Origin of the sequence: Nonomuraea sp. NPDC050227, from assembly GCF_044459705.1 — a bacterium.
Classification (GTDB): Bacteria; Actinomycetota; Actinomycetes; order Streptosporangiales; family Streptosporangiaceae; genus Nonomuraea.
Genome location: NZ_JBITJF010000015.1, coordinates 168937 through 338339, shown reverse-complemented (window position 1 = coordinate 338339; position 169403 = coordinate 168937). Strand labels below are relative to the sequence as shown.

The 169403-nt window shown below is 71.7% G+C and carries 148 protein-coding genes and 1 other RNA gene (1 of these 149 running past the window's edge); 95 read left to right on the top strand and 54 right to left on the bottom strand.

Translation table 11 applies throughout. The annotated features are described in order from the left end of the window. Positions 1 to 230 precede the first annotated feature (230 nt). From ACIBK9_RS44505 to ACIBK9_RS44495, 3 genes are all read left to right on the top strand, one after another. The gene (locus ACIBK9_RS44505; RefSeq protein WP_357994549.1) at positions 231 to 770 is read left to right on the top strand and encodes a hypothetical protein; all 540 of its coding nucleotides are present in this window, start codon (positions 231 to 233) and stop codon (positions 768 to 770) included. 267 nt (positions 771 to 1037) lie between these two features. Further along, positions 1038 to 1706 (top strand): response regulator transcription factor, encoded by a 669-nt coding sequence (locus ACIBK9_RS44500; RefSeq protein WP_043620820.1) that lies wholly within the window; start codon positions 1038 to 1040, stop codon positions 1704 to 1706. A 4-nt stretch (positions 1707 to 1710) separates the two neighbouring features. Then, complete coding sequence (locus ACIBK9_RS44495; protein ID WP_352361812.1) at positions 1711 to 2988, top strand: ATP-binding protein; 1278 nt, start codon at positions 1711 to 1713, stop codon at positions 2986 to 2988. Here the strand turns inward: ACIBK9_RS44495 and ACIBK9_RS44490 are convergent. After that, positions 2972 to 3448 (bottom strand): GtrA family protein, encoded by a 477-nt coding sequence (locus ACIBK9_RS44490; RefSeq protein WP_352321617.1) that lies wholly within the window; start codon positions 3446 to 3448, stop codon positions 2972 to 2974. The genes ACIBK9_RS44495 and ACIBK9_RS44490 overlap by 17 nt on opposite strands. 227 nt (positions 3449 to 3675) lie before the next feature. On the opposite strand from ACIBK9_RS44490, the gene ACIBK9_RS44485 reads away from it, so the two are divergent. From ACIBK9_RS44485 to purE, 3 genes are all read left to right on the top strand, one after another. Next, entirely contained in the window at positions 3676 to 4449 is a 774-nt protein-coding gene (locus ACIBK9_RS44485) for a hypothetical protein (protein ID WP_397165054.1), read from the top strand. A 79-nt stretch (positions 4450 to 4528) separates the two neighbouring features. Continuing rightward, entirely contained in the window at positions 4529 to 5677 is a 1149-nt protein-coding gene (locus ACIBK9_RS44480) for a 5-(carboxyamino)imidazole ribonucleotide synthase (RefSeq protein ID WP_387668896.1), read from the top strand. Between the two features lie 20 nt (positions 5678 to 5697). After that, positions 5698 to 6174, top strand: coding sequence for a 5-(carboxyamino)imidazole ribonucleotide mutase (gene purE, locus ACIBK9_RS44475; RefSeq protein ID WP_357702729.1), 477 nt, complete (start codon positions 5698 to 5700; stop codon positions 6172 to 6174). A 100-nt stretch (positions 6175 to 6274) separates the two neighbouring features. Here purE and ACIBK9_RS44470 read toward each other — a convergent pair whose 3' ends face one another. After that, entirely contained in the window at positions 6275 to 7588 is a 1314-nt protein-coding gene (locus ACIBK9_RS44470) for a UDP-glucose/GDP-mannose dehydrogenase family protein (RefSeq protein ID WP_352361804.1), read from the bottom strand. 123 nt (positions 7589 to 7711) lie between these two features. Between ACIBK9_RS44470 and ACIBK9_RS44465 the strand changes: the two genes are divergently transcribed. Together ACIBK9_RS44465 and ACIBK9_RS44460 are read left to right on the top strand one after the other, a co-directional pair. Further along, the gene (locus ACIBK9_RS44465; protein WP_352361802.1) at positions 7712 to 8875 is read left to right on the top strand and encodes an acyl-CoA dehydrogenase family protein; all 1164 of its coding nucleotides are present in this window, start codon (positions 7712 to 7714) and stop codon (positions 8873 to 8875) included. Between the two features lie 104 nt (positions 8876 to 8979). Further along, positions 8980 to 9384, top strand: a complete 405-nt coding sequence (locus ACIBK9_RS44460; protein ID WP_397165051.1) for a hypothetical protein — start codon at positions 8980 to 8982, stop codon at positions 9382 to 9384. A gap of 47 nt (positions 9385 to 9431) precedes the next feature. On the opposite strand, the gene ACIBK9_RS44455 is transcribed toward ACIBK9_RS44460, so the two are convergent. Beyond that, positions 9432 to 10091 carry a hypothetical protein gene (locus ACIBK9_RS44455; protein WP_397165049.1) on the bottom strand — a complete coding sequence of 220 codons (660 nt, stop codon included), beginning with the start codon at positions 10089 to 10091 and terminating at the stop codon, positions 9432 to 9434. A gap of 105 nt (positions 10092 to 10196) precedes the next feature. Here ACIBK9_RS44455 and ACIBK9_RS44450 point away from each other — a divergent pair, with 105 nt between their 5' ends. Together ACIBK9_RS44450 and ACIBK9_RS44445 are read left to right on the top strand one after the other, a co-directional pair. Further along, positions 10197 to 10850: a DNA alkylation repair protein gene (locus ACIBK9_RS44450; RefSeq protein WP_357702731.1), complete on the top strand. Its 654-nt coding sequence runs from the start codon at positions 10197 to 10199 to the stop codon at positions 10848 to 10850. 46 nt (positions 10851 to 10896) lie between these two features. Further along, positions 10897 to 11214, top strand: a complete 318-nt coding sequence (locus ACIBK9_RS44445) for a hypothetical protein (protein ID WP_397165048.1) — start codon at positions 10897 to 10899, stop codon at positions 11212 to 11214. On the opposite strand, the gene ACIBK9_RS44440 is transcribed toward ACIBK9_RS44445, so the two are convergent. The 3 genes from ACIBK9_RS44440 to ACIBK9_RS44430 all read right to left on the bottom strand — a co-directional run bounded on the left by ACIBK9_RS44440 (position 11199) and on the right by ACIBK9_RS44430 (position 12813). Then, positions 11199 to 11699, bottom strand: coding sequence for a GNAT family N-acetyltransferase (locus ACIBK9_RS44440; protein ID WP_397165046.1), 501 nt, complete (start codon positions 11697 to 11699; stop codon positions 11199 to 11201). The genes ACIBK9_RS44445 and ACIBK9_RS44440 overlap by 16 nt on opposite strands. 62 nt (positions 11700 to 11761) lie before the next feature. Then, the gene (locus ACIBK9_RS44435) at positions 11762 to 12220 is read right to left on the bottom strand and encodes a hypothetical protein (protein ID WP_397165044.1); all 459 of its coding nucleotides are present in this window, start codon (positions 12218 to 12220) and stop codon (positions 11762 to 11764) included. Positions 12221 to 12576: 356 nt separating this feature from the next. Further along, positions 12577 to 12813, bottom strand: a complete 237-nt coding sequence (locus ACIBK9_RS44430; protein ID WP_357702625.1) for a hypothetical protein — start codon at positions 12811 to 12813, stop codon at positions 12577 to 12579. A 488-nt stretch (positions 12814 to 13301) separates the two neighbouring features. Between ACIBK9_RS44430 and ACIBK9_RS44425 the strand changes: the two genes are divergently transcribed. After that, entirely contained in the window at positions 13302 to 13949 is a 648-nt protein-coding gene (locus ACIBK9_RS44425) for a hypothetical protein (protein ID WP_397165042.1), read from the top strand. Between the two features lie 61 nt (positions 13950 to 14010). On the opposite strand, the gene ACIBK9_RS44420 is transcribed toward ACIBK9_RS44425, so the two are convergent. The 5 genes from ACIBK9_RS44420 to ACIBK9_RS44400 all read right to left on the bottom strand — a co-directional run bounded on the left by ACIBK9_RS44420 (position 14011) and on the right by ACIBK9_RS44400 (position 17983). Continuing rightward, positions 14011 to 14703 carry a DUF4097 family beta strand repeat-containing protein gene (locus ACIBK9_RS44420; protein WP_397165041.1) on the bottom strand — a complete coding sequence of 231 codons (693 nt, stop codon included), beginning with the start codon at positions 14701 to 14703 and terminating at the stop codon, positions 14011 to 14013. A 140-nt stretch (positions 14704 to 14843) separates the two neighbouring features. Continuing rightward, positions 14844 to 15683 carry an LLM class flavin-dependent oxidoreductase gene (locus tag ACIBK9_RS44415; protein ID WP_397165039.1) on the bottom strand — a complete coding sequence of 280 codons (840 nt, stop codon included), beginning with the start codon at positions 15681 to 15683 and terminating at the stop codon, positions 14844 to 14846. Positions 15684 to 15896: 213 nt separating this feature from the next. Beyond that, positions 15897 to 16049, bottom strand: a complete 153-nt coding sequence (locus tag ACIBK9_RS44410; protein WP_397165038.1) for a hypothetical protein — start codon at positions 16047 to 16049, stop codon at positions 15897 to 15899. Between the two features lie 109 nt (positions 16050 to 16158). Beyond that, a complete protein-coding gene (locus tag ACIBK9_RS44405; protein WP_352349177.1) occupies positions 16159 to 16506 on the bottom strand; it encodes an STAS domain-containing protein in 348 nt (115 codons plus the stop codon). A 34-nt stretch (positions 16507 to 16540) separates the two neighbouring features. Continuing rightward, positions 16541 to 17983, bottom strand: coding sequence for an LCP family protein (locus ACIBK9_RS44400; RefSeq protein ID WP_397165036.1), 1443 nt, complete (start codon positions 17981 to 17983; stop codon positions 16541 to 16543). A gap of 82 nt (positions 17984 to 18065) precedes the next feature. On the opposite strand from ACIBK9_RS44400, the gene ACIBK9_RS44395 reads away from it, so the two are divergent. Beyond that, positions 18066 to 19082, top strand: a complete 1017-nt coding sequence (locus ACIBK9_RS44395) for a glycosyltransferase family 2 protein (RefSeq protein WP_352349181.1) — start codon at positions 18066 to 18068, stop codon at positions 19080 to 19082. Here the strand turns inward: ACIBK9_RS44395 and ACIBK9_RS44390 are convergent, their stop codons facing one another. Together ACIBK9_RS44390 and ACIBK9_RS44385 are read right to left on the bottom strand one after the other, a co-directional pair. Beyond that, positions 19083 to 20816 (bottom strand): CDP-glycerol glycerophosphotransferase family protein, encoded by a 1734-nt coding sequence (locus ACIBK9_RS44390; protein ID WP_397165034.1) that lies wholly within the window; start codon positions 20814 to 20816, stop codon positions 19083 to 19085. A 69-nt stretch (positions 20817 to 20885) separates the two neighbouring features. Next, a complete protein-coding gene (locus ACIBK9_RS44385) occupies positions 20886 to 21620 on the bottom strand; it encodes an IspD/TarI family cytidylyltransferase (RefSeq protein WP_352321586.1) in 735 nt (244 codons plus the stop codon). A 91-nt stretch (positions 21621 to 21711) separates the two neighbouring features. Between ACIBK9_RS44385 and ACIBK9_RS44380 the strand changes: the two genes are divergently transcribed. The 6 genes from ACIBK9_RS44380 (at position 21712) to ACIBK9_RS44355 (ending at position 27504) form a co-directional block, all read left to right on the top strand. Continuing rightward, on the top strand, positions 21712 to 23127 hold the full coding sequence (locus ACIBK9_RS44380) for a CDP-alcohol phosphatidyltransferase family protein (RefSeq protein ID WP_387668864.1): 1416 nt from the start codon (positions 21712 to 21714) through the stop codon (positions 23125 to 23127). 55 nt (positions 23128 to 23182) lie between these two features. Continuing rightward, entirely contained in the window at positions 23183 to 23806 is a 624-nt protein-coding gene (locus ACIBK9_RS44375) for a DUF5941 domain-containing protein (RefSeq protein WP_397165032.1), read from the top strand. Positions 23807 to 23883: 77 nt separating this feature from the next. Next, complete coding sequence (locus ACIBK9_RS44370) at positions 23884 to 24618, top strand: phosphocholine cytidylyltransferase family protein (protein ID WP_364325837.1); 735 nt, start codon at positions 23884 to 23886, stop codon at positions 24616 to 24618. Between the two features lie 29 nt (positions 24619 to 24647). Next, the gene (locus ACIBK9_RS44365) at positions 24648 to 25688 is read left to right on the top strand and encodes an iron-containing alcohol dehydrogenase family protein (protein ID WP_358283907.1); all 1041 of its coding nucleotides are present in this window, start codon (positions 24648 to 24650) and stop codon (positions 25686 to 25688) included. Then, positions 25666 to 26433 carry a CDP-alcohol phosphatidyltransferase family protein gene (locus tag ACIBK9_RS44360; protein WP_352321579.1) on the top strand — a complete coding sequence of 256 codons (768 nt, stop codon included), beginning with the start codon at positions 25666 to 25668 and terminating at the stop codon, positions 26431 to 26433. Before ACIBK9_RS44365 ends, ACIBK9_RS44360 begins: the two co-directional genes overlap by 23 nt. A gap of 186 nt (positions 26434 to 26619) precedes the next feature. Continuing rightward, positions 26620 to 27504, top strand: coding sequence for a glycosyltransferase (locus ACIBK9_RS44355; RefSeq protein ID WP_352321577.1), 885 nt, complete (start codon positions 26620 to 26622; stop codon positions 27502 to 27504). On the opposite strand, the gene ACIBK9_RS44350 is transcribed toward ACIBK9_RS44355, so the two are convergent. From ACIBK9_RS44350 to ACIBK9_RS44330, 5 genes are all read right to left on the bottom strand, one after another. After that, entirely contained in the window at positions 27501 to 28208 is a 708-nt protein-coding gene (locus ACIBK9_RS44350) for an acetoacetate decarboxylase family protein (RefSeq protein ID WP_397165029.1), read from the bottom strand. The two genes, ACIBK9_RS44355 and ACIBK9_RS44350, sit on opposite strands and share 4 nt — an antisense overlap. Positions 28209 to 28246: 38 nt before the next feature. Next, on the bottom strand, positions 28247 to 29209 hold the full coding sequence (locus tag ACIBK9_RS44345) for a glycosyltransferase (protein ID WP_397165028.1): 963 nt from the start codon (positions 29207 to 29209) through the stop codon (positions 28247 to 28249). Between the two features lie 56 nt (positions 29210 to 29265). Beyond that, the gene (locus ACIBK9_RS44340; protein WP_358282599.1) at positions 29266 to 30465 is read right to left on the bottom strand and encodes an acyltransferase family protein; all 1200 of its coding nucleotides are present in this window, start codon (positions 30463 to 30465) and stop codon (positions 29266 to 29268) included. A 172-nt stretch (positions 30466 to 30637) separates the two neighbouring features. After that, positions 30638 to 32272: an LCP family protein gene (locus tag ACIBK9_RS44335; protein ID WP_387668852.1), complete on the bottom strand. Its 1635-nt coding sequence runs from the start codon at positions 32270 to 32272 to the stop codon at positions 30638 to 30640. 143 nt (positions 32273 to 32415) lie between these two features. Continuing rightward, positions 32416 to 33966, bottom strand: a complete 1551-nt coding sequence (locus ACIBK9_RS44330) for a hypothetical protein (protein WP_397165027.1) — start codon at positions 33964 to 33966, stop codon at positions 32416 to 32418. Positions 33967 to 34031: 65 nt separating this feature from the next. Between ACIBK9_RS44330 and ACIBK9_RS44325 the strand changes: the two genes are divergently transcribed. Genes ACIBK9_RS44325 through ACIBK9_RS44310 form a run of 4 tightly spaced genes read left to right on the top strand, consistent with a single transcriptional unit; the run spans position 34032 to position 38976 of the window. Further along, the gene (locus ACIBK9_RS44325; protein WP_397165025.1) at positions 34032 to 36059 is read left to right on the top strand and encodes a glycosyltransferase family 39 protein; all 2028 of its coding nucleotides are present in this window, start codon (positions 34032 to 34034) and stop codon (positions 36057 to 36059) included. A gap of 33 nt (positions 36060 to 36092) precedes the next feature. Then, positions 36093 to 36920, top strand: a complete 828-nt coding sequence (locus ACIBK9_RS44320; RefSeq protein ID WP_397165024.1) for a hypothetical protein — start codon at positions 36093 to 36095, stop codon at positions 36918 to 36920. A 58-nt stretch (positions 36921 to 36978) separates the two neighbouring features. Next, positions 36979 to 37908 carry a glycosyltransferase family 2 protein gene (locus ACIBK9_RS44315; protein WP_358282610.1) on the top strand — a complete coding sequence of 310 codons (930 nt, stop codon included), beginning with the start codon at positions 36979 to 36981 and terminating at the stop codon, positions 37906 to 37908. Positions 37909 to 37911: 3 nt separating this feature from the next. After that, entirely contained in the window at positions 37912 to 38976 is a 1065-nt protein-coding gene (locus ACIBK9_RS44310) for a glycosyltransferase family 4 protein (protein ID WP_397165022.1), read from the top strand. Here the strand turns inward: ACIBK9_RS44310 and ACIBK9_RS44305 are convergent. Next, positions 38877 to 39836 carry a YbhN family protein gene (locus tag ACIBK9_RS44305; protein WP_397165020.1) on the bottom strand — a complete coding sequence of 320 codons (960 nt, stop codon included), beginning with the start codon at positions 39834 to 39836 and terminating at the stop codon, positions 38877 to 38879. The two genes, ACIBK9_RS44310 and ACIBK9_RS44305, sit on opposite strands and share 100 nt — an antisense overlap. A gap of 90 nt (positions 39837 to 39926) precedes the next feature. Between ACIBK9_RS44305 and ACIBK9_RS44300 the strand changes: the two genes are divergently transcribed. From ACIBK9_RS44300 to ACIBK9_RS44270, 7 genes are all read left to right on the top strand, one after another. Next, positions 39927 to 40754 (top strand): class I SAM-dependent methyltransferase, encoded by an 828-nt coding sequence (locus ACIBK9_RS44300; RefSeq protein ID WP_358282616.1) that lies wholly within the window; start codon positions 39927 to 39929, stop codon positions 40752 to 40754. Next, a complete protein-coding gene (locus ACIBK9_RS44295; RefSeq protein ID WP_352349216.1) occupies positions 40751 to 41659 on the top strand; it encodes a lysylphosphatidylglycerol synthase domain-containing protein in 909 nt (302 codons plus the stop codon). The genes ACIBK9_RS44300 and ACIBK9_RS44295 overlap by 4 nt, the downstream gene beginning before the upstream one ends. 97 nt (positions 41660 to 41756) lie before the next feature. Further along, positions 41757 to 42875, top strand: a complete 1119-nt coding sequence (locus ACIBK9_RS44290) for a glycosyltransferase family 1 protein (protein ID WP_358282620.1) — start codon at positions 41757 to 41759, stop codon at positions 42873 to 42875. Positions 42876 to 42895: 20 nt separating this feature from the next. Beyond that, positions 42896 to 43987 (top strand): sugar phosphate nucleotidyltransferase, encoded by a 1092-nt coding sequence (locus ACIBK9_RS44285; RefSeq protein WP_397165018.1) that lies wholly within the window; start codon positions 42896 to 42898, stop codon positions 43985 to 43987. 63 nt (positions 43988 to 44050) lie between these two features. Then, entirely contained in the window at positions 44051 to 44944 is an 894-nt protein-coding gene (locus tag ACIBK9_RS44280; protein WP_358282624.1) for a DNA-3-methyladenine glycosylase 2 family protein, read from the top strand. Between the two features lie 51 nt (positions 44945 to 44995). Next, positions 44996 to 47548, top strand: coding sequence for a bifunctional FO biosynthesis protein CofGH (locus tag ACIBK9_RS44275; protein WP_397165016.1), 2553 nt, complete (start codon positions 44996 to 44998; stop codon positions 47546 to 47548). A 116-nt stretch (positions 47549 to 47664) separates the two neighbouring features. Further along, positions 47665 to 49377 carry a substrate-binding and VWA domain-containing protein gene (locus ACIBK9_RS44270; RefSeq protein WP_397165015.1) on the top strand — a complete coding sequence of 571 codons (1713 nt, stop codon included), beginning with the start codon at positions 47665 to 47667 and terminating at the stop codon, positions 49375 to 49377. 31 nt (positions 49378 to 49408) lie between these two features. Here the strand turns inward: ACIBK9_RS44270 and ACIBK9_RS44265 are convergent, their stop codons facing one another. The 4 genes from ACIBK9_RS44265 to cofD all read right to left on the bottom strand — a co-directional run bounded on the left by ACIBK9_RS44265 (position 49409) and on the right by cofD (position 52889). Next, entirely contained in the window at positions 49409 to 49834 is a 426-nt protein-coding gene (locus ACIBK9_RS44265) for a DoxX family protein (protein WP_358282726.1), read from the bottom strand. Positions 49835 to 49850: 16 nt separating this feature from the next. After that, positions 49851 to 50582, bottom strand: a complete 732-nt coding sequence (locus ACIBK9_RS44260; protein ID WP_387646740.1) for a lytic polysaccharide monooxygenase — start codon at positions 50580 to 50582, stop codon at positions 49851 to 49853. A gap of 100 nt (positions 50583 to 50682) precedes the next feature. Then, complete coding sequence (locus ACIBK9_RS44255) at positions 50683 to 51954, bottom strand: coenzyme F420-0:L-glutamate ligase (protein ID WP_387668824.1); 1272 nt, start codon at positions 51952 to 51954, stop codon at positions 50683 to 50685. Then, complete coding sequence (cofD, locus tag ACIBK9_RS44250) at positions 51951 to 52889, bottom strand: 2-phospho-L-lactate transferase (RefSeq protein WP_397165013.1); 939 nt, start codon at positions 52887 to 52889, stop codon at positions 51951 to 51953. The genes ACIBK9_RS44255 and cofD overlap by 4 nt, the downstream gene beginning before the upstream one ends. A 182-nt stretch (positions 52890 to 53071) precedes the next feature. On the opposite strand from cofD, the gene ACIBK9_RS44245 reads away from it, so the two are divergent. The 4 genes from ACIBK9_RS44245 (at position 53072) to ACIBK9_RS44230 (ending at position 60479) form a co-directional block, all read left to right on the top strand. Continuing rightward, positions 53072 to 55681: a hypothetical protein gene (locus ACIBK9_RS44245; protein ID WP_397165011.1), complete on the top strand. Its 2610-nt coding sequence runs from the start codon at positions 53072 to 53074 to the stop codon at positions 55679 to 55681. Between the two features lie 321 nt (positions 55682 to 56002). After that, positions 56003 to 56263, top strand: coding sequence for a WhiB family transcriptional regulator (locus ACIBK9_RS44240; protein WP_020546325.1), 261 nt, complete (start codon positions 56003 to 56005; stop codon positions 56261 to 56263). A gap of 104 nt (positions 56264 to 56367) precedes the next feature. Next, on the top strand, positions 56368 to 59175 hold the full coding sequence (locus ACIBK9_RS44235) for a glycosyltransferase family 2 protein (RefSeq protein WP_397165009.1): 2808 nt from the start codon (positions 56368 to 56370) through the stop codon (positions 59173 to 59175). Continuing rightward, entirely contained in the window at positions 59172 to 60479 is a 1308-nt protein-coding gene (locus tag ACIBK9_RS44230; protein WP_397165007.1) for a DUF5719 family protein, read from the top strand. Before ACIBK9_RS44235 ends, ACIBK9_RS44230 begins: the two co-directional genes overlap by 4 nt. 44 nt (positions 60480 to 60523) lie before the next feature. On the opposite strand, the gene ACIBK9_RS44225 is transcribed toward ACIBK9_RS44230, so the two are convergent. Further along, positions 60524 to 60883, bottom strand: coding sequence for a metallopeptidase family protein (locus tag ACIBK9_RS44225; protein ID WP_221762053.1), 360 nt, complete (start codon positions 60881 to 60883; stop codon positions 60524 to 60526). 405 nt (positions 60884 to 61288) lie between these two features. Between ACIBK9_RS44225 and ACIBK9_RS44220 the strand changes: the two genes are divergently transcribed. The 5 genes from ACIBK9_RS44220 to ACIBK9_RS44200 are packed head-to-tail and all read left to right on the top strand — an operon-like array spanning position 61289 to position 65294. Then, on the top strand, positions 61289 to 61657 hold the full coding sequence (locus ACIBK9_RS44220) for a DUF3499 domain-containing protein (protein ID WP_352323386.1): 369 nt from the start codon (positions 61289 to 61291) through the stop codon (positions 61655 to 61657). Positions 61658 to 61699: 42 nt separating this feature from the next. Continuing rightward, positions 61700 to 63049 carry a phosphomannomutase/phosphoglucomutase gene (locus ACIBK9_RS44215; RefSeq protein ID WP_397165005.1) on the top strand — a complete coding sequence of 450 codons (1350 nt, stop codon included), beginning with the start codon at positions 61700 to 61702 and terminating at the stop codon, positions 63047 to 63049. Next, on the top strand, positions 63046 to 63213 hold the full coding sequence (locus ACIBK9_RS44210) for a Trm112 family protein (RefSeq protein WP_352323388.1): 168 nt from the start codon (positions 63046 to 63048) through the stop codon (positions 63211 to 63213). Before ACIBK9_RS44215 ends, ACIBK9_RS44210 begins: the two co-directional genes overlap by 4 nt. Further along, positions 63210 to 64316 carry an SIS domain-containing protein gene (locus ACIBK9_RS44205; RefSeq protein ID WP_397165004.1) on the top strand — a complete coding sequence of 369 codons (1107 nt, stop codon included), beginning with the start codon at positions 63210 to 63212 and terminating at the stop codon, positions 64314 to 64316. The genes ACIBK9_RS44210 and ACIBK9_RS44205 overlap by 4 nt, the downstream gene beginning before the upstream one ends. A gap of 51 nt (positions 64317 to 64367) precedes the next feature. After that, a complete protein-coding gene (locus ACIBK9_RS44200; RefSeq protein WP_397165002.1) occupies positions 64368 to 65294 on the top strand; it encodes a cation diffusion facilitator family transporter in 927 nt (308 codons plus the stop codon). Between the two features lie 62 nt (positions 65295 to 65356). Here ACIBK9_RS44200 and ACIBK9_RS44195 read toward each other — a convergent pair whose 3' ends face one another. Then, positions 65357 to 65692 (bottom strand): MerR family DNA-binding transcriptional regulator, encoded by a 336-nt coding sequence (locus ACIBK9_RS44195; RefSeq protein WP_352323391.1) that lies wholly within the window; start codon positions 65690 to 65692, stop codon positions 65357 to 65359. Positions 65693 to 65794: 102 nt separating this feature from the next. On the opposite strand from ACIBK9_RS44195, the gene ahcY reads away from it, so the two are divergent. After that, positions 65795 to 67222, top strand: coding sequence for an adenosylhomocysteinase (gene ahcY / locus ACIBK9_RS44190; RefSeq protein ID WP_397165000.1), 1428 nt, complete (start codon positions 65795 to 65797; stop codon positions 67220 to 67222). A gap of 64 nt (positions 67223 to 67286) precedes the next feature. Further along, positions 67287 to 68522, top strand: coding sequence for an adenosylhomocysteinase (locus tag ACIBK9_RS44185; protein ID WP_387668802.1), 1236 nt, complete (start codon positions 67287 to 67289; stop codon positions 68520 to 68522). A gap of 42 nt (positions 68523 to 68564) precedes the next feature. On the opposite strand, the gene ACIBK9_RS44180 is transcribed toward ACIBK9_RS44185, so the two are convergent. Then, positions 68565 to 69197, bottom strand: coding sequence for a DUF305 domain-containing protein (locus ACIBK9_RS44180; protein ID WP_352349257.1), 633 nt, complete (start codon positions 69195 to 69197; stop codon positions 68565 to 68567). 168 nt (positions 69198 to 69365) lie between these two features. On the opposite strand from ACIBK9_RS44180, the gene ACIBK9_RS44175 reads away from it, so the two are divergent. Continuing rightward, positions 69366 to 70772 (top strand): LVIVD repeat-containing protein, encoded by a 1407-nt coding sequence (locus tag ACIBK9_RS44175; RefSeq protein WP_397164998.1) that lies wholly within the window; start codon positions 69366 to 69368, stop codon positions 70770 to 70772. A gap of 27 nt (positions 70773 to 70799) precedes the next feature. Here the strand turns inward: ACIBK9_RS44175 and ACIBK9_RS44170 are convergent, their stop codons facing one another. Continuing rightward, positions 70800 to 71717: an RDD family protein gene (locus ACIBK9_RS44170; protein ID WP_397164997.1), complete on the bottom strand. Its 918-nt coding sequence runs from the start codon at positions 71715 to 71717 to the stop codon at positions 70800 to 70802. A 51-nt stretch (positions 71718 to 71768) separates the two neighbouring features. On the opposite strand from ACIBK9_RS44170, the gene ACIBK9_RS44165 reads away from it, so the two are divergent. After that, a complete protein-coding gene (locus ACIBK9_RS44165) occupies positions 71769 to 72761 on the top strand; it encodes a stage II sporulation protein M (RefSeq protein ID WP_358282754.1) in 993 nt (330 codons plus the stop codon). Positions 72762 to 72772: 11 nt separating this feature from the next. Here the strand turns inward: ACIBK9_RS44165 and ACIBK9_RS44160 are convergent, their stop codons facing one another. The 5 genes from ACIBK9_RS44160 to ACIBK9_RS44140 are packed head-to-tail and all read right to left on the bottom strand — an operon-like array spanning position 72773 to position 78409. Next, positions 72773 to 74146, bottom strand: coding sequence for a DUF58 domain-containing protein (locus tag ACIBK9_RS44160; RefSeq protein ID WP_352349265.1), 1374 nt, complete (start codon positions 74144 to 74146; stop codon positions 72773 to 72775). Positions 74147 to 74201: 55 nt separating this feature from the next. After that, on the bottom strand, positions 74202 to 75158 hold the full coding sequence (locus ACIBK9_RS44155; RefSeq protein ID WP_358282759.1) for a MoxR family ATPase: 957 nt from the start codon (positions 75156 to 75158) through the stop codon (positions 74202 to 74204). A 13-nt stretch (positions 75159 to 75171) separates the two neighbouring features. After that, positions 75172 to 76437: a DUF4350 domain-containing protein gene (locus ACIBK9_RS44150; RefSeq protein ID WP_397164994.1), complete on the bottom strand. Its 1266-nt coding sequence runs from the start codon at positions 76435 to 76437 to the stop codon at positions 75172 to 75174. Continuing rightward, complete coding sequence (locus ACIBK9_RS44145) at positions 76434 to 77060, bottom strand: DUF4129 domain-containing protein (RefSeq protein ID WP_397164992.1); 627 nt, start codon at positions 77058 to 77060, stop codon at positions 76434 to 76436. Before ACIBK9_RS44145 ends, ACIBK9_RS44150 begins: the two co-directional genes overlap by 4 nt. Beyond that, positions 77057 to 78409, bottom strand: coding sequence for a glycerophosphoryl diester phosphodiesterase membrane domain-containing protein (locus ACIBK9_RS44140; protein ID WP_397164991.1), 1353 nt, complete (start codon positions 78407 to 78409; stop codon positions 77057 to 77059). The genes ACIBK9_RS44145 and ACIBK9_RS44140 overlap by 4 nt, the downstream gene beginning before the upstream one ends. A 268-nt stretch (positions 78410 to 78677) precedes the next feature. On the opposite strand from ACIBK9_RS44140, the gene mtrA reads away from it, so the two are divergent. The 6 genes from mtrA (at position 78678) to ACIBK9_RS44110 (ending at position 85856) form a co-directional block, all read left to right on the top strand. Next, on the top strand, positions 78678 to 79355 hold the full coding sequence (gene mtrA / locus ACIBK9_RS44135; RefSeq protein WP_043620615.1) for an MtrAB system response regulator MtrA: 678 nt from the start codon (positions 78678 to 78680) through the stop codon (positions 79353 to 79355). Positions 79356 to 79373: 18 nt separating this feature from the next. Further along, positions 79374 to 81110 carry an MtrAB system histidine kinase MtrB gene (mtrB, locus tag ACIBK9_RS44130; protein WP_397164989.1) on the top strand — a complete coding sequence of 579 codons (1737 nt, stop codon included), beginning with the start codon at positions 79374 to 79376 and terminating at the stop codon, positions 81108 to 81110. Continuing rightward, entirely contained in the window at positions 81097 to 82821 is a 1725-nt protein-coding gene (locus ACIBK9_RS44125; protein ID WP_397164988.1) for an LpqB family beta-propeller domain-containing protein, read from the top strand. Before mtrB ends, ACIBK9_RS44125 begins: the two co-directional genes overlap by 14 nt. Before the next feature lie 179 nt (positions 82822 to 83000). Continuing rightward, positions 83001 to 83600, top strand: coding sequence for a ComF family protein (locus ACIBK9_RS44120; protein WP_397164987.1), 600 nt, complete (start codon positions 83001 to 83003; stop codon positions 83598 to 83600). A gap of 627 nt (positions 83601 to 84227) precedes the next feature. Then, positions 84228 to 84893, top strand: a complete 666-nt coding sequence (gene hpf, locus ACIBK9_RS44115) for a ribosome hibernation-promoting factor, HPF/YfiA family (RefSeq protein ID WP_387668776.1) — start codon at positions 84228 to 84230, stop codon at positions 84891 to 84893. Positions 84894 to 85157: 264 nt separating this feature from the next. Then, positions 85158 to 85856, top strand: a complete 699-nt coding sequence (locus tag ACIBK9_RS44110; protein WP_352326269.1) for a response regulator transcription factor — start codon at positions 85158 to 85160, stop codon at positions 85854 to 85856. A gap of 149 nt (positions 85857 to 86005) precedes the next feature. Here ACIBK9_RS44110 and ACIBK9_RS44105 read toward each other — a convergent pair whose 3' ends face one another. Continuing rightward, positions 86006 to 87199: a winged helix-turn-helix domain-containing protein gene (locus ACIBK9_RS44105; RefSeq protein ID WP_397164985.1), complete on the bottom strand. Its 1194-nt coding sequence runs from the start codon at positions 87197 to 87199 to the stop codon at positions 86006 to 86008. A 265-nt stretch (positions 87200 to 87464) separates the two neighbouring features. Next, complete coding sequence (locus ACIBK9_RS44100; RefSeq protein WP_357970282.1) at positions 87465 to 87725, bottom strand: HGxxPAAW family protein; 261 nt, start codon at positions 87723 to 87725, stop codon at positions 87465 to 87467. Positions 87726 to 87950: 225 nt separating this feature from the next. On the opposite strand from ACIBK9_RS44100, the gene secA reads away from it, so the two are divergent. Continuing rightward, positions 87951 to 90740, top strand: a complete 2790-nt coding sequence (gene secA / locus ACIBK9_RS44095; protein WP_358282774.1) for a preprotein translocase subunit SecA — start codon at positions 87951 to 87953, stop codon at positions 90738 to 90740. An 81-nt stretch (positions 90741 to 90821) separates the two neighbouring features. Here secA and ACIBK9_RS44090 read toward each other — a convergent pair whose 3' ends face one another. The 3 genes from ACIBK9_RS44090 to ACIBK9_RS44080 form a co-directional block, all read right to left on the bottom strand. Next, positions 90822 to 92096, bottom strand: coding sequence for a PTS transporter subunit EIIC (locus ACIBK9_RS44090; RefSeq protein ID WP_397164982.1), 1275 nt, complete (start codon positions 92094 to 92096; stop codon positions 90822 to 90824). A 79-nt stretch (positions 92097 to 92175) separates the two neighbouring features. Further along, positions 92176 to 93492 carry a PTS transporter subunit EIIC gene (locus ACIBK9_RS44085; RefSeq protein ID WP_358282778.1) on the bottom strand — a complete coding sequence of 439 codons (1317 nt, stop codon included), beginning with the start codon at positions 93490 to 93492 and terminating at the stop codon, positions 92176 to 92178. A 70-nt stretch (positions 93493 to 93562) separates the two neighbouring features. Next, complete coding sequence (locus ACIBK9_RS44080; RefSeq protein WP_352349295.1) at positions 93563 to 94303, bottom strand: GntR family transcriptional regulator; 741 nt, start codon at positions 94301 to 94303, stop codon at positions 93563 to 93565. A 177-nt stretch (positions 94304 to 94480) separates the two neighbouring features. On the opposite strand from ACIBK9_RS44080, the gene ACIBK9_RS44075 reads away from it, so the two are divergent. The 10 genes from ACIBK9_RS44075 (at position 94481) to ACIBK9_RS44030 (ending at position 102441) form a co-directional block, all read left to right on the top strand. Then, a complete protein-coding gene (locus ACIBK9_RS44075) occupies positions 94481 to 95515 on the top strand; it encodes an SIS domain-containing protein (RefSeq protein WP_357970290.1) in 1035 nt (344 codons plus the stop codon). A gap of 51 nt (positions 95516 to 95566) precedes the next feature. Next, the gene (locus ACIBK9_RS44070; protein WP_352349299.1) at positions 95567 to 95803 is read left to right on the top strand and encodes a PTS glucose/sucrose transporter subunit IIB; all 237 of its coding nucleotides are present in this window, start codon (positions 95567 to 95569) and stop codon (positions 95801 to 95803) included. 10 nt (positions 95804 to 95813) lie between these two features. After that, on the top strand, positions 95814 to 96260 hold the full coding sequence (locus ACIBK9_RS44065) for a PTS glucose transporter subunit IIA (RefSeq protein WP_357970292.1): 447 nt from the start codon (positions 95814 to 95816) through the stop codon (positions 96258 to 96260). 180 nt (positions 96261 to 96440) lie between these two features. Next, the gene (locus tag ACIBK9_RS44060; RefSeq protein WP_352321677.1) at positions 96441 to 96704 is read left to right on the top strand and encodes an HPr family phosphocarrier protein; all 264 of its coding nucleotides are present in this window, start codon (positions 96441 to 96443) and stop codon (positions 96702 to 96704) included. Next, positions 96701 to 98365 carry a phosphoenolpyruvate--protein phosphotransferase gene (gene ptsP, locus ACIBK9_RS44055; protein ID WP_397164979.1) on the top strand — a complete coding sequence of 555 codons (1665 nt, stop codon included), beginning with the start codon at positions 96701 to 96703 and terminating at the stop codon, positions 98363 to 98365. Before ACIBK9_RS44060 ends, ptsP begins: the two co-directional genes overlap by 4 nt. A gap of 59 nt (positions 98366 to 98424) precedes the next feature. Further along, entirely contained in the window at positions 98425 to 99729 is a 1305-nt protein-coding gene (gene nagZ, locus ACIBK9_RS44050; RefSeq protein ID WP_397164977.1) for a beta-N-acetylhexosaminidase, read from the top strand. 59 nt (positions 99730 to 99788) lie between these two features. Next, positions 99789 to 100436, top strand: a complete 648-nt coding sequence (locus ACIBK9_RS44045) for an HAD family phosphatase (protein ID WP_357970302.1) — start codon at positions 99789 to 99791, stop codon at positions 100434 to 100436. 31 nt (positions 100437 to 100467) lie between these two features. Further along, positions 100468 to 100977: a DUF6912 family protein gene (locus tag ACIBK9_RS44040; RefSeq protein WP_357990569.1), complete on the top strand. Its 510-nt coding sequence runs from the start codon at positions 100468 to 100470 to the stop codon at positions 100975 to 100977. Between the two features lie 34 nt (positions 100978 to 101011). Continuing rightward, positions 101012 to 101638: an HAD family hydrolase gene (locus ACIBK9_RS44035; protein ID WP_397164975.1), complete on the top strand. Its 627-nt coding sequence runs from the start codon at positions 101012 to 101014 to the stop codon at positions 101636 to 101638. 95 nt (positions 101639 to 101733) lie between these two features. Next, the gene (locus ACIBK9_RS44030) at positions 101734 to 102441 is read left to right on the top strand and encodes an HAD family hydrolase (protein WP_397164973.1); all 708 of its coding nucleotides are present in this window, start codon (positions 101734 to 101736) and stop codon (positions 102439 to 102441) included. A gap of 50 nt (positions 102442 to 102491) precedes the next feature. Here ACIBK9_RS44030 and ACIBK9_RS44025 read toward each other — a convergent pair whose 3' ends face one another. Next, on the bottom strand, positions 102492 to 104099 hold the full coding sequence (locus ACIBK9_RS44025) for a penicillin-binding transpeptidase domain-containing protein (protein ID WP_397164971.1): 1608 nt from the start codon (positions 104097 to 104099) through the stop codon (positions 102492 to 102494). 86 nt (positions 104100 to 104185) lie between these two features. Between ACIBK9_RS44025 and ACIBK9_RS44020 the strand changes: the two genes are divergently transcribed. From ACIBK9_RS44020 to ACIBK9_RS44010, 3 genes are read left to right on the top strand one after another with little or no spacing between them, the layout of a single operon-like run. Then, the gene (locus ACIBK9_RS44020; protein ID WP_387668750.1) at positions 104186 to 105115 is read left to right on the top strand and encodes a LysR family transcriptional regulator; all 930 of its coding nucleotides are present in this window, start codon (positions 104186 to 104188) and stop codon (positions 105113 to 105115) included. Beyond that, entirely contained in the window at positions 105112 to 105969 is an 858-nt protein-coding gene (locus ACIBK9_RS44015; protein ID WP_397164969.1) for a serine hydrolase, read from the top strand. Before ACIBK9_RS44020 ends, ACIBK9_RS44015 begins: the two co-directional genes overlap by 4 nt. A gap of 58 nt (positions 105970 to 106027) precedes the next feature. Beyond that, a complete protein-coding gene (locus tag ACIBK9_RS44010) occupies positions 106028 to 107989 on the top strand; it encodes an acetoacetate--CoA ligase (RefSeq protein ID WP_387668745.1) in 1962 nt (653 codons plus the stop codon). Between the two features lie 10 nt (positions 107990 to 107999). Here the strand turns inward: ACIBK9_RS44010 and ACIBK9_RS44005 are convergent, their stop codons facing one another. Continuing rightward, positions 108000 to 108635 carry a GNAT family N-acetyltransferase gene (locus ACIBK9_RS44005; protein WP_397164967.1) on the bottom strand — a complete coding sequence of 212 codons (636 nt, stop codon included), beginning with the start codon at positions 108633 to 108635 and terminating at the stop codon, positions 108000 to 108002. Positions 108636 to 109188: 553 nt separating this feature from the next. Between ACIBK9_RS44005 and ACIBK9_RS44000 the strand changes: the two genes are divergently transcribed. Then, complete coding sequence (locus ACIBK9_RS44000) at positions 109189 to 109860, top strand: L,D-transpeptidase family protein (RefSeq protein ID WP_397164966.1); 672 nt, start codon at positions 109189 to 109191, stop codon at positions 109858 to 109860. Between the two features lies 1 nt (position 109861). Here the strand turns inward: ACIBK9_RS44000 and ACIBK9_RS43995 are convergent, their stop codons facing one another. The 4 genes from ACIBK9_RS43995 to ACIBK9_RS43980 all read right to left on the bottom strand — a co-directional run bounded on the left by ACIBK9_RS43995 (position 109862) and on the right by ACIBK9_RS43980 (position 115412). Next, positions 109862 to 111370, bottom strand: coding sequence for an FAD-binding oxidoreductase (locus ACIBK9_RS43995; RefSeq protein WP_397164964.1), 1509 nt, complete (start codon positions 111368 to 111370; stop codon positions 109862 to 109864). 86 nt (positions 111371 to 111456) lie between these two features. Beyond that, on the bottom strand, positions 111457 to 113064 hold the full coding sequence (locus tag ACIBK9_RS43990) for an NADH-ubiquinone oxidoreductase-F iron-sulfur binding region domain-containing protein (RefSeq protein WP_397164962.1): 1608 nt from the start codon (positions 113062 to 113064) through the stop codon (positions 111457 to 111459). Positions 113065 to 113095: 31 nt separating this feature from the next. Continuing rightward, the gene (locus tag ACIBK9_RS43985) at positions 113096 to 113938 is read right to left on the bottom strand and encodes a ferric reductase-like transmembrane domain-containing protein (protein WP_397164960.1); all 843 of its coding nucleotides are present in this window, start codon (positions 113936 to 113938) and stop codon (positions 113096 to 113098) included. Positions 113939 to 113993: 55 nt separating this feature from the next. Continuing rightward, positions 113994 to 115412 carry a DUF1996 domain-containing protein gene (locus tag ACIBK9_RS43980; protein ID WP_397164958.1) on the bottom strand — a complete coding sequence of 473 codons (1419 nt, stop codon included), beginning with the start codon at positions 115410 to 115412 and terminating at the stop codon, positions 113994 to 113996. 162 nt (positions 115413 to 115574) lie between these two features. Here ACIBK9_RS43980 and ACIBK9_RS43975 point away from each other — a divergent pair, with 162 nt between their 5' ends. From ACIBK9_RS43975 to ACIBK9_RS43965, 3 genes are all read left to right on the top strand, one after another. Then, a complete protein-coding gene (locus ACIBK9_RS43975; protein ID WP_364325670.1) occupies positions 115575 to 116120 on the top strand; it encodes a sigma-70 family RNA polymerase sigma factor in 546 nt (181 codons plus the stop codon). Beyond that, positions 116120 to 116317, top strand: a complete 198-nt coding sequence (locus tag ACIBK9_RS43970) for a zf-HC2 domain-containing protein (RefSeq protein ID WP_352349335.1) — start codon at positions 116120 to 116122, stop codon at positions 116315 to 116317. Before ACIBK9_RS43975 ends, ACIBK9_RS43970 begins: the two co-directional genes overlap by 1 nt. A 258-nt stretch (positions 116318 to 116575) precedes the next feature. Continuing rightward, positions 116576 to 121444 carry an NAD-glutamate dehydrogenase gene (locus ACIBK9_RS43965; RefSeq protein WP_397164957.1) on the top strand — a complete coding sequence of 1623 codons (4869 nt, stop codon included), beginning with the start codon at positions 116576 to 116578 and terminating at the stop codon, positions 121442 to 121444. Positions 121445 to 121463: 19 nt separating this feature from the next. Here ACIBK9_RS43965 and ACIBK9_RS43960 read toward each other — a convergent pair whose 3' ends face one another. Next, the gene (locus ACIBK9_RS43960; protein WP_397164955.1) at positions 121464 to 122495 is read right to left on the bottom strand and encodes a hypothetical protein; all 1032 of its coding nucleotides are present in this window, start codon (positions 122493 to 122495) and stop codon (positions 121464 to 121466) included. Positions 122496 to 122542: 47 nt separating this feature from the next. Between ACIBK9_RS43960 and prfB the strand changes: the two genes are divergently transcribed. The 6 genes from prfB (at position 122543) to ssrA (ending at position 128722) form a co-directional block, all read left to right on the top strand. Continuing rightward, positions 122543 to 123658 carry a peptide chain release factor 2 gene (gene prfB, locus ACIBK9_RS43955; RefSeq protein ID WP_352349341.1) on the top strand — a complete coding sequence of 372 codons (1116 nt, stop codon included), beginning with the start codon at positions 122543 to 122545 and terminating at the stop codon, positions 123656 to 123658. A gap of 379 nt (positions 123659 to 124037) precedes the next feature. Continuing rightward, entirely contained in the window at positions 124038 to 124727 is a 690-nt protein-coding gene (gene ftsE, locus ACIBK9_RS43950) for a cell division ATP-binding protein FtsE (RefSeq protein WP_020541427.1), read from the top strand. A 20-nt stretch (positions 124728 to 124747) separates the two neighbouring features. After that, positions 124748 to 125656 carry a permease-like cell division protein FtsX gene (gene ftsX, locus ACIBK9_RS43945; protein WP_352321716.1) on the top strand — a complete coding sequence of 303 codons (909 nt, stop codon included), beginning with the start codon at positions 124748 to 124750 and terminating at the stop codon, positions 125654 to 125656. A gap of 23 nt (positions 125657 to 125679) precedes the next feature. After that, on the top strand, positions 125680 to 126147 hold the full coding sequence (gene smpB, locus ACIBK9_RS43940; RefSeq protein WP_387668714.1) for an SsrA-binding protein SmpB: 468 nt from the start codon (positions 125680 to 125682) through the stop codon (positions 126145 to 126147). Positions 126148 to 126167: 20 nt separating this feature from the next. Further along, entirely contained in the window at positions 126168 to 128033 is a 1866-nt protein-coding gene (locus tag ACIBK9_RS43935; RefSeq protein ID WP_397164952.1) for a penicillin-binding transpeptidase domain-containing protein, read from the top strand. Between the two features lie 304 nt (positions 128034 to 128337). Next, positions 128338 to 128722: a transfer-messenger RNA gene (gene ssrA / locus ACIBK9_RS43930) on the top strand. A 77-nt stretch (positions 128723 to 128799) separates the two neighbouring features. Here ssrA and ACIBK9_RS43925 read toward each other — a convergent pair. The 3 genes from ACIBK9_RS43925 to ACIBK9_RS43915 form a co-directional block, all read right to left on the bottom strand. After that, a complete protein-coding gene (locus ACIBK9_RS43925; RefSeq protein ID WP_397164951.1) occupies positions 128800 to 130203 on the bottom strand; it encodes a hypothetical protein in 1404 nt (467 codons plus the stop codon). Then, positions 130200 to 130661: a cyclase gene (locus tag ACIBK9_RS43920; RefSeq protein ID WP_397164949.1), complete on the bottom strand. Its 462-nt coding sequence runs from the start codon at positions 130659 to 130661 to the stop codon at positions 130200 to 130202. The genes ACIBK9_RS43925 and ACIBK9_RS43920 overlap by 4 nt, the downstream gene beginning before the upstream one ends. A 77-nt stretch (positions 130662 to 130738) precedes the next feature. Further along, positions 130739 to 131164 carry a hypothetical protein gene (locus ACIBK9_RS43915; protein WP_364325647.1) on the bottom strand — a complete coding sequence of 142 codons (426 nt, stop codon included), beginning with the start codon at positions 131162 to 131164 and terminating at the stop codon, positions 130739 to 130741. Positions 131165 to 131263: 99 nt separating this feature from the next. Between ACIBK9_RS43915 and ACIBK9_RS43910 the strand changes: the two genes are divergently transcribed. From ACIBK9_RS43910 to ACIBK9_RS43900, 3 genes are all read left to right on the top strand, one after another. Beyond that, positions 131264 to 132232 carry a helix-turn-helix domain-containing protein gene (locus tag ACIBK9_RS43910; RefSeq protein ID WP_364325644.1) on the top strand — a complete coding sequence of 323 codons (969 nt, stop codon included), beginning with the start codon at positions 131264 to 131266 and terminating at the stop codon, positions 132230 to 132232. An 83-nt stretch (positions 132233 to 132315) separates the two neighbouring features. Beyond that, positions 132316 to 132885 (top strand): lipoprotein, encoded by a 570-nt coding sequence (locus tag ACIBK9_RS43905; protein WP_397164948.1) that lies wholly within the window; start codon positions 132316 to 132318, stop codon positions 132883 to 132885. Beyond that, positions 132869 to 133408, top strand: coding sequence for an OmpA family protein (locus tag ACIBK9_RS43900; protein ID WP_397164946.1), 540 nt, complete (start codon positions 132869 to 132871; stop codon positions 133406 to 133408). The genes ACIBK9_RS43905 and ACIBK9_RS43900 overlap by 17 nt, the downstream gene beginning before the upstream one ends. 78 nt (positions 133409 to 133486) lie before the next feature. Here the strand turns inward: ACIBK9_RS43900 and ACIBK9_RS43895 are convergent, their stop codons facing one another. Both ACIBK9_RS43895 and ACIBK9_RS43890 read right to left on the bottom strand, forming a co-directional pair. Beyond that, positions 133487 to 134575, bottom strand: coding sequence for a S1C family serine protease (locus ACIBK9_RS43895; protein ID WP_397164945.1), 1089 nt, complete (start codon positions 134573 to 134575; stop codon positions 133487 to 133489). A gap of 19 nt (positions 134576 to 134594) precedes the next feature. Then, positions 134595 to 136025: an AMP-binding protein gene (locus tag ACIBK9_RS43890; protein WP_397164943.1), complete on the bottom strand. Its 1431-nt coding sequence runs from the start codon at positions 136023 to 136025 to the stop codon at positions 134595 to 134597. 737 nt (positions 136026 to 136762) lie between these two features. Between ACIBK9_RS43890 and ACIBK9_RS43885 the strand changes: the two genes are divergently transcribed. The 8 genes from ACIBK9_RS43885 to ACIBK9_RS43850 all read left to right on the top strand — a co-directional run bounded on the left by ACIBK9_RS43885 (position 136763) and on the right by ACIBK9_RS43850 (position 149886). Continuing rightward, positions 136763 to 137545 carry a hypothetical protein gene (locus tag ACIBK9_RS43885; protein WP_397164942.1) on the top strand — a complete coding sequence of 261 codons (783 nt, stop codon included), beginning with the start codon at positions 136763 to 136765 and terminating at the stop codon, positions 137543 to 137545. 70 nt (positions 137546 to 137615) lie between these two features. Continuing rightward, the gene (locus ACIBK9_RS43880) at positions 137616 to 139793 is read left to right on the top strand and encodes an acyl-CoA dehydrogenase (RefSeq protein WP_352349366.1); all 2178 of its coding nucleotides are present in this window, start codon (positions 137616 to 137618) and stop codon (positions 139791 to 139793) included. Between the two features lie 77 nt (positions 139794 to 139870). Further along, positions 139871 to 141379, top strand: coding sequence for a hypothetical protein (locus ACIBK9_RS43875; protein ID WP_397164941.1), 1509 nt, complete (start codon positions 139871 to 139873; stop codon positions 141377 to 141379). Between the two features lie 124 nt (positions 141380 to 141503). Then, positions 141504 to 141635 (top strand): hypothetical protein, encoded by a 132-nt coding sequence (locus ACIBK9_RS43870; RefSeq protein WP_260477562.1) that lies wholly within the window; start codon positions 141504 to 141506, stop codon positions 141633 to 141635. 82 nt (positions 141636 to 141717) lie between these two features. Further along, positions 141718 to 142941: a glycosyltransferase family 4 protein gene (locus ACIBK9_RS43865; protein WP_397164939.1), complete on the top strand. Its 1224-nt coding sequence runs from the start codon at positions 141718 to 141720 to the stop codon at positions 142939 to 142941. Then, on the top strand, positions 142938 to 147077 hold the full coding sequence (locus tag ACIBK9_RS43860) for an alpha-(1->3)-arabinofuranosyltransferase family protein (RefSeq protein WP_397164937.1): 4140 nt from the start codon (positions 142938 to 142940) through the stop codon (positions 147075 to 147077). Before ACIBK9_RS43865 ends, ACIBK9_RS43860 begins: the two co-directional genes overlap by 4 nt. Further along, positions 147074 to 148912, top strand: coding sequence for a hypothetical protein (locus ACIBK9_RS43855; protein ID WP_397164936.1), 1839 nt, complete (start codon positions 147074 to 147076; stop codon positions 148910 to 148912). Before ACIBK9_RS43860 ends, ACIBK9_RS43855 begins: the two co-directional genes overlap by 4 nt. Then, positions 148909 to 149886 (top strand): DUF3068 domain-containing protein, encoded by a 978-nt coding sequence (locus ACIBK9_RS43850; RefSeq protein WP_397164934.1) that lies wholly within the window; start codon positions 148909 to 148911, stop codon positions 149884 to 149886. The genes ACIBK9_RS43855 and ACIBK9_RS43850 overlap by 4 nt, the downstream gene beginning before the upstream one ends. On the opposite strand, the gene ACIBK9_RS43845 is transcribed toward ACIBK9_RS43850, so the two are convergent. Continuing rightward, a complete protein-coding gene (locus ACIBK9_RS43845; protein WP_397164932.1) occupies positions 149827 to 150600 on the bottom strand; it encodes a class I SAM-dependent methyltransferase in 774 nt (257 codons plus the stop codon). The two genes, ACIBK9_RS43850 and ACIBK9_RS43845, sit on opposite strands and share 60 nt — an antisense overlap. Between ACIBK9_RS43845 and ACIBK9_RS43840 the strand changes: the two genes are divergently transcribed. Further along, positions 150599 to 152422 carry an ArnT family glycosyltransferase gene (locus ACIBK9_RS43840; RefSeq protein WP_397164931.1) on the top strand — a complete coding sequence of 608 codons (1824 nt, stop codon included), beginning with the start codon at positions 150599 to 150601 and terminating at the stop codon, positions 152420 to 152422. The genes ACIBK9_RS43845 and ACIBK9_RS43840 overlap by 2 nt on opposite strands. On the opposite strand, the gene ACIBK9_RS43835 is transcribed toward ACIBK9_RS43840, so the two are convergent. After that, entirely contained in the window at positions 152365 to 153612 is a 1248-nt protein-coding gene (locus ACIBK9_RS43835) for an acyltransferase family protein (protein ID WP_397164929.1), read from the bottom strand. The genes ACIBK9_RS43840 and ACIBK9_RS43835 overlap by 58 nt on opposite strands. A gap of 120 nt (positions 153613 to 153732) precedes the next feature. On the opposite strand from ACIBK9_RS43835, the gene ACIBK9_RS43830 reads away from it, so the two are divergent. The 6 genes from ACIBK9_RS43830 to ACIBK9_RS43805 all read left to right on the top strand — a co-directional run bounded on the left by ACIBK9_RS43830 (position 153733) and on the right by ACIBK9_RS43805 (position 159393). Next, on the top strand, positions 153733 to 154653 hold the full coding sequence (locus tag ACIBK9_RS43830) for a DUF3068 domain-containing protein (protein ID WP_358282858.1): 921 nt from the start codon (positions 153733 to 153735) through the stop codon (positions 154651 to 154653). After that, positions 154650 to 155537 carry a decaprenyl-phosphate phosphoribosyltransferase gene (locus ACIBK9_RS43825; protein ID WP_397164927.1) on the top strand — a complete coding sequence of 296 codons (888 nt, stop codon included), beginning with the start codon at positions 154650 to 154652 and terminating at the stop codon, positions 155535 to 155537. Before ACIBK9_RS43830 ends, ACIBK9_RS43825 begins: the two co-directional genes overlap by 4 nt. Further along, positions 155534 to 156853, top strand: coding sequence for an FAD-binding protein (locus ACIBK9_RS43820; RefSeq protein WP_397164925.1), 1320 nt, complete (start codon positions 155534 to 155536; stop codon positions 156851 to 156853). The genes ACIBK9_RS43825 and ACIBK9_RS43820 overlap by 4 nt, the downstream gene beginning before the upstream one ends. A gap of 52 nt (positions 156854 to 156905) precedes the next feature. Further along, entirely contained in the window at positions 156906 to 157646 is a 741-nt protein-coding gene (locus tag ACIBK9_RS43815) for an SDR family NAD(P)-dependent oxidoreductase (RefSeq protein WP_397164923.1), read from the top strand. A gap of 88 nt (positions 157647 to 157734) precedes the next feature. Next, positions 157735 to 158841, top strand: coding sequence for a nitronate monooxygenase family protein (locus tag ACIBK9_RS43810; protein WP_352323097.1), 1107 nt, complete (start codon positions 157735 to 157737; stop codon positions 158839 to 158841). Between the two features lie 24 nt (positions 158842 to 158865). Then, entirely contained in the window at positions 158866 to 159393 is a 528-nt protein-coding gene (locus ACIBK9_RS43805; protein WP_397164921.1) for an arginase family protein, read from the top strand. A 60-nt stretch (positions 159394 to 159453) separates the two neighbouring features. Here ACIBK9_RS43805 and ACIBK9_RS43800 read toward each other — a convergent pair whose 3' ends face one another. Continuing rightward, positions 159454 to 159927 carry a carboxymuconolactone decarboxylase family protein gene (locus ACIBK9_RS43800; protein ID WP_397164919.1) on the bottom strand — a complete coding sequence of 158 codons (474 nt, stop codon included), beginning with the start codon at positions 159925 to 159927 and terminating at the stop codon, positions 159454 to 159456. A gap of 106 nt (positions 159928 to 160033) precedes the next feature. Beyond that, entirely contained in the window at positions 160034 to 160843 is an 810-nt protein-coding gene (locus ACIBK9_RS43795) for a crotonase/enoyl-CoA hydratase family protein (protein ID WP_397164917.1), read from the bottom strand. A 126-nt stretch (positions 160844 to 160969) separates the two neighbouring features. Between ACIBK9_RS43795 and ACIBK9_RS43790 the strand changes: the two genes are divergently transcribed. The 5 genes from ACIBK9_RS43790 to ACIBK9_RS43770 are packed head-to-tail and all read left to right on the top strand — an operon-like array spanning position 160970 to position 167178. After that, the gene (locus ACIBK9_RS43790) at positions 160970 to 162532 is read left to right on the top strand and encodes an acyl-CoA synthetase (RefSeq protein WP_397164915.1); all 1563 of its coding nucleotides are present in this window, start codon (positions 160970 to 160972) and stop codon (positions 162530 to 162532) included. Continuing rightward, a complete protein-coding gene (locus ACIBK9_RS43785; protein WP_397164913.1) occupies positions 162522 to 163424 on the top strand; it encodes a Zn-ribbon domain-containing OB-fold protein in 903 nt (300 codons plus the stop codon). Before ACIBK9_RS43790 ends, ACIBK9_RS43785 begins: the two co-directional genes overlap by 11 nt. Continuing rightward, on the top strand, positions 163421 to 164440 hold the full coding sequence (locus ACIBK9_RS43780) for a thiolase domain-containing protein (protein WP_397164912.1): 1020 nt from the start codon (positions 163421 to 163423) through the stop codon (positions 164438 to 164440). The genes ACIBK9_RS43785 and ACIBK9_RS43780 overlap by 4 nt, the downstream gene beginning before the upstream one ends. Before the next feature lie 3 nt (positions 164441 to 164443). Continuing rightward, complete coding sequence (locus ACIBK9_RS43775) at positions 164444 to 165592, top strand: thiolase domain-containing protein (protein ID WP_352323091.1); 1149 nt, start codon at positions 164444 to 164446, stop codon at positions 165590 to 165592. After that, positions 165592 to 167178: an acyl-CoA synthetase gene (locus tag ACIBK9_RS43770; protein ID WP_397164910.1), complete on the top strand. Its 1587-nt coding sequence runs from the start codon at positions 165592 to 165594 to the stop codon at positions 167176 to 167178. The genes ACIBK9_RS43775 and ACIBK9_RS43770 overlap by 1 nt, the downstream gene beginning before the upstream one ends. A 39-nt stretch (positions 167179 to 167217) precedes the next feature. Here the strand turns inward: ACIBK9_RS43770 and ACIBK9_RS43765 are convergent, their stop codons facing one another. Continuing rightward, a protein-coding gene (locus ACIBK9_RS43765) for a hypothetical protein (RefSeq protein ID WP_397164908.1) crosses the window boundary here: on the bottom strand, positions 167218 to 169403 show its final stretch. Its footprint extends 4156 nt past the window's final position; only the last 2186 of its 6342 coding nucleotides appear in the window; the start codon falls outside the window, past its right edge; it ends in the stop codon at positions 167218 to 167220.

The following is a 169403-nucleotide window of genomic DNA, read 5'->3' as shown; positions in this document are numbered from 1 at the left end:
CGCCATCTGGCACAACCGCGCCACCGGCCAGCCCATCACCCGGTCCCTGATCGCCTACGACCACTGACCCGACTTAGGACTTACTCGTCTAGAGCCCCCCGTTCTCTCCGGCCCCGCCGCCCGCCCGGGCAGGCGGGGCCGTCGTCGTTCCCGCCGCCCCGGGCTGCTCGTGGCGGCCTGACGGATACTGGGGGAGGCGAGCCCAGGACACCTGTGAGGGAGTGGTCTCCATGCTCTATCTCTTCGGTTTCGAGCGCATCGGCGTGGCCGTCGGCGACCTGTACTTCGTCGACCCCGACCCGGGAGAGCACCAGGAGGGCGCCGAGCACGGCGTGCGCCTGGAGATCCGCAGGCTCGCGCCTGGCGAGCTCAAGGGGTCGATCTACTCGGCCCGTCCGATCGTCGTCGATCAGCTCATCTGGCGGGTCGACCTGCTGGAGTCGGTCGACGGCACGCCGGGCAGCTTCGACCGTACGCACCACCACCCGGGCTCCAGCGGCTGGGAGCCCGACCGGCGGGTGTTCGACGAGGAGCTGTCGGCCGAGCCGCTGAAGTGGCTGGGGGAGCGGCTGGCCGACCTCGACGGCGTGCTGCGGCAGTCGGGCGTCGATCCCGCCGAGGTGGGCGCGGACGACGCGGCGAGCCTGCGGGAGACCGCCCCCGAGATCGTCGACACCGTCCGCCGCCTGCTCGACCGGGTGCGCGCCGGCGAGCTCGGCACCGCCCCGGCCGGCGGCCCGGCGGCCTCCGTCCGGTCGAGCTGGCTCTGAACGGCACGATCCAGGCATTCCGGCGCCCGGATCGGGGTATCACGCTCCGGGCGCCGCGCCGGGCGCGACGCGTCCCGCGGACGCGGGCGTACGTGGTGTGATGGGAAAGCCTGGAGCGCTTTGTGTTTTCCCCTCGATAATCGCGGTAATTTAATCACGACTAACCCTTATTTAGCTTCGTTTGCCCAGGTCAATGGATAGGTCAACGACAAGTCAAACCGCGCGCTGTGCCCGGGAAACGATCGCCTAAGGTCCTACGATCGCTTCATGACCTGCGTACTTCTCGCCGAGGATGACACCTCGATCTCCGAGCCACTCGCGCGTGCGCTACGCCGCGAGGGCTATCAGGTAGAGGTGAGCCCCGACGGCCCGCAGGCCCTGGAGAGGGCCCTGTCGGGCGGCATCGACCTCATCGTTCTCGACCTCGGGCTGCCAGAGATGGACGGTCTGGAGGTCGCCCGCCGGATACGTGCCGAGGGGCACGGCACCCCGGTTCTGATACTCACGGCCCGCGTCGACGAGGTGGACACCGTCGTCGGCCTCGACGCCGGCGCCGACGACTACGTGACCAAGCCGTTCCGGCTGGCCGAGCTGCTCGCCCGGGTGCGCGCGCTGCTGCGGCGCGGCACCTCCGAGACCCCGGTCGTGCAGGGGGTCCGCATCGACGCCGACTCCCGCCGCGCCTGGATGGGGGAGAAGGAGCTGCACCTGACGACCAAGGAGTTCGACCTGCTGCGGGTCCTGGTCCGCGACGCCGGCAAGGTCGTCACCCGGGAGCAGATCATGCGCGAGGTGTGGGACACCAACTGGTGGGGTTCGACCAAGACCCTCGACATGCACATCTCCTGGCTGCGCCGCAAACTCGGCGACGATGCCGCCAAGCCCCGATACATCACGACGGTCCGGGGAGTCGGCTTCCGGTTCGAACGCGAGTAGGCGCATGCGCCGTCGACTGCTCTCCTCCACACTGGTCGTCGCGGTCATCGCGGTCCTGTTGCTGGGGGTCCCCCTGGGCGTCGTGGTCAGCCGTCTGATCGTCGACGAGGCGGCTCAGGAGCTCGGGGCGGAAGCCAAACGTCTCGTGGGCGAGGTCGAGTACGCCCGGGTCCAGGAGACCCCGCTCGACCCGCAACAACTGGAGCAGAAGTACCCGGGCAGGTACATCCAGATCTGGGAACGCGGAACCCCTCTGCGGGTGACCGTCGTCGGCACCGCGCCGGCGTCGGGTCACCTGATGACCGAGGACGCCCAGACCAACACCGGGGTCTACGTCCGGATAAGTCGTGACCGGGATCAGGTCGAGCGCGACGTCCGGGCCAGGCTGCTGCTGATCGTGGCGCTGGCCGTCGCGGCGCTCGCGGTGGCCGTCAGCCTGGCCGTCGTCCAGTCACGCAGGCTGACGCTGCCCTTGCAGGACCTGGCGAAGATCGCCGAGCGGCTGGGGTCGGGCGACGCGCGGCCCAGCAAGCACCGCTACGGCATCCCCGAGCTGGACCGCGTGGCCCAGGTGCTCGACCGCAGCGCCACCCGCATCTCCGACCTGCTCACCCGCGAACGCGAGTTCGCCACCGACGCCTCCCATCAGCTCCGCACGCCCCTGACCGGCCTGACCATGCGCCTGGAGGAGATCGTCGCCGCCTCGAACGAGCCGGAGGTCGTCCGCGAGGAGGGCGAGGCGGCCATCGTGCAGGCCGAGCGCCTGACCGCGGTGATCGACGAGCTGCTCGCGGCGGCCCGCCGCCAGCGCCACGCCCAGGCCGAGCCCGTCGCCATCGACGAGGTGCTCATCCAGCAGATCACCGAGTGGGAGCCGGTCTTCCGCGAGGCGGGCCGCACGCTGCACCTCGACGGCACCCGCGGACTGAAGGCGATGGCCACCACCGGCGGCTTCGGCCAGGTGATCGCCTCGCTGCTGGAGAACTCCCTGCGCCACGGCGGCGGCACGGTCACCGTCACCAGCACCTGCGGCGACAACTACATCGTGATCGAGGTCGCCGACGAGGGCCCCGGCATCGCCGACGAGATCGCACCCAAGATCTTCGAACGGAACGTCAGCGGCGGCGGAGGCACCGGACTCGGGCTCACTCTCGCCCGCGCGCTGGCCGCCGCGGATGGCGGACGGCTGGAACTGGTGCGCCGCCGGCCGGCGACGTTCGCCATCTTCCTGCGCCCGGCCGAGGAGGACAGCAGGAACCGCGTGGTCAGCGGTCCTGCCTGATCTCCGGCAGCTCCACCGGGATCGGCTCGGTGGCCTCCAGGAACACCCACTTCTTGTACGACCAGTAGCGGAACAGCGTGCCGAGGCCGACGCCGGCGAAGTTGGCGATGTTCAGGCTCAGGCCGTCGTGCAGGTGGAGGGTGTACTTGGTGAAGCCGATCACCAGCAGGCCGAACAGCAGGGCGACGCCGTTGAGCAGGAAGAACAGGAAGTATTCGCGGCCTAGGCCGCTCTGCTCGCGGTGGCGGAAGGTCCAGAAGCGGTTGCCCAGGTAGGCGAAGGTCGCCGAGAGCGTGGTGGCGAGCACCTTGGAGGTGAGGGGGCCCCACTCGAAGCCGAGCAGGAAGAGGTTGTAGACACCCGTGTCGAGCAGAAAGGCGACGGCCCCGATGCTCCCGAATTTGGCCAGTTCGTGAACCAGGGACTCGAACCGCTGGTAGAGGCGCTTGGCAAACTCCACGTCCGCGCTCGGTCCTTTCCCTCGTCGAGACTGACCACCTCAGCGTACCGGCGATGTCGTACGGCCGGTGTCAGAGGGCCGAACATACCCCGCAAAGACCACTTCTAGAAATATCGCCTTATGGGCGGCATTTCTGAAAGATCGGCATTACGCTGCCGTTCAGATCGCGGGCCCGCCCGCGATGTCGGACCTGCCGCTCCAGACGGCCGCCCTCCCGGGAGCCACCTGTGCCGCTTCGACTGCTCGCGTTGGTCCTGGCCCTGCTCGCCGCGGGCTGTGGCGCGACCGGCGGCGCCCCGGTGCTCCAGGAGGATCGCACGCCTGCCCCGGCAGCCGCGCCACGGGTCGACCCGGCGACCGCCGAGCAGGCGTTCTCGCTGCTCCGGCAGCTCGACGGGGCCTGGCAGCGGCGGGACTGCGCCGCCGTACGGGAGCTGACCACGTGGGCGGAGCGGACGCTGGACGGCCGTGCCTGCGAGGCGACCCGGAACGGCCGTCCAGCCCGTCCCGCCGACCCCGTCTACGTGCTGCCCGACGCGGGCGACTGGTTCGCCGCGCTGGCCCGCGAGCCCTCGCCCGCGTACTACCTGTTCTTCCTGGAGGACGGCCGGTGGCGGCTGGGCGCGGGGCCGGTCCCGGTGCCCGGCGAGCCGGCGCGGAAGGCCGCCGAGGCGCCGGCGTCGCTGGTCAGACAGGCCCGGCTGGTGCCGCAGCGGCACCTGACGTACCTCACCGACCCGGCCGGGGTGGCGGGCGTGCGCTTCCCGGCCGGGGATCCGCTGCGCGGGCTGCTCAAGGACGTCACCGCGAACCGCGCCGACGTCGAGCTGTTCGGCACGCGCACCCTCGCGATCCCGGTGGCCGCCGGTTCCGTCCTGGTGTTCGACGCCCTGCGGCTCACGTACCAGGGAGGGCGCACGGATCTGGTGGTGATGGCCAGCCTGGTCGGCACGGGCAACCGGATCAGGACGCTCGGGTTGCGCCGGGGGCGCGCCGGTTGACGACGGCGGGGTGCCGCGGCGGGAGGGCGTGAGTTGACAACGGCGAGGTAGTCGTTCCGTCCCGGTAAGCTCACCTCACGTGAGTTCCTACAGTCCCATCGGGCCGGTCGTCGGCATCGTCGGCGCCGGTCAGCTCGCCCGGATGACGCAGTCGCCGGCCATCGCGCTCGGGGTCGAGCTGCGGGTGCTGGCCGCCGCCCCCGGGGAGAGCGCCGCACGAGTGATCGTCGACACCCAGGTCGGAGACTACCGCGACCTGGCCGACCTGCGGGCGTTCGCCCAGGGCTGCGACGCGATCACGTTCGACCACGAGCACGTGCCGACCGAGCACATCAGGGCCCTGATCGCCGACGGTCACGCCGTGCACCCGGGCGCCGACGCGCTCGTGCACGCCCAGGACAAGGCCGTCATGCGCGAACGGCTGACCGCCGTCGGCGTGCCCTGCCCCGCCTGGGCCCGCGTCGCCTCGGCGGCGGACGTCGCGGCGTTCGCCGACGAGCACGGCTGGCCGGTCGTGCTGAAGTCGGTGCGCGGCGGCTACGACGGGCGCGGCGTGTGGGTCTGCCGCACCCCCGACGACGTGGCCGAGGCGTTCGCCACCGGCGTCGAGCTGATGGCCGAGGCGTTCGTGCCGTTCGAGCGCGAGCTCGCGGTGCTGGTGGCCCGCTCGCCCCACGGGCAGGGCGTCAGCTACCCGGTCGTGGAGACCGTGCAGCAGGACGGCATCTGCGTCGAGGTGATCGCCCCCGCCCCCGGCATGGACCCCGAGGAGGCCGCCGTCGCCCAGCGCATCGGCCTGAAGATCGCCCACGAGCTGGGCGTGACCGGGCTGCTGGCGGTGGAGCTGTTCCAGACCGCCGACGGCCTCGTGGTGAACGAGCTGGCCATGCGCCCCCACAACAGTGGCCACTGGACGATCGAGGGTTCCACCACGTCCCAGTTCGAGCAGCACCTGCGGGCCGTGCTCGACCTGCCGCTCGGTTCGCCCGCGATGACCGCCCCGGTCGTCGTCATGGCCAACCTGCTGGGCGGCGACGACCCCGACCTGTTCAAGCGCTACGAGCACGTGCTGGCCCACGACCCCGGCATCAAGCTGCACTTCTACGGCAAGGAAGTGCGTCCGGGCCGCAAGATCGGCCACGTCACGGCCCTGGGCGCCGACCTCGACAAGGTGCGCGCCCGCGCCCGCCACGCCGCCGTCTACCTCATGACCGGGGAGTACACGTGACAGAGCGAATCGGGATCGTCATGGGGTCGGACTCCGACTGGCCCGTGATGAAGGCCGCGGCCGAGGCCGTGGCGGAGTTCGGCGTGCCGTTCGAGGCCGACGTCGTCTCGGCCCACCGCATGCCGGTCGAGATGATCGAGTACGGCCGGCAGGCGGCCTCGCGCGGCATCCGGGTGATCATCGCGGGGGCCGGCGGGGCGGCGCACCTGCCCGGCATGCTGGCCTCGGTGACGCCGCTGCCGGTGATCGGGGTGCCGGTGCCGCTGAAGTACCTCGACGGGATGGACTCCCTGCTGTCGATCGTCCAGATGCCGGCTGGGGTGCCGGTGGCCACGGTGGCGGTCGGGGGCGCGCGCAACGCGGGGCTGCTGGCCGTCCGCATCCTCGGGGCGTCCGACGCCGGGCTGCGCGAGCGCATGGAGGAGTTCCAGGGGCGTCTCAAGGAGCAGGCGTACGCCAAGGGTGAGAAGCTGCGCGCCGAGGCCGCGGAGCTCTGAGCAGGCAACTCAGGGCCGTCCAGGGGCAGACCGGACTTTCCGGGCGCCCGGTTCCCCGTGGTGAGGGGTCCCGGGCGTTCGGAGAGGTGCCGCGGCGGGGTTACGGGCGGCCGAGCGCCCGGTAGTGCCAGCCGGCCGAGCGCCACACCTCGGAGTTGAGCGCGTTGCGGCCGTCGACGATGCGCCGGGTCGCGACCACCGCGCCCAGCTCCTCCGGATCGAGCTCCAGGAACTCTTTCCACTCCGTCAGCAGCAGCACCACGTGCGCCCCGCGGACCGCCTCGACGGCCGACTCGCCGTAGTTCAGCTCCGGGTGAGCCTTACGAGCGTTGTCGAGCGCGATCGGGTCGTAGACGGTGACCTGTCCGCCCTGGTGGCCGATCGTCACGGCGACGTCCAGGGCGGGGGAGTCGCGAATGTCGTCCGAGTTCGGCTTGAAGGCCGCGCCCAGCACGCCGACCGTGCACCCGTGGAACGAGCCGCCCGCCAGCTCCCTGGCCAGGTCGACCATGCGGGCGCGGCGGCGCATGTTGATCGCGTCGACCTCGCGCAGGAACGTCAGCGCCTGGTCGGCCCCCAGCTCGCCGGCCCGTGCCATGAAGGCCCTGATGTCCTTGGGCAGGCAGCCGCCGCCGAAGCCGAGCCCGGCGTTGAGGAAGCGCCCGCCGATGCGGTCGTCGTACGAGAGCGCCTCGGACAGCTGCTTGACGTCGGCGTGCGCGGCCTCGCAGACCTCGGCCATGGCGTTGATGAAGGAGATCTTGGTGGCGAGGAAGGCGTTGGCCGCCGTCTTGACCAGCTCCGACGTCGCGAAGTCGGTCACCACGAACGGGACGTCCCCGAGCGGCGCGTACACGTCGCGCAGCACCTTCTCGGCCCGCTCCGAGCGCACGCCGAGCACGATGCGGTCGGGGTGGAGGGTGTCCTCCACCGCGAAGCCCTCGCGCAGGAACTCCGGGTTCCACGCCAGCTCGACGCCGACGCCGGCCGGCGACAGGCGGGCGAGCTTGTCGGCCATGCGCTCGGCGGTGCCGACCGGCACGGTGGACTTGCCGACGACCAGGCACTCGCGGTCGAGAAGCGGCGCGAGCGACTCGATGGCGCTGTCCATGTACGACACGTCCGCGGCGTACTCGCCCTTCTTCTGCGGTGTGCCGACGCAGACGAAGTGCACGTCGCCGAAGGCGGCGACCTCTTCGTAGGAGCTGGTGAAGCGAAGGCGTCCGGAGTCGAGCCCACGGCGGAGCACGGGTTCCAGCCCGGGCTCGTGGATGGGGAGCTCACCGTTGTTCAGCCGGCGGATCTTGTCCGCGTCAATGTCGAGGCCAAGGACTTCGAATCCGAGATCCGCCATGCAGGACGCATGCGTGATGCCCAGGTATCCGGTCCCGATCACCGTGAGGCGATATGGCACGAGCGAGCTCCTTTCGATCGCCAGGCATGCTACCGGCCTTCGCTACCTCCTTCGTGCCACCTGCGTCTGTTCGCAAACCGTACTAGCTGGTAACAAAGTGCTCGGACGTCCTAGTATCTAGGCATGAGCTTCCCTCTCTATGCGCCCGCCGAAGAGCACGACATGCTCAGGGAGACGGTCCGCGCCCTGGCCGACGAGAAGATCGCGCCGCAGGCCGCGGCGGCCGACGAGTCCGAAGAGTTCCCCTGGGACGTCTACAAGGCGCTCGTCGCCGCCGATCTGCACGCCGTGCACGTTCCCGAGGAGTACGGGGGCGCCGGGGCGGACGCGCTGGCCGCGGTGATCGTCATCGAGGAGGTCGCGCGGGCCTGCGCGTCGTCCTCGCTCATCCCGGCCGTGAACAAGCTGGGCACCGTGCCGCTGCTGCTCTCGGCGTCCGAGGAGCTCAAGCAGCGTTACCTGGCGCCGGTGGCGAGGGGCGAGGCCATGTTCTCGTACGCGCTGTCCGAGCCTGAGGCGGGCTCCGACGCCGCCGCCATGAAGACCCGCGCGGTTCTCGACGGCGACCACTACGTGCTCAACGGCACCAAGATGTGGATCACCAACGCCGGCGTCTCCGAGTACTACACGCTGATGGCCGTGACGGACCCGTCCGCCGGCGCCCGGGGCATCTCCGCCTTCGTGGTGGAGAAGTCCGACGAAGGCGTCTCCTTCGGGCCGAAGGAGAAGAAGCTCGGCATCAAGGCCTCGCCGACCCGCCAGGTGATCCTGGAGAACGTCCGCATCCCGGCGTCCCGCATGATCGGCGAGCCCGGCACCGGCTTCAAGACGGCCCTCGCCACCCTCGACCACACCCGCGTCACCATCGCCGCCCAGGCGCTGGGCATCGCCCAGGGCGCCCTCGACTACGCGATCGGCTACGTCAAGGAACGCAAGCAGTTCGGCCGCCCGATCGGCGACTTCCAGGGGCTGCAGTTCATGATCGCCGACATGGCGATGAAGCTGGAGGCGGCCAGGCAGCTGACGTACCGCGCGGCCGCCAAGAGCGAGCTGGCGATGCACGGCCGGCCGCAGAAGGACCTGACGTTCCTGTCCAGCGCCGCCAAGTGCGCCGCCTCGGACGCCGCCATGGAGATCACCACGGACGCGGTCCAGCTCTTGGGCGGGTACGGGTACACGAAGGACTTCCCGGTGGAACGTATGATGCGCGACGCCAAGATCACCCAGATCTACGAGGGCACCAACCAGATTCAGAGAATGGTGATGGCCCGCCAGCTCCTCAAGTAGGCGTCCGACCTGCAGAACCCGAGACCGCGGAGGCGGTCCCGGGTTTTCGCGGGGAGGCCGTGGGGATCGCCGGACGACTCTGCTTCGAACGTGCCGAGGTGAGCATGCACGAGCTCGAACTGGTCGACCTGGTGGACGAATCTCTTTCGCGCTGCCAGGTGACGACGTGGACCGACGGTGAGACGTACGAGCTGCGGCTGGATCGCGCAGGCGTTTCGCCGACCAGGGTTCTCTCGTCGGTCGACTTCGAAGACGCCTTGCGGCAGCTGAGAACAGAGCTGGAGCGGCGGAATCTGCTGTTGCTGTGCAACAGGTACCGTCGCGATGCGTTCGTCTCCTCGATGTCACGTCAAATGAGTGAGGGCCTTTCGTGCTATCTGGTCGTCGCCGGGGAACCTGTATCGCCGGAATTGCTTGTCGACAGCCTTGGGCCCGCCTTCAGGGGTGATGTCGTCTCAGCCGAGGAGGCGTCGGAGTTCATCGGTGAGTGGATCGCCGGCTTTGACTGAGGAGTCTCTTTGCGGGATCGCCGTGAGCTGTGGCGATTTCGTGTTGGTCAGACGAAGCCTTCGGCGACGAGGCGGGGGCCGTGTTCGTCGATGATGTGGCGTTGGCCCGATCCGCCGACGACGCGGCACCAGCTTTCCACGGTCAGCCGGGTTCGCTCCAGCCGGTAGCTGAAGCCGCCGTACATGCCGGGGACGGCGAACCAGCAGGCCGGGTGACGTTGCTCGGTCAGCGGTTCCAGGTCGGGAAGGCGTAGCTGGTGCTCGGTGACCAGGTCGTCGGCGCGTTCGTGGATCAGCGCGTGGAAGTGGTGCTGGATCGACCTCAAAGTTCCGGCCGGCAGGTGGTGGTGGATGACCGGGGTGAGTGGCGCCAGGAGGGCGTGGTGTCCCCGGCGGGTGGCGATGTCGATCGCCCGTTCTCCTTGAGCCGTACGGAGCGTGCGCCAGGCGCCGCGGGCGATCAGCCGGTGCACGACGCCGACGTCGGCGCCGTGCCAGGCGGCCTGGTGGAGTGGGGCGTATCCGCTGGTGCCGCCGACTCTGCCGCCGTTGATCCACTCGGGATGCTCTTCGAGCAGCTCGAAGACTGTGGACCAGGCGCCGTCGCGTGCGGCGTCGGCCAGTTCGTCGCGTTCTTCGAGCAGCTGGTCCTTGTAGGTCGAGCGCAGAGTGACGCCGTCCCACCTCGAAGCCTGGTGCTGTTCCATGCAGCCTCTGTCCGTCCGGTCACGGAGACACACCAAGGTACGTCACAACGCGTTTAGGCTGGAGCTGCTTCTGAGGAGGTGGCCGGGGTGACGTTGACCGAGGTGATGGCCGAGCTGGCCGCGCTGGAGGATCCCAAGGCGCGCGAGGTGAACGAGAGACACGGCGACGATCACGGCGTGAACCTCGGCAAGCTGCGCGCCCTCGCCAAGCGGCTGAAGACGCAGCAGGAACTCGCGCGCGAGCTCTGGGAGACGGGCGACACCGCGGCGAGGTTGCTGGCGACGCTGGTCTGCCGTCCGAAGGCGTACGAGCGGGACGAACTGGACGCGATGGTGCGCGAGGCGCGTACGCCCAAGGTGCATGACTGGCTCGTGAACTACGTGGTGAAGAAGAGTCGGTACGCCGAAGAGCTGCGGGTGGCCTGGTCGGCCGATCCCGATCCGCTGGTCGCGAGCGCCGGGTGGGCGTTGACCGTCGAGCGCGTGGCGAAGAAGCCCGAGGGGCTCGACCTGGTGGGGCTGCTCGACGTCATCGAGGCGGAGATGAAGGACGCCCCTGACCGTCTGCAGTGGGAGATGAACAACTGCCTGGCTCACATCGGGATCGAGCACGCCGAGCTCCGCGCCCGTGCGATCGGCATCGGTGAGCGGCTGGAGGTGCTCAAGGACTATCCGACGTCCCCGGGGTGCACGTCGCCGTTCGCGCCGGTGTGGATCGCGGAGATGGTACGCCGGGAGCAGGGCGGGGCGGCTCACTAGAGGGTGGAGACGAAAATCGTTCGAGAGGGTCGCTGACTGTCCCGACGTGCTGATCGAACTGCCTCAGGTGTTGCGTTACCTGGATTTCAAGAGGGATTTCTTCGGCTCGAAGAAGGCTCGCGGGGCATGCGGCGTCGTCTTGATGAGCTGGGGCCGGATTTCGAGCTGCTGGCCTCTGTCGCGCACGACGTCTACGGGAGAATCACCGGTTCAGATTCCGCAGCGTTGGACGAGGGCTGTTCATGGGCGCGGCGTTCTCGGCGGCTCCCCTTTGATTCCGGCGCTCGGCGAGCAGTGGGATTTCGAGGACCCGCGGGAATTTGTGCTGAGGCTGCCGCGCATAGCTCGTCATCGAGGATTGTGAAGGGCGGGAAGGAGTTTCGTCATCACCCGCGATCCGTGCGGGTCCAGGGCGGGGAGTTCTTCGGAGTCCCGGAAATCGTGACGCGTGTAAAGCGTGATGGCCGGGGCGTTTCCGGGTTTGACGGAAAGTCGCAGCGTCTTGGCCCCTCGCCACGTGGCCCATCTTTCGATCTCGTGGATCAGATGGTTCCCGACTCCCCGGCCGCGGGCGGAGGGGCTCACCCACATGGACACCAGCTCGACGCTGTCCGCAGTCTCGGTCGGGACTCCGCCGGCCATCCCGGCCGGGCGGCCGTCGAGGAAGGCGACGACGTTGTGCGAGCCGCGCATCGTCAGGCGGGCCCGCCAGCGTTCCTCGCGGTCGCCGTCGCCCTGCCAGTCGGCCAGCGTGGAACCGAAGGCGGGGCCGGCGTCGGCGAGCGCGGCCAGTCGTAGTTCGCGCCAGAGCGGCCAGTCGTCGGGCTCCAGGAGGCGTAGTTCGACCATGTTCCGACCTTGCCCGCCGACGTTGGGACGGGCAACGGGATTTCCCGCCGGAGGGGGCCGGGTTACGGCGTGCGGTCGGTGCCGGCGCTTTCGCGGCTCCAGATCTGCCTGGCACGGGGAAGGTCCCTGATGGTGCCGCCTTCCGGGATCATGCCCCAGAGGAAGGGGACCAGGTAGGCGGGTGGGCCGCCCAGGAGTTCGGTCAGTTCGTCCTCGGTGATGGCGAGGGTGAAACGGGGGCCTGGTCGGGCGGGGGTCCAGCCCTGTTCGAGGGCGCGGCGGACGCATGCGGCGACGAGCGGCGGGCGGATCGCGATCGTCCGGGCTCCCCGCCAGTTGTCCGGCCGGGCGCAGGGGAGTGACACGAGCAGGACGCGGCCGGGATCCTCGTCGCGTTCGACGACGAAGGTGAGCGAGGCCGCGGAACTGCCGTCGCCGAAGGCGGGTCTGTGGCTGACCCGCCAGCGGAAGGCGGTGCCGTCGACCGTGATGAGCCGCGAGCCCTTCCTGGGCATCGCCATGGGCGCCTCCGGGTGCTGCCTTCGCGACAAATGGGTTCAGGACGGTCGCCAGCGTAACCCGCCGCCGCCCGCGACCAGGGCCGGAACGGGCAGGACCGGAACGGGGGCGGGAGAGGTGCGGGCCTGGGAGGCACGGTCCGGGAAAGGTGCGGTCAAGGGGGAGGTGTGGGACCGGTGCGGGGTCTCCGACCGGTCCTCGGTGCGTTCGCCGTCCGTGCGGGTGCGGGTGCGGGGGTGTGCGTTGCGGGACGTGCCGGAGCGCAGGGGTGTGCGGTTGTGGGACGTGCCGGGGCGTGAGGGGGTGCGATTGCCGGACGTGCCGAGGGGGTGGTTGCGGGACGTGCCGAGGGGTGGGGTCAGCCGCTGGTGTCCTGTGAAGGACTCTCGGGTTTCTGGGAGTTCAGCCAGGTGTGCACGGCCGAGGTGCCGGTGATCCAGAGCGCCGCGAAGCCGCCGGAGGCCGTCGCGCCCGCCATGATGGCGCCCGCGACCGTGCTGCCGTTCCCGATGGCGAGCAGGCCGGCGACGACACCGACGAGCAGCGCGAGCAGGGCGCCGCTGACCGCCGACCAGATGAGGGTTGTCTTGCTCATTCGTGTCCCCTTGCCGTACGGGCTTGTTCTTTGACGTAGGAGTACCAGCGGGACTCGGGGGCGCGTCCGCGCAATTGATCGTTCCGGCCGTGATCGCGCTTGCCTCGGACGTATTCGGACGACATCGGATGGATTCGGCCGAGAAGGGCTGATGGGGCGGATGTGTGTGATGCGCCTGGCACCCCGACAAGACCGACTTATGGCACTATGGCTGCTTATCTCAACGCAACGAGAGGGTGGCGCCTGCCCGTCTTCTCGAAATGCCACTTCCACTCTTAAACCGGACAACGGTGTCCGAACCGGGGCGGCTCATGAAGGATGTCGGTCAAGGTGAAGATCACCTTGCTGTGCTCGTGACACGTCTGAACAGGTTGCGTGAAATCGAATGCGGAAACCCGTCGCTGAAACGGATTGAGAAAGTCGCGCTCGCCCTTTTGGCCGAAGAGCCCGAACGAAACAGATGGCGCCGGCCGTTGCCGAAGTCGACCGTGTCCGACCTGCTGAACGGCAGGTCGCAGAAAGTGCCGGATTTCCTGCTGATGCGGACCATCGTCGAGGTGTGTCAGGTGATCGCGGTGAAGTCCGGCATGCCCATCGAGTCCGTGGCGGAGCTGACCGCCGAGTTCAGCGCCCTGTGGCAGGCCGCCAAGGCCGAGGCGGGGGAGGCCGCGCGACGCCGGAGCGGGTCGCCGGCCGCCGACCGGACCGGCGGGGACGTCCTGGAGCCCGCGCCCGGCGAGCAGTCGTCCTGGCAGCCCTCGCCCACGGAGCTGCGGGTGCCGCTGCATTGGGGACGTCTGGGCATGTTCCGGCTGCGGTCGGCGGAGAGGGGTGACGCCAGGGCCGCCCACGAGCTGGCGGTCCTGCTGGCCTGCGAGGCGTGCGGCGCGGATGGGAAGGAGGCCGAGCACTGGCGGCGGCTGGCCGCGTACTGGAACCACCGGGCGCTCGGCGCGGTGCCGGAGGCGGCGGGCTTCCAGCTCCGCGGACGCCGGCTGGTGGTGATGGCCAGGGCGCTGGCCGAGAAGTACGCCGAGGCGGGCAAGCCCAGCTCGACGTACTTCTGGAAGGCCGTGCGGCAGGCGGAGACGTCCGTGCGGGCGGTTGAGGCCCGGCAGGAGGCGGAGGTCGGCTGACGCCTCCCAAACACCGGCGCGCCCCACGGGTTGGAGGAGAGCCGGCGCGGCCGGAGGAGGGTCAGCGGGTCAGGACGCGTACGTTCCCGTACGTGCTGCGGGCGAGGATGGTCCTGGAGCTGGACTTCGTGCTCTTGATGTCGGAGTGCTCGGAGCCGTCCTGGCTCTCGACCTTCACCTGGTAGGAGTCCTTCGGCACCCGGACGGTCACGCCGCCCTCGCGCGACTTCACATCCAGGTCCGCGGGCGGCGCGGCGAAGGCCAGGGAGATCGAGCCGTCCAGGGTGCGTCCGTGCACGCTGGACGACCGCAGTCCGTCGCCCTCGATCGTGCCGGAGTCGCTCAGCAGGCGCAGCTTGCCCGAGGTGTCCTTGACCTCGATGCGGTCGCCGCTGGAGACGTCGACGTCCTGGGTGAGGCCGTTCAGGATGACGCCGTCGGGGGAGTCGATCGTCAGCCGCACCCCGGCCGGGACCCTCACGTGGTAGCGCGCGCCGCAGTCGCCGACGATGAGCGTGCAGTCGGCGCTGAGCCGCAGCACGCCGTCGCGCAGCGACCAGGAGGGGCTGGTGGACGCCTTGCCGCGCGTCCAGCGCCGCACCTCGACGGCCGGGCTGGTGGCGGGCAGCACCCGCACCCCGCCCAGCGACGACGAGATCTTCAGTTCGGCCCCCGTGAACGGGAACGTCCGGACGGCGGGCACCTCATCGCTGTCGAAGCGCACGCTGCACCCGGTGACCGCCAGAATTGCCACGATTACCAGCAAAAGCCTCATGCAAACGATCGTGGCGAAGCGGCGGCGAAGCCCCATCGGCCGTTCGACCGATGCCCCTCCGCCATTCGGCCATAGGAACCACGGCCCCGACGCCAAGGCGCCGGGGGAACCCGAGCCCGCTACAGCGCCGACAGCAGGGCGTGCACGTGCGGCAGGGGATCGCGCCCCAGCGGCCGGACGACCACTGTCCCCGCACCCGCCGCCCACATGCTCCTGACCTGCTCCGCCGCCTGCTCAGGGGTCCCGGCCGCCATGACGACGTCGTGCGGCGACACGCCCAGGTAGGCCGCCTGGTCCCGGACCACCGGATGGGCGAGCCGGTCCGCCTCCTCGCCGATGTGCAGGAAGGTGAAGACGCCCAGCTCGTGGTCGTCGCCCCCGGCGATCCGCTCGGCGATGCCGGGCAGCTGCGCCGGGCCGACGCCCTCCGGCACGATCGTGCCCTGCGCGACGCGTCCCGACAGCGCCAGCGAGCGCGGCCCCTTCACGCCCGCCAGGACGGGCGGCGGCACGGCCGGCGGATGCACCAGCGACACGCCGTCGAGGTGCACCGCCTTGCCGTGCAGGGTGACCGTCTCGCCGCGCAGCAGGGCGCGTACGGCCGTGATCGTCTCCTCCAGCAGGGCGAGCGGCGACGGCACGGCCGCGCCGACCTGGCGCATCCATTCCTGCACGCCGTGCCCGATGCCCGCGGCCAGCCGGCCGGGATGCATCCGGGCCAGGTTGCCGATCTCCATCGCCAGCAGCATCGGATTGCGCAGCGGCGCGGGGGTGATGCCGATGCCGACGCGCAGCCGGGACGTGACGGCCAGCGCGGTGGCCGCCGCCGAGACGCCGCCGGTCCAGCCCAGGTCCTCCACCACCCACAGGTCGTCGACGGCGGTCTCGTCGAGCGCCCGGGCGAACGGGATCAGCTCCTCGGGCGGCAGATCCCGGTCGAACATCACGCCAAGTCTCACGAAGTCCTCCAGTAGTAGCGGAACAGCCGGCCGACCTCCGAGTATCCGGCACGCAGGAAGGCGTTCGCGGTAGGCGTGTCGCCCACGTCGGTCCCGGCGACGACGCGCCGCAGCCGGCCCGGCCGGCGTGCGCGTGCCGTGCGCGAGCACCTCGTCGGGGCGCAGGTCGCGGCGCAGCGCGGCCGCCGCCGCGGGGGCGGGGCCGGGCTCGAACTACCGGACGATCACCGGGTCCGCGCCTGCGAAGGGGGCCCAGAATGCCAGGTGCGCCCGGCCTTCCGCGAAACACCACTCCGGCCGGGTCCTGCCCTCGGCGAAGGCGACGGCGAGCTGGGAGCGGGCAGGGTCGGGGAACTCGTCGAACAACGTGCGGGCCTCCGGACGTGAGAGGGATCTTCCCGGGAGCCTACGAGCCGCTGGCTCCGGGGAGATGTGCCCTCAATGACATCACGTTCATGATCCGGGCCGGACGGGGTCAGGCGGCCGGATCGAGGGCGGCACGGGCCTCGCCGAGCGAGGCGCTGGTCTCGAAGTGCCGGTCGAGATTGGTGATCGTGAGCAGGTGACGGATCATGCCGGGCCCGAGGACGAGGATCATGCGTCCTCTCATGTCCTGGACGTGACTGAGCGTCGCCACCAGGACGCCGAGGCCCACCGAGTCGCAGAAGGGCACCTCGGTCAGGTCCATCACCAGGTTGAGCGGATCAGCCGCCGCCAGCGCCTGATCGAGCTCGGCGCGAAGCCGAGGAGCGCCCGCCACGTCGAGATCGCCGACGACATGCAGGACGGTGCAGGGGTCCTCCCGCCAAGACTTGACCACCATGCCAATCACGTGCCCTGGCTTTACCTGGTTATGCCTATTTCTTGCATATGTTCTCCATGGCGGTCTTGGTGGTCGGCGTGGAGCTCGGCTTGCTCGCCGGGGTGTCGGGCTGCTTGAGCTTCTTGATCTGCGGCTGGTCGCTGCCGGCGATCACCTCGACGCCCTCGACGTCGGCCTGCTTCAGCTCCGCGCCCGGGATGACGGACGCCACCAGGCGCGCGGCCGCCTCCTGGCCCGCGGCGTAACGCACGAGGGTCTGCTTGTGGTCCTTCTTGCCGGTGTTGCCCGGCTCACCGGGCACCTTGAACCCGGAGGCCACCAGCGCCGACTTGGTGCGCGCCCCCAGCCCCGTGATGAGCGTGCCGTTCATGACCTTGACGGTGACGCTCTCCGGCGGGACCACGGTCTTGGCCGGCGACGGCGTGGCCGTCTTGGTCGGCGCGGGCTTGGCGAGGTCCTGGTCGGCGTCGATGCGGCGGAACATGTCGCGGGCCGCCGGACGGTCCCACAACACCGCCGACTCGCCGGTCGGGGCCTTGAAGTCGACGTTCGCGAGCGGCACGTCGGCGAAGCGGACGTCCTCCAGCGACACGTCGCGCAGCTGGGTGGCCAGCCCGATCAGCCCGTCGTCGGGGTCGACCTTCACCGTGCTCAGGGTGGAGTTGACGAACGCGGCGAGCTTGGCCGGGTTGGCCAGCGTGTCGGCGCTCAGCGCCCGGTTGAGCAGCGCGGAGATGACCTGCTGCTGCCGGTCGATGCGGTCGAGGTCGGAACGCGCGGTGGCGCGGGTGCGGGCGTAGCCGAGCGCCTGGGCGCCCTGGAGCTGGTGGGTGCCGGCGAGCAGGTTGAGGCCCGTCTTGGGGTCGTTGATCGGGATGGGCGTGCAGACGGTGACGCCGCCGAGCGAGTCGACCACGTCGATGAACCCGAGGATGTTCACCTCGATGTAGCGGTTGATCTCCAGCCCGGTGGCGGCCTTGACGGTCTGCATGGTGAGCTTCGGCCCGCCGAACTGGTAGGCAGAGTTGATCTTGTGGTCGCCCTTGCCGGGGATCGTCGTCCAGGTGTCGCGCGGCAGGCTCACCACGGTGACGCGCTGGTGGTCCTCCGACAGGTGGATGACCATCATCGTGTCGGTGCGCTGGCCGGACTCGCGGCCCAGCTTGAGCTGGTTCTGCTGCTGCCGGGTCAGGTCGTCGCGCTTGTCGACGCCGACCAGCAGGATGTTCTCGGCCCCCTGGGACTTGGGGGCGGTCACGCCCGCGTCGACCGTGCCGATCTGGCGGGGGGTCGCCCACACCACGCCGGTGGTGACCAGGATGCCCGTGGACAGCAGGCCGGCGACGATCACGTTGCGGCGGCGGGCCTTGGCGCTCCGCACGGGCCTGCGTGGACGGGTGGCAGGAGTGAGCCTGACGCCGCCGTAGGCGTCGCCGCCCACCAGCACGCCGCCGTCCTCCTCGCCCGCTTCGCGCATGCCCTCCTCCTCGGATCCGCCGGGGACACCGGGGCTTTCGATTGCCCTTCTCCCCTGGTCGTACAGTAGCGTGAGCCCCGCCATGAAGCAGTTCCCCGACTCGCCGCACGCGCCCGCGGAGACGCGCGGCTGGCCCCCCATCTCCGTCGTCATGCCGGTCCTCAACGAGGAGCGGCACCTTCGCGAGGCCGTCGACCAGGTCCTCGCCCAGAGCTACCCCGGTGAGATCGAGGTCGTCCTCGCCGTGGGTCCGTCCCAAGACCGCACCCAGGAGGTCGCCGACGCCATCGCGGCGGCCGACCGCCGGGTGACCGTGGTGCCCAACCCGACAGGTCGCACGCCCAACGCGCTCAACGCCGCCATCGCCGCCGCACGCAACGGCATCATCGCCAGGGTCGACGGGCACGCCATGCTGCCCTCCGACTACCTGCGCGTCGCCGTCGAGACGCTGGCCGAGACCGGCGCCGACAACGTGGGCGGCGTCATGGCGGCCGAGGGCGTCACACCGTTCGAGCAGGCCGTGGCCTGCGCCATGACCTCCAAGATCGGCGTCGGCGCCGCGGCCTTCCACGTGGGCGGCACCGCGGGCCCGGCCGACACCGTCTACCTCGGCGTGTTCCGCCGCTCGGCGCTCGACCGGGTCGGCGGCTACGACGAGCACTTCCAGCGGGCTCAAGACTGGGAGATGAACCACCGCATCCGCCAGACCGGCGGGCTGGTCTGGTTCCAGCCGCGCATGCGGGTCACCTACCGTCCGCGGCCCAACGTCAAGGCGCTGGCCAAGCAGTACTTCCACTACGGCCGCTGGCGGCGCGTGGTCGCGCGCACCCACGAGGGCACGATCAACCTGCGTTACCTGGCGCCGCCCGCCGCGGTGCTGGCCATGGCGCTGGGGCTGGTGCTCTCGCCGTTCTTCCCGCTGACGCTCGTCGTCCCCGGGGGCTACGCGCTGGCCATCGTGGCCGGCTCGGCGGTCACCGGCAGCGGGCTGCCGGGCGCGGTCAAGCTGCGGCTGCCCCTCGTGTACGCCGCCATGCACGTCTCGTGGGGATGGGGCTTCCTCACCAGCCCGCGGAGGTTGTCCAGGCCGCCACGCTGATCACGAGCCCGAGAAGACCCGCTCGACGGCCGCGTCGAAGCGGGTCAGCGCGTCCGGGTACTCCGGCCCGAGCAGGTAGCTCCTGAGCTTGATCCTGGCTCGGGCCAGGGTGTCCTCACCGTCCAGGAAACCGGCGAGGGCCGCGAGGTCCTCGCCGAGGAGCACCCCCGCCTCGGTGCTCGGGTAGCGCTCGTGGAAGGCGCGCTCGGGCAGCCCCGCGACGTTCGTCACGGCGTACGGCTTCTCGCTGGCCAGGAAGTCGGCCACGACGCTGGAGATGTCGCTGATCAGCAGGTCGCACTCGTTGAAGCAGTCGTACAGGTGCGGGCTGTCGCCGGTGACGATCAGGTGCCTGATCTCCGGCGCCCCGCCGGGACTCGACGGATGCCTGGCCTTCGACCTGGCCAGCTCGGCCGCCTCGATCATCGACACGATCCTGCGGTGCGCCCGCGCGGCGCTCTTGTCGCGGTGGCCGGTCAGCGGGTGCGGCTTGTAGATGATCCGCAGCTGCGGGTCGTGGTCCAGCAGGGCGCGCACGATGCGCGGGCCCATGGTGATCAGCGACGTGTGGAACAGGTCGTCGTTCCAGCCCTCCCAGGTGGGGGCGTACAGGACGGTCCGGTACGGCAGCCCCGGGCCCTCGGGCGAGATGCCTTCGAGCTGCGGCCGGCCGACCTCGTGGATGCTCTCGTCCCGGACGCCCACGCGGGCGCGCCGGTAGCGGTCGCGACCGGCCGGCCCGGCCACCCACACCTCGTCGTACACCCGGGAGAACGGGTTGAACGACGCCTCCTTGTCGCTGTCGCCGTGGTTGAGGAACACGCTGCGCAGCGTTGGGATGCGCAGCATGTGGACGTTGCGGCCGACGTTGGAGACGTACAGGCAGAGCTTGGCGCTGAACAGGGCGCGGAAGCTCATCAGGTCGGCCGAGGACGGGATGCAGACCATCGGCAGCGTGGTCGACTCCAGGTGCCTGGCCATGCCGCGCTCGCGCAGCACGACGATCGCCCGCCGGTTGATGCGTTCGAGGGTGGGCAGCCACATCCTGGCCTGGTAGGCGGCGGCCGTCGCGCCGGAGAAGTACAGGATGACCTCCGGGTCGTAGGCCCTGACCTGCTCGCCCACGACCTCCAGCACCCTCGCCCGGTCGCCGAGCGGCCGGGTGCGGCGCACGTACGGCAGGAGCGCCAGCACGCCCGCCACGCCGAGCAGCAGCGCCACGCCCGCGCCGGCCGCCCCGGCCGCCGCGCCGAAGGTCGCGCCGAGCACCGGCAGGGCGTCGAGCCCGAGGAAGCGCAGGCCGCGGTGGGCGCCCAGGAACGGGGGCGGCATCTTGGGGATGCGCAGCGCGGACACGTCGAGGTTGCGGGTGGTCACCGGCATGCTGCTGAGCGTCTGCCGCAGGCGGATGACCAGCCCCGAGTGCGCGGCCCGCGCGCCGTGCAGCGCGAACAGCCCGGCGGCCAGCGCCACGAACCACGGCGAGTCGGCCCCCGACACCCGCGCCACCAGCAGCAGCGCGGCCGTCTCCCTGGCCGCGAACCGCAGCGTGGTCCCCAGGTGCATCCGGCTGAGCAGCTCGGTCACCCCGCCGGCCAGGCGTGCCGCGGCGAACTCGACGGCGTAGGAGACCACGGCGACCAGCCCGAACAGCAGCGGCGCCGGCCACAGCGCCGAGGCCAGCAGGACGGGGTAGCAGCCGAGCAGCGCGCCGATCGCCAGCAGTCTTCTCATGCGACCGCACGGTAACAACCCGCAGGTCAAGGGCCTTCCACGCGAACGTCTACGACATGCCCGGACACGTCAGGAGATGGACCCCCTGATCGCGAAGAGCTGCTCGGCGATCCGCAGGTCGTCCGGATGGGTGACCTTGATGTTGCGCTCGCTGCCGGGGACCAGGTGGATGGGCACCTCGGGCAGGTAGCGCAGCACCACGCCGCAGTCGTCGGTGGCCGGGCGCTCGGCGAAGCCCGGGTCGGCCATGGCCCGCTCGTACGCCTCGCGGATCACCGAGAGCCGGAAGCACTGCGGCGTCTGGCTGCGGCGCAGCCGCGAGCGGTCGAGGACCTCGCCGATCACCTCGCCGTCCGGGCCGGGCACGGCCACCAGGACCGTGTCGGAGCTCGGGATCGCCACGTTGACGGCCCGGTGGGTGCGCAGCGCCGCCACGCACTCGGTGATGATCCGCGGCTCCAGAAGGGGCCGTACGGCGTCGTGCAGCAGCACGTCGCACTCCTGCGTGCCCAGCGCCCGCAACGCCCGCCACGTGCTCTCCGTACGGCTCCGGCCCCCCTCCACGATCTGGGTGACCTTGCGGTGGCCGCCGTTCGCCACGATCTCCTTCACCCGGTCGGTGAAGCCGGGCGTCATCAGCACCACGATCTCGTCGATCTCCGGCGCCCGCTCGAACACCGCGATGGAGTGCTCCAGGATCGTCCGCCCGGCCACTTCGATGAGCTGTTTGGGTATCTCATGTCCGACCCGCTGCCCCACGCCTCCCGCGAGGAGCACTCCGACCGACCGCCGCGCTGCATCCATGTCGGCAGCGTAACGGTCCTGTTCCGTGATATCGCGCGCCCCTGTCGCTACGCTGTGTCCACGCACTCCCTACCGGGAGGAGACCTGCGCTTTGCCCGACTCACTCACCCGCGAGGGCACGACCACCTCGGTGGTGCTGCTCGCCACGACCCCGGCGTGCCGGCTCTCCTGCGCCGACGGCACGCTCCTCGACCGGCTGAGCGACCAGTTCGCCGCGCTTCCCGTCCGTGACGTCCAGGTGGTGACCCCCGGTGGCGGGCTCGGGGCCGACCTGCGCGGGGTGGCCAAGATCGCCCGGGTCTCCTCGGGCACGGTCGTGGTGCTCCCCGCCGACCTCGTCGCCCACACCGAGGCGCTCGCCCTGCTGCTCGAACATCCCGCGCGCGACACCGGGGCGCTGGTCTCCCACGACGAGGCCGCCGCCCCGATGCGGCCGCCCGTACGCGTCGAGTCCGGCAGGGTGGTCGCCGCCGGCAGCTCGTTCCACACCGTCCCGGAGGCCAACGCCACCTTCAGGGGCGTGCTCCAGACCGGCGAGGCCGACCTGGCGTCCCTGGCCGACATCGCCGAGGAGCTGGCCGAGCTGGCCGACCTGGGCAAGCTCGGCCCGGTCACCCCCGTCGAGGCGGTCGACCTGCTGCTGGTGGGCCTGGTCAGGGCCGGCGTACGGGTGCGCGCCGCCTCGATCGGCCCGCTGCACGCCGACCGCGTGACCGGCCAGCACGCCGCCGACAGCGCCCTGACCAGGCTCGCCGAGGTCGACGAGGCCAGGGTCCGGCTCGACACCTCGGTCAAGGAGGACGACGGCTTCTTCGCCACGTTCTTCGTCTCGACCTGGTCGCGCCACCTGATCAGGCCGGCCGTCCGCCTCAAGCTGACCCCCAACGCCGTCACCGGCGTCTCGATCGGCCTGGCCGCGCTGGCCGCCGTCTGGTTCTCGGCCGGCACCCAGTCCGGGCGGGCGGCCGGGGGCGCGCTGTTCGTGATGTCGTTCGCGCTCGACTGCCTCGACGGGCAGCTCGCCCGCTACACCCGCACGTTCTCCCCGCTCGGGGCCTGGGCCGACGGCATGGCCGACCGGCTGAAGGAGTACCTGGTCTACGTCGGGCTCGCCTTCGGCCACGGCGGGACCACGATCTGGTACCTGGCCGCCGCCGCGATGATCACGCAGGTCGTCCGCCACACCATCGACTACTCCTACGCCGGGGCGCTGGCCGACGCGGGCCGCGTCGGCGCGCTGTGGGCCAGGCCCGCCCGGTCGCTGCTGGAGCCGGCCGACGCGCGGCACGCCCACGGGATGCTCGGGCTCGCCCAGCGGCTGGAGCGCGACTCGCTCGCCCGCTGGCTCAGGAAGATCGTCGTGCTGCCCATCGGCGAGCGGACGGTGCTGATCGCCGTCACCGCCGCCGTGTGGGACGCCAGGGTGACGTTCGTGTCCCTGCTGTGCTGGGGCGGGGTCGCCGCCCTCTACCAGCTCGCCGGGCGCCTGGCGAGGTCGGCCCGGTGAGGGCCGCCGGGGCGGGCGAGGCGGCGGCGGTTCGCCGGATCGGGAGGTGGGCAGCGTGATCTCCGTGCACATGACCCCCGTGCCAGAGAGCAGGGTCGTCGCCTACCGCGACGACGGGCCGCTCTCGCGCGCGATGGGCCTGCTCGTGGCCGGGCAGCTCCCGCCGCTGCCGCCGGTGATCGCCGGCACGTTCGTCACCGGCGTGCTGCTGCTGATCGGCGTGGCCGGGTCCGACGGGCTCGCGGTGTTCGCGCCCGCCGTGACGCTGCTGCTGGCCGGCCCCGGCAGCACCCACCCGCACGACGGCCGCTTCGACTGGCTGGTGCCGCCGATCCTGCGGCTCATCGAGTACAGCTTCGTCGCCGCCTGCGGCTTCGCCCACGGGCTGCCGCCGGTGCTGACCTTCCTGCTGCTCGGCGCGCTCGCCTTCCACCACTACGACCTGGTCTACCGGCTGCGCCAGCGCGTCTACCCGCCGGCCTGGCTCTCGACGCTCGGCCTCGGCTGGGACGGCCGGATGATGGCGGTCTCGCTGGCCGCTCTGGCCGGCTGGATGACCGCGGGCTACGTGCTGCTGACCCTCTACCTGTGGGCGCTGTTCGGCTGGGAGAGCGTCACGTGCTGGCTGGCCGCGCCCCGATCGGGCGTCGAGGCGGGCGAGATGGGAACGCAAGACTAACGCCGGATTACCCGCGAAGGGGCCAAAGGCAACTAACCTTTGGGCACACGTAGTCATGCTCGACCGAGGAGTGCACGTTGCTGGGAATGGTTCTGGCCGCCGGGGCCGGACGACGCCTGCGGCCGTACACCGACACGCTGCCCAAGGCGCTCGTGCCGGTTGACGGCGAAACCACGATCATGGACATCTCGCTGCGCAACCTCGCCGAGGTGGACCTGCGGGAGGTCGTGGTCGTCGTCGGTTACGCGGCGCAGGCCGTGCACGACCGCAAGGAGGAGCTGGAGAGGCGCCACGGCGTCAAGCTCACCCTCGTGCACAACGACAAGGCCGAGGAGTGGAACAACGCCTACTCCCTGTGGTGCGCCCGCGACTACTTCGCCCAGGGCGTGCTGCTGGTCAACGGCGACACCGTCCACCCCGTCTCGGTCGAGAAGACGCTGCTGGCCGCCCCCGAGACGAGCGACGTCCTGCTCGCGGTCGACAACGTCAAGAAGCTGGCCGACGAGGAGATGAAGGTGACCCTCTCCCCGGAGGGCTCGCTGCGCCGCATCACCAAGCTGATGGACCCGGCCGAGGCGTACGGCGAGTACATCGGCGCCACGCTCATCAGGCCCGGCGCGGCCGAGCGGCTGGCCGACGCGCTCAAGACGACGTTCGAGCGCGACCCCCAGCTCTACTACGAGGACGGTTACCAGGAGATGGTCGAGCGCGGCGAGGCGATCCACGTCGCGCCCATCGGCGAGGTCGACTGGGTCGAGGTGGACAACCACGACGACCTGGCCAAGGCTCGCACCATAGCCGTTCGCTACTAGAGGGAGCGCGCATGCCGCTTCTAGCGAGGATGCTGCCGGCGCCCCTGACCATGGAGGTCAGGCGCGGCGCCGTCGCCGAGCTCGGCGCCCTGCTGGCCGACAGCCGCGTGGCCACCTCCGGCCGGGTGGCCGTGGCCGTCGGGCCCGGCCAGGGCGACCACATCGAGCGCCTGATCGCCCCCACCCTCGGCGAGGCCGAGGTGTTCAGGGTGAGCGACGGGTCGGTCGAGGCGGCCGTCTCACTCGGCGCCGACCTGCGCAAGGGCGCCTACGAGGTCGTCGTCGGGGTCGGCGGCGGCAAGACGATCGACGCGACGAAGTACGCCGCCTCCCTCGCGGGCATCCCCATGGTGGCCGTGGCCACCAACCTCTCCCACGACGGCATCTGCTCGCCCACCGCCTCCCTCGTCTACGAGGGGGGCAAGGGCACCTTCGGCGTGCCGATGCCGCTGGCCATCCTGGTCGACCTCGACTTCGTGCACAACGCGCCGAAGTCGCTGGTCAGGGCCGGCATCGGCGACGTCGTCAGCAACCTGTCGGCGATCGAGGACTGGCAGCTCGGCAACGTCGAGCGCGGCGAGCCCATCGACGGCCTGGCCTGCTCGATGTCCCGCACCGCCGCCGAGGCGCTGGTCGGCCGGAGCGACGGCATCGAGTCCGACGCGTTCCTGACCGTCCTGGCCGAGTCGCTCATCCTGTCGGGCATGTCGATGGTCGTCGCCGGGTCGTCGCGGCCCGCGAGCGGTGGAGATCATGAGATCCTTCATGCCGTGGATCAGCTCTTCCCCGGCACCTCCAACCACGGCGAGCTCGCCGGCATAGGTGCCGCCTTCTGCTTCTTCCTGCGGGAGGACGCCGCCAGGGTGGCCCAGGTGGTCGACTGCCTGCGCCGGCACGAGCTCCCGGTCGTGCCCGCCGACATCGGGCTGACCGGCGAGCAGTTCGCCGACGTGGTCGCGCTGGCGCCGTCGACCCGTCCCGGCCGTTACACGATCCTGGAGCACCTGCGCATGCAGGACTCCGAGATCCGCGATCGGGTGGGGGACTATGTCCGGGCCTTCGGTAGCTGAGCTGCGGCGGGTCGCCCAGCCCGAGGGCCACCTCGACCGCAGGAACGGCGAGCACTGGGCAGGGGTGCTCTACATGCGCCGGCTGTCCATCTACGTCACGTGGCTGACGAGCAAGACGTCGGTCACGCCCAACCAGCTCACCTGGGTGATGACGGTCGCCGGGGTCGCGGCGGGCTTCGTGCTGGCCCTGCCGGGGCTGTGGGCGGCCGTGCTGGCCGCTCTGCTCGTCCAGGTCTACCTGCTGCTCGACTGCTCCGACGGCGAGCTGGCCCGCTGGACGGGCAAGACGTCGCTGGCCGGGGTCTACCTCGACCGCGTCGGGGCCTACTTCACCGAGGCCGCCGTGCTGGCCGGGCTCGGCTGGCGGGCCTCGGCCGTGCTGCCCGACTGGTACACCGTGCTCGGCTTCGCCGCCGCGCTCGGCGCCATCCTCATCAAGGCCGAGACCGACCTGGTGGAGGTGGCGCGGGCCAAGGGCGGGCTGGGCGCGTCCTCCGAGGCGTCGGCGGTGCAGTTCCGTTCGGGGCTGCTCGGTCTGGGCAGGAGGATCCTGGCGGCGACGAAGTTCCATCGGATCATGCAGCCGATCGAGCTGTCGCTGCTCGCGGTGGCGGCCGCGGTGATCGACCTGGCGACCGGCACGCTCGGGGCCTCCCGCGTGCTCATCGTGGCCTGCGCGATCGCCGCCGCGCTGCAGACCGTGCTCCATCTGATCAGCATTATGGCGTCGAGGCGGCTTGGGTGATCTCATGTCGGAACCGGAGGAGCTTCCCGTCCGTCGTATTGATCGGACGTCCGCCGTTCGGTGGGGGTTCACCATCGGTTCCGATACGCTTAGCTCCACCATTGTCAACAAGATGCAGACCAGCAGACTCGGTGATCATGAAAGAATGCTCCGCTCGTGTCCTCAACGCGTCAGGACGATGACCCGTTGAAGATCTCGTGCGTCATCCTCACCATGGGCAACCGGGTCGCGGAGCTGAACCGGGCCGTCGAGTCCGCGCTCAACCAGGTCGACGGCGACGTCGAAGTGGTGATCGTGGGCAACGGCGCCGACGTGCCCCAGGTGTCGGCCACGCCACCCGAGGGCTCGGCCGCGGTCGTGAAGACGATCCGGCTCGACCACAACACCGGCATTCCCGCCGGCCGTAACCGCGGCGTCGAGGAGTGCTCCGGCGACGTCGTGCTGTTCCTCGACGACGACGGCTGGTACGCCAACCAGAAGGTCGTCGCCCACGTGCGCGACCGGTTCGCCACCGAGCCCGACCTCGCGGTGATCTCCTTCCGGGTGATGGACCCCGAGGGCGGCGTCGGCCAGCGGCGGCACGTGCCCCGGCTGCGCGCGGGCGACCCGCAGCGCTCCTCGCCGGTCACCACGTTCCTCGGCGGCGCCTCGGCCGTGCGGCGTTCTGCCTTCCTCCAGGTCGGCGGCCTGCCGGAGCGGTTCTTCTACGCGCACGAGGAGACCGACCTGGCCTGGCGCCTGCTGGGCGAGGGCTACCGGATCGAGTACGACGCCGAGACCGTCATGTACCACCCGCAGGTCCCGCCGACCAGGCACGCGCAGTTCTACCAGCTCAACGCCCGTAACCGGGTCTGGCTGGCGCGGCGCAACCTGCCGTGGCCGCTGGCGTTCCTCTACCTGACCAACTGGGTGGTGCTCACCCTGATCCGCGAGCGCCGTTCGGGGGTCGCGATCAAGGCGTGGTTCTCCGGGTTCTTCGAAGGGCTGCGCACGCCCGCGGGCGAGCGTCGTCCCATGGCCTGGCGCACCGCCTGGCGCATGGTCAAGCTCGGCCGCCCGCCGATCGTCTAGACCGCCTCCGCCTCGCCGAAGGTCATCGAGGCATGGGAGACGGTCGAGGCGAACAGCGCCCGCTTGGGCAGCCCCAGCTCGCTGAGCTCCTTGGCGATGGGGTGGTTGCCCAGGCGGATCAGCGCGCCGCCCGGCCGCACGCGCGTGCCCCCGGCCCGTACGGACCAGGGGACGCGCCGCGTGACGCCCTCCAGATGGGTGAAGGCGTCGAGCGGCGCCATGGCGGCCGGCGCCGGCACGCCGGGCCTGATCAGCAGGTCGAGCACGAGCCTGCCGTCCTTGCGCAGCACACACCGCTTGTACGGCGACCCGAGCCGCAGCTCGATGTCGGCCAGCTCCTTGGGAAAGCCCCAGATCGTCCGCCCCGCCTCCAGCGTGAACCGCTGGTCGACGGGCAGCCAGTGGACGAAGACGCCCGCGCCGCGCAGGTCGCCGAGCCCGACCGAGCCCGCCGCCCCCGGCCGCCGGATCAGGAAGGCCATCCCGAACTCGTGGTAGGTGTCGAGGTCACCGTCGCGGTAGTCGACGAACACCAGCACGCACACGGCCTTGCCGGGGAACACCTCGGCCACGTCGAGGCCGGAATAGGCGATCACCGCCCGCGCCGCGTCGGCCCGCACCGCGTAGAAGGCGCTGCAGACCTCCGCGTCCTGCACTCGCACAGGCATGCCCACCGTCCGGCCCTGGATCAGATGCGATGCCATGGGTCCAGTACATCAACCCGGGAGCCCGCTGGCCATTCCTACACCGCCAGCGCGTGTTCCGGCAGGCCCGCCCACGACTCGGCCAGCTTGACGAAGTCCGCCGCCCGGTCGGGCCAGTGGTGGCGCAGCCGGGCCTCGGCGTGCCCGACTGCTCCCAGGTCGGCCCGGCGCACGGGGTCCTCCTTGAGGTCCAGGACGGCGTCCAGCAGCGCGTCCACGTCCCGGGGCACCACCAGGCCGCAGCCGACGGTCCGCACCAGCGGGGCGGCCTGCGGGGTGGCGATCACCGGCAGGCCGCGGCCCATGTAGTCGAGGATCTTCGTGGGCGGCCCGGTCACGGTGTCGGCGGCCAGGGACAGCCCGGCCAGCGCGCCCTCGGACATGCGCAGGGCGTGCCGGTTGGGCACGTACCCGAACCAGTCGAGCAGGCCGACGCGCTGGGCGTCGCGCAGCAGCGGGCGCACGTCGCGGTCGGCGGCGCCGATGAGGTCCATCCGGATGCCGTGCGGCGCCAGGCGCTCGGCCAGCGCGATCAGCTCGGCCACGCCGCGCTCGGCCGACAGGCGGCCGATGTGCACGACCCTGGCGTCGCCGGGAGGGGGCGGGCTGGGCGACACCAGGGTCGCTTCGGGCACCTCCGCGGAGGTGATCACGTGATGCCGTCTCTCCGCGCGGGCCCGCCGTCTGGGCGAGACGTCCTCGCGGACGTCCCAGACGACCGGAGGGCGCCGGTGGGGCAGCGCGCGCAGCAGCCGGTGGTCGTGCACGATCAGCAGGTCGGCGTCCCGCACGCCGCGCCTGAGCGCCGCGCGGGCCTTCCCGTACGGGGCCTGCCGGGCGACGTCGACGGCGGTGAGCCCGACGGCCGGGGTGACGTTGTAATAGGTGAACGGCGCGACGTAGGTCACCTCGTGGCCCGCGTCGAGCAGCGCCCTGATCTGCCGGTGCATGATCCGGGCGTCCTCGGGATGATGGACGGTGGTGGCGACACATGCGCGCATGCGTCGATGCTCCGCGCCTACCAGGTCAAAGGCGTTAACTCAGGTGAAAGGGCCGCTTAACTTCCAGAGGGGCGGCGATAGAGCCAGGTCAGGCGGGGTTCGAGCACCCACTTGAAGACGGTACGCGTCTCCGGCAGGCACAACACGATCGCCAGTGCGAACGAGCTGCACGCGATGGCGAGCACGCCGAGCGGCCCGTGCAGCCACGGGAGCGCCAGCCAGCCCTGGTCCTTGGCGATCAGGACCGGGATGCCGTGGAGCAGGTAGCAGTAGAGCGTGCGGGTGCCGAGGTCGGAGTACCAGGTCTCGCCGCGCGGCACCAGCGCCAGCACCGCGAAGGACATCGCCAGGGCGCAGACCAGCAGCCCGACCTTGAGCAGCAGGCCCATCCACCAGGACAGGTCCATGTCCTGGAAGCTGTGCTTGAAGTAGAACGGGTCGAGCGGCGCCTTGGGCGCGATGACGATGGCCACGGCCGCCGCGCAGAGCAGCGTGACCCCCGACGCGATCTTGATCCACAGCTTGTTGAGCATCTCGAAGTGCTCGGGCTGCATCACCAGGCCGATGACGAAGAACGGCAGCAGGCCGAAGAAGCGGTCCATGCTGAAGTCGCCGGTGATCTGCGAGAAGCCGGCGAACATGTAGATCACGATGGCCACCGGGACCGGGTGCTTCATCCGCTTCCACACCGGTGTGGACAACCGCCAGAACAGCAGCGCCAGCAGGTACCAGTTGAGCCACGCCGGATCGATGATCGTGAGGCTCCACTTCTGGCCGAGCCCGTAGCGGACGGCGGCGTAGCCGATCTCCACGATCACGTACGGCACGACGAACGTGTCGACGAGCTTGTTCGTCTTCGCGTTGGAGTTCCAGAAGTTCCTGGACAGGTAGCCGCTGATCATCACGAACAGCGGCATGTGGAACATGTAGATGTAGATGTAGAGCGCTCTGGAGGAATGGGTCGAGAGCGTGGGCACCAGCGAGTGGCCCAGCGGCACGAGCGCGATCAGGATGAACTTGACGTTGTCGAGGTAGGGGTCGCGCCTGCGCTTGGGCGGCTCGGGCTCCTCGGCGGGCTCCTGCCGCTCCTCGGGGCGCTCGCCCGTCGCGATGCCGTGGGGGTCGGTCTGGTTGCCCCAGACGGACTCCTGAGGCAGGGGCCAGCGAGCTCCAGTGTTCGCCGGCCCGCCTTCCTCGACGGGGCCGTCAGGGCTCCGCGGGGTCGTGACCGGTGGAGAGAACTTTGTGTCAGACACTGGGGAGCTCAGCTTCGCTAGGGGCCGGGGTGCACGACGCAACTCTGACATTTCATACTTACAACCGCCTTAACAGCGGCCGTGTCGCGCTGCGTCGCCGACCCGCAAACATTATCCCGATCTAGTGGTCCCTGTCTCACCAGAAGTCCGGTTCCACAGGGAACTTGGAGCCTCAGGTGCAGACGTTCTTCTGATCGGCGGCCGTGATGGTGCTGTTGTTCACGCTGTCAGGAAGCTTGGTGACCTTCACCGACTTGAAGTCGGAGCCGACCACGAGCTGGATCACCGGGGCGCCCTTGCCGCCCGCGCCGGCGGCCGTGCCGGTCGTGCCGGAGGTGTAGGGCTGCGGGTTGGTCGCGGTGACCTTGCCCGCCGAGGGAGCCGGCTTGGGCAGCACCGCGCCGGACAGCACGGCCGCGTAGTCGGCGCCGGTGGCGGCGCCCTTGGCGTAGTGGATCTCGCTGGAGGGCAGGCTCGCGCCGTCGGCGGCCTGGTAGTTGCCCACCCCGACGACGTTGAAGCCCTGCTTGGCCAGCTCGTCGGCCACCAGGCGGGCCTTGCCCGGCGTGGTGGTGCCGTTGAGCACCTGGACCTTCACCTGCTCGGGCTTCGGCGTGACCTTGGGCTTGGTGCTCGCGCTGGCGCTCGCGCTCGGGGTCGGGTCGGGGAGTTCGGTGTCGCTGATGATGGAGGCCCACAGCGCGGAGGCGTCGGGCTCCTTCCAGATCACCCGGTTGGGGTCCTGCGGGTCGGGCAGCCACGGGATCGTGGTGAGCTGCACGCCGCCCGCGGTCAGCTCCTTGGCGCTGGTGGCGATGTCGATGAGCTGCTGGGTGTCGTTGGCCAGCTCGGGGTCCATGGTGACCGAGCCCGCCGCCGCCTTGATGAAACCGGTCAGCTTGCCGATGTCGGTGAGCAGCTCGCTGCTCGTGGCCTTGGCGATGACCTTGCTCAGGAAGATCTGCTGGCGCTTGATGCGCTGGATGTCGCTGCCGTCGCCGTAGTGGCGCAGACGTACGTAACCGAGCGCCTTCTCGCCGTTGAGCAGGCTCTTGCCCGGAGGCAGGACGAGATGGGACGCCCTGTCGTTGACGCCGGACTTGAGGCAGATCTCGATGCCGCCGAGGGCGTCGACGATGTTCTTGAAGCCGCTGAAGTCCACCTCGACGAAGTGGTTGATGCGGATCTGGGTGAGCGTCTCGATCGTGGAGATCGTGCACGCGATGCCGCCGGAGTTGTACGCCGAGTTGATCATGTCCCGGCGGGGCGGCATCTCGGCCTTGGTGGTCTCGTTCTTGCACTTCGGGATCTGCACCATCGAGTCGCGCGGGAAGCTGATCAGGCGCGCCTTGTCCCGGTTGGGGGAGATGTGCATGACGATGATCGTGTCGGTGCGCTTGCCGCCCGCGTCGGCCGTCCTGGCGAGCTGCTGGCCGTATTTGGCGTTGCCCTTGCCCGCGCGGGTGTCGGAGCCGACGAGCAGCACGTTGAGCGCGCCCGTGTCGCGCGGACGCGGGTTGATGATGTCCTCTTTGACGCTCTTCTGGGTGATGTTGCCGAAGGCGTCGCGGTAGACGGTGTAACCGGTCAGCGCGCCGGCCACCATGACCGTGGTGGCGGCGATGCTGACCCAGGCCAGCACCCGCATCTTGCCCTGACCGCCGCCGCCGTCGCCGCGGTGGCCGCGTGGGGGCCGGTCGTCGGGCGGGGGAGGCGGGGAGCCCGCGGCCCTTCGCGCCATCCGGCTGCCCGGAGCGCTGGGGGCGACCCTGGCGTCCTGGACGGACGCGCTCCTGTAGTCACTCATACGCCCCCTAGCCTCGTTCCTTGCGCCAACGCGCCGGCTTGGTCGCTCCGCGCCACGAGATTAGGTCACGTACGGCGTGCCCGGTGCCATGACCGCCGGAAACGACCGTGACCCGGGCGTGATGTTTCCGCGGCACAGCATACTCAGAGCCGGACATTTCGTGGAATATCATTGCCAAAGTCTTTCCCGCTTTCTGACCGTCCCCGCAGGTCAGGCCGGACGCTCAGGGCCGCCGCGAGGCAGGCCAGAGGCACGGCCGGGAGCACGTACCGGTAGTCGAACTCGGCCACGGCGGGCGGTGTGACGAGCAACACAACGGCTGCCGCCCAGGGCGCCGCCCACGCCGGCGGACCGGCGTGCCGCAGGCCCCGCGCCCGGCGCACGGCGGCCGCGACGGGCGGCGCGAGCAGGAGCGCCAGCAGCACCGGGCCGGGCAGGCGCACCACGCTCTGGTAGCCCCGCAGCCATCCGGCGTAGGGCTCGACGATCTCCGTACCGATCGCACCCTGCTCATAGAGCTTGGCATAGTCGGCGCCGACCTGCGCGGGATAGCGGCCAGGTGGGCCGGGCGGGGTCACCGGGAACTCGTAGTAGGCGTAGACCTCCGCGTCGGGGTAGACCGGCCGTCCCCACGCGAACGTGCGGGCCAGCTCGGCCAGCACCGAGCCCGCGTAGTCGAGCGGCTGGCTGGTGACGGCGAGGGTCGCGAACCTGGAGGCCAGGTCGTCGTTCGCCTTCGAGAACGTGATTCCCGGCAGCTTCACCAGCGGGGAGTCCTTGCTCCAGATGTACTCCTGCGACGGCGGGCGCAGCTCCGGCGGACGGGGGTCGCACAACACCCGCAGGTCGGCCGGCGGGTTCATCCTGGCGCAGTCGGCGAAGGACATCGTGCGGGCGTAGAGGAAGACGCCGTTCGCGCCCACCAGGCCGACGCGGTGGTGGGCGGCGTAGAACCAGCCGCCGTAGGCGATGACCGGGACCAGCGCGGCGGCCAGCAGCACCCCGGCCAGGCCCACGCGCCTGCGCAGCACGAACCACGAGGCCAGGACGACGATGAGCGGCAGGCCGACGGTCCTGGTCAGGGTGGCGGCGGCCAGCAGCAGGCCGATGGCGGCGACGGTGGCGCGCTTCTCGGTCAGACTCAGCGCCACGGCGGCCACGACCAGGAACAGGAACAGCGTGTCGGAGACCAGCAGGTGCTCCAGCTCGACCTGGTACGCGTCGAGCAGCACGGGCACGGCCGCCAGCGTGCGCGCCCAGCGCGGGGCCCGGCGCGCGGCCACGTAGACGAGGACGCCGGTGGCCAGGCCGAGCAGATGTTGCGCGGCGGTGACCGCCCAGAAGCCGTGGAAGGGCTCCAGGAGCTTCATGAACATCGAGTAGCCCGCCGGGCGCACCAGGTCGGGGCGCGGCCGGAAGACGGTGACGATGTAGGTGTAGGAGTCGGGGAACCACAGGGCCGGGCGGTAGCCGAGCATGGCGAGCGCGCGCAGGGCCACACCGGCCGCCAGGACCCCGGCGAACCAGCCGTGCCGCCGCCACCATCCGGCCTCCCGGACGCGCGCGAACCAGCCGTGCCGCCGCCACCATCCGGCTTCCCGGACGCGCGCGAACCACTTGGGTTCTTGGACGCGAGCGGGGGCCCCCGCGCGCGGCTCCGGTCTCAGCCGCTGGTCATCCCGCTCCTCCTGCACCTCGCGTACGCTACCCGCGTTTCCGCGGACGCCGTGACCGCGGCGTTGGATACGCTCGCTCACCGATGGAACGTGATCGATCGGGCCGCGTACTGGCCGCGTTGTCGGTGTCGCCCGCGCTCGTCCTGGCGGGCTGGCTGCTCGCGGGCCTGCCGCTGCTGCTGGCCGGCCGGTTCGCGCCGCTGCCCGCGGTGCTGCTCGGAGTGCCCGCGGCGGCGCTGCTGTGCTGGGCGGGCACGCGCGGCGTCCTGCGCGGGAGGCGGGGCGCGGGTCAGGGCGTCCAGGCCACGCCCTGGCAGGTGGCGGGGGTCGTGGCGGTGGCCGCCGGGTCGGGCGTGTTCAACGTCGTCATGCATTCCGAGCAGCTGCTGGTCCGGCGCGACCCGGCGACCTACGCCCAGTACGCCGCCTGGATCGCCGGGCACGGCTCGCTGCCGATCCCGGACCAGGCGGCGGCGTTCGGCGGCCACCACCCCTCCCTGTACTTCCACAGCGTCGGCACGTATGCGGTGGACGGCGGGGTGGTGCCGCAGTTCATGCCGGGGCCGCCGCTGGTGTTCGCGATCGGCGACTGGCTGGGGGCGCCGTTCGCGGTGCCGGCCGTGCTGGGGGCGCTGGCCGTGCTGACGGTGGCCGGGGTGGCGGCGCGGCTGGCCGGTGGCCGGTGGGCGGTGCTCGCGGCGGCGGCGTTCGCGGTGAGCCTGCCGATCCTCTACACCTCGCGCACGACGTTCAGCGAGATCCCGTCGCTGATCCTGCTGTTCGGCGGGCTGGCGCTGGCCCAGGACGCGATCGAGGCCGAGCGGCCCGGCTGGCGGCAGGGGCTGCCGGCCGGGCTGGTCCTGGGGCTGGCCGTGCTGGTCAGGGTCGACGGGTTGCGCGACGTGCTGCCGGTGCTGGCGTACGCGGGGCTGCTGGTCGCGATGCGGCGCTCCGGCAGGCCGCAGGGCGCGGTGGGGCTGCCGCTGCTGGCGGGGCTGGTGGCGGGGGCGGGGCTCGGGCTGCTGGCGGCGTACGTGCTGGCCCGTCCGTATCTGGAGTATCTGTCCGGGTCCGTGGTGCCGCTGCTGCTCATCTGCGCGGTCGTGCTCGTGCTCACGCCGGTCGGCGTGGCCGTCGCGCCCAAGCTGGCCAGGTTCCGGCCGCCGCGGTGGTTGCCGACGGCGGGGGCCGCGCTGGTGGTGCTGGTGATGGCCGGTCTGTACGCCCGTCCCTGGTTCCAGACCGTGACCAGGAAGGCCGCGAACGCCGAGGACGCCCGCACGGCCGAGTTCATCGCCCAGATCCAGCAGGCCAACGGCCTGCCCGTCCAGGCGGACCGGCTCTACTTCGAGCTCTCGCTCCACTGGGTGACCTGGTACATCGGCATCCCGGCCGTCGTGCTGGCCACGGTCGCGGCGGCCGTGCTGCTGCGCAGGCTGCTGCGCGACGGCAGGCCGTTCGTCTGGCTGCTGCCGCTGGCGATGATCGGCTGGACGACGATCACCACGCTGCTGCGGCCCGAGATCACCCCCGACCAGCCGTGGGCCTCCCGGCGGCTGGTCCCGGTCGTGATCCCGGGGCTGATCGTGCTGGCGGCGTGGGGGCTGGGCTGGCTGCGCGAGCGGTCGTGGCCGCGGGAGCGGGTACGGCGGTGGGCGACGGTCGCGGGGGTGCTGCTGGTGCTCGCGCCGCCGGTGGTGACCTCGATCGGCACCGCGTTCACGCCGGTCGAGCGGGGGGAGGCGGCGGCGGTCCGGTCGATGTGCGCGGCGCTTCCGGCCGAGGCGTCGGTGCTGTTCGTCGAGCGGGTGACCGGCGACCGCTTCACCCAGCTCGTCCGCGGGATGTGCGGACGTCCGGCGGCGCAGGTGAAGCGGCCGCCCGGAGAGCCCGACCTGGCGGCGGAGCCGGAGGTCCGGGCCGCCGTCGAGCGGGTCAGGGCGGCCGGCCGGGTGCCGGTCGTGCTGGCCGCCGACCCCGCCCAGGTGGCCCCCTACGGGACGCCGCGGCAGATCATGGGCCTGGTCACGCGCCAGGACGAGCGCTCGCTCGTGGACCCGCCCAACGGGACGTGGTCCTTGCGGGTGAACGTATGGATGGCGGTGGGTTGACCCCGCTCACGGCGTATCGCGATAGTTCTGGACATGTCTGACACAGACGAGCTGTCGTTCGGCGACGACCGGGAGCCGTGGTTACGGCCCTGGATCAGGGCCCACCAGAGGACGGCGGCGATGATCGTGGCGGCCGTCCTGCTGGTGGCGGCGCTCGGCGGGGGCGGCTGGTACCTGCACCTGCGCTCGCTCCTGCCCTCGCCGCCGCCCGTCGGCGCGCTGCCCGTCGTGGATGGCTTCACCGTCACGCTGTGCACCGAGGGCACCCAGGGCTGCCCGCAGGGCACCGCGGAGCGGGTGCTGGCACTGGTCCGGCGGATCCCCGAGGCGGTCGCGCCCACGCTGGTGCCCGCCGACGAGGTCGAGCGGCGCTGGGCTCAGACGGCGATCATCACCGAGGGCCTGACCAGGCCCCCCGATGCGAACTGGATCCCGATGATCGAGGGCGGGGTGCGCGGACCGGCCGACTACGACGCCGTCCGGCGGGGGCTGGCCGAGGAGAAGGGCGTCCTGCTCCTGCCCCGGATTCCCGACTTCTGGCGGGGCAAGGCGGACCTGACCGTCGTGATGTGCGGTCAGTGGCAGGAGGACGCCGCCTGCCGGACGGTGGCGACCGAGGCGCAGCGCGACGCCGTCGTGGCCCGGCTGCGCGAGCTGGACGGCGTGGCCGAGGTGTTCCTCCAGGACAAGCCGTTCGGGCTGCGGCTGGCCCGGCTCTATCGGAGCGACGCCCGGCCTCCCACGCTCGCCGAGATCCCCGAGGTGCTGTACGTGCGCTTCGACGACCCTGCCAGGGCCAAGGCGGTGGGTCAGGAGATGCTCAGGATGCCCGGCGTAGGATGGTCACAGCTGATCAAGTGAGCGTAAAGCCCGTCGATGTGGACTCGGCTTCCAGCGGGGCAGAGTACCCTCGACCCCCGTGAGCACGCTTGAGACCCCCAAGAGTGGACCTGCCGTGGAAGAAGCGCCGTACGTCACGATCGTCCTGCCCTGCTACAACGAGCAGGACCACGTCATCGACGAGGTCGAGCGCATCACGCGGGCGATGGACTCCAGCGGCTACACCTACGAGCTGGTCGCCGTCGACGACTGCTCGACCGACCAGACCCTGGCCCGGCTCGAAGAGGCCGCGCCCGAGTACCCCCACCTGCGCATCCGCGCCTTCCACCGCAACGGCGGCTCGGGCACCGTGCGCCGCATCGGCACGCAGGAGGCCAGGGGCGAGATCGTCGTCTGGACCGACGCCGACATGACCTACCCCAACGAGCGCATCCCCGAGCTGGTCCAGATCCTGGAGAAGGACCAGACGGTCGACCAGGTCGTCGGCGCGCGCACCACCGAGGAGGGGTCGCACAAGATCCTGCGGGTGCCGGCCAAGTGGGTGATCCGCAAGGTGGCCGAGAAGCTCGCCGGGCAGAAGATCCCCGACCTGAACTCGGGGCTGCGCGCCTTCCGCAAGTCGGTGGCCCGCCCCTACCTGCGGCTGCTGCCGCCCGGGTTCTCCTGCGTCACGACGATCACGCTGTCGTTCCTGTCCAACCAGCACGACGTCTACTACCTGCCCATCGAGTACGCCAAGCGGGCCGGCAAGTCGAAGTTCAGCTTCGTCTCCGACGCCTACCGCTACATCCTGCAGGTGCTGCGGATGATCATGTACTTCAACCCGCTCAAGGTGCTCATGCCGCCCGCGCTGTGGCTGGTGGCGATCGGGCTAGTGAAGGGCGTCTGGGACATGATCCGGCAGCCGTTCTACTTCCCGGCCAACACCGTCATGATCTTCCTGTCGGGCCTGCTGATCGGCTCGGTGGCGCTGCTGGCCGACCTGATCGTGCGGTCGCGGGGGGAATAGCGCGTGCGCATCGCGATCGTCGGCCCGACCCATCCGTACAAGGGGGGCGGGGCGCAGCACACCACCGAGCTGGCGCACCGGCTGGCGGGCCAGGGCCACGACGTGGTGATCGAGTCGTGGCGGGCCCAGTACCCGTCGTTCCTCTACCCCGGGCAGCAGACGATCTCCGAGCCCGAGGGCACGCCCTACCCGCGGACCGCGCGGCGGCTCGACTGGCGGCGGCCCGACGGGTGGTACGCGGCGGGACGCCGGTTGCGCACGGCCGACCTGGTGGTGCTGGCGGTGCTGAGCTCCGTCCAGGTTCCTCCGTACCTGGGGATCCTGTCCGGGATCGGGGGTAAGGCCCGGACGGTCGCGCTCTGCCACAACGTGCTGCCGCACGAGCGCAAGCCGTACGACCAGCCGCTGATGAGGGCGCTGCTGCGGCGGGTCGACGGCGTGCTGGCCCACTCCGAGCAGCAGGCCGAGCTGGCCAGGGGGCTCGCGCCGGGCAGGCCGGTCGGGGTGGCGGGGCTGCCGCCGCACCTGCCGTCCACGTCGGCCGAGAAGTCCGGCGGGGTGCGCCGGCGGTTGTTGTTCTTCGGGATGGTACGCCCGTACAAGGGGCTCGACCTGCTGCTGCGAGCGCTGCCCGAGGGCATCTCGCTGACCGTGGCGGGCGAGTTCTGGGGCGGCCTCGACGAGACCAAGGCGCTGATCGACGAGCTGGGCCTGGCCGGCAGGGTGGAGCTGCGGCCCGGGTACGTCCCCGCCGCCGACGTGCCGAAGCTGTTCGCCGCGGCCGACGCGCTGGTGCTGCCGTACCGCAGCGCCACCGCCAGCCAGAACGTCTGGCTCGGCCACGAGCACGGCGTGCCGGTGATCGCCACCCGGGTGGGCGCGCTGGCCGACCACGTGACCGACGGCGTCGACGGCCTGCTGGTCGAGCCGGGCGACGCCGGGGCGCTGCGCGCGGCGATCGAGCGCTTCTACGCCTCGGGCGAGCCGGAGAGGTTGCGGTCGGGGGTCAAGGCGGTCGATCCCGAGCCGTTCTGGGCCGCGTACGCGGGCGCGCTGCTCGGCCTCTGACGGCCCAGCAGGAACGCCGCCCCCGCGGCGACCGCGTCGGCCAGCGTGAACGCCAGCCGCGACACGATCGCCACCGCGATGGCCGGAGCGGTGCCGATGACCGGCCCGAGCACCAGCACGAGCGCGCCCTCCCGCACGCCCACCCCGGCGGGCACCACGAAGGCCAGGATGCCGGTGCACCAGGCGAACGCGTACGCGCCGGTCGCCACCAGGTAGAGGTCGGGGCGGCCGGACAGCAGCCAGGTGTGCAGGCCGTAGACGAACCAGCCGAGCGCGGTCCAGGCCACCGTGACGACGACCGTGCGGCCGGGCAGCACGCTCTCCAGCGGCTCCTTGCGGGCGATGCGCAGCGCCAGGTTGAGCCCCCAGGTGAGCACCCTTGGATGCAGGCACACGATGATCACCGGCACCAGCAGCACCACGTACCAGGCCCGCCGGACGGCCTCGTGCGAGCTCAGCGTGGCGGCGGCGATCGAGATGCCGACGCCCAGGTTGACCACCAGCCCGAGCGAGATCGTGGCGAACGTGCGCCGCGGCGGGCTCCCGTGGTCGCGCCCGAGGTCCATCATGGCCGCGTACGCCCACACCGCGCCCGGGATGTACTTGCCGAGCTGGCCCACGAACATGATCCGTCCGGCCACCCGCAGCGGCAGCCGCGTGCCGAGCCCCGCCATGATCTGCCGCCAGGCCGCCAGCATGCAGACCTGCCCGGCCAGCACCGCGCCGAACGCCCCGAGCACCGCCCACGGCGACAGCCTGGAGAGGGCCTGCGTGGTGTCGTGCCAGTTCCGCGCCAGGCCGTAGCCGAGGAAGGCGAGGGCGACCAGCGCGAGCAGGACGCGCAGCAGGCGGCGCAACATCAGCCCAGGCTACGCGGGAGCCCGGGGGAGAGCCAGCATGTGGGCCAGGTCAGCCTGCCGAGGCCCGCGGCGCGGGTACTGTTGGGCGACGTGGGCAAGCAACGGGTCGCGCAGCTCGAGTACTCCGAATTCCAGTCGGCCATGCTCGACGAGGACAAACGCCGCCGCAAGGCCGCGAAGATCATCGCCGTGCTGGAGCACTTCCAGGGGCCGCTCGGCGGGCTGACCGTGGGCGACGTCGGCTGCTCGGCCGGGTTCATCGCCGACGAGCTGGCCCAGGCCGGGGCCAAGCACACGCTGGGCATCGACATCGACGTGCCGGGGCTGCGCAAGGCCGCCGACCGGTTCGGCGAGCGGGTGGCGTTCGTCTGCGGCGACGGCACGGCGCTGCCCTTCCCCGACGGGTCGATCGACGTGCTGGTGTTCAACCACATCTACGAGCACGTGGTCGACCCCGACGCCGTGGTGGCCGAGATGCACCGCGTGCTGTCCGACACCGGGGTGCTCTACCTCGGGCTCGGCAACCGGCTCGGGGTCGTCGAGCCCCACTACAAGCTGCCGTTCCTGTCGTACCTGCCGCCCGCGCTGGCCGACCGTTACGTGCGCGCCTTCGGCCGGGCCGACCACTACTACGAGCGGTTCAGGACCCGGCGGGGGCTGCGCCGGATGTTGCGCGCCTTCCACGTCTGGGACTACACGTTCCCGGTGCTGGCCACGCCGACCAGGTTCGCCGGGTCGGAGCTGTTCCCCGGCCTGCCGGGCCGGCTGGTCAAGGCCGTGCTGGCCCGCGCGCCGCGCGAGGTGCTGCGGCTGCTGCTGCCCGTCGTGCCGACGTACCTGTGGGTGGCCACCAAGACCCCGCGCAGGCCCGCGGGGCCGGCGCTGCCGCAGCCGCCCGAGCGGGTCCTGCCGCTGTGAGCCTCGTGGACGAGACCGGCGCGAGCGCGATCCCCAAGCGGTCGCTGCCGCGCCGGCTGCTGCGCTTCGGCTTCCTCGCCGTCGCGCTCGCCTTCGGCGCGTGGGCGGTGGCCAGGCAGTGGGACGCCGTGGTCGCCGGGTTCGCCCGGCTGTCGTGGCCGGCACTGGCCGGGTCGCTCGTCGCCGTGGTCGCCGCGCTGCTCGGGGCCATGCTCACCTGGCGCACGCTGCTGGCCGACCTGGGCTCGCCGCTGCCGCTGCGGCCGGCCGCCAAGGTGTTCTTCGTCGGCCAGCTCGGCAAGTACATCCCCGGCGCGGTCTGGCCGGTGCTCGCCCAGATGGAGATGGGCCGCGACCTCGGCGTGCCGCGTCCGCGCAGCGCCGCGGCGTTCTTCCTGATGATGCCCGTCCAGATCGCCAGCGGTCTGCTGGTCACGCTGGTCACGCTCGGCTGGCACCGGTTCGGCTGGGTGCTGCTGTTCATCCCGCTGCTGCTGGTGCTGCTGGAGCCCAAGGTCGTCAACGGCGTGATCGGCTTCGGCCTGCGCAGGCTGAAGCGCGAGCCCCTGGAACGCCCGCTCACCCGGCGCGGCATGCTCACCGCGCTCGGCTGGGCGCTGGCCGGCTGGACGGCCTACGGCGTGCACTTCTACTTCGTCGCGCCGCAGGGCGGCCTGCTGTTCGCCGTCGGGGCCTTCGCGCTGTCGTGGTGCCTGGGCATCGTGACCTTCGTCGTGCCGGCCGGGGCGGGGGTGCGCGAGCTGGCGATGGTGGCGGTGCTCGCCCCCGTGCTCGACAGCGGCGCGGCCATCGCGGTGGCCCTCTGCTCCCGCATCGTCATCATCCTCGGTGACCTGATCTGCGCAGGTATGGCGGGAATTGCCGCACGTCGCGACTCGGTGTGATTTGGCCCACGATTTGGGGGAGGGTGGTCATAAGCTGAAGCAAAGAGGGGGGACTTGCCAGGTCCCACGTCGATCTTGAGGGGAGAAGATCCACGTAATGCCTCGAGTGCTCGTCGATGCCGCCGCGGTCCCCGCCGACCGTGGTGCGTTGATCCGGTACGTGGACGGGCTCGTGGCCGCGCTCCACCAGGCAGGGACCGATCTGGTCGTGGTCTGCCAGCGTGCGGAAGCGGAAAGGTACCAGCGGCTGGCGCCTTCGGCCCGTGTCGTCCCCGGCCCCGTCGCCATCACCAACCGGGCCGCCCGGCTCGCCTGGGAGCAGACCGGCGTGCCGCTGCTCGCCCGCCAGACGGGGGCCGAGGTCATCCACGCCCCCTACTACTCCATGCCGCTGCGCTCCGGCCTGCCGACCGTCGTGACGGTGCACGACGTGACCTGGTTCACCGAGCCCGAGCAGCACAGCCCGGCCAGGGCCGCGTTCTTCCGCTCGGCCACGCGCACCGCCGTCCGGCACGCCCAGCGTGTCATCGTGCCGTCCAAGGCGACCAGGGACGAGCTGGTCCGCGTGTTGTCGGCCGACCCCACCCGCATCGACGTCGCCTACCACGGCGTCGACCTCGCCCAGTTCCACCCGCCGAGCGAGGACGAGGTGCGCCGGGCGGCCATCAGGTGCGGGCTGCGCGGCCAGCCGTACGTGGCCTTCCTCGGCAACCTCGACCCCCGCAAGAACGTGCCCAACCTGATCCGCGGCTTCGCCGCCGCCGTCAAGCGGCTGGAGACGCCGCCCGCGCTGGTGCTCGGCGGCGGCGTGCACGAGGACGACGTCGACGCCGCCTGCCGCGAGGTCGAGGCCACCGTCCGGGTGATCAGGCCGGGATACCTGCGCGCGCCCGATCTGCCGGGGTTCCTGGGCGGTGCGCTCGTCGTGGCGTTCCCCTCCCGGGGCGAGGGCTTCGGCATGCCGGTGCTGGAGGCCATGGCCTGCGGCGCGGCCGTCCTCACCAGCCACCGCACCTCGCTGCCCGAGGTGGGCGGCGACGCCGTCGCCTACACTGAGCCGGACGCGGACAGCATCGCCGACGCCCTGGGCGAACTGCTCGCCTCCGCCGACCGGAGGCGGCAGTTGCAGGAGGCCGGGCGGGCGCGGGCACGCGAATTCACCTGGGAGGCCTCGGCGGAGGCGCATCTCAACTCTTATCAACGCGCAATCGAATAGTTCGCTACTCTCACGGAGTGATGGAGAGCTCTTTGCCAGACCTCGAGGCGATCCTCCTGGTCGGGGGGCAGGGCACACGCCTGCGTCCGCTGACACTGGGCACGCCCAAGCCGCTGCTGCCGACCGCCGGAGTGCCGTTCCTGGCCCACCAACTCGCCCGTGCCCGGTCCTTCGGCGTGCGCCGGATCGTGTTCGCGACCTCGTACAAGGCGGCGATGTTCGAGCCCGCCTTCGGTGACGGGTCGGCACTCGGGCTCTCGCTCGAATACATGACCGAGGAGACGCCGCTCGGCACCGGCGGGGCCATCCGCAACGCCGCCGAGGCGCTCACCGGCGGGCCCTCCGACCCGGTGCTCATCCTCAACGGCGACATCCTGTCCGGCCACGACATCGGCGACCAGGTGCGCACCCACTGCGAGCGCGGCGCCGCCGTGACGCTCCACCTGACGGAGGTGGACGACCCGACGCGGTTCGGCTGCGTGCCGACCGACGAGTCCGGACGGGTGACCGCGTTCCTGGAGAAGACCCCCAACCCGGTCACCAACCGCATCAACGCCGGCTGCTACGTCTTCACCCGCTCGGTGATCGACTCGATCCCGCGCGGCGAGGTCGTCTCCGTGGAGCGCGAGACGTTCCCCGGGCTCATCGACTCCGGCGAGCTGGTGCTGGGCTACGCCGACCGCACGTACTGGCTCGACGTGGGCACGCCGGCCGCGTTCGTGAAGGGCTCGCGCGACCTGGTGCTCGGGCGGCTCGACTCGCCGGCGCTGCCCGGCCCGCAGGGCGAGCACCTCGCCCTCGCCGGGGCGAAGATCTCGGCCGAGGCCAAGGTCCAGGGCGGCACCGCCGTCGGCGCGCGGGCTGTCGTCGAGGCGGGCGCGTCCGTGGTGGGCTCGGTGTTGTGCGACGACAGCGTCGTCGAGGCGGGCGCCACGGTGAGCGACTCGGTCGTGGGCAAGGGCGCCCGGATCTGCGCCGGCACGGTCGTGCGCGACGCGGTGATCGGTGACGGCGCGGTGGTCGGGCCGGGCAACGAGCTGCAGGGCGGGGTGCGCGTCTGGCCGGGCGTCGAGCTGCCCGAGCGCGCGGTCCGCTACTCCAGCGACGTCTGACCCGCCCGCCGGGGCCGCGCGGGTGAGCGACCACCCGCCGCCGCGCGGCAGACTGGACATGTGATGGAACGCAGGTGGGAGCCCGACGGGCCGCTCGACGTGGAGCTGGCCCTCGGCCCCCACCGGCGCGGCACCGGCGATCCCGCCTGGCGCCGCACCTCCGACGGCTCGATCTGGCGCGCCTGCCGCACCCCAGACGGCCCGAGCACGCTGCGGGTGACCGTGACGGCCGCGGCCGTGCGGGCCCAGGCGTGGGGGCCGGGCGCCGGATGGTCGCTGGAGACCCTGCCCGCCCTGCTCGGCGCGCTCGACGACGTCTCCGGCTTCCGCGTCCGGCACGACGTGCTGGCGGACGTGGCGCGCAAGCACGCGGGGCTGCGCATCGGGCGTACCGGGCGGGTCATGGAGGCGCTGGTGCCCGCGGTGCTGGAGCAGAAGGTGGTCGGCCGGGAGGCGTGGCGGGCCTGGCGCTACCTGCTGCGCCACTACGGCGAGCCCGCCCCCGGCCCGGCCCCCGACGGCATGCGGGTGCCGCCCGAGCCGGTCGTGTGGCGGCAGATCCCGAGCTGGCACTGGCACCGGGCGGGCGCGGAGGCCGTCCGGGCCCGGACGATCGCCAACGCCGCCTGGCACGCCGCCAAGCTGGAGGCCGCGGCCACCACGGACGAGCTCGACCGGCTGCTGCGGGCCCTGCCCGGCATCGGCGTCTGGACGTCGGCCGAGGTGCGCCAGCGGGTCTTCGGCGACGCCGACGCGGTGAGCGTGGGGGACTTCCACCTGGCCAAGCTGGTCGGCTACGCGCTGACCGGGGAGAAGACCGACGACCAGGGGATGATGCGGCTGCTGGAGCCGTACCGGGGGCATCGGCACCGGGCGACGGTGCTCGTCTGGCTCAGCGGTCTGCGACCGCCCGCGCGCGGGCCGCGGATGGCCGCGCGCGACTACCGCTCCTTCTGACATCCCGCCCTGAGTGCGCGTCACGAACTCAGGGGTGCGTACTGTGCCTCTATGAGTCTTGTCAGTGATTCCGCGCTTCGCCGTGCCCTCGCCCGTGCCCGTGACGGCAAGGCGCTCGACCTCACCGAGGCCGTCGTGCTGCTGCACGCGCGCGGCGAGCAGCTCGACGCGCTGCTCGACCACGCCTCCCGCGTGCGCGACGCCGGACTGAAGGCCGCCGGCAGGGAAGGGGTGATCACCTACAGCAGGAAGGTGTTCATCCCGCTGACCAGGTTGTGCCGGGACCGTTGCGGCTACTGCACGTTCGCGACCGCGCCGCACAAGCTGGAGTCGGCCTTCCTGAGCCCGGACGAGGTGCTGGAGATCGCCCGGCAGGGCGCGGCGATGGGCTGCAAGGAGGCCCTGTTCACGTTGGGGGACCGGCCGGAGGACCGCTGGCACCAGGCCCGCGAGTGGCTGGACGCGCACGGCTATGACGACACGTTGTCCTACGTGCGAGCCATGGCCATCCTGGTGCTGGAGGAGACCGGGCTGCTGCCGCACCTCAACCCCGGTGTGCTGAGCTGGCGTGACCTGCAGCGGCTCAAGCCGGTCGCGCCGTCGATGGGCATGATGCTGGAGACCACCTCGCGGCGGCTGTTCGAGGAGAAGGGGCAGCCGCACTACGGCTCCCCCGACAAGGACCCGGCGGTACGGCTGCGCGTGCTGGAGGACGCCGGCCGCAGCAACGTGCCGTTCACGACCGGGATCCTCATCGGCATCGGCGAGACCGTCGAGGACCGGGCCGAGTCGATCTTCGCCGTCCGGAAGGTGGCCCGCGAGTACGGCGGCATCCAGGAGGTCATCGTCCAGAACTTCCGCGCCAAGCCGGACACGGCCATGCGCGGCCTGCCGGACGCCGACCTGCACGAGCTCGCGGCCACGATCGCCGTCGCGCGCCTGGTCCTCGGCCCCCGCGTACGCCTCCAGGCCCCGCCCAACCTGGTCGACTCCGAGTACGCGCTCATGATCCGCGCCGGCATCGACGACTGGGGCGGCGTCTCGCCCCTGACCCCCGACCACGTGAACCCCGAACGCCCCTGGCCGCAGATCGACGACCTGGCGGCGCGCACCGCCGAATCCGGCTTCGACCTGCGGGAACGCCTGACGATCTACCCCGAGTACGTGCGGGCCGGCGAGCCCTGGCTGGACCCGCGGCTGTTCGCGCACGTCGAGGCCCTGGCCGACCCCGGCACCGGGCTCGCCCGCGAGGACGCCGTGCCGCAGGGCCGTCCCTGGCAGGAGCCGGACGGCGGGTTCACCGCCGCCGGCCGGGTGGACCTGCACGTCGAGGTGGACACCACCGGCCGGGCGAACGACCGGCGCGACGACTTCGACCACGTCTACGGCGACTGGACGGCCCTGCGCGAACGCCTCGGCCCGATCGCCGCCTCGACGCCGAGCGACGTGCGGCAGGCGCTCCGGCGGGCCGAGGCCGACCCCGCCGGGCTGACCGACGCCGAGGCCGTCGCGCTGCTGGGCGCGGAGGGCGAGGCGCTGGACGAGCTGGCGGCCATCGCCGACGCGCTGCGCGCGCAGGCCGTCGGCGACGAGGTCACCTACGTCGTCAACCGGAACATCAACTTCACCAACGTCTGCTACACCGGCTGCCGCTTCTGCGCCTTCGCCCAGCGCAGGACCGACGCCGACGCGTACACGCTCAGCCTGGACCAGGTGGCCGACCGGGCCGAGGAGGCGTGGGCGGCGGGCGCGACCGAGGTGTGCATGCAGGGCGGCATCCATCCCGACCTGCCGGGAACCGCGTACTTCGACATCGCCAGGGCGGTCAAGGCCAGGACGCCCGGCATGCACGTGCACGCGTTCTCCCCGATGGAGGTCATCAACGGAGCCTCCAGGACGAACCTGTCTATACGCGACTGGCTGGAGGCGGCCAAGGAGGCCGGGGTGGACTCGCTGCCCGGCACGGCGGCCGAGATCCTCGACGACGACGTGCGCTGGGTGCTGACCAAGGGCAAGCTGCCGGCCAAGGAGTGGATCGAGGTCATCACCACGGCCCACGAGGTCGGCATCCCGACGACGTCCACGATGATGTACGGCCACGTGGACCACCACCTGCACTGGGTCAGGCACATCAAGCTGATCAGGCGGCTGCAGGAGCAGACCGGCGGGTTCTCGGAGTTCGTGCTGCTGCCGTTCGTGCACACCAGCGCCCCGATCTACCTGGCCGGCATCGCCCGGCCCGGCCCCACCGCCCAGGAGAACCGCGCGGTGCACGCCCTGGCCAGGATCCTGCTGCACGGCGCGATCTCCAACATCCAGTGCTCCTGGGTCAAGCTCCAGGACGACCTGTGCCGCCAGGTGCTCCGGGGCGGCGTGAACGACCTCGGCGGCACGCTCATGGAGGAGACGATCAGCCGGATGGCGGGCTCGGAGAACGGCTCGTACAAGACGATCAGCGAGCTGCGCGAGATGGTCGAGGTCACCGGCCGGCCGGTACGCCAGCGCACCACCGAATACGGCAGTCCCACGGCCGAACGGCTGGCCGCCGCGCAGGCGAGCGACGGGGTGTGCCAGAGCGTGAGAAGAATCTTGCCGATGGCATAGTTGTAACAAGTTCTAACAAGGGTTGCGCCCGGTATGGGAGGCACTGGAAGAATCATCACTCCACTGGAGAGAGGTTCATCGTGCGGTTGGGTCGACACCGTGCCGCGCTGCCTCCCGTGCAGCGACGCAGGAAGGCGCTCCAACGGGGCATGCTGGCCGGCCTCGCCGCCGTGGCCGTCGCCGCCGGCAGCCTGTACGTGGTGCTCGGCGGCGGTCCCGCCCTGTGCGTGTCACGAGATCCTGTTCTGGTCAGCGTGGCCGCCGCCGTGGACGTGGCGCCGGCGGTCATGGAGGCCGCCGGACGCTTCAACGAGACCAGGGCGTCGGTCGGCGGGCGGTGCGTGCTGGTCCAGGTGACCGAGCAGCCGTCGGCCACCGTGCTGCGCACGCTGATCGGCGACCGGGCCGGCGTGCTGCGCGAACGTCCCGACGGCTGGATCGCCGACTCCTCGGCCTGGATCAGGCTGGCCCGCAGCCAGGGCGCGAGCTCGCTGCCCGCGGGGGAGACCGTGGTGGCCACCTCGCCGCTGGTGTTCGCCACGCGCTCGTCGCTGGCCCGGCGCTTCTCGGTCGGCGGGACCGAGATGAACTGGCGGATGGTCTTCCCGCCGACCGTGCGCGGGCGGCTGACGCCCAGCTCGGGCGAGCCCGACGTGGTACGGGTGCCCGACCCGTCGCTGGTGGGCGCGGGGATCGCGACCGTGGCCGCGGCCAGGGACGTCGTGGGCACCGGGCCGGACGCCGACAAGGCGCTGACGGCGTTCGTCCGCTGGGCGCAGGCCGGGTCGGCGCCCGACTACCGCAGCATGCTGGACGCCGTGGACGACCGCGGGTTCTGGCAGCGGCCGGTGGTCATCGTCCCTGAGCAGTCGGTGTGGAACCACAACCGGGTGCCCTCGCCCGACCCGGTCGTCGCGCTGCACCCGCGCGAGGGCACGATCGACCTCGACTATCCCTACGTCGTCACGGCGGCCGATCCCGACGTCGCGGAGGCGTCCACCGCCTTCGCCGACTGGCTGAAGGGGGGCCAGGCCCAGGAGATCGTCCGGCGGGCCGGGTTCAGGTCGGGCGACGGCCGGCTGGGGCCGCTCCTGACCGGGTCGCAGCTCCCGTCGGAGGCGCCGAAGACCAGGCCGTCGGTGTCGCAGCAGGACATCGACGAGGCGCTGCGCGCCTGGAGCAGGCTGGCGCCGCCGACCAACATCCTCGTGCTGGCCGACACCTCCAAGCACATGGCCGAGCCGCTGAACGGCAGTACGAAGGTGCGCATCGCGCTGGCCGCGGCCAAGATCGGGCTGCAGCTCTTCCCGAACTCCACGCACATGGGCATGTGGGAGTTCGCCGACAAGGTGGGGAACCTCCGCAGCTACCGGCAGCGGGTCAGCCTCGGCCCGATCAGCGAGCCGGAGTCGGGCCAGGTGCTGCGGCGCAGCGTCCTCGACGAGCTGACCAGCACGATCGCCCCGCACCCCGACCTGGACAGCTCGCTCTACGACGCGATGCTGGCCGGGTTCCGCAGGATGAGCGGCGACTACCGCGACGACATGAACAACACGCTGCTGGTGATCACCGCCGGCAAGGACGACGGCAAGGGGATCAAGCTCCCGCGGCTGCTCGACGCCCTGCGGAAGGAGTGGGACCCGGACAAGCCCGTCCAGATCGTCATCATCGCGTTCGGCAAGGACGTGGACCGCGGCAGCCTGTCGCAGATCGCGGCGGCCACGAACGGCTCGCTGCACGAGGCGCAGGAGCCTGGGGAGATCATCGACGTCTTCCTCGGCGCGCTGGCCCGCAGGCTCTGCCATCCCACCTGCAAGCCGGCCGCCTGAGGGGATGCCGGTCGCCCGGCACCCCCTCGGCCTACATCTGGTGCACGGTGGCGTTCTCGCCGCGGTGGGTGAAGCGGGACACGAGCTTGTCCAGCGACCACGCGCCGCTGCCGAGCAGCGCCAGCATCAGGAACGACCACGAGAACATGGCCGCGGTCTCGCCCCCGTTCTGCAACGGGAACAGACCCTTGGGCAGGTGGACGGTGAAGTAGGCGTAGGCCATCGTGCCCGAGCAGAGCAGGGCGGCGACGCGGGTGGCGAGCCCGATGAGGACGAGGCCGCCCGCGCCGAGCTCGATCACCCCCGCCCACCAGTCGGGCCATTGGCCTACGGACGGGGTCGTTCCGCCGTACGGGCCGCCGAGTACGCCGAACAGAGTGGCGGCCCCGTGGCAGGCGAACAGCAGGCCCACCACGATGCGGAACAGCGACAGCGCGGCGTCACGAAGCTTGGTCATCGGCCTGTCCAGACCCTCAGATCCGCTGCCAGAGCGCCGGGACGTTCGGCGGCTCCCAGCCCGCGATGGCCGTGTGGGGCTGCAGGCACCGGTAGGAGACGCCGTTGTAGGTGACCGTGCTGCCCGTGGTGTAGGCCGTGCCGGCCTTCCAGGTGCCCGAGGCCGTCGTGGTCGGCGTCGGGGTCGGGGTGGGCGTGGGGGTCACGGTCGGGGTGGGGGTGGGGGTCGGCTGGCCGCCGCCGCCGATCTGCAGGTCGATGCAGGAGTAGAAGGCGTTCGAGGTGTCGGAGATGTTCCAGATCGCCAGCACCTTCTGGCGGCCGGAGTAGCCGGAGAGGTTGACGGTGTGGGAGATCGTCGACGGCGGTTGCTGGCCGTTGCCGTTGAAGACCGCGACCCGGGTGCCGCCGATGTAGTACTCGTAGTTGAGCGTGGCGTGCCTGGCGGTGAACGTCCAGGTGAAGGTCACCGAGTTGCCCACCGAGGTGGCCGGCCACGGCTTGCTCTCGTCGCTGAGCTGAGCGAACTGTCCAAGATTGGCGTTGCAGCTCCGCAGGCCCTTCGGGCCTTCCACGCTCTGCGGCTCGTACACGATCTGGCCGCAGTCGGGCACCTTGCCCTGGGCGCAGAACGCCTGCCTGCTGGGCGGCGAGTTCACATAACCGTGGGCGAACGCGGGAGAGGTGTTGAACACCGCCGTGGCGATGGTGATCACCGCCACGGCGACTAACGTGAGAGTCCTTCGCATTGAAGTGGCTCCTTTACATGGGGGGATAGTCCAAATGTAAAGGAAAGTTTCCTAACGGTAAACGGTTGGCTTACCGGATTTCCAGACTCTCGTCAGAGGCTCAGCGCGTCACGATGAAATCGCGCGGGTCACGGGGGGCGCGGTCGCGCGGCGGCGCGGCGGCGTGCCCGATCGCCACGCAGCCCATCGGATCCCAGGACTCCGGCAGGTCGAGCACCCGCCTGACCACCGGCCGGCAGAACATCGTGGAGGACACCCACGCCGAGCCCAGCCCCTCGACCGCGAGCTGGATCAGGAAGTTCTCCACGCCGGCGCCCGTCGCCACGACGAACATCTCCCGCTCGGAGGCGTTGCGCCGGTCGTCGCGGTAGGTGTGCGAGCCTTCCATCACCAGGCACGGCACGACCAGGTAGGGGGCGTTGCGCAGGACGTCGCCGCGTTTGATCCGCTTGGCGATCGACTGCTCGGTGAACCCGTCGCCGCGCAGGTCGTCGATCCACGCCTCCCGCATGGCGTCGAGCAGCTCGGTGCGGGCCTGCGCCGACTCGACCAGCACGAACCGCCACGGGGTCGTGTGGTGCGGCGCCGGCGCCGCGATGCCCGCGGCCACCGCCCTGCGCACCGCCTCGCCGTCGACCGGCCGGTCGGAGAACTCCCTGATCGTACGGCGGGCGAACACGACGTCGCGGGCGCCGAAGCGGAACATGTCCTCGTCGGCCGGGCGGACGAGCGGCCTGACCCCCGGCCCGTCGTCGTCGGTCACCAGATGGGCCAGACCGCGCACGATCGCCGCGGGAACGCCGTCGAGCTTGCCCTTGACCAGCTCGGCCGCGCTCGCGATCTCGTCGGCCAGCGCGGTGACGGTGGCGCCGAGCGCGTTGCCGTAGGGGTCGGAGGAGCCGCGGAAGTCGTCGAGCGGGCGCACCCCGGCGGCGCCGATCGCCACGTCGGTCAGCCCGTTGCGCCACGGACGCCCGAACGTGTCGGAGACGATCACCCCCACCCGCGCGCCCAGCCCGGCCCTGATCCGCGCCGCCGAGGCGTCGGGGTCCTCGGGCAGCAGCAGGACGGTGCCCGGCTCGGTGTTGGAGGCGTCGACCCCCGCCGCGGCCATGACGAAACCGTGGCGGGTCTGGACGATCACCGTGTCGCCGCGCCTGGCGACGACCCGCTCGGTCTCCTCCTCGATCGCGCTCGCGCGGTCGGGCGCCTGGCGGACGCGGCCCTCGGCCTTACTGACGATCTTGGAGGTCACCACCACGATGTCGCCGTCGCGCAGGTCGGCGTCCTTGAGCAGGGCGGCCACGTCGTCGCCCGGCCGGACCTCGCCGATGCCGGTGACGGCGATCACCTCGACCCGTCGCGAGCTCATCGGGCCAGCTCCAGCGCCAGGTCGAGCGCCGTGCGGGCGATGTCGGCGGCCGTCTCGGCGTCGTGCATGAGGATCGGACGGGACACCACGCGCACGCCGTCGAGCGCCACCCCGGAGTCCTCCTCGGCCACCAGCCAGCCGTCGACCAGGCCGGCGCCGTAGAGGTCGAGCACGGCCTGGGCCGTGGTCTCCACCCCGATGGCCGTCAGGCAGGCGTCGGCCATGCCGCGCACGGGCGCGCCGCCGATGATGGGGGAGACGCCGACCACGGTCTTGGCCGCGACCGCCTCGCGGATGCCGGGGACCTGCAGGATCGTGCCGATGCTCACCACCGGGTTGGACGGCGGCAGGATGACCACGTCGGCCTGCTCGATCGCCTCCAGCACACCCGGCGCGGGCTTGGCGCTCTCGACCCCCACCAGCGCGAACGACTCGGCCGGGACCGAGGCGCGCAGGCGCACCCACCACTCCTGGAAGTGCACGGCCCGCTTGCCGCGCTCGTCGGAGATCACCACGTGCGTCTCGCAGCGGTCGTCGGTCATCGGCAGCAGCCGCACGCCCGGCTGCCAGCGCACGCACAGGGCCTCGGTGATCTGCGAGAGCGGATAGCCCGCCTCCAGCATCTGCGAGCGGACGATGTGGGTGGCGAAGTCGCGGTCGCCGAGCCCGAACCACTGCGGCTCGACCCCGTAGGCGGCCAGCTCCTCCTTGACGACGTGGGACTCCTTGGCCCGGCCCCAGCCCTGCTCCTCGTCGATGCCGCCGCCCAGGGTGTACATGACGGTGTCGAGGTCGGGACAGACGCGCAGGCCGAACAGGGTGATGTCGTCGCCCGTGTTGCCGATGACGGTGATCGAGGCGTCGGGTGCGGTGGCGCGCAGGCCGCGCAGGAAACGGGCGCCGCCGATGCCGCCGGCGAGTGACACGATGTGCATGCGTCCCAGTCTTCCATCGGCGTCCGACATCCCCGTGGGGGGAGTGGTTCTGCCCCACTTCGGAGCAATGAAGCTCCAGGTATAGGGGTAAATGGGATGGAAGAGGTTCTTGGGACATCCGCCGCGAAAGTCGGCAATGTGGCAAACTCCCTTCGGGCCAAAGGGTCCGATGGGGGTTACTCATGAGCAAAGTAAATGCCGCCCGACTACGGGAGCCGGCTGCCTGGATCATGCTCGTCACCGGGCTGGTGGACGTCGTCCTGACGATCGGCCACATCCTGATCGGCTCGGGCAGCCCGCTCGGCGGCGGGTTCGCCACCCGTGCCGCCGCGAACCTGACGGGCCTGACCAGCCCGGTCGTGACCGCGCTGCTCGTGGGCGCCGTGCTGCTCGTCACCAGGACGGGCGAGCGCTCGCCCAAGGCCCGGCTCATCGCCTACGGCTCGGCCGCCGGCCTGCTGCTCGCCGCCGTGTTCGGCGCGCTGGCGCTGATCGTCGGGCTGTTCGCCGGTGGCGGCTTCCGCGGCGTGGTGGAGCACGTGCTCACGGGCGTGCCCCTGCTCGCGCTGACCGCCGTCGGACTGGTCTACCTGCTCCCCGAGGTCATGCCCGGCCGGACCCCCATCCCCACCCTCGACGGGTACGGCCGCCCCACCACCCACTACGGCCAGCCCCAGCAGTTCGGCCAGCAGGACCAGCCCCAGTACGGCCGCCCCCAGCAGTTCGGCCAGCAGGACCAGCCCGCCTACGGCCAGCCCGACCAGCCCTCCCAGGGCCGGCCCGACCCCGCGCCCCAGCCCGCGTACGCGCAGCCGCACGCCGCGCCGACCCCCTACGGCCAGCAGCCCGCGCTCGCCCAGCTCCCCCCGGGCCAGGACGCCCAGCCCCCGGCTCCCGACAGCCAGCCCGCCGCCTCCGGCTACGCCCCGCAACCGCCGTCGGGCCAGGTCCCCGCAGGCTCGGGCTACACGCCCCAGCCGCCGTCGGGCCAGCAGTCCCCGGCCTACGCGCCCCAGCCGCCGTCGGGTCAGCAGTCCCCGGCCTACGCGCCGCAGCCCCCGTCCTCGGGCTACGAGCCCCAGGCCGCCTCCGCCGGGTACGCGCCCCAGCCCCCGTCCGGCCAGCACGCCACCGTCGCCTTCGGCCAGCAGGACCCGCAGGCTCCGTACGGCCAGCAGGACCCGCAGGCACCGTACGGCCAGCAGGACTCCCAGGCTTCCTTCGGGCAGCAGGACCAGCAGGCCCCTTACGGCCAGCAGGGCCAGCAGGCCGCCTTCGGGCAGCAGCCGGGTTACGGCGGCGGACAGGCGCCGAACCCCGGCGCGCAGCCCGGCTACGGTCAGCAGCCCCCGAGCTACGGCGGCCACCCCGACCCCGCCACCGGTGGCTACGGCCAGCCCGAGCCGTCCACCCCCGGCTATGGCCAGCCCGCCGCTCCCGGCTTCGGCCAGCCCGACCCCGCCGGCTACGGCCAGCCCGCGCCCTCCGCGCCCGGCTTCGGCCAGTCCGACGCCCCCGGCTACGGCCACCAGCAGGAGACCCCCGTCCCGCACGCGGCCGAGGCGCAGTCCCCCTACGCCCCCCAGACTTCCGACGGCCAGCCCGCCTACGGCCAGGCCCAGGGCCAGGGGCACGGCCAGCAGCCCGCCTACGGCCAGCCCGAACAGCCCCCGTTCGGCCAGCCCGCCCAGGGCCAGCCTGACCAGGCTCCCTTCGGCCAGCCTTCGCACGGCCAGCCTGACCAGGCTCCCTTCGGCCAGCCTTCGCACGGCCAGCCTGACCAGGCTCCCTTCGGCCAGCCTTCGCACGGCCAGCCTGAGCAGGCTCCCTTCGGGCAGTCTTCGCACGGCCAGCCTGAGCAGGCTCCCTTCGGCCAGCCTTCGCACGGCCAGCAGTCCGAGCCGTACCAGCAGCAGCCCTACCAGCCGGCCAGGGCCGCGCTTCCCGCCGCGTCCGCCGAGCAGCCGTTCGGCAACCCCCAGGCACCGGCCGGTCAGCCGTTCGCCCAGCCGCAGGGCTTCGGCCAGGACCAGGGGTACGCCCCGGCCGCCTACACCCCGTCCGAGACGCTCCCCGACTCCGGCTACCAGCCGCCGGCCGGCGAGTACACCCCCGCGCCGTACGTCCCGGCCGACAGTCAGCCCAGCGCGTACGGCCAGTCCGGCTACCCCACCCCGGAGAACCCGTACGCCCCGAGCAACAGCTCACCGAACGCCTTCGCCGACCAGGCGTACCCGAGCGGCGAGACCAGCCCGAGCGTCCCGTACCCGCAGGCGGAGCAGCAGCAGCCGTACCAGGACCGGCAGAACGCCTTCGACCAGCAGGGCGGCCAGCCGTTCACCGGCTACTCCGGCCACGAGTACGCCACCCCCGCCTTCCAGGAGCCCGACCCGCCCGTGGACCCGCGCTCCCAGCAGCTCCTGGACGCCTACCAGCAGGCCGAGACCTACCAGAGCTCGACGGCCGCCTCCGGCACCCAGCCCGACCTGCGGGTGCCCGACTATGCCGGCCAGCCGGCCAGGCCGTACGACGACCCGTTCGGCCACCCGCAGCAGGCCCAGCCGTACCAGCAGCAGCAGAACGCGTACGAACCCCAGCAGGGCCAGTACGAGCAGCCCCAGACCTACCGCCCCACCCACCAGGCCCCGGCCGGCTGGAATGAGGCGCAGAGCGAGTCGACGATGCGGCTCGACCCCTCGCAGTTCGGGGACGCCCTGGGCGCCCAGAACCGCCCGGGTGACGACCCAATCGACCCAACGGCCATATACACGCCCAACGAGCCACGCAGGTAACGGACCGGCAAACGACGGCTAGAGAGAAGGTGGCCCAAAGGGCGGGCGTCTACCCCGCCCTGGTACGGTTCCGACCGCTGACAGCGTTGAACGAACCGGGTCGAAGCCTTGCTGTGCAGGGGGTCTCGGCCTGGTGCGAACACCACATGCCGAGCACACCGGGGCGAGAGTCGGTCTTTCCCCGGATACCGTCATGCCGCTTGACGTCACGTACGGCACGCGCGTGTAATTACAACCATGTTGTTACGCCTTCCCGTGGGTGGGTAGGAGGAAGGCGTCCATGGGGGGCTCCATTGCGGGCGGGCGGCAGGGAGGTGTGCAGTGACCGATCCGGTCATCGCACAGGATCAGCTTGACGCTGAAGAACTCGGATGGCAGGAGCGTGCTTTGTGCGCGCAGACCGATCCGGAGGCGTTCTTCCCGGAAAAAGGCGGCTCCACCCGAGAAGCCAAGAAGGTTTGTCGATCGTGCGAGGTCCGTGCCGAGTGCTTGGAGTACGCGCTCGAACACGATGAGCGCTTCGGCATCTGGGGTGGGTTGTCGGAGCGGGAGCGCAGACGGATCAAGCGCCAGGCCGTTTAGGGGATATGAGCGAAAGGGTCACGCGGTAGCCCGCGTGGCCCTTTTTCGTGTGTGATGTCACCTGTAGGGTGGGCGCGCCTGATCAACGCTGGAGTCGCCCGCCCATGTCACGCCCCCTCGTCACCGCGATCGTCGTCGCCCATGACGGCGGCCGCTGGCTGGGGGACACCTTGCGCGCGCTGGCTGGTCAGAGCCGCAGGCCGGAGCGCGTCGCCGGGGTCGACAACGGCAGCAGGGACGGCTCGGCCGACCTGCTCGCGCAGGCGCTCGGCGCGTCCAACGTGCTCACGCTCCCGCGCTCGGCCTCCTTCGGCGACGCGGTGGCGGAGGTGCTGGACCGGCTGCCGCCGTGCGGCCAGGACGAGTGGCTCTGGCTGCTGCACGACGACTGCGCCCCCGACCGGCGGGCGCTGGAGGCCCTGCTCATGGCGGCCGAGCAGGATCCCAAGGCGGCGGTGCTCGGCCCGAAGCTGCGCGACTGGCTCGACCGCAGGCGCCTGCTCGAACTGGGCGTGACCGTCGGCCTCACCGGGCGCAGGGACACCGGGCTGGAGCCGCGCGAGTTCGACCAGGGGCAGCACGACGGCACCCGGGAGGTGCTCTCGGTCTCCACGGCGGGCATGCTGGTCCGCCGCGACGTCTGGGAGCGGCTCGGCGGCCTCGACCCGCTGTTCCCGCTCTTCCGCGACGACCTCGACCTGTGCTGGCGGGTGCGCAACGCCGGGCACCGGGTGCTGGCCGTCACCTCGGCGGTGGCCTGGCACGCCGAGGCGGCGGCCCGCAGACGGCGGCGGATCACGGTCAGCGGCGACCATCCGCGCAGGCTCGACCGGCGCAACGCGATGTTCGTCGTCATGGCGAACCTGCCGTTCCGCGTGATGGTGTGGGCGCTGCTGCGGAACCTGGCCGGGTCGGCCCTGCGCACGCTGCTGTTCCTGGTGGGCAAGCAGCCGGCGAACGCGCTGGACGAGATGGTGGCGCTGGGGTCGATCCTGGCGCACCCGTTCCGGCTGCTGAAGGCGCGCGGGGCCCGCCGCGAAGGCCGTAAAAAGGGATTTAGTCGTATAAAGCGGTTGCTGACGCCGCCGGGGGCGGCCTACCGGCGGCTGACCGACATGGTGCAGAGCTTCCTCGCCGGCGCGGGCCCCGTCGACTCCGCCGGCCGCCACCACCACTCCACCCCCGAGGACGACGAGGACGCCGCGCCCGCCGACACCGGCGCGGTCAAGGGCTTCCTCCGGCGGCCCGGCGTCGTCCTCATGATCGCCCTGGCCGTGATCTCGGTGGCCGCCGAACGGTCGTTGCTCGGCGGCGACCGGCTGGGCGGCGGCGCGCTGGTCCCGGTCACGGGCGGTGCGGGCGATCTGTGGCGGTTCTACACCGAGGGCTTCCACGACATCGGGCTCGGCTCCACCGACTGGGCGCCGCCGTACGTGGCGCTGCTGGCGCTGGCCTCGACGCTCGCGCTCGGCAAGACGTGGCTGGCGGTGTCCGTGCTGCTGCTCGGCTCGGTGCCGCTGGCCGGGGCGTCGGCGTACCTGGCGACCCGGCACGTCATCCCGGCGGTGCCCGCGCGGGCGTGGGCGGCGGGCACCTACGCGCTGCTGCCCGTCGCGACCGGCGCGATCGCCTCCGGACGGCTCGGCACGGCGGTGGTGTTCGTGCTGGTCCCGGTGTACGCCGCGCTCGGCACCACGCTGCTGTCCGAAGAACGGCGCCGCGCGCGGCGCGCGGCCTGGGCGCTGGGGCTGCTGCTGGCCGTGGGGACGGCGTTCGTCCCGCTGGTGTACCCGCTCTTCGCGGTGCTCGGCGTGCTGGCCGCCGTCGCGTACGGCGGGGTGCGGCGCGGCGTGGTGACCTCCATGGTGATCGCGCTCGCGGTGCCCGTCGCGCTGCTGCTCCCGTGGCTGGCCGGGCTGGTCACGGACCCGGGCCGGATCCTCCTGGAGGCGGGCCTGCACGATCCCGCCCTGGTGGCGGCGGGGCTCGCGCCGGAGTCGCTGCTCGCGCTCAGCCCGGGAGGCCCGGGGCTGCCGCCGTTCTGGGTGACGGCCGGGCTGGTGGTGACGGCGCTGGCCGCGCTGCTCATGCGCCGCCAGCGGCTGATCGTCGCGATCGGCTGGGGCGTCACGCTGTACGGCGTGCTGGCGGCCGTCCTGGTCAGCCGGATCAGCGTCGAAGGGGCGCGGGCCTGGCCCGGCGTGCCGCTGGCGTTCGCGGGGACCGGGCTGCTGGTGCTCGTCGGCCTGACCGCGCACCGGCTGGCCGAGCTGCGGGCCGACGGCGGGCTGCGCAGGATCGGCGCGTCCCTGGTGGTGGCCGCGGCGGTGAGCACGCCGATCCTGGCCGCCGGCCATTGGGTGGCGTACGGGGTGCGCGGCCCGCTGACCGCCCACGCCCCCGGCGTGCTGCCCGCGCTGGCCGCGTGGAGCACCCGGCACGGCGAGCGCACGCTGGTCGTCAAGGGGGACGCCTTCACCGTGCTGCACGGCCGTACCCCGTTGATCGGCGAGGCCGAGCTGCCGGTCGCTTCCGAGGGACGGTCGAAGGTGGCGGACGCGGCGCGCGGCCTGGTCGGCGGCCGTGGCGGAACCGACGCCGCGACGCTGGCCCAGCACGGGATCGCCATGCTGGCGGTGGCCGCGCCGGTGCCGCCGCCGCTGGCCAGGTCGCTGGACTCCCAGCCGTCGCTGGAACGCATGAGCCTGTCGGAGGCGGGCGGCCTGTGGCGGCTGACCGAGCCGTTCACCCGCGTGCCCGCCCAGCCGGCGGACGTCCTGCACGCGCCCTGGTTGTGGACCCAGGGCGTCCTGGCCCTGATCGTGCTGGTCCTGGCCACGCCGGGACGCCGGGGGAGCGGCGCGGTCGAGGGCGTCGAGGCGGCCGTCCCCGTGCCCGCGGGGGTGCGATGAAGGCGTTCGTGGAGAACAGGTTCGGCCTGCTGGTGCTGGTCGTGGTGGCCCTGTCCGCCCTGTACGGCGTCGCTCTCGTCACCCGCCCGGCCCCCGTCCCGGCCAGGGCCGAGGGGCCGCGGAAGGTCGCGGTCGAGTCGGTGACCGCCGTCTGCCCCGGCGCCGAAGGCGCGCGGATGAACGTCTACCTGCCCGGACGCCTGTCCCACGAGGTCATGAAGAACGCCGAGCCGTACGTGACGAACGGCCCGGGAGCGCTCGAAGCCGGATACACCACCCGGGTGACCTCGGGCGCGGCCCGCGGGCTGTCCGGGGTGCGCTGCACCGAGCCGGCGCAGTCGGCCTGGCTGGCCGGCCCCGGCCCCGCGGCGGCCGACGTGATCCTGCACCTCACCAACGCCGACAAGGCCCCGGCCCAGGCCGACGTCGAGGTGTACGCGGCCGAGGGCCTGGTCTCCGGCGACGCGGGCCGCGGTCTGGAGATCGCGCCCGGCGAGCACAAGGAGATCGACCTCAAGACGCTCGCGCCCTCGGCCGACGTCATGGCCGTCGGCGTGACCACCGTCTTCGGCCGGCTCGCGGTCGCGGCCAGGGCGTCGATGCGCGGCGGCGGCGTGGACTGGCTGCCGCTCGCCGCGCCCCCGGCCACCCGCGTGGTGGTGCCCGGCATCCCCGGCGGCGGCGGGCGGCGCGAGCTGCTGGTCGCCGCTCCCGGCGAGAACGACGTGTCCGTGCAGGTCAAGGCGGTCAGCGAGGACGCCGCGTACGCGATGAGAGGCCGCGAGAGCGTGGACGTGCCCGCCGGCAGCGTGGTCGCGCTGGACGTGACCACCGGGATCGGCGGCGAGGCGGCCGCGCTCGTGCTCACCGCGCCCGCGCCGATCGTGGCCGGGCTGGTCGCCACCGGCACCGGGCGGCGGCTGGACGTGGCGTTCACCGCGGGCACGCCCCCGCTCGACCTGGGCAGCGCGGTCGCGGGCAACGGTCCGGGCACGCGGCTGCTGTTCACCGCGCCGGACGGGCCGGGCGAGGTCAGGGTGCAGGAGGTGCCGGCGAAGGGCGCGGCGGGCAGGCCGTACGACGTGGCGGTGCCCGCCGGGCGGACCAAGGAGGTGCGGCTGCGCGGCAAGGGCGAGTTCGCCGTGGTCGTCACGCCCGTGTCGGGCCAGGTCTACGGCGGTCGGGTCATCGAGGAGCGGGAGAAGGACGGCCTGCTCGTCACCGCCCAGCCGCTCGCGCCCGCGCGCGTGTGGACCGTGCTGCCCGCGCTGACCGACAGCCCCCGCGTGGTGCTGCCCGGCTGAGCCGCGGATCAGCGGCGGTCGGCGTAGCCCGGGGGAGCCGCGGGTCAGCGGCGGTCGTCGTAGCCCGGGTCGACGGTCTCGGGGGCGAGGCCGAGCAGCGTGGCGACCTGCTCGACCACCGTGTCGTGCACCATCGCGCCCAGGGTGTCGCGGTCGCGGGCGCGCGCCTCCAGCGGGCGGCGGTAGATCACCACCGCGGCCGGTGACTGGCCGCTGGCCGCGTCGGCCCGGCCGAACGGGATCGGCTCGGTGCCCATGCTCGGGCCGTCGCCCAGCTCGTTGAGCGGCGGCACCTCCTCGACCGCGAACTCCACGGCGGACAGCTGTTTGTCCCACCGGGGCCGCAGCCGGTCGACGGCGTCGAGGACGAGGTCGTCGAAGCGCTCGCTGCGGGAACGGGCCATGGGGACGTGGGAGGGGGCGAGGGGGCCGCGCAGGCCACGACCGTGGCGATCGCGCCGTCTGGGACCGCGCTTTGGAGTCACCGCCCAAGTGTAAGGGCACGTGCCCGCGAACCCCCGGAACCCCCGCCCGCGTCGCCGCCGTCAGGGGGCGTGGGTTCCGACGGACGCCCTCGCGCCCGACTGTCCGTTCCGGCCGGTCACCTTCCTCGGTCGTCGATCAAGGAATCAGGAAAGTACGGCGCGACCGGTGTGGCGTCAGCGGCGAGGGGGCAAGGTTGTCCCTCAGGCGCGCGCATCGGCGCATGTGGGTGGAAAGCCTGCGACAGGTGTCCGAATTGTGGCGACACGCTCGTTAAGAGCGCTCAGATAGTGGCGCCTCGCACTCTTACCAGATACGGTCCCTCCGTGAGCCCCGTCCGCCGCTGTTCCCGCACCGCTTGCAGCCAGCCTGCCGTCTTCACGCTCACGTACGTATACGCCGACTCGACCGCAGTTCTCGGCCCTCTGGCGACGTACGCCGAGCCACACTGTTACGACCTGTGCGCCGAACACGCCGAGCGGCTGACCGCTCCCCGCGGCTGGGAGGTCGTCCGGCTCCCCACCGACGGCAACTCCCCCAGCTCAGACGACCTGGAGGCGCTGGCCAACGCGGTCAGGGAAGCCGCCAGGCCCACCCCGTCCGGCAGCGGCGAGCCGGTCGGCCAAGGGGTCGAGGTCGGGCGCAGGGGCCACCTGCGCGTTCTTCGGTCGGCCCAGCAGCACCGCGACCGGTAGGCTCGTTTCACACGACAAACGACCTAGGGGCGGAGCTGGAGAGTGGGCGACCTCGCCAAGATCTTCAAAGCGTACGACGTTCGCGGGGTGGTTCCCGACGAGCTCGACGAGCCGATCGCCGAGGCCGTGGGCGCGGCGTTCGTCGAGGTGACCGGAGCCGCGTCCGTCGTGGTCGCCCATGACATGCGAGAGTCCTCCGTGCCGCTGGCCGAGGCGTTCATCAGAGGGGCCCGCTCGCGCGGCGCCGACGTCGTGTTCGCCGGGCTCGGTTCCACCGACCTGCTCTACTACGCCAGCGGCAGCCTGGGCCTGCCCGGCGTGATGTTCACCGCCAGCCACAACCCGGCCCGCTACAACGGGATGAAGATGTGCCGCGGTGGCGCGGTGCCGATCGGCGGCGAGACCGGGCTGGCCGAGATCCGCGACCGCGCGGCCGAGCTGCTGGGCGCCCCCGCCACCCCGACCGGGTCGCTGATCGAGAAGGACCTGCTGTCCGGCTACGCCGCCCACCTGCGCGGGCTCGTCGACCTGTCGGCGATCCGGCCGCTCAAGGTCGTCGCCGACGCCGGCAACGGCATGGCCGGCCACACCGTCCCGGCCGTGTTCGAGGGCCTGCCGCTGGAGCTGGTCCCGCTCTACTTCGAGCTCGACGGCAGCTTCCCCAACCACGAGGCCAACCCGCTGGAGCCGCAGAACCTCCTCGACGTGCAGCGGGCCGTCGTCGAGAGCGGCGCCGACCTGGGCCTCGCCTTCGACGGCGACGCCGACCGCTGCTGGGTGGTCGACGAGCGGGGCGCGTCCGTCTCGCCGTCGGCCGTCACCGCCCTGGTCGCCACCCGTGAGCTGGCCAAAGACCTCGGCGGCACGATCATCCACAACGTGATCACCTCGCTCGGCGTGCCGGAGATCGTCCGCGAGCACGGCGGCACGCCCGTGCGCACGCGCGTCGGCCACTCCTTCATCAAGGCGGAGATGGCCCGCACCGGCGCGATCTTCGGCGGCGAGCACTCCGCCCACTACTACTTCCGCGACTTCTGGTTCGCCGACTCGGGCCTGCTCGCCGCGATGCACGTGCTGGCCGCGCTCGGCGAGCAGGAGCGCCCGCTGTCCCAGGTGGTGGCGGCCTACTCGCGCTACCACGCCTCCGGCGAGCTCAACAGCGCGGTCGCCGACCAGGATGCGGCGCTGGCGCTCGTCCGCGCGGCCTTCGCGGGCCGCGGCGAGGTCGACGAGCTCGACGGCCTGACGATCACCGGCCCCGACTGGTGGTTCAACCTGCGCGCGTCCAACACCGAGCCGCTCCTCAGGCTGAACGCCGAGGCGGCCGACGAGAGCAAGATGAAGGCGATCAAGGACGAGGTCCTCGCCATCGTGGGAAGGGTGTCACTGTGAAGATCGACGACTGGCTGCTGGAGATCCTGGCCTGCCCGGCCTGCAAGGCGCCCCTGCGCGCCGAGGCCGAGACCGAGGAGCTGGTCTGCACGGACTGCGGTCTGATCTACCCCGTGCGCGACGACATCCCCGTCCTGCTGGTCGATGAGGCAAGGAAGCCGTGACCTGGGAGCCCGGGCGGCTCGATGACCAGCAACACCTCACCGCGGCCGATCCGGGCGGCATGCTGCTCGCGGTCGCGGCCTCGGCCGCCCAGGTGCGCACGGGTCACCGTGCCGCGGTCGAGGCCGGCGTCGACCGGCTGTCCGCCCAGGGCCGCCCGCGGGCCGTCGTGGTCGCGGGCATGGGCACGGCGGGCCTGACCGGAGACATCCTCGCGGCGGTGTGCGGCAACGGCGTGCCGGCGCCGATCGTGACGTTGCGGTCCTACCAGCTGCCGGGCTGGGTCGGCGCGACCGACCTGGTCATCGCCGTCTCCGCCACCGGCGACGACGACGAGACGGTCTCCGTCGCCGTCCAGGCCGTCCGGCGGGGGTGCGGGCTGCTGGCCGTGTGCCCGCCGGGCTCACCGCTGGAGGCCGTGGCCGTGCAGGCGTCGGCGATCCACGTCCCGGTGCGGGTCGAGGGGCAGCCGAGGTCGGGGCTGTGGCTGCTGACGGTTCCGGTGATCGTGGCCGCGTCCGCGATCGGGCTGGTCACCGCCGGGGCCGAGGTGTTCGAGCGGGTGGCCGCGATCCTGGAGGACATCGCCAACCGCTGCCGTCCCTCCAGCGAGTCCTTCGTCAATCCGGGCAAGTCGCTCGCCACGGACCTGGCCGAGAGCATTCCGATGATCTGGGGTTCCTCGCCGGTGGCCTGCGCGGCGGCGTACCGGCTGGCCTGCCAGCTCAACGAGACCGGCAAGTACCCCGCGGTCTTCGGTCAGCTGCCCGAGGCCGGCCACAACCAGGTGGCGGCCCTGGAGGGGCCGCTGGCCGAGCGGGACATCTTCGCCGACGAGGCCGGGCCGACGCTCAGGCTCGTCATGCTGCGCGACGTCGAGGAACATCCCCAGGTCACGCGGCAGCGCGAGGCGTCGCTGCGGCTCGCGCACGACCGTGACGTGCCGGTCACCGAGCTGACCGCGGAGGGCGTGCATCCGCTCGAACGGCTGGCCACGCTCATCGGCCTGGCCGACTACGCCGCCACCTACCTGGCCCTCGGCTACGCCGTCGATCCGACGCCTGTGGCCACGATCAATGAGCTTCGGGCCAGGATTTCCCAATAGGATCCCATGTCAGGGTCTTTTTTAGGTGATCTTTATGAGTGGAGACGTCCGGTGAGCGCGAGTGGTGGCACGAAGGCAATCATTGCGGCGCTGAGCGCCAACCTGGCGATCGCGGTGTCGAAGTTCGTGGCGGCGTTCTTCACCGGGTCGTCCTCGATGCTGGCCGAGGGCATCCACTCGGTCGCCGACTCGGGCAACCAGCTCCTGCTGCTGATCGGCGGGAAACGGGCCCAGCGGGCCAGCGACAAGACCCACCCCTTCGGCTACGGGCGCGAGCGTTACTTCTACGCGTTCGTGGTCGCCGTCGTGCTGTTCACGATCGGCGCGGTCTTCTCCCTCTACGAGGGCTGGCACAAGATCTCCGAACCGGCCGAGGTCGACAAGCCCATCTGGGCGTTCGCGGTGCTGATCTTCGCGATCATCGCCGAGGGCTTCTCCTTCCGTACGGCGATCAGGGAGTCCAACCCGCTGCGCGGCAAGCAGTCGTGGTTCGCCTTCATCCGCCGGTCGAAGTCGCCCGAGCTGCCCGTCATCCTGCTGGAGGACCTGGGCGCGCTGCTCGGTCTGATCTTCGCGCTGTTCGGCGTGACGATGGCCGTCATCACCGGCGACGGCGTCTGGGACGGCATCGGCACCCTCATGATCGGCGTGCTGCTGGCGATCATCGCCGTCGTGCTGGCCGTCGAGACCAAGTCGCTGCTGCTCGGTGAGGGCGCCTCGCCCGAGGTCGAGGAGCAGATCCGGGCCGCGCTGGAGGGGGCGCCCGAGGTGGCCAGGATCATCCACATGCGCACGCTGCACCTCGGCCCCGAGGAGCTGCTGGTGGCCGCCAAGATCGCGGTCGAGCACGACGACACGGCCGGCGAGGTGGCCCGCGGCATCGACGAGGCCGAGCGGCGCATCCGCGACGCCGTGCCGATCGCGCGGGTGATCTACCTGGAGCCCGACCTCGACCGGCTGCGCACGACGACGAGCTGACGCTCGTCCCGGAGGCCGGCCGCGCACGACGGCCGGCCGACGCCCCGCCGGGCGTATGACGCTCAGCCCTGGGGGCGCAGGAGCCGCAGGGCCTTCTCCTTCTCGAAGTCCAGGGCCCGGCGCGGCACCTGGATGCGGCCGATGCGCACGCCCAGGTCGCGCACGGCCGCGGCCACCTGCGGCTCGCTCAGTACGCGCAACGCGAACGCCAGCTCGGCGGGCGAGACGTCGAATCGTTTCTCCAGCTCCACCCCCTGCGCCACGGCGGCCAGCTCCTCGGGCCCGAATCTGCGGTGCGCCCCCCGCTCACGGACCGGCGGCAGCAGGCCCAGCGCCTCCCGGTATCGGAGCATTCGTGGGGACATGCCGAGCCGCTTGGCCGCTTCCGTGATGCGCATCCTTACATTCTTACGTCAGTTTCGCTGTCTCGGAGATGCGGGGCTGCCCGAGCGCCGCCTAAACTCGTCCGCGACAGCAATCGTGACGCGAGGGGAATCCCGATGGACTTCAAGGTCGCCGACCTTTCACTTGCCGACTTCGGCCGTAAGGAAATCCGGCTCGCCGAGCACGAGATGCCCGGCCTCATGGCGATGCGCAAGGAATACGCGGCCTCCCAGCCCCTGCGCGGCGCGAAGATCATGGGCTCGCTGCACATGACGATCCAGACGGCCGTGCTCATCGAGACGCTGGTCGCGCTCGGCGCCGAGGTCCGCTGGGTCAGCTGCAACATCTTCTCCACCCAGGACCACGCCGCCGCCGCGGTCGTCGTCGGCCCCGAGGGCACCGTCGAAGACCCGAAGGGCGTCCCCGTGTTCGCCTGGAAGGGCGAGACGCTGGAGGAGTACTGGTGGTGCACCGAGCAGGCCCTCACCTGGCCCGGCGGTGACGCCCCCAACATGATCCTCGACGACGGCGGCGACGCCACGCTCCTCGTGCACAAGGGCGCCGAGTACGAGAAGGCCGGGGCCGTGCCGCCCGCCGGCGCCGACGACCCGGAGGAGTGGCACGTCATCATCGACCTGCTCACCCGCACGGTCGGCGAGGACAAGCGCTGGACGCGCATCGCCGAGAGCATCAAGGGCGTGACCGAGGAGACCACCACCGGCGTGCACCGTCTCTACGAGATGTACAAGAACGGCCAGCTGCTCTTCCCGGCGATCAACGTCAACGACTCGGTCACCAAGTCGAAGTTCGACAACAAGTACGGCTGCCGCCACTCCGTCATCGACGGCCTCAACCGCGCCACCGACGTGCTCATCGGCGGCAAGGTGGCCGTGGTCTGCGGCTACGGCGACGTCGGCAAGGGCTGCGCCGACGCCCTGCGCGGCCAGGGCGCGCGGGTCATCGTCACCGAGATCGACCCGATCTGCGCCCTTCAGGCGGCCATGGACGGCTTCCAGGTCACCACGCTGGAGGACGTAGTCGGCATCGCCGACATCTTCGTGACCACCACCGGCAACTTCAACATCATCACCGCCGAGCACATGGCGCAGATGAAGCACCAGGCGATCGTGTCCAACATCGGCCACTTCGACAACGAGATCGACATGGCCGGCCTGGCCAAGCTGCCCGGCATCGTGAAGAACAACATCAAGCCGCAGGTCGACGAGTGGGTCTTCGCCGACGGTCACTCGATCATCGTGCTGGCCGAGGGCCGCCTGATGAACCTGGGCTGCGCCACCGGCCACCCCAGCTTCGTCATGTCCAACTCCTTCACCAACCAGGTGATCGCGCAGATCGAGCTGTTCACCAAGACGGCCGAATACCCGATCGGCGTCTACACGCTGCCCAAGCACCTCGACGAGAAGGTCGCCCGCCTCCACCTCGACGCGCTCGGCGTCAAGCTCACCGAGCTGACCAAGGAGCAGGCGGCCTACATCGGCGTGCACGTCGAGGGCCCGTACAAGCCCGACCACTACCGCTACTGATCGGCTGGGCGGCTCCGGGAGGGGGGTCCCTCCCGGAGCCGTGCTTTTTCGCGAGGGGCTGGGCATGGATCTCTGGGAAAGCGGCGAGCGGCAGATCTCCTGGGCCGCGCGCTCGATGCCGGTGCTGACCGCCATCGGCGAGCGGTTCGCGCTCGAACGCCCGCTCGACGGGCTCAAGATCGCGGCCTGCCTGCACGTCACCGCCGAGACGGCCGTGCTCATGGGCGCGTTGAAGGCGGGCGGCGCCGAGATCGCGCTGGCCGCCTCCAACCCGCTGTCCACCCAGGACGACGTGGCCGAGGCCCTGCGCGCGTACGGGATCGCCGTGCACGCGCGGGCCGGGGTCGATCGCGCCACCTACTACCTGCACATCCACCAGGCCCTCGACCTCGGCCCCGACCTCGTGCTCGACGACGGCTGCGACCTGGTGAACATCCTGCACACCGAGCGCACCGACCTGCTCGAAGGCGTGAGCGGAGGGTGCGAGGAGACCACGACCGGCATCATCCGGCTGCGGCAGATGGCGGCCGAGCAGGCGTTGCGCTTCCCGGTCGTGGCCGTCAACGACACCCGTACGAAGCGCATGTTCGACAACCGGTACGGCACCGGGCAGTCCACCCTCGACGGGATCATGCGCGCCACCAACACCATGCTCGCGGGCCGTACGGTCGTGGTGGCCGGGTTCGGGTTCTGCGGGCGCGGCGTGGCCGAGCGGGCCAAGGGGCTCGGCGCGCGGGTCGTCGTCACCGAGATCGACGCCGTCAAGGCCCTCGACGCCACCCTGCAGGGCTACGAGGTGCGTCCCATGGCCCAGGCGGCGATGATCGGCGACCTGTTCGTCACCGTGACGGGCAACCGGGACGTCATCAGGGCCGAGCACCTGTCCGTGATGAAGGACGGCGCGATCCTGGCCAACGCCGGCCACTTCGACGTCGAGATCGACGTGCGGGCCCTCGACGAGATGGCGCGCGAGGTGCACCGGGGGGTGCGTCCGAACACCGACGAGTACGTCATGCCCGACGGCAGCCGCCTGCTGCTGCTGGCCGAGGGCCGCCTGGTCAACCTGACCGCCGCCGAGGGCCATCCGGCGGCCGTCATGGACATGTCGTTCTCCGCGCAGGCGCTGGCCGTGGCCTGGCTGGCGGGGCAGCGGGCGGGCCTGGTGCCCGGCGTGTACGACGTGCCGGAGGAGATCGACCACGAGGTGGCCAAGCTCAAGCTGGCCGCCGCCGGCATCGGCATCGACACGCTGACCCCGGAGCAGGAGGACTACCTCCACTCCTGGCGGGTCGGCTCCTAGGAGACAGACCAGAGCTCCTGGGAGACCGGAGCTTCTAGGAGGCTAGAGGGCCGCCTGCATCTCCTGCATGCGGCGGATCTCGGCCGTCTGGGTGACGCTGACGTCCGTGGCCAGCTCCTCGATCTTGATGTGCGAGCCCGCGGTCAGGACCCGGTCGGACATCTCAAGGGCGCCCAGATGGTGTTTGATCATGAGCTCCAGGAACAGCCGGTCGAAGTCCTTGCCCGTGGCCGCCTTCAGCGCCGCCATCTGCTCGGGCGTGGCCATGCCGGGCATGTCGCCGTGCGCCGCGTGGTGGTCGGGCACCTTCTGGTCCTGCTCCTTGAGCCAGGTGGTCATGAACTGGATCTCCGGGCCCTGGGCCGTCTTGATCCGGTCGGCCAGGCCCTTGAGCTTGACGGAGTCCGCCCTGGTGGGAGCCAGGATCGCCATGTCGAGGGCCTGCCGGTGATGGACGATCATGTCCTGGACGTACGTGATGTCGGCGGCGTTGGCCGTGGGCCCGGGGACGGCGGTGGCCGCCTCGCCCGGGGCCAGCGTGCGGGCCTGCTCGCCGGGACGGCCTGGGGCGAGCACCGGCGCGGTGGAGTCGGCCCGCGGCGCGGAGGACGCGCCGGAGGAGCAGCCGGACAGGGCAATCAGCGTGCCCGCGATGACGATGAGCGCGCCGCGCACTCGGCCTCCTGACTGGCTCGGGACGAGAATGCGGACTCTAGGCCATATACCGCTCCAGCGAAAGAGGTTGAAACGGAACAAGATTTGACACATTGGACACTGGCCAGGTCCTGGCGGCGTGAGCGACGATGACGGAGATTTATGCCCCCTTTATAGGAGGACCACGGAGTGTTCACCCCCCGCAGGGCCCTCATCCTGGTCGCCGCCCTCGTGGCGGCAACGGGCGCCACACTGCCCGCCCAGGCTGCGGACATCCCGGCTCCCGGCGAGATCGTCATGAGCTCCAACATCACGCACGTCACGAACGTGCCCAAGCCACAGGCGCTGTCCGACATCCACACCGACATGGCCTTCCAGGGCGACTACGCCTTCGTCGGCAACTACTACGGCTTCTCGATCTACGACATCAAGCAGCCGAAGAAGACGTCGCTGGTGAGCTCGGTCGTGTGCCCAGGCGGCCAGATGGACATGTCCGTCTACGGCAACCTGCTGTTCGGGTCCGTCGACTCCTCGCGCAACGACGACTCGTGCAGCAGCACCTCCCAGAGCGCCTCCGTCAAGGAGTCGTGGGAGGGCATGCGCATCTTCGACGTGAGCGACAAGTCCAACCCCAAGTACGTCAAGTCGGTCGAGACCAACTGCGGCTCGCACACCAACACGCTGGTGCCCGGCCGCGACGGCAAGAACGTCTACATCTACGTCTCCTCCTACGGCCCCAACGCGAACTACCCGGACTGCAAGCCGCCGCACGACCTGATCTCGATCATCAAGGTCCCGCTGGACAACCCGGCCGCCGCGGCCGTCATCGCGACGCCGAACCTGTTCCCCGACGGCGGCAACCCCGGCCTGCCGCTGCCGTACCCGAACGGCAAGTCGGCCACCACCGGCTGCCACGACATCACCGCCTACCCCGAGAAGGGCATCGCCGCGGGCGCCTGCATGGGCGAGGGCGTCCTGCTCGACATCTCCGACCCCGAGCAGCCCAAGGTCACCGCGAAGGTGCGCGATGACGTGAACTTCGCGTTCTGGCACTCGGCCACGTTCAACAACGAGGGCACGAAGGTCGTCTTCACCGACGAGCTGGGCGGCGGCAGCCGGGCCACCTGCAACGCGGCCATCGGCCCGAACAAGGGCGCCAACGCCTACTACGACATCGTCGCCGGGCAGCTCGTGTTCAAGGGCTACTTCAAGATCGCCCGGCACCAGGCCGACACCGAGAACTGCGTCGCGCACAACGGCTCGCTGATCCCGGTCAAGGGCCGCGACGTCATGGTGCAGGCGTGGTACCAGGGCGGCATCTCGGTGGTGGACTTCACCGACTCCGCCCACCCGCAGGAGATCGCCTACTTCGAGCGCGGGCCGGACGAGACCGCTCCGCCGCTCGACGGGGGCTTCTGGTCGGCGTACTACTACAACGGCTACATCTACGGCTCGGACTTCAACCTGGGCCTGGACGTGCTCAAGCTCAACGACCCGCGGACGAACCAGGCCAACAGCGTCAAGATGGGCCAGCTGAACGCGCAGACGCAGGGCTCGTACCCCGAGCACGGGCGCGGCGTCCCCGGCGGCAACTGACCCGCTGCATGATCCCGCGCCGCCGGCTCACTGCGGCGGCGCGAACCCGCCCGGAGTCGCCTTCGGCGGCTCCGGCGCGGGCCCCGGCTGAGGCCGCCGCGGAGCTCCCTGCGGCTGCGCCTGCGGGTACGGCCCCTGCTGCTGGTACGGGTACGGCGCGTACGGCGTGGGCCGCGGCGCGGCGCCGGCTGCCAGGGCGGCCTGGCGCGCGAAGCGGGCCTCCTCCCGCCGCCGGCGCTCGGCCAGCACCGCGCTCAGGTACGCGTGCGGCGGCACCCCCGCGGGCGCGGCCGGCGACACGAAGGCCGCGGTCTGCGTCGCGATGCGCACCCCCATGTCGTGCTGGGCCTGCGGTGTGAGGTCGTGCCAGCGCATCAGGTACTGGCGGGCGGCCTGCGCCACCTCCTCGGGAAGCTGGGAGAGCTCCAGGGTGGCGGCCCACGCGGCCAGCGGCGGCGGCATGAGGATGGCCTGCCCGCTCTCGCGCGGCCCGCGGTCGGAGATCACGATGGTCCCGGCGAAGATGTCGCCGAGCCGCTTGCCCCGCTGGGAGACCAGCGAGGAGATCAGCGCGGGCGCGCCGGAGAACATCCAGAACTCCACCAGCCCGGCCAGCCCGCGGAACAGCGCCTGCCGGAAGCGTTCCGGGCTGCCGTCGTCCGCCACCACCCGCAGGCCGAGCGCCAGCTTGCCGAGGCTGCGCCCCCTGCTGAGCGTCTCGAAGAGCACCGGATAGCCGATCATGACCAGCACCAGCAGCACGATCATGGCCGCGCCGAGCATGGCGTCGTCCGAGACGACCGCGAACGCGCCCAGGAGCATGTACGCGCCGATCAGCACGACGAGCTGCACCGTCATGTCGATGACGAACGCCAGCGCGCGCGAGGGCATCTGGGCCACCCGCACCTCGACGACGACGGCGTCCCCGGTCACAACCTCTGACATATGTGGAGCCTAACGGCAATGCCGCATTGATCGAGCGGCCACAATGGTCGGGTGGACATCGATGCGTTCGTCACAGCACACCGCCCCGTCTGGGACCGGCTCGACCACCTGGTCAAGAACCGCTCCTCGCTGACCGGCGCGGAAGTGGACGAACTGGTCGACCTCTATCAGCGGGTGTCCACGCACCTGTCCATCGTGCGCTCCTCCTCCCGCGACGCGGTGCTGGCCGGGCGGCTGTCGGCGCTGGTGGCCAGGGCCAGGTCGGCGGTGACCGGCGCGCACACGCCCGCCTGGCGGGAGCTGGCCCGCTTCTTCACCGTCTCCTTCCCCGTGGTGGCCTACCGGGCGCGGTGGTGGTGGCTGGCCGCGGCGCTGGCCAGCATCGCGGTCGCGTGGGTGCTGGGGGCTTGGGTGGCCGCCAACCCCGACGTGCAGGCGTCGATCGCCTCGCCGGACGAGATCGCCCAGCTCGTCGACCACGACTTCGCCGACTACTACTCCGAGCACCCCGCCGCCTCCTTCGCCAGCCACGTGTGGGTCAACAACGCCTGGGTGTCGGCCCAGGTCATCATCTACGCCATCCTGCTCGGCATCCCCATCCCGTTCATCCTCTACAGCAACGCCGAGAACGTCGGCGTCTCGGCCGGGCTGATGGCCTCCAGGGGCAAGCTGGACATCTTCTTCGGCCTGATCACACCGCACGGCCTGCTGGAGCTGACCGGCGTCTTCCTGGCCGCCGCCGTCGGCCTGCGCCTGGGCTGGACGGTGATCGATCCAGGGCCGCGCAAACGGCTGGAGGCGCTGGCCGAGCAGGGCCGGGCGGTGATGAGCGTCGCGCTCGGGCTGGTCGTGGTGCTGTTCGTGTCGGGCCTGATCGAGGCGTTCGTGACGCCGTCCGGGCTGCCCACGGCCGTGCGGGTGGGCATCGGCGTGCTCGCCGAGGCGGCCTTCCTGACGTACGTGATCGTCTTCGGCCGCAGAGCCCTGCGCGAGAACGAGACCGGCGACGTCGAACGCGCCCCCGACGTCGCCCCCACGGCCTAGCGGCCCCCGGTCTAGAGCCGGCCCGCGGCCTTCAGCGCCAGGTAGGCGTCCGCCAGCGCGGGCGCGATGTCCTCGGGCGGCGCGTCCACGACCTCGACGCCGTGCCGGCGCAGCCTGGCCGTGATGCGCCGGCGCGCGAGCTGGGCCTGCTCGGCCGCCGCCGCGTCGTAGACCTCCTCGGTGCTGCCGCGCCTGGCCGCCATGGCCGCCACCCGCGGGTCGGACACGCCCGCGACCAGCACCAGGTGCCGCGAGGACAGCTGCGACAACACCGGCATCAGGCCCTCGTCGAGCGCCGCCGCGTTGAGGTCGGTGAGCAGCACGACCAGGCAGCGCCGCTTGGCCCGGGACAGGACGGCGGCCACCATGCCCTGCCCGTCGGCCTCGACCAGCTCGGCCTCGATCGGCGCCATCACGTTGACCAGCGACGACAGCAGCTCGGTACGGGACGCGCCGCTCACCCACGCGCGCACCGCCCGGTCGTAGGCCAGGAAGTCGACCTGGTCGCCGGCCCTGGCGGCGAGCGCGGCCAGCAGCAGCGCCGCGTCCATCGACCAGTCGAGCCGCGGCCAGCCGGGGGCGGGCCGCGGGTCGGGACGTACCAGCAGCCCCGGGCCCTGCGCGGCGGCCCCGGCCAGGGGCAGCGGCGCGTCGCCCACCCGGCCCGCCGACGTGCGGCCGGTGTCGAGCACGATCAGCACGCGCCGGTCGCGCTCCGGCCGCCACGTGCGCACGACCACGTCGTTGCGGCGCGCCGTGGCCCGCCAGTCGATGGACCGTACGTCGTCGCCCACCACGTACTCGCGCAGCGAGTCGAACTCGGTGCCCTGCCCGCGCACCAGCGCCGGATGCCGGCCGTCGAGCTCGCGCAGCCGCGCCAGCCTGGACGGCAGGTGCTTGCGCGACAGGAACGGCGGCAGCACCCGCACCGACCAGGGCGAACGGTGGCTGCCCTGACGGGCGGCCAGGCCGAGCGGCCCGACCGAGCGCACGGTCACCGCCACCGACGACCGGTCCCCGCGCCTGGTCGGGTTGAGCGTGACCACGATCCTGCGCCGCTCGCCGCCCGGCACGTCGAGCTCGGCGACCCGGGGGACGGCCCCGGCCGAGGGCGGCCAGGCGTCCCTGATGCGGCCGCGCACCCGTCGGCGGCCCGGGTTCTCCACGATCAGCTCCACCGTGGCCGTCTGCCCCAGCCGTACGAGCGTGTCGCCCGAACGGTGGAACCGCAGGGGCCGCACGGCGCCCGCGAACACCAGGTCCACGATGATCGCGGCGGCCAGCAGCAGGCAGACCCCGGCCAGCGCGGCCCCGGGCTGCGGCGCGAGCAGCACGACCACGATCCCGGCCGCGGCGAGCAGCCCGGCGCGTCCCGTCAGAGCCATCGGCGCCTCCCGGCCGAGCCCGCCGCGGACCTCTCGCGTGCGTCGGAGCCGGCCATCAGCGCGGGACCGGGACCGAGGCCAGGATGCCGTCGAGCAGGCCGTCGGCGGTCGCGCCCTCCAGCTCGGCCTCGGGCCGCAGCTGGACGCGGTGCCGCAGCGCCGGCCTGGCCAGCGCCTTCACGTCGTCGGGCGTCACGTAGGGGCGCCCGGACAGCCACGCCCACGCCCTGGAGGCGGCCAGCAGCGCCGTCGCGCCCCGCGGCGAGACGCCGAGCTGCAGCGACGCCGAGCTCCTGGTCGCGCGGGCCACGTCGACGATGTAGCCGAGCACCTCGGGGGCCACGTGCACCTGGGAGACCGCCTCGCGGCCGGCCGCCAGGTCCTCGGCCGTGGCCACGGGCTTGACGTCGGACAGGTCGCGCGGGTCGAAGCCGCGCGCGTGCCGTTCGAGCACCGAGATCTCGTGGTCGCGCGGCGGCAGCGGCACGGTGAGCTTGAGCAGGAACCGGTCGAGCTGGGCCTCGGGGAGCTGGTAGGTGCCCTCGTACTCGACCGGGTTCTGGGTCGCGCAGACCACGAACGGGTCGGGCAGCGGACGGGCCGCGCCCTCCACGCTCACCTGCCGCTCCTCCATGGCCTCGAGCAGCGCCGCCTGCGTCTTGGGCGGGGTTCGGTTGATCTCGTCGGCGAGCAGCAGGTTCGTGAAGACCGGCCCCTCCCTGAACTCGAACTCGCTGGACTTCGCGTCGTAGATCAGCGAGCCGGTCACGTCGCCCGGCATCAGGTCGGGCGTGAACTGCACGCGCTTGAAGTCGAGCGACAGGGCCGCTGAGAGAGTGCGCACCATCAACGTCTTGGCCACGCCCGGCACGCCTTCGAGCAGCACGTGCCCCCGGCACAGCAGGGCGATGACGAGCCCGGTGACCACGGCGTCCTGGCCGACCACGGCCTTGGACACCTCGGCCCGCAGCGCGCCGAGCGCCTCCCTGGCCGCCTCGCCCGAGGGGGCCACGCGGAAAGTCTCCTCAGAGTTCACTGACCTGCCTTTCGATGGAGTCCAAGTACCCGGCCAGCGCGACGAGCCCGGCGTCGTCGGCCGGCGGCGGGCCGTACAGTGCGGCGCCGACCACCTGCGGGTCGTCGGCGATCCGCGCCGCCAGGGCCGCGACCAGCTCGTGCGGCCCGGCGCCCTGGGCCAGGCCCAGGCGGGGCGTGAGCCGATCGACCGTGCCGGCGCGCAGCGAGTCGGCGGCCCGCTGCCTGGCCCTCCTGGCGCGGTAGAGCCTGCCGCGGCCCTCGACCGTCTCGGCGGCCCGCACGACGACGGGCAGCTTCTCGGTCACCACCGGTCCGAGGCGGCGCCCCCGCCAGAACGCGACGAGCGCCACGGTCAGGCAGGTCATCAGGATCGCCCACGGCACGCTCGGAGGCATCAGCTCGTACATCGACTTGCCCTCGGAGCCGGGCAGGTCGAGCGGGGGCGGATTGTCCGGGCGGACCAGCCAGGTGACGGGCCTGCCGGTGCCGACGAGGTTGAGTGCGAGGGCCGCGTTGCCGTCCTCGGGCAGGCGCAGGTTGGTCATGAACGCGCCGTCGCCGACGACCGTGGTGGTGGCGCCGTCGCCGGTGCGGTAGCTGACCAGGGAGTAGCCGTCGCCCGCGGGGTAGCAGGAGGCGGCGCCGGGCGGGGCGTTCAGCACCAGGCCGCCGACGTGCGCGCTGCCGGCCCGCGTGGCGGCGGGCAGTGCGCACCCGGGCTCGCGGGAGCGCACCCGCGACGGCTCGCGCTCGGTGCTCGTGCCGGGGGCCAGCACGCCGAGGCCGGGCAGGTCGCCGACGATCAGCCGGTCGCCGGGGATCTCGGCGAGGCGGTGCTCGTCGAGGTAGGTCAGGTCGGTGACCAGCAGCAGCCGGCCGCCGCCCGCGGCCTTGGCGGCGGCCGCCTCGACCGAGTCGACCCGGTCGACCTGGACGCCCCGCGCCCGCAGCAGCTCCGCCAGCGCCTTGGACCCGGCGAGCGAGGTGTCGGCGGGGTCGAGGAAACGCGAGGGCCCCCGCTGCGGGCCGAGCAGCACCGCGGCCACCGCGACCAGGACGACGACCAGGCCCAGTACGACGATCACGCGGCTCGCCCGCCAGGTGGAGCGGGCGGTGGGAGAGGTGGCGGCGGAGGGCCCGGCGGGCCCCGGCGCGGAGGTGGTGACCGAGGTGGTGGCCGGGGCGGTGACCGGGGTGGTGTTCGCGCTCGGCGCGCTGCCGGCCGCGGCCGGCTCCGAGTTCCAGACGCTCACGACGGCCCGCCTCCCACCGCGAGCGGGACGGGCCGCGCCTGGCGCAGCCGCTCGTCCAGGTCGCTCATCGCCTGGTACGCGGCCTGCGTGCCGGGCACGCCGCCGTAGCTGACGTCGTCGAACGAGCGCGCGGCGGCGGCCAGCTCGGCGGCGAAGCCGGGCAGCGCCCTGCCCGCCTCGGCGGCCAGCTCGTCGGCCGTGCGGCCCGGCATGCCGTCCACCAGCGCGCGTTCCTCCAGGTCGCGGGCGATGGCGCGGAGGCGTTCGCGGATGGCCTGCGTCCAGTCGCCCTCGGCGGCCAGGCGTTCGGCGGCCCTGCGGTGCTCGGCGGCGTTGAGCACGCGCTCGCCGTAGAGGCCGCCGACGGCCATGGCGTTCCGCCGGGCGGTCCTGCGCAGCCGCCAGCCGACCAGCAGGATCACGCCCAGGATGATGAGCGTGATCACGACCGCGGCGATGATCCCGCCGGCCGGGCCGCCGCCCGTCACGGCGTCGGTCAGGTCGCCGATGAACTGGACGAAACGCCGGTAGAGCTGGTCGAACAGGGATTCCTTCTCGTATCCGGGCTTGAGGAGCTCCTCGGCCGCCTTGCGCGCCGCCTCCTCCCGGCCGACCGGGCTCACGACCTGGCTGAGTTGGACGGGTGCCAGAGGTCGTCGGCCGAGGCGTGCACCCAACCCTGGCGCTGCTGCTCGATCGCCGCCGTCTGCAGCACGAGGTCGAACGCCTCGCCGCGCATGCGCCGGTCGGCGTAGAGCAGGCCGGAGACGCCGGCCTGGAAGGGATAGGCGAACATCGAGCTCAGCGTGGCGCCGGCGGCGATGAACACCGCCGCGATCACGGCCGAGCCCGGCGAGCCGCCGCCGAGCATGCCGATCAGCGTCCCGCCGAACGAGAACGGCACCGACAGCACCCCCGACACCAGGCCGACCAGCAGCGACGTCAGCAGCAGGATGCCGAGCACCCGCCAGAAGTCGCCGGTCACCAGGTGCCACGAGCGCCGCATCGCGTCGATCGGGCCCCTGCCCTCCAGCACCACGGCGGGCGCGGCGAACGCGAAGCGCGTGGTGATGAACAGGTAGTACGGGATGAACAGCAGGACGAACAGCCCCATCACGCCGAGGGTCAGTCCGACGCCCTCGGAGGAGGAGACGTTCATCGCCAGCGCCACCACGACCAGCGCGAGGACGATCAGGGGCACGACCATCATGGCGGCCATCAGCCCGACGACCCCGAACAGCGCCGGGAGCCGGCCCTTGCTGAGGTGCCAGGCCTCGGCTGCGGTGATGTTGCCGCCGAAGACGGCCCGGCCGAGGATGCGCGTCAGCACGCCGGTCAGCACCGTGACCACGACGAACTGGATCGCGTACGAGACCAGCATGCCGCCGTACTGGGCGACGATGCCGTAGAAGCTGTCGATACCGGCGGAGGCGGCCTGCGGGTCGTCGAGGATGTCGCCCATCGAGCCGAACATGACCGCCTGTCCCACGGCCAGCGGCACCGCGCCGAGCAGGGCGGCGACGGCGGACAGGCCGAGCACGGCCTTGGGGTTGGACCTGATCAGCTTGATCGTGCCGTCGAGGATGTCGCCGAGCACCAGCGGCCGCAGCGGGATGATGCCGGGCCGCAGCGCGGGCGGCGGCATGTAGCCGTAGCCGGGCTGCTGGTAGCCGCCCTGCTGGTAGCCGGGCTGTTGGTATCCGGGCTGTTGGTATCCGGGCTGGGGGTACCCCGGCTGCGGATGACCGGACTGCGGGTGGCCCGGCTGGGGGTAGGGTGGCTGAGGCCCCGGCGGGCCGTAGGGCGGCGGCTGGGGGGCTTCGCCCTGCGGCTCGTACGGTTGGCCGTACGGCGTCTGCGTGGGCGATCCCGGCGCGGTCCACGGTGAAGCCTGCGGGGCGCTGTAGGGCGGGGGCTGTTCGGCAGACCAGCCTGGGGGCGTCTCGGGCGTGCGTCCGTGACCGTCTGACATATCCCAATCCTGGCACGCTGGGCGGGTGGCTGGTGTCACCGAGGTGATTCGCCGGCTCATCTTGCCCTCATTTATCGGCGAAACGGGGCAAGGAAGGCAGCCGGGGATGGCCGAAAGTCGCTCCGTTACCGCAGACTGGGTTTGTGGTTGCCGGGGGAACCTAAAATTCGCCTTTCGTAGGGCTCATGTCCCACACATGGGCCGACCAAGGGTAACCTTCAGCGATCGTGCGGGTATGTCCCACAATGCGTAGAACGAATGAGGGGCCATGAAAGGTCGCGTGCTGGTCGTCGACGACGACGCCGCTCTCGCCGAGATGCTCGGCATCGTGTTGCGCGGAGAAGGCTTCGAGCCGTCCTTCGTCTCCGACGGCGACAAGGCCCTCGACGCGTTCCGGGATACACGCCCGGACCTTGTCCTGCTCGACCTGATGCTGCCGGGCGCCGACGGCATCGACGTGGCGCGCAGGATCAGGGCGGAGTCGGGGGTGCCGATCGTGATGCTCACCGCCAAGAGCGACACGATCGACGTCGTGCTCGGGCTGGAGTCCGGCGCCGACGACTACATCGTCAAGCCGTTCAAGCCCAAGGAGCTCGTGGCGCGGGTGCGGGCGCGGCTGCGCCGCACCGACGAGCCGACGCCCGAGATCCTGCAGATCGGCGACATCACCATCGACGTGGCCGGCCACTCGGTCAAGCGCGGCGAGGAGACGATCAACCTCACGCCGCTGGAGTTCGACCTGCTCGTCGCCCTGGCCCGCAAGCCGCGCCAGGTCTTCACCCGCGAGGTCCTGCTGGAGCAGGTCTGGGGCTACCGGCACGCCGCCGACACCCGGCTGGTGAACGTGCACGTGCAGCGACTCCGCGCCAAGATCGAGAAGGACCCCGAGCACCCCGAGATCGTCGTGACGGTCCGCGGCGTGGGCTACAAAGCCGGCCCCGCCTAGCCTTCGCCCCGCCCCGCCATGCCCCCGACCAGAAAAGCCCGCCGACGGACGATCCGCCAGATTCTCGGCGGCGTCCGCCGGAGGGTGCGCCGTGCGGCGGGCCGGGTGCGCAGCGTGTGGCGGCGCTCGCTCCAGCTCCAGGTGGTCACCAGCACACTGGTGATCTCCGTGACCGTCGTGGTCGTCCTCGGCACGTTCCTGTCCGACGAGATCAACCGGTCCGTGGTCGCGAGCAGCCAGCAGTCGTCGCTCAACGAGGCGTACGCCGACCGGCTGCAGATCGCCGACGCGCTGATCCCGCCCTCCGACGACGGCGCCAAGGCCCCCGACACCGACCAGAAGGTCAACCCGCTCGACGAGGTCATGGACACCGTCACCGGGTCGGGCGAGGACGGCTCCAAGAAGCGCTACGACGTGCTCATACTCAACGAGGCCAAGCCCGGCATGTCGCGGGCCTCGGGCCGGGTGGTGCAGGCCGACGTGCCCGCCTCGCTCCGGCAGCGCCTGCAGAAGTACATGAACCGGGCCGAGTACGGCAAGACCGAGATCCAGATCGAGTCGATCAGGTTCGCCGGGCAGAGCCAGGCCACGCTGACGTTCGTGGTCGGCGGCGTCGTGCACGAGCCCACGACCGGCCAGGACTACCAGGTCTACCACTTCTTCCCGTTCAGCGAGGAAGAGGAGCTGCTGTCCAACGTCCGGCTGGCCATCGTCGTGGTGGGGCTCGGGCTCGTGCTGCTGCTGGCCGCCATCGCGTACCTGGTCGCGCGGCAGGTCGTCACGCCCGTGCGGCTGGCCCGCCAGGCCGCCGAGCGCCTGGCCGCCGGCAAGCTGGACGAACGCCTCAAGGTGCGCGGCGAGGACGACCTGGCCCGCCTGGCGAACTCGTTCAACGAGATGGCCGCCAACCTGGCGCTCAAGATCCACCAGCTTGAGGAGCTGTCGCAGGTCCAGCGCCAGTTCGTCTCCGACGTCTCCCACGAGCTGCGCACGCCGCTGACCACCGTCCGCATGGCCGCCGACCTGCTGTACGACGCCCGCGAGGACTTCGACCCCATGGCCGCCCGCTCGGCCGAGCTGATGCAGGCCCAGCTCGAACGGTTCGAGTCGATGCTGGCCGACCTGCTGGAGATCAGCCGCTACGACGCCGGCGCCGCCACGCTCGACGTCGACTCCGTGGACATGCGCGACGTCGTCCACCGGGCCATCGCCGACTCCGAGGCGCTGGCCGAGCGCCACTCCACCCGCTTCGACATCCGCCTGCCGCACGAGCCGTGCATGGTCGAGGTCGACAACCGCCGCGTCGAGCGCATCCTGCGCAACCTGCTGTTCAACGCCATCGAGCACGGCGAGGGCAGGGAGATCGTGGTGACCGTGGGGGCCGACCGGGACGCCGTCGCCGTCGCCGTGCGCGACCACGGGATCGGGCTCAAGCCGGGCGAGGAGACGATGGTCTTCGACCGGTTCTGGCGGGCCGACCCGTCCAGGGCCAGGACCATCGGCGGCACCGGGCTCGGCCTGGCCATCTCCCGCGAGGACGCCACGCTGCACGGCGGCTGGCTGCAGGCGTGGGGGCAGCCGGGCGAGGGCTCGCAGTTCCGCCTCACGCTGCCCAGGCTGGCCGGGGCCGACCTGAAGGGCTCGCCGCTGTCGCTGGTGCCGCCCGAGATCGAGATGCGGCGCACCTGGCGCAGCCACATGACGCCGGTGCTGCTCCCGGCCTCGGGGGACGGAGGCGGCCATGAGGAGGACTAGACGGGTGGGCGCCGCGGTCGCCCTCGCCGCGGCCGTGGCCTGCGCGGGCTCGGGGTGCACCGTGATCCCGGTGAGCGGGCCGTACACGGTGAGCGACACCGGGGGCGGCGATCCGCTGAACAAGCCGTTCCAGCGCATGATCGCCGTCCCGCCGCGCGACGACTGGAACCCCGAGTACCTGATCAAGGGGCTCCAGGCGGCCATGGCGGCCTACCCCGACGACCCCACCGTGCTGGCCAGGTACCTGACGCCCAAGGCCCAGGCCAAGTGGAAGGCGTCCGGGCCGGTGACGGTGATCGAGGACGCGTACCAGGTGGACCCCCCGGGGGAGGGCGACGAGCCGGAGACGTACGGGCTCAAGGGCAAGCAGGTCGCCCGCATCGACCCCGACGACGCGTACGTGCCGCTGTCGGGGAACGCGCCCGAGCGGTCGTTCGTGCTCAAGAAGGACGCCCGCGGCGCCTACCGGGTCGACGACCTGCCGGACGGGCTGCTGCTCACCAAGTCCGACGTGGCGCGGGCGTACCGGCTGACCAACCTGTACTACCTCAACAGCGCCCGCGAGCGCCTGGTCGTCGACCGGGTGTGCCTGCGGCTCAAGCCGACCGAGACCTTCGCCCAGACCATCGTCAAGCGGCTGCTCAAGGGGCCGAGCGGCGCGCTGCGCGGCGCCGTGGGCACCGTGTTCCCCGAGGGCACGCAGGTCGAGTCGGTCGGCACCGGCGAGGACCGCGTCCTGATCAACTTCTCGGGCCCGCTCCTGCCGCTCGACCTGGGCGAGAAGGCCGCCCTGGTGGCGCAGCTCAAGTACAGCCTGACCAGCAACAAGGTCGCCAACAGCCGCACCATCGAGGTGCAGGTCGACGGCGAGCAGTACTGGACCGAGCCGCCCAACCTGGAGGCCCACTGGCTGGAGAACGGCGGCGGCACGCCGTACTACACCAGCAAGGGGTCCGTGCACGTCATGAGCGACGAGGGCCCGGGCGTCGCCGTGTCCGGACCGGCGGGGGAGGGGAACACCGACTTCAAGGCGTTCGCGCTGTCCACGCAGCAGACCGGCGCGATCGTCGCGGCCCGGACCTCCACCGGCATCTCGATCGCCGGGCTCACCCCCGAGGGCCGCTGGCAGCAGGTCGTCGAGGGCGCCGACCTCACCGACCCCACCTGGCGCCGCGACGGCTCCCTGTGGACGTTCGACCAGCACAACAAGGTGGTCCTGCGGTACGACCCCAACGGCGGACGCGGCCCCGAGCGCGTCTCCGCCCCCGGGCTCGACGGCCTCGACGTCACCGCGTTCCGGATCGCCAGGGACGGCGTGCGGGTGGCCCTGCGCACCGGCAAGAACACCGTGCAGCTCGGGGCGCTGAGCGAGGGGCTCAACGGGCCCATGCTCGGCAACCTCCAGACGCTGACCTCGACGGAGGTCGAGTACGAGATCGAGGACATCGCCTGGGAGGACGACGAGCACCTGCTCGTCCTCATCAAGAGCAAGGCCGGGCAGATCCTGAACGAGATCGACATCGGCGACGGCGAGACCATCGGGATCCCGCTGAAGGACCGGCTGGCGGGGGTGACGGCGCTGAACGGGCGGGTGCTCGCGGAGGCGAGCACCGAGAAGGGCCCCAAGATCATCGAGCTCAACCAGGACCGCCAGGGCTGGACCAGCAAGATCGAACCCAACGCCAAGAACCCCTTCTTCCCCCTGGGCTGAACCCGTCCCCGGACCGCCTCCCATCTGAGCTGGAGGCGCGTGCGCGGAGCCGGGGAACTGTCGGTGGTGGGGGGCATGCTGGGGGCGTGTTGGCGGGGGTGCTCGATGTGTTTCTGCCGCAGTCCTGCGTGGGCTGCGGGCGTGCCGGGGCGCGGTGTTGCGCCGGATGCGCGGCCGGGATGGCGGTCGCGCCCGCCAGGCGCGGGCCTGAGCCGGGCCCGCCCGGCCTGCCCGAGTTCTGGTCGGCCACGTCGTACGAGGGCGCGGCCCGCGCGGCGATCCTGGCGTACAAGGAGCGAGGGGCGGTGGGGCTGGCCGGCGTGCTGGCGCAGGTGCTGGCGTTCACCGTGCTCACGGCGCTGGGCGCGGCGGCGGGGACCGGGGCCGGATGGGCGCGGGGGCCGTTCGCCGTCGTGCCGGTGCCGAGCGCGAGGAGGGCGCTGCGGGTCCGTGGGCACGATCCCATGGGCCGGGTGGCGGTGCTCGTCGCCCGTCATCTGGTCGCGTCCGGCGTGCGGGCCGAGCCGTGGGCGGCGCTGCGGCAGGCTCGGCGGGTGGCCGACCAGGCGGGCCTGAGTTCCACGCAGCGCGCCGCGAACCTCGCCGGGTCCCTCTGTGTGGCCGGGCGCGTGAAAGGCCCTCCAGCGCCGTCTGCGGTGCTGCTGGACGACGTCCTGACCACCGGCGCCTCGCTCACCGAAGCCGCGCGAGCACTGCGCGCCGCCGGTCTGCGGGTGCCGTTGGCGGCCACCCTCGCCGCGACACGCCGAAGATCTTGAAACTGCTCTGCATCACTGTCGGTAAAGAAAGATCCAATTCTTGGGGACGTCTTGAAGAGGGGATGTCTCTTCCCGGGAACAAGAGATGGCACAGCTCAGGCGACCGGAAGCCGCGTGGCCGCAGGGGTTGGCGACCGACGGCGCCGGGGTCATGCGGACGTCCGGAACTCCGGGAAAATCACGGAAAGTGATCCTTTGGCCGAGCCTCCGGCTGACATTCGCCCAGGATGCGGATAGCGTTCTGACATGGCACCCGTCCGGGTCCGTGGTTGCGCAGAGTCGGTGTCCCCGGCTCTGCTAGCCGAGGCCAGCCGCAGGCAAAACGGTCCACGTAAGGCGACTCTTTGTCGACCGATCACGGTGCGGCTTAGGGGTAAGTCCTGCCTTCCCGAGGGTCCAGATGTCCCTCGCCAGAAGAGAAGGGCAGTAGTGGCAACAGAGCTGCGAAATCCTCAGCAGGCGAATGTGGGGTCGAAGACCAGGTCGGCCGGACGGGTGCCACCCGAGAACCCGGTGACGTCGTGGCGGAAGAGGGTAGCGGTGACAGAGAGGCGGACAGGAAACCCCGTCCGGTACGCACATCGTCGGGCGCTCTTGCTCAGTCGTTAGACGAAGGGGGGCTGTTGCATGGACATCATCGTCAAGGGTCGGCACACAGGAGTGAGTGACCGGTTCCGAGACCAGGTGACGACCAAGCTGGCCAGGATCGAACGTCTGGACAACAAACTCATCCGAGTCGATGTGGAGGTGTCCAAAGAACGCAACCCTCGCCTCGCCGACCAGCGCGAGCGCGTCGAACTCACCATCCATTCGAAAGGCCCGGCCATCCGCGCCGAAGCCTCGGCCGACGATCGGTTCGTAGCCCTCGACCTGGCCCTCGACAAGCTGGAAGGCCGCCTCCGCCGGCTGGCCGACCGGCGCAAGGTCCATCACGGCAACCACTGCCCGCCCTCGGTGGCGGAGCTCACCGCGACGCTCCCTGACGTCGCCGGCCCGCCGTCCCGGGGAACCAAGCCCGTCCCCGAGCCGGCCGAGTCCTACGAGGACCTGCCGGTGCAGGAGGACAAGCTCGACGACGACATCGTCCCGATCGAGATGGACGGCGACGGCCCGCTCGTCGTGCGGGAGAAGTTCCACAGAGCGGAACCCATGACCATCGACCAGGCCATGCTCGAGATGGAACTGGTCGGGCACGACTTCTACCTGTTCCGTGACAAGGAGAGCGGCCTGCCGAGCGTGGTCTACAACCGGCGCGGGTACAACTACGGCGTGTTGCGGCTCGTAGAGCCCTGATCGCACACCGGAAGATCTTCTCGACCACCCGAGGACCGTGCCATACGTGCCATCATGGCGGTCCGACGGCTCTGGCCCCCCGACGAGGAGGAGACGTGAGCGAGCTCAGTCAGGTTCAGATGAGCGAGCGAAGCGAGGGTACTGACGGGACAACCGCCATGCGGACCGCCGCTACGGCCCCGACCGGGCGTGACAGCGGAGCGGCCGTCCGATGAGCAGGTTCCCCGTGAGCAAGGCAGGCGCAAGTCGGACCGAGGAGGGCTCGTGACCGAGTCCGGCGAGGTCCGCACGGCAGACAGCGAGCCGATCCGCGTGCTGATCGTTGACGATCACGAGCTGATCCGGCGAAGCCTGGCGTTGACGCTGGCCGCGGAGCCCGACATCGAGGTGGTCGGTGAGGCGAGCGACGGGCAGGAGGCGGTCGAACTGGCCGATCGCCTCATGCCCGACGTCGCGCTGATGGACGTGCGCATGCCCCGGCAGGACGGGATCGAGGCGACCAAGAGCATCAGGGCGTCCGTCCCGAGCACCCGCATCATCATGCTGACGGTGAGCGACGAGGAGGAGGACCTCTTCGAGGCCATCAAGGCCGGCGCCACCGGATACCTGCTGAAGGACGTGCAGATCAACGACGTGCCCGCCGCGGTGCGGGGCGTGCACGAGGGCCAGTCCTTAATCAACCCGGCGATGGCCGCCAAGCTCATCAGCGAGTTCGCGAACATGAGCCGCAAGGAGGCCGAACGCCCGCCGCAGCTCCCCGTGCCCCGGCTGACCGACCGCGAGATGGAGGTCCTGCGCCTGGTCGCCAAGGGCATGAACAACCGCGAGATCGCCAAGCAGCTGTTCATCTCCGAGAACACGGTGAAGAACCACGTCCGCAACATCCTCGACAAGCTTCAGCTGCACTCGCGGATGGAAGCGGTGGTCTACGCGGTACGCGAACGCATGCTGGAGATCACCTGACCCTGGCGCGGGCATGTGCGAAGGCCGCCGGCCGCGCCCCCGGATCTGTCCTCCCGGGACGGTGAGCCGGCGCGATCGCCGTCCCTCGTTCGCTGTTCCCCTTTCTCCGGCCGTGGCGGGCGAGGCCGTGGCGCCGGCCCGCTGATGATCTACGGCCGTGGCGCGGTCAGGAGGTGGGCGAGCTCCGGAGGGTCGGTGCGTTCGACGCGGACGGCGTCGCAGCCCACCCAATCGGCGGCCGACCACAGGGCGTCGCGGAAGGCGTCGGCCCACTTGGCCGGGGACAGGCCGGGCTCCAGGTGGACCTGACGGGCGACCAGGGTGGTGCCCTCACGAGCCGGGTCGACCCGGCCGATCAGGCGGCCCCCGGCCAGCACCGGCATCGTGAAGTAGCCGTGGACGCGCTTCTCCTTGGGCACGTAGAGCTCAAGCTGGTACTTGAAGCCGAAGACGCGCTCGGTGCGGCCGCGGTGCCAGATCAGGGAGTCGAACGGCGACAGCAGCGTCGTGCGGTGGCGGCCGCGCGGCTCGGACTCCAGCGCCTGCGGATCGGCCCACGCGTTGGCCTGGCCCTTCTTGGCCGGCCAGCCCGCCACATTGACCGGCACCAGCCCGGCGGCGCCGCTGAGCAGGGCCTGGTCGAGCATCGCCGCGTACTTGCCCTTGAGCCGCAGGAAGTCGAGCAGGTCGGTACGGTTGGCCACCCCGAGCGACCGGCCCGCGATGGCGGCCAGGAGGACGACGCACTCCTCGTCGGGCAGGTCGTCGGCCAGCAGGTCGGCGGGCACCACGCGCTCGGTCAGGTCGTAGACGCGGCGCCAGCCGACGCGGCGCACGCAGGTGATCTCACCGATGTCGAGCAGCCACTCCAGCCCGATCTTGGAGTCGGACCAGTCCCACCACGGGCCGCCGTTCTTGGCGCCGCCGACGTCGGATGTCGTGAGCGGGCCCGAGTCGCGCACCTGCTGCAGCAGCTTGTCGACGCTGTCGGGCACCTCGTGCCAGCGGTAGCGCCGGTCGCGGTAGGCGCGGCGCCGGAAGGCGTAGAGCGGCCAGTGCTCGATGGGCAGGATGCAGGCGGCGTGACACCAGTACTCGAAGCTCTGGGCGGGATCGTGCCAGTAGGCGCGCTCGACCGTGGGCCTGCCCACCGCGCCCAGGCGCGCGTAGGCGACCAGCTCGTGGGAGCGGGCCAGGACGGAGATCGTGTCGAGCTGTACGGCGCCGAGCCGGCGGAGCATGCCGCGCACCCCGCCCTTGCGCGCGTCGGCGCCGATGAGCCCCTGGGCGCGCAGGATGACCCGGCGCGCCTCGTCGGCGGTCAGGTCGGTCACGTTCGTCATGCGGCGAACCCCGGGAGGCTTTGGGGGACGGTAGGGCTATCCATGGGAGGAATTTAGCGGCGCCCACCGACAGAATCGGCCCACCCCCGGGCACGCCCTGGACCGGAAGGGCGGGCCGGGAAAGACGCGCCGTGCAAGGGGCGGGGGCGACACGCCGATGTACCGGGGTTGGGGAATTGGATGCCGAGAAGAAAGAGTCCAGGAGGGGCCGGGCATGGGAACGGCGGGCGCCCGGTCCGTCGGGGCCCGCCGTGTGCCGGGTGGGTCAGCGGTGGTCTTCGGCGCGCATGCCGACGCGGGGCGCGTCGATCACCACGTCCGTGAAGATGTCGAAGACGAGGGCGAGGATGCCGCCGACGACGAACACACCGGCGCCGACCCAGACCAGCGTCCAGTTGTCGGCCGTCAGCCCGAAGCCGGCCACGATGGTGCCCACCACCATGACAGTCACGGCCAGCCACGAGGAGGCGCGCCCGCCGTGGTTGCCGAGATTCTCCGTGTGCTCGGACTTCTTCCCCTCAACCATGACTAAATCCTTCCTTTGCCGGATATCCCGCTATTGGTGCGAACCGGCGCTCAACCGGCATACCCTCTGCCTTGGCCCCATTCTCCCAGACGTGTCCGGCGCCCTCGTCGTCACGGTGGCTGTGTCTGGTTGCGGAACCGCCTACGATGGCAACCGGGGAAGTTTGTCTCGGCCTCTCCTCCTGGCGGCGCCGCCGGGGTAGACCTGCGAGGAGCTTTACATAAAGTGGCAGCCATTCTCGACAAGATCCTACGTGCCGGCGAAGGCAAGACTCTGCGCAAGCTCAAGCGGATCGCCGATCAGGTCAACTCCATCGAGGACGACTTCACGAGCCTGTCCGACGCGGAGTTGCGCGCGCTGACCGACGAGTTCAAGCAGCGTTACGCCGACGGCGAGAGCCTCGACGACCTGCTTCCCGAGGCGTTCGCGACCGTCCGCGAGGCGGCTCGCCGCGTGCTCGGCCAGCGGCACTTCGACGTGCAGATCATGGGCGGCGCCAACCTCCACCTGGGCAACATCTCCGAGATGCGCACCGGTGAGGGCAAGACCCTGACCTGTACGTTGCCCGCCTATCTCAACGCCCTGTCCGGCAAGGGCGTCCACGTGGTCACGGTCAACGACTACCTGGCCAAGCGCGACGCCGAGACCATGGGCCGCGTGCACCGCTTCCTCGGGCTGGAGGTCGGCTGCATCGTGTCCGGGCAGGCGCCCGACGAGCGTCGCAAGCAGTACGAGGCCGACATCACGTACGGCACCAACAACGAGTTCGGCTTCGACTACCTGCGCGACAACATGGCGTGGTCGCTGGAGGAGTGCGTCCAGCGCGGCCACAACTTCGCGGTCGTCGACGAGGTCGACTCGATCCTCATCGACGAGGCCCGCACGCCGCTGATCATCTCCGGCCCCGGCGAGCAGTCGGGCAAGTGGTACAGCGAGTTCGCCAAGATCGTTCCGCGGCTGCGCAAGGGCGTCGAGGCGAAGAACCCGGGCGAGGAGAGCACCGGCGACTACATCGTCGACGAGAAGAAGCGCACGGTCGGCATCCTGGAGGCCGGCGTCGAGAAGGTCGAGGACTGGCTCGGCATCGACAACCTCTACAAGCCCGAGCACACCCACCTGGTCGGCTTCCTGAACAACGCGCTCAAGGCGAAAGAGCTGTTCAAGAAGGACAAGGACTACATCGTCGCCGACGGCGAGGTGCTCATCGTCGACGAGTTCACCGGCCGCGTGCTGCACGGCCGGCGCTACAACGAGGGCATGCACCAGGCCATCGAGGCCAAGGAAGGCGTGAAGATCAAGGACGAGAACCAGACTCTCGCCACGGTCACCCTCCAGAACTACTTCCGCCTCTACGCCAAGCTGTCCGGCATGACCGGCACGGCCGCCACCGAGGCCAACGAGTTCCACCAGACGTACAAGCTGGGCGTCGTCCCGATCCCGACCAACCGGCCGATGGTCCGCAAGGACCAGCCGGACGTCGTCTACAAGACCGAGGACGCCAAGTTCAACGCGGTCGTCGAGGACATCAAGGAGCGTTACGAGGCCGGTCAGCCGGTCCTCGTGGGCACCACGTCGGTGGAGAAGTCCGAGCGGCTGTCCAAGGCGCTCAAGCGGCGCGGCGTGCCGCACGAGGTGCTCAACGCGAAGAACCACGCGCGTGAGGCGTCGATCATCGCCGAGGCGGGCCGCAAGGGCGCCGTCACCGTCGCCACGAACATGGCCGGTCGAGGCACCGACATCATGCTCGGCGGCAACTCCGAGTTCCGCGCCGACCTCGAACTGCGCCAGCGCGGCCTCGACCCGGTCGACACGCCGGAGGAGTACGAGAAGGCCTACCCCGAGGCGCTGGAGAAGGCCAGGGCGGCCGTCAAGGCCGAGCACGACGAGGTCACCCAGCTCGGCGGCCTCTACGTCCTCGGCACCGAGCGGCACGAGTCGCGCCGCATCGACAACCAGCTCCGCGGCCGTTCCGGCCGTCAGGGCGACCCCGGCGAGTCGCGCTTCTACCTCTCGCTCGGCGACGACCTCATGCGCCTGTTCAACGCGGCCAGGGTCGAGCTGATCATGAACAGGCTGAGCATCCCCGACGACCAGCCGATCGAGTCGGGCATCGTCTCCAAGGCCATCGCCTCCGCCCAGCACCAGGTCGAGCAGCAGAACTTCGAGATCCGCAAGGAAGTTCTGAAGTACGACGAGGTCATGAACCGGCAGCGCAAGGTGATCTACTCCGAGCGCCGCCGCGTGCTGGAGGGCGCCGACCTGCACGACCAGGTGCGCGGCTTCATCGGCGACGTGATCGACGGCTACGTCGCGGGCGCCACCTCCGAGGGCTTCGCCGAGGAGTGGGACCTCGACCGGCTGTGGAAGGCGTTCGGCGAGCTCTACCCGGTCACGGTCACCATCGACAACCTCGTCGAGGAGGCCGGCAGCCGCGAGGAGCTGACCGCCGAGTTCATCTCCGAGAAGATCAAGGCCGACGCCCTGGAGGCGTACGCCAGGCGCGAGGAGCAGCTCGGGGCGGAGGCCACGCGCAACTTCGAGCGTCAGGTCATCCTGTCGGTGCTCGACCGCAAGTGGCGCGAGCACCTCTACGAGATGGACTACCTGCGCGAGGGCATCGGCATGCGGGCCTACGCGCAGAAGGACCCGCAGATCGAGTACCAGCGCGAGGGCTTCGAGATGTTCTCCGCGATGCTGGAGGGCATCAAGGAGGACTCCGTCGGCTTCCTGTTCAACCTTGAGGTCGAGGTGCAGGAGAACCCGATCGTCGAGGAGGAGGACGCCGCGGTCACCGAGACGCGGTCGATCATCTCCACCGCCCTGCGCGCGCCGCAGCGCCCGGCCGAGCTTGAGTACTCCGCCCCGGGCGAGCAGGGCGACGTCGAGCACACGCGGGTGCGCACCACGTCGGCCGAGCGGGCCGCGTACGGGAACGTCGAGCGCAACGCGCCCTGCCCCTGCGGGTCGGGTAAGAAGTACAAGCGCTGCCACGGCGACCCGAAGAACGCCGTCTGACCCGCTGAGGCGAGCCTGAACGGGCCCCCGTCCCCCTGCGCGAGCAGGAGGGCGGGGGCTTCGTCGTCGGCGCGGGGGCGCCTAGGGGGCCGGCGGGGCGGGGGGTTCGTGGCCGGGGGTGGGGATGTTCAGGCGGCGGATCAGGAACGCGAAGATCAGATAATAGAGAACGAAATACAGCAGCCCGAAGCCGATGATCAGCCCGAGCCGGTGGGTGTTCGATTTGCTGGCGTTCAGCAGCATGTCAATGGCGCCGCCGGAGAAGGTGAAGCCGAGCCGCGCGCCCAATTCCGCCATCAGGGCCATCGACAGCCCGGTCAGCAGGGCGTGCACCACGAAAAGCACCGGCGCGACGAAAATGAAGGCGAATTCCAGGGGCTCGGTTATGCCGGTGATGAATGCCGTCAGCCCGGCCGACAACATGATGCCGCCCACGGACTTGCGGCGTTCCGGCGGGGCCGCCCGCCACATGGCGATGGCGGCCCCGAGCAGCCCGAACATCATGACGGGGAAGAAGCCGGTCATGAAGATGCCGGCGCCCTGCTCGCCGGCGAAGTAGCAGTTCAGGTCGCCGGCGGCGTCCCGGGTGGCGCCGTTCACGCCGGCGTGGCACTCGGGCAGCGTGAACCAGACGATGGTGTTGAGGAAGTGGTGCAGGCCGACGGGGATCAGCAGGCGGTTGGCCACGCCGTAGATGCCGGTGCCCACGGTGCCGTGGGCCGAGAGCCAGTCGCCGACGCCGGACAGCCAGTCGCCCACCGGCCGCCAGACCAGCCCGAACACGACGCCGAGCAGTAGGGCGGCGACGGCGGTGATGATCGGGACCGAGCGGCGTCCGCCGAAGAAGGCCAGCCACGGGGGCGGCTTCAGCCGGTAGAAGCGCTGCCAGAGCAGCGCCGCGGTGATGCCGATGACGATGCCGCCGAGCACGCCGGTGGGGTTCTGGGCCCCCAGGTTGAGCATCGGCCCCTGCGGGGTGGTGACGACGACCTTGTCGTAGACCGCGCCGTGGCCCGCGTCGTAGAAGAGCGTGCGGCTGACGCGGTCGAACACCAGGTAGCCGACCAGGGCGGCGAGGGCGGTGGAGCCGTCGGACTTGCGCGCGAATCCGATCGCGACGCCGATCGCGAACAGCACGGGCAGGTTGTCGAACAGGGCGCCGCCGGCCGCGGCCAGGACGTTGGCGACGGGCAGCATCCAGGGCAGGAGGCCGCCGAGGCCGTCCTTGCCGAGCAGGTCGTCCTGGCCGAAGCGGAAGAGCAGGCCGGCGGCGGGCAGCACGGCGATGGGCATCATGAGCGAGCGGCCGATACGTTGCAGCACCGCGAACGTCGCCGACCAGGGCGACGCGCCCATGGTCCTCACCCCCGCTCGGTGGTCCGTCAGCGGGGGAATGCCAGGTTCCTACCACGGCGGGCGTGGCGGAAAACGGCCGCTAGGTCTCGCCGGAGTCGAGGTCGGGCTCGGGTTCCCGGCCCGGCGTCATGATGTCGAACCTGCGGATGAGGAAGGTGAACACGACGTAGTACACGACGCCGTAGATCAGCCCGAGCAGCAGGATGCCGGGCAGGTTCTGGGTGTTGGACTTGCTGGCGTTCAGCAGCATGTCGAGCAGGCCCGCGGAGAAGCCGAAGCCGAGCTGCCCGCCGATGAGCGTGGTGAGCGCCATCGCCAGGCCGGTCAGGACGGCGTGCGCGACCAGCAGCGCGGGCGCGACGAAGATGAACGCGAACTCGATCGGCTCGGTGATGCCGGTGACGAACGAGGCCAGCCCGGCCGAGAGCATGATGCCGCCCACCGTGGCCCGGCGGTGCGGGGGCGCGGCCCGCCACATGGCCAGGGCGGCGGCCGGCAGGGCGAACATCATGACGGGGAAGAAGCCGGCCATGAACTGGCCGGAGTGCGGGGCGCCGCCGAAGTAGCAGTTCCAGTCGCCGCCCAGCACGTGACCGCCCACCTCGCACTGCGGCACGACGTACCAGACGACCGAGTTCACGAAGTGGTGCAGGCCGAGCGGGATGAGCAGGCGGTTGATCAGGCCGTAGATGCCGGTGCCGATCGGGCCGATGGCGGCCAGGGCCTCGCCGGCGTGCCGGATCCACTCGCCGAGGACCGGCCAGAGCCAGCCGAACAGCACGCCGAGGAGCAGCGCGACGATGGAGGTGATGATCGGCACGAACCGGCGTCCGCCGAAGAAGGCCAGCCACGGCGGCAGCTTGATGCGGTGGAAGCGCTGCCACAGTAGCGCGGTGACCAGGCCCATCACGATGCCGCCGAGCACCTTGGTGGGGTTCTGCATGCCGTAGTTGATGACCTCTTTGATGCCCTGGTCCTGGACCTGGCGGATGGCCACGGTGTCGCGGATGTCGGAGCCGAAGAACATCACCTTGGTCACCCGGTCGAACACCAGGTAGCCGACGACGGCCGCGAGCGCGGTGGTGCCGTCGGCCTTGCGGGCGAAGCCGATGGCCACGCCCACCGCGAACAGCAGCGGCAGGTTCTGGAAGAGCGCGTCCCCGGCCGCGGCCAGCACCTCGGCGACCTGGCTCATCCACGCGAACCCGGGCACGTCGGCCAGGCCGCCGGGGGCCGGGCCGTTGGAGCCCAGCATGTCGGGCTGCCCGAACCGGAAGAGCAGCGCGGCCGCGGGCAGGGCCGCGATGGGCAGCATCAGCGAGCGGCCCAGCCGCTGGAGCACGTTCATCACGCGTGCGAACGGCGAAGGCCGGGCGGCGGCGGTGGTCTCGTTCACCGGGCGTTCCTCCGGGGGGTGGGAGTCAGGCGGTCCGCCGGGCAGGCCGTCCGGGCCCGGCGGAGTGGCCCTAGCCCCGTCTAACGGGCATTTCGAGGATGGTCCGCAGCTGATAGCGGTCAGCGCGGTAGGTGGACACGCCGAGCTCCGCGCAGACGCCGCCGGAGAAGGACCTGCGCTGGAGCAGCAGCACGGCGCCGCCGCGCGGCAGCTTCAGCAGGTCGGCGTCGCTCGGGTCGGCGATGCCGCCGTCGATGGTGAGCTCGCCGGCGTCCATGACCAGCCCGTAGCGGCTCTCCAGCAGCTCGTACAGCGATTTGTCCGACAGGTCGTCATCAGCCAGATCGGGGGCGAGCTTGACCGGGATGTGTGCCCGTTCGATGGACAGCGGCTCGCCGTCGGCCGTGCGCAGGCGTTCGATGAAGTGCACTTCCTCACCCGGCTGGATCCCCAGCTCCTTGGCCAGGTGGGCGCTGGCCCGCACGATGCGGCGGTCGAGGTCGCGCGAGCCCGGGATCATCCCGCGCGCCCTCATGTCGTCGGTGAACGACGTGAGCTGCAACGCCAGCTCGATCTTGGGCCTGGCCACGAACGTGCCCTTGCCCGGCACGCGGTGCAGGCGGCCCTCGGAGACCAGGTGGTCGACGGCCTGCCGTACGGTCATCCTGGACAGGCCGAACCGCTGGCAGAGCTCCCGCTCGGACGGGATGGCCGCGCCGATGCTGAGCTCGTTGCTGTCAATGAGGTCCAGCAGGATCTCGCGAAGCTGGAAGTACTTGGGCACCGGGCTATCCGGATCGATGTGCGCCACGGATCCTCCCCTCGATCGGCAAAGAAGAAATCTGGATCTGGTGGTGCGGCAGTCTATGGGCAGATTTCTTGTTTGGTGGCCATGGGCTATGGTTCGTACTGGTCTAGTCCGGACTAGACCACATGTCGCGAAAGACGGTCAAGTCCGACACCGTATGAATCGAGGGATGAGCTCAGGATGACCACCAAGATGCGCAGTGAGATCGCCGAGCAGCCGGAAGCGCTGCGGGCCACGCTCGACGCCCTGCTCCCCAGGGTGGGCGAGGTGAAGGCGGTGGGCGAGCAGACTCGCCAGCTGCTGTTCATCGCGCGTGGAACCTCCGACAACGCCGCAGTCTACGGCCGCTACCTGGTCGAGTCCCACGCGGGCCGGATGGGCGCGCTGGCCGCGCCGTCCATCGCGACGACCTACCGGCGCAAGCTCGACCTCGACGGCGTGCTGGCCGTCGCGATCTCCCAGTCGGGCCGGACGGAGGAGATCGTCGAGACCCTGGCCTGGGCCAAGGACTGCGGCGCGAAGACGGTCGGCATCACCAACGGCGGCGAGGACAGTCCGCTCGCCCAGGCGGCCGACGTCGCGCTGTGCACGCTGGCCGGCGAGGAGAAGGCCGTCCCGGCGACCAAGACCTACACCACGCAGCTCGCCGCGCTGGCCGTGCTCGCGCTGGGCCTGGGCGCCGACGTGAACGCCGAGGACCTGCGGCGGGTGCCCGACGCGGTCGAGAAGCTGATCGCCGAGCCGGGCGACCTGGACGCGGTCGTCGAAGGGCTGCTGGACAAGCCGGGCGTGGTGGTGTCCGGACGCGGGCTCGCCTTCTCCACGGCCCTGGAGACCGCGCTCAAGCTCAAGGAGGCCTGCTACCTGCACGCCATGGGCCTGTCCTACGCCGACCTGCTGCACGGCCCGATCGCCGTCGTCGACGCCGACACCCCGGCGCTGCTGGTGGCCGCCGAGAACAGCCCCACGCTGTCCGGCACGGTGGCCCTGGCCGAGCGGGTCGTGGCGGCGGGCGCGGCGGCGTACACGATCGGCGGCGGCGACGCGCTCGCGCAGGCCGGCACGGCCGCGCTGAACGGCCCCGACCTGCCCGAATGGGTGGCGCCGATGGGCCTGATCATCCCCGGCCAGCTCCTCACCGAAGCGCTGGCCCGGCGCCTCGGCATCGACCCCGACTCGCCGCGCGGCCTCAACAAGGTCACGCAGACGGACTGAGCGAGGCACCTCGTTTAGCCTGGTCACGGAGTTGGAACGAGGGAGGACCGGATGGCGGCGGATGTGAATGCGATCATCGCCGGTCTCGGCGGTGCCGACAACATCATCGAGATCGAGCCCTGCATCACCCGGTTGCGCACCGAAGTGCACGACGCGTCCAAGGTCGACCAGGCCGCCCTCAAGGCGGCGGGGGCGCACGGCGTGATGGCCGCGGGGAACGTGGTCCAGGTCGTCGTGGGGCCCGAGGCGGACACGATCGCCAGCGACATCGAGGACATCATCGGCTAAGGGCGAGACCATGACGACTGTTCTCGCCCCGGTCGAGGGGGCGGCTGTGGGGTTGGCCGCCGTGCCCGATCCGGTCTTCTCCGCGGGCATGGTGGGACCGGGAACGGCGATCGACCCGCTGCGGGGGCCCGGCAAGGCCGTAGCCCCCATAGCGGGAAAAATCATGAAACTGCATCCGCATGCCTACGTCATCGTGGGGGACGACGGCAGGGGCGTGCTGGTGCACCTGGGCATCGACACGGTCCAGCTCAAGGGGAAGGGGTTCCAGCTGCTGGCGGCCGAGGGCGACAGGGTCAGCGCGGGGCAGCCCGTGGTGGCGTGGGACCCGTCCGTCGTCGAGGCCGGCGGACGGTCCCCGGTCTGCCCCGTCGTGGCCCTGGACGCCCTCTCGGAGTCGGTGACCGGCATCGTCCAGGGGGCGGTGCACGTGGGGGACGAGCTGTTCACATGGATGTAGACAGCGTCGGCGCGGTCCCCGAGACCGGCGTACGACGCCTCAGCGGCACGGTCGTACCGGCAGAAGACGTCACAATAGGCGTGCCCCCAGCCACGCCGGCGCCCGGCCCGACCGCGAGCGGCCGGCCGCCATTCACGCAAGGGTCCAGCTGGTCTGGACCGGGTACAGAAGGAGAGGCTCATGGGTGAGCGCAAGGTCACGGTCGCGGCGGAGGTGGGTCTGCACGCCCGTCCCGCGGCGACGTTCGTGAAACGGGCCCAGCTGGCCCCGATGGACATCAGCGTCGCCAAGGCCAGCGGCGGCGGGGCCCCGGTCAACGGCAAGAGCATCCTCGCCATCATGGCGCTCGACGTCCGGCAGGGCGAGACCGTCGTGATCACGGCGGAGGGCGACGGCTCCGAGGAGATCCTGGACGAACTGGCCACGATCGCCGGAGCGCCATGAACCTGCGGGGGGTTGGGGTCAGCCCGGGAATCGGGCACGGCCCCGCGTACGTTCTGACCGCCTCTGTGCCCGAACCCCCCGAGGGCAGCACCTACACCGGTGAGGCGGAACAGGAGAAGGAGCGGGCCTCGGCCGCGCTCTCACGGGTCGCGGGCGAGCTTGAGGCCCGCGGCAACCAGGCGGGCGGCGAGGCCGGGGAGATCCTCAAGGCCCAGGCGCTGATGGCCGAGGACCCCGGTCTGGTGGTGAAGGTCAGGACCCTCATCGACCGGGGCCTGGCCGCTCCCCGGGCGGTCTTCGAGGCGTTCACGAAGTACCGGGACGTGCTCAGCGGGGCCGGCGGCTACCTGGGCGAGCGGGCCGCCGACCTCGACGACATCAGGGACCGGGTGATCGCCCTGCTCACCGCGCACCCGATGCCGGGGCTGCCGGCCGCCCCCGAGGTGCCGTACGTGCTGGTCGCGACCGACCTGGCGCCCGCCGACACGGCCCTGCTGTCCAGGCGGGACGTGGCCGGGTTCGTCACCGAGCAGGGCGGGCCCACGAGCCACACCGCGATCATGGCCCGGGCGATGGGCGTGCCCGCCGTGGTCGCCTGCCCGGGGGCGACCGGCATCCCCGCCGGCGTCCCCGTCCTGGTGGACGGCACGACGGGCGAGGTGAGCCTGGAGCCGTCCGACGACCACGTGGCGGGGGCGCGGGGCGCGGCGGCGGCGAAGCAGGCGGCGATCGGCGCGGCCAAGGGGCCGGGCCGGACCGCCGACGGGCACGCGGTGCCGCTGCTGGCCAACGTCGCCGGCCCCGCCGAGCTGGCGGAGGCGCTGGCCGCCGGGGCGGAGGGCGTCGGGCTCTACCGGACCGAGTTCCTCTTCCTCGACCGGGCCGAGGCCCCCGCCGTCGAGGAGCAGCGACGGGCCTACCGGGCGGCGCTGGAGGCCGTGCCCGGCGCCACCGTGGTCGTGCGCACGCTCGACGCGGGCGCCGACAAGCCGCTGCGGTTCCTGCCCGCCCCCGCCGAGCCGAACCCGGCGCTGGGGGAGCGCGGGCTGCGCCTGTTCAGGCGCTTCCCCGAGGTGATGGACGCGCAGCTGCGCGCGCTGGCGGCGGCGGCCGAGGACGCGCCGGCCGAGCTGCTGGTGATGGCGCCCATGGTGGCCACGGCCGAGGAGGCCAGATGGTTCGCCGACGCCTGCCGGGCGCGCGGGTTGTCCAAGGTGGGCGTCATGATCGAGATCCCGTCGGCGGCGCTGCGGGCCGGTCAGCTGGCCGGGGTGGTGGACTTCGTCTCGCTCGGCACCAACGACCTGGCCCAGTACGCCTTCGCCGCCGACCGCCAGCTCGGCACGGTGAGCGGGCTCCAGGACCCGTGGCAGCCGGCGCTGCTCGACCTGATCGCCATGTCCTGCGGCCACGGAAAGCCGGTGGGCATCTGCGGTGAGGCGGCCGCCGATCCGGCTCTGGCGTGCGTGCTGGTCGGTCTGGGGGCGACCACGCTGTCGATGGGGGCGGGGGCGCTGGGTGCCGTACGGGCGGCGCTGGTCGCGCACACGCTGGAGCAGTGCAGGATGGCGGCGCGCACCGCGCGGGCCCAGGTCACGGCGGCGAACGCGCGCGCGGTCGCGCGCACCCACCTGCCGGGGCTCGCGGCGCTGGGGCTGTGAACGGGCCGTTTTCGGGTCGCCGGACTCGTGCGGGCCGCGGCATGGATACCTTGGAAGGCATGTTCAGACGGATCGGCCCGGCAGGGCTCCTGGTGTTGGCGCTGACCGCGTGCGGCGGCGGCGGTGGCGCCCCGGCGAGCGCGGCCCCGGCGGGCGACGGGGCCACCCCCGCCGCCACCCCCGCGGGCAGCACGACACCACAGAGCCCGCCGCAGGCCGAGTCCGACCCGGTGCTGCGGGCCCTGCGGCGGATGACGCTGGAGGAGAAGGTCGGCCAGCTGTTCATGCCCGTCCTGTACGGCACCGCCGCCGACACCGTCTCCGGCGAGAACCAGGCCCGCTACGGCGCCCAGACCCCGGCCAAGGTGATCGCCCGCTACCACCTGGGCGGCGTGATCCTCTTCCCGGCGAACGTCAAGTCCACCGCCCAGGTCGTGCAGCTCACCAACGGCCTGCAGGAGGCGTCGAAGAAGGTCCCGCTGCTGGTCGGCACCGACCAGGAGAACGGCCTGGTCTCCCGCATGTCCGCGCTGATGACCGACTTCCCCGGCGCGGCCGAGATCGGCGCCACGAAGGACCCGGCGAACTCCAGGGCGGTGGCCAGGGCGACCGGCGAGGAGCTGCGGGCGCTCGGGGTGAACCTCGACTTCGCGCCCGTCGCCGACGTCAACGTCAACCCGCGGAACCCGGTCATCGGCAGGCGGGCCTACGGCGACGACCCGGCCGCGGTGGCGAAGATGGTCGCGGCGGCGGTCAAGGGCTTCGGCGACGCCAAGGTGGCGGCCACGGCCAAACACTTCCCGGGCCACGGCGACACCTCCGTCGACAGCCACACCGGCCTGCCGGTGATCAAGCACACCATGGCCCAGTGGGAGAGGATCGACGCGCCGCCGTTCAGGGCCGCCGTCGGCGCCGGGGTCGACGCCGTGATGAGCGCCCACATCGTCTTCCCCAAGCTCGACCCGTCGGGCGACCCGGCGACGTTGTCCAAGCCCATCCTGACCGGCCTGCTGCGGCAGAAGCTCGGCTTCAAGGGCGTGATCTCCACCGACGCGCTCAACATGGAGGGCGTGCGTAAGAAGTACGGCGACGGCGAGGTGGCGGTGCGCGCCGTGCTGGCCGGGGCCGACCTGCTGCTCATGCCGTACGACCTGGGCAAGGCGTACCAGGCGGTGCTGGCGGCGGTGAAGTCGGGGCGCGTCTCCGAGGACCGCCTCGACCAGTCGGTGGTCCGGCTGCTCAGGCTCAAGCAGAAGAGGGGCCTGCTGTCGGCGGCGCCCGTCGCGTCGGCGCAGCAGGCGGCCGGCGTGCTGCGCTCGCCCGAGCACCGCAGGCTGGCCGCCAAGGTGCGGGCCGCGGGGTAGGCGCGAAGGCCGATTCGCGGGGTTCTATCCTAGAACCGGATTCGAGCGAGGAGGCGGTCGTGGTCGCAGGGGTGCTCATCGACTGGGGTGGCGTGCTCACGACCAGCCTGACCGACTCCATCGCCCGGTGGCTCGCGGCCGACCGGATCGACGCCGAGCACTACCGTTCGGTGATGCGCGAGCTGGTGGACCACGCCTACCGGGGCGGCGAGGGGCAGAACGTCGTGCACGCGCTCGAACGCGGCGAGCTCGACGGCCCGGCCTTCGAGCGCGACCTGGCCGCGCGGCTGCTCACCGTGGACGGCGTGCCGCCGGTGGCCGAGGGGCTGCTGGAGCGCATGTTCGCGGGCTTCGAACGGGTTGACGCCATGTACGACATGCTCCGCGACGTACGGAAAAATGGTGTTAAGACGTGTTTGTTGTCTAACTCCTGGTCGAACACCTACCCCCGCCACGAATGGGACGGCCTCTTCGACGCGGTCGTGATCTCCGGCGAGGTCGGCATGCGCAAGCCCGAGGAACGCATCTTCCGCCACGCCCTCGACCAGGTCGGACTGCCCGGCGAGCAGTGCGTTTTCATCGACGACATCGAGGCCAACATCCTGGCCGCCCGCGCGCTCGGCATCACCGGCATCCACCACCGCGACGCCGACACGACCCTCACAGAGCTGGAGACCGTACTCCGGCTCACGCTGCGACGGGCATGATGGTGCCCTTGCGATTTCGGAAAGGTTCGTGATGCGCGTCTATCTGCCGTGCACCCTCCCCGCCCTCGCCCGCGCGGTCGAGGCGGGGGAGCTGGGTCCGGCCCCCCTGACCGGTTACGCGGTGACCCCCGCGCTGACCGAGTGGTACGCCTCGGGCGACACCGAGGAACTGGAGTACGTCGCGCTGACCGAGGCGGCCCGCGCCTCGCTGCGCATGCTGGCCGCCGACCGCGCCGACGGCGTGGCCGCCGCGCACCGGCGGGTGGTGGTGGCCGCCGAGGTGCCCGACGGCTCGGTCTCGGCCGGCGTCGACCTGGAGGAGCGGGCCCGCGTGCGCCTGGCCGCGGCCGTCCCGATGGCGAAGGTGGCCGCGGTGCACGTCGACGACCACGACGCCGTCGGCGACATCGAGGCCGCCGTCGAGGCGCTGCCCGCAGCCGACGACGGCGACGACGACGCCCGCTTCACGGTCGACGGCGCCGAGGCCCACGAGCTCATGTGGTACGCCACCCAGGAGATTCCGGACCTGCTGGGTTCATAGGATCGTCACCCTTGTCGAATAAGCTTGCTGGGACATGACAAAACACATCATCTGGGATTGGAACGGGACGCTCTTCCACGACGTCGAGGCCGTCGTCGGCGCCACCAACGCCCTGTTCAAGCCGTACGCGCTGCCTGAGCTGACCGCCGACGGGTTCCGTGCGGTCTACACCCGCCCCATCTGGGTCGCCTACGAGCGGCTGCTCGGCAGGCCGCTGGCCGAGGGGGAGTGGGAGCTGCTGGACGACGGGTTCCACGAGCACTACTTCAGGCTCAGCGCCGCCTGCGGGCTGGCCCCCGACGCCGAGGTGGTGCTCGGGGGCTGGGCCGGCACCCAGTCGCTGTGCTCGATGGCCCCCCACGCCCATCTCGTGCCGATCGTCGAGTCCTTCGGCATCACCCGGCACTTCACCCGGATCGACGGCCTGGTCGGCACCACGGGCGGCGAGAAGGCCGTGCACATGACCGCGCACATCGAGGCCCTCGACCTCGACCCCGGCGAGATCCTGGTGATCGGCGACAGCGTCGACGACGGGCTCGCCGCGCGGCACGTGGGCGCGCGGGCGGTGCTCTACACCGGCGGCATGACCACGCGGGCCGAGCTGGAGGGCACCGGCCTGCCCGTGGTGGACACGCTCGCCCAGGCGCTCCAGTACGCCTGAAGGGGGACATGCCGGATCCGCCGGGGGCAGCCCCCGGCCGGGCCGGGGCCGTACCCTTGCCGGGAACCCCTCAGGAGGTCGCCATCAACCGCCTTGTGCTCTGGAACGTCGATCTCACCCTGGTCGACGTCGCCATCGTGACCCGGGACGCCTACGCCGAGGCGTTCCGCGCCGTGACCGGCCGGCCGCTGGTCAAGCTCGTGCCGCCGCTCGGCCGTCCCGACTCCGAGATCGTCTTCGAGACGCTGGCCGTCAACGGCATCGCGGCCGAGGACGACCACCTGCCGAGGTTCCTGGCCGCCCTCGCCCTCGCCTTCGCCGACCGGCGCGGCCGGCTGGCCAAGGAGGGCCGGATGATGCCGGGGGCCAAGGACGCGCTGAAGTCGGTGGCCCGGCTCGACGGCGTCGTGCAGTCGGTGCTGACCGGCACGATCAAGGGCAACGCCGTGCACAAGCTCAAGGCGTTCGGGCTGGACAGGTACGTCGACTTCGAGCTCGGCGGCTACGGCGAGGAGGTCTACCCCAAGGCGACGCTGTTGCAGGTCGCGCAGGGCAGGGCCAAGCAGCGGCTGGGCACGCCGTTCACGGCGGCCAACACGGTGGTGATCGGCGACTCCACGCGCGACGTGCAGGCCGCCAGGATCGGCGGGGCCGCCGTGATCGGGGTCGCCTCGGGGCGGTCGACGGCCGCCGAGCTGCGCGAGGCGGGCGCCGACCTGGTGCTGCCCGATCTGGCGGACGCCTCGGAGGTGGTGGCCGCGGTGGCCGGCCTGACCTCCCCGCTGGACCGCAAGGCCGGCTGACTCCCACCTCCCGGCTGACCTTGCCCGCTCGCGCGCGCTCGTGCGGCCCGTCAGGGCAGGGCGGCGAGGAAGCGGGCGGCGACGGGGGCCGCCACGGCCGAGCCGGCGCCGCCGCCCTCCACGATCACCGCGAACGCCACGTCCCCCTTGTAGCCGATGAACCACGAGTGCGCGGGCGGCTCCTTGCCCGAGCCGTACTCGGCCGTCCCGGTCTTGCCCGCGGTGCCCGCGGGGAAGTGCGCGCCCTTGGCGGTGCCGTCCGTGACGACGGCGGGCATGAGCTTGCGCAGGGCCGACACCACGCCCCGCTCCAGCGGGCGCGGACGGTCGTCGGAGGCCATCTCCTTGGACACGATCCGCGGCGGGATCCAGGCGCCCGAGGCGATGGCGGCGGCGACGGAGGCCATGTTGAGCGGGCTGGCCAGCACCCGGCCCTGGCCGATGGAGGCCGAGGCGAGGTCGGTGTCGTCCTTGGGGTCGGGGAACTCGGCCCGCACGGCGGGCACGCCCGGCTTGATCGGGGTGCCGAAGCCGAAGCTCCTGGCCACCTCGGCCAGCCTGCCGCCGTTCAGCTCGGCCACGCTCATCTCGCCGAACGTCGTGTTGCACGAGTGCGCGAAGGCGTCCTGGAAGGAGAGCGTGCCGTAGTCCTTGAATCCGGCGTTGTGGAAGGGGAAGCCGCCGATGTTCTTCTCGGCCGGGCAGGTGACCGTCCTGCCGGGCTCGACCCCGTCCGCGACCAGCGCCGAGGCCGTCACGACCTTGAACGTCGAGCCGGGCGGGTACTTGCCGAGCAGCGCCCGGTTGAAGCCGCCGGGCTTGTTGACCACGGCCAGGATCTCGGCGGTCGAGGCGCGCAGCGCCACCAGCGAGGCCGGCTTGGTGACGCCTTCCAGCGCCGCGGCCCCCGCCGCGTGCACCTTCAGGTCGATGGTGGTGCTGAACGGCTTGGTGCCGCCCGGCTTGGCCAGCGTCTCGACCAGCTCGTCGCCCTTGTAGAGGCCGATGATGGAGTCGCCGCCCAGGTCGAAGCGGTCGGGGTAGGTCTGCTTGATGCCCTCGACCAGCTGCTGCACCGAGCCGGGGGCGTCCGCGCCGCCGATCTCGGTGCCGTCGGCGGCCAGGACGCGGGTGGAGTCGCGCTTCTGGGCGACCAGGCGCAGCGAGAGGCCCTTCCTGAGCTTGGGGTGGATGGTGGCCGGGGTCCAGGCGACCTTCCAGGCGCCGTCCCGCTCGACCAGCTTGAGCCGGCTGCCGTACGTCCAGTCCCGGGGGCCGGTCAGGCTGACGTTGAAACCCAGGTAGCCGTCGTCGTCCGGGCCGTCGTCGGCGAAGGGGCCGGTCGAGCGGGAGCGGGCGAAGGTGGCCTGGTCGACCTTGAGGTCGGTGCGGAAACGCCGGTGCCAGGCCTCGAAGTCGGTGGGCGGGTCGGCGACGAGCGCCCGCATCTTCGCATAATCCTGGACGGACCAGGCCGAGAGGTATTCGTCGGTCGTCTGCTCGGGTGAGCCCTTCGTGCGCAACAGCCAGACCGTGGCCCCCGCCGCCACGATCAGCACGACAAGGACGGCCAGGACCAGCGGCCACCTGCGCCGCCGTCCGCGACGTGCTCCTTCCGGCCGGGCGCGCCCGTACAGTGTCCCCGTTTGTGATGCCATGGCCCGAGGACACCAGAGCCGGAAGAGTTCCGTCCAATATTGATATGACGGTCTTATGGATATAAATCTGGATATAGTGGCTGGTCATGGACTTGGTCCGGCATCTCCGCTACTTCGTCGTCGTGGCGGAGGAACTGCACTTCGGGAACGCCGCGATCCGCCTCGGCATGGCGCAGCCGCCGCTCAGCCAGCGCATCAAACGTCTGGAGGAGGAGCTCGGCGTGCAGCTTTTCGACCGCTCCGCCCGGCAGGTACGCCTGACCGAGGCTGGACGGCTGCTGCTCGGCGAGTCCCGCGAGATCGTCTCCAGGGTCGAGCGGCTGCGCGAGCTGGCCCGCCGCGGCGACGGCGGCGTGCTCAAGATCGGGGTGCCGCCCGACCTGGCCGCCTCCGTGATCGCCGCCCTGGTCGCGGGCTTCCGCGCGGTCAACCCGGACGTACGGCTCGTCCCCGTCGAGACCTGGACGGCCGACCAGGTGTCCGCCCTGGCCGGAGGCACGATCGACGTCGGGCTCGTCCGCCATCCGGTCGCCGCCCCCGGCCTGGACTTCGGCCAGGTGCTCGTGCAGCCCCTGGGCGTGCTGCTGGCCGGGGACGACCCGCTGGCCGGGGCCGGCGAGGTGCACCTGACCGATCTGGCCGGGCGCGAGCTGTTGATGCCGCCCAAGGAGGGCGAGCCGGGCTGGCACGCCGAGACGCTGGCCGAGTGCCGCCGCCACGGGTACGTGCCCGGCCAGGTGCACCAAGGCGCCGGGCTCGGCCTGGTGCTCGCCGGCCAGGCGGTGGCGTTCGGGCCCAGGGCGGACGTCCCTGGGCTGGCCTGGCGGCCGCTGCTAGGCTCGCCGATCGCGTGCCGGGTCTCCACGGCCTGGCGCGCGGCGACGGGCCCGAAGCAGGACTGGGTCGCCGAGTTCTCGGACGTCGCCGTACGCACGTTGAAGGAGAGCGCCGGGATGACCGACGAGGGCGCCGCGCCCGCGCGGCGGATCAGCCGGAGGCCGGGGATGCTGGCATGAGCGATCCCGACTACGCGTCGCTGTTCCGGATGGCCGGGGTGACGGGCTGGCTGCACGCCTGCGACATCGACTCCGGACGGGAGTCCGGCCACGGCGCCGACGAGCCGATGCCCCTGGCGTCGGTGTACAAGCTGCCGCTGCTGGTCGAGTTCTGCCGGCAGGCCGACGCCGGGCGGCTGGACGCGACGGCCCCGACGACCGTGACGTCCGGCCAGCGGGTCTCGGGGCCCACGGGCCTGTCGGCCATGCTCGACGACGTGACGATGTCGCTGCGCGACCTGGCGTACCTGATGATGGCGGTGAGCGACAACACCTCCGCCGACGTGCTGCTCGACCGGGTGGGCATGGGCAACGTCAACGCCATGCTGGACGCCTTCGGCCTCGACGGCACCCGGATGCTGCAGAGCGGCCGCGACCTGTACGAGACCATGGAACTGGACACCGGCCACGGGTGGCCGTACCTGGATCCCGACGACATCTCCCGCATGCGGGCGCTCGACCCCGCGCACACCAACCGCAGCACCCCGCGCGAGATGACCCGCCTGCTGTCCATGATCTGGCGGGACGAGGCCGCCTCGCCGCAGTCGTGCTCCTGGATGCGCGGCGTGCTCAACATGCAGGTCTGGCCCCACCGGCTGGCCTCGGGCTTCCCGTACGACGACGTCGAGGTCGGCGGCAAGACCGGGTCGCTGCCGACGCTGCGCACCGAGGTCGGCGTGGTCGAGTACCCCGACGGCGGCCGGTACGCGGTAGCGGTGTTCACCCGCTCGTTCAGCACGGCGGTCATCCAGCCGCGCGCGGACGCGGTGATCGGCACCGCCGCCCGTATGGCGGTGGACCACCTACGGAGGTAGCAAGTTATGGGGGAGGTCAGGTATGACTTTCCACCTGACGGGCGACAGGATGGGGCACATGGTTGCTGAAGGTGCGCTTCTCTGGGAACCGACCGGCGAGGTCGTGTCCGCCGCCAAGCTGACCCGCTACCTGGAGTGGCTGGGGCGGTCCGGCGCGAGCTACGAGGAGGTGTGGCAGTGGTCCGTCGACCGTCCTGAGGAGTTCTGGACGTCGATCTGGGACTACTTCGACGTCGTCGGGGAGCGCGGCGACGGGCCGGTGTTGTCGGGGGAGATGCCGGGCGCGACCTGGTTCGCGGGCGCCGAGGTCAACTACGCCGAGAACGCGTTGCGGCGCACCGAGGGCACCGCCCTGGTCTTCGTCTCCGAGGACGGCGCCCGCCAGGAGCTGACCCACGCCGAGCTGCGCGACGAGGTGGCCCGCGTCCGCACCGGCCTGGCCAGGCTCGGCGTCACCAGGGGCGACCGCGTGGCCGGCTACCTGCCGAACATCCCGCAGGCCCTGATCGCCTTCCTCGCCACGGCCTCGCTCGGCGCCGTCTGGTCGGCCGGCTCGCCCGACTTCGGGGTGCCGAGCATCGTCGACCGGTTCCGGCAGATCGAGCCCAAGGTGCTCATCGCGGTCGACGGCTACCACTACAACGGCAAGAGCTACGACCGTTCCGACGCCGTGAACGAGATCGCCGCCGAGCTGCCCACGCTGCGCGCCACGGTCTGGATCCCCTACCTGTCGGCGGCCGGCGAGGGCCGCGCCCCCCAGGAGGCCGAGCCGGCCGCCGCGCACGCCCGGTCGGTGCCGCACGGCGAGGTCATCGGCTGGGAGGGGCTGCGGGCCGAGGCGGGGCCGCTGGAGTTCGAGCGGGTGCCGTTCGGTCATCCGCTGTGGATCCTCTACTCCAGCGGCACGACCGGGCTGCCCAAGCCGATCGTGCACGGGCACGGCGGCGTGCTGCTGGAACACCTCAAGTCGCTCGCCTTCCACCAGGACCTGGGCGAGGGCGATGTGTTCTTCTGGTACACCACCACGGGCTGGATGATGTGGAACTACCTCGTCGGCGCCCTGCTGGTGGGGGCCACGCCGGTGCTCTACGACGGCTCGGCCACGCATCCCTCGCCCGCCGCGCTCTGGCGGATCGCCGCCTCGGAGAAGGTGACGTACTTCGGGGTGGGGGCGCCGTACATCATGGCCTCGCTGAAGGCCGGGCTGCGTCCGGACGGGCTGGAACGGCTGCGCGGCATCGGCTCGACCGGCTCGCCGCTGCCGCCCGAGGGCTTCGCCTGGGTCGCCGCCGAGCTGCCCGGCACGCCGATCGGGTCGTTCTCCGGCGGCACCGACGTGTGCACGGGGTTCGTCGGGGCCACGATGCTCCACCCGATCAGGGCGGGGATCATCCCGTGCCGGTCGCTGGGGGCCAAGGTGGAGTCGTACGACCCCAAGGGCGAGCCGGTGGTGGGCGAGGTGGGCGAGCTGGTGCTGACCAAGCCGATGCCCTCGATGCCGGTGATGTTCTGGAACGACCCCGACGGGCGGCGCTACTTCGACAGCTACTTCGACGTCTACCCGGGCGTGTGGCGGCACGGCGACTGGATCAAGATCAACGAGGACGGCAGCTGCGTCATCTACGGCCGCTCCGACTCGACGCTCAACCGCGGCGGCGTGCGCATGGGCACCAGCGAGTTCTACCGGGTCGTGGAGCGGTTCGACGAGATCGCCGACAGCCTCGTGATCGACACCGGGCAGCTCGGCCAGGAGGGCAGCCTGCTGCTCTACGTCACCCTCGCCGAGGGCGCCGAGTTCGGCGAGCCGCTCGAACGCGCCCTGTGCGCGGCCCTGCGCCAGGAGCTGTCGCCCCGGCACGTGCCGAACGAGATCCGCGTGGTGCCCGGCATCCCCCGGACGTTGTCCGGCAAGAAGCTGGAGGTGCCGGTGCGCAAGATCCTGCTCGGCACGCCCGTCGAGGAGGCGGCCAACCCCGACGCCATGGCCAACCCGGAGGTGCTGCGGCACTTCAGGCCGTGACGGGAAGGGCTCAGGGCTCCAGGCCGAACAGGGGCAGGCAGGCGTCGAGGTTGCGGATCTCGACGTCGGGGGACGGCGACCAGTCCTCGCGGGCCATGCGGAAGCGCCGGGTGACGACCGGCTCGCCCTGGCGCGCGTGGACGGTGACGCCGTCCTCGCGGTAGCCGAGCTTCCTGGTCACCGCCAGCGAGGCGTGGTTGTCCTCGAACGCCTCCGTCACGGCGTGCCGCGCGCCGAGCCCGGCGAAGGCGAGGTGCAGGACGGCCCTGCGCATCTCCGTGCCGATGCCGCGGCCCTGGAACCGCCGGCCCAGCCAGGAGCCCGTCTTGACCTCGCGGGTGACGGGAAAGCTGGTCGCCATGACGCCCTGGGTGCCGACGACCTGGCCCTCGTGCACCACGACCAGCTCCAGCGACCAGTCGTCGGCGGTGAACCCGGCCCAGTTGCGGAAGTGGTACTGCACCGTACGGCGGGCCCGCTCGGCCGGGGGCGCCTCGGTCCACGGGAACATGAACGGCATGAAACCCGCCTCGTGGACGCCCTCGGCCGCCCGGTCGGCCAGTTCGTCGAGGTCGTCGAGGGTGGGGTGCCGCAGTTCCAGCCGCGGCGTGGTGATGGAGAGCTCAAAGAGCGGCCAGTTACGCATATTCCGGCATACTTCCAGGCGTACCTCCGCGTGCGCGACTCATTTTTTTGCCCGGCCCCGAACTTCGCCGGAAAGGATTTGCCGAACGGTGTGCGTTCCGGGTCTCGCCTTGGCTAAGGTTGGGGCTGTTCGGAGGGGTGAACAGAGGCCGGGCGGGTGAATGCGCAGCTCGCTCCCCGGCCTCTGGAGATAAGGCGGATGCGTCCATGGCGCATCCGCCTTTTCTTTGTTCCGCTGATTTCGCGCGTGTCTCGCCTCGGTCCACGCTTGCTAAAGGTTTGACCGTGCCGTCGCATAAAAGCGATATGCCGGTTTTTAGCGGGATTTGCCAGTGTCGTGAATTGTCGGCGATCTGGGTAGGCGTTGACCTATGATCACAAAGGTTCGGAGAGCGGTTGTTTTCGCCGCTCTCGGGTGTGGTGGGCTTCCCTTCCTGGCCGGTACGCCCGCCGTGGCGGACACGCCGGACAAAGCGGACAGGGCGGACGCGGCGGACACGGTTGACATAGAAGACAGGGCGTACCGGCCGGACAGGGTGGACCGGGCAGAAACCGTGGACCGGGTAGAAAGGGTGGACCGGGCGGACAAGGCAGATAAGGCGGACAAGGCGGTGCCCGGCGGGGGGATCGTGCTGCGGCCGGGCGACCGCGGCGAGACCGTCAGGCGCCTCCAGGAGCGGCTGCACCGGAACGGCTACTACTACGGCAGGCTCAACGGCGTCTACGACGAGCAGACCAAGTTCGGCGTGTGGGCCTTCCAGAAGCACCGGCACCTGCGTCCCCAGGGTGCGGTCGGGCCAGAGGTGTGGCGGGCCTTCGACCGTCCGGTGCGGATGAAGCCGCTGGTCCCGCGCGGCGAGGCGGACCGGGTCGAGATCAATCTGCGCTACCAGCTGCTCGTCGTCTACCGCCACCGCCGCCCGGCGCTCATCTCGCACGTCTCGACGGGCGCGCGGGTGAACTACTGCGAGAACGGCCACTGCGGCAACGCGATCACCCCGACCGGCGACTTCCACGTCACCAGCCGCGCGCCGGGCTGGACCGAAGGCCCGCTGGGCACGATGTACGACTCGCTCTACTTCGTCGGGGGCATCGCCATGCACGGCTCGTCGAAGGTGCCGCTGCGGCCCGCCTCGCACGGCTGCGTCCGCCTGCCGCTGCCCACCTCGAAGCGGCTGTTCGACATGGTGAAGATCGGCGAGCCGGTCTATGTGCGGGAGAAGTAGGTCAGACGCCTTGCGGCAGGCGGAACAGCCGGTCGGGGTCGTAGGTGGCCTTCACCTCGGCCAGGCGGGCGGCGTTGGGGCCGTAGTAGGCGCCGCGCCAGCCGGTCAGGTCGGGGTCGACGTAGTTCACGTAGGCGTGCTCGCCGAAGTGCGGGGTCAGCTCGCCGTGCAGCCGGCGCAGCCACGTCCGGTCCGTGCCCTTCGCGTAGTACTGCACGCTGTAGAGCGCGGCCCGGTGCGGGAACGCCGTGGCCGCCGGCTTGACCCGGCCCACCGCGCCGCCGAGCGCGTCCAGCAGCACGGCGTGCCGTCCGCCGCGCGCCACCCCGTCCACCAGGCGGCGCACGCCGTCGGCGGGGAGCTCGGCGTAGGCCAGGTGCGACTTGGCGGCGAACGCCTCCCGCCGCGGCCGCCGGCACTGCGCCACCGGCCGTGACGCGCATCCCGCCATGATCATCATGGCCTCCCGGTACGACGTCGTCCGCACCGACCTCGACGACGGCGCGCCGACCCGGGCGACCAGCGGGGCGAGCAGGCGGTCCAGTGACGCCTTCGTGCCCTCGTACGTGCCGACGAGGAGCACGTCCAGGTCGCGTTCCTCGCGCGCCAGGTGCAGCGAGGACCACAGCTCGTCCGGCGCGGACGGGGCCCACGACTGCCAGGCGCGCACCGCGGCCCCGGCCCTGGACCATGGCCAGTGCAGGAAGAACACGGTCAGGTCGCGGGTGGCGTGGGTGCGGAAGGTGAAGGAGACCGCGACGCCGACGTTGCCGCCGCCACCGCCGCGGCAGGCCCAGTAGAGGCCGGAGTGGTGGGTGGCGTCCGCGGTCAGCAGGCGGCCGTCGGCCGTGACCACGCGTACGGACTCCAGCGTGTCGCAGGTCAGGCCGTACTTCCTGGACACCACCCCGATGCCGCCGCCCAGCGCCAGCCCGGCGATCCCGACCGTGGGGCACGAGCCAGCGGGGATGCTCACGCCGTGCCGGGCCAGCCCGTCGTAGACGTCGACCAGCTTGGCGCCCGCCCCGATCGTGGCCCGTCCGGCGGCGTAGGCGACCGTGTTCATCCGGGACACGTCGATGACCAGGCCGGTCCCGGTGGACCAGCCCGCGTAGGAGTGGCCGCCGGAGCGGGGGGTGACCGCGACGCCGCTCGCGCGCGCGAAGGCCAGGCACGCCGAGACGTCCGCCGGGCTCGCGCAGTAGGCCACCCCGCCCGGCCTGATCCGGTCGTAGGCCGGGTTGACCAGACGGCGGGCGGCGTCGTACCCGGAGTCGCCGGGCAGCACCAGCGTGCCGGCCAGCCGCCCGCGCAGCCGCGCCCAGTCCGGCGGCGGCGCCGACCGCCCGGCGCCGAGCGCGCCGGTCAGCTCAGCGCCGCGCGTGCCGGTGCCGTGGGGACCCGGGCCGTACGGTCCGGCGCCGGTGGCCGGTGCGGCGGGCGTCCTCGCGTCGGCGGCCAGTGCCAGCGGCGCGAGCGCGGTGAGGTGGAGAAAGTCGCGGCGGTCCATGGGCGTCCCCCGTCGGTCGTGTCGAACCGATCGATGAGACGCCTGGCCCTCCGGACAAGTTCGTCACAACTACATCACTACCGACATCACCCCGCTGTCCCGCCAAATCCGAAGATGTTGGTACTGGCCCCCACCCGCGTCAGCCCGGGAGCCTTCCGCAGCACGCCGTCCTTGACCAGCCGCAGCGGCGACGTGGGCGGCTTCGGCGCCTCTCCGCTCGTCTGGACGACCCGCAGGGCCAGCGCCGGGCACATCTCGACCGCCCGCCGCGCGTCCTTGACCATCCACCCCGGCACGTTACGGAACGACGGGAACCCGTAGTCGTCCAGGTCCACGAACTCCGGCAGCAGGTGCGCGCACAGGCCGTGCCCCTGACAGCGGGTCCAGTCCACCTCCAGCCGGTACTCGGGCTCCACCTCCGGCTCGGGCATCGGCAGCACGCCGCGCACCGGCCGGCCGCACGAGCCGTGCTCCAGGTGCAGCGCGATCTCGCTCTCGAACGCGTCCAGCGCCGACAGCACGAACTTGGCCGTGCCGTCGGGATGGAAGCACGCCCCACGCCGCTCGACGGCCCGCACGCACCGGCGCACGGCGTCCACGGAGCCGGTGCCCTCGGCGATCGCGCACAGGGCACGCGCCACGTCGGGCAGCCCCAGACGGCAGGGCCCGCACTGCCCGGCCGACTCGGCGGCCAGGTACGAGGCCACCCTGGCCGCCTCGCCCAGCGGGCAGGTGCCGTCACCGAGCGGCACGATGATCCCCGCGCCCAGCGTGGCGCCGGCCAGCTTCATGCCCTCCCGCGAGATCACCGCCGACCCGGCCACCTCGGCCGACAGCCACGCGCCGTGGTAGCCGCCGACCAGCACGCCGTCCCCGGCCTCGGCCTCGCACAACGCGAGCACGTCGGCCAGCAGGACGCCGGTCGGCGCCTCGATCACCGCGCCGTTGGCCGCGCCGCCGCTCACCGTGAGCAGGATCGTGCCGGGCTCCTTGCTGGTGCCCACCTCGGCGTACTTCTGGGGGCCGTACTCGGCCAGCAGCGCGAACTGGGCGTAGGTCTCGGTGTTGGACAGCAGGGTCGGCAGCCCGTCCACGCCGCTCGTCGCGGCCCGCCGCTTCCTTCCCGGCGGGATGGCCTCCTCGCCGTTCACGCCGCGGACGAGCGCGCCGCCCTCCCCGCTGATGAACCTCTCCGCCAGCCCGACGACCCGGATCGGGATGCGGCTCTCCGAACCGCCCGACACGTTCGCGGCCCGGCGTTCGGCCACGGCCGCCGCCACGGACGACTCGGCCACCTCGCCCTCGACCGTGGCCACGACCACCTCGCGGGCGCCCAGCGCCTCCGCCGCCAGGATGGCGCCGTCCAGCACGAGGTGGGGGTTGCGGGTGAGCAGCATGGCGTCCTTGGAACTGGCCGGCTCGCCCTCGGCGCCGTTGACCAGCACCACGCTCTCGCCCGTGCCCGCCGCGTCGGCCACGGCCCGCAGCTTGCGGGCGAACGGGAAGGCGGCGCCGCCCCGTCCGCGCATGTCGACCTCGTTCACCATGGAGATGAGCTCGGCCAGCTCGCGCGGCCGCGGCTCGCCGTGCAGCGTCCGGTGCGCGGGCAGGTCGAGCCGCCGGCAGTGGTCGAGCCCGGCGGTCAGCCGCGCCGGGCCCATCCGCAGCACGCGCGGCACCCGGTGCGGGATCACGACCGGCTCCCCGGGGTCGCGCGGCGCGGGCTCATCCGGCCTCCCGGTACCTGCGCCGCGCGTCGGCCAGGCTCACCGGCGCGTCGGCCGCCGCTGTGGCCGCCGCTGCCGTGGCAGCCGCTGTGGCCGCGGCCGTCGCCCGCGGCCGCTCGACGGGCACGTCCGCCGCCACCCCGGCCGTCACGGCGGGCGCCTCGACCCTCTCCGGTACGACGGGCGGCCTGCGCAGCGTGGCCAGCACCCGCACGATCAGCGCGGACCCCACCGCGGCCAGGCACGCCACGTACGACCAGGCCACCCAGCCGGCCGGTGACCGGCCGGCTGTCAGCCCGTGCATGATCGCGATGGGCCAGGCCAGGTAGGCGGCCGAGTGCAGCAGCCGCCACAACCACGGCGTGCCCCGCACGGCGAAGCGGCCCCTGAGCATCCCCGTGGCCACCGCCACGACCATCAGGTCGAAGGCGAGCGCGCCGAAACCCACGTAGATCCCGGCGACCGGCACGATCGCCGCGCCCGGCGGCGCGTGTCCCAGGCTGATCATGAGGACGATGTGCGTGACCAGGTAGGCGAGCCCGATGAGGGCGGTGGCGCGGTGCGCGAGCTGGGCCCTGACCCGGTTGGGCGGGGACAGGAACACGCGTTCGGTGGTGATCAGGCCCAGCGCGACCGTCGCGGTCAGCAGCACCAGGGCGAACACGCCCGCGTAGAACTCTAGGAAACTCACTCCTCGGCCGAGCAGCGCGACGCCGCGTTCTGTCCTGGCCAGCGCGAACACCGACAACAGGACGGCCGTCAACGAGGCGCTCGCCCCCAGCCGGACGTTCCTTGTGTCCAGCTTGGTGGGGGCGTGCCGGGGGTGTCGTCTGTGGAGCATCTATTTCCCTCCAAGGTCGGGTGAGGGTACGACTCGGAAGGCTGATGGGGACGTGTCAGCAGCGGCGACCCCGGTTGATGCACGAGACGACGAACTGCATCAGCCGTTCGGGCATGACGTTGGCGAAGTCCGCGTGGTCGGTGACCGGGTTGTGCTTCTGCTCAGGGAACGCGTCCACGGCGAACGACGGACCCTGTGGAACCGTGTAGGCGAGGAGCATGCGCAGTTGCGGAATCGCCCTGGTGCCTTGCGGACAAGCGCCGTTCTGCCCGGGGAAGACCACGTGCGTGCGGTGATTGGCGCTGTCGGTGTTCTGACCGTCCCAGCAGCTGGGGAAATCCAGAATACGAAGAACCTGACTTCCGCGCGGGCAAAGCGGATATTTATCGGGACTTATGCGATTTGTGAATCCTGTGCAGCTCCAGCGGGCGCGGGCGTTCGCGGCGCCGTTCGTCCCCGCCTTGGCGTCGCCGGTGATCAGGCGCAGGAACCTCGGCATCGCGACGACCCTGGAGGTCGCGTTGCCCCGGAACTGCAGGCTCACCGTGCCGGCGCGGATCACCCGGCCCACGTTGCCGTCGGGGTCCTGGACGTTCGCGTCCACTTTGCGGTCGCGCAGAACTGGCCAGAAGTAAGTGGATTTATCCCCTAGGCGGCAGGTGGTTCCGGCGGCGGCCAAACTCTCGTCGGTGGAGAAGCCGTCCGTGGACAGGTTGCCGACGTAGTCGTGGAGATGGTGGGCGCCGTTGCTCACGCCGGGGGCCACGATGAAATTGTCGGGGTTGTTGTGACCATTGCGGTTGGTGCCGCATTGAGCGACGAACGTGCCGCGTGAGCCGTTCCTGCCGATACCGGCGTCGAGCCTCAGGGGCTGAACCTGGCGGATGTCCACGAAGTCGGTGACGAACGGGCCGAGGTCCTTGCAGTCGTCCTGGGAGGCCGTCGGGGAGGGGGAGGCGGTCCGGGTCGGCCGGCCACGCCGGTCCTGCGACTGGTCACCGGGGTCCTGCGGGTTCTGGGGGTCCTGCGGGTTCTGGGGGTCCTGCGGGTCCTGGGGGTTCTGGGGATCTTGGGGATTCTGGGGGTCCTGGGGTGCGGTCGTGGGGATGCGGGGGGAGCGGTCGCGGCGGAACAGGCCGTCGCCGGGGTCCTCCGGCTCCGGCGACTGCGCCGGGTCGCGCAGCACGATCCCGCCGCCCTGCACCTGCTGATCCCCACCCTGCTCCTGCCGCTCCGGAGCCTGCTGGTCGGGCGCCTGCTGATCCGGGACCTGCTGATCCGGGACCTGCTGGTCGGGTGCCTGCTCGTCAGGCGCCTGCTGGTCCGGGGCCTGCTGGTCGGGGGCGCGGTCGCGCTGGCGGCGGGAGTCGTCCTGGCTCGCCTGGGCCGGGTCGCAGTGGTCGGCCCGCGCCGGGGCCACGCCGATGACGGCGGCGGACACCAGGCCGCCCGCCGCCACGGCAAGAGCGGTCATGGCCGCGGCCATGCGCCCGGTTCTCATGGTTGTCAGCCGTTGCATGGTGGGAGGTACGCGGGCTTACACCATCAGGTTCACCCATGACCGGAGATAGTTAGAAATAACTGGAGTTATCGGAGTGGCTGCCGGACCGATAACGAAGGTGTAAAGATGTGCCCCGTGCTAGGTCACCTCGACGGCAGGTTCGAGAGTGCGGATGCCGAGGCGGAACATCGCATCGCGGTGCTCTACCAGGAGTTCGGCGGCCCTCTGCTGCGCCACGTACGCAAATCGACCGGAAACGATCTGCAATGGGCCGAGGACGTCGTACAGGAGACGCTGGTCAGGGCCTGGCGAAACTCGGCAAGACTGCAATGGGAACCGAGCCTTTTATGGGCGTGGCTGCTGACAGTGGCCCGCCGCATCGTCATCGACGGACGCCGACGGAAGAGCGCCCGGCCTCACGAGGTCGAGCCGCCCGAAGTCGACCAGATGTCGGTGCCGGACGGCTCCGAACGCGCGCTGTCGGCGATCGTCGTCGCCGACGCGCTGCGCAGCCTGTCCGCCGAACACCGCGAAGTCATTGAGCAGACCTACCTCCGAGACCGTACGATAAGTGAAGCGGCGGAGATTCTGGGGATTCCGCCGGGCACGGTGAAGTCCCGGCTCTACTACGGCATCCGGGCTCTCCGCGAACAGCTGCGTGACAAGGGGGTAGCCGGCTGATGCACGACGGGGTGGCCGCCTACGTCCTCGGCGTCCTCGACGAGGAGGAGCACGAGGCGTTCGAACGCCACCTCGACGCGTGCGAGCGGTGCCAGGCCGAGCTCATGGAGCTGGCCGAGCTTCCCGACCGGCTCGACGATCTCAAGACCGCCCCCTCGGCCTCCGGCGACGATCCCCCCATGTCGATGTCACGTTGACGTCTATGCCCTTTTCGGGTGATATCGGTACGGCGAGGCACACGCCCGGAATCAGGGCCGGGCGTTCAGGGGGAGGTGTTCGGTGGGCATCGACGGTGATGCACCCGTTCCCCCCGCGCCGGCGGTCCGGCGAGGAAGGCGACCGGCTGTCGCCCACCTCCCCGGACGTACCCGTCTGCACTACTTCCCCTCGCTATGGGAACGAAGAGCCTGGCTATGAACAGCCATGGCAAACCCTCACAAAGGAGTGAGAGCGAAATGCCGCTCGACGAGGCCAAGGATGAGCTGCTGCAAAGAGCCGCGGAAAGTTGCGCGGTCGGCAGCGAGCACATGAGCGCGGAGGAGGCCCTCTCCTTCCTGCGGTTCTACTACCGCCATGTCGCACCCGAGGACCTGCTCGACCGCAACCCCGTCGACGTGTACGGCCCGGCGATGTCCCAGCGGCAGCTCGCCGAGGTACGCCCCCAGGGCCGGGCCGTGGTCCGCGCCTACACCCCCACGCTGGAGGAGAACGGCTGGGACCCGGGGCACTCGGTCGTCGAGGTGGTCACCGACGACATGTCGTTCCTGGTCGACTCGGTCACCATGGAGCTCGACCGGCAGGACATCGGCACCCACCTCGTGGTCCACCCCCAGATGCGGGTGCGCCGCGACATGACGGGCCGGATGCTCGGCCGCGGCCAGGAGGACGTCACCGGCCAGGTGCTGGTCGAGTCGTGGATCCACATCGAGATCGACCGCCAGGCCGACCCCGCGGTGCTCAGGCGCGTCGAGGCCGACCTGCAGCGGGTGCTCGCCGACGTGCGGTACGCGGTCGAGGACTTCAGGAAGATGCGGGCCCTGGCCGTCCAGACGGCCGAAGACCTGAGCATGAACCCGCCGCCGCTGGAGCCCGCCGAGGTCGAGGACAGCCTCGACCTGCTGCGCTGGCTCGCCGACGGGCACTTCACGTTCCTCGGCTACCGCGAGTACCGGCTGGAGCACACCGACCAGGGCGAGATGCTGAAGGCCCTGCCCGGGGCCGCGCTCGGCATCCTGCGCGACGACAAGGTGGGCTCCGACAGCTTCTCCGCGCTGCCCGCGGAGGTGCGCGCCAAGGCCCGCGAGAAGCAGCTCGTGATCATCACCAAGGCCAACAGCCGGGCCACCGTCCACCGCGCGACCTACCTCGACTACATCGGGGTCAAGCTGTTCTCGCCCGAGGGCGAGGTGATCGGGGAGCGCCGCTTCCTCGGCCTGCTCACGCACGTGGCCTACAACGAGTCGATCTCCAGGATCCCCGTGCTGCGGCGCAAGCTGGCCGAGGTGCTCAACGCCGCCGGCCACGCGCCCGACAGCCACGACGGCAAGGACCTGATCGAGATCCTGGAGACGTTCCCGCGCGACGAGCTGTTCCAGACCTCGGTCGCCCAGCTCCTGCCGATCGCGCTCGGCGTGCTGCGGCTGCGCGAGCGCAAGCAGGTCAAGCTGTTCCTGCGGCGCGACGACTACGGCCGTTACATCTCCTGCCTGATCTACCTGCCCCGCGACCGCTACACCACCAAGGTGCGGCTGAAGATGCAGGAGGTGCTGCTCAAGGCGCTCGGCGGCAGGTCGCTCGACTACAGCGCGATGATCGGCGAGTCCGTGCTGGCCCGGCTGCACGTGGTCGTGCGCGGCGAGCGCGGCAAGCAGCTCCCCGCGCCGAGCGTCGACGTGGAGGAGCTGGAGGCGCGTCTGGCCGCGCTCACCCGCTCCTGGGAGGACGACCTGGCCGCCGCCCTCGACGAGATGACCTCCGAGGAGGAGGCCCCCGGGCTGGCCAGGAGGTACGTCTCCGCCTTCCCCGAGGGGTACAAGGCCGACTTCCCGCCCAAGGTCGCCGTGGTCGACCTGCGCCGCCTGGAGCAGCTCGTCGCCGACGGCGAGGAGGTGGCGATCAACCTCTACGAGCCGTACGACGCCTCCGAGGGCGAGCGGCGGCTGAAGATCTACAAGGTCGGCTCGCCGATCTCCCTGTCGGAGGCGCTGCCGCTGATCCAGCGACTCGGCGTCGAGGTCGTGGACGAGCGGCCGTACGAGATCGACCGGGACGGCGACGCGAGCACCAAGAACGCCTGGATCTACGACTTCGGCCTGCGCTACACCCCCTCCGGCGAGGTGGACAGGAACGACTTCAAGCGGCTCTTCCAGGACGGCCTGAGCGCCCTGTGGCAGGGCCGGGTCCAGGCCGACAACTTCAACGCCCTCATCCTGCGGGCGGGCCTGACCTGGGAGCAGGTCGAGATCCTGCGGGTCTACGCCAAGTACCTGCGGCAGGCCGGCAGCACGTTCTCGCAGCTCTACATGGAACGCGTGCTGCTGGGCAACGTGCGGCTGGCCCGGCTGCTGGTCCGCCTGTTCGAGGCCAAGCTCGACCCGAGGCGCGGCGACGACGTGCGGGTCGACCTCGTGGAGGCGCTCAACGAGGAGATCCTGGGCGCCCTCGACGAGGTGGCCTCCCTCGATGAGGACCGCATCCTGCGGGCCTACCTGGAGATGATCCAGGCGACCCTGCGCACCAACTACTTCCAGACGGTCGACGGGCAGCGCAAGCCGTACATCTCGCTGAAGGTCGACCCGCAGGCGATCAGCGTGCTGCCGCTGCCGCGGCCGAAGTACGAGATCTTCGTGTACTCGCCCCGCGTCGAGGGCGTGCACCTGCGCTTCGGCAAGGTCGCCCGCGGCGGCCTGCGCTGGTCCGACCGCATGGAGGACTTCAGGACGGAGATCCTCGGCCTGGTCAAGGCCCAGATGGTGAAGAACACCGTCATCGTGCCCACCGGGTCCAAGGGCGGGTTCGTGGTGAAGCAGCCGCCCGCCTCCGGCGCCCGCGAGGACGTGCTGGCCGAGGGCGTGGCCTGCTACCGGATGTTCATCTCCGGCCTGCTCGACATCACCGACAACCTGGTCGACGGCAAGGTCGTGCCGCCGGCCGACGTGGTCAGGCACGACGGCGACGACACCTACCTCGTGGTCGCCGCCGACAAGGGCACCGCCACCTTCTCCGACATCGCCAACAGCGTGGCCAAGGAGTACGGCTTCTGGCTCGGCGACGCCTTCGCCTCCGGCGGCTCGGTCGGCTACGACCACAAGGCCATGGGCATCACCGCCCGCGGCGCCTGGGAGTCGGTCAAGTACCACTTCCGCACCATGGGCGTGGACGTGCAGACCACCGACTTCACCGTGGCCGGCATCGGCGACATGTCCGGCGACGTGTTCGGCAACGGCATGCTGCTCTCCCAGCACATCCGGCTGGTGGCCGCCTTCGACCACCGGCACGTCTTCATCGACCCCACGCCCGACGCGGCCCGCTCGTTCGCCGAGCGGCAGCGCCTGTTCGACCTCCCGCGCAGCTCCTGGGACGACTACGACCCGTCGCTGATCTCCGCGGGCGGCGGCGTGTTCCCGCGTACGGCCAAGTCGATCCAGATCACCCCGCAGATGCGCGAGGCGCTGGGCATCGAGGCGGGCGTCAGCTCGCTGGCCCCCAACGACCTGATCAGCGCCATCCTGCGGGCCCCCGTCGACCTGCTGTGGAACGGCGGCATCGGCACCTACGTCAAGGCCGGCTCGGAGTCCCACGCCGACGTCGGCGACAAGGCCAACGACGCGCTCCGGGTGGACGCCGGCGACCTGCGTTGCAAGGTCATCGGCGAGGGCGGCAACCTGGGCTTCACCCAGCTCGCCCGCATCGAGTTCGCCCTGAACGGCGGCCTGGTCAACACCGACTTCATCGACAACTCGGCCGGCGTGGACACCTCCGACCACGAGGTGAACATCAAGATCCTGCTCGACCAGGTCGTGCGCGACGGCGAGCTGACCGACAAGCAGCGCAACCAGGTCTTCACGTCGATGACCGACGAGGTCGCCGACCTGGTGCTGCGCGACAACCACGCCCAGAACGTGGTGCTCGACGCGACCCGCGCCCAGGCGGTCGACATGCTCCACATCCACGCCCGCTACCTGCGCAAGCTCGAACGCGACGGGCTGGTCAACCGCGAGCTGGAGTTCCTGCCCTCGGACAAGACGCTGGCCGAGCGGCGGCAGGCCAGGCTCGGGCTGACCGCGCCGGAGTTCTCGGTCCTGCTGGCCTACACCAAGCTGGTGGCCGACGCCGAGGTGCTGGGCTCCGAGCTGCCCGACGACCCGTACCTGGCCTCCTGGCTGGTGTCGTACTTCCCGTCGGACCTGCGCGAGCGGTTCCGCACGTACATGGACGCCCATCCGCTGCGGCGCGAGATCATCACGACCTGCGTGGTGAACGAGCTGGTCAACGCCATGGGCACCACGTTCATGTTCCGCTTCGCGGAGGAGACCGGCGCCTCCACGTCCGACATCGTGCGGGCGTACCTGGTGGCGCGGGAGGTCTTCGACCTGCCGAGCTTCTACCGGGCCGTGGAGGCGCTGGACAACGAGGTCGACACCGCCACGCAGATCGCCATGCTGCTGGAGGGCCGCAAGCTGGTCGAGCGCGGCACCCGCTGGCTGCTGGTCAACCGGCGTCCGCCGCTCGACCTGGCCGGGTCGGTCGGCTTCTTCCTCAAGGGCGTCAACGGGCTGTCCGCGCACATCCCCAAGCTGCTCACCGGGCCCGACCTGGCCGCCTACGAGGAGCGCCGCGACTCCTTCGTGGCCCGCGGGGTGCCGCAGGAGCTGGCCGAGCGGGTGGCTGCGATGGTGCCCGCCTACTCGACGCTGGACCTGGTCGAGGTGGCGTCCCTGACGGGCCGTCCGGTGAACGAGGTGGCGGAGGTCTACTTCGACCTGGCCGACCGCCTGCAGCTGGCCCGCCTGCGCGAACGCGTCATCGCCCTGCCGAGGGACAACCGGTGGAACTCCATCGCCCGCTCGGCGCTGCGCGACGACCTGTACGCCGCGCACGCCTCGCTGACCCGTGACGTGCTGGCCCACAGCACGTCCGGGCTGCCGCCCGAGGAGCGGCTGGCCCGGTGGACCGACGGCAACGCGGCCGCCGTGGGACGCGCCCGCCAGACGCTGTCGGAGATCTGGGAGAGCGACCACTTCGACCTGGCGACGCTCTCGGTGGCCCTGCGCGCGATCCGCACGCTGGTGGCCGCCAGCAACCTGCCTCACACGGAGGCGTAGGAACCGCCCGAAGGGGCCCTCACTCGCCGCTGGCGCGGGTGAGGGCTCCGTCGTGGGCGACGACCCGGGCGGCGGCCGGGGCCGACAGCGGGGGCACCGCCGTGGCGTACTGGTGGACCTCGGTGAGCTTGAGGCTGCGGCGCACCGACGAGGTCGAGATGGCCCAGCCCGCCTCCGGCGGCACCGGGATGATGTAGGTGTTGTTGGCGACGGTGCGGGTCGAGGTGTTGCGCGACAGCGAGTACTGGATCAGCGCGCCGCCGTCGGCCGTGCGTAGCGCGTAGACCGGCCAGTTGTCGGCGCTGAAGATCGAGTCGTAGCTGAACCCGTCCTTCTTGGCCGTCTCGCGGTCGGTGGCGATCTGCTTGGCCACCTCCGTCGTGTACGGCCCATCGGCGAGCAGGCCCGCCGTCACCCCGGCCGACCCGGTCTCGGCCACGCTGGCGTGCACCGGGCCCATGTACTGGGGGCTGATCGTGACGGTCTTGTCGTCGGGCGTCAGCGCCGTGGCGTAGCCGTCGGCGTCGAGCCGCACCCGCGGCAGCTCCTGGCCCGGCAGCAGCTGCGCGGCCGAGCTGAGCAGCCAGTCGTCGCCGCTCTTGGCGAACGTCAGCAGCGTCGGCTGCCCGTTGCGCGTGGCCAGCGCGCTGAACCAGGGCGCCCGCTCGCCCTGGGCGAACCTGGGCACGTAGAGGGTGGGCGTGCCCCAGGCGTAGCGCGGCGGGCGGTCGCCGGTGGACTCGAAGGCGGCCTGCGTGAGCGCCAGCTGCCCGTCGCGGACCAGGTCGGTGCCGAGGAGCAGCCTCCCCGTCACGGGGCTCTCCACGCGCAGCACGTCGTCGGTGGGCAGGATCTCGGCGACCGCCTCGGCCGCCTCCTGACGCGTGACGGCGGGCGGCGGCGCGCTGGGCGAAGGGCTCGCCGCGCCGGTGGCGCCCGCCTTTCCCTGGGTCACCGCCGGGGACGTCTGAGCAGGGCCTGTGCACGCGGTCGCCGCGGCCAGCACGCCGACGGCGAGCGCCAGCATCTTCCCCCGACCGTATGCACGCACCTCGCCATGTTATTCGTGCACGCGAGGGTCGCGTACCCTAGGGAGACGTGGCAGGCATCGATCCGGCAGAAGAGATCAACGAGCTCGCGAACACGCTCCGCAGCATCCAGGACGTGCTCGACCTCGACGCGATGCGCAAGCAGATCGAGGAGCTGGAGCAGCAGGTTGCCGCCCCAGACCTGTGGGACGACCCCGAGCAGGCGCAGAAGGTCACGAGCAAGCTCTCCCATCTCCAGGGCGAGCTCAACCGCGTCGAGGGCGTCGCGCGCCGTCTCGACGACCTGAAGGTGCTCTACGAGCTCGCGGCCGAGGAAGGCGACGACGACACGCGCCTCGAGGCCGACAAGGAGCTGGAGTCGCTCAAGACCGACATCGGCGCCCTTGAGGTGCGCACGCTCCTGTCGGGCGAGTACGACGCCCGCGAGGCGCTCGTCACCATCAACTCCCAGGCCGGCGGCGTCGACGCCGCCGACTGGGCGGAGATGTTGCTGCGCATGTACCTGCGGTGGGCCGAGCGCAAGGGCTACTCCACCGAGGTCTACGACACCTCCTACGCGGAGGAGGCCGGCATCAAGTCGGCCACGTTCACCATCAAGGCCCCCTACGCCTACGGCACGCTGCGCGGCGAGCACGGCACCCACCGGCTGGTCCGCATCAGCCCGTTCGACAACCAGGGCCGCCGCCAGACCTCGTTCGCGGGCGTCGACATCGTGCCGGTCGTCGAGCAGACCGACCACATCGACATCAACGAAGACGACCTGCGGATCGACGTCTACCGGTCCTCGGGCCCCGGCGGCCAGGGCGTCAACACCACCGACTCGGCGGTGCGCATCACCCACCTGCCCACCGGCATCGTGGTCTCCTGCCAGAACGAGCGCTCCCAGCTCCAGAACCGCGCCTCGGCCATGAACGTGCTCCAGGCCAAGCTGCTGGAGCGCAAGCGGCAGGAGGAGGCGGAGAAGATGTCGGAGCTGCGCGGCGCGACCACCACGTCATGGGGCACGCAGATCCGCAACTACGTGCTGCACCCGTACCAGATCGTGAAGGACCTGCGTACGGGCACCGAGGCGGGCAACCCGTCGGCGGTGCTCGACGGCGACCTCGACGGGTTCATCGAGTCGGAGATCCGCTGGATGCGCAGGGCGGAGTCAGGCACCGACTAGGTGCCTGAGCACCAGCGTCGCGAAGAGCAGCACGAGGAGCAGGACGACGACGAGGGCGGGTGACAGTCCGGCGAAGCCGTGATTGTGCATCCGCTCCCTGTTGGCTCGGCAGAGGGGGCAGCGGCCCTCGATCACGGGGTGGGCGCACTGCGCGCATACGAGGTGTTCACAACTCATGACAGCCCCAAGTCTAGCCGCACAATCGTTTTGTTTCCGTTATGGACGTTCCATGCCAGTCTTCCCCCTAGACTGTCGTCTGGCCAATCGGAACGTCGATCATCAGTAAAGACGGCGCCCCCGATCGGCCGGCGGCGGGAAATGGGCATGTGCCACCCTCGCTTCCGTCCTGACCCCTAGACTGGCATGCCGTGATGCTCTCGTGATCCATTTCGATAATGTCACCAAGGTCTACGCGAACCAGAACCGGCCCGCTCTCGACCACGTCTCCGTCGACGTGGACAAGGGCGAGTTCGTGTTCCTCGTCGGCCCTTCGGGGTCAGGCAAGTCCACGTTCCTGCGTCTGGTCCTGAAGGAGGAGCGGCCCAACTCCGGGGCGATCCACGTCGCCGGCAAGGATCTGGCCCGCCTCTCCAACTTCAAGGTGCCTCACCTGCGCCGCCGCATCGGCTGCGTCTTCCAGGACTTCAGGTTGCTCCCGAACAAGAACGTCTACGAGAACGTGGCGTTCGCCCTAGAGGTGATCGGCAAGCCCAGGCGGTTCATCCGCAAGGTCGTGCCCGAGGTCATCGAGCTGGTCGGCCTGGAGGGCAAGGCCCATCGCATGCCCGACGAGCTGTCCGGCGGCGAGCAGCAGCGTGTCGCCATGGCCCGCGCGTTCGTCAACCGGCCGATGATCCTGCTGGCCGACGAGCCCACGGGCAACATCGACCCCGCGACGAGCATCGGCATCATGAAGGTGCTCGACCGCATCAACCGAACTGGCACCACGGTCGTCATGGCCACGCACGACGCGGCCATCGTGGACTCCATGCGCAAACGCGTCGTCGAGCTGGAGGACGGGAAGATCGTCCGTGACCAGTCGCGTGGCGTGTACGGCCAGGCGTACTGACAGGGAGCGGCAGACACAACATGCGGGCGAACTTCATCTTCTCCGAGGTCTGGATCGGCCTCCGTCGCAACCTGACCATGACGATCGCGGTCGTCATCACCGTGGCAGTCGGCATGGCGATGCTGGGCGTCGGCCTGATGATCAACGCCCAGGTCTCCATGCTCAAGTCCTTCTGGTTCGACAAGGTCGAGATCTCGGTCTTCCTGTGCACCAAGGGCACCGCGATCCCCGAGTGCAACGGCAAGGCCGTCACGCCGGCCCAGACGAAGGCGTTGAAGACCCGCCTTGAGAGCCTCCAGGGCGTCAAGGAGGTCTTCTACGAGGACCAGAGCACGGCGTACGAGAACTTCAAGACGGCCTACCAGGCCAGCCCGACGCTCGTCCAGGCCACCAGGGTCGAGGACATGCCGCAGTCGTTCCGCGTGAAGCTGGTCGACCCCGACAACTACCAGCCGGTGATCGACGCCGTGAAGGGCCAGCCGGGCGTGTCCCAGGTGATGGACCACAAGCAGCTCATCGGCAAGTTCTTCGACCTGCTCGACAAGCTGTCCTTCTACGCGCTGGCCGTCGCCATCGTGCTGGTGCTGGCCGCGGCGTTGCTGATCGGCAACACGGTGCGATTGTCGGCGTTCAACCGGCGCCGGGAGACGGGGATCATGCGCCTGGTGGGCGCGTCGAACCTCTACATCCAGCTGCCGTTCGTCATGGAAGGCGTGATCGCCGGTCTGATCGGCGGCGTCTTCGCGGCCATCATCCTGATCGTGACGAAGGTCCTGCTGTTCGAGGAGATCGCCGGCTACTTCGGCAGCGGCATGGCCCAGCTCGGCTGGGACGCGGTGGCCCAGACCATCACGCTCACCATGGCCATCGGCGTCGTGATCTGTGTGCTGGCCTCGTTCGTGACGCTCCGCCGATACCTCAGGGTGTGAGGAATCGCCGGTAAGGTCGAAGCATGCCACGTGAGACCGGGCGGAAGGTCATCGCCCAGAACAAGCGGGCCCGGCACGACTACCACCTTGAGGACACCTTCGAGGCGGGGCTCGTGCTCCAGGGCACGGAGGTGAAGTCGCTCCGCGAGGGCCGCGCCTCGCTCGTCGACGGCTACGCCAGCATCGACAATGGCGAAGCGTGGCTGCTCAACGTGCACATCCCCGAATACATGCAGGGCACGTGGACCAACCACGCCGCCAAGCGCAAGCGCAAGTTGCTGCTGCACCGCAAGGAGATCGAGAAGCTGGCCGCCATGACCAAGGAGGGCGGTCTCACGATCGTCCCCACGGTCCTGTACTTCCAGGACGGCCGGGCCAAGGTCGAGATCGCCGTCGCCCGGGGCAAGAAGGACTGGGACAAGCGGCAGTCGCTGGCCGAGCAGCAGGCCAAGCGGGAGATGGCGCGGGCCCTGCGGCACCGCAACCGATGAGAGCGGCGGCACTCTAACCGATGACACGCGCGCGCCGCACCCTTGCCGCGACCGTCACCCTGGCGGTCGCGAGCATGACGCTGACCGGCTGCTTCGAGGAGTCCTCGCCGCACGACGCGGTGCGCGACTTCCTCGTGGGCTGGCAGTCCGAGGACTACGCCCTGGCCGCGGGCCGCACCGACGGCGACCCCGCCAAGGTGGGCAAGGCCCTGGCCAACGCCAAGCTGGAGCTCGACGCGGCCTCGTTCCGCTTCAAGATCAAAAGCGTGAGCGTGAACGGCGAGGAGTCCAAGGCCGACTTCCGCGCCGAGGTCGACCTGGGGGAGAACACCCCGCTCTGGGCGTACGACGGCTCGCTGCCGCTGCACCTGGTCGACGGCAGGTGGAAGGTGCGCTGGTCGCCGTCGGTGCTGCATCCGCAGCTCAAGGAGGGCCAGCGGTTCGCGGTCGAGACCAACCCCAAGCCGCGCCAGCCGGTGGTCGACCGGGCCGACGACCCCCTGCAGAACGAGCTCTACGTCTACGTCGTGGGCGTGGTGCCGTCCGCGCTGGGCGACCGGGCCGAGGACGTCGTGGCCAAGCTGTCGGCGATCACCGGCTACGCCCAGGACCGGCTGCTGAGCCGGATCAGGTCCTCGCCGCCCGACAAGTTCGTGCCGCTGGTCACGTTCGGGCGCTCGCGTTACCTGTCGATGAAGTCGAAGCTGGCCGGCATCTCCGGCATCCAGACCGACCCGCAGCCGCAGCCCATCGACCCGGCCGCCCCCAAGCAGATCGTCGGCAAGGTCAGCGCGCTCACCCCCGAGGACGAGCAGAAGCTCGGCGGCCCCCAGCGGGCCGGCGACTCGATCGGCCAGAGCGGCCTGCAGCAGGCGTACCAGGACTATCTGACCGGCTCCACCGAGACCAAGGTGATCACCCTCGATCTCAAGACCGGCCGGCAGGTGGCCAAGCTGCAGGAGTGGCCGGGCCGCCAGAACGTCTCGGTCAAGACCACGATCGACAGCCGCGCCCAGGCGGCGGCCGAGCGGGCGGTGGCCGAGACGGCCACCAGCGCGCTGGTGGCCGTGCAGCGTGACACCGGCGAGATCCTCGCGGTCGGCACCAGCGGGCTCAACCAGGAGAAGGACGCGCTGGCGGGCAGGTTCCCCGCGGGCACGGCCTTCTCGATCGTGGCGGCCGACGCGCTGATCAAGAGCGGCGTCAGCACCAAGCAGCGGCTGGCCTGCCCGGCCGAGCGCACGGTGGGCGGCGCCAGGTTCGTGCACACCAGCCAGACCGCCGGGGTCACGTCGTCGGCCACGTTCCAGGACAACTTCGCCAAGGGCTGCGTGACCGCGCTGGCCTCGCTGGCCCGCCGGGCCAGCGCCGGCGGTCTGGCCGCGAGCGCCAAGGCGTTCGGCATCGGCCAGCCGTGGCGGCTGCCGCTGAAGTCGTTCAGCGGGGCGATGCCCGAACTGTCCAGCGACGCCGACAAGGCCAGGGCCATCGCGGGCCAGACCGTCGAGGTCAGCCCGCTGTCGATGGCGCTGGTCGCGGCGGCCGTGGGGTCGGGCACCTGGCGGCCGCCGGTGCTCGTGACCGCGCCCACGTCGCCCGATCCGGCGGCGGAGGTCGTCCCGGCCAAGCAGCCGGACGCCGTCCCGATGGATCCGAAGGTGCGCACCGCGCTGACCGCGATGATGCGCGCCGGGGCGGTCGGCAGCCCTGCGCAGGCGGGCCGGGGCAGGGTCTACGGCGTGCGCGCGACGGCGGGCACCCAGGACAAGCCCATGACGTGGTTCGTCGGCTGGCAGGGGGACGTGGCGATCGCCGTCCTGGCCAAGAACTACGACGCGGCGGCCGTCGCGGGCAGCTTCTTCTCGGGCCTTCGTGACTCTGCGTGAAAATCTTGTGACGGCGAGCAACCGTTCATGGTCGTGGCTGCGTCTTACTGAATGACTGGGCCCGCTCGGGGGGTTGCGGACTCAGTCGCCGTGATGAGATCAGGACTTCATCTCGGGGGAAGTCCTGCCGTCCGGACCGGCTCGACCCTGCCGGTCGGCCCCCGGGAGCGCGTGCTGCTGTGCCACGCTCCCGGGGGTTTCGCCATGCTGGAATTAAGTTGGCGTTGGGGGCGTTGTCCCCTGTAGATTCAGTGTTGCTCGTCTCTGCGTGATGATCAGCGTGAGGCGTGTTGACAACTGCACAGGGGGTGACTGGCTTCGACTTCGATCTTGCAAGCCAGGTGAAGCGGGCCGAGGACTGCGGACATAACCTCGTTAATCCTGTGACCGCAAAACAATAAGTGCCAATTCCAAGCGCACTGAGGTCGGCCAGGGTTCCCTGGCCCTCGCTGCCTAAGTAGCGAAACCTCTGTCAGCCCGGGAGTGCCTTCGGCCCGGTGTCTGGCATCGTTAGAAGGCTCAACCGATCGACCCGGCCACGGGGGAGATCGGGAAATCAAACAGTGGCTGAGCCCGTCGGCGACTCGCCTGCGTGATCGCCGGGGCTGAGAAAAGCACAGCAGGCTGCGCCCGGAGAAGCCCTGACTTGGGATTGAAGGACGCGGGTTCGATTCCCGCCACCTCCACGTGATCAAAAGCCTCCGACCTGCCGATTACTCGGCGGGTCGGAGGCTTTTCGCTGTCCGGAAGACGTGCGCACCCGAGCTCAGAACATACGCAGCCAGCGGCGGAGGCGGTCGAGGGGGGTGCGCGGCTCCAGCGGGGGCAGCAGGCGGCGCAGCTCGTCGTCGGTGGCCGGGCGGGCGTCGAGCGCGGCCTGGCGCAGCGGCTTCGCGTCCACCCGCAGGCCGCCGAGCACCTGGACGGTCACCGTGCCGCGGCGCACCGCGTAACCGTGCGTGTCCTCTCGGCGGACATAGGTGAGGCCGGAGCCGACGGGGGTGCACTTCTGGGCGAGATAGCACAAGTCGTCGTCGGCCTGGCTCACGGACAACGTGATGTGGACGCTCTGGCCGCCGTTGCCGGTGTGGTCGGAGGGCGTGTAGACCAGGCCCGGCGGGATGCCCATGAGCTGTGGGGTGTACCCCGGGACGCGGGCCGCGTAGTAGTCGCCGGTCTGCTCCTGGTCGCCCAGTTCGCGGGCGGTGGCCGGGCGCAGGCTCCGGGCGGCCGACCGGAGCAGGTCGCGGGGGACGGCGGTGCTGCCCACCACCGTGACGTACCGTCGGCCCACCCGCACCTGGTAGCCGTGCTCGACCGGGCCCTGCCGGTGGACCAGGCCGCCGGGCTCGGCCGTGCAGGATCCGGTCGGCAGGTCGGCGTCCTGCGCGGTGGGCTGGCCGCACACGGCCGCGCCCGGCAGGAGCCGGTCGTAGGCGACGATCCTGACGTACCGGTCGGGCGGGATGGCGGCCGGGTCCGCCGGAGTGAAGCCGGAGCCGCCCAGCCCGCCGCCGTAGTCCCGGTCGTCGGGCCGGTAGCCGGGGACGGCGACCACGTACGCGGTCTCCCGGTGGAGGTCGCCCGCCGCCAGGCGTGCCTCCAGGTCGTCCGGCGGCTCCTGGCGCAGCACGGCCACGCCCGCCCCCACAAGCGCCACGCCCAGCCCGAGCGCGACGCCCTTGTGGCGCCACCCGCGCAGCAGCGTCCCGGCCACGAGGGCGTACGGAACGCCGCCGAGCACGGCCGCGAGCAGCAGGTCGCGGCTCACCCCGAGGCCGGCGACGTCGGTCACCACCCAGCCGAGGGCCCAGCCGGCGGTTCCCAGGCCCAGCACCAGCAGCGCCCACAGGAACCGGCCGCCGTGCGTCGCGCCGAGGACGGACACGCCGCGGGTGGCCCTGATCACGATGACCAGGTAGCCGAGCAGGGCTGCCACGCCCAGTGCGGCGGCGGCGAGGAGCACCGCCTCGTCGCCGGCGAACAGCACGGCCAGCAGGACCAGCCACGCCGTCGGCAGGAAGACCGATCCGGCCGCCCAGGCGGCGACGAGCTGGGCCAGGACCAGCAGCGGCCGTGACGCGACCCCGCCGGGCGGACGGTCGGGCCCGATGTCCGTCAGGCTTTGCCGCTGCTTTCGACGACCGCCGGGCGGCGCGGGTTCGGTCAACGGGACGGTTCGAGGATCGTCTTGATGTGCTGGTTGCGCATGTTGATGAGGTGGGTCATGTGGCGGCGCAGGACCAGCAGCTCGGCCAGGCGGCCCAGGGGGCCGGCGGGGGCGGAGAAGTCGACGACGTCGGTCATGAGGGTGGCGCCCGCGTGCGGAGCCGCCTCGAAGCGGTGTTCGTGCCGCCAGTGGCGGAACGGCCCGGACACCTGCTCGTCCACGAAGTACGCGGGCCGTTCCCAGGCGCTGATCGTGGAGGTCATCCGCCAGGTGAGGCCGAAGTGCCGGGCCTGCCAGGTGACCTGGTCGCCGAGGCCGAGCAGGCCCGTGGTGACCCCCGCGACGGCGCGTTCCGACGAGCCGGCCATGGACGCGGTGTGGGTCTCGACCGACAGCGACGTGTCGAAGAGCACGCCGGGGGGAGCGAAGACCAGGGTCACGGTCTCGAAACGCGCCATGGCGGCATCTTAGGGATCCCCGTGGGCGCGGGGCCGAGGGGGGCGGGCTAGTGGGCGCAGCCGGCGTACTCGTCGGGCTAGTGGGCGCAGCCGGCGTACTCGTCGAGGCGCCGGAACATGGCGGCCAGCATGAGCGGGAACATCGCGACGTGCGCGACGAGCATCAGGACGCCGCCGTCGATGACACCGAGCCAGAGCAGCGGATAGAGCGGCACGATCGGGACGAACATCGCCGCGCACATCTCCAGCGTCGCCGGCCAGCGGTGGCCGCGGAAGCGCATCCACACGGCCATGCCCACCGACATGTCGACGGCCATGATCAGGTACGCGAGCTCCGGCGACTCGTCGTGGGAGACGGAGAGGCCGACGGCCGACTGGAGGGCGCCGAGCGCGAACATGCCGACGAACATGGCGACGATCATCTCCACGTAGTGGAGGGCGAACTTCGACCAGCGGCGTCCGGTCGCGGAGGGGGTCGCGGGTGCAGGGGGCGTCGGTGTCATGGCTCCGACTGTGGCCGGGTGGGGGGACGGGGACGAGGGGGCGAAGCCGTACATGTCTGGAAACTTGGGTTCTTGGTCTTCCGGACCTACAGTCGTGCCATGGAGTACCGGCGGGTCGTGGTCGTCGCCTACGAGGCGGCCGAGCTGCTCGACATCGCGTGCGTCAGCTCGACGCTGGAGAACGCGAACTGGCACGGCGCCTCACCGTACTACCAGGTACGGCTGGCCACCCCCGGCGGTCATCCCGTGACCACCGCCGGCGCGCTGGTGCTGCAGGCCCAGCTCGCGCTGGAGCGGATCACCGGGCCGCTCGACACGCTCATCGTCTCCGGCGGCACCGGCCACGTGGACGCCGCGGCGAACCCGCTGGTCGTCGGCCATGTCCGCAGGCTGGCGCGGGAGAGCAGGCGGGTCGCGTCGGTGTGCACCGGCGCGTACGTGCTGGCCGCCGCGGGACTGCTCGACGGCAGGCGAGCCACCACCCACTGGCGGGAGGCGGCCGACATGGCCGCCCGCTACCCGCGCGTCACCGTGGACCCGGCCCCGATCTTCGTCCGCGACGGCGAGGTGGCCACGTCCGCGGGGGTCACCGCCGCGCTCGACCTCACGCTCGCCCTGGTCGAGGAGGACAACGGCGCCGAACTGGCCAGGACGGTGGCCCGCGGCATGGTCACCTACCTGCAACGGCCGGGCAACCAGGCCCAGATGAGCATGTTCGTCAGCCCTCCGGCGCCCGCCGACGGCCTGGTCAGGCGGATCGTCGAGCACATCTGCGCGAACCTGGCCGCCGACCTCACCGCGGCCACGCTGGCCGCCGCGGCGGGCGTCAGCGAACGCCATCTCACTCGGCTGTTCCTCCGGCATCTGGGGCAGACGCCGGGCAGGTTCGTGCGGCGGGCCCGTACCGAGGGGGCGGCTCAGCTGCTGGCCTCGACCTCGTTGCCCATGTCCGCGATCGCCGTACGGTGCGGGTTCGGGACGGCCGAGACGCTGCGCCAGGCGTTCGTGGACCGGTACGGCATCCCGCCGTCCCGCTATCGGCTGACCCAGTCGTCCGCGACCGGCTGATCGCCATTTATCCCGCCCGAAATGGGCAATCCGGGCTAGGGTGTCTGACTTGAGCCCTTTCTGAGCATTAAGGTGATCAGCAGATGCGAAAGACGATCGTGCTCATCGGGGCGGCAGTCGTCCTGGCAGGGTGTGGCATGTCGCCCGGCGGACAGCCGCAGACCGCCGCCGAGGAGGCGACCACCACCGCCCCCGCGCCGCCGCGCACCGCGCCCGCGCAGACGGCGCCGCCGCAGGCGGACGTGGTCATCGCCACCCGTGAGGCCAAGGTCGGCTCCGGCGACCAGTACGGCAAGGCCCGCGTCGAGATCACCGCCCTGCTGCGCCAGGGTAGAACCGCCACCCTCAACTGGACGATCACCGCCGTCGAGGGCAAGGTCAACGTGCACAACGGCCTGGGCGGCGGCGCGCTCGACTACACGGTCTCCAACGTCTCCCTGATCGACCCGGTGAACGCCAAGCGTTACCGCGTCGCCCGCAACGGCACCGCCGCCGACGCCACCTGCGTGTGCTCCGGCACGCAGGGCCAGTTCCTGGAGGCGGGGGAGTCCAGCACGCTGTACGCGGTCTTCGCCGCGCCGCCGCCGGAGGTCACGAAGGTCAACGTGGAGATGCCGATGCTGGGCGTGCTCACCGATGTTCCGCTCTCTTAGCCTGGCGCTGGCCCTCGTGCTGACGCCCACGCCGGTCCCGGTCCCGTCCGATGCCGCCGGCCCGGTGGAGGATCTGGTGTTGCCGGTCGAGGACATCGTCGGCGAGGTCGAGTCCATGGACGGCGCCCAGAGCGAGACCAGGCAGGGCCGCGAGGTGACGGTCGCGCTGACCAGCGACGTGCTGTTCGCGCTGGACAAGTGGCGGCTCACGCCCAAGGCCAGGAAACGGCTGGCGGACGTCGCCGCGAAGGTCGAGGCGGAGGGCGCGGGCGGCGTCGTCAGGATCGAGGGGCACACCGACGACCAGGGGAGCGACGCGTACAACCTGGCGTTGTCGCGGCGGCGGGCGCAGGCCGTGCGCGCGGCCCTGGAGAGCCTGCTCGGCGGCGGGAACGTGACGCTCCAGGCCGCCGGATACGGCGAGCGGCGGCCCAAGCTGCCCAACCTGGTCGAGGGCAAGCCGGTGGAACGGAACCGGGCGAAGAACCGGCGCGTGGAGGTCGTCTTCACGGCCCGGCAGTGAGGGGCCGGCCCGGCAGGGACACATCGGCCTGGCCCCGACACAGCGGCCTGGCAGGGACACAGCGGCCCGGTCGGGCCGTCACTCGGCCTTGAGCTCGCCGAGGGTCACCGTGACGGTCTGGGTGCCGCCGTCGGGCCGCAGGACCTCCACCTTGACCTGGTCGCCGGGCTTGAAGGCGGTGATCTCCTCCGACAGCGCGGCCATGGTCGTGGTCTTCTTGCCGTTGATCGAGAGGATCACGTCACCGGCCCGGATCCCGGCCTTCTCCGCGCCCCCGCCCTTCTCCACGCTCGCCACGCCCACACCGCTCGGCTGCCCGGTGGCGCCGATCACCGTGCTGCCGCGGATGCCGAGCGCGGCCCGGTGACTGTTGGTGACCTTGCCGTTCTTCACGATCTGGGCCGCGATGTCGGTGGCCGTGTTGCTCGGGATCGCGAACCCGATGCCGGGCGCGGCCCCGCCGCCGAGCTGCGGGTCGGTGGCGGCGAGGGTCGGGATGCCGATGACCTCGCCGGCCAGGTTCACCAGCGCGCCGCCGCTGTTGCCGGGGTTGATCGCGGCGGAGGTCTGGATCGCGCCGCTGATGGTGGCGCCCGGCGACTCGGGGCTCTGGGGCTCGCTGACGGTACGGCCGAGCGCCGAGACGATCCCGTTCGTGACGCTGCCCGACAGGCCCAGCGGGTTGCCCATGGCCAGGACGATCTGGCCCACCCGCAGCTTGCCCGAGTCGCCGAATCTGGCCGGGCGCAGTCCGTCGGGCCGATCGACCTTGATCACCGCCAGGTCGCCGGCGCCGAACGCCTTGACCAGCTTGGCCGGGCGGGGCGCGCCGCCGGTGGCGATCGTGACGTTCATCTCGGTCGCCTCGCCGACCACGTGGGCGTTGGTGACGATGTGACCCGCCGTGTCGTAGACGATGCCGGAGCCGAGGCCCACCTTGGTGTTGATCTGCACGATCGATGGCAGGACGTCCGTGATGACCCGCTCGTACGCGCTCTCCAGCGACTGCGGCGCGCTCCCCGGCGCCTCCGCCGAGGCGGTCGGCGAGCCCGGCGTGGTCGTGGCCGGGCTCGCCGTGGCCGTGGAGGTGGACGCCGGGATCGACGGGGACCGCCCGCAGGCGGTGAGCAGTACGACGGCTGCCAGTCCGGCGACGATCTCCCTCATGGGGAGATGTCTGCCCAGCTCAGCGGGAAAGATACGCCTCTCGGACGTCCCGTCTGCTGAGTTTGCCCGTGGGGGTGCGCGGCAGTGACTCGCGGTACTCGATCACCCGGGGGTGTTTCATCCTGGCCAGCCGGGGCGCGCAGTGCCGCAGCAGCTCCGCGGTCAGCTCCGCGCCGCCCGTCACGCCCGGCACGGGCTGGACCAGCGCCACGACCTTGTGCCCCCACTCGGGGTCGGGCACGCCGATCACCGCCACGTCGGCCACCGACGGATGTTCGAGCAGCGCGGCCTCGATCTCGGCGGGATAGATGTTGACGCCGCCCGAGATGATCAGGTCGGTCCTGCGGTCCAGCAGGAACAGGTAGCCGTCGGCGTCGAGGTAGCCGATGTCGCCGGGGGTGTAGGCGGCGCCGCGCATGGCCGAGGCGGTCTTGCCGGGGTCGCGGTGGTACTCGAAGCGGTTGATGCCGCCGATGTAGACCGTCCCGGGTTGGCCGGGGGCCGCCTCGTGGCCGTCGTCGCCGATGATCGTGAAGGCCATGCCGTCGAGGGCCCTGCCGACCGTGCCCGGCCGTTCCAGCCACTCCTGGGACGACACCATCGTCGCCACCGCGGCCTCCGTCGAGCCGTAGTACTCCCACAGGACGGGACCGAGCCAGTCGATCATCGCCTGCTTGGTGGCGGGCGGGCAGGGGGCGGCGCCGTGGTAGAGGTGGGTGAGGGAGGACAGGTCGTAGGTCTTCCGGTCCGGCACGGCGAGCAGCCGGTGGAACATCGTGGGCACCATGAACGCGTTCGTCACCCGGTGCCGTTCGATCAGCGCCAGCGCCTCGGCGGCGTCGAACCGTTCCGGCGCCACGATCGAGTGGCCGAACTGCAGCGCCATCATCGCCTGGCCGTAGGGGGCCGAGTGGTAGAGCTGCGAGCACACCAGGTGCACCCCGTCGGACGGCAGGCCGAAGTGCCGCCAGCTCTTGCGCATCAGGATGGGGTAGAGGTCCTCGGGCGTGAGGTCGAGCAGCCGGCGGCGCACGCCCTTGGGGCGGCCCGTGGTGCCGGAGGTGTAGAGCATCATGGAGCCGGCCCGGCGGTCCTCGGGCGCGGTGTCGGGCCGGCCGTCGGTCAGGTCGGCGACGGTGAGCGCGCCGGGGGAGACGACGACGTCGGCGCCGCAGTCGGCGACGATGTAGTCGATCTCCTCGGCCGTGTAGTGCCAGTTGACCGGCACCAGGTAGGCGCCGATCTGGTAGGTGGCCAGCATCATGGTGAGGGCGTCGAGCCCGTTCTTCAGCACGGTCACCACGGCGCCGCCCGGTCGGACGCCGCGCGCGACCAGGCCGTGGGAGGCTCTGTTGGCGCGGGCGAGCAGCTCGCCGTAGGTCGCGCCGTCGTCGCCGAGCAGGGCGGGACGGTCCGGGTCGGCGGCTGCGATCTCGTAGAAACCCCTCATGTCCGCAGACCATACAGAATTAGATTCTGCTGGGGGAATAGAGGAATTATCCTGCTCTTCGGTGACGTAACCTCAAGGCCATGGCGGACGTCGGCGACGAGAGATCAGCACAGGACACCCAACCTTTTCGCAAGGTCGTTGTTCCGCCTGCCGAGCAAGTCGTGCCGCCTGCGGAGCAGACGGTCAAGATCCCGCGTCCGCCGCGGCCGGGTGCGTCCCAGCCGGTGCGACCGACTCCTCAGCCGCCGTCCGGCCCGCAGCCGCCGTCCGGCCCGCAGCCGCCGTCCGGCCCTCAGTCGCCGTCCGGTCCGCAGTCGCGTCCCTACCCTGGGCCGCCCTCGGGCCCGCAGGTGCGTCCGCAGCCTCCGTCCGGCCCGCAGGGACGCCCGCCGCACCCGCCGCAGTCTCCGGGTGGGAACCAGCAGCTCCAAGGCGCCGGCCGACAGAGCCCGGGCCCGGGGGCCGCGCAAGGGCCAGGACAAGGGGCGGGGCAAGGGCTCGCACAAGGACCGGGGCCAGGGACTGCGCACGGGCCGGGGCAGGTCAACGCGCAAGGGCCTGGGCTTGTACAAGGGCCGGGGCAGGTGCACGCGCATGGGCCTGGGCTTGCGCAAGGGCAGGGGCAGCGGCCAGGGCCGGGGAGGGCGTCGCAGCATCAGCCTGTGCAGGTGTGGCCGCCGGGAGCGCCCAGGTCGCCCCAGCCCCAGCACCAGCCCCAGCCGGGCGCCGTCGGTCCCATGACGCCGCTCGTCACCAAGCCGCACAAGCGTGGCATCGGGGACATCCCCATCCGCGCGATCTATCTCGCGGGCGCCATCCTCGTCACCGTCACGGCGGTGCTGCTGATCTTCGTCGTGTTCTCCGGCGACGTGCCCACGACCGGCGACCCCGCCGGGACGACGGTCTCCGTCGCCCCCGTGCCGGCCGCGACCGCCACCCCGACCGCCTCCCCGACCCCCAGCGAGGCGCCGGTCGCGCTCCCCTCGGTGCCGGCGAGCAAGGCGTTCCCCGCGCTGCCGGGCAAGGCGTCCGTGGTGAGCGGGATCATCTCCGACAAGACGAGCGGCATCAGCTACCCGCGCCTGGCCGCGCCCTGGGACGCCAAGTCGTTCGCGCCGTTCACCGTCGCCCAGCGCATCGGCAAGGTGGCGGTGCCGCACACCGTGATCGCCTCGGCCATGTTCCCCGGCGACGCCCCGGAGAAGAAGCCGTCCAAGGACGCCGACTACCGCGAGATGGCCGTCCGCGCGGCCCGCTGGGCGCTGCGCACGCAGTATCCGGCGGGCGCCGAGCTGACCTCCTGGACCGGGTCCGCGAAGGTGCCGGTCGGCAAGGGCTGGTCGCTGGGCTACAAGGTCACCTACGTCTCGGGCGGCAAGACCGAGACCGCCCAGGCCGTGGTGACGGTCGTCGAGGTGGGCAAGACCAAGCCGGCGATGCTGCTGGCCTCGATTCCCGAGAAGAACAAGGCGCGATGGGCTGATTTGAACACACTCGTCCAGCAGGTGCGGCCCCTCTAGGCCAGAAGCATGCTCTAGAATATGGTTCTGGGCATCGGGCACTGTCTTTGACCTGGCTGGAGGATGAGCAATGGCGATCGGATTGAGCGAGGAGCACGAGGCGCTCCGCGACTCGGTGAGCGGCTGGGCCGAGCGGAACATCCCCTCGGAGCTGCTGCGATCCGGGTCGGACGAACGTCCGCCCTTCTGGCCGGGCCTGGCCGAGCAGGGGCTGCTCGGCCTGCACCTGCCCGAGGAGTCCGGCGGCTCGGGCTACGGGCTGCTGGAGGCGGCCGTCGCCGTCGAGGCGCTGGCCGAGAAGCTCGCCCCGGGCCCGTACGTGCCGACCGTGCTGGCCAGTGCGGTCATCCACGCCTCCAAGCGGCACGACCTGCTCGAAGCCCTCGCCGACGGCACGCTGACGGGCGCCGTCGCGCTGTCCGGCTCGCTCACCGGCTCCCGTGCCGACGACGGCTCGCTGGTCGTGTCCGGCACGGCCGACCCGGTGCTGGCCGGCTCGCTGGCCGACGTGCTGGTGCTGCCGGTGACCACGTCCGAGGGCGAGGAGTGGATCGCCGTCGACGCCTCGGCCGTCACCGTCACGCCGGTCCGGTCGCTCGACCTGACCCGGCCGGTGGCCAAGGTGGAGCTGTCGGAGGCGCGCGTGCCCGCCGAGCGCGTGCTCGACGGCGTGGAGAGCCCCGACGTGCTCAACCTGGCCGCGATCCTGCTCGGCGCCGAGGCCGCCGGGCTGGCGTCCTGGTGCGTCACGGCCGCCGCCGCCTACGCCAAGGTGCGCGAGCAGTTCGGCCGCCCGATCGGCCAGTTCCAGGGCATCAAGCACAAGATCTCCCGGATGCTCGTCGCCCTTGAGCAGGCCCGCGCCACCGTCTGGGACGCCACCAGGGCCGAGGGCCGCGAGCTGGAGTACGCCGCCGCCGTCGCCGGGGTGATGGCCCCCGACGCGGCCGTCCAGTGCGCCAAGGACGCGATCCAGACGTTCGGCGGCATCGGCTACACCTTCGAGCACGACGTGCACCTCTACTACCGGCGCGCCCTCACCCTGCGCGCCCTGCTCGGCTCCTCGGCCGAGTGGGCCGCCTCGGTGACCGCGCTCGCGCTGCAGGGCGTCGGCCGCGAGATGGAGATCGACCTGCCCGAGGGCGCCGAGGAGCTGCGCGAGGGCATCCGCGCGGAGATCGCCGAGATCGCCCGCCTTGAGGGCCAGGAGCAGAAGCGGGCGCTCGCCGACCGCGGGTTCGTCATGCCCCACCTGCCCAGGCCGTGGGGCCGCGCGGCCAAGCCGCTGGAGCAGGTGCTCATCGCCCAGGAGCTCAAGGCCGCCAAGGTCAGGCTGCCCGCGATGATCATCGGTGCCTGGGTGGTGCCGTCCATCGCCGTGTACGGCACGCCCGAGCAGCAGGAACGTTTCCTGCCCAAGACGCTCAGCGGCGAGATGATCTGGTGCCAGCTCTTCTCCGAGCCGGGCGCCGGGTCCGACCTGGCCTCGCTGCAGATGAAGGCGGAGAAGGTCGAGGGCGGCTGGCGGCTCAACGGCCAGAAGATCTGGACGTCGGTCGCCCACGTGGCCGAATGGGGCATCTGCATCGCCCGCAACTCCTCCGAGGGCACCAAGCACGAGGGCATCACGTACTTCCTGGTGGACATGAAGGCGCCCGGCGTCACGGTCCGGCCGCTGACCGAGATGACCGGCGAGAACCTGTTCAACGAGGTCTTCCTCGACGACGTCTTCGTCCCGGACGACCTGGTCGTGGGCGAGGTCGGCGACGGCTGGAAGGTCGCCCGCAACACGCTGTCCAACGAGCGCGTCTCGCTGTCGTCCGGATCGGGCGGCACCGGCGCGTCCGTGCCCGACCTGCTCGGGCTGATCGGCCGGCTCGGGCGCGAGCTCACGCCGGCCGAGGAGCAGGAGGTGGCCGGGGTCGTGTGCGAGGGGCACTCGATCAACGCGCTGTCGCTGCGGGTCACGCTCAAGCAGCTGGCCGGGAACGAGCCGGGCGCCGACGCGTCCGTACGGAAGCTGCTGTCCACCTCGCACGCCCAGCACGTCTCCGAGACGGCCGTCGGCCTGCTCGGAGCCCAGGCCGTGGTGGCCGCCGACATGAAGCTCGGCGACGCCGGCTACTGGAACCGGGCGGTGCTCGCGACCAGGGCCATGACCATCTACGGCGGCACCACCGAGGTGCAGCTCAACATCATCGGCGAGCGCATGCTGGGCCTGCCCCGGGACCCCGAGCCCGGTAAATAACACATGTGAGGCGTTGGCGGCTAATCTCCCTTGTGCCCGGACTGCCGGTCCTGGCGCGAGGGAGAGGCGGTGTCACGGTGCGCGAAGGCCGTGCGGGCCGCTGGGGGCCGGCGGCGCTGGGGCTGGGGCTGGCGGTGCTGGCGCTCGGCCCGGCGCTGGGCTGGGGGCTGGTGCTCCGGTACGACCTGCTCTTCGTGCCCGATCCGCCCCTGTGGCCCGACCGCGGCGGCTTCCCTCGGGCGGTGCCCAGCGACCTGGTCGTGGCGCTGCTGTCCAGGGCGTTGCCCGTGGAGATCGTGCAGAAGGCGGCCCTGGTCGCCGTGTTCGTGCTGGCCGCGACCGGGGCGGCGGCGCTGGTTCCGCCGGAGCGCAGGCTCGCCCGGCTCGTGGCCGCCGCGTTCTACGCCTGGAACCTCTACCTCGCCCAGCGGCTCATGCTCGGCCAGTGGGCCCTGCTCCTGGGCGTGGCCGGGCTCCCGTGGGCGATCCGCGCGCTCACGCGGGAGACCCTCGGAGGGTTCGCGCGGTTCGGGCGGCTGGGGGTGGCGTTGCTGCCGGCGGCGGTGGGCGGGTTCCAGGCGATGCTGGTGTCCTGGCTCACCCTGATGCCGATCGCCGTCGCCCGGCGCAGGGTGCCGGTCGCCGCCGGGGTGCTGGTCGCGTACAGCCTGCCGTGGGCGGTGCCCGCGCTCGGCTCGGGCGCGGTGACCGACCCGGCGGGCGTGGACGCGTTCGCGGCCCGCGCCGACGGGCCCTTCGGCGTGCTGGGCAGCCTGCTCTCGCTCGGCGGCATCTGGAACGCCGAGGCCGGGCTGCCGGGCCAGGAGGCGTGGTGGACGGCGACCGCCCGGCTCCTCCTGGTCCTCGCCGGCCTGTACGGCTACGCCCGCCTCCGCGCGGCCCCCGAACGGCCCGCCTGGTGGGGCGGCCTGGCGGTGGCGGCGGCCGCCGGGTTCTGCGTCGCCGGGCTGGGCGCGTTCCAGCCGGGACGCGAGGCGCTCAAGTGGCTCATCGCCCTGTGGCCGGGGTTCGGGCCGCTGCGCGACGGCCAGGTGTACCTGGCTCCGCTGGCCCTGCTGACGGCGGTCGGCCTGGCCTCGGTCCTGCGGTCGGGCGCGCTCGCGCTGGTCGGGGTGCTGGCCCCGGTGCTGGCGATGCCGACGTTCGCGCTGGGCGCGTTCGGCCGGCTGGAGGCGGTGACGTACCCGGCGGAATGGACGGCGGTCCAGCGGATCGTGGACGGCGACCCCGCGCCGGGCCCGCTGGTGTCGCTGCCGTGGGGCGCCCATCGGGCCTTCGCCTGGAACGGCGGCCGGGTGGTGCTCGACCCGGCGACCAAGCTGTTCCGGCGCCGGGTGCTCTGGGACGACACGTTGCTCGTCGGCCTGCCCGGCGGCGGCCGGCTGCGGGTGCGCGGCGAGGACCCGCTGAACCGCCTGACCGGTGACCTGCTGGTCGCCGGCGCCTACGGCGACCTGCCCGCCAGGTATCTCCTCATGGCCGCGGGCGAGAACGGGTTCCCGTCCGCGCCGCCCGGCTGGAGAACGGTTTTCGACGGCGAAGAGCTGCGCTTGCTGCGGCGTTGACCGGCTGTTTCATGATGTACCGGAGGGTAACTTGCTTTATCACGGTTTGACCAATGTTATGGATTCAAGACGAAACACGTTCTAGTCTCGGCACACCGCGTCACCGGAAGGAAGGGAGAGCTTCGTGTTGCGACTTCTCGTGGCCCTGGCGATAGGAGCCCTGCTGGCGGTCGGAGCCTCCGTCGCGGTGGTCAACGTGGCCTCACCGTCGCTCACCCCGCCCAACCAGCCGCTCTACAACTACGGCACCAGGTGATCCATCCCGCTTGACGCGGGGCCATACACAGCGAGCACGGAGTGTGGCTCCGCCATGCCCGCATGCCCGCCGACGAGGAGTGATGGTGGTCTTTACCGGTGAGCGCAAGGCGGACACGGCACGGCTGATCGAGCCGCGGACCAACGACGCGACGGCGGGAGAGCGGCCACTCGCGGGCGTCCGCGTGGCGATGCTCAACTTCCGCGAACCCTGCCAGTCCACGGCCGGCGGCGCCGAGGAGTACGCCTGGCAGGTCAGCCGGTTCCTGCTGACCCAGGGGGCCTCGGTCGTGTTCCTCACCGGCCGCCAGCGCGGGCAGCGCCGCGCCGAGGTGCTCGACGGCGTCGACCTGCGCAGGATGGGCAACCCGTACCTCGTCTACCTGCTGGTCCCGCTCTGGCTGCTGATCCACCGGCGGCGCGTGGACGTCGTCATCGACACCATGAACGGCATCCCCTTCTTCTCCCCGCTCGTCGTCCGCCGCCGCACGCCCGTGATCAGCCTCGTGCACCACGTCCACGACCGGCAGTTCCACGCCTTCCTGCCCGCCTGGCTGGCCCGGATCGGGTGCTTCGTGGAGGGCGAGGTGGCCCGGCTGGTCTACCGGCGCTGCCTGACGGTCACCGTCTCGGAGTCGTCGAGGCACGACCTGGCCACGAAGTTGCGCTGGCTCGCGCCGGTCACCGTCGTGCCGAACGGCTGCGCCGAGCCCGCGCGCAGCGAGCCGCCGGCCGCCGTGGGCGAGCCCGCCCTCGTGTACGCCGGCCGCCTGATCGGCCACAAGCGCATCGAGCGCGTCGTGGACCTGGCCGCCGAGCTCGGCGACGCCTGGCCGGGCCTGCGGGTGCACGTCGTGGGCCGCGGCCCCGAGCGCGACGCCCTGGCCGCCCGGATCTCCGGCCGCGGCCTGGACGGCCGGGTCGAGCTGCACGGCTTCCTGCCCGAGCCGCGCAAGAACGCCCTGCTGGCCGCCGCCCGGCTCAACGTGACGGCCTCGGAGTTCGAAGGCTGGGGGCTGACCGTGATCGAGGCCGCCGCGCTCGGCGTGCCGACCGTGGCCTACGACGTGGCCGGGCTGCGCGACTCCGTGCGGGACGGCGTCACCGGCTGGCTCGTACGGGACGGCGAGAGCCTGGCCGAGGTGACCGGCCGCGCGCTGGAGGAGCTGGCCGACCCGCGGCGGCGGGCGGAGGTGGCCGCGGCCTGCCGCGCCTGGGCCGGGGAATTTACGTGGGCCCGAACTGGGGCTAACATGACCGGACTTATCCTGGCGAAACTCCAAGATTGCGGCGGAGCCCCTCAGTGACCCAAGCCTCGCCTGGACCCCCGGGGGAACGCGGGGACTCCACCGTCGAGAGCTACGAGGCCCGGATCAGGCACAGGCTGCGGCTGCTCGCCTCCTGTCTGCTGCTCGGCGCCATCGCGTTCAACACCTCGACCGAGAAGATCATCCCCGAGACGAAGCTCGACATGGCGGTCAACCCGCTGGGCTTCCTCGGCCGGGCGCTGCACCTGTGGGACGGCGCCTACTTCGGCCACCTGCAGAACCAGGCGTACGGCTACCTGTTCCCGATGGGCCCGTTCTACGCGATCTTCCTCAAGCTGGGCATGGAGTCGTGGGCCGTCCAGCGGCTGTGGATGTCGCTCGTGCTGTGCGTCGCCTTCCTCGGCGTGGTCCAGCTCGCCCGCGCGTTCGGCGTCGGCGGCCCGCACACCCGCGTCCTGGCCGGCTTCGTGTACGCGCTCGCGCCGCACGCCCAGGCGCTGATCGGCATCAACTCCTCGGAGTTCCTGCCCAGCGCCGTGCTGCCGTGGATCCTGCTGCCGCTGGTCAAGGGGGCCAAGGGCGAGCTGACGCCACGCCGGGCGGCCGCGCTGTCGGCGTTCGCCTTCCTGTTCTGCGGCGGGGTCAACGCGGTGGCCGAGGCGGCCGTGCTCGTGGTGCCGATGGTGTACCTGCTGACCAGGCGCGGCGGGCCGGTCAAACGCCGCCTGATCGCCTGGTGGCTGCCGCTGGTCGCGCTCGCCTCGCTGTGGTGGGCCGTCCCGCTGCTCACGCTCGGCGGCTACATCTTCTCGTTCCTGCCCTACATCGAGACCGCCACCGCGACGACCGGCGTGACGTCGCTGGTCAACGCGCTGCGCGGCACGTCGAGCTGGCTCAGCTTTCTCACCGTGGACGGCCAGACCTGGCTGCCCGACGCCCACCAGCAGTCCACCGTCCCGTGGCTGATCGTGGTCACCGCCGCCGTGGCCGCGCTCGGCCTGGCCGGGCTCACCCTGCGCCGGCTGCCCGAGCGGCCGTTCCTGCTGATCAGCCTGCTGTGCGGGATCGCCGTCATCACGACCGGCCATCCCGGCACGCCGCACGAGCAGGTGATGGTCGGGCTGCTCGACGGCCCGCTCGCCGCGTTCCGCAACCTGCACAAGTTCGACGCGCTGATCAGGCTGCCCGTCGCGCTCGGCCTCGCCGGGCTGCTCTCACTGGCCCGCCCGCGCCTGCGCATGCCCCTGACCGTGCTGGCCGCCGGGCTCGTGACCCTGTCGGGCCTGCCCGTCCTGTACGCCGGTCTCGCCCCCGCCGGCGGCTTCACCGCCATCCCCGACTACTGGCGGCAGGCCATCACCTGGCTCAACCGCAACGCCGGCGACGGCATGGTGCTGGCCGTGCCGGGCGCCAAGCGCGGCGAGTACCTGTGGGGCCGCCCCCTGGACGAGCCGCTGCAGGCCCTCTCGCAGGCCCGCTGGGCGACCCACACGATCGTGCCGTGGGGCTCGGCCGGCATCTCGCGGCTCATGGCCGCCGTGGACGACCGCCTGGCCACCGGCAAGGGCTCGCCGGGGCTGGCCGCCACGCTGCGCCGGATGGGGGTGTCGTACCTGGTCGTCCGGAACGACCTGGACCGGGCGACGATCGGCACGGCCTGGCCGGCCCGGGTGCACCAGGCGCTGGAGGACTCGCCCGGCGTCTCGCTCGTGGCCCAAATGGGGCCGGGCGTCGGCATCGCCCAGTACGGCCGGGCCGCCGCCTGGCTGGACCAGCCGTACCCGGCCGTCGAGATCTACCGCGTGGCCGGCGCCGCGCCGCTGGTCGGCACCGTGGACGCCACCCGCCCGCTGCGCGTCGGCGGCGCGCCGGAGTCCGTGCTCTCCCTGGCCGAGCAGGGCCTCCTGGACGACGACCGGCCCGTCCTGCTCAACGACGACGCGGGCGTGGTCAAGGTGCCCGCGCACGACACGATCCTGACCGACACGCTGCGCCGCAGGGAGGTCGCCTTCGCCGACCTGCGCCGCAACGCCAGCGCCACGCTCACCGCCGACGAACCCCTGCGCGGCAGCTCGCCCTCCAGCGACCTGCTCGACCCCGGCTGGGCGCGGTACGTCTCCACGGCGGGCCTCACCGGCGTCGCGGGCGTCACCGCCTCCAGCTCCGAGGCCGACGTCGGCGCCGCGGCGAACAGCCGCGAGCCGGGCCACCAGCCCTTCGCCGCGCTGGACGGCGACCGGCGCACGAGCTGGCGCTCCACCGGCTGGAACGGCGCCGTCGGCGAGTGGCTGGAGGTGACCTTCGCCGAGCCGCTGACGATCCCCACGATCCAGGTGGCGTTCGAGAACTCGCCGATCGGCCCGCCGCCCAGCGAGGTCGTCGTGGAGACCGGCGCCGGCTCGCTGCGCCAGAAGGTGCGCGCGACCGCCGACCCGCAGGAGCTGGCCGTGCCGAAGGGGCCGGTCGAGCGGCTGCGGGTGAAGGTCGTCGCCACCGCGTACGAACCGGCGAACCGCCTCGGCGGCCGGGTCGGCATCACCGAGCTCGCCATCCCCGGCGTCCGGCCCGGACGCTCGATCGTCGTGCCCGACCCGCGCGAGGACACCGGCGAGCCGGCCACGATCGCGGTCGCCAGGACCGGCGACGTGCCCGGCTGCGTCCGGGGCTCGGCCGCCTGGAGCTGCGCCAAGGGCCACGAGGTGCTGGGCGACGACGGCAACGGCTTCGACCGCTCCTTCGTCACCGGCAAGGACGGCGCGTACGGCATCTCGGGCCGCGCCACGGTCACCGACCGCGCGACGATCGAACGCCTCAGCACGCTGCCCGGCGACTCCCTGACCGTGCGCGCCTCCTCCACCGCGGTGGACAGCGGCGCGGCGGGCGGCCGCTGGGCCTTCGACGGCGACCCGAAGACGGCCTGGTTCGCCGACCCGCTCGACCCCAGGCCCACGCTGAACGTCGAGCTGGCCCGCGAGACGAAGCTGTCGCGGATCCGCGTCATCACGCCCGACTCCTACCTCGGCGCCCCTCCCGTCCGGGTGACGATCCGCGCGGAGGGCGGCGTCCGGCAGAGCTGGGTCGGCACGGACGGGCTCGTCCGCTTCCCCGAGATGAGGGCCAGGAAGGTCGCGCTGGAGTTCGGCGCGTCCGGCGGCCGGCCGATCGAGATCAGCGACGTGGCCTTCCCCGGCGTGCGGCCACTCGGCGCGCTGACCGGCTTCAAGCTCACGCTGCCGTGCGGCTTCGGGCCCACGCTCACGATCGACGGCAACGAGGTGCACACCGCCGTCACCGGCGGCACCCTGCACGACGTGGTCACCGGCCGGCCGGTGACCTTCGAGACCTGCGAGCGGCTTCAGCTCGTGGCCGGTCCGACCCGGCTGTCGGTGCGGCCGGGGGAGTCGTACCGGGTCGAGTCGGCGGTCGTGCGGCACGAGCCGGGCAGCCCCGCGGCCGGGCCCACCGTCATGCGGCGCACGCCGGTCACCACGTGGGCGGCCGGCGAGCGGGTCGTCCAGGTGAACGTCCAGGACGACGCCTACCTGGTGGTCAACGAGAACTTCAACGCCGGCTGGAAGGCCACGCTGGGGGCCGCGGCGCTCAAGCCCGTCCGGCTCGACGGCTGGCGGCAGGCCTGGTTCCTGCCCGCCTTCACGGCCGGGACGGTGACGCTCACCTACGAGCCGGACGAGCCGTACCGGGCGGGGCTCGCCGCGGGCGGGGCGCTGGCGCTGCTCGTCGCCGGGCTGGCCCTGGTGGGCAGGGGCCGGCCGGGACGCCATCTGGCGCCCGTCCTGGCCGCCCGGCCACGGATCCGGCACGTCGCGGTGTTCGCCGTGGCGCTCGGGTACTGGGTCGGCGGGCCGGCGGGGGCGGGCGTGGCCGGGGTGGCGTTCGTGCTGGGCGCCTGGTCGCGTCCGCTGCGGGAGGCCGAGCACCTGCGCGGGCGGCGGCGCTGGACCCTGCTGCTCGGGCCGCCCGGCGGGCTCGCGCTCTACCTGGCCGCCACGGTCGCGGTGGCGCTCGGCGCGGGCGGCCTGTGGGCGCAGCTGCTCTGCCTGCCGCTGCTCGGGCAGCTCCTCGTCGAGGTGGCGGCCAGACGCGCGCCGGCCCGGCAGACCACCGTACCGATCACCGTCGCCGCAGGCGGCCCGACCATGACGAGTGTTCCGTGACCGACACGATCAAGCCGCGTCCGGGGACCGTCATCACGGTTCCCGGCCCGGTGGCGCGTGCCGCCCGGTGGGCCCGCCGCCACGGCGTCCTGCTGGCCGGGCTCGTGCTCATCGCCGCCTCGGTGGCGGGCAAGGCGGCCGTCGTCCAGGAGGCGTACTTCAAGGAGGACGACTACGAGTTCGTGGCCAGGGCGATGGAGGGCGGCCTGTCCTTCGACTACCTGACGCGGATCCATTTCGGCCAGTTCATGCCGGGCGGCTTCCTGGTGGCCTGGCTGGTCTCCCGGCTGCACCCTTTCGACTGGGGGTGGGCGGCCGGCACGGTGCTGGCGCTGCACGCCCTGGCCGCCCTGGGCGTGCTGCGCATGCTGCGGGTGGTCTTCGGCAGGCGGCCGGCGACGCTCGTGCCGCTGCTGGTCTTCCTGCTCGCGCCGGTCACCGTGCCCGCGCTGGCCTGGTGGGCGGCCGGGCTCAACACCGTGTTCCTCCAGGTCGCCCTGCCCATGGCGGTCGCCTCGCACTGGCATCACCTGCGGACGGGCCGGCTGCGGCACGCCGTGGCCGCTGCGCTGTGGGTGCTGGTCGGGCTGCTGGGCTTCGTCAAGGGCTTCGCGCTGCCGCTGCTGCTGTTCGCCCTCACCGCGATCTACCACGGCGGCCTGCGCGCCGCGCTGCGCCGCCACCTGGCCGCCTGGGCCATGTACGGCACCGTGCTGGTGGCCTTCGGCGCGCTCTACGTCCAGCGGTCTTCGTCGGCGCCGAACAGCGGGGCGCTGCCGATCTTCGACCAGGCCCTGGGCTTCCTGTGGGAGCTGCTGGGCAAGACGTTCGCCACCACCGTGCTCGGCGGGCCGTGGCGGTGGTTCGCGGGCGGCGACTGGGGGGTGGCCTCGCCGCCGCTGCCGCTGGTCATCGCCTCCCTCGTCGTCCTGGCCGCGCTGGTGGCGATCACCAGCCGGTACCGCAGGCGGGCGGTCCTGGCCTGGGCCACGCTGCTGGGCTACCTGCTGGTCGCGGACGCGCTGCCGGTGTTGTGGGGACGCGTCCACCTGCTGGGCTCGTTCGTCGGCACCGACACCCGGTACGTCGCCGACGCCGTCCCGCTGCTCGCGCTGGTCGTGGGCCTGGTGCTGCTGCCGCTGCGCGGCGAGGAGGAGCCGTACCGCAGGGCGCTGCCGGCGCGGGAGCGGGTGACCGGGGCGGCCGGCGCGACGCTCGGGCTGTTCGCGGGCGCGTCGCTGGTCACGGTGACGCTCTTCGCCGGGTACCTGGGGGCCGAGCGGCGGCACGACTACATCGAGACCGCCCGCGCCGAGCTGGCCAGGGCGGCCCCCGACAGCGTGATCTACGACCGGCTGGTGCCGACGGAGGTGCTGCCGAACTCGTACGGGACCTACAGCCTGACCTCGCGGGTGCTGGGCGCGCTGGCCACGCCCGCGCTCAGGGCCAGGATGCAGGCGCCGCCCGCCGCGCTCGACGGCCTGGTCTTCGACGACCAGGGCCGCCTGCGGCCGGTGGACGTGCAGGGCATCCCGCTCGTGCCTGCGACCCGCGACCGGTGCTGGCCGGTGACCGGCGGGACCGTCCAGGTGCCGCTGGACAACCGCGTCACCCGGGTCGAGGGCACCCTGGTCAGGCTGGGGTACGCGGCCCGCTCCGACACGACGGTCACCCTGTGGATGGGCGACCGCGCCACCGACGTGAAGCTGCGCGCGGGCTTCGGCCGGGTCTTCGTCCTGGCCGTGCCCGGCGCGGACCGGATCGTCGTGCACGACGTGCCGCCCGGCCTGTGCCTGGGCGACGTGACGCCGGGACAGGCGGTGCCCCGGCCGTGACCGCCCCGAGCCGAAGGAGCCTCGCGCTGGTGCTGGCCGCCGTGGGGGCCTTCCTGCTGACGCTCATCCCGCTGAGCCGCCTGTACGTCTACGACCGGGTGCTCAAGGCCCCCCTGGAACAGCAGAGCATGACCAGGGCGACCGCCGAGTCGGCCACGTACGTGGACCCGGCGACCATGCGGCAGACGACCGGCGACCTGGTCCAGACCCAGTGGCTGATCGGCGACGTGCTGGCCGGCGACGACGACCGCGCGGTGTGGGGCGAGTCGGTCTCCCTGGCCACCCGCGACGGCCACCGCCTGGACTACCACGAGCGCCGCCTGGCCTTCGACCGGCGTACCGGCGAGATCGTGAACTGCTGCGGCGAGTACCTGGACGAGGACGTCTCCGTCCGGCAGACCGGGCAGGCCTTCCGCTGGCCGTTCAACGCCGAGCGCCGCGACTACCCGCTGTTCGACCTGCGCCTGCGCCGCCCGGTCACGGCCGTCTTCGACGGGGTCGAGCGGGTGCGCGGCGTCGAGACCTACCGCTACGTCCAGCGCACGCCGCGCCGGCTGGTGCCCGGCGAGACGCCGCCGCTGCCGCGCCGCCTGCTCGGCCTGCCCGGCAAGGGCGACGTCGGCCTCGGCCGCTACGCCGAGATCCGGCGCACGTACTGGGTCGAACCGGTCAGCGGCCTGCCCGTCAGGACGCTGGAGGAGGTGACCGAGACGCTGGTCACCGCGGACGGCCGGGGCCGCCTGACCGCCCTGGACGCGGACTTCCGCACCGCCGAGCCGGACGTCGTCGCGGCCCTGGCGACGGCGGCCGCCTACAAGCGCTGGATCCTGCTGCTCGGCACGGTGGCGCCGGTCGGCGGCGGCCTGCTCGGCGCGGGCTGCGTGGCGGCCGCCCTGTGGTTGTCGCGGCGGCGCTCACCTGCGGCGCAGGACGAGGAGCAGGTTCCAGGTGACCAGCTCGCGGATGCCAGGTAGGTGGACGACGTGCCTGGCCCAGCGTGGATGGTAGCGAGGGATCGCGTCGAGGACCTCCACGTCGCGCCTCCTGCGCGCCCAGGCCAGCGGCTTGGCCACGCCGATGGCGTACATGCTCTCGCCGAAGACGTTCTTGGGCGGCTTGCCGTGGGTGCGGGCGTAGCGGCGGGCGGCGTAGTGGCCGCCGAGGTAGTGCCAGGGGGAGGTCTCGTGGCCGCCCCAGGGCGAGAACCAGATCGTGTACGACAGGTAGACCACGCCGCCCGGCCGGGTCACCCGGACCATCTCCTCGGCCATCCGCAGCGGGTCGGGCACGTGCTCCAGCACGTTGGAGGAGAAGCACACGTCCACCGAGCCGGTGGCGAGCGGCAGGTCGAGCGCGCTGCCGAGCACGGCGTCGCGGGGCGGCACGCCGTCGCGCAGGCGCATCTCACCGGCGTCGCAGTCGACGCACAGCGGCCGCGCGCCGACCGCGCGCAGGGCGTCGGCGAAGTAGCCGGGGCCGCCGCCGATGTCGGCCACGGTCGCGCCGGCCAGGTCGGTGTAGGTGGCGAGCTGGGCCACCGTGTCCCTGGCCAGGGTGCCGTAGAAGAAGTCGGGGTCGCTCTGCTCCAGGCGGAAGGCGCGCAGCAACCGGACGGATCTGCCGAGATCCGCTCGGAACGGTTCGGTGTCCACGGCGCGGAGCTTACTGCAGTGGAGGGATACGTCCATGGCTGAAGACGTCAAGCGAGCCGAGCCCTTCCAGATCACCATCCCGGCGGTGCGCACCGGGCCGGTCATCGGCGTGGGCCTGCTGATCGTGCTGATCTCGCTGGTGTTCCGGGCGAGCCTGCTCAGCAAGGCCTACTTCGTCGAGGACGACTTCCTCTTCGTGGCCGGGGCCGGCGACAGCGGGCCGACCTGGGAGTACCTGATGAGGGTGCACAAGGGGCACCTCATGCCGGGCGCGCTCGGCCTGGTGTGGCTGCTCACGTCGGTCGCGCCGTACAGCTGGGCGCTGGTGTCGTTCGTGACCGTCGCGATCCAGGGGGCGGCCTCGGTCATGTTCCTGGTGCTGCTGCGGCGGCTGTTCGGCGACCGGGCGGCGGTGCTCGCCGCGCTGACCGTCTACGCGTTCGCGCCGCTCACCGTGCCCGCCATGAGCTGGTGGTCGGCCGCGCTCAACGCGGTGCCGCTGCAGCTCGCGCTGATCGCGGCGCTGGCCGCGCACGTCAGGTACGTACGCGAGGGCAAGGGCCGCTGGCGGGCCCTGGCCTGGACCGCCGTCGGGATGGCCTTCTCCACCAAGGGGGTGTTCATCCCGTTCGTGGTGCTCGGCGTCAGCAGCGCCTACCTCGGGCGTGGCCTGTGGGCCCGTGCCCTGCTCGCCGAGCTGCGCAGGCCCGTCTGGTGGGCGCACGGCCTGCTGCTGGCCGGGTACGCGCTGCTCTACTGGCTGCGCCGCGACACCGCCGGGGCCGACGCGCTGACCGGCCCGAAGGCCGAGGTGGTCCCGGGGCTGCTGCGCAGGCTGCTGGGCGAGACCTTCCCGACGGGGGCGGTCGGCGGCCCGCTGCGCTGGGGCGGCGTCACCTCGACCGGCGGGCTGGCCGACCCGGCCCCGGTGACCGTGGCCGTGGCGTGGGCGGTGCTCGCCGCGCTGGTCGTGGTCACCTGCGTGTACCGCAGGCGGGCCTGGCGGGCGTGGGCGATCCTGGCGGTCTACGTGGTGGTCGCCGACGCGGTGCCCACCGTGATCGCGCGGGCCACCGCCTGGGACCTGGTCGGCGCCGAGACCCGGTACGTCGCCGACGCCGCCGTGCTCTTCGCGCTCTGCCTGGCGCTGGCCGTCATGCCGGTGGAGGACGAGCCCGACGTCCTACGCCGGCCGGTGCCGGCGAGCATGCCGGCCGTCGGCGGCGCGCTGACCGCCGTCTTCGTCGTCGTGTCGCTGATCTCGATCAACACCTTCGGCGACACGCTCACCGGCGACCGGGTCAGGACGTACCTGGAGAACGCGAGAGCCTCGCTGGCCGCGGCGGCGGGGGAGGCCGACATCTACTCCCGTCCCGTGCCGCCGGAGATCGTCCTGCCGTGGAACGGGGAGCGCCGGATGACCTCGTACGTGCTGGCGCCGCTGGCCGACGACGCGACCAGGGAGCGCATGCGCGACCCGCGGCCCTCGGCGGAGCCGTACGTGCTGGACGACACGGGCAAGCTCGTCCTGGTGGGGCGGGTGGTGCCGTTCTTCGACGCGGTCAAGGGGCGCAAGTGCTACCCGGCGGGCAAGGAGTTCCCCGTCGAGTCCTTCGGCGGGCCCGGCGTGGTGGTGGCCATGTCGTACGTCAGCCCGCGGCCCGTGCAGGTCGTGGTGGAGGTCGGCGAGGCCCAGCGGGCGGCCACGCTGCCCGCGACCGGCGCCATGGGCGCGCTGTTCTACGTGCCGCACGACGGGCCGGGCAAGGGCATGCGGATCACCGCGGCCGGGGCGCAGGGTCAGGCGTTCTGCCTCAGGGCGGTGGCCTTCGGCGAGCCGGGCCCGGCGGCGCGCTGAGGCACCAGGCGGATCAGCCGCCTGGCCGGCTCCTCGACGTAGCGGTGGGTGAGCCCGGCCATGGTGACCGTGATGGCGGTGACGGCGACCAGGTTGACCAGGAGGTTGCCGGTCCACGGCCGCTGGCCGGTGAAGTCGTACCAGAGGTAGAGGATGACGAACTGCCACAGGAAGACGCCGTAGGAGATCTGGCCCAGGTAGCTCATCACCCGGCCGCCGAGCAGCTCGTGCACCCGCGTGGGCCGTCCGGCCGCCAGCGCGGCCGGGGCGACCAGGCAGAAGGCGACGAGCGTGTAGAGGCCCTGCTCGGTGAACGCGGTCCAGATGCTGCCCAGGCCGACCGCGCGCGGCCCGGTGAGCGGCGTGGCGGCGATGAGGTAGGCCAGGCCCGCGATGACCCACAACGTGCCCCAGGAGGAGGCCAGCGCGGCGCTCAGCCGCCGCGCGCGGCCGTCCTCGGCCCTGGCCCAGACGGTCAGCACGGCCAGCGCCATGCCGGGCACGAAGAACGTCCAGGAGCGCGGCAGCCACACGTTCATCCAGGGCCGGTAGTCGGGGAAGTACTCGAAGACCGTGTACACGTAGGACAGCGCGCCGAAGGCGGCCAGGCCGATGAGCAGCCGCCGTCCCCTGGTCCGCAGGTCGGGGTCGCCGCGCAGGGCGAACCTGCGCAGCACCGCCGCCATCAGCGGGAGCGTGAGGTAGAAGGTCAGCTCGACCGCGAGGCTCCACATCTGGCCGAGCCCCTTGGGGCCGAGGCCGTACCACCAGGGGGTGATGTCGTAGGTGTGCACGAGGAACAACATCTGCGCCCACGTCCAGGGGTCGGCCCGGTGCGCCTCGCCCCACAGCAGCAGCGCCACGGCGACCACCAGCCAGTACGCCGGCATGATCCGGAAGAAGCGTTTCCACAGGTAGCGGCGGGTGTCCGGAGCCCGGTCGCCGAGCAGCGCCTCAGCCGCCCACGGCCGGTACAGCAGCAGGCCGGAGAGCGTGAAGAAGATCGGCACGCCGATCTCGCCCCTGGACAGCACGCCGCCCAGGAACCCCGGGTCCAGCGCCGTCCCCGCCTCCATGGACACGTGGAACAGCAGGACGGCGAAGGCGGCCACGGCGCGCACGCCGTCGAGCGAGGTCTGGTGTCCTGAGACCACCGGCACCCCGCCCGAAGTAGAACCTGTTTCGGTCACGTTTCCGCATCCCTGGTGACGTCGGTCACTCGTCGCAATAACATACCGGCGAGTAGGTAGTTCGTTTCAGTACTTAACCACCCAAACAGGCGTCAGTGCACCTGCGCACATGGAGGGTCCATGAACCGGGTCGTCGTTGGCAGCGTCCTCATCGCCGTCGGGGCATTCCTCATCGTTCTGGCTCCCCTGGTGCGTCTCCAGGTCGCGCCCGCCTTCATGGCGGCCAAGGGCGACCAGTACAGCATCAGCAAGCTGCACGCGACGGGCGCCCAGTACTTCAGCATCCCGGACGGCAAGGTGCTGACCGCCGACCTCGACATCATCGTCACCACCCGCGGCGACGTGAAGGAGGCCAACGACGACCGCGTCGTCTGGGACGAGTTCACCGCCGTCAACGACGTCACCAACAGCAAGCCGGGCATCAACTTCAGCGAGCGGCGCAGCGCCTTCGACAAGCGCTCCGGCGTCGGCCTCAACTGCTGCGGCGCCAGCATCGACAAGGCCCCGGTGCAGCTCCAGGGCCAGATCTACAAGTTCCCGTTCGACGTGGAGAAGAAGACCTACCAGGTCTTCAACGCCAGCGCGGGCAAGGCGTTCGACGCCAGGTTCGTCGGCGAGGAGCAGGTCAACGGGCTGGCCACGTACAAGTTCGAGCAGACCGTCCCCGAGACCAGGACGCAGACGCTGAACGCGCCCGCCGCCTGGTTCGGCATGGGCACCTCGGGCGACGTGCAGCTGAACCGGTTCTACTCCGGCACCGTCACCTACTGGATCGAGCCCACCACCGGCGCGCCCGTCAAGCAGGAGCAGGTGCGCAACGAGGTGCTCAAGAGCCAGGACGGCATCGAGCGCTCCAAGGCGTTCGTGGCCACCGCCAAGATGACCGACGACACGGTCAAGGGCCTGGTCGACAGCGCCTCCGAGGGCAAGAGCCAGATCAACCTGATCAGGACCACGCTGCCGATCGTGCTCGGCGTGGTCGGGGTCGTCCTGCTCCTGGGCGGCCTGCTGCTCGCCCTGCGCGGCCGCCGGTCCGCATGAGCCAGGGCGTGGTCGCCCGGCCCTGGTCGCCCGCGCCCGCGCTGGCCCTGGTCAGGGCGGCCCGGCCGCGTCAGTGGCTGAAGAACCTGCTCGTCCTGGCCGCCCCCATGGCGGCCGGGGTGCTCGGGCAGCCGGGCCGCCTGCTCGCGGCGCTGCTCGTCCTGGCCGCCTTCTGCCTGGCCGCCAGCGGCTCCTACCTGCTGAACGACGCCTCCGACGTGGAGGCCGACCGGCTGCACCCGCGCAAGCGCCGCCGGGCCGTCGCCTCCGGCGCGGTGTCGGTGCGCACGGCCCGGGTGGCGGGCGTCGTCCTGCTGGTCCTCGCGCCCGCGGTCGCCGCGCTCACCGGCGGCTGGCAGTCGCCCGCGGTCGTCGCCGGGTACGTCGCCCTGACCCTGGCCTACACGGCCTGGCTCAAGCACCAGGAGGTCGTGGACCTCATCGCGGTCGCCGGATGCCACGTGATCAGGGCCTACGCCGGAGCCGTCGCCGTCGGGGTGCCGGTGACCGGCTGGTTCCTGGTGGTCGTCTCGCTGGCCGCGCTGCAGCTGGTGGCCGGCAAGCGCGAGGCCGAGCTGCGGTCGCGGGGCGTGTCGGGGACGCGGGCCACGCTGGCCGCCTACCCGGCCGCGTACCTGACGCACGTGCGGATCATGGCGTCCGGGGCGATGATCGTCACGTACTGCCTGTGGGCGCTGAACGCGCACGAGAACGTGTTCTACGGGCTCAGCATCGTCCCGTTCCTGCTCCTGGTGCTCCGGCACAACCTGCTGGTCGAGCGGGGCGGCGGCGAGGAGCCCGAGGAACTGGTGATCCGCGACCGGCCCACCCTCGTCTTCGCCGCCGCGCTGGTCGTCCTGGTGGGGCTCGGGATCTACGCGTGAGCACGTTCCTCACCGGCTGGGGCCGCACCTCGCCCACCCCCGCCGTGCTGCGCCGCCCGCGCTCCCTGGACGAGCTGCGCGACCTGGTCGTGGCCGCGCCGGGCCGCGGCGTCGTCGCCCGCGGGCTCGGCCGCTCGTACGGCGACGCCGCCCAGAACGCCGGCGGCCTCGTCCTCGACTGCACCGGCCTGGACGCCTGGAGCTTCGACGAGCGCACCGGCGTCGTGACCGCGGCGGGCGGGGTCAGCCTGCACGAGGTGATGACGGCGCTGGTGCCGCGCGGCTGGTTCGTGCCCGTGAGCCCCGGGACCAGGCACGTCACGGTCGGCGGGGCCGTCGCGGCCGACGTGCACGGCAAGAACCACCACCGCGACTCCTCCTTCGGCGCGCACCTGCGCTCGCTCACCCTGGTGACCGCCGACGGCGCCGCCAGGGTGCTGCGCCCCGGCGATCCGCTCTTCCGGGCGACCGTCGGCGGCATGGGCCTGACCGGGGTGGTGGCCGAGGCGACGTTCGGCTGCGTGCCCGTCGAGTCGTCCCGGATGCGGGTGGACGTACGGCGCACCGCCGACCTCGACGAGACGCTCGACGTCATGGCCCGCACCGACGACCGCTATCGCTACACGGTGGCCTGGATCGACCTGCTCGCCCGCGGCCGCCGGATAGGACGCAGCGTCCTGACCAGGGGCGACCACGCGCCGCGCGACGGGGACAAGGCGCCGCCGGTCTTCGCGCCGCGCGCCCGGCTGCACGCGCCGCCGTGGGCCCCGGACGGGCTGCTCAACGGGCTCAGCGTGCGCGCCTTCAACGAGCTCTGGTACCGCAAGGCGCCCGCGAGCGCGACCGTCACGCAGGGCATCGCGCCGTTCTTCCACCCGCTCGACTTCGTCGAGGGCTGGAACCGCATGTACGGCCCGCGCGGCTTCGTGCAGTACCAGTTCGTGGTGCCGTTCGGCGCGGAGGAGACGTTGCGCGGCATCGTCGGGTCGTTGTCGGCGCATGGGACGGTGTCGTTCCTGACCGTGCTCAAGCGGTTCGGTCCCGGTTCGGGCGGTTTCCTGTCCTTCCCCGTGCCCGGCTGGACCCTGGCCCTGGACATCCCGGCCGGTCAGCGCGGCCTGAGCGGGCTCCTGCGCGGCTTCGACGAGCGCGTCGCGCAGGCCGGAGGACGGGTGTACCTGGCCAAGGACGCCCGGCTGCGCGCCGACATGATGGCGGCGATGTACCCCGAACTGGAACGATGGCGGAGCATCAGGGACGAGGCCGACCCGGAGGGCCTGTTCCGCTCGGACCTGTCCAGGAGACTACGACTGTGACCACCACTTCTGACGCGACCCGGGCGGCCGCCGCTCCGGGGCGGGGGGCGTCGTGAGGAACGCGCTCGGGGCCGTGGACAGCGTGCTGCTGCTGGGTGGGCGGAGCGAGATCGGCCTGGAGATCGTCCGGCTGCTGGTCGGGCTGGGCGCGACCAGGGTCGTGCTGGCCGCCAGGGGTGAGCTCACGCCGCCGGCGGACCTCGCCGCCGAGGTGCACGTCCTGCCGTTCGACGCGCTGGACGTGGGGTCGCACGCCGCCGTCCTGGCCGGGGCCGTGAAGCTGGTGGGCGACCTCGACGTGGTGATCTCCGCGTTCGGCGTGCTCGGCAGCCAGGACGACTACGACGCCGACCCGGCCGCCGCCGCCGAGGCCGTCGCGGTCAACTACGGCGGCCACGTCTCCGTGGACCTGCACGCCGCCAGGGTCCTGCGCGAGCAGGGGCACGGCACCCTCGTGGTGCTCTCGTCGGTCGCCGGGGCGCGGGTGCGCAGGGCCAACTTCGTCTACGGCTCGGCCAAGGCCGGGCTCGACGGGTTCGCGCAGGGGCTCGGCGACGCGCTGCACGGGTCGGGCGCGCGCGTGCTGATCGTCCGGCCGGGCTTCGTGATCGGCCGGATGACGAAGGGCCTGCCCCCGGCTCCGCTGTCCTCGACGCCCCGCCAGGTGGCCCTGGCCACCGTGCGCGCGCTGCGCGAGGGCGCGTCGTCCGTGTGGGTGCCGCGGGCGCTCGGCCCGGCGTTCGGCCTGCTGCGCCTGCTGCCGCGGCCGCTCTGGCGGCGGCTGCCGCGCTAGGACGCGTTCCAAGCCGGAAGCCCACCGACGAAAGGTTCTAGAGTAGAACACGTTGCAGTTCGGCTGCGGCGCGGCTTATCGTCGGGCCATGCGGACACGGGTCACGGACATGTTCGGCATCGAGCTCCCGATCTTCGCCTTCAGCCACTGCAGGGACGTGGTCGCCGCGGTCAGCCGCGCGGGCGGCATGGGAGTGCTCGGCGCGCTCTACTTCACCCCGGAAGAGCTCGAAATGGAGCTCAAGTGGATCGACGACCACGTCGACGGCAGACCGTACGGCGTGGACGTGGTCATGCCCGCCTCCTACGAGGGCGCCGACTTCGCCCCCGAGGAGCTGGTCGGCCGCCTGCAGGCGATGATCCCCGAGGGGCACCGCGCGTTCGTCGAGAACCTGCTGGGCAGGCACGGCGTGCCGCCCCTGTCGTCCGACGCCGACCCGGGCCGGGTGCTGCTGGGCTGGACCGACGCGACCGCGCGCCCCCAGGTCGAGGTCGCGCTCCGCCATCCCATCGCCCTGCTGGCCAACGCCCTCGGGCCGCCCCCGGCCGACGTCGTGGACCTCGCCCACCGGCACGGCGTCAAGGTCGCCGCCCTCGCCTCGACCCCGCGGCACGCGCTCAAGCAGGTCGAGGTCGGCGTGGACGTCGTCGTCGCCCAGGGCACCGAGGCCGGCGGCCACACCGGCGAGATCTCGACCATGGTGCTCATCCCGCAGGTGGTGGACGCCGTGGACGTCCCCGTCCTGGCGGCGGGCGGCATCGGGAACGGCCGGCAGATGGCGGCCGGCATGGCGCTGGGCGCGGAGGGCGTCTGGACCGGCTCACTCTGGCTCACCGTCGAGGAGGCCGACACCCCCGAGATGGCGAAACGCCGCATCCTGGAGGCCACCTCGCGCGACACCGTGCGCTCCCGGAGCTGGACCGGCAAGCCCGCCCGCCTGCTCAGGAACGAGTGGACCGAGGCGTGGGAGTCGCAGGAGTCGCCGGGCACGCTGCCGATGCCGCTGCAGTTCATGCTCGTCTCGGACGCCCTGCGCCGGATCGGCCGCTCGGACGCCTCGGAGCTGGCCACGTTCCCCGCCGGGCAGGTCATCGGCCTGACCAACCAGGTGCGCTCGACGAAGGACGTGGTGTTCGGGCTCGTGGAGGAGTACGCGGAGGCCCTGGAACGCCTCGACCGCATCACCCGGGACTGATCGTCCGGCTGTTGCCGTGGGCACGTGCCGGTCCTGTACGTGCCGTACCACCTCGACGAGCACCAGCCCGAGCTCAACGTGCCGCTGCCCGACGGCGTGCCCGTCGCCGAATTCACCGTGGAGCTGCCCGGCCGGGACGTCTGGTCCCGCCTCGGGCGGCTCTACGACGCCGTCGCCGCCACCGTCGAGCGGACCGTGCGGGCGGGGGAGCGGCCGGTCGTGGTCTCCGGCGACTGCACGCTGTCGATCGGCATGACGGCGGGCGTGCAACGGGCCGGGCTCGACCCCTCGATCGTCTGGATCGACGCCCACGGCGACCTCCAGACGCTGGAGACGACCACGTCCGGCTGCCTCGGCGGCATGGCGCTGCGCTTCCTGCTCGGCTACCGCTCCCGCGACGTGGCCGACCGCCTGGCCCTGCGCCCGCCGCCGGAGGACCGCGTGCTGCTCGCCGCACTCAACCTCGCCTGCACGTGGCATCCGGGCCGGGACGATCCCGGCGGCGTCCGGGAGCACCTGGTGACGACGGTCCTCGGCGGCCTGCGGGACTGACTCCTTCCCGCAGGCCGCGGTTCTCCGCCGGCTCTCTCCCGGCTCTCCCTCGGCTCTCGGTCAGCCGAACATGCCGGGCACGTAGTCGCCCGCGGGCTGCTGGATGATGACGTTCACCCGGTTGAAGGTGTTGATCAGGGCGATCAGGCACACCAGCGCCCCGAGCTGCTCCTCGTCGTAGTGCTTGGCGGCGTTCGCCCAGACCTCGTCCGGGACGCCGCCGGCGCCGTCGGCGATGCGGGTGCCCTGCTCGGCCAGCTCCAGCGCGGCCCGCTCGGCCTCGGTGAACACCTTGGCCTCGCGCCAGGCGGCGACCAGGTTGAGCCGGATCGAGGTCTCACCGGCGTGCGCGGCGTCCTTGGTGTGCATGTCGGTGCAGAAGCCGCAGCCGTTGATCTGGCTGGCCCGGATCTTCACCAGCTCCTGCGTGGCGTGGGGCAGGCCCGAGTCCATGATGACCTTGTTGGTGCCGATGAGGTGCTTCATGACCTTGGCCGCGACCTGGTTCTCGAAGAGGTTGAGACGGGCTTCCATGACGCGCTCCTTGTCGTCGTCGACTGCTTCCACCTCTCGGACGGGACAGCCGGACGGGATGTGACAGGAACCGATGTGACGTGCGTCTCTCCTCCCGGGGGAGTGGTCAGCGGCCTTCGTAGCGGGCCGGGCGCTTCTCGCGGAAGGCCCGGGTGCCCTCCTTGGCGTCCTCCGAGCCGATCACCGGCCAGCCCAGCTCGTCCGACACCTTCAGGGCCTCGGGCTCCGGCATGCCCAGGGTGTCCCGGTACGTCCGCAGAATGGCCTGGACCGCCAGCGGTCCGGAACCGGCGATGTCCGCCGCCAGCTCCCGGGCCGTCTCCAGCGCCCGCCCGTCCGGCACGACCCGGTTGACCAGCCCCATCGCCAGGGCCTCGGCGGCGGTCACGGAACGGCCGGTGAGCAGCAGGTCCATGGCGTGGCAGTACGGGATCTGGCGGGGCAGCCGGATCGCGCAGCCGCCCATGGGGAAGAGTGCGCGTTTGGCCTCGAACAGCCCCAGGGTGGCCGATTCCGCCACCACTCGCAGATCCGTCCCGACCAGCAGCTCCGTGCCGCCGGCGACCGCGTACCCCTCGACCGCGCTGATGATCGGCTTTGTCGGCAAGTCCTCCCTCAAGAGCCCTTTCCAGTGAAAATTCGGGATCTGAGCGGCTCTTGCCTGAACCTCTGGATCGGTCGAGGGTTGGCCCATGGCCTTGAGGTCGGCCCCGGCGCAGAACGTGCCCTCCGCCCCGGTCAGGATCGCGACCCGGATCGAGGGCTCTGCCGACGCGTACGCCCACGCCGAGGCCAGCCCGATCAGCATGTCCGAGGAGAGGGCGTTGCGGGCCTCCGGCCGGTTCATCGTGACGGTCAGGACGTGGCCGTCGCGTTCCACCCGGCAGTGCGGGGTGCTGATCGGCAGAAGCTCCATGTACGCCTCCCAAGTCCCAGAAGCTACTGAATCAAGCGCTTGCTACGAACTTTACCCGCGGGATACGCTCCCCACAGCAAACGAGAACAAGTTCCTGTTTTGCTACGCCTGAGCTGAGGAGATCAGATGGGCACGCTCGGTTTCTGGAGGCTGGCGCAGGCGGATCCCGAGTGGATCGCGGCCGTCGACCCCGACGGCACGGAGCACCGCGCGGGTGACCTCCTGGCCCGTTCGAACCGCCTCGTCCACGGGTTACGCGAGCTCGGCCTGGAGCCGGGCGACGGGATCTGCGGCCTGGTCCCGAACGGCGCGGACGGCCTCGTCCTCTACCTGGCCGCGCTCCAGGCCGGCTGGTACTACACGCCGATCAACTGGCACCTCACCGGCCCGGAGATCGGCTACATCGTGTCCGACAGCGAGGCCAAGGCGTTCTTCGTCCACCCCCGCTTCCTCCAGGAGGGCGCCAGGGGAGCCGAGGCGATCGAGCCGCACCGCCGCTTCCTCCTCGGGGACGGCGGCGGGGACGGCGGCCAGGACGGCTTCCGCCCGGCGGGCGAGCTGACCGCCGGGCAACCGGACACCGCGCCGCCCGGCCGCACGGCCGGCGCCACCATGCACTACACCTCGGGCACCACCGGCCGGCCCAAGGGCGTCCGGCGCACGCTGAGCGGCCTCGACCCCGACGACGGCGCCGAGCTGATGACCTTCCTGCTCGGCCTGTTCGGCATCACGGCCGGACCGCCCAACGCGCACCTGGTCACCTCGCCCAGCTACCACACCGCCGTCACCCAGTTCGGCGGCAGCGCCCTGCACATGGGCCACACCCTCGTCTACATGGACAGATGGGACGCCGAGGAGACGCTCCGGCTGTGCGAGCGTTACCGCGTCACGAACTCCCACATGGTCCCCACGCACTTCAAGCGCCTGCTCGCGCTCCCCGAGGCCACCAGGGCCAAGTACGACCTGTCCTCGCTCAAGTGGATGATCCACGCCGCCGCCCCCTGCCCGGTCCCGGTCAAATGGGCGATGTTCGAGTGGTGGGGCGACTGCATCTACGAGTACTACGCGGCCACCGAGGGCGGCGGCACCCTGGCCACGCCCGAGGGCTGGAAGGCGCACCCGGGCACGGTCGGCTCCGCCTGGCCGATCAGCGAGCTGCTGATCGCGGACGACGAGGGCGAACCCGTACCGACCGGCACCCCCGGGACGATCTACATGAAGATGATGGGCGTGCCCTTCGAGTACAAGGGCGACCCCGACAAGACCGCCGCGAACCGGCTCAAGGACTACTTCACGGTCGGCGACATCGGATACCTGGACGAGGACGGCTTCCTCTTCCTCTGCGACCGCAAGGCCGACATGATCATCTCCGGCGGGACGAACATCTACCCGGCCGAGATCGAGAACGAGCTCATGGTCCACCCCAAGGTCGCCGACGTGGCCGTGTTCGGCATCCCGGACGACGACTGGGGCGAGCAGATCAAGGCCGTCGTCGAGCCCGCGCCGGGCGTCGCGCCGGGTCCCGAGCTCGCGGCCGAGCTGATCGCCTCGCTGGAGGGCCGCCTGGCCCGGATGAAGTGGCCCAAGAGCGTCGACTTCATCGCCGAGATGCCCCGCGAGCCCAACGGCAAGCTGCTCAAGCGCAAGCTCCGCGCACCGTACTGGGAGGGTCACGACCGTGCCATCTGACGATCCGCTGGTCGCCCAGCACGTCCTGGAGTTCCCCGGCGGTTACACCCGGACGACCGGGCCGGTGATCGGGCGCTTCCTCACCGAGTTGCGCGGCCGCCGCATCGTCGGAGTGCGCACGAAAGAGGGCAAGGTGCTCGTGCCGCCCCTCGAATACGACCCCGCCACCGGCGACCCCGTCACCTCCGAGTACGTCGAGGTCGGCCCGGCCGGCACGGTGACCTCTTGGGCCTGGGTGCCCGAGCCCCTGCAGAACCACCCGCTCGACCGGCCCTTCGCCTGGGCCACGATCCTGCTGGACGGCGCCGACACCGCGCTCGTGCACGCCGTCGCCGCCGACGACCCCAGGGCGCTGTCGAAGGGCTCCCGGGTCTGGCCGGTGTGGCGCGACCGGCCCACGGGCCACATCACCGACATCGCCCACTTCGCGCCCGAGGTCACGAAGATCGTGTCCAACGTGCGGGCCGAGTACCGCCTCCAGGCGGGCGGCTCGCTCCGCGTCTTCCTGGAGGGCGTCGAGCGCGGCGTCTTCCTCGGCGGACGTTGCGAGCAGTGCGACCAGGTGTACGTGCCGTACCGGATGTCCTGCCCCCAGTGCGGAGGTCTCATCCCGGAGACGCTCGAACTCCCCGACACCGGGACGATCACCACGTTCGCCATCAACAACCTGCCGGATCCGCGCGCGCCGGAAGTGCCGTTCGTCTCCGCCTACATCCTGCTCGACAACGCCGACATCCCCATGATCGCCCTGATCGGCGACGTACCCGCGCACGAGGTGCGCCAGGGCATGCGGGTCAGGGCCGTCTGGGTGCCCGAGGAGGAGCGGAGCAAGTCCATGGCGAACATCCGCTGGTTCGCCCCCACCGGCGAGCCCGACGTGGAGCTGTCATGAGAGAGGTCGCGATCGTCGCGTTCGCGCAGACCGTCCACACCGACCACGACACCGGGCTCACCGAGCCCGAGCTGATCCTGCCGGTGATCAGCGAGGTCAAGGAGCGGACCGGGCTGACCAGGTTCGGCTTCACCTGCTCGGGGAGCTGCGACTACCTGGCCGGGGCGCCGTTCTCGTTCGTCAGCGCCCTGGACGCGCTCGGCGCCTGGCCGCCCGTCTCCGAGAGCCACGTCGAGATGGACGGCGCCTGGGCCCTGTACGAGGCGTGGGTCCGCCTCCAGCACGGCGACATCGACTCGGCCCTGGTCTACGGCTTCGGCAAGTCGTCGCTCGGCGACCTGCGCACCATCATGACCCTCCAGCTCGACCCCTACTACCTGGAACCCCTCGGCCTCGACCAGCTCTCCCTGGCCGCACTCCAGGCGAACGCGCTCGACGCGGACAGGAAACAGCTCGACGAGATCGTCCGCAGGTCCAGGGCGGACGGCAGGAGCAACCCGTACGCGCTCGACCTGCCCGAACCGGACGGCGAGGAAGTCGCGGTCGAACCCCTCAGGAAGACGGACGTGCCGCCCGTCACGGACGGCGCGGCGGCGATCGTGCTGGCCACGGCGGAACTGGCCGGACGGCTCACCAGCCGCCCCGCGTTCGTCAAGGGCATCGCCCACCGCATCGAGCCCCATTACCTGGGCACGCGGGACCTGGCCAGGTCGGTCTCCGCGGCCGACGCCGCACGGGCCGCCGGCGTCGGCAAGGGCCCGGTCGAGGTGGCCGAGCTGCACGCCCAGTTCCCGCACGAGGAGCTCATCCTGCGCGAGGCGCTCGAACTGGGCGGCGACACGCTGATCAACCCGTCCGGCGGCCCGCTCGCCGCCAACCCCGTCATGGCCACGGGGCTCATCCGCATCGGCGAGGCCGCGCGGCGCATCCTCGACGGCGGCGCGAGCCGCACCGTCGGGCACGCCGCCGGCGGCCCCTGCCTGCAGCACAACCTCGTCACGGTCCTGGAGGCGTGAATCATGGGCAACCGCTGCGCGGTGATCGGGGTCGGGCAGACGCACTACACCACCAAGCGCAGGGACGTCTCCATCGCGGGCCTGGTCCGCGAGGCGGCGCTGCGGGCCCTGGAGGACGCCGGGCTGACGTTCAAGGACATCGACGCCGTCGTGGTCGGCAAGGCGCCCGACCTGTTCGAGGGCGTGATGATGCCCGAGGCGTACCTCGCCGACGCGCTCGGCGCGGCGGGCAAGCCGATGATGCGGGTGCACACCGCGGGCAGCGTCGGCGGCTCGACGGCGCTGGTCGGCGCGAGCCTGATCCAGGGCGGCGTGCACGAGCGGGTGCTCGTGGTGGCCTTCGAGAAGCAGTCGGAGTCCAACGCCACCTGGGCGCTGTCCACGCACCTGCCCTTCAGCGCGTCGCTCGTGGTCGGCGCGGGCGGCTACTTCGCGCCGCACATCCGCGAGTACATGCGCAGGTCCGGCGCGCCCGGCCACATCGGCACGCTGGTCGCCGTCAAGGACCGGCTCAACGCCCTGAAGAACCCCTACGCCCACCTCAGGATCCCCGGCATCGACCAGAAGATGGTCGAGTCCACGCCGATGCTCTGGGAGCCGATCCGCTACCTGGAGACCTGCCCGTCCAGCGACGGCGCGTGCGCGATGGTCCTGGCCGCCGAGCACAAGGTCACCGGCACCCCCGCCTGGGTGCACGGCACCGCCATGCGCTCGGAGCCCATCTTCCGGGCCGGCCGCGACACCGTCAGCCCTCAGGGCGGCAAGGACTGCGCCGCCGACGTCTACCGCCAGGCCGGCGTCACCGACCCGCGCCGCGAGATCGACGTGGCCGAGGTGTACGTGCCCTTCTCCTGGTACGAGCCGATGTGGCTGGAGAACCTGGGATTCGCGGCGGAGGGCGAGGGCTGGAAGCTGACCGAGTCCGGCGCCACGGCCCTCGACGGCGACATCCCGTGGAACGCCTCCGGCGGCGTGCTGTCCAGCAACCCGATCGGGGCCTCGGGGTTGATCAGGTTCGCCGAGGCCGCGCTCCAGGTGCGCGGCCAGGCCGGCGAGCACCAGGTGGACGGCGCCCGCACGGCGCTCGGCCACGCCTACGGCGGCGGAGCCCAGTTCTTCGCGATGTGGATCGTCGGACGGGAGAGACCCTGATGGAGTTCAACCACGCGGACCTGTTCGAAGCACTCGCCGACGTGATCGGGGACCGCACCGCCGTCATCTGCGGCGACCGCCGGCGCACCTACGCCGAGCTGGACGCCGAGGCCAACCGGCTCGCCCACTACCTCGCCGACCTCGGCGTCCGGCCGGGCCAGCACGTCGGGCTGCACCTGTACAACGGCGTGGAGTACCTGGCCGGGCTGCTGGCCGCGCTCAAGATCCGGGCCGTGCCGATCAACGTCAACTACCGGTACGTCGAGGCCGAGCTGCTCTACCTCTACCAGGACGCCGACCTGCGCGCGCTGGTCTACGACGTCGAGTTCGACCCCCGCGTGGCCGCCGTCGCGCACCAGGCGCCGCTGCTGGAGCACCTGATCGCGGTCGGCGGCGAGTCGTCGATCGCCTCGGCGGTGCCGTACGAGGCGGCGCTGGAGCGCGGCAATCCGGAACGCGGCTTCGCCCCGCGCACCGGCCAGGACGTCTACATCATCTACACCGGCGGCACCACCGGCATGCCCAAGGGCGCGATGTGGCACGTCGAGGACCTGTTCATGGCCTTCGGCGGCGGCAACCCGTACGGCGACCCGCGCACCACCCCGCAGGAGGTGATCGACGAGGCCGTCAAGGCCACGCCCATGATCATGATGGCCACCTCGCCGCTCATGCACGGCGCCGCGCAGATGGCCACCTTCATCAGCTGGTGGGCGGGCGGGACGATGGTGCTCGTCCCCAAGTTCGACGCGGACGAGGTGTGGCGGGCGGTCGAGCGCGAACGCGTGCTGACCATGAGCATCACGGGCGACGCCATGGCCAGGCCGCTGGCCGAGGCGCTGGAGACGGGCACGTACGACCTGTCGTCGCTGTTCGTCGTCAGCTCGACCGGCGCGATCCTGAGCGGCGCGGTCCGCGACCGGCTCCAGGGCCTGCTGCCCGACGTCATGATCGTGGACAGCTTCGGCTCGACGGAGTCCGGCTACACCGCCTCCGCGCTGCCTGGCTCCACGCCCGAGACCGGGCTGCGCTACCAGCCCAACCCGTCGGCCAGGATCAGCGTCCTGGACGAGCGGGGACGTCCCGTTCCGCCGGGTTCGGGGCAGATGGGGACGGTGGCCAGGTCCGGGCGGGTGGCGTTCGGCTACTACAACGACCCGGACAAGTCGGCGCGCACGTTCGTCACCGACCCCGACGGCACCCGCTGGCTGCTCACCGGCGACCTGGCGACCGTGGACGCCGACGGCACCGTGCACGTGTTCGGCCGCGGCTCGCAGTGCATCAACACCGGCGGGGAGAAGGTCTTCCCCGAGGAGGTCGAGGCCGTGCTCAAGGGCCATCCGGCGGTGTTCGACGCGGTGGTGACCGGCGTGCCGGACGACCGGTGGGGGAGCAGGGTGGCGGCGGTGGTCGAGCCGCGTCCCGGCGTCGAGGTGACCGCCGCCGAGCTGGACGTTCACTGCCGGGCGTCGTTGTCGGGGTACAAGGTGCCGCGTTCGTACGCGTTCGTGAAGGAGATGGTCCGCTCGCCCGCCGGCAAGGCCGACTACCGCTGGGCCAGACAAACCGCCGAAGCCGCCACCCCCTGACCACCCGGTCGTCGCTCGTGGGCTCCGGCCGCGCGGTGGCTAGATCGTGCGTAGTTCGGCCTCCACCTGGGCCGCCTCCTCGCGCCTGCCGGACTTCTCCAGCAGCCGCAGCCGGCCGCGCAGCACGTCGCGCAGCAGCTCGGTGAGCTCGCCGTTCCCGCCGTTCCCGCCGTTCGGGGCGGTGGCACCGGCCGTCAGGAGGCCGCGCAGCAGGCCGTGCGCGACCCGGAGCGCGGTGTCGGCCGCGTCGTCCCTGCCCAGCTCCTGCTGGCAGAAGCCGAGCCGGGCGTGGGCGACGGCGGCGGCCGGCTCGTCGTCGATGACCTGGGCGCCGCGATGGAAGACCAGGCCGGCCTCCAGAGCCCGGCCCGACTCCATCAGCGCGTCGCCCAGCATGAGCAGCGCGCGGGACAGGATGCCGCCGAGCAGGGGGTTCGTGGGGGCGTGGCGTTCGAGCACGGCGACGGCCTCGCGCAGCGGCCCCACCGCCGCCGCCGGCTGCTCGCGCAGCCGGAGCGCGGCGGCCAGCGTCAGCCCGGCCCCCGCCCGGCTGACGTGCAGCGCCTCGGCGTTCATGCCCGTGGTCAGCAGCTCGTCGTAGATCGCGATGGCCTCGCGGGCCCGCTGCTCGGCCTCCGCAGCCGCGCCGGGCCGCAGCAGGGGCAGCAGCTCCGAGCTCTGCGCCAGCGAATCGGCCAGGATCGCCCGGTACGTCAGCTCGCCCGGCGACCGCCTGGCCAGCCGGATCAGCTCCTCGGCCAGCGCGCCCGCCTCCCGCGCCTCGCCCAGCATCATGTGGCACCTGACCAGGCGCTGGGTGGCCAGGGCATGCCTGAGCGTGCGCGGCGGCAGGCCGGTGACGGCGATCCTGGCGTACTCGGCGGCCTCCTCGGGACGCCCGGCGGCCAGCAGGTCGTCGGCGACCGTCCCGGCCACCTCGGCCGCCGCCGCGGGCCGGGCGAGCCGGACGTGCAGGCGCATGGCCTCCACCAGGTGGGCCAGCGCCTCCTGCGTCCGGCCGGCCGCGCGCAGCACCTGCCCGCGCACCTGGATCGCCTGCGCGCGCACGCCGAGCAGCCCGGACTCGCCGCCCCGCGCCTCCGCGGCGCGTTCCTGCTCGGCCAGCGACCAGGTCACCGCCTCCAGCGCGGCCTGCGGACGGTCGAGGGCGGCCAGAGCGGCCCCGAGCTGGGCGTACGTGGCGGCGGCGACGGCGGGCTCGTCCAGCTCGTCGCAGAGGTCGGCGGCGCGTTCCGAGTGGGCCAGCGCCTCCACCGGCCGACCGGCCTCCAACAGCCTGACCGCGTACCTGTTCAGCGTGTCGGCCAGCGCCCTCCCGTCCTCGGACAACAGGTCCACGGCCTGCTCAAGGACGGTCAGGTCGGCGTCGCCGAGCGCGGCCAGCGCCAGGCCCAGGGAGTGCCGGTGGCGGGCGTCGAACGCGGCCAGCCCCTTGAGGACGCGTACGGCCGGAGCCGCCGTCGCGCCGCCGAGCATGAGGCAGTGGCCGAACCGCTCGTGCAGCAGCGGGTTCTCGCTGACCGGGGCCTCGCGCTCCAACGCCTCGGCGAACGCCGTCAGCAGCGGCAGCAGCCTGGCGGCCGTCCTCGGGGTGGCCGCGCCCAGGTGGGCGGACAGCTCGTCCACGGCCGTGGTGAGCACGTCGGGGTGCGGCAGCGGGCGTACCCGGAGGATCTGGGCGTACAGGTCGGTTCCGGCGGACGGGCCGTGGCCGGTCACGCGGAGCCGGGCCAGGCGGGCCAGCGCTCGGACGTGCACGCCGGCCAGGTCCCGGGTGAGCGGGCCCTCCTCGGCCATCAGGGCGACGCCTTTGGCCAGCTCGGCGGCGGCGAGGTCGCGTTCGTCCAGGTCGGCGTGGCACAGGCCGCTGAGCTCCAGGCAGGTGGCGGTGAGCAGACGGGTGCGCTCGGGCGGCTCGGGCACGAGGATGTCCAGGGCGCGGGTGACCGATTGGAGCGCTCCTGCCACGTTCCCGGCGGCCAGCCGGAGGCCCGCGTGCAGCCGCAGCGCGCCCGCGAGCACGACCGGGGACTCCAGCCGCTCGGCCACCAGCCCCTCGCACACCGCGACCAGCCGCTCCGCCTCGCCGTCGGCGACCTCCAGGCGGCCCGTGGCCTCCAGCGCCACGACCTCCAGGACGAGCAGCTTGGCCAGCTCCTGCTGCACCACGAAGCTCACCTCGGCCTGCGGCCCACACGCCTCAA

Bases quoted from the DNA above. Each gene is read 5' to 3' on its own strand.
- ACIBK9_RS44505 (WP_357994549.1), top strand. From the start codon at position 231: ATGCTCTATCTCTTCGGTTTCGAGCGCATCGGCGTGGCCGTCGGCGAC.
- ACIBK9_RS44500 (WP_043620820.1), top strand. From the start codon at position 1,038: ATGACCTGCGTACTTCTCGCCGAGGATGACACCTCGATCTCCGAGCCA.
- ACIBK9_RS44495 (WP_352361812.1), top strand. From the start codon at position 1,711: ATGCGCCGTCGACTGCTCTCCTCCACACTGGTCGTCGCGGTCATCGCG.
- purE (WP_357702729.1), top strand. From the start codon at position 5,698: ATGGGGTCGGACTCCGACTGGCCCGTGATGAAGGCCGCGGCCGAGGCC.
- ACIBK9_RS44465 (WP_352361802.1), top strand. From the start codon at position 7,712: ATGAGCTTCCCTCTCTATGCGCCCGCCGAAGAGCACGACATGCTCAGG.
- ACIBK9_RS44460 (WP_397165051.1), top strand. From the start codon at position 8,980: ATGCACGAGCTCGAACTGGTCGACCTGGTGGACGAATCTCTTTCGCGC.
- ACIBK9_RS44455 (WP_397165049.1), bottom strand. From the start codon at position 10,091: ATGGAACAGCACCAGGCTTCGAGGTGGGACGGCGTCACTCTGCGCTCG.
- ACIBK9_RS44450 (WP_357702731.1), top strand. From the start codon at position 10,197: ATGGCCGAGCTGGCCGCGCTGGAGGATCCCAAGGCGCGCGAGGTGAAC.
- ACIBK9_RS44440 (WP_397165046.1), bottom strand. From the start codon at position 11,699: ATGGTCGAACTACGCCTCCTGGAGCCCGACGACTGGCCGCTCTGGCGC.
- ACIBK9_RS44435 (WP_397165044.1), bottom strand. From the start codon at position 12,220: ATGGCGATGCCCAGGAAGGGCTCGCGGCTCATCACGGTCGACGGCACC.
- ACIBK9_RS44430 (WP_357702625.1), bottom strand. From the start codon at position 12,813: ATGAGCAAGACAACCCTCATCTGGTCGGCGGTCAGCGGCGCCCTGCTC.
- ACIBK9_RS44405 (WP_352349177.1), bottom strand. From the start codon at position 16,506: ATGGTGGTCAAGTCTTGGCGGGAGGACCCCTGCACCGTCCTGCATGTC.
- ACIBK9_RS44400 (WP_397165036.1), bottom strand. From the start codon at position 17,983: ATGCGCGAAGCGGGCGAGGAGGACGGCGGCGTGCTGGTGGGCGGCGAC.
- ACIBK9_RS44395 (WP_352349181.1), top strand. From the start codon at position 18,066: ATGAAGCAGTTCCCCGACTCGCCGCACGCGCCCGCGGAGACGCGCGGC.
- ACIBK9_RS44390 (WP_397165034.1), bottom strand. From the start codon at position 20,816: ATGAGAAGACTGCTGGCGATCGGCGCGCTGCTCGGCTGCTACCCCGTC.
- ACIBK9_RS44385 (WP_352321586.1), bottom strand. From the start codon at position 21,620: ATGGATGCAGCGCGGCGGTCGGTCGGAGTGCTCCTCGCGGGAGGCGTG.
- ACIBK9_RS44365 (WP_358283907.1), top strand. From the start codon at position 24,648: ATGCTGCCGGCGCCCCTGACCATGGAGGTCAGGCGCGGCGCCGTCGCC.
- ACIBK9_RS44360 (WP_352321579.1), top strand. From the start codon at position 25,666: ATGTCCGGGCCTTCGGTAGCTGAGCTGCGGCGGGTCGCCCAGCCCGAG.
- ACIBK9_RS44350 (WP_397165029.1), bottom strand. From the start codon at position 28,208: ATGGCATCGCATCTGATCCAGGGCCGGACGGTGGGCATGCCTGTGCGA.
- ACIBK9_RS44345 (WP_397165028.1), bottom strand. From the start codon at position 29,209: ATGCGCGCATGTGTCGCCACCACCGTCCATCATCCCGAGGACGCCCGG.
- ACIBK9_RS44335 (WP_387668852.1), bottom strand. From the start codon at position 32,272: ATGAGTGACTACAGGAGCGCGTCCGTCCAGGACGCCAGGGTCGCCCCC.
- ACIBK9_RS44325 (WP_397165025.1), top strand. From the start codon at position 34,032: ATGGAACGTGATCGATCGGGCCGCGTACTGGCCGCGTTGTCGGTGTCG.
- ACIBK9_RS44320 (WP_397165024.1), top strand. From the start codon at position 36,093: ATGTCTGACACAGACGAGCTGTCGTTCGGCGACGACCGGGAGCCGTGG.
- ACIBK9_RS44305 (WP_397165020.1), bottom strand. From the start codon at position 39,836: ATGTTGCGCCGCCTGCTGCGCGTCCTGCTCGCGCTGGTCGCCCTCGCC.
- ACIBK9_RS44290 (WP_358282620.1), top strand. From the start codon at position 41,757: ATGCCTCGAGTGCTCGTCGATGCCGCCGCGGTCCCCGCCGACCGTGGT.
- ACIBK9_RS44285 (WP_397165018.1), top strand. From the start codon at position 42,896: ATGGAGAGCTCTTTGCCAGACCTCGAGGCGATCCTCCTGGTCGGGGGG.
- ACIBK9_RS44280 (WP_358282624.1), top strand. From the start codon at position 44,051: ATGGAACGCAGGTGGGAGCCCGACGGGCCGCTCGACGTGGAGCTGGCC.
- ACIBK9_RS44275 (WP_397165016.1), top strand. From the start codon at position 44,996: ATGAGTCTTGTCAGTGATTCCGCGCTTCGCCGTGCCCTCGCCCGTGCC.
- ACIBK9_RS44265 (WP_358282726.1), bottom strand. From the start codon at position 49,834: ATGACCAAGCTTCGTGACGCCGCGCTGTCGCTGTTCCGCATCGTGGTG.
- ACIBK9_RS44260 (WP_387646740.1), bottom strand. From the start codon at position 50,582: ATGCGAAGGACTCTCACGTTAGTCGCCGTGGCGGTGATCACCATCGCC.
- ACIBK9_RS44255 (WP_387668824.1), bottom strand. From the start codon at position 51,954: ATGAGCTCGCGACGGGTCGAGGTGATCGCCGTCACCGGCATCGGCGAG.
- cofD (WP_397165013.1), bottom strand. From the start codon at position 52,889: ATGCACATCGTGTCACTCGCCGGCGGCATCGGCGGCGCCCGTTTCCTG.
- ACIBK9_RS44245 (WP_397165011.1), top strand. From the start codon at position 53,072: ATGAGCAAAGTAAATGCCGCCCGACTACGGGAGCCGGCTGCCTGGATC.
- ACIBK9_RS44235 (WP_397165009.1), top strand. From the start codon at position 56,368: ATGTCACGCCCCCTCGTCACCGCGATCGTCGTCGCCCATGACGGCGGC.
- ACIBK9_RS44230 (WP_397165007.1), top strand. From the start codon at position 59,172: ATGAAGGCGTTCGTGGAGAACAGGTTCGGCCTGCTGGTGCTGGTCGTG.
- ACIBK9_RS44225 (WP_221762053.1), bottom strand. From the start codon at position 60,883: ATGGCCCGTTCCCGCAGCGAGCGCTTCGACGACCTCGTCCTCGACGCC.
- ACIBK9_RS44195 (WP_352323391.1), bottom strand. From the start codon at position 65,692: ATGCGCATCACGGAAGCGGCCAAGCGGCTCGGCATGTCCCCACGAATG.
- ahcY (WP_397165000.1), top strand. From the start codon at position 65,795: ATGGACTTCAAGGTCGCCGACCTTTCACTTGCCGACTTCGGCCGTAAG.
- ACIBK9_RS44185 (WP_387668802.1), top strand. From the start codon at position 67,287: ATGGATCTCTGGGAAAGCGGCGAGCGGCAGATCTCCTGGGCCGCGCGC.
- ACIBK9_RS44170 (WP_397164997.1), bottom strand. From the start codon at position 71,717: ATGTCAGAGGTTGTGACCGGGGACGCCGTCGTCGTCGAGGTGCGGGTG.
- ACIBK9_RS44160 (WP_352349265.1), bottom strand. From the start codon at position 74,146: ATGGCTCTGACGGGACGCGCCGGGCTGCTCGCCGCGGCCGGGATCGTG.
- ACIBK9_RS44140 (WP_397164991.1), bottom strand. From the start codon at position 78,409: ATGTCAGACGGTCACGGACGCACGCCCGAGACGCCCCCAGGCTGGTCT.
- mtrA (WP_043620615.1), top strand. From the start codon at position 78,678: ATGAAAGGTCGCGTGCTGGTCGTCGACGACGACGCCGCTCTCGCCGAG.
- mtrB (WP_397164989.1), top strand. From the start codon at position 79,374: ATGCCCCCGACCAGAAAAGCCCGCCGACGGACGATCCGCCAGATTCTC.
- ACIBK9_RS44125 (WP_397164988.1), top strand. From the start codon at position 81,097: ATGAGGAGGACTAGACGGGTGGGCGCCGCGGTCGCCCTCGCCGCGGCC.
- ACIBK9_RS44120 (WP_397164987.1), top strand. From the start codon at position 83,001: ATGGCGGTCGCGCCCGCCAGGCGCGGGCCTGAGCCGGGCCCGCCCGGC.
- hpf (WP_387668776.1), top strand. From the start codon at position 84,228: ATGGACATCATCGTCAAGGGTCGGCACACAGGAGTGAGTGACCGGTTC.
- ACIBK9_RS44105 (WP_397164985.1), bottom strand. From the start codon at position 87,199: ATGACGAACGTGACCGACCTGACCGCCGACGAGGCGCGCCGGGTCATC.
- ACIBK9_RS44100 (WP_357970282.1), bottom strand. From the start codon at position 87,725: ATGGTTGAGGGGAAGAAGTCCGAGCACACGGAGAATCTCGGCAACCAC.
- ACIBK9_RS44090 (WP_397164982.1), bottom strand. From the start codon at position 92,096: ATGGGCGCGTCGCCCTGGTCGGCGACGTTCGCGGTGCTGCAACGTATC.
- ACIBK9_RS44075 (WP_357970290.1), top strand. From the start codon at position 94,481: ATGACCACCAAGATGCGCAGTGAGATCGCCGAGCAGCCGGAAGCGCTG.
- ACIBK9_RS44070 (WP_352349299.1), top strand. From the start codon at position 95,567: ATGGCGGCGGATGTGAATGCGATCATCGCCGGTCTCGGCGGTGCCGAC.
- ACIBK9_RS44065 (WP_357970292.1), top strand. From the start codon at position 95,814: ATGACGACTGTTCTCGCCCCGGTCGAGGGGGCGGCTGTGGGGTTGGCC.
- ACIBK9_RS44060 (WP_352321677.1), top strand. From the start codon at position 96,441: ATGGGTGAGCGCAAGGTCACGGTCGCGGCGGAGGTGGGTCTGCACGCC.
- ptsP (WP_397164979.1), top strand. From the start codon at position 96,701: ATGAACCTGCGGGGGGTTGGGGTCAGCCCGGGAATCGGGCACGGCCCC.
- nagZ (WP_397164977.1), top strand. From the start codon at position 98,425: ATGTTCAGACGGATCGGCCCGGCAGGGCTCCTGGTGTTGGCGCTGACC.
- ACIBK9_RS44040 (WP_357990569.1), top strand. From the start codon at position 100,468: ATGCGCGTCTATCTGCCGTGCACCCTCCCCGCCCTCGCCCGCGCGGTC.
- ACIBK9_RS44035 (WP_397164975.1), top strand. From the start codon at position 101,012: ATGACAAAACACATCATCTGGGATTGGAACGGGACGCTCTTCCACGAC.
- ACIBK9_RS44025 (WP_397164971.1), bottom strand. From the start codon at position 104,099: ATGGCATCACAAACGGGGACACTGTACGGGCGCGCCCGGCCGGAAGGA.
- ACIBK9_RS44020 (WP_387668750.1), top strand. From the start codon at position 104,186: ATGGACTTGGTCCGGCATCTCCGCTACTTCGTCGTCGTGGCGGAGGAA.
- ACIBK9_RS44015 (WP_397164969.1), top strand. From the start codon at position 105,112: ATGAGCGATCCCGACTACGCGTCGCTGTTCCGGATGGCCGGGGTGACG.
- ACIBK9_RS44010 (WP_387668745.1), top strand. From the start codon at position 106,028: ATGGTTGCTGAAGGTGCGCTTCTCTGGGAACCGACCGGCGAGGTCGTG.
- ACIBK9_RS44005 (WP_397164967.1), bottom strand. From the start codon at position 108,635: ATGCGTAACTGGCCGCTCTTTGAGCTCTCCATCACCACGCCGCGGCTG.
- ACIBK9_RS43995 (WP_397164964.1), bottom strand. From the start codon at position 111,370: ATGGACCGCCGCGACTTTCTCCACCTCACCGCGCTCGCGCCGCTGGCA.
- ACIBK9_RS43985 (WP_397164960.1), bottom strand. From the start codon at position 113,938: ATGCTCCACAGACGACACCCCCGGCACGCCCCCACCAAGCTGGACACA.
- ACIBK9_RS43980 (WP_397164958.1), bottom strand. From the start codon at position 115,412: ATGACCGCTCTTGCCGTGGCGGCGGGCGGCCTGGTGTCCGCCGCCGTC.
- ACIBK9_RS43970 (WP_352349335.1), top strand. From the start codon at position 116,120: ATGCACGACGGGGTGGCCGCCTACGTCCTCGGCGTCCTCGACGAGGAG.
- ACIBK9_RS43965 (WP_397164957.1), top strand. From the start codon at position 116,576: ATGCCGCTCGACGAGGCCAAGGATGAGCTGCTGCAAAGAGCCGCGGAA.
- ftsX (WP_352321716.1), top strand. From the start codon at position 124,748: ATGCGGGCGAACTTCATCTTCTCCGAGGTCTGGATCGGCCTCCGTCGC.
- smpB (WP_387668714.1), top strand. From the start codon at position 125,680: ATGCCACGTGAGACCGGGCGGAAGGTCATCGCCCAGAACAAGCGGGCC.
- ACIBK9_RS43935 (WP_397164952.1), top strand. From the start codon at position 126,168: ATGACACGCGCGCGCCGCACCCTTGCCGCGACCGTCACCCTGGCGGTC.
- ACIBK9_RS43920 (WP_397164949.1), bottom strand. From the start codon at position 130,661: ATGGCGCGTTTCGAGACCGTGACCCTGGTCTTCGCTCCCCCCGGCGTG.
- ACIBK9_RS43915 (WP_364325647.1), bottom strand. From the start codon at position 131,164: ATGACACCGACGCCCCCTGCACCCGCGACCCCCTCCGCGACCGGACGC.
- ACIBK9_RS43910 (WP_364325644.1), top strand. From the start codon at position 131,264: ATGGAGTACCGGCGGGTCGTGGTCGTCGCCTACGAGGCGGCCGAGCTG.
- ACIBK9_RS43905 (WP_397164948.1), top strand. From the start codon at position 132,316: ATGCGAAAGACGATCGTGCTCATCGGGGCGGCAGTCGTCCTGGCAGGG.
- ACIBK9_RS43900 (WP_397164946.1), top strand. From the start codon at position 132,869: ATGTTCCGCTCTCTTAGCCTGGCGCTGGCCCTCGTGCTGACGCCCACG.
- ACIBK9_RS43895 (WP_397164945.1), bottom strand. From the start codon at position 134,575: ATGAGGGAGATCGTCGCCGGACTGGCAGCCGTCGTACTGCTCACCGCC.
- ACIBK9_RS43890 (WP_397164943.1), bottom strand. From the start codon at position 136,025: ATGAGGGGTTTCTACGAGATCGCAGCCGCCGACCCGGACCGTCCCGCC.
- ACIBK9_RS43885 (WP_397164942.1), top strand. From the start codon at position 136,763: ATGACGCCGCTCGTCACCAAGCCGCACAAGCGTGGCATCGGGGACATC.
- ACIBK9_RS43880 (WP_352349366.1), top strand. From the start codon at position 137,616: ATGGCGATCGGATTGAGCGAGGAGCACGAGGCGCTCCGCGACTCGGTG.
- ACIBK9_RS43865 (WP_397164939.1), top strand. From the start codon at position 141,718: ATGGTGGTCTTTACCGGTGAGCGCAAGGCGGACACGGCACGGCTGATC.
- ACIBK9_RS43840 (WP_397164931.1), top strand. From the start codon at position 150,599: ATGGCTGAAGACGTCAAGCGAGCCGAGCCCTTCCAGATCACCATCCCG.
- ACIBK9_RS43845 (WP_397164932.1), bottom strand. From the start codon at position 150,600: ATGGACGTATCCCTCCACTGCAGTAAGCTCCGCGCCGTGGACACCGAA.
- ACIBK9_RS43830 (WP_358282858.1), top strand. From the start codon at position 153,733: ATGAACCGGGTCGTCGTTGGCAGCGTCCTCATCGCCGTCGGGGCATTC.
- ACIBK9_RS43825 (WP_397164927.1), top strand. From the start codon at position 154,650: ATGAGCCAGGGCGTGGTCGCCCGGCCCTGGTCGCCCGCGCCCGCGCTG.
- ACIBK9_RS43810 (WP_352323097.1), top strand. From the start codon at position 157,735: ATGCGGACACGGGTCACGGACATGTTCGGCATCGAGCTCCCGATCTTC.
- ACIBK9_RS43800 (WP_397164919.1), bottom strand. From the start codon at position 159,927: ATGGAAGCCCGTCTCAACCTCTTCGAGAACCAGGTCGCGGCCAAGGTC.
- ACIBK9_RS43795 (WP_397164917.1), bottom strand. From the start codon at position 160,843: ATGGAGCTTCTGCCGATCAGCACCCCGCACTGCCGGGTGGAACGCGAC.
- ACIBK9_RS43790 (WP_397164915.1), top strand. From the start codon at position 160,970: ATGGGCACGCTCGGTTTCTGGAGGCTGGCGCAGGCGGATCCCGAGTGG.
- ACIBK9_RS43780 (WP_397164912.1), top strand. From the start codon at position 163,421: ATGAGAGAGGTCGCGATCGTCGCGTTCGCGCAGACCGTCCACACCGAC.
- ACIBK9_RS43775 (WP_352323091.1), top strand. From the start codon at position 164,444: ATGGGCAACCGCTGCGCGGTGATCGGGGTCGGGCAGACGCACTACACC.
- ACIBK9_RS43770 (WP_397164910.1), top strand. From the start codon at position 165,592: ATGGAGTTCAACCACGCGGACCTGTTCGAAGCACTCGCCGACGTGATC.